Below are 222,583 nucleotides of genomic sequence, written 5' to 3' on the forward strand. Positions count from 1 at the left end.
AGGATTTCCAGCATCGAGGATCTCAAAGGTAGCGGGCGATGACCTTCAGCTCATCGCGGTCCGCAGAGGATTGGTCTTCGTCCAGGCAGTGATCCATATGGTCGTGGATCAGGGCCCGCTTGGCATTGACGACAGCCTTTTCAACCGCTTGCAGCTGCTGAGCGATATCGAGACAGGGTTTGCCGTCTTCGATCATCGCGATCACCGACCGCAAATGACCGTCAGCGCGTTTCAGCCGGGCAATCAGAGCAGGATGGCTTGCATGGACATGGGGTTTTGTCATAGAACAATGATATCCCCCCTAGGGGGATAGAGCAAGACGGTCTCAGGAGAGGCCGCGTGGCTGAGCGGGCAGATTTAATGAAAGCAATTGTGGCATATGGACGGACGGCGTTTGCGACGCTCCTGTGCCTGTCGCTGACCGTCTGGTCCGTGTTGCCGACTACAACGCACACACCTGAAGTGTATGAGACAATCCAGGACCATCTGGAAATGATCGAGGATCATGGCCATTCGCACGGGTTTGAAGAGGACCTCTACTGGGCCATGCACGGCCACAGTCACGATGTGGCAGACCATGATCACAATCAGGCATTTCTCTCAAAAGGACCACGTACGGATCCGACCGCAGCAATCAGTGAAATATGGTTGAGTCTGTCTGCGTTCAGCGGGCCGTCTCGTCAGTTCCGAATAGACCGACCTCCGCGCGCATGATCGGCGTGGCTTTGCCACGAAGCACTCGATCACATTCAATTCAAAGCGGAGTAACTCCATGAAGACCCTCACTCGGGGCCTCAGTCGCATGTCAACGCGTCTTGCCCTGTTCATTCTCACAACCCTGCTGTTTTCTACCAGCGCTGCCCTCGCCCATGACGTCACCCCCGGTGACGCGGGCTATATCCAGGAAATCTGGGGGGTGCATATCATCCCGTTCATTTACCTCGGCGCAAAGCACATGATCACCGGGTATGACCATATCCTGTTCCTGCTGGGCGTCGTGTTCTTCCTCTACCACATGAAGGACGTGGCGATTTACGTCAGCCTGTTCGCCATCGGGCATTCGGTCACGATGCTTCTTGGCGTCTGGTTCGGCTGGGGCATCAATGCCTATATCATCGACGCCATCATTGGCTTGTCGGTGATCTACAAGGCGCTCGACAACCTTGGCATGTTCCAGAAGTGGCTGGGTTTTCAGCCCAACACCAAGGCAGCGACGCTGATCTTCGGGCTGTTCCACGGCACGGGTCTTGCATCGAAAATCCTTGAATACGAAATTGCCCCGGACGGGCTGCTTGCCAACCTTCTGTCGTTCAACGTGGGCGTCGAGGTCGGCCAGCTTCTGGCGCTCTTCGTCATTCTAATCGTGATGGGATACTGGAGGCGCAACCCGAACTTCCTGAAACAAGCCGCTTATGCCAACTGGATCATGGTCGCGCTCGGGGCCTGGCTGACCTATATTCAGATCGCCGGTTATATCACCTTTCCGCAACAAGCCTAATCGTGGAGATCACCCATGTACAATGCACCACAACCCAAACTCGAAGATCTTCCCAGCAAGAGGCAGCTTCGCAGGTCGTCCATCATTGCCGGTATCGGCGCGGTCTTTATCGGCGTGGCCGTCTATATGCCCGCTGAACTGGGTCAGGATCCGACGGGTGTCGGCTCCCTTCTGGGCCTCACCGAAATGGGCGAGATCAAACAGCAACTGAAGGCAGAAGCTGCAGCCGATGCGGAAACGCACAGCGAACTCGAGCCTTCGCTGCTCGACGACATCTTAGGGCTTTTCGTCTCCAGCGCCTACGCGCAGGAGGCCTGGCAAGATTCGATCACGTTCACCTTGGAGCCCGGCGAATACACCGAGACCAAGGCCATTATGGAGGAAGGTGCAACCCTCTTCTATGAGTGGAGCTCGACCGGCGGGCGGGTGAATTTCGATTTGCATGCCCATGCGGGTAGCGATGCTGTCACATACGAAAAGGGCCGTGGCCAGACAGAAGGAACAGGTAGCTTCGAGACACCATTCGCCGGTAATCACGGCTGGTTCTGGCGCAACCGAGACGAAGAGGCGGTGACTGTAACTCTACTTTTACGTGGCGACTACAGCGCAATATTAAGTGAAGAAAAATAGAGAGAACAAGGCGCGCCTGGAATACTGGGCGCGTCTGCTTAGCTGTTTTTCAGTTCCTTTGGCAATCGTGTGCACAAATGAAAAAACGTAAGAGCCCGTGTATCGATGTTTGTGACTTTTCTGGCCAAAGTGGCTGGTGTCTTGGGTGCGGCAGAACACGAACGGAGTGCGCAAGATGGAAAAAAATGAAGCCTTACGAAGCGAAACTCATTGAAAAAGAACTACCTCGAAGGATTGCGAAAGTAGCCGCGAAAAACACTGAGTAGTAGTGAGTTTGGTGACAGAGATTTCTGCCGCAACCCGCGTCTTGGCCTGGCAAAAAACTCAAGGTTCGTGATCATCTGCTGCAAGCAAAAGAATATCATTCAGTTTCACTTCCTTCACCACGCTCTTGCAGATAGCGCTTTTCGTTCTCAATCGCCCAAACTTTGCACGCATTTTCTCCAGAAGTAGCTTAGTTCCTTCGGCTGTTTCACTACCCCCCCACTACTCCTTCTTCCTTCTTCCTCTCCTATCTCCCATTACTGGTACCTATTAGGAGAGAGCACTCACCCACGTACGGAGGGAGCTACAGACAGCGCCTCCAAGAGTAGGCCAGGAGAGCCCTACGAGAAGGCCCACAGAGAGGGCCAGAGAGGCTTCCTAAGGTATGGCTGGGATGTCGCTGCGCCCCTGTCGCTAGCTCCCTAGGAAATGCCCCCGAAAGTGCCCCAGTTTGCTAGGTGCTGGAGGAAAGCCGAAGAACGGTATCGAGAAGCAAGGTATCCTACCACCCCAGCCATCTTCCTTTCTTGAGTGTTTGCTAGGTCCGGTCTGGCCGTAGTGGCCCGGAATGCCCCCGAAAATGCCCCTAGGCGGGTGCTCTCTCCAGAACACCCAGCGCGCCTCACTCTCGGGACCTAGGAAGCTACCCACTTAGGGAAGGGTGCATACTGCAGGGAAATAGGTACCAGTAATGGGAGATACCTAATAGATACCTTCCTTCCAGCTATCCCTATTTAGGAAGGTCTCATACCTATCATGGTATCCCTGGGTCCTCTCTCGCTGTCCTGGAAGGACCTCGTCGTAAAGAGGATCGGGAAAGATCTCACCTCTTTCGATAGTCGTGGGGAAAGGGGTGCCTGTGAGGTACGTTGTGGTGTCGTCCATGAAGCCTAGGAGGCGGTCGAGGTGTTGGGACTGGACGATGAAGCTGTCGTGGATGGGGAGAACGACAATCCCGTCCTGATACAGGTGGCAGACGAGGTTGAACGCAATCTCGCTATCCTCGAACATCAGTCGGATCCCCTGATCACTGCAGAGGCAGTCCTCGAGTTGTGGGTGCTTTCGAACGAACAGGCCGAGAGCGTAACGTAGTTGGTCGTTGGTCAGCTTCTTGGCTGGGTGTCCAGTAGGATGAGTGGACCGGAACGAGCTGAAAGCAGCGTTCTCATTGCTCGCATTGATTGCTGTTAGGACAAGCAACTTCAGCAGAGAACGTTGATCCTCGCACTCCTCAGGGAAAGCCAATGCTCCGACGTCGTAGGGATCACCTTCGAGCAGAACCCCTTTCTCCTTCGAGAGGATAGCAACGTGCAGTCCGCGAAAGTCCACTTCGACGGTTGGGCTGTCGTCTATGTGGATCTGTCTTCGATACGCTTTCGGCAGTTGTTGCCACCACCCACCGTAGAGGCGTCCGTTCAGTCGCCAGCTACTGCGAGAGAACACGCGTCGAACACAGAAGTCCCTTCCTCCGACAGGCAGTAGCTTCGTCGTTCCTGCCAGCGGTCCATCGGTGATGTCGATCTCCACTCTTGGGTCTTCGAGACCGGGACAGTCAATGAAAGTAGACCAGAGAAGCTCGTTGTAACTACGCAGATGATCACGCGTCCTGACGATCTCAGGTGTGTCTTCGTACTCGATGTCCTTGCCCTCAGCGTCTCTAAGGACGACAAGCTCTTGCTCAGCCGGGGCTTCCAGATACTGCACAGGTACTTGGACCCCTTCGAACATCTCCTGCAGCGGGCGTGCTGAGATGATGCGAGAGGTCCGGTTTCCACGTGAGTTGGGACCTGAGTAACTTCCCTTCGAAAGGACGATGAGGCCTTCTTGTTCCAGAGCATGAACGAGCTCAGGGATGACGTTGGAAAGGTGGAGGGCATTGTATCGAGAGTTGGTCTTCCAGCCACCCCTTCGCATTCTCACGCCGATAGAGAGGGTTGGGTCTGTTTTCCAAGCAACATACAGATCCAGTACGAGAACGTGGAGTTGGTCTTTAAATCGGCGCTTGGGCTTCGGACCTCTGCCTGCCGGATTGCGATAGGGCTGAAAGGCCCCCAACTCCCAAATCTTTTCTGTAACTTCGCGAACTCGGGGATGCTCCGACCATCTATGCACGTCCAGCGGTCGCGAGTGTTTGGGGTTGAGGGCCAATGTCATCGTTCCTGGAATTCTCCAACTCCTTAAATTTAGTAATCTTTGCATCGGTATTGACCAAGAAAATATTGTATATTCAAATCAAAGAAGCGCCGCTAACTTCCACTTGGAGGAAAATCTTGCCAGAATTTAAGAAACACGATCTGGATGTCGCCTGGGAGAGGATCGAGGCACGCAGAGGTAAAGCTAGCTTCAACTTCCGTGACATTACATCAATTTTCGCAAAGTATTATGAAGACAGACGCTACTGTGCCAACAGGGCGCGAGAACTGGGCGAAAAAATAGCAGAGTGTGTGAGTGACCCGGAAAACGACCTGTTTCCCATAGAGTTCGTTGGATTCACAGAAGATAATACACCCATAAAAAACGGTTCTCACGCAATCATTTACAAATTCAAGGATTAAGCACCGCCTCCTAGGCTTCATGGACGACACCACGACGTACCTCACAGGCACCCCTTTCCCCACGACCATCGAAAGAGGTGAGGTCTTCCCCGATCCCCTTTACGATGAGGTCCTTCCTGGACAGCGAGAGAGGACCCAAGGATACCATGATAGGTATGAGATCTTCCTAAATAGGGATAGCTGGAAGGAAGGTATCTATTAGGTATCTCCCATTACTGGTACCTATTTCCCTGCAGTATGCACCCTTCCCTAAGTGGGTAGCTTCCTAGGTCCCGAGAGTGAGGCGCGCTGGGTGTTCTGGAGAGAGCACCCGCCTAGGGGCATTTTCGGGGGCATTCTGGGCCACTACGGCCTGACTGCACCTAGCAAACACTCAAGAAAGGAAGATGGCTGGGGTGGTAGGATTCGAACCTACGGTACACTGTACCAAAAACAGTTGCCTTACCACTTGGCTACACCCCAACGGTGAGCGGCTGAATACGATGTGATCTGCCTAGGCGCAAGACCTGAATCGTGAAAATTTGGAGCCGACAGAGATTTTTTTCTACGGCTCGAAATTCAGTCTGCTCAAAGCTGGTTCAGACGCTCTTTCACCATCGGTCCCGCTTTGGCGAAATCGATCTGGCCAGTGTATTTGGATTTCAACGCGCCCATGATCTTGCCCATGTCGCGGATCGAGCTCGCGCCGACGGCCGAGATCGCTGTGTCGATGGCGGAAACGACTTCGGTTTCCTCCAGCTGACGCGGCAGGAATTCTTCGATCACTTTGATTTCTTCGAATTCACGCTCTGCCAGATCCAGACGACCGCCCTCTTCATAGGTGCGCGCGCTTTCCTGGCGCTGTTTCACCATCTTGGCGAGGATTTTCAGGATATCATCGTCGCTGGCCCCCTCCTCGCGGCCTTCGCCACGCAAAGAGATGTCCATGTCTTTAATCGCTGCATTGATCAGTCGCAGGGTCGACAAGCGCTCTTTGGCCTTGTCGCGCATGGCTTGCTTCAAAGCCTCATTGATCGTGTCACGCATGTTTGCCCACCTTTTGATGCGTCTCAGATACGAAGCTTGAACCATAGAAGAAAGCAAAGGTCTGTGCAACTTGTGAAGAAAAAAGCTAAGTTATTGTATTTCAACACTTTCTACTTTCACCCCAGACCTTGACGCCCGGTGGGTTCAACCTTAGTTTCCCGACAATTTGTCAGCCCGGAGACTCGCCCATGACCCTTGCGTCCACTTCAGCACCGACTGCCTGCCTTGCTATGGCCGATGGAACCCTGTTTTACGGACGCGGATTTGGCGCAACCGGCGAAACGGTCGCGGAACTCTGTTTCAACACAGCAATGACCGGCTACCAAGAGATCATGACCGACCCATCCTATGCGGGCCAGATCGTGACGTTCACCTTCCCACACATCGGCAACACGGGCGTCACCCCAGAGGATGACGAGACCGCTGATCCGGTCGCGGCGGGCATGGTTGTAAAATGGGACCCAACCGAGCCATCCAACTGGCGTTCCACCGGACATCTGTCGGACTGGCTCGCGTCTCGCGGCCGCATCGCCATCGGAGGCGTCGACACCCGCCGCCTGACCCGCGCGATCCGTCAAGCGGGTGCGCCGCATGTGGCGATTGCGCATGATCCTGAGGGCAAGTTTGACACCGACGCTCTGGTCGCAAAGGCGCGCGAATTCGTGGGGCTAGAAGGACTGGATTTGGCCAAAGAGGTGACCTGCGCGCAGAGCTACAAATGGGACGAAATGCGGTGGGCTTGGCCTGAGGGCTACACGCGTCAGGAAAACGCACGCCACAAGGTCGTCGCGATCGATTTTGGTGCAAAACGCAATATTCTGCGGTCTCTGGCGTCAGCGGGCTGCGATGTGACCGTTCTGCCCGCAACCGCGACCGCCGAAGAAATCCTCGCGCACAGCCCAGACGGTGTTTTCCTGTCCAATGGTCCCGGCGACCCAGCAGCGACTGGCGAATATGCCGTGCCCATGATCCAAGAAATCCTGAAAGCAGACCTGCCGGTCTTTGGCATTTGCTTGGGCCACCAGATGCTGGCCCTGGCGCTTGGCGGTCAGACCATCAAAATGAACCACGGCCACCATGGCGCGAACCATCCGGTCAAGGATCACGAAACCGGCAAGGTCGAGATCACCTCGATGAACCACGGTTTCGCGGTCGACAGCGCCACCCTGCCTGATCACGTCATGGAAACGCATACATCGCTCTTTGACGGCTCTAACTGCGGCATCCGCATCAAAGACAAGCCGGTCTATTCCGTGCAGCACCACCCAGAGGCCAGCCCGGGCCCGCAGGACAGCTTTTATCTGTTTGAGCGTTTCGCAGCCTATATGGACGAGGCAAAAGCGGCCTGACCCGCGCGAATTCTCGTAAAACTTTAAGCATTCGGTAATTTTTCGCCTCCAGACTAGCGACAGCACTCTGGAGGCGAAGTTTTATGGGCTATCAAAACGCAGCCCTCTCAGACCTGGCGCAACGCGCGCATAACGATCCGCATCTTGGCGCTGGTCGGCGATTGCTCGAGGCGGGGCACATAAGCTCTCTACAGTTCTTCTACGCGAAACAACGCCTCAAGGTCTGGGACACCAGCTTAACGGACGTTCTGATCTCCAATGGGTGGATCACAGAAACCCAGGCTCTTGTGGCCTTGGCGGCAGAGCTTCAGACCGAGGTGATCGACCTTGGACAAGCACCACCTGACCAGCGTCTCAAACAATTTCTACGACCCGAGATGTGCCTGAAACACGCAGTCGTGCCATGGATTGAGACGCCGGGGCAGCTGATCCTGGCCACAAGTCGGCCTGAAAAGTTTGAGCGCCTTCGCCCCCATTTGCCCGCCAATATCCGTCTGCCCAAAATGGTTTTGGCCAAGGAGCGAGACATCCAGAATGTGGTGGCCCAGATGCACGGAGCCTCTCTGACGCGGGCCTGTGAGACGCGTTTGGCAAAAGCGCTAAGCTGCCGAGGCTGGGCGCAGACACTCTGGCTTCGTTTGGCCTGTGTCGCGACGCTTTGCTTGGCGATGACTGCTTTGTTCTACATTGCCCCAGAGTTCAGTATCAGCTTGTTGGTTCTGTTGACCATGGGTTTTCTCTTGATTGGTATTGCGATGAAATGCGTGGCCTTGGCCGCCAGCAGACAGGCCACTCCCGCGCTTGAGAAAAAGGCACAAAAGCGCTCAGGTCGTCTGCCTAGAATCTCTGTTCTGGTGCCGCTTTTCAAAGAAACCGAGATCGCGGACGCCCTGATCCACAGGCTCCGCGCGCTCACCTATCCGCGGGCACTTTTGGATGTCGTGCTGGTGCTCGAAGAAAAAGACCTGCTTACACAGGACACGCTTGCACGCACGACTTTGCCGCAGTGGATGCGCGTTGTGAAAGTGCCTCAGGGTAGCAGGCTTACCACCAAACCCCGCGCCATGAACTATGCCCTGGATTTCTGCCGAGGCGACATCATAGGTATCTGGGACGCCGAAGATGCGCCGGACCCGCGCCAGCTTGAAACTATCGCCGCGCATTTTGCCAATGCCGCACCGGATGTGGCCTGTGTGCAGGGGATTCTGGACTATTATAATCCCGAAACCAACTGGATCTCACGCTGCTTTACGCTCGAGTATTCAATGTGGTTCCGCATTATACTGCGCGGCATGGCCCGCATTGGTGTGCCGATCCCACTCGGTGGTACAACGCTTTTCATGCGCCGAGATGTCCTGGAACGTATTGGCCGGTGGGACGCGCATAACGTCACCGAAGACGCGGACCTCGGCATCCGTCTGGCGCGATTTGGGTATCGCACCGAACTGTCCCTCACTGTCACCCAAGAAGAAGCTACCTGCCGCTTTCGGTCCTGGGTTCGACAAAGGTCGCGTTGGCTTAAGGGCTATATGATCACCTATTTGGTGCATATGAAACGTCCGGGCCGTCTGCTGCAATCTCTTGGGCTCGGACGGTTCATCGGGCTCAATGTCATCCTTCTCGCGGCCCTTATGCAGTTCCTGCTTGCGCCAGTTCTGTGGTGTTTCTGGCTTTTGGCCTTTGGTCTGTCAGAACCGCTGGGTCTCGCAGATTTGTCGCCGCATCTTTTAGGGGCCTCAATGGTGACCCTTGGGGCCGCAACCCTCATTGATTTCACGATCGCAGGCCTCTCGATGCGGGGTCAAAACAGGCGAGGCCTGATCCCTTGGGTCATCTGCTTTGTGATCTATTTCCCAATGGCGACGATTGCGGCCTATAAGGCTCTATTTGAGCTGATCTTTCGGCCATTTTTCTGGGACAAAACCACCCACGGGCAAACCGCCGAAGGCCAGACTGCGGGGTATTCAGCTGTCAGCACTTAGTTTGATGCGTGTTTCAAAAGCCTCGGAAATATGACTTTTGAGCGCCCGATAGGCGCCATCCTCGTCGCGGTTGGCGATAGCCTCAACTATAGCCGCATGCTCTTGCAACGCCACAACGCCCCGCCCTTCCACCGCCAAAGACGTGGTCGCCATCAAGGCCATCGTGCGGTGAACCAGATCCAATTGCTGCACCAGATACCGGTTGTGGGACGCCAGATGGATCATTTTGTGAAACCGCCGGTTCGCGCGGGACAGAGCCGTGGGATCGTCGACAATTGCTTTGTCTTCTTCGACCATGTCGCGCAGCACTTTAACCTCTTCGACCGCCGCATGGCGCGCAGCCAGCCGTGCCGCAAGACCTTCGAGTTCGGTACGCACCAGATAAAGCTCCGAAAGTTGGTTGTGATCTAGGGATGCGACAATCAAGCTCCGCCCATCGCGCGCCAGCAACGATTGTGTTTCCAACCGCTGCAAGGCCTCGCGGATTGGCGTGCGCGACACCCCAAAGCGCTCTGCCAGATCGCTTTCAACCAAACGATCCCCTGGCTTATATTCGCCATGATCAATCGCCTCCAAAATCAGCGAATAGGCGTCCCGGGTTTGCCCGCGGTTTTGGCTCATGGTGTCTCTCCTCAGAATGCGACAGACTATGCATCCCCTTGATTAACTTGCAAGGGACAGATTGACACCGCGCCCAAGCCTCCTAGGGTCTCGCACATGCCAAAACACGCTTTCTCTCATGTGACCACCTGGGTCTTTGATCTGGACCACACGCTTTATCCGCCCGAAATGAGGCTTTTTGATCAGATCGAAGACCGCATGACCCGCTATGTCATGCGCGAAGTCGGCGTAGACCAAGCCGAAGCCGACCGCCTTCGCGCCACCTATTGGCGCGACTACGGCACCACGCTTGCTGGCCTCATGCGTGTTCACGATATTGATCCTGATCCCTATCTGCACGAAGTCCACGATATCGATTTCTCCGTGCTCGATCCCGATCCGCAACTGGCCGACATGATCACAAGTTTACCGGGGCGCAAGATCGTCTACACCAATGGCTCAGCCCCCTATGCGCGCAACGTTCTCGCAGCTCGCGGGCTCAGCGCCCCTTTTGAAAAGATCTATGGCATTGAACACGCTGGATACTTTCCGAAACCGGAACGCATCGCCTTTGAAACTGTATTCTCCAAAGACGGGCTGGACCCAACGAAAGCCGCCATGTTCGAAGACGATCACCGCAACCTGAAGGTTCCACACGAAATGGGTCTAAAAACCGTTTACGTCGCACCAGACGCCAAAGACGAACGACACCTCCAGCACCACACAAACGACCTTGGTGCGTTCCTAAGCCAGCTTCTCTGACCAGCATTCATCTTGCCCGAAATACTCAAATCCAACATGGGCTGCACGCGCAGCGGCAAGTTGCCTCTTTCCCGCCCCGCGCAACAAGCCTAGATATCAGGCAAAGAGGAGTGCCCATGAGCGCGCAGCATTTCGATATCGTGATTTCGGGCGGGGGCATCGCTGGCCTGACCGCAGCAGCCGCTTTGGCGCAAGCGGGTTTCACCGTGCAATGCCTTGATCCCGCGCCTCCAATCACGGACCGCGAGACCAAAGGCGCGGATATGCGCACCACGGCATTCCTGCAGCCTGCACAGGCATTGCTCGAGCGCGCCGGGCTCTGGTCGCGGCTCGAGAACCACGCCGCAGCGCTTCAGGTCATGCGGATTGTGGACGCGGGGGGAGAAACGCCCAAAGCGCGGATCGTCAAAGAATTCAATGCATCCGAAATTTCGGAGAAGCCGTTTGGCTGGAACCTGCCCAATTGGCTCTTGCGCCGCGAAATTGTGGCGCATCTTCAAACCCTGCCTAATGTGGATCTGCGTCTGGGCACAGGCACCAAAGCACTGTTCACACGAGCCGCCGAAGCCCGCGTCACCCTCAGCGATGACGGCGTCAGCACCTGCAAACTCGTGATCGCCGCCGATGGGCGAGGCTCTCCGATGCGCGAGGCGGCCGGTATTCCAGTGCGCACCACGCGCTATGGCCAGAAAGCCCTGGCCCTCGCGGTGACCCACCCTATTCCCCATGAAAACGTCTCAACCGAGATCCACCGAACAGGTGGTCCCTTCACGCTGGTACCGCTTCCAGACCGCGAAGGCCTGCCCTGCTCTGCGCTGGTATGGATGGAGCGCAGCGCCAAGGCGCAGGCCCTCTTTGCTCTGAACGATCAAGAATTTGAAGAGGCGATGACAACGCGCAGCGCGGGTCTCTACGGACCTCTCAAGCTGGCCTCGCAACGCACTATTTGGCCGATCATCAGCCAAGTTGCTGCACGTATGTCTGGTGAACGCATCGCTCTGATCGCAGAGGCTGCACACGTCGTGCCGCCGATCGGGGCGCAGGGGCTCAATATGTCCTTGGCTGACCTTGGCGCTCTGTTGGATCTGGCACAGACCTCGCCGGATTCACTCGGAAGCCGCGACATGCTGGACGCCTATCATCAGAAACGCCATGGCGACATCAGTCTTCGGGTGCGCGGCATCGATATGCTGAACCGCGCCTCGATGGTTGAAGCTCCGCTTTTACGCGACGCGCGTGCTATGGGGCTTAATGCGCTTTACGGGCTGGCCCCGGTGCGCAAAACACTCATGCAAATGGGTCTTGGTGTGCGGTAAGACGGTTTGCGTGGCAAACCGCCTGTTGAGTATTTAGAGCAAGATGAAAGCCCTAGAGCACCTGATCCAAGGCCGCCTTTAGGCGCGCTACGGTGGCGTGCACATCATAGAGCTTGTCCAGACCAAAGAGCCCAAGCCGGAAGGTCATGAAGCCCTCTGGCTCATCACATGCCAATGGCACGCCTGCCGCGATCTGCATACCTAAAGCGCTGAATTTGCTCCCGTTTTGGATGGCCGGGTCGTCTGTGTAGCTGACCACGACTCCCGGTGCTCCGAACCCTTCGGCGGCGACAGAGGTCACGCCCTTGCCCTTGAGCATCGCGCGCACCTGATTGCCAAGTTCCCATTGAGCCTCGCGCAATTTTTCAAAGCCGTAGTCCCGCGTCTCTAGCATCGTATCGCGGAAGGCTTTCAGCGCATCGGTCGGCATGGTGGCGTGATAGGCATGGCCGCCGCCCTCATAGGCCTGCATGATGCCATGCCATTTTTTGAGATCGATGGCGAAACTGTCGCTTTCGGTCTGATCCAGCCGCGCCAAGGCGCGTTCGCCCATCATCACAAGACCAGCCGACGGAGACGCAGACCACCCTTTTTGCGGCGCCGAGATCAGCACATCAACGCCGGTCGCCTTCATGTCGACCCAGGCGCAACCCGATGCGATACAATCCAGTACCATCAGGGCACCGACCTCATGAGCCGCGGCTGCCATGGCCGTCACATAGTCATCAGGCAGGATCACACCTGCTGAGGTCTCCACATGCGGTGCAAAGACCACATCCGGCTGCTGCTCGTGGATCTTGGCCACCACCTCTTCGATTGGAGCAGGTGCGAAGGGTTCGGTGATGCCATTGCCGGTTTGGCGTGCCTTCATCACGGTGCTTTCGGCGGCGAAGCCTCCGGCTTCAAAAATCTGGCTCCAGCGGTAGGAGAACCAGCCGTTGCGCACCACAAGCGTTTTGGCATCGCGGGCGAACTGACGGGCGACGGCTTCCATCCCGTAGGTGCCACCGCCGGGGATCAGGGCCACCGCGTCGGCATTGTAGACCTCTTTTAGCATTCCCGAGATGTCGCGCATGACTTGCTGAAAACTCGCGGACATGTGGTTAAGTGAGCGGTCAGTGAAGACCACGGAAAATTCGTCCAAGCCGTCGGGATCAATCGTGTTCAGCAATGCCATAGGTTCCTCCGAAATCATCTTCTTAGATATAGTGGCGGCCAAACTCCAAGCTGCCTAGGGCTAAATCGACGCATTCTTGGTTTGGATCAGACCTAAAGCGGTCCGGGCCTGCGCTCTTCGCTAAGCAGCACATTGGCTTCGACATCCCCCACCCCAGGCAGTGTCATAATCCGGCGACGCAGCACACGTTCGAAATCAGCGATATCGCGGGCGGTGACGCGCAGGCGATAGTCATACATGCCCAGGACGTGTTCGACCCGCTGCACTTCGGGGATAGCGGTTACGGCGCGCTCGAAATCATCAAGGCTCACGCGGCCTTTGGTAGCGAGCTTGACGCCAAGAAAGACGGTCACGCCAAAGCCCAGTTTCTCGCGATCCAGATCGAGGGTGCGCCCAGCTAGGATGCCCTCGGACTCTAACCGTTTGATGCGACGCCAAGTAGCTGGCTGGCTGAGGTCAAGCTTCCGCCCCAAGGCACCCGCAGATTGGGTGGCGTCTTCGCTGAGAGATTTGATCAGCGCGCGGTCGATGTCGTCCAGATCGATCATAGCGGCAGACTTTCTTCGGCTTTGATGCGGGCGACATGCATCAAGGCTTCAATGTCAGCGATATGGGGTAAGGCGAGGATCTCGTCGCGGTAGATCTGTTGATAGTGCGGCATGTCCCGCGCAATCACGGACAGACGCACATCGACACGACCGAGGAAGGTCTGAATCTCGATGACTTCGGCGATCTCGCGGGCTGCTTCGATGAAATCGTCAAAGGCGCGGGTCTGGGTTTTGTCGAGTGTCACGCGCAAAGACACCTCGACCTCAAAGCCCAATGCGCGCCAGTCGATGACCGCGCGGATGCCGCGCAGGATACCTGCCTCGCGCAGACGTTCCAGCCGCCGCGTAAGCCGCGAGGCGGTGACGCCCAAAGCGTCAGCGAGATCAGGAATCGACTGATCCGGATTGAATTGCATGCGCCGTAGAATGCGGCGATCGAGATCGTCAAGCATGAATACGTCATTATTTTAAATTTCTGCGAATGAACAGCGCATAATGAAGTGCAATTACGTGTAAAACGCACTCGAAACCCTCTCAATCCCCCCTATGCTGGCGTCAATTCAACCCCCGATGGGACAATGAGGAGAAAATCATGCGCGTATATTATGACCGCGATTGCGATGTGAACCTGATCAAAGAAGCCAAGGTTGCTATCCTGGGCTATGGCTCTCAGGGCCACGCACATGCACTGAACCTGCGCGACTCTGGCGCGAAGAACGTTGTTGTTGCTCTGCGCGAAGGCTCTGCGTCTGCAGCGAAAGCCGAAGCAGAAGGCCTGCAAGTTATGGGCATCGCCGAAGCGGCTGCATGGTGCGACGTCATCATGTTCACCATGCCCGACGAACTTCAGGCAGAAACCTATAAGAAATACGTCCACGACAACATCAAGCCAGGCGCAGCCATCGCGTTCGCCCACGGCCTGAACGTGCACTTTGGCCTGATCGAGCCAAAAGAAGGCGTCGACGTGATCATGATGGCGCCAAAAGGCCCAGGTCACACCGTGCGTGGCGAATACACCAAAGGTGGCGGCGTGCCTTGCCTGGTGGCAGTCAACACCGACGCAACCGGCAAAGCGCTGGAAATCGGCCTGTCCTATTGCTCCGCAATCGGTGGCGGTCGTTCCGGCATTATCGAAACCAACTTCCGCGAAGAATGCGAAACCGACCTGTTTGGTGAACAAGCTGTTCTCTGCGGTGGTCTGGTCGAACTGATCCGCTGCGGTTTCGAAACTCTGGTCGAAGCAGGTTATGCGCCTGAGATGGCCTATTTCGAATGTCTGCACGAAGTGAAGCTGATCGTGGACCTGATCTATGAAGGCGGCATCGCGAACATGGACTACTCTATCTCTAACACTGCAGAGTACGGTCAGTACGTCACCGGCCCACGCATCCTGAAGTACGACGAAACCAAAGCGCGCATGAAAGAAGTTCTGGAAGACATCCAGTCTGGCCGTTTTGTCCGCGACTTCATGCTGGAAAACCAGGTTGGTCAGCCAACCCTGAAAGCGTCCCGCCGTGCAAACGACGAGCATATGATCGAAGAAACCGGCGCGAAACTGCGTGGCATGATGCCATGGATCGCGGCTGGCAAAATGGTCGACAAATCCAAGAACTAAGTCGGAGTTCTTCCGATTGCTCAGGCCTCGCCTTTTGGCGGGGCCTTTTCTTTTGCCGCGTCAGGCCAAAAGCTCGGCCACGCTCTCGGTATAGCATTTGCCAAGAACATAGTCCCAACCACCTAGATACATATCACGACGCTTAAAGGCCTCTGGACCCCAGACGCGCCAGCCGCCATGCACCAGTGTGACTTTGCATTTGCCAAGCGGTGCGTTTTGAAAGCTGACGTCCAGCTTGGTCGCCATTTTGGATCCGTGTCCCGGATGCCAAGACGCCACAAAGCGTGCGCCCGGCGTGATTTCCATCACATGCCCCCAGACTGTGGCTGAACCGTCGAATTTGGTTTCAGTGATGGCCCCTCCGGGCTGCGCATCAACATGGACCGCTAGAGGGACCTGACCCTGCGCACCCGAGACCGAATGTTCCCTAACGGGCCACCAGCGATCTAAATGAAGGACGAAAATATCAAAGGCCGTCGCTGCGTCGCACTCGACGAGGACTCTCTTCTGTATCGGTGAAGGCATAATGGTCTCCTTCTAATTTTCACATGCAATCCCTACACTTAGGCCATCGCCCGCGTCTTTCGGTGATACACGTTCAAATCTGCGCTGCGCTCAATTTTGTTTTCAACTATGGTACGCAATCCATTTTTAAAATCAACCTAAAGCTTAATTTTTGGGCGACGGTGTAACAATTGGTTGAATCGAGTTGATTGCCAACTGACTTCAAGAGAGCGGTTTCACACAGGAAACTTGCTTGACGCCACTCTGAAACAGGCAGAACGTGCGCGGGAATTTATGAGGGTACGATGCCGGACATTCCCGTCAAATATTGGATCATGGTGGCCACGCTTGGGTTTGTCTGGGGATCGACTTTTCTCCTGACAGAACTGGCGATCGAAGACCTTTCGCCGCTATGGTTGGCGACCAGCCGTATCTGTCTTGGGTCTGTCCTCTTGACGCTCTTTTGGGGATTGCGCGGCTTCAAACTCTTCCCCGAAGAAAGCGCTTGGGGGCGCATGACTTTCGTTGCGATTTTCAGCTCGGTCGTGCCCTTCTTTCTGATCGGCTGGGGGCAACAATATGTGACCTCGGGCTTTGCAGGGATCAGCATGGCGGCAATCGCGCTGATGATTCTGCCCCTCGCGCATGTGTTCTTGCCAGATGAAAAGATGAACCTGCGAAAGGTCTTTGGTTTCGTCGTGGGCTTTATTGGCGTGGCCTTTTTGATGGGCGGCGATGTGCTGGCCTCATCCGGCAGCTCGATGGAAACGTGGGGGCGGTTCTCCCTGCTCGGTGCGACTGCGTGCTATGCAGTGTGTTCCATCGTGCTGCGCAAAATGCCTGCAGCGGATCCGGTTGGCCTGTCCGCTGTGCTTTTGCTCATTGGTGCGGCGGTCATTCTTCCGATTGCTCTGATCGTCGAGGGCCTGCCTCCTGCGATTCCGCAAGACACGTTGATCGTGATCGCCGTGCTTGGACTGATCCCGACGGCAGCCGCAAACCTTTTGCGCGTGCGCGTGATCCGCGAGGCGGGGTCCACGTTCATGAGTCTCGTGAACTATCAGGTGCCCGTCTGGTCCGTGGTCATGGGCGCGCTCATTCTTGGCGAGCCTCTGCCCGCTACCATGCTCCTGGCGCTCTTGCTGATCCTCTCGGGCGTCGCAGTGTCACAATACGGCGCCCTCAAACGGATGTTCACGCGCAGCTAGACGCTCGCGGCCACTTCTGAAACGATGCCGTCCACCACGTGCTCGAGCAGCACCGGATCTTCGCATTCCGCCATGACGCGGATCAGAGGCTCGGTGCCGGACTTGCGGATCAAAAGGCGGCCATAGCCGTTCAGCTTGGTTTCCGCATCCGCAATGGCTTTTTGGACCTGAGCCACCTCAAGCGGATCCTGCCCAGCGCCGTAGCGCACATTCTTCAGAAGCTGAGGAACTTTGTCGAAGTTCTGTGTGAGTTCACTCGCAGGGCGACCAGTTTCCACCATGGCCGCAAGGAACTGAAGCCCCGCCAGAAGGCCATCGCCCGTTGTTGCATAGTCGGTCATCACGATATGGCCCGATTGTTCGCCCCCAAGGTTGAACCCACCTTGACGCATGCGTTCAACCACATAACGGTCTCCCACCTTAGTGCGTTCCAGTTTCAGGCCGCGTGCCTGTAAGAACCGCTCTAGCCCAAGGTTGGACATGACCGTTGCAACCAGCGTGTCACTGGCCAGTTTCCCAGCACCAGCCCAGCGGTCCGCCAATAGCGCCATGATCTGGTCGCCATCCGCGACCATGCCGTCTTCGTCCACGATCATCACGCGGTCCGCGTCGCCATCCAGCGAAATGCCGACATGGGCATTGTGGCGCACCACGGCTTCGCTGATGGTGGCCGGATAGGTCGAACCGCATTTGTCGTTGATGTTATAACCGTTCGGCGAGACGCCGATCGAAACGACTTCGGCGCCCATTTCCCACAAGGCTTCTGGCGCTGCACGGTGCGCCGCACCGTTTGCGCAATCAACAACCACCTTCAGACCGCTCAAGGGCAGCGAAGAAGGCAGCGAGCTCTTTACACGCTCGATATAGCGGAAGCGGCCGTCATCGATCCGTTTCGCGCGGCCGATATGTTGGGCCTGCGCGGGCTCAACGCCCTCAAATACCAGCCTTTCGATTTCGGCTTCGGCTTCGTCGGAGAGTTTGAACCCATCAGGCCCAAAGAACTTGATGCCATTGTCACAGGCCGGGTTGTGGCTGGCGGAAATCATCACACCAAGGTCAGCGCGCATCGAGGTGGTCAGCAGACCAACCGCCGGAGTCGGCACTGGACCCAGCAAAAAGACGTTCATGCCCGTAGAAGTCAGACCCGCCGTCAAAGCATGCTCAAACATATAGCCTGACAGCCGCGTGTCCTTGCCGATCACTACACGGTGCGCGTCGGATTTGTCTTTGCGGAAGTACCGCCCCACGGCCGCGCCAATCTTAAGCGCCATTTCGGCGGTCATCGGATAAGTATTCGCGGTCCCACGCACCCCGTCGGTGCCAAAGAGCTTTCGTGTCATTTAATTCGTCCCTTTCGTCACCGCTTGCCAAAGCGTGAGCGCCTGCGTGGTCTCGGCCACGTCATGCACGCGAAGAACCTGCACGCCCTGCGCCACGCCTGCCAAAGCGACGGCCACGGAGCCGGGCATCCGGTCGTGGGCGTCTTCGGTTTTGCTTAATGTCCCAATAAATCGTTTGCGTGACGCACCGAGCAAAATCGGGCAGCCCAGGCTGTGAAACAGGCTGAGCCGCGCCAAAAGCGCGAGGTTATGCGCCAGAGTCTTGCCAAAGCCGATGCCCGGATCGACCAGAATTTGATGTCTTGGAATGCCGAGGCTGGTCAGATAGCCGACCTGCGCCTCTAGAAAATCATAAACGTCGAGCAGCACGTCGTCATAGGTCGGATCATCCTGCATCGTGGCCGGATCCCCCTGCGCATGCATGACACAGACCGGAGCGCCCGCCTCTGCGGCGAAGGGCGCGAGGTCTCCGTCCCAGGTAAAGCCCGAAACGTCGTTGATCAGCGTGGCACCTGCCGACAGAGCTTCGCGTGCGACGGGCGCTTTGCGGGTGTCGATGCTAATTGGCACGTCGGATTGCGCTGTGACCGCGGCGATCACAGGTGCTGTGCGCGCGATTTCCTCGACCACAGCCACATGACCTGCGCCCGGGCGGGTGGATTCGCCGCCGATATCGATGATGGTCGCGCCTTGGTTGGCCATCTCGGCCACCCGCGCGATGGCCGCATCGGGAGCGTTAAATTCGCCGCCATCCGAGAAACTGTCAGGCGTTACGTTCAGGATGCCCATGACCTGCGGTGCGGCCATATCAAGGCCTGCCAAAGTCCCGCGCGGCTCCGTCATCCGCGCAAGCGCCTCTTCCGTCGCTTGGGCCGCAGGGATGACTTCGGGCGATTGCCCACGTCGCAAAACCTCGATCTCAGAAAACCACGCCCAGCCTCCGGCGAGGTCAAAGGCACCTTTAGGGCGGGCCGCATCAACTTGCGGTATGGCTCGGTAATAGGTCTTCATATCTTTTGCATGTGCGATCAAACGCGCTGTGGCAAGCGCTCAGAATTCGCTTTGATCCAGTGTTACAGTCTGTGTGGGAATTGTGTGGGTCATCGGCAACGTGTCGCCGAAACAAATCATCCGGGAAGCCTGCCATTGTTCAGCAAACCAACACGCGAGTGCTTTTGGGGCAGGATCAGGTGAGTCGGTCGCGTCTAAAACCAACTTCGAGGGCGCCCAGACCACAGAAAGCTGGTTCTTCATCGCCCAATCCAATTCCGTCCGCGTGCCCGCAACGGTCAAAGCAAGGTACTCTGCCGATAGGCGCCACGCGGCCTGTTCGATCTCTAAAAGGTCGATATTGAGCTGCGCCCGTTCCAGATCCACGGCCTCACGGTCCTTAGGCAAATCCAGGCAAAGAACCATCGGCGCATCCAAAGCATCAAGCTGCGCAATCCAGGACGAGATATGCGGCGACGACAGGGCAGCATTACTCAGAAATGCAACAACCGGAGCACGCGCGGCCGCGACCGGCCCATCCCCCTGCCCCGGCACACGTTCGATTTCCACGCCCAGCGCGCCGTTGCCTTTGTCGAGCTTTTGGATACGCACAAAAACCCGCATCGCCAGCGGTTCCGCCAATATGCGATCCGCAATCCGCTCGGCCAGCGTTTCCAGCAGGTTCAGACGTTCGGCTGCCAGCTCATGCTCAATCGCCCAAGTGATCCGGTCATAAGACAGGATCAAATCCACATCATCGCCAAGATCTGCTTCGGGTGCCGCAACCTCGACCACGACGTCAAAACTAAGCCGCTGTTCCATATCCCGCTCAGCTTGAAAGGCTCCTATTTCCACCGAGACAATATGGTCGCGCAGAGACAGGCGATCATGCACGCCTTCGGGCGCGGTCGCCTTGGCACGGGCTTCGGGATGATCAAAGGCGGATGCGCTCATGGGGGCTCCTGAAATGATTTGCGCCGCTATAGCAGCGGCGCACCATCAGAACCAGAGCGGAAACCCTACCTTTAGTTTTGTGAAAGACGGGTGGCGCGGCGATAGAAGTGGTGCTGGCCCACAGTGGCCGTGCGCGTAAACTGGCGCGCCCAGGCAGGGTTCACATATTTAGCATGGTAAAACGTCGCCCCATCGGTCAGATCCCGAGGTCCACCATTCAGCATAATATGCGCGATCTTGCCCATGCGTTCATAGGCACGTTGATCCGTGATCGTCTCAGCCAGACCGTCGCAGGTGTAGGAAAACTGGCACCGGTGCTTGCGACCGGTACCTTGGTTGATCACCTTGCAGACGGTGTTCGGGAAGCGGCGGCTTTCGGCGCGGTTCAAAATGACCTCAGCAACAGCGAATTGACCAGCGGTGCTTTCGCCACGCGCTTCAAAGTAAAGCGCCTCAGCCAGGCACGCCCACTGCTTGTCGCCTTCCAGAAACGGCTGCGCGTCGATCCACTCGATGGTGCGTTCTACAGGCTGTGCGCCGCGTTTGTTGCGGAACAGCAAAAAGCCCTTCAGCCTGTCACCATTCAGCAAAGCCATACGGGATTGTTCGACCGCGAGGGCCTGCTCAAGCGGGGAAGCCGGTGTGTCTGCTGCAACCGGAGTTGCCAGCAGCGCAAGGGCCATAATTGCATTTCTAAAGATGCGCATTGCACTCTCTCATATAGAAATGCCGGATCCTCCCCAGGTCCGGCCAGACATCGAAGCGGTTTACAGAAAAGCCCGTGACGGGTCTAGCCCCGTGACAATTTCGCACAGTTTTTGAGCGATTTGTGTGACTTGTTAAATCAAAACAGAAACTTAGCTTCCAATTTGATCCCGTATGGCCAGCTGTGCCGCCGCCAATCGCGCCACAGGCACACGGAATGGTGAACAGGAAACATAGTTCATTCCCACCTTGCGGCAGAAGGCAATCGACTCGGGGCTGCCGCCATGTTCGCCGCAAACCGAGAGAACCAGATCGGGGCGTTCCTTGCGCCCGCGCTCTGCGCCAAGCTTCACCAGCTCGCCCACGCCATCGGTATCCAGCGTGTGAAACGGATCCTCTGCATAGACGCCCTGCTGTACATAAGCGGACATAAACCGCCCCGCGTCGTCGCGTGACAGACCATAGGTCATCTGCGTGAGGTCATTGGTGCCAAAGCTAAAGAAATGGCAGTTCGGCGCGATCTCTTCGGCGCGCAGGGCCGCGCGCGGGGTTTCCACCATCACGCCCAGTTTAAACTCAAAGGCATCGCTGTGTTCCGTCCGAACGGCTGCGGCCACCGCATCAATCCGGGTTTTGACCAGTTCGACCTCGCGTTTCGCGCTAACCAGAGGGATCATGATCTCTGGCACCACAGCATCGCCATCCTTGGAGGCCTCAATCGTGGCCTCAAAGATCGCACGCGCCTGCATGTCATAGATCTCGGGCACCGCGATGCCCAAACGCACACCGCGCATGCCGAGCATGGGGTTATATTCAGAGAGCGCCTCAACGCGACGTTCCACCGTCGAAAGCGGAAGGTTCAAGGCCTCGGCCAGGTCGCGCATGCCCGTGCGGTCGCTTGGTAGGAACTCATGCAAAGGCGGATCAAACAGACGAATACAGACTGGCCGCCCCTGCATGATCTGAAAGAGATCGACGAAATCCTCACGCTGGATCGGCAACAGGCGCTCAAGCGCCGCCTTGCGATCATCGCTTTCATCCGCAAAGATCATCTCGCGCATGGCAGTCAGGCGGTCTTCTTCAAAAAACATATGCTCGGTGCGGCAGAGCCCGATACCCTGCGCTTGGAAATTGCGCGCGGTCAAAGCATCTGCTGGCGTGTCAGCATTGGCACGGACATCGATATCGCGGTTTTCATCGGCCCAAGACATGAGCTTCTGAAAGCTCTCATCCAAGGCGGCTTCAAGCATCGGCGGCTGTCCCGCCAAGACCTGACCGTTGGATCCATCGATGGTCAGGATATCGCCTTCGCCAAAGACCCGCCCATCCGGTGCGATCAATTGCTTACGCCGCGCCTGAAAGCGGATCTCGCTCGCGCCCACGACGCAAGGAAGGCCCATGCCACGTCCGATCACAGCGGCATGGCTCGTGATACCACCACGTTCCGTAAGAACCGCAACTGCAGCATGCATGCCGCGAATATCTTCTGGGTTGGTCTCGCGCCGCACCAAAACGGCGGCCTCGCCGCGGGCCGCCGAGGCCTGAGCATCAGCCGCGGAAAACACAATCTTACCCGTCGCAGCCCCGGGGCTCGCAGCCACACCCGACCCAACCACATCGCGGTCGGCATCCGGATCCACCTGACGGTGCAACAATTCATTCAACGCGCGCGGCTCCACCCGCAACAGAGCTTCCTGGCGCGAGATCACCCCGTCTTCGGCCAAAGCCACCGCAATACGCACCGACGCGCGCGCCGAGCGATGCACGCGCACCCCGTCCAGAATATGGACGCCCCCGTTTTCCAACGTGAACTCAACCTGCATCTCTTCGCGCAGACGCACGCGCATGGCTTCGGCGTGTTTGATCAGCTCAGAAAAGGCCTCTGGTGCCTGATCCTCGAGCGACGGGCCGCGGTCATCCTTTTCAAGGAAAAGCGACTTTTCACCCGCCTCCAACGCATCCCGACCTTGCGATTGCGACAGATAGCGACCTTTGATCATCGGCGTGCCGGAGACGCTATCCACCAATTGCAACACGCCCGAGCCGCATTCCCCCTGCCCCAGCCCAAGCACCATCGCCTGCACCACCAGTCCAAGCCCCGCATCCGCAGGCGCCCCTTTCGCCATCCGCAAGAGCCGCGCCGAGGTGCCTTCCCACGCCCGCGCCATCGAGCGCAAAACACCGCCGAGCTGTTCTTTCGGATCCTGAGGAAAGGCCTCATCGGCCTCATCCTCATAGGCATCCAACGCCTCATTCACCGCATTGGCATCTGTGGGGTCAATGTCATCAAACATATCCGGATCAAGCCGCGCCACATGCACCGAATAAGCCTGAATAAACCGGAAATAGAGCTCATCCGCCGCCTCGCGGCCCAGTGTATTGGACAAATGCGCATGACGTTCCGCATTCATTCCGATATTTAACACAGCACCCGGCCCGCCCCAGTCAGGATCCTGAGAACTCGGCCGCACACAGAGAATTTGCCCCTCCTCGAACGGAGAAATCAACCGCGCCAGATCCGGCATATCGCCGGCCGCAATATTATGGACAGCCTCAAAAGACAGCGCCACCGTCGTGGGCACCGGCATCTCCATGCGCACCAGACGTTGCAAACACTTCGCCCGCCCGCCGTGGGTATCAGGCGACATCGGTGCATCCGGTGTGATCAGCGTGATATAGGAACTATTATTCTGCACTGCGGCATTTCTCCTGCTGTCCGTGCAGCATAAGCATTGCGTCCTACCTGGCAAGGGAAAGCTGAGAGCGGACCGCCGACCAAGGCCTTCATCTTGCTACAAATACTCTGGGTAGAAAGCCGTCTAGCAAAAACTCAAGGAGCTATTGAGGCTCGAACGGGCAGAGCCCAGGCCATCGGCCAAGGGGGCAATGCCTCTCTTAGCTTTCGCCAACCGGCGGCAGGCTGTCCATCCAATTGAAATCGCGCACGTCGATAATGCCCTGCGTGATCACCCAATAGAGAATGACCCACAAAACCGCAGCAATCCCGCTGGTGATCCAGGCCTTGAGTTTTAGGTTGTGCACCTCTGGTGCTCCAGCCTGCGTGCCCGGCACGATCTCTCCGAGATCGCCTTGCGTTTGCAGACGAAACGGGATGACGCAGAGGAACGTCATGAACCAAAGCACGGCATAAAGAACAATTGCAGAGGTGATACCCATGAGCGTGATTTCCTAATTCCTACCCCAAAGCACATAGCACGCGCGATGCGCTCTGCAATGGGTCAGACCTGTTCAAGCTCCACCAAACAGCCATTAAAGTCCTTAGGGTGCAGGAAGAGCACCGGCTTGCCATGCGCGCCAATCTTTGGCTCACCAGACCCGAGCACACGCGCGCCAGAGGCCTGCAGCTGGTCGCGCGCGGCCAGGATGTCTTCAACCTCATAGCAAATGTGGTGAATGCCACCGGCTGGGTTCTTTTCCAAAAACCCATTGATCGGGCTCGCGTCGCCCAGCGGATAGAGCAGTTCGATCTTGGTATTGGGCAGCTCAATAAAGACTACGGTCACCCCATGATCCGGCTCATCCTGAGGCGCGCCGACCTTCGCCCCAAGCGCCGTACGATATTGCTCGGATGCGGCCTCCAGATCTGGAACTGCGATAGCGACGTGGTTCAGGCGACCAATCATAATAAACCTCTTGGCGTGTCTGCGAATTTGCCGAGACTTATCCGGCATCCCCTTTAGCAAAGCAACCGCCGTGCCGTGACGTTCCTCGCGACCATTTGGCGCGCAAAGGGTGACGACGATGGTCTTAACGGCTCATTAGGCAAAATGCGCTTAGGCTTTCCTCAATCGGAAAGGAAAGACTCATGGATGATCTCCCGCAATTCCCGCCCCTTATCTCCCCCACTGCGCAGCGCCCGCTGTTGGGCGTGACGGTTCTGGTCGTTGAAGACAGCCGTTTCGCTTGCGAGGCCCTTAGGTTGCTCTGTCTGAAAAGTGGGGCTCGGATCAGGCGGGCGGATACGCTGGCGGCGGCACGCAAACATCTGCGGACTTATCGGCCCTCTGTGATCATTGTGGATCTTGGGTTGCCTGACGGATCCGGCCTTGATCTGATCCGAGATTTGCATCGCTATGATCACGGTATTCAGGCGATTTTAGCGACCTCAGGCGATGATACCTTGGCCCATGCCGCGATATCAGCCGGAGCCCATGGGTTCTTGTCGAAACCTCTAACGTCAGTCGCAGTCTTCCAGCAAGCCGTACTAAAACACCTGTCGGCCTTATCTACAACCGCCCGCCTCCGCGCAGCCAATCCAGAGACAGTGCACCCGGATGCGTTGGCTTATAACGATGACCTGCGCAAAGCGGCTTCAAGCCTTTCGCAAATCAGCGAAGCACGCCAGTTGGTTTACCTTGGCCGATTTGTCTCTGGCATCGCGCGCAGTGCTGGCGATATCGACTTGCAAACCGCGGCTGAAACGCTTCTGGCAACACAAAGGGCGCGCAGACCCAACGATCAAATCATTGCGCGTCTGGCGTCACTTTTGAAGCAACGTATTGCCACGCGTCGAACCGTTTAAAGCAAGAGTTTCGGGCCCGACCCCATATCCAAGCCACCAAAAACAGAGGTTTCCAACGCAGATTTCGACATCCCAAAGGACTCCCGCATCGCCCAGGCGGCCCAGGCCCGAATGTCGGTCGTCGGCATAAGGTCACGCCGGTCGTAAAGATCTGCTTCCGCAAGCCCCGGCCAGCGCCCATGCACCTGCCCGCCGCGCACCGCGCCACCCGCCACGATCATCGTGCCTCCGGTGCCGTGATCCGTACCCTTTGTACCATTCTCGCGAACGGTGCGGCCGAACTCGGTCATACAAAGCACGGTCGTCTGGCCCCAGACAATCGAGCCAAGCTCTTTGCGCAGACGCAGGATGGTTTCTGACAACTCCTGCAGAGGTCGGTTCAGGGTCCTGTTCTGCGCGGCATGGGTGTCCCAACCGCCAATCGAGAACGACGCGATCCGGGTTTCAGCCCGCAGTTGCTCGGCCGCGAAGTCTACGATTTTCAGGTGTGTCTTGCCTTTGCGTGCATTCTGAACGTCGTCGGCCATCGCATTCATCATGTCCTCTTGGTCGACCATCCCGCCGTGCATATCCAAAGCAACGGAATCCCCGTCAGAGCTGGCCAGACTTATGGCCTCTTGCATGGACGCAGCCATGGTCGGATCGCCTTTCATCACCAGATCCAGCAGGCGCAGCCCTTGCGAACTCATGCCCAGATCCACGTCTGGCGACCAGTTGGACACAGGCGTCTCCCCCGTCAGGATCAACATATTCTCGCGACCAAGGGCAAAGGCCGTCCGCGCCTGAGCGCCTCCGAGGTAGGGCAGCATCCGGTTGAGCCAGCCATCGCGGCGACCCATAGGCGCAAGATCCACGGTTCCGGCCTCAAGCAAATCTTGCCCGTCAAAGTGGCTCCGCTTGTCGCGGTAGGGCGTCGAGGTGGCTTGCACAAAGGACAGCTCTCCACGATCCCAAAGCGGCTTAAGGGGTTTGAGGCCCGGGTGAATACCGTAGAATTCGTTTAGATGCAGTTCATTGTCACGGGACACCGCGAGATTAGGGCGATGGGACGCGAGGCTCAGATCCCCCCAAGGGCGCAGCACATCAATGCCGTCCATGCCCCCGCGCAGGATGATCACCACAAGCCGGTTATCGCCGGGCGCAGCAGCCAGACTGACCGGTGTCAGCAGTGGGCTGGCCGCCAGCGAACAGCCAATGGCCCCAGCGGATCCTAGGAAATTTCGGCGTGAAATTTCATGTGTCATATCGTTCCCCCTAAAATTTCTGAAAGGCAGGAGAGGTCAGCACCAGAGCGATGCCTTCCCATCGGTTTTCGGCAGCAGAGGCCGCGAAGGCGACCTCAGGAGGGGCGTTCTGCCCCAGAGCAGTTTGCGCGAATTCGCGCGGATCCGGCAGCACGCGCAGCATCTCTTGCGGCGCAGACAGGGCCCAAGCCAGACGTGCAGCCATGAATTGCGGCGTGATCCAAAAGCTATCTTCCTCAGGCCAGCCGTCGGGCCCATTTGGCGTTTGCCAGGGTTGCCCCATGATCTGCATCGGCGTGACAATCAGGTTCAGCAGAAACTTCTGATTGCTACGCGCCAATGTGGCCTCACCCACGTCCAGCGCCCGCATGGCGGTGGCGACAAAATCGATGGGGCGTTTGATATTGGTCATCTCGGGCTGCCAGCTTGCGGGGTGGTTCAGCAAGGCGACATAGACGTTCAGCAAATTCCCATCGCTGTCGCGATAGGCCGCTGTCAGCTTGTCGATCAGGTCGGGATCGGGAGTATCCGCCATAAAATGCCGCGCCAGTTTGCTTGCAATATGCCGTGCGGTTGCCGGATGGCGCGCGAGGTCGCGCAGGGCTGCGTGGATGTCATCCAAAGAACCTTTGCGACCATAGTTCTTGCCCAAGACGGTTTCCGCGCCCGGTTCGACATGGGCAGGTTTGAATTTAAATCCACCCTCTTGATCGAGGCTTAGGCCTGCAAAAAGTTCTGCCAATTGGCGCACATCGTCCTGCGTATAAGGACCATCGACGCCCAGCGTATGCAGCTCCATCACCTCACGCGCGAGGTTTTCGTTCAGCCCTCGGGCTCGACGTTTACCAAGTTTACTGTTGGGACCAACCGATTGCGCCTGATCCAGATAATGCAACATCAATGGGTGGGTGACCGCTGCGATCAACAGGTCCTCAAAACGGCCTGCGATATGGGGGCGGATCGCCTCTTCGATGTAAGGAGAAGTGCCGAACCGCACGATATTGCTCTTGCCCCGCGCAGTGAAATGATCGGCCCAGAAAAACGCGAGCCGCTCGCGAAAGCCGGTGGATGTTTGGGTCCGTCGCAAAAGCGTGTCGCGGATCATGCCCGCATAGGCTTTGCGCGCCGCAGTATTCGCACGTTTCTTAGCCTTGGTGGCTGCCGCACGGTCGTCTTCATTCTTGGCTTTGCGCTCGCTGCGCCGCGCCTTTTGAAACGCCACAATGCGGTGGCGGAAGTCGCCGAAACCTTCGATAGGAAAATCGCGCATCATACGGTCGGGCCCCAAAAGACCATCAAGCATCTCCTCAGCACTTTGGGGCGCGGACACACGTGGGGACAGACCTGTTCCAAACCGAATTTCTGCGACCTCTGGATTGAACATCCGACCCTCCCTGCGCACATGCGTCGTAAATCCTTGTGTCCATAATACGGCACAAATGGGTCGTTCCGTCGGCAGCCACGCGATTTTTTGCCAGAGGCGGTGCAGCGCAAAACAAAAGGGCCCCGAAGGGCCCTGCATGTTTTGCGCTTTAGGTCGTTGTTATTCCTGAGGAATAACCCGCAGGCCCAGCTCCATCAGTTGATCAGAGGATGGATCGCTTGGCGCGTTCATCATCAGGTCTTCGGCGCGCTGGTTCATCGGGAAGAGCATGACTTCGCGGATGTTTTGCTGATCAGCCAAAAGCATCACGATACGGTCTACGCCAGCGGCACAGCCACCGTGTGGCGGGGCACCGTATTGGAACGCTTTGTAAAGCGCGCCGAAACGGGATTTCACTTCGCCTTCGTCATAGCCTGCCAGTTCAAACGCTTTCAGCATGATCTCAGGCTTATGGTTCCGGATCGCGCCGGACACCAGCTCATACCCGTTACACGCCAGATCGTACTGATAACCCAGCACCTCAAGCGGGTCGCCATTCAGTGCATCCATGCCACCTTGAGGCATCGAGAACGGGTTGTGTTCAAAGTCGATCTTGCCGCTTTCTTCGTCTTGTTCATAGATCGGGAAGTCCACGATCCAAGCAAATGCGAAACGGTCCTGTTCGGTCAGGCCAAGCTCAGCACCGATGACATCACGTGCTTTGCCTGCAACCTTTTCAAAGGCTTTGGGTTTGCCGCCTAGGAAGAAGGCCGCATCGCCCACGCCCAGCCCCAGTTGTTGACGGATCGCCTCGGTGCGCTCTGGGCCGATGTTCTTTGCCAGAGGCCCAGCGGCCTCTAGGCCCTCACCCTGATCGCGCCAGAAGATATAACCCATGCCCGGCAGGCCTTCGCCTTGGGCGAATTTGTTCATCCGGTCACAGAATTTACGCGACCCACCTTTCGGTGCTGGGATCGCGCGGATCTCGGTGCCTTCTTGTTCCAGAAGTTTCGCAAAGATCGCAAAACCAGAGCCAGCGAAATGCTCGGACACAACCTGCATCTTGATTGGGTTGCGCAGGTCGGGCTTGTCAGAGCCATACCATAGTGCTGCGTCGCGATAAGAAATCTGCGGCCACTCGCTGGGTGCATCAACCATGCGGCCGCCGCCGAATTCCTCAAACACACCCGCCAGAACCGGCGCGATGGTGTCAAAGATGTCTTGTTGCTCCACAAAGCTCATTTCGAGGTCGAGTTGATAGAAGTCAGTCGGAGAGCGATCTGCGCGCGGGTCTTCGTCGCGGAAGCACGGCGCGATCTGGAAATATTTGTCAAAGCCTGCGACCATCATTAGCTGTTTGAACTGCTGAGGGGCCTGCGGCAGCGCATAGAATTTACCCGGATGCAGACGCGATGGCACGAGAAAGTCGCGCGCGCCTTCCGGGGAGGATGCGGTGATGATCGGGGTCTGATATTCTTTGAACCCCTTGTCCCACATGCGTTTGCGCATCGAGGACACAACGTCAGACCGCAGGGTCATGTTCTTTTGCATCTGCTCGCGACGCAGGTCGAGGAAGCGGTACTTGAGGCGCGTTTCCTCTGGGTATTCCTGATCTCCAAAGACCATCAGCGGCAGTTCGTCAGACGCGCCCAGAACCTCGAGGTCGCGGACGAAAACTTCGATCTCGCCGGTCGGCAAGTTCGGGTTCACAAGGCTCTCATCCCGCTCAAGCACATTGCCGTCGATGCGGATACACCACTCAGAGCGCACCTTCTCCAGCTCGGAAAACACCGGGCTGTCGCCATCCGCGATCACCTGAGTGATGCCGTAGTGGTCGCGCAGGTCAATGAACAGAACGCCGCCGTGATCTCGGACACGGTGGACCCAGCCTGCGAGGCGCACGGTGTCGCCCACGTTGGATTTGTTCAGATCTACGCAGGTGTGGCTGCGGTAAGCGTGCATATCGATGCCTTTCCTAAGGGCCGCCCAGATGGGGCCCGAAATTCGTCTGGGGTGATACACAGTCAACGCGGCCGGAAGTCAAGCAAATGCTGACCAAATGGCCCGTTTTTGCGCATCCGTGGCCACGGGCGCTGAGTCGAATTTCGCCCGAAATTCGAAAATCTTTACAAAACGGGGGCAATTTCGGCAGACTTTGCCTCGGGAGTTGCGGGTCAACTGACCTGCTTTAGTGAGTAAACGAGGGGGCTTTGCGCATGTGGGCGACCTTATTTTTGCGGATGATGCGGGGGCTCATTCGGGACGGCGCTTTGGAAATCACGATGCCGAATGGGCAGGTTGAACGGATGGGAGACGGGAGCGATCCTATCAGGATTACACTTTCCGATCCTGACTTGCCCCGGCGCATTCTGTTTAGTCCAGAGCTGGCCGTGGGTGAGGCCTATATGGACGAAACTCTGACCATAGCGCAGGACGATCTTTACGGTTTCATCGCCTTGGGTGTGCGCAATTTTGCGGTCGGACACGGCGAAGGTTTGGAGTCGCGGATCGCGCCACTCAAACGATATGTCGAACAATTCAATCCGGTCGGCCGCGCGCAGAAGAATGTCGCACATCACTATGACCTCAGCGGGCGGCTCTATGATTTATTTCTGGATGAAGACAAGCAATACAGCTGCGCCTATTTCACTGACGCTGATATGAGTCTTGAGGCCGCGCAGGTCGCGAAGAAACGCCATATCGCGCGGAAATTATTGATTGAGCCTGACATGCATGTGTTGGACATCGGCTGTGGCTGGGGCGGTCTGGCGTTGACTTTGGCGCAGGATTTCGGCGCTCGAGTCACAGGTGTCACCCTGTCAGAAGAACAGCACGCAGTGGCGACCGACCGGGTTCGCCAAGCGGGGTTAGAGGGTCGCGTGAAAATCTTGTTGAAGGACTATCGCGCTGTCGACCAGACCTTTGACCGGATCGTTTCCGTAGGCATGTTTGAACACGTCGGCGTGCCACATTATCGCGAGTATTTTCGCCATGTGCACGACAAACTTTCAGAAGACGGCGTGGCATTGATCCATACAATCGGGCGCGCAGCCCCACCCGGGCGTACTAGCCCCTGGATCACCAAATACATCTTCCCCGGAGGCTATGTGCCTTCAATGTCGGAATGCCTGAAAGCAGTCGAGAAAGAGGACCTCTGGGTCACGGATGTCGAGGTCTGGCGGCTGCATTATGCCGACACGCTGAAACATTGGCACGACCGCTTCATGGAACGGATTGACGAGGCCAAAGAGATCTATGACGACAGGTTCTGCCGCATGTGGCGGTTCTATTTGATCGCGAGCGAACTCACCTTCCGCCTGCATCGGCAATGTGTGTTTCAGTTTCAGATCTCACGCCGGCAAGAGGCCGTGCCATTGAGTAGAGACTATCTCTATCGCACCTGATCAGACCAATTTCACAGGGATCATGCCCCGAAGGGAATTGCCCATGTGAATGGCCTTCGCCGTTTTCAGCATGTCGACAGTCACGACAGCTTCGAGTGCTCCGTTTTCTAAGGCAATTTCGCGCTGAATGCCGGGCAGCAACCCGCAGGGCAACGGCGGCGTTACGATCTGCCCGTCCTCAAGCGTGACAAAGACGTTGGTTATCGTCCCCTCGCAAACCTCGCCACGCTCGTTCAGCATCAACGCCTCATCGATGCCGTCTGGCCTCTCTTCGCGCGCCTTGTCGTAGAGGCCACGACGCGTGGTTTTGTGCTGCAAGAGCCTGTCGGCAGACGGCAGTCTGACATCGCTGATCGCGACACTCCAGACTTCTAGTGTTTCGCCCAGCGGGGCCGACGAAAACTCGAACCCTTCGTCGCCCAGTGTCAACCGGCAGCGCAGCGGCACATCCCCGCAGGCCTGAATCACATAAAGCGCCCAAAGATCTTCATAGTCGAACCCCAGCACCTCAGCCGACCGCGCCATCCGCGCCAGATGCCGGTCCAGATTGATAAACCCGGCCTCTGGCTCCCAGCGAAAGGTCTCGATCAGTCGCGCGTCACGCGGAAGGCTGTCGCGTAGCGCGCTTTCCATAGGGCTTCCTCATATTCAGATGGGCCGGTGCTGTCCCAGACCACGCCGCCGCCCACATTGAGCTTGGCCAGACCATCCTCCACCATCAACGTGCGGATCGCCACATTGAAATTGCTGCGCCCGTCCGGGGCTGCCCAGCCAATGCCGCCGCAATAGATCTCGCGGGGTTCGGGTTCCAACTCGCGGATGATTTCCATAGCGCGCAGTTTCGGCGCGCCGGTGATCGACCCGCAGGGGAAGAGCGCTTTGAAGATATCGCCCAAGCCCGCATCGGGGCGCAGTTTGGCACGCACGAGCGACACCATCTGGTGCACGGTGGCGTAGCTTTCGATCTTGAAGAGCTCGGGCACCTCGACCGATCCGGTTTCAGCAACCCGACTGATGTCGTTGCGCAGCAAGTCAACGATCATAAGGTTTTCGGCGCGGTTCTTTTCATCGCTGCGCAGCCATTCAACCCGTTTGGCATCCTCTTTAGGATCCTCAAGGCGCGGCTGCGTGCCCTTCATGGGCCGCGTTTCTATCGTGCCATCGCTGAGCGTGCGGTAGAACAATTCCGGCGAGCGGCTGAGCAAATCCGGCCCGTCCTCTTGCAACACCAAGGCCCCCTGCCCGACCGGCTGCCGCGCGGTCAGGGCCGCATAGAGCGCCGAAGGGTCGCCCTCGTAAACGGCCTCCATCGGGAAGGTCAGGTTGATCTGATAGGTGTCGCCCGCGCCGATATAGGTTTTGACCTGATCAAAGGCCTCTTCATAGCGGACTTGCGTCCATAAAGGGCAAGGCTCTGTCAAAGCCGTCGATCCGTGCTGCAAAGGCCGTATCGACGGGGCTCGATAAACGCCAAAACGCAGCAACGGCAAACGACGCTCGCTTGGCATCAGGGGCAACAACCGCTCTTCCAGCGCATAGCCCAGCTCATAGGTGCCATAGCCCGCGACCCAAAGCCCCTCGCTTTGCGCCGCTGCAATTTCGTCGAACGCAGCCGGCACATCCCCGGGCTTCCACGCCTCGATCACGCGGCTTGGATCCCCGAACCACGTCCCAGCGCCCAAGGGCCCCTGATCAAAGCGAATCTGCACGCGCATCTCCTGCAAGTGTTTGACGAAATTGGTATAGCGCTCTCGCTCTCGCTGAACAGGGTGAAAAGCGGCTTTTCTCAGTTGAAATCGGCCCAGAAGACCTTTGGCGCAAAACTCGCTATAAACCCCTTGCACCTTGCCCGCCGATCCTTATAAGGCAGGACAATTTGCGCGCCGCCCTGTGCGCTCTCCTGCCGCTTTGAACCCCGAGGTCCGCCATGCCCAAAAGAACTGACATCAAATCCATCATGATCATCGGCGCAGGTCCGATTGTGATCGGCCAGGCATGCGAGTTCGACTACTCTGGCGCGCAGGCGTGTAAGGCGCTGCGCGAAGAGGGCTATCGCGTCATCCTCGTGAACTCCAACCCTGCGACGATCATGACTGATCCAGAGCTGGCGGATGCAACCTATATCGAGCCGATCACACCGGATGTGGTTGCCAAGATCATCGAGAAAGAACGCCCCGATGCGCTGTTGCCAACGATGGGTGGTCAGACCGGTCTGAACACCTCGCTGGCTTTGGAAGAAATGGGTGTGCTTGAAAAATTCGGCGTCGAGATGATCGGCGCGAAACGCGACGCGATTGAAATGGCCGAAGACCGGAAGCTCTTCCGCGAGGCGATGGACCGTCTGGGCCTTGAGAACCCACGTGCGACCATCGTGACCGCGCCCAAAAAAGAGAACGGCGACGCGGATCTCGACGAAGGCGTGCGCATCGCACTGGAAGAACTCGAAGACATTGGCCTGCCTGCGATTATCCGTCCGGCCTTCACGCTTGGCGGCACTGGCGGCGGTGTGGCGTACAACCGCGAAGACTATATGCACTTCTGCCGCACCGGTATGGACGCGTCCCCTGTGAACCAGATCCTCGTCGATGAAAGCCTGCTCGGCTGGAAAGAATACGAGATGGAAGTGGTCCGCGACACAGCGGATAACGCCATCATCGTGTGTTCCATCGAAAACGTAGACCCGATGGGCGTGCACACAGGTGACTCGATCACTGTCGCGCCTGCGCTGACGTTGACCGACAAAGAATACCAGATGATGCGGAACGCTTCGATTGCGGTTCTGCGCGAGATCGGTGTCGAAACAGGCGGCTCGAACGTCCAATGGGCCGTGAACCCGGCCGACGGCCGTATGGTCGTAATCGAAATGAACCCGCGCGTGTCCCGTTCCTCGGCGCTGGCCTCAAAAGCGACCGGCTTTCCAATCGCCAAGATCGCCGCGAAATTGGCAGTTGGCTTCACGCTGGACGAGCTTGACAACGACATCACCAAAGTGACGCCTGCGTCCTTTGAGCCAAGCATCGACTATGTGGTCACCAAGATGCCGCGCTTTGCTTTCGAGAAATTCCCGGGCTCTGAGCCCTACCTCACCACCGCGATGAAATCCGTGGGCGAAGCCATGTCCATCGGCCGCACCATCCACGAAAGCTTGCAAAAAGCACTGGCCTCGATGGAAACCGGCCTGACCGGCTTTGACGAGATCGAGATCGAGGGCGCACCAGACAAAGCCGCCGTAATTAAAGCGATCTCCAAACAGACCCCAGACCGCCTGCGCACAATCGCGCAAGCTATGCGTCACGGCCTGACCAATGATGAGATCTTCGCGACCACCATGTTTGACCCATGGTTCCTGGATCGTATCCGCGAAATCATCGACGCCGAAGAAAACGTGCGTGCAAATGGTCTGCCGAATGATGAGCAAGGCCTGCGCGCGCTGAAAATGCTCGGCTTTACCGATGCACGTCTGGCGAAGCTGACCGGTTTCTCTGAAAACGATGTTCGCAAAAAGCGTGTCGCCGCAGGCGTCAAAGCCTCCTTCAAACGCATCGACACCTGCGCGGCAGAGTTCGAGGCGCAAACGCCTTACATGTACTCCACCTACGAAGTGCCTGTTTTTAGCGAAGCGGAATGCGAAGCGCGCCCAAGCGACAAGAAAAAGGTCGTGATCCTAGGCGGCGGTCCAAACCGGATCGGCCAGGGCATCGAGTTTGACTATTGCTGCTGTCACGCCTGTTTCGCCCTGACCGACGCGGGCTATGAGACCATCATGGTCAACTGTAACCCAGAGACCGTGTCCACCGACTATGACACCTCGGACCGCCTGTATTTCGAACCGCTGACCTTTGAACACGTCATGGAAATCCTGCGCGTGGAACAGGAAAACGGCACGCTGCACGGCGTCATCGTTCAGTTCGGCGGCCAGACCCCGCTGAAACTGGCGAATGCTCTGGAATCCGAAGGCATCCCGATCCTCGGCACCACGCCTGACGCGATTGACCTGGCCGAAGACCGCGAGCGTTTCCAAGCGCTTGTGAACCAACTGGGCCTGAAGCAGCCTAACAACGGCATCGCCTCCACCGACGCGCAAGCCTTTGATATCGCAAAAGAGATCGGCTTCCCGCTGGTCATCCGCCCCTCTTATGTTCTGGGTGGCCGCGCGATGGAAATCGTACGCGATATGGCGCAGCTTGAGCGTTATATCAGCGAAGCCGTGGTGGTTTCCGGCGACAGCCCGATTCTGCTCGACAGCTACCTCGATGGCGCGACAGAACTGGATGTAGACGCGCTTTGCGACGGTGAAAACGTCCACATCGCCGGCATCATGCAGCACATCGAAGAAGCTGGCGTACACTCTGGCGACTCCGCCTGCTCGCTGCCGCCCTACAGCCTCTCTGACAGCGTGATCGCCGAGATCAAAGAACAGACTGTGGCTTTGGCCAAAGCGCTCCACGTCAAAGGCCTGATGAACGTGCAATTCGCCGTCAAAGGCGAAGTCATCTACCTGATCGAGGTCAACCCACGCGCCTCACGGACCGTGCCGTTTGTGGCCAAAGCCACCGACAGCGCGATTGCCTCGATCGCTGCGCGCCTGATGGCGGGCGAGCCTCTGTCGAACTTCCCAGAACGCCCGCCTTACGCCAAAGACGCCGACATCTCGAAGCCGCAAAAGATCGCAGATCAGATGACCTTGGCGGATCCGATGATGCCTTGGTACTCGGTCAAAGAGGCGGTCATGCCGTTCAACCGTTTCCCAGGCGTCGACACGATCTTGGGCCCAGAAATGCGCTCCACCGGTGAAGTCATGGGCTGGGATCGCAGCTTTGCGCGCGCGTTCCTGAAGGCGCAAATGGGCGCGGGCATGGTTCTGCCAAGCGAAGGCACCGTGTTCATCTCGATCAAAGACTCCGACAAAACCGCAGAGATGCTGGACGCAGCCCAGATCCTCGCAGGCCTCGGCTTCTCGATCATCGCGACCTCTGGCACCCAGAAGTGGCTGGCAGAAAACGGTGTGGACTGTGGTGTGGTCAAGAAGGTCTATGAGGGCCGTCCGAACGTCACTGACAACCTCAAGAACGGCGACATCGCTCTGTTGATGAACACCACCGAGGGTCAGCAGGCCATCGACGACAGCCGCGACATCCGCTCGATCGCTCTGAACGATAAGATCCCTTACTTCACCACCGCAGCAGCTTCTCACGCCGCCGCCCGCGCCATCAAAGCGCGCGAAGAAGGCGAGATCGAAGTCCGCGCGCTGCAGGCTTAAGCATCTGAAAATTCTCGTAAAGGGTGGGCCCTCGTGGCTCACCCTTTTCTTATGGAGAGGGCCACACCGCCCAAGACCAGCACCGAGCAAATCACAAAGCGCAACGTCAGATCTTCGGCCAAAAACACCATGCCACCGCCCATTGCGATCACCGGCACGGTCAACTGCGCAACGGCGGCTCGGCTCGCGCCAAGCGACGGGATGATGGCGTACCACAAGGCATAGCCCAGCCCCGAGGTCACAGCACCCGACACAGTAGCCAAAGCCACGCCGGTCACGCTCAAAACACCCCAGTCCGGCAGCAAGAACATTGCAGCCAAACCCACAGGCGCCGCCAGAATGAAGTTCATCGCCGTGGATTGCGTCGCATCTTTTGCCCCCTGTCCGGCCAAAGAATAAATCCCCCAGCCGACACCCGCCGCTGCCATCAAACCCACCGCCCCAATCGGCAAGGTCAAGGCCTCACTCGGCCATAAAAGCCATGCCAGGCCCGCCACCGCGATCCCGGCCCCAAGCATCCTCTGTGCGGGCACATCGTCGCCACGTGTCAGCGCTGCGACAAACATCGTCACCTGAACAACGCCAAACAAAATCAAAGCCCCCACACCCGCATCAAGCGCCTGATAGGCCAGCGAAAATCCAAAGATATAGGCCAACAACGAGGCCACCCCAACGGCCCTCACGCGACCGCCTAGCGCAAACCCCTTACCCTGCCAAGCCACCAAAGCTGCGAGCATCACCGCCCCCGCCGCCAGCCGCAATGCGCCAAACACAACCGCATCCATCCCCCCATCCACAATCGCCACACGATTGAGAACCGAGTTCGCGGCAAAGGCCACCATGGTCACAAGGGTCAGCACAAAAATCCGCATCGCTATTTCTCTTGCTCCAAATATCCTCGCCGAAGGCATCCCACCCTTAGCCACAAAAAAGGGCCGCTCCAACCGGAGCGACCCTCAATTCACACAGATGTGCGGTGATGATTACATCATGCCGCCCATGCCGCCCATGTCTGGCATGCCGCCACCTGCTGGTGCGTCTTTGACAGGCTTGTCTGCAACCATTGCTTCGGTGGTGATCAGAAGACCTGCAACAGATGCCGCGTCTTCCAGAGCCGTCCGGGTCACTTTCGCAGGGTCGATAACGCCAAAGCCGAACATGTCGCCATATTCTTCGGTCTGAGCGTTAAAGCCGAAGGCAGTGTCGTCAGATTCACGGATCTTGCCCGCAACAACTGCACCGTCGACACCAGAGTTCTCAGCGATCTGACGCAGAGGCGCTTCGATGGCTTTGCGAACAATGTTGATGCCTGCGTTCTGGTCAGCATTTGCGCCTTCCAGACCGTCCAGAGCTTTGCCGCCCTGTACCAGAGCAACACCACCACCCACGATCACGCCTTCTTGCACGGCCGCACGGGTCGCGTTCAGCGCGTCATCAACGCGGTCTTTGCGCTCTTTCACTTCGACTTCGGTCATGCCGCCAACGCGGATAACCGCAACGCCGCCTGCGAGTTTCGCAACACGCTCTTGCAGCTTTTCACGGTCGTAGTCAGAAGAGGTCTCTTCGATCTGGCCGCGGATCTGGCCAACACGTGCCTCGATCTCTGCTTTTTCACCAGCGCCGTCCACAATAGTGGTTTCGTCTTTGGTGATGTTAACGCGCTTGGCGGTGCCCAGCATGTCAACGGTAACGTTCTCAAGCTTCATGCCGAGGTCTTCGGAAATCACTTGGCCGCCGGTCAGGATCGCGATGTCTTGCAGCATTGCTTTACGACGATCACCAAAACCAGGTGCTTTCACAGCTGCGATTTTCAGACCACCGCGCAGTTTGTTGACAACCAGAGTTGCCAGCGCTTCGCCTTCAACATCTTCTGCGATGATCAGCAGAGGCTTCTGAGACTGGATCACAGATTCCAGAAGCGGAACCATTGGCTGCAGAGAAGACAGTTTCTTTTCGTGCAGCAGGATCATGCAGTCCTCAAGGTCTGCAGTCATCTTGTCTGGGTTGGTCACGAAGTAAGGGGACAGGTAGCCGCGGTCAAACTGCATACCTTCAACAACGTCGGTCTCAGTCTCAAGACCTTTGTTTTCCTCAACGGTGATCACACCTTCGTTGCCAACTTTCTGCATCGCGTCTGCGATCTGACGGCCGATTTCTGCTTCGCCGTTTGCAGAGATAGTGCCAACCTGTGCAACTTCGTCAGAGTCTTTGACTTCGCGTGCAGAGGCAACAATCGCTTCAACAACTTTTGCAGTCGCCAGGTCGATGCCGCGCTTCAGGTCCATTGGGTTCAGGCCAGCAGCAACTTGCTTGAGGCCTTCTTTAACGATCGCCTGCGCCAGAACGGTCGCAGTGGTGGTGCCGTCGCCCGCTTCGTCGTTGGTGCGAGAAGCAACTTCTTTCACCATCTGCGCGCCCATGTTCTCGAACTTGTCTTCCAGCTCGATCTCTTTGGCAACGGATACACCGTCTTTGGTGATGCGTGGAGCGCCGAAAGATTTGTCCAGAACAACGTTCCGGCCTTTAGGGCCCAGAGTAACTTTAACAGCATCCGCGAGGATGTTTACGCCGCGCAGCATTGCGTTGCGGGCATCGGTGTCGAACTTTACGTCCTTAGCAGCCATTGTGCTTTACCTCTTTGAAATTCTTGAAATTGGATCGACGACTTAGGACAGGATGCCCATGATGTCGGATTCTTTCATCATCAGCAGCTCTTCGCCGTCGACGGTGACTTCGGTGCCGGACCATTTGCCGAACAGAACCTTGTCGCCAGCCGCAACTGCCGGAGCAATCAGCTCTCCGCTGTCTTTGCGTGCGCCTGCGCCCACTGCAACAACTTCGCCCTCAGAAGGCTTTTCTTTTGCGCTATCTGGAATGATCAGACCGCCTGCGGTTTTCTCTTCGCTCTCAAGACGACGAACCAGCACACGATCGTGTAGAGGTGTAAGTGCCATTATAGGTTTCCCTAACAAAGTGTCTCCCTGACTCCCTCAGCGGAGTCGTTAGCACTCCCAGTCGGCGAGTGCTAACAGGCGAATAGTTAGGGATGGGTTGGAGAGGAGTCAACGGGTGTGTGGAAAGTTTTTGCCGATCGAAAAACCGCTCTATCTTACACACTAGAACAGAATTGGCCTCGACATGCTGCAAGACAAGAAATCAGAAACAGATGCGGAAAAACAAAAGGCAATCCTGACGCGTTTGGTCAAAGAGCTTTCAAACAGCCACCCAGATTTATACTACCAATCCACAACTCAGATCGCTCGATTGATACGCGACCTGATCGATGCTGGGAAAACTCTTAATGGCGAAGAGCGAAAAGTCATGGAACGTCTTGGGCACCGAGACATAGAGGTCCTTCTAAGTCTGCACTAATCGCCGGCAAGCCCGGCCGCGGCTAGATCCGTCACCCCATAAACCCCACGCTCCACCTTCTCAAACCACCCATAGTGGTTCACCGCCATAATTGCCGTTGCCCTCGGCACCCCCACAGCCCTCGCCACCTCAGCCCCTCTGCTCGGCCCATGCTCCGCCAAATAAGCCGCACAGCGCCGCGCTTCCTGCAAATAAGCCGTCTCAACTTTCCCGCGCGTGCCGCCTAGGTTCGGATCCCCCTCGCGCCGTTCAAACTCCTTCAACAGCGCCCCTCTGCGTGGCTTACTCTTGCGCGGCTTAAACTCCGCCGGGTCCGCATGCACCTGCACATGGCCATCGTCCAACTTCACCGACAAAACCCCAACGCCCAGCCGCTTACACAGACCAACATTGCCTTTAAACGTCCGCCACCCAGACTTCCCCTTCCAGCGCGGCACACAAACATAGACCCAATCGGAAACCCGCTGCCGAGCCACCGCCTGCTGCAACAGCGCCAAGGAAAACCCGACCTTGAGCTCGACAATCACCGGGTCCTCGCCTTCGCGGCAGGCCATCACATCACAAGCCCCAACCTCGGCCTTCACCTCAAACCCCTGCGCCTCAAGCCAGGCCTTCACCGGCAGATATAGATCCGTCTCTTTCATGTGCCCCAAGCTACCCCGCGACCGCATCCAATCCCACCCATTTTCTCTTGCTTGAAATATCCCGGGTGAATTGGCCGCACGGCCAAGAGGGCAGCGCCCTCAATGCGACATCTCCCCACGTGACAAGCGCGCAAACCCCGCCTATAAGGCCCGCAAAATCGCACGCCTCCCCGGCATATCTCAAGGACACGCACGATGACCATCCAAGTATTTGGCCATAAATCCCCCGACACCGACACCACCGGCTCTGCCATCGTCTGGGCTTGGTATCTCAATGAGATCAAAGGCACCCCGGCCAAGGCGGTCCTTTTGGGAGAGCCAAATACAGAAGCGGCCTTCATGCTGAAACGCTGGGACCTGCCAAAGCCTGCGATCATCGAGGACGTCGCCGATGACGCGCCGGTCGTGATCGTTGACACCAACAACCCAGCCGAGCTGCCAGCCAACATCAACAACGCCGATATCCAAGCCATCATCGACCACCACAAGCTGGTCGGCGGCCTGGAAACCAAAGGCCCGATTGACATCACAATCCGCCCGCTGGCCTGCGCAGCCACCATCCTGATCGACCTGATGGGCGAGGACGCCGCCAAAATGCCCGACGCCATCAAAGGCGCAGCCTTGACCTGTATCCTGTCTGACACGCTGGAATTCCGCTCTCCAACAACCACCGATCACGACAAAGCCGTGGCCGAGCAACTGGCTGCCGATCTGGGCCTTAAAATCACCGACTACGCGTCTGAAATGTTCGCAGCGAAATCTGACGTTTCAGCTTTCTCTGACGCTGAACTCATCCGCATGGACTCCAAAGAATACGAAGTCGACGGCACCAAGTTCCGCGTATCCGTTCTGGAAACCACCGCCCCGGAAATCCCGCTGAACCGCAAAGACAGCCTGATGGAGACCTACGCGACCGTTAAATCCGAGGACGGCGTAGATGAGGTTCTGTTGTTCGTCGTGGACATCCTCAAAGAGGAAGCCACGCTTCTGGTGCCAAACGATCTGGTCAAAACTGTTGCAGAGAAAAGCTTTGGCGCGACTGTCGCGGGCGACACTGTGGTTCTGCCCGGCATCATGAGCCGCAAAAAGCAGATCATTCCGAACCTCAAGGTCTGATCTGATCAGCAGATTTCATAAAGAGCGCCTCACCCAGGGCGCTCTTTTCTTTTGCGCATAGCAAATCCGTTACAGCTCGGGCATAAGCAGGCGCAACTCAGACTCTCAAAGGCCGCCCCATGACACAGATCATCGAAACCCTCGCTGATATCTCTGACCGCTATGACGCGCTGTTTGTCGATCTTTGGGGCTGTGTGCATAACGGCATCACGGCTTTCCCTGAGGCGGTCAAAGCGCTGCAGGATTACCGCGCGCGTGGTGGCATCGTCGTTCTAGTCACGAACTCGCCCAAGCCCCGCAAAGGCGTGGGTGAGCAACTTGCCAGCTTTGGGGTTCCGGCCGATGCCTATGACACGATCTCGACTTCTGGCGACTCCGCGCGCTCTGCGATGTATCAGGGCGCGGTTGGACAAAAGGTCCACTTCATGGGTGAATGGGCGCGCGATGAAGGCTTCTTTGAGCCCCTCAACGTGCTGGATAACCCCCTAAAGATCGAAATCGTCCCGCTTGAGGACGCCGAAGGCATCGTCTGCTGCGGCCCCGATGACACGATGGCTGATCCCGAGGTGAACCGTCCTGCCTTCCTCTATGCCAAGCAAAAAGGCATGAAACTGCTCTGCGCCAACCCCGACATTATCGTCGACCGTGGCGAGGTGCGCGAATGGTGCGCAGGCGCTCTGGCGAAACTCTATACCGAGATGGGCGGCGAGAGCCTTTATTTTGGCAAGCCACATCCACCGATCTATGATCTGGCGCGCCGCCGTCTGGCCGAGGTTACAAACGCACGCAATCTGGCCGACATCCCCGACACAAAGATCCTCGCGATTGGTGACGGCATCCACACAGATATTGCGGGCGCGATGGGAGAGGACATCGATGCTCTGTTCATCACAGGCGGCCTCGCGGCAGCCGAAACGAAAACCGACCGGCAACCCGATCCGGACGCTCTGGACGCCTATATCGCCAAAGAGGCGCGCCATCCCCAATACTCCATCGGCTTCCTGAGATGATCCAAGGGCGCGGTAAAGCCTGAGCTTTTTACATCACGCTCTGAGTCAAATTCTTTACCGAACGCTTAGTAGCCACTCTAATTTCCCTTGATTTTCTGCACCTGCGAAGTAATAAAATTTCGCAGGAAGGATGAATCGCGTGCATTTGTTTTGCGCTCGATCTGCGGAGGACCAAATGTTGGACAATTTCCCACGCGGTACGATCTGTATCGAAGACATCGAAATGGGCATGATGCGTTATGTGCGTAAAGTGGTCACGGATGACGACATTCAGAAATTCGCAGAGGTCTCGACCGACCACAATCCGGTGCATATGGACGATGACTATGCGCAGGACACGATCTTTCAGGGTCGTATCGCGCACGGGATGCTGACCGCTGGACTGGTATCGGCAGTGATCGGAGAACAGCTGCCCGGTCACGGCACAATCTACATGAGCCAGAACCTGAAATTCCTAGCCCCTGTGCGCCCGGGTGACTTGGTCACGGCAGAGGTCGAGGTCACTGGGATCGAGATCGGCAAACGCCGTGTGCAATTGGATTGCCGCTGTATCGTGGATGGCAAAAAGGTTCTCATCGGCGAAGCGATGGTCATGGCACCGTCTCGCAAATTCGACTGAGAGCAGCGCGCGCGGTTCGCGGAGAATTTGAGTATTTTTGGCAAGATGAAAGCCGACGGGACGATACCCCTTGCACGGGGTGTCTGACAGGGCTAACGCTTTGGCCTATGCGGATACTCCGAGACTATAAGTTCATTGCGAATGAAGACCGCGGCGCGACTGTCGCCATCGGGAATTTTGATGGCGTGCACATTGGCCATCAATCTGTGATTTCGCTGGCCAAGGCCGCAGCGCCAGATGCGCCTTTGGGGGTCATGTGTTTTGAACCACACCCGCGTGCCTACTTCGCACCGGACATGGCTCCGTTTCGTCTGACAGGTCCGGATGCGCGCGCGACGCGGTTGGAGAAGCTTGGCGTTGAACGTCTTTATGAGTTGCCCTTCAATCAGGCCTTGGCGAACCTGACGCCGCGCGAATTTGCGCAGGATGTGATCGTCGATGGTTTGGGATTGGCCCATGTGGTCGTCGGCGCGGATTTCTGTTTTGGCAAAGGGCGCAAAGGCACCGCTGAGGATCTGGTCGCTTTGGGTGAGGAACTCGGTTTTGGCGTCACAATCGCACCGCTTGTGACGGGAGGCGATCAGCAAGTCTCCTCGACCAACATCCGCAATGCACTGAGTGACGGTCGCCCGCGTGATGCGGCCGCGATGTTGGGGCATTGGCACCGGATCGAAGGCCCCGTGATTGGCGGCGAACAACGCGGGCGTGAGCTTGGTTTCCCGACCGCGAATATGTCAATCCACGGTTTGCACCCCCCAAAGTTCGGCGTCTATGCTGTCCTTGTTGACGTTCTGGATGGCCCCCATGCGGGCAGCTATCTGGGCGCTAGCTCTGTCGGCGTGCGCCCGATGTTTGGCGAAAACACCGCCAATATCGAAACCTATCTCTTTGATTTCAAAGGGGACCTCTATGGCGCGCAGCTCTCTGTGGCCTTGGTGGACTTCCTGCGGCCTGAGCTGAAGTTTGACGGCCTAGAGGCTTTGGTCGCCCAAATGGATGCCGATTGCGCAAAGTGCCGCGAGATCCTGAGAGCGCTATGACTGACCCGATTGATCGCAACGGGCTGGGCAAGCGGTTTTGGGAAAAGAAACCGCTGACAAAGATGTCCCAGAAAGAATGGGAAGCGCTGTGTGATGGCTGCGGCAAATGTTGTCTGAACAAACTGGAGGATGCCGACACCGGAGAGGTCGCCCTCACCCGCGTCGCCTGCCGCTTGCTGGATGACAGCACCTGCCGCTGCGCGCAATATGAGATCCGCCATCAGTTCATCCCGGAATGTATCGTCCTGAGTCCCGACAATATCGACACCCACGCCTATTGGATGCCCAAGACCTGCGCCTATCGCCTATTGTGGGAGGGCAAGCCGCTCTATAACTGGCACCCCTTGATTTCGGGACGCGCCGAAACGGTTCACGACGCGGGCGTTTCGGTCCAAGGTATGACAGTCTCGGAATGGGAGATTTCCGAGGACGAATGGGAAGATCATATTATCGAGGAGCCGCTGTAAATGTATTTCGCATCAGACAATGCAGGACCTGTTCATCCTCAGGTCCTTGCGGCAGTGGCCGAGGCCAACGACGGCTATGCCATGGGCTATGGCAATGACCCTCTGACCGCAGAGGTTCAGGCGCAGATCCGCGATCTTTTCGAGGCGCCCAAGGCGATGGTGCATTTCGTGCCAACGGGGACAGCGGCGAATGTTCTGGCTCTGGCCACATTGTCCAACCCATGGGACACGATTTTCTGCGCCCGCCATTCCCATATCCAAATGGACGAATGCAACGCGCCCGAGTTTTACAGCGGTGCCAAGCTGACCACCGTCGGTCATGGTGACAAACTTGATCCCAAAGTGCTGCGCAAAAAGATTGCCGCTACAGGTGCATTGGGTGTTCATGGCGCGCAGCGTGGCCCTGTTTCGATCACACAGGTCACTGAATTCGGACAGATCTATTCGCTCACTGAACTCGCAGAGCTGACAGCCGTCGCCAAAGACTTCGACTGCCCCGTGCATCTGGATGGAGCACGCTTTGCCAATGCTCTGGTTGCGCTGAACTGCTCTCCGGCCGACATGACCTGGCGTTTGGGCGTCGATGCGGTCAGTTTCGGAGGCACTAAGAACGGTTGTATGGGCGTTGAGGCTGTTGTGATCTTTGATCCAGCCAAAGCGTGGGAATTCGAACTGCGTCGCAAACGCGGCGCGCATCTCTTCTCCAAGCTGCGCTACCTCTCGGCGCAGATGAAAGGCTATCTGGCGGATGACCTTTGGAAGGCGACCGCGCGTCAGGCCAACACCAATTGCGCGCTCTTGACGGCAGGCCTCAAAGACGCCGGCGTGGTGTTCGACTATGAGCCGCAAGCCAACATGATCTTCTGCCAAATGCGCCGCGATGCACATAAGCGTCTGCAAGCGGCGGGCGCTATGTATTATCTGCTGGACGGCACGCTAGACGGCCCCGACGAAGACCTCCTGCCAGCCCGTCTGGTCTGTGATTGGTCCATCAGCGCAGACCTGATCGACCAGTTCATCGAGATCGTGAAAGGCTAGTCCTCATTCTCTTGCCAGAAACATCCTGGGGTGAGACCGCAGGTCGAGGGGCAAAGCCCCTACCCCGCCAGCGCAGGTGTCATTCTGATCAATGTCGGACGATCTGCGTCAAAGGCCTTGAGAGTTTCAGTCGACAGTTCTGACAGACTCGCAGGCTCAACCGCGAGGCAGCCATAAGACTTAGCCAAAGCCAAGAAGTCAGGATTATAAGCCGTCACCGCATTTGGCGCGATCTGGCTGCGGACCATGGAATCCTCGATCTCTTTCAGCTTGGCGTTGTCCCACAATAGGATCGGGAACCCGAGGCCCATTTCCACAGCCGCGCCCAACTCTTGCACCGTATACTGAAACCCATAGTCGCCCGCGATACAGACCGTGGGCTTGCCGCGCCGCGCCATCGCTCCTCCGATAGCGGCAGGCAGCGCATAGCCCAGCGTGCCAAAGCCTGACGGGTGGTGCCAATGGCCTGGGCGCTCCATGTCCCAAACCTCTTTGCCGACGTAGGCAAATTGCGTCATGTCCGAAAAATACATCGCATCATCTGGCATAGCCCGGCGCAGAGCGTCACAGATCGCGACGATGCCCGGACGCTCTGAATCCGTTTCATTGCGCCAGATCTCGCGGGACTTGGCGACGTCGGCAGCTGTCCATTCGGACGTCTGTTCCGCTAATTGCGAGTCCAAAGCCGCCAGAAAGCTCTTTGCGTCGCTCAGCACCTGCACATCATTGCGATGCAGATCTCCAAGGACCATCGGATCGATATCGACGCGCACCAGATCGCAAGCATGCCCCAAGTCGCGCCGCCAGAGATCGACCTCAGACAGTTCCGTACCCACCGCAATCACCAGATCCGCAGTCGCGATTACATCAGCACTCGAGGGGCGTGCCAAGGTAGCGCCGTAGGTCAATGGGTCCGAAGGATCGACAACTCCGCGACCAGCGTAGGTGACAAAAGACGCCGCGTTGGTTTTCGCCAGAACCGCGCGCGCCGCATCAGAGGCGTGCTTCGCGCCGCCGCCAAAAACAAAGATCGGGCGTTTCGCCGAGGCCAACCGCGTGGCAACATCGGCCACTTTGCTCATGTCCAAAGCCTCAGTGCCAGACCACATCTGCGGCGCGGGCGCAGCTTCTGCCTCGGATCCCGCCAAAGCAATCGGCACCTGAATATGTTTGGTCCGAGGCCGAGCGGCTTTGAACTCGCTAAAGGCGCGGTCGATCAACTGATAGGCCGCATCTGCCGTATAGGCCTCATGGCTCCAGTCACAGACCGTCGCGGCAGCACCTTCTTGGTCTTTCATCTGATGCAACTGACCTTTGTAGGAGGCAGTCTCGTCCAGACAGGAAGAAATCACCAACACAGGCACAGAGTCGCTATAGGCCTGCCCCATCGGCGTCATCGCATTGCACAAGCCCGGCCCCGTAATCACATAGGCCACACCCGGATTGCCCGACGCGCGCGCATAGCCATCGGCCATGAACCCCGCACCCTGCTCATGACGCGCGAGAACATGGGTGATGCCAGCTTCTTCGATGCCACGATACATCTCGACGTTGTGCACGCCGGGAATGCCGAAAATCACATCGACGCCGCGCGCCTTCAGCATATGAGAGATTTGCGCTCCGAGAGGGCGTTTGGACATTTAAGCTCTCCAGAATTGGGGGGTAAAGATTACAAAGACGGCCAAAAGCTCGAGCCGTCCAACCAGCATTCCAATGGCCAGGAGCCACTTGGCGGTATCATTGAGCGTGCTGAAATTTCCGGACGGCCCAATGATATCGCCCAGCCCCGGGCCGATATTTGCGATGGCCGCAGCGGCTCCGGAAACTGAGGTCAGGAAATCCAAACCGGTCATCGCCAGAAACACAGACAAAAGCCCAAGCGAGACCACAAAGAACACAAAGAACACCATCACCGAACTCAGCACGTCGTCGCTGACAGCGCGGCCTGCATAGCGCGGGGTGAAGACCCCATTGGGCGTGTGGATCTTTTGGATCTGAACCCGGATCGCCGAGAACAAGAGCTGATAGCGGAAGATCTTGATGGAACAGGCGGTCGAGCCCGCGCAGCCTCCGATCAGGCCGATGAAAAAGAACATGGCAATGAGGCTGCTGCCCCAGGTCATGTAATTCGCGCTGGCGTAGCCCGTGCCTGAGATGATCGAGGTGATGTTAAACAGCGCTTCGCGGAAGCTTTCTTCGGGGTGTTTTGGGAAAACCGTGGTCAGCAGGATGGTCGACAGCACCACCAGAACCAGAATGATCGCCAGAAAGGCCCGCACCTGAGAATCTTGGAACAGCGGGGATGAGGCGCCGTTCACTAGCTGCACATAGCGCACGAAGGGCAAGGCCGCGAGGAACATGAACACAACGGCCGCATATTCCGTCGGCCCACTAAAGGTTCCGAAAGACGCATCGTAGTTCGAGAAACCTCCGGTCGAGACGGTGGTGAACGCATGCACCAAGGCGTCAAAGAAGGACATGCCAAAGATCAGATAGACCACGATGCAAGCCACAGTCAGAAAGATATAAATGCTCGAGATCTGCGCGGAAATCTGCGTCGCGCGAGGCAGAATTTTTCCCATGGTATCAAAGCCTTCGGAGCGGAAGATCTGCATACCTCCGACCCGCAGTTCCGGCAGGAACACCATGGCTACAACGATGATCCCGATCCCGCCAAGCCATTGCAGAATGCCGCGCCAAAGCAAGAGCCCGCGCGGCAGGGTCTCAAGCCCCGTTAGAACTGTAGACCCTGTAGTGGTCAGACCCGACATCGCTTCAAAGAAGGCATCAACAAACCGCGCCTCGGTTGCCCCCAATACAAAAGGCAACGCGCCAAAGATCGGCAGAGCCAGCCAGACGCCTGTGGTTAGCATAAAGGTTTGCTGCAGCGTCAGCCCTTGTTGGTTGCCCGACTGACAGGCCAGGGCCACAAGCCCGCCGACAAGAACGGTAAACAGCGCGCTTTCGCCAAAGACGGGCCAATGGCCCTGCCCGTCGATTATATCCATCACCATGGGCGGCAGCATCGCAACACCCAGCATGGCCACCATGAGGCCAATGACATATCCGACAGGTCTTAGGTCGATCATAGGCGCAGCGTTGGCGTGAACCTCACCCAGTGTCAACTCATAGCGAGCGGGTTAGTTCGTTTCTCCGAAAATGCGCAGGCTTTCCGTGCGGCTGCGGGTCTCGCGTTCAAGGCAGCTATAGTACATCAGCGGTTCCATGCTGCCGCCACGCACCAAGGTGCTTTCCGCAGCGCATGCAAGGTCTCGGTAGGTGATCCACGCGCGTTGCGCATCGCGCAGCATTGTGGCGGAAGGCAGCTCGTCTGCTGCGATGTATTTGTCCATTTCCTTGGCCTGCGCCATGGCGAGCTTATAGGAGAGGTTCAGGTCTTCGTCCGCATAGCCATAAAACTGCGCTGCACAGAAATTCATTTCCATCTGGTTCGTGGCATTGGTGCAATCGACCTCTTGCGCGGCCAAAGGCGAGGCCAAAAGCCCCAAAGCAATCAAAATCTTACGCATGATACCCCCTAAACTGGTGAACCCCAGCTTAGCAGGGATCAGCCAACGTGGAAGAGTGTTGTGAAGAGCTTGGGATCGATGGAGCCCGACTCAAAGGTCTCGCCCTCAGTCAGGATCGAGACCGCGTCATGGCTGTGCAAGCTTTCCTGATGGCTGGCGATGACGCGGAAATCACCGATGCGCTCGTCTTGCTGCAACTCAGCACAGAACAGACGTGCAGCGTCTTCTACAAAGATCGGGTTCGCCGCATTCAGTTCCGCAAAGGCCTGTTCGTCCTCGCGTTTCACCATGACCTGCGTTTCGGTCGGCACCGCGCGGCGGGCCATGTCGATCAGGTCCTCAAACCACAGCTTCTGGATGGGCTTGGTCACCACAGAAATCCGCGCCACAGAGCGTTGGGAATGCGGCGTCGCCAACTGTCCACGCGATTGGCGTGCGTGTTCAGAAAGTTCCAACGAACACGGACAGGTCGAGGAATAGACATAGTCCAGATGCATGATTTTGAGCGGCTTGCCGTTCACATCCACCTTTTCCATGGCGATATCGTAATACTGATAGCCCTCAAGGCCCGAGCGCAAAGACGGGATCTTCATTGGATAGCGCAGGCGCATCTGTATGCGCGCATCAAAACTTCCAAGGTCCGACTTATAGTCTTTCAGCGCATGTTCCAGCACTTCGAAACTAAAGGTCTTTTCCGCGTGCTTATAAAAGCTGCGCATGATGCGGGACATATTGATGCCCTTCTTGTCCTCTTCAAGGCTGACCGTACCGGTCACAGAGGTCTCAAGGGTCACATCCCCGCCTTCGCGGGTGCGGTAGGAAATTGGCAGGCGGAAATTCGAGATCCCAACGTGCTGGATCTGTTTCTTGGCGCCTTTGATCAGGCTGGTCGGCCCGTTTTGCAAATCCGGCAGCGTCTCGCGGTAAGCGGCGTCGACGGTGAAATCCTCGGGGTAGTCACGCGACAGCTCGGGATAATTCGCAACCTCTTGGCCGGGCAAAAGCCGCGCAATGGCGGGTTCCAGTTCGGCAATCTCAGTGGGGCTCGCGTCCTTGGCCCAAGCGCGCAGCTTCTCAAGGGCCTCTTGGGCCTCGTCCCGGCTGAGCTCGGACTTTGATTTGGATGGGTGCATGTTCATCGGCACCTCCCTAACGCTTGCGTGCGCCTAACTTAGTGCGTCACGGCTGAAATTGCCAATTTAACCGACCGATTGCATGTGCAGGGCCGGAAAAACAGAAAAAGGGCATACGGATCATGCCCTTTTCCAGTATCTTATTCTATCCCGCCCCGCTGGGCAGGCGTCAATCAGACCTGAGAGGCCTCTAAAGCGACTCGCACGTCCTTGATCAAGTCGTCTGTGTCCTCAAGCCCAACCGAGAAACGGATGAGACCCGGTGTGATGCCCAGCTCGGCCTTCAGCTCGTCACTCAGACGCTGGTGCGTGGTGGTCGCTGGATGGGTGGCGATGGATTTGGAATCGCCGAGGTTGTTGGAAATCACAGGGATCGTCAGCGCATTCAGGAACTTGAAGGCGGCCTCTTTGCCACCTTTGACGTCCAAAGACAGAACCGTGCCGCCGCAGCCGCTGAGTTGGCTTTGCACCAGAGCATTCTGCGCGTGGGTTTTCAGGCCCGGATAGATCGCGCGTTCCAGGGCTGGGTTGCCTTCCACGGCCTCGGCAATAGCCAAAGCGCTTTCGGCCTGCGCCTTCACACGCAAATCGATAGTCTCAAGCCCCTTAAGCATGATCCACGCGTTGAACGGGCTCAGCGAGCCGCCGGTGTGTTTCATGTAAGGCTCAAGCGTGCCGCGGATGTAATCTTTGGTGCCAAGGATCACGCCGCCCAGAGCACGCCCCTGCCCGTCGATATGTTTGGTCGCAGAGTAAACGACAACATCAGCACCCTGCTCGATGGCTTTGGAATAGACTGGGGTCGAGAAAACGTTGTCGACGACGACCGTCGCGCCGACGGAATGCGCGATGTCCGCGACGGCCTTGATGTCGATGACTTCAAGCGTCGGGTTGGACATAGATTCAAAGAAACAGACCTTAGTGTCAGGCCGAACCGCCGCGCGCCAGGCATCCAGATCGGTACCGTCGACAAAGGTCACTTCGACGCCGAACTTCGAGAGGATGTTTTCCAGAATGTGCAAACAAGACCCAAACAGAGCCTTCGCGGACACCACATGATCGCCTGCCTGCACCAAAGAGGTCAGCGCGCCATTGACCGCCGCCATCCCAGAGGCCGCGGCAAAAGCATCCTCTGCCCCCTCAAGCAACGCGATACGTTTCTCGAACATATCCACGGTCGGGTTGCCATAACGGGCATAGATAAATTCATCAGGACCGGTCTCGATAAAGCGTGCCTCTGCTTGCTCGGCATTGTCATAGACAAAGCCCTGCGTCATGTAGATCGCTTCGCTGACCTCGTTGTACTGGCTCCGACGTGTGCCGCCATGCACAAGTTTCGTCCGCTTGTTCCAGTCGCTCATCTTCAACTCCTTCGCGCCCGGCGCACCCTCTGAGTGACACCATTCGGGCAATAAAAAACCCCCGTACGGCCAAGCGTAAGGGGGTCCCTTCGTCCTGACCTCTTTAGCGGAATTCGGAGACATCCCTGCCCCACGTGGCCCGCAATCCGGTAACAAATCGCCACGGGGATCTCTTACTGCGCTGCAGCAACAGGGTCAACCGAGTCGCTGGGCGTGGGCGCGATTTTCGTAGTCTTACGGACAGAGAGGCCTGCACTTTTGCACCGCCAACCTTGCCGCTTACGTAAACTTCTCTCTTTGCCGAATGGTTTTCCTCAGGCATGATGCCCTCCGCGAGGGGGTAGAACGCATGACACCGATTGACCTTTATTATTGGCCCACGCCCAACGGCTGGAAGGCCTCGATTGCGTTGGAAGAATTCGGCCTGCCCTACGAGGTGCATCAGATCAATATCGGCAAAGGCGACCAATTCGCGCCTGATTTCCTGCGCATTGCGCCGAACAACCGGATGCCCGCGATTGTGGACCATGACGGACCAGACGGAGCGATATCCGTTTTCGAAAGCGGGGCAATCCTGCAATATCTGGCGCGCAAAACCGGCATGTTTTACGGCCAGGGTGAGCGCGAGCACGTTGGCGTCGAAGAATGGCTGATGTGGCAAATGGGCGGCGTCGGCCCGATGGCGGGCCAAACCCACCATTTCCTGAAATACGCTCCCGAGGACATCGCCTACGCCAAGGATCGCTACCGCAGTGAAACCGCGCGGCTCTATGGCGTTCTGGACCGGCGACTTGCCGAAAACGAATATGTCGCAGGTGACACCTACACGATCGCAGATATGGCGATTTGGCCTTGGGCGTCCCTATGGCAAGGACAGGAACAGACTCTGGACGATAAACCCAACCTCGCGCGCTGGCTGAAAACCGTCTGGGCACGACCGGCCGTGCGACGCGGGCGCGGCTTGTTGGCCGACCTGCGCGGAGATCGCAGCGACACCTGGGTGGTGCGCGATCTGTTTCCGGATCACGTTTAGACCTGCGTGGCTGCCTGAGCCTCGGCCGCGTCCTTGCGTTCACGTCCTGCGGCCTTGCAATAGGCATCGGCCTCGCTTTTGGTCATGGTTTCGGGATATCCCGTCGCCTCATCCCAATAGAGCCGGTCTGTCGTATAGAGCTGACAGCTTACCTGCCCCTTCTCCGTCTCCAGCACCACTTCCGGGCTGAGATACTCTGACCGGTCGCAGGCACTCAAGCCAAAGCCCAACACGGCGGCTGCCAATATGCGATGAATGGAACCCATGTAACCTCCTCGATCCTTTGCCATCTGTGTGGCAACTGCCGCAAAGGCCTAGGGGCATAAACCCCCTGATACTAGGAGAAATTCGTGGGTTGCCTCATATGTGACGCCGGTGGCGCATTATTCCCCGAGGCATGGTTTATTCAGGTTGAAAACGGCGCGTGGTTTACGCGTTATCCGCTTCATCCTCTTCAATCCCGTATTTGGTGAAGACGCCGGCTTGGGTCATAAAGAACACGAATACAGCCGCCGTCAGACCAAAGGTTTTGAAGTAAACCCAGGTATCCGTGGACTGGGTGCGCCAAATGACTTCGTTCAGTACGGCAAGGCCAATAAAGAACGCCGTGAGGCGACGAGTCAGGATCATCCAGCCCTCATCTTGTAAGGGCAGTGCCTCTTCCATCACGAACTTCAGATAGCTTTTGCCTTGCAGAAGGCCGACGCCAAGGATCCCGCCAAAAAGCACATAGATCATGGTCGGCTTCATCTTGAAGAAGCGGTCGTCGTTCAGCCAAACCGACAGACCTCCGAAGAGCGTCACGAGGACGACGGTAGCAAGCTGCATCTTGGACACATGCCCGGTAAGACGCCACAGGATAAAGGTGGTCAGAGCGATGAGGGGCACGAAGGCCGCAGTCACCACGATAAAGCCGTCATAGTCTGTGCCACCAATGGTAAACACCTGATCTCGCAGGCGCAGATAGCCGATGAAAAACAGAATGATCGGGCCGAATTCCAAAGCTGATTTCAGCATCGGGTTGATTGTCTTGCCTGCCATGTGCCTGTCCTTTTCTAAGGGCTCTTGCCGATATATCGCCTCAGCCGCCCATTTCAACTATTACCGCCCCAAGCGCGATCAAAGCCATGAGAGCAATGCGGCGCGGGCCAACGGTTTCCTTCAGGAACACCACGCCGATGACGGCTGCAAAGATGGTCGAGGTCTCGCGCAGAACCGCGGCTTCGCCGACTTTGTCGAGCCGGGTGGCGAGCATGATCGAGCCGAAAGAGGCAAAGGCCGTGAGGCCTCCGAAAAAGCCTCGGACCGCAAGTGGCCCAAGCCCCGGGCGGTCTTGCATACGCAGGTACATGACCGCCGCGATGGGAGGCATAAAGATCCCGTCGATCATGAAGAACCACGCCAGAAAGGTGAACGGATCGGCCGTCGCGCGGATACCGAAGGCGTCATAGGTGGTGTAAAGCGCCACAAAGAGGCCTGTGAAAATTGCGAGGGCGAGAGCTGCGGGGAGCGTGTCTCGGTTGGATTGCAGGAAGATCAGACTATAGGCAGCAAGGCCGAATATGCCTGAGAGCAAGACGCCGACGCCCAGCCATTGGATGCCGGTGAAGGTTTCACCAAAAAGGAAATACGCACCTATGACCGCAAAAAGAGGCCCAGTGCCACGCACCACCGGATAGACCACTGTGTAATCGCCCTTGGTGTAGGTGAAGGCCTGCAGAAGTTTGTAACCAACATGGATGAGAAAGACGCCCACAAAGATCAGCCACATATGCGGTTCAGGCCAAGGCACAACAAACAGCGCAAAGGGCGCAGCCATCAGACCGTAGCTCAGATCAATCGCGCCGCGGCTGAGCCACGGGTCGTGACGGCCCTTCTGAAGCGCTCCGAAAACCGCATGGAGGAAGGCCGCCAGGAGCGCGAGCGCGAGGGCGAGTTGGTGCCCGGCCTCGGTGCCTTCGAGGGAGGTGAACCAAGCGCTCACGGTCTTAGCGCCGGGGGTGTCACCCCCGGACCCCCGAGGATATTTTCAGCAAGAGGAAGCCTAGTCATCTGAGAGCCCGGTGAGGGCTTGGGCGAAGTCTTTCGGATCAAAGGCGTCCAGATCGTCGATCTTTTCGCCAACGCCGATGGCGTGGATCGGAAGGCCGAATTTATCCGCGAGAGCGACGAGAACGCCACCTTTGGCAGTGCCGTCGAGTTTGGTCATCACGAGGCCTGAGACATCGGCGAGTTTCTGGAAAGTCTCGACCTGCGACAGTGCGTTTTGGCCGGTGGTGGCGTCCAGAACCAGAACCGTGTTATGCGGCGCGGTTTCGTCTTTTTTGCGAATGACGCGGACGATTTTCGCGAGTTCCTCCATCAGGTCCTGACGGTTTTGCAAACGGCCTGCGGTGTCAATCATCAGAAGGTCCGCGCCCATTTCTTCGGCCTGCGTCATGGCGTCAAAGGCGAGGCTTGCGGGATCGGATCCTTCGGGCGCTGTCAGGACGGGCACGCCGGCGCGATCTCCCCAGACTTGCAGTTGCTCGACGGCGGCGGCGCGGAACGTGTCTCCGGCGGCGATCACGACGGATTTGCCAGCGGCGGTGAACTGGCTGGCGAGCTTGCCGATTGTTGTGGTCTTACCCGCGCCATTGACGCCAACGACCAAAACCACTTGCGGTTTTTTCGGATAGAGCGGCAGGGGCTTGGCGACGCTCTCCATAATGCGGGTGATCTCGTCAGAAAGGAGCGTTTTGATTTCCTCAGTCGACAGGCGTTTGCCGAACCGGCCCTCGGCGATGTTTGCGGTGACACGCAGCGCGGTATCCACACCCATATCCGAGGCGATCAAAAGCTCTTCGAGCTGCTCCAGCATCTCGTCATCAAGTTCACGCCGCACAACGGGTTTCGCAGGCGCTGCCCCCGTCAGGCGGCTTAGCAAACTGCGCGTTGGCTTTTCGGGTTCCACAGGCGCTGGGGCCTCGGGCGCAGCCGGAGCGGCCTCGGCAACAGGCGCTTCCAGTTGGGGCTGCGCTTTCTCGGGCTGAGGCGCCTCTACTGGCGTTTCTTCACCGCCCTCTTCGACAATCGCATCAAGCCCCTCTTCGAGCCGGGAAGAAGACTTAAACAAACGCTCGCGGAGCTTGGAAAATAACGCCATTGGGGCCTCGTCTTGATTTCAAACACATGTAGTCAATCAAGGCGGGGGTGAAAAGAGGTCTTAGAGCGCGATCAGAGGCTGCGCGAAGCCAGCACCAATCAGGATTGCGACTTGTGCCAGCGCATAGGCCACCCAGAGCACGATGGCGATTGGGACATACAAGACAGAGCTGTCTTTCAGGCGGAACAGATGAATGGCCAACAGCAGGTCAGAGAAAATGAACAGAAACGCACCCATCGCGGCCAGCTCTCGTGCTGGCATCGCGGCAGCGGTCAGACCCATGAGCGTGATCAGAACAACATAGATGCGCACGGGCCATTTGAGGTCTCTGGTATGCGGTTTCAGCCAGAATTCTGTCGACAGCGCGAGGGCCACAAGGATCACCGCCGCAGTCAAAGGCGGCGTGCCGCTGGTCAGATCGTGGAAATGCACGATGTAAGCCAGATGCGCGGCGGCAAAGCCAATCAGACCGACCAGAAAGGCGCGATCTCCGGGGCGCGAGAGGGCGATGTCTCCGACGAGAGACAAGGCGAGTGCTGCGATGACTAGCGGGTTGGCGAAATTCGCGAAGGCTGCAAAGACCAACGCGCCGACGGGCATGGCTTTCAGAATGGTTTTCCACCAGCTCGGCCCGCGCCAAGACGCAAAGATCGCGAAAAGCGCGGCGGTCACAAGGCTAAAAGAGACACCGCCCCAAAAGAGGCTTTGGCGAAAGGCGATTTCTTCAAGGAAGGTCATGGCGGCTCTGTCTTTGCGTCAGCCCAGAATAGGCAAAGCGCACGAGATTCGCGCGCTTTACTTTACGTTCGTTTGGCTGTGTTGCTTGAACTGACGGTCTAAATTTCGTCCGGGAAATGCTTGATCGTTAGCCGGATCGGGTTTGGCGCGGCTTGGCCAAGACCGCAGATCGAAGCATCGACCATGGCTTGGCTGAGTTCTTCCAGTAGCCCCGTATCCCAACTGTCGCGGTTCATGAGCTTCACGGCCTTTTCGCAGCCCACACGGCACGGCGTGCATTGCCCGCAGCTTTCGTCCTCAAAGAACTTCAGCATATTAAGCGCAGCCTCTTTGGCGCTGTCTTGATCTGACAGGACAACAACAGCAGCCGAGCCGATGAAGGTGCCAAGCGGCTGCAGCGTGTCAAAGTCGAGCGGCACATCGTTGATCGAGGCCGGCAGAAGACCCGAAGATGGGCCGCCCGGCTGATAGGCCTTAAACGCGTGGCCCTCAAGCATACCGCCACAGGCGTCAATAATGTCGGTGATCGTGGAACCTGCGGGCAGCAGATGCACGCCGGGGTTCTTTACACGGCCTGATACAGAATAGCTGCGCAGACCCTTGCGGCCGTTCTTTTCAACCGAGTTCAGACACTCTGGCCCCTCGCGGTTGATCTTGCAAACCCAATAGAGCGTCTCGACATTATGCACCAAAGTCGGGCGGCCAAAGATGCCGACTTGCGCCACAAAAGGCGGTCGGTGGCGGGGCTCGCCACGTTTGCCCTCGATGCTCTCAATCATCGCGGATTCTTCACCGCAGATATAGGCCCCTGCCCCTCGACGCAGGTCGACGTAGCCGGGCTCGACGATACCGGCCTCTTCGAGAGCCTTGATCTCTCGGCGCAGGATCTCCAGCACGGCGGGATATTCGTCGCGCATGTAGATAAAGGCGCGCTCTGCCTCAACCGCCCAAGCGGCAATCAGCATGCCTTCAAGGAAGACATGCGGAGTGCGCTCCAGATAATAGCGGTCCTTAAAGGTGCCCGGCTCGCCCTCATCGCCATTCACGGCCAGATAGCGCGGGCCGTCATTGGCGCGCACAAAGCCCCATTTGGTTCCAGACGGGAAACCCGCACCGCCAAGGCCTCGCAGACCGGCCTCTTTGACCTTTTCCTGAACTGCTTCCCAGTCGCCATTCGCGCGCAGGTCTTTGAGCGTCGCGTAGCCGCCTTGGGCCTCGTAAGCCGCAAAGGTTTCATACTCTGGGACATGCGCGTGGGAGTCACCCGCGGCAATCGCAGCCTCAACCTTTTCAGGGGTCGCATGGTCGATATGGTTGTGGCCGATCTCGAGCACCGGTGCAGTGTCGCAGCGGCCCATGCAGGGCGCGCGCACCACGCGGACCTCTTCGGGGTTTAACCCATCCTCAAGCGCCTTTTGCAATTGCTGCGCGCCCGCGAGTTCACAGGACAAGCTATCACAGACGCGGATCGTCAACGCAGGTGGAGGCGTCTCGCCCTCGCGAACAACATCGAAATGCGCATAGAAGGACGCGACCTCATAGACCTCAGCCTGCCCGGTGCGCATCTCTTCGGCAAGGGCGCGCAGATGGGCGGCAGACAGATGGCCAAACGCATCCTGAATCAGATGCAAATACTCGATCAGCAGGTCACGATCGCGAGGACGATCCCCGATCAGGCCACGCACCTCTTCCAGCGCGACATCATCAAGCTGCCGCCCCTTCGGGGTGTGCCGGCCCTTACCTTTGCCGGATTTCCAAACACCTTTGCGTTCATCGAGTGCCATTTGGGTGCTCCACAATTCGTCTTTGCCTAGGCAATATACCCTAAGCGACGCGGGTCTTATCCTCAAAACGACATTCATTGCCTCTTTCGCGTTGCATTTACCCAAGACTGGCCTCGCTTGTGGCACAAAATTTCCTAAGTTAGAGGAGATACCCCGATAAGAACGCGCGTTCTGATGGAGTCGTAACGATGCTTTGGTTCACTTTGGCCACCGCGGTACCGGTGTTTCTGCTGGCCCTCGCCGGGTTTCTGGGCGGGGTTTGGGCCATTGTGGCTGTGCTCTACCTGACGGCTTTTGTCTTCATCATGGACCGGCTGATTGAATACGCCGCGACGGACAAAGACACGCATGAAGAGTTCCCCGCAAGCACCGCGCTTTGCATTTTTCTGGGCTTCACCCATCTGATCCTGATTGTCATCGCCATTCTTGCGCTCAGCGGTGAGACAGGCCTCAATATCTGGGAACGCCTCGCCTGTTTTGTTCTTTTCGGTCAATACTTTGGGCAAGTCAGCAATGCCAATGCGCATGAGTTGATCCACCGCGGGTCTCGCTGGCTGAACCGGCTGGGTATCGCGGTCTATAGTTCGATTTTCTTTGGCCATCATGCGTCGGCCCATACCAAAGTGCATCACACCTGGGTCGGCAGCCTGCGCGACCCGAACACAGCGCGTCTTGGCGAGAGCGTCTATCGCTTCTGGCCGCGTGCCTGGTTTGGATCCTTCATGGCCGGCTTGCGCGCTGAAAACGTAATGCGCGCCCGCGCGAAAACACCAAGCCCTAAGTGGACACATCCTTATCTCTGGTACGGCATTGGGACTTTGATCACCGTCGCCATTGCCTTCCTTTTGGCAGGCTGGGCGGGCATTGGCGCTTTGGTCGCGGTGTCGCTTTACGCCACGCTGCAGCACCTCGCGAGCGACTACATCCAGCACTATGGCCTCAAACGTCGCAAGCTGGCGAATGGCAAACTGGAACCGGTCGGCGCACAACATAGCTGGAATTCTCCGCAGGTCTTTAGTTCTGCGATGATGCTGAATGTACCGCGCCATTCGGATCACCATCTGAACCCCAACCGCCCCTATCCGAACCTGCGCATCGAAGAAGACCGCATGCCGATCCTGCCGAAATCTCTGCCGGTCATGGGGATCATTGCGCTCTGGCCACCGCTGTGGCGCTCGATGATGGATGAGCGGGTTGCTGCTGTGAATGGCGTGACCCAGCCTTAGCCCCGCTAAAACTTTACTGGAAAACACTGCGGGCTTTTGGCAGGCTCCCGGCATGAGAATTTTTGTCACGATCACGGCGGCTCTTTTCCCGCTTTTAACCCTTGCAGAAACGCCGCTCAGCCCTGATGCATTTGATCGCTATACGCGTGGCAAAACGCTCTATTATTCGAGCGATGGAAACCGCTATGGTGCCGAGGAATATTTCGACCAGAGACGCGTGCGGTGGAGCTTTCTGGACGGGCAATGCAAAGAAGGCACTTGGTACGCAAGTGGCAAGGACATTTGCTTTGTCTATGAAGACAACCCCGAGCCACAATGCTGGCAGTTCTTTTTAGAACCGGGCGGGTTAAGCGCGACGTTTAGCGGCGATAGCGCGGACACTACGCTTTATGAAATCACCGGCGCCGATGAAGAGATGCTTTGCCTTGGACCCGAGGTCGGCGTCTAAAACAGGCTGCCTTGGTCGGGCGCATCAGGTTTTACCGGTTTCGACACCTTGCGCGGGGCTTTCGCCACGCCATCCGGCGTATGCCGTCCATCCGCGAACTGGATCTCAAGCTCTTTAGCCTTGCCAGCAGCCTTGGCCGTCGTGACCACCTTGTCTCCATCCCAAACCACCGCATAGCCGCGCTCAAGAGTGGCCTCATAGCCCAGCGTCTGGCGCAGGCGGTCAAGGCTTTCCAACCGGTCCTTTAGCGTCTTGGTCTGAGAGGTCGCAGCGGTCACAAACCGCTGATTCAAAGCGTCCAATTTGTCTTTTTTTATCTGAATGTCGCGTTGGATAGGGCGAATAGACAGGCGGTCGGCACGTCGACCCAGCGCCTCGCGTTTGGCATCGACTGCGCGCCGCAAATTGGTGGGGCGCAAAGAGGCCGCAACCTCGGTCAATTTCAAACGCCGCGTATCGACCGAACGCCGCAGGGCCTCTGGCAGTTTCTCCGATGCGCGATCCAGCCGCTGACGCGGCGTATCCAACAGAGTGTCCACGCGCGGCATTGCCCGCGCAAGATCCCGCAGGCGTTGTCCGCGTTGCGTGATCGACTGGGTCAGCGCCCGTGTTAGTCTCGCGCCCTGCTCATCCGTCCAGCCCATCAGTTCCAGCCGCACAGGCACCGCGAGTTCCGCCGCCGCCGTCGGCGTTGGCGCGCGCTTGTCAGAGGCAAAGTCGATCAGGGTCGTGTCAGTCTCGTGGCCTACGGCTGAGATCAGCGGAATGCCCGACGCAGCTGCCGCGCGCACGACGATCTCTTCGTTAAAGCCCCAAAGATCTTCGACCGAGCCGCCACCACGGGCGACGATGATCAGATCGGGACGCGGCAAGGCTCCGCCGGGCGTGAGCGCGTTGAACCCCTCGATCCCCCGCGCCACCTCTGGCGCGCATTTGTCGCCCTGCACGGCGACTGGCCAGATCAGGACTTTGCTAGGGAAGCGGTCGCGAAGGCGATGCAGAATGTCTCGGATCACGGCACCGGAGGGTGAAGTCACAACGCCGATTATCGACGGCAAATAGGGGATCGGCTTCTTACGGCTTTGGTCAAAGAGCCCTTCGGCTGACAGCTGCGCCTTACGTTTTTCCAGCATCGCCATCAATGCGCCGACGCCGGCGGGTTTCATGTCCTCGATGACAATCTGGTATTTGGATTGCCCGCCAAAGGTGGTCAGCCGACCCGTTGCAACAACCTCCATCCCCTCTTCGGGGCGCATTGGCAGACGCGACGCCACGCCTTTCCAGATCACGCCAGAGATCACCGATTTGTCGTCTTTTAGATCCAGATAGACATGGCCTGACCGCGGAAAACTGACCCGCCCGATCTCGGCCCGGATCCGCACATGGCTAAACGTGCCCTCAATGAGTTTCTTAATGGCTCCAGAAAGCTCAGTAACGGAAAACTCCGGGGCATTTTCGCCCTCTCTTGGGTCGTCGATCAGATCAGACATCTGGCCTCGCTTGATGTATTGCTGCGCAGAGCTTAGAACGCGCGTCAACAAAGGCCAAGCGCTTGCGCGATCATAAAAGGACACCCCATGAACATTCTTATTCTCGGCAGTGGCGGACGCGAGCACGCATTGGCTTGGGCGGTGAAACAGAACCCGAAATGTGATCGTCTGATTGTGGCACCAGGCAATGCGGGGATCGCGCAGATCGCTGAGTGCGCGAGCTTTGATATCGAGAATGGCGCAGAGGTCGTGGATTTCGCCAGCGAGAACGCCATCGACTTTGTCATCGTCGGGCCTGAGGCGCCTTTGGCGGTTGGCGTTGCGGATCGTCTGCGCGAGGCGGGCTTTTTGACCTTTGGCCCATCAGAGGCGGCGGCGCGGCTGGAAAGCTCCAAGAGTTTCACCAAGGAAATCTGCGTCGCGGCCAATGCGCCGACGGCAGGCTATGGGCATTTCACAGATGCCGAAGCGGCCAAAGCGCATATCCGCGAAAACGGCGCGCCGATTGTGGTGAAGGCCGATGGTCTGGCCGCAGGCAAAGGCGTGATTGTGGCGATGGACGAGCAAACCGCGTTGGACGCGATTGACGACATGTTCGGCGGGGCCTTTGGTGGCGCGGGCGCAGAAGTCGTGATCGAAGAGTTCATGGAGGGCGAAGAGGCCTCTCTATTCGTTCTGGTCGACGGCGAAGAAGTGCTGTCCGTCGGCACAGCCCAAGACCACAAGCGCGTGGGCGAAGGCGATACGGGTCTGAACACAGGCGGTATGGGGGCCTATTCTCCTGCTCCGGTTCTTTCGGCCGAGATCGAAGCTAAGGCGATGGAAGAGATCGTTAAACCCACCATGCGCGTTATGAAAGAGCGCGGGATGCCCTATCAGGGTGTGCTTTATGCGGGGTTGATGATCAAAGACGGGGAGCCTCGTCTGGTGGAATACAACGTGCGTTTTGGCGATCCGGAGTGTCAGGTTCTGATGATGCGCTTGGGGGCGCAGGCTTTGGATTTGATGCAGGCGGTGGCTGAGGGCCGATTGGTTGAGGCACAGGTAAATTGGGCGGATGATCACGCGATGACGGTGGTGATGGCAGCCAACGGGTATCCGGGTTCCTATGAAAAGGGCACCGAGATCAAAGGACTTGGCGATCTGCCGTCCGACAGCATGAACTATGTGTTTCATGCGGGCACCAAGGCGGAGGGCGCGGCGGTCTTGGCGTCTGGTGGACGCGTTCTGAACGTGACCGCGCGCGGGGCATCGTTGCAGGAGGCACGGGATCGCGCCTATGCGATGGTTGAGGGCGTGGATTGGCCCGGCGGCTTTTACCGCAAAGACATCGGCTGGCGCGCGCTTTGAGCCTTTGGCGAGGGGCCAGCCCCTCGTCGTCCATTGGTCGCTCGGACCAATGGCGCAACCAAGGACGACCCCCGGGATATTTTCAGCAAGAGAAAATGGTTACTTGCAGGCGAGAACGTCTGCGAGGGCGTCTTGCGAGAAGCTGTCAGCGGCTTGGCTCTTGATCGCTGCGCCGTCAAAGCGGGACACGATCACTGAGCGCCAGTTGGCATCAGCAGTGACCATCTCTGGACCCTTGCCGCAATCGCGAATGCCGCTGGAAATGTAGTCTTGTCCAATCTTGTGATTTGTCAGACCCGGTTTCTGAGCAACCTCGGTGAGTGCTCCGTTTTCATAGCGCCAGATACGCAGGGTCTTCGCCAGATGCGGGCGGTCGATATAGGCGATCTCGATCTTGCCGTCGCCATCCAGATCCGCAGCCCCAACCGGCGCGAGCCAGCGGTTGCGGGTGCCGATATAGGGGTTCGACGCCAAGAGGCCGTTTTCATCATAAATCGAAAGACGCGCGCCTTGGGTGGCGCTGCTTTCGATCACGATGACTTCAAGGTCTCCGTCCAGATCCACGTCAAAGAGGCGCGGTTCCAGATCTTCGAACACGCGGCTTTCGGGCAGCACGAGACGACGACGTGTATTGTCTTTTAGGCGGATCTCAAGCGTGCCCCATTCGATGGCATCGCCAAGCACGCCGTGGGCATAGCGATCCGTGGGCTCTAGGTAGCGAGCCGAGACCACTTCGGCCTGCGCCGCCGTGACGCTCGCCGCCAAAGCCAGTGGCCACAGGCGCGACACATGCAACGCGCGGCGCGCGAAACCGCGCCACTCTCGCATCGCCAGACGCCGCGCCCGCGCCATCATCAGATTTGCTTCTCAGGCATAAAAACCTTGAGACCGTCCAACGCGTCGCTGACTTTCAACTGGCAGGTCAGGCGCGACAGGCCCGGCTTTGGCTCAAAGGCAAAGTCCAGCATGTCTTCTTCCATATCGTCCATCGGCGACAGTTTGTCGGCCCAGGCCTCGTCCACATAGACGTGACAGGTCGAGCAGGCACAGGCCCCGCCGCAGTCGGCCTCGATGCCTGGAATGTTGTTGTCGCGTGCGCCTTCCATCACGGTCAGGCCATTTGCGACCTCTACAACGTGCTCGGTACCGCCGAATTCGACATAAGTGATTTTTGCCATTTCCGTGTATTCCCTTGCGATTCCCTTTCGTAGTTAGTGCGCCAAGCCCCCTTATGCCAGCCCGTTTTCGTCAGTTTCCTGTCACGCTTGCGACAGCGTGAATTTGTTCTATATTTGTTCTTATGACACATCATCCGCCCCGCCCCTTGTCTGCAGACACAGATTGGCCGCGCCCGCCCTCGGCGATCATGGCGCGCCAACTGGTTCTGCCACCGCAAGGCGCGCGGGTGACAGTGGCCGGTCTGGTGATCCTGAGGCAGCGGCCGGGCACCGCCAATGGGGTGATCTTTCTGACGCTTGAGGATGAGACCGGCGTGGTGAATATCGTCGTCTGGCGCAAGATCTATGAGGCCTTCAGGCGCGCGGTCATCGCAGGGCGACTCTTGCGCATCACTGGGCGTATTCAGCGCGAAAATAACGTGACCCATGTGATTGCCGAGCACATTGAGGACATCTCGCCCATGCTAGATCAGTTGGTGCAGCCGGGACTCACCTGGAAGGCCGATGTCGAGACCCCCGCGCAATAGAGCTTTTGACGCGCCTTAAAACGCGGTAAAAAGGGAAAAACCGCGAAGGCGAGCAGATGAGACCTAAGCCACTCTTGATTGGCGTATTGGCAACAGCCCTTTGGGGCTGCGAAGAGGTCGTGCCTGATTTCGCCTCGGGTCTCGCGGGATTTAACGAACCCGAAGTCGTGCTGGAGCATCAGCCAGGCCCACCCGGCGCGCGGCCCGGCAGTTGCTGGGGGAAATCGATCCGGCCTGCGGTGATTGAAACGGTGCAAGAGCAGATCCTGGTGCAACCTGCCGAGCTGATGGCGGATGGCTCTGTCCTGACGCCTGCGATCTATCGCACAGAAACGCAGCAACGCATCGTCACGCCCCGGCGTGAGACCTGGTTTGAGACCCCCTGCCCTGAGGACCTGACGCCCGAGTTCATCGCCTCGGTTCAACGGGCACTGCAAGTGCGTGGAGCCTATCGGGGGCCAATCAATGGCCAGATGGATGCGCGCACCCGTGCGGGGATCCGGCGGTATCAGTCGGCCAATGGGCTCGACTCGGGGCTTTTGTCCTCAGAGACAGGTCGACAACTTGGTTTGATCTCGACCAACCGAACCGACCAATAAAAAAGGCGCCACTTAGGGCGCCTTTCTTGTGAGTTTGTTTCGGGCTTATTCGTCAAGCGCCAGAGCGACAAACCGTGGCTCGCCACCGCGACGCACCAGCAAGAGGATCGACTTGCGACCTGCTTCTTCAGCCTCGGCCACACGTGCATCCAGATCAGACACAGAGACCACCTTTTGCTGGCTCGCCTCGGTGATCACATCACCGGCGCGCATGCCTTTTTCATAGGCTTTGGACAGCTCATCAACATTGGTGATCACCAGACCTTCAGCGCCTTCGTCCAGACCAAGCTCTGTGCGCAGCTCTTCGGTCATTGGAGTAACGGTCAGGCCAAGCATGTCTTTCTCGGTTGGCTCTTCAGGCGTCACAGGTTGGGCTGCTGGCACAGCGGCTTCGGCCTCTTCGCGACGACCCAGGGTCACCAGAAGCGTCTGCGTCTTGCCACCTCGCAGAACGATCACGCGAACGGCTTTGCCAACAGCCGTGTTGCCAACAGTGCGAACCAGGCCGCGCACGTCCTCAACGTCTGTGCCGTCAAAGGTCAGGATCACGTCACCGGATTCAATACCCGCATCCTTTGCAGGACCGTCCGGCACATCGGTGACCATCGCGCCGGCAGCGGTCTCAAGACCTTCGACTGCGCCGATCATATCTTCGGTCACGTCCTGAATACGAACACCCAGCCAGCCACGGCGGGTCTCGCCGAACTCTTGCAGCTGGTCGACCACATTGGTCACAACGTTGGACGCCATAGAGAAACCGATGCCAATCGAGCCCCCGTTTGGAGACAGGATCGCGGTGTTCACGCCGATCACTTCGCCATCCATGTTGAACAGTGGGCCACCAGAGTTGCCGCGGTTGATCGCAGCGTCGGTCTGAATGAAGTCATCGTAGGAACCCGACAAAGCACGGTTGCGCGCCGAAATGATACCGGCAGAGACAGAGAAGCCCTGACCCAGCGGGTTACCCACGGCCATGACCCAGTCCCCAACACGCGCTACATCGCTGTCGCCAAAGCTGACAAACGGCAACGGCGTGTCGCTTTCGACTTTGAGAACCGCGATGTCGGTATTCGGATCTTTACCGATCACAGTGGCAGGGAGCTCTTCGCCAGAGAAGAACTCGACCAGGATCTCATCCGCGCCTTCGATGACGTGGTTGTTGGTGACGACAAAGCCATCCTCAGAGATCACGAACCCGGCGCCCAAAGCGGCGCTACGGCGGGGGCGGTTTTGATCGCCCTGGCCCTGACGGTCCTGAAATTCACGGAAGAAATCCTCAAACGGGCTGCCTTCGGGCACGATGCCCTGCGGGCCGGATCGGCTGGCGACCACAGTTGAGGTGGAAATATTGACCACAGCCGGGCTGACCTCTTCGACAAGGTCGGCAAGGCTATCGGGGCGGGCTTGGGCCACGAGGGTTTGGGCCAGAATAAACATAAGCGCGAGGGCCGAGAGCCACAAAGCGCGCATCTGGCTGATGTTTTGAACGGGTGCGGAAACAGCGATTGGTTTCACCTAAAAACTCCTTTTGGATTTCTGCTCCTGAGTGCCGTGTCCCCGAAACGCGACAATCTTAGATGTAACATAGGACAAATTAATTGCTGCACAACTTTACCCACCTTCCTTCAACAGCCCGTGAGCGGAATTGTGAAGGTTTGGTGACACAAGTAACTTTTTCTTGATCGTATGTAAAAAGTCTCCAAGACTTGTAGCCATGTAAACTTACGAATACCCGGCCCCAGCCATAAGTAGCGCGGAGCCAGTCCCGTTTCCCCCTCAGTCAACGTGAACCCAGTGCTGTTTCGTTTAAAAACGAGGCCTGGAACGAGCCAAGTCATCACGAAACATCTATGTGTCCGTCTTTGGCCCGCCCCTGCAGAGAGGCTTATACTATGTACGAGTGGTATATTAAGAAACTGAACGAATTCATCCAGGTTACGCGCTATTGCCGCCACCCGGTGATCGAAGCACATCTGGTGCTCACACACTCTGCGACACATGAATACCTTGGCAGTGGAGACCCGCAGTCCAAGAAAGCCCTGGACCACGTCATTCGGCTAAGCGCGGAACAGGCCATGCGGGAAGGATTGGACGCCACGGCGGAACAACTTCTGGCAGCAGCGGATATGTTGGAGACTGAGGGCCAAAAAACAGCAGATATTATCGCGCTGCACTTCCCTGACTTCAGCCGCACAACCGCTCAGAGCGCCCCATAAACAGCCACACATTGTGACATCTGGGGTGGGGGTTTGACGCCCCTAGTTTCTGCGGCGCGCTCAGCGCTAGCCAAATTGACGCGCCATCACGATCACAACGACTCCCAACGCCAGAACCAATATTCCGATCTGTCGCCGCTGCGCTATGGAGAGGCTTTGCAGCGCCTTAAGCAGCTCTTCAATAAGCGAAGGGGCCAGTGCATAAACCAGCCCCTCCAGAATTAAAACCAGCCCGAGGGCCAAGAGGATCGTTTCGATCATTGGGTTCCGAGGTCGGATTTCAGATAGTTAAAGAACTCGGAATCTGGCGAGATCACCATGGTCGAGTTGCCTTCAAGCAAAGACGCGCGATAGGCCGCGAGGCTGCGATAGAACTGGAAGAACTCGGCATCGGCACCATAGGCCTCAGCAAAGATCGCGTTCCGGTTCGCATCCGCTTCACCGCGGATGATTTCCGCATCACGGCGCGCATCCGAGGTCAGCTCGACCACAGTACGATCCGCTTGCGCACGGATCCGCTGCGCGGCTTCTTGACCACGGGCCCGCTCATCGGTCGCTTCCCGTTCACGTTCCGCCCGCATACGTGCGAAAGTCGCGTCAAGGTTTTCACGCGGCAGGTCAGTGCGTTTCAGACGCACGTCGATGACCTCGAGGCCCAGCGCCTCGGCGTCGCGGATCGCGCCATTGCGGATCCGCAGCATCAGAGCAGCCCGGTCAGAGCTGAGGATGTCGTTAGACGATACCGAACCCAGAATTTCCCGTGTTTGGGAGCGCAGGATCGAATCCAGACGACGGCCCGCCACCGCAATGGATTGATCGCCCGCCGCACCGGTCGCCTGACGGAACTGGTTCACGTCAGCAATCCGATACCGCGCGAAGGCGTCCACAACCAGACGACGGTCATCCAGAGGCGTGACTTCGATCGGATCAAGGTCACGGCTGAGGATACGGTCGTCATAGTAAACGACCTCTTGGATCAGAGGCAGTTTGAACGCCAAACCCGGGTCTTCTTTGACGTCGACAACGCGACCAAATTGCAGAACCAGCGCTTTTTGGCGTTCATCCACGATAAAGATCGAGGACAGTGCGGTCAGCAGGGCAACGGCCAGAACGGCCAGCAAAGCTACAGAACGAGTCATCAGTTGTTGCTCCCTTTGCGCAGTTCATTCAGAGGCAGATATGGCACGACCCCTTGGTCGCCACCGGCGGCATCGTCGATGATCACTTTATCGACGCGGCCCAGAACCTCTTCCATGGTTTCGATGTACAGACGTTTGCGTGTCACCTCAGGTGCCTTGCGGTATTCTTCCAGAACGGCAGAGAAACGGCTCGCTTCACCTTCCGCTTGGTTGACCACTTGGGCACGATAGGCTTCGGCTTCTTCGAGAACCTGCGCTGCTTCACCACGTGCGCCCGCGAGGACAGCGTTGGCATAGGCGTCAGCTTCTTTCTGGGTCCGGTCACGTTCCTGCTCAGCGGCCTGAACGTCACGGAAAGCGTCAATCACCTGAGTTGGCGGGTCGGCTTTGTCAAAGTTCACACGGACGATGTTGACGCCGGAGTCATAGCTATCAAGCGTCGACTGGATCAGATCCTGCAAACGCTCCGCAATGGACGCACGATCCCGGTTGAGGATCGGAGCCAGATCGGACTGCGCAATAATCTCACGCATCGCCGATTCAGACACGGCGCGGATGGTCAGCTGCGCGTCACGCAGGTTGAACAGGAATTTCTGCGCATCGTTGATGTTCCAAACCACCTGGAAATCGATGTCGACGATGTTTTCGTCACCAGTCAGCATCAGACCCGCATCAGAGCCACGTTGACCAACACCGATATCTTCGGTCTGTTCGCGGGTCACCGGAATGACCTCGGCGGTCACAACTGGCCATGGCGCAAAGTTCAGACCCGGTTGTCCGGTCGAAGAGTACTCACCCAAGAAGAGCTCAACAGACTGCTCTTCTGGACGAACAGTGTAAAAGCTGTTCCACACCCAGAAGATGCCAATTAGGGCGATAATACCCAAGGTCATAACACCACGACCCGGGGTCGGAAGATCTCCGCCACCGCCAGAGCCGCCGGACTGGCCAGAGCCGCCGCGACCGCCCATCAGAACGCGCAGCTGGTCCTGACCCTTTTTCATCAGGTCATCAATATCGGGGATTTGGGGCTGGTCATCGGGACGACGACCGCCGTTTCCGCGATTGCCGCTCCCATTGTTGCCACCGCGGTTCCCACCGCCGTTGTTGCCGCCGCCCCCCCAGGGGCCGCCAGAATTGCCTGCCATAAAGGTCTATCCCTTTCTCATCATAAAAGGCCTGACACTAAACTGTGCAATGTGTCAGGAAAATCAACCCATGCGCCCCACTATCCGGTGCGCACAGGGGCTTTCATTGTGACTAATTCCTCAGACATGGTCGGGTGAACGGCCACGGTCCGATCAAAGTCTTCTTTTGTTGCACCCATCTTCACGGCGATGCCCGCAAGCTGGATCATCTCGCCCGCGCCGGGGGCCACGATGTGACAGCCCAGAACCTTGCGGGTGGCTTGGCTTACGATCAGCTTCATGAGGACACGCTCGCTGCGACCTGCGAAAGACTGCTGCATCGGTTTGAACGAGGTCGCATAGACCTCAATCGGCTCTTGCTCGCAGGCCTCTTCCTCAGAAAGGCCAATGGTGCCCATTTCCGGCTGCGTGAAGATCGCAGTTGGGATCAGCTCGTGATCAGGCTTCGTCGGATTGCCCTTAAAGACAGTTTCCACAAAGGCCATGCCTTCGCGGATCGCCACAGGGGTGAGGTTCACACGGTCGGTGACGTCTCCGATGGCGTAGACAGACGGCACTTTCGTCTGGCTATAGTCGTCCACCAAGATTTCACCTTTGCGACCCAGCTCGATACCCAGCGCCTCAAGGCCAAGGTCATTCGAATTCGGAGACCGGCCTGTCGCAAACATCACCTGATCAAAGAGCTGTTCATCGCCATTGGTGGCTTTGACCCAGATCTTGTCGCCTTCTTTACGCATCTCAAGCACGTTGGTGCCGAGTTTCACATCGACTCCACGTTGGCACATTTCTTCACAAACCAACCCACGCGCTTCATCATCAAAGCCACGCAGGATTTGCGCACCGCGGTAATATTGCGTGGTCTTGACTCCAAGCCCGTTCATGATGCCGGCGAATTCAGAAGCAATATAGCCGCCGCCCACGATCAGGATCGATTCAGGCAATTTCTCCAGATGAAAGATCTCATTGCTGGAGATGCCGAGTTCCGCACCCGGCAGATCCGGCCAGACCGGACGGCCACCGGTGGCAATCAGAATATGTTTCGCAGTTTTCGTGGTGCCATCGGCCAGTTCAACCGTATGGGCATCCGCGAGTTTCGCGCGCTGATCAAAGCTCTCGACACCGCTGTTTTTCAGCAGGTTGCGATAGATGCCCTCAAGGCGATCCAGTTCCGCATGCAGCTTGCCTTTAAAGGCATCCCAATTGAACGCACCGGGCTGAATATCCCATCCATAGCTCTGCGCGTCCTCGACCATGCCGGAATATTCGCTGGCAAAGACCATCAGTTTCTTAGGCACACAGCCCCGGATCACGCAGGTGCCGCCATAGCGGTCCTCTTCTGCCAAAGCCACTTTCGCGCCCTCAGCCGCCGCCACACGCGCGGCTCTTACGCCACCGGAGCCACCGCCGATGACAAAGAGATCATAGTCAAAACTCATATTAGGTCCTTAGTCCGCAAGATCTGAGAACACGTTTTCGCTCTCGACGAAATCCAGCATATTCTCTTCTATCGTGCCTGCATTTATGTCGCGCACTTCGACTCTTCCATCCCCATAACCGATCACAACTCTGTCACAGATGTCGATGAAAAGGCCATTTTCCACGACGCCCGGCATTTGGTTCAAGACCATCGCGGTTTGTTGAGGATTGCCGATCCGCTTAAGGTGAAGATCCAAGATATGGTTGCCCTCATCCGTCACAAAGGGTGTATCGCCATTCATGCGAAGAGTAGATTTACGCGCCAGTACGTCGAGCGACACCAGCGTTTCTTCAATCAACGCCTGCGTGGTCTGCCAGCCAAAGGGAATAAGCTCGACCGGCAAGGGGAACTGGCCCAGCGTCTCAACTTCTTTGCCGGCGTCCGCGATGACGATCATCTGATCTGAGGCGGTTGCCACGATCTTTTCCTGCAACAGTGCACCGCCGCCGCCTTTGATGAGGTTCAGATCGCCATCAAACTCATCCGCGCCATCAATGGTGATATCCAGCCACTTCGCAGCATCAAGGCTCACGACCTCAATCCCGACCTCGCGCGCGAGCTTCGCTGTGCGGGTCGATGTCGGAACGCCTTTGATCTTAAGTCCCTCGTCACGCACCAGCTCACCCAGACAGCGCACCATCCAAGCTGCCGTCGATCCGGTCCCAAGCCCCACGCGCATCCCGTCTTCGACAAATTCGACAGCTTTCTTCGCAGCAACGAATTTCGCCTTATCAATCGGAGAGAGTTCGGTGGACATTGGCAGCTCCATCAATACCTGTTGCTAAGGTTATAAGTGCAAAAAGACCCGCTTGCGAGGGGCATTTAACGAGGAATTCCGCCTCATTGGGAAGAGCGTGCAACGAGCAGGTGGAAACCCCGTCTTGTTTCCGATAGGAAACGTCGCAAATCACCGTATTTGAGTGACAGAATCTGACTAAATTCAATCTATGACAACAGCCTATCGCCTTCACTATGCGCCGGACAATGCGTCCCTGATTATTCGCCTCGCTCTTTTAGAGCTAGAGGTGCCGTTTGAATGCGCTCTGCTGGATCGCGAAACGCGGGCGCATAAATCAGCGGAGTATCTGGCGTTGAACCCGGCCGGGCGCATTCCGGCTTTGGAAACGCCCGATGGCGTGATGTTTGAAACCGGAGCGATCCTCTTGTGGCTGGCGGACAAACATCAGGCGCTGTTCCCAAAGGCAGATGATCCCGCGCGGGCACATGCGCTGAAGTGGCTCTTTTATGTGTCAAACACACTGCATGCGAATTTGAACCTGCGGTTTTATCCGGATCAATATACCAGCGAGGCCCACGAGGCCCTGCGCGCCGGCGCTGTCGAAAACATCAAACACGCCTTCTCTTTGCTCAATGACGTCGCGGGTGAAGGGCATGCTTGGTTTAATGGCCCCGAGGTCAGCATCCTTGACCTCTATGTCGCGGCAACCCTGCGCTGGTCCCAAATCTACCCGTCCAAAGACTACCGCCAGATCACTGCTGACGCTTGGCCGCACCTTCAGCAGATGGTGCAACGCCTAGAAACCCGCGCCTCTGTCACAGAGCTCATCAAAGCCGAAGGCCTCGGTCAGAAGCCTTTCAGCCACCCCGAAAACTTCTACATGTACCAAAGTGAGACCGCCTGATGTTCCTTTCGGTTTTTGAAATGTTCAAAGTGGGCATTGGCCCGTCGTCGTCCCATACGATGGGCCCGATGGTGGCCGCCGCGAAGTTCCTGGACATCATGCGCGCAAGCCCATTCAAATTCGCAGGCGTCAAGGCCAGCCTGCACGGCTCGCTTGCCTTCACCGGTGTCGGCCATGCGACAGACCGCGCCACGATCCTTGGCCTCGCGGGGTTTCGACCAGACACCTATGATCACGAAAAGGCCGAAACGGCCCTGACGCAGATCCACCAAAGCCACGAGATCTCGCCCGAAGGCCTCGGGACGCTCAAGTTCAATCCAAAAGACGACCTGCATTTTGATTTTGGCCCCGCTCTGCCGGGCCACGCCAATGGCATGATCCTGATGGCGACCGACAACCAAGGCGACGTGATCCTGCAAGAGACGTTCTATTCCATCGGCGGCGGCTTTGTTGTGACCGAGGCCGAACTGACCGCAGGGAAGGCCACGGATGAGGGCGACCCCGTCCCCTATCCCTTCAAATCCGCCGCCGAAATGCTGCAGATGGCCGAGACCTCCGGCAAATCCATCGCCGACATGAAGCGTAGCAACGAAATATCACGCGGCGGGGCGGACAACCTCTCCAAAGGCTGCGCCCGCATCTGGCAGGTCATGAACGACTGCATCGACCGCGGCCTTACCAACGACGGCACCCTCCCCGGAGGCCTCAATGTGCGTCGCCGTGCCAAGTCGATCCATGACGCTCTGATGGCGGAACGCGGTATGAACCTGACAGCGCCCCATACCATCAACGACTGGATGAGCGCCTATGCGATGGCCGTTAACGAAGAGAACGCGGCTGGAGGTCAGGTGGTAACCGCGCCGACCAACGGAGCCGCTGGCGTTTTGCCTTCTGTCATCCGCTACTGGCTCGATCACGTGCCTGGTGCCACCCAAAGCCGGATTGATGAGTTCCTGCTGACCTCCGCCGCCATCGGCGGCCTCGTGAAATTTAATGCCTCAATCTCTGGTGCCGAGGCCGGGTGTCAGGCCGAAGTCGGCTCCGCCTCCGCTATGGCGGCGGCTGGGCTTTGCGCCGTCATGGGCGGCACGCCCGAGCAGGTTGAGAACGCCGCCGAGATCGCATTGGAACATCACCTCGGCATGACCTGCGATCCGGTCAAAGGCCTCGTTCAGGTCCCCTGCATCGAACGCAATGGCTTGGGCGCGGTCAAAGCGGTGTCTGCGGCCTCACTCGCCCTGCGGGGCGACGGCGAACACTTCGTGCCGCTGGACGCTTGCATCGAAACCATGCGCCAGATCGGTGAAGACATGCACGAGAAATACAAAGAGACTTCGCTAGGGGGCCTCGCCGTCAACGTGCCGAACTGCTAGTTCCCCAAGTTCGCAAACACGCAGCCGTCGCTGGCCAACAGCGGCGGCGTGATACAGAGCCCCTTTGCAACGGAAAACGCTGATAGAACGCGCGGCACATAGTTGCGGGTCTCTGCAAACGGCGGGACGCCCTGATTGTTCCGAACCGCGTTCTCGCCACTATTATAGGCGGCCAGCACGAGGATCGGATCCTCACTAAACTCGCCCATCAACCAATCCAGATACCTCACCCCACCGGTGATGTTGTCCTTTGCATCAAAAACATCCGATACATTAAAGCGCGTCGCCGTCGCCGGGATCAACTGCATCAACCCCTGCGCGCCAGCCCCGCTGACCGCATCGATCTTCCCGCCCGATTCCACATAGATCACCGACAAGGCCAAAGCCGGCGAGACATCCGTCCCGATTGTCGCAAGCATAATGTCCAGCCCATAAAGCGTTACAATATCCTGAAGCGATTGAAGGCGCGGCGGCGGCAAGGCCTCCTGCGCTGAAGGCGTCGTCAAAACCTCTAGAGCATCGGACACCCGTCCGGGGCCTGACGACGTCGCGGTCGACGGGTCCACCGCGTCCCAAAACCATTCGTAGAGCGGCTCAGGCGCTCCTTTGGGCGAGACAATATCCACCGGCAAGACCGGCGCAGGCACGACGGGAGCGGAATCAATCTGAACATTGATGCGCTTTTTCGCCCCCGGCGCAGGCGGTTTAACGCGTTTGGCCGAAAAATCCGGAAAAGCGGGTGCAGATTGCGCCCAAGTCCCGCCGGCAGCCCCAAGTGACACCACAAGAGTCGCAATCATCAGCAAACGAGTCATGTTTTTTTCACCCAAATGAACCTGCTCAAGCCGACTATGACACGGCCAGCGGATTTATTTGCGAAAATTTGCGCCCTCAGAGCGGGATTTGGCCCCCAGGAGCCCATCCTTAAGGTTGAAAAACACAGCTAAATCCAAGCCCTTTCAAAACAGATACGAATTTTTCTGATTTTTATTTTGTTATTTTTCAGTGTTTTAAAGATTTTTTTAGGAAAATATCTGAGCCGCAAAAAATCGTGCCATTCGTGCCCCAATCGTGCCGCATTCTCACAGCTATATATGCTCATACCAAGTCGGGAACAGGCCAAAGAGAGAGACGGCCAGCAACGGACCCGGGGCGGTGAAACACAAACTTAGAGATCCTATGGAGGGACACATCATGATCAAGTTCATCAAAAACTTCCGCAAAGACGAAAACGGCGCAGTAACTGTAGACTGGGTTGTTCTGACCGCAGCAGTTGTAGGTCTGGCAGTCGCAGCGTACTCCACCATCGAGACACAAACCAACCAGCTGGCAGCAGACATCGGCGCAACCGTAGGCGCAGAAAACGTAGCGGTTTCCTCTACACCAACTGGTACTGTAGGCGGCTAATTTAGCCCAACGGTTTTACCAAGTGCGGCCGTGCCCTTCCCGGCGCGGCCGCTTTACTTTCCGGGCAAAAGCCCCACTAAGATCAAAGCGGCCACAGGCCCACCCAGGACGAAGAATTCTCCGCGTAACTATTAAACCTTCTGACGAGGGAGGTCCAAATGGCTAAGTTTTTCGAGCATTTCCTTCGGGACGACTCCGGTGCAATTACCGTGGAATGGGTCGTTTTGACAGCTGGCCTTGTCGGGCTGGCGATTTCGGCGGGCACGATTGTGGAAACAGAAACCAACCAACTGGCAGCTGACATCGGCGCGACCGTACAAGCATGGGACGCAACGACAACAGTCGCAACGCCAAGCGAATAAACAGAATATAAATCCGTTTCAATCTGGCGGATCTGCGCCAGATTTTGGCGTTCTATAACGCATTTCATTCGGCCAAATGGCCTTAAAACCAACCCCCCCTTTCCGTTATTTCGCCACATTCTTCAGGCACCTTGTTTGCGAATGCCTCTGCGGCACTAGAAATGAGGGACCCCATGCGTGGTATTTTTGCAGTCGTTTTGCTTGTCGGTGTCGGCCTTGCCGGTTTCGCCGTCTACATGGCGCAAAACTATATCGAAGGCTATCAACGGGCTTTGGCTCAGGAACGCCAAGCCGCTAAGCCTGCGATCGAAACCGTCGACATCATGGTTGCCAAAGCCACCATGAAATATGGCGAGAAACTCGATCCAGAAAACGTCGTGCTGATCAAATGGCCGAAAAATTCCATGCCCGCTGGAGTGTTCAATTCCAGCGAAGAGCTTTTCCCCAACAATAATTCCGACGCCCGCCACGTTCTGCGTCCGATGGAACCAGGTGAGCCGATCATGGCCATCAAGATCTCTGAGCCCGGCGAAGGCGCTGGCCTGACCACACGTCTTTCCAAAGGCATGCGCGCTTTTGCAATCCGAGTGGATGTGGCCAGTGGCGTGTCTGGCTTCCTGCGCCCGGGTGACCGTGTCGACGTGTACTGGACAGGCTCTGTCCGTGCTGTCCGCGAAGGTGGCAACCGTGACATCACCAAGTTGATCCAAGCCGGTGTGGATCTGATCGCGATTGACCAGAACTCTGACGTTGACGCTGTTGAAGGTACGATTGCGCGCACCGTCACTGTTGCTGTGAGCCCGGCTCAAGTGGCAGCGCTCGCTCAAGCCCAGAACTCTGGCCGTTTGTCCCTCTCCCTCGTGGGCGCGGCGGACGACACCATCGCGCAAACCATCGAGGTGGATCAGAAATCTCTGCTGGGTATCCAGGAAGAAGAACAAGTGGCCGAAGTGGTCGAGGAAGAGAAAGTCTGCACCATCCGCACCCGCCGTGGCGCCGAGGTGGTCGAGATCGCCATTCCCTGCTCAAACTGAGTCATTTCAAACAATTAGCGGGGCGCCAACCACGGGCGCCCTTTGCATTTGAGGCACATGCCACCGATTTCACACATTCAAAACGCAGGAGAAGTCATTGATTCTTGCAAAAAAAGTGAAATTAGCGCATGGTGTTGCCAATCGTGGGCGCAAAGACCCGCAACAGAGGCGTGATCGAGAGGCAGGTCACATGACATATAGAAATATCCTGAAAGCGGCGCTCGTCGGAGCGACGCTGGCGTGTACACCCCTTCTGAGCTCATTCAGTGCAGCAGAAACCCTGCGCGTGATGCGCAATGGAACGGGGTCCCTTCTAAGCGTTCCAATGAACCGCGCCGTGGTCGTAGAAAGCGACACCCCTTTTGCAGAACTTTCCATCGCCAATCCTACGATTGCCGATATCTCGACCCTGTCGGACCGCACGATCTATGTGCTGGGCAAGGCACCGGGCACGACAACCTTGACCCTGCTGGATGCCAGCGGTCGGTTGATCACCAATGTGGATGTGCGCGTGGCCGCGGACATCTCGGAATTCAAAGAACGTCTGCGTCAGATCCTTCCGAACGAGAAGATCGACGTGCGCACCGCGAATGATGGCATTGTGCTCTCTGGGACCGCTTCCAGCGCTCAGAAACTGCAGCGCGCACTTGATCTTGCAGAACGCTACGCGCCAGAGCGGGTCAGCAACCTAATGACGGTTGGCGGCGTTCAGCAGGTCATGCTGAAAGTCCGCTTTGCAGAGATGCAACGCTCTGTTTCTAAATCACTTTCTTCCTCGGTTGCAGTTGGCGGCAATTCGGTGCGCGGCGAAAGCGGCACCTGGCTCGCGGGCGACAACGCTCTTGGCCAACCTCTTGCCATCACAGATGGTGTGGCTGGCGGCATCGCCTTTGAATTTGGCGTGGGCAATGTTCAACTTGGCATCCTGCTTGAGGCACTCGAAGAACGTGGCATGGTCCGTACTCTGGCCGAGCCAAACCTCAGTGCGCTCTCGGGTCAGCAAGCGACATTCCATGCCGGTGGCGAATATCCGATCCCGGTGTCGCAAGACAACGGTACGATTTCGGTCGAATTCAAACCCTTCGGTGTGAGCCTTCAGTTCGTACCGCGTGTTGTCGATGGCGATCTGATCAATCTGGAACTGAATACCGAAGTGTCCGCACTTGATTCCACAAATGGTTTCACCAACGGTACGATCACTATTCAGGCAATCAGCACACGCAAGGCCTCAACCACTGTGGAAATGCGCGACGGTGAGAGCTTTGCCATCGCAGGCCTTCTGCGCGAGGATTTCCAGGACGCAACCAGCCAGTTGCCATGGCTGGGCGACATTCCGATCCTGGGGTCTCTGTTCCGCAGCGCATCCTTCCAGCGCAACCAGTCCGAGCTCGTGATCATCGTCACCGCGCATCTGGTGACGCCAACCATTGGTGAAGCCATCGCATTGCCAACGGATAACGTTAAACCCCCGTCAGAGCAGGATCTTTTCCTACATGGCCGTGTTGTTGGGCGCAGCAAAAAGCCGAAAGGCGCTGCTGCCGAGGTCGCCAAGCAAGACTTTGGCGGATCTTATGGCTACGTGCTGGACTAAGGGGGGCGTGGACATGAAACATCTGATCGCCCTTCCCGCTTTGGCTTTGATCGCAGCTTGCTCGACACCGCAGGACACCTATAGAAACTGGTTCGGAGAGGTCGGTGCAGAACTGGACCGGACCGGGCATTTCGGAGCCGCGACGGCGCATAACACAGCCATCCACAATGGAGACAAGGCCTACGCGATCGATCTGGGCAACCGTTTTGCATCCGAAGTCGATAGCACCGTGACCTTCGCCTTCAATTCGGCGGTTCTCGATGCAGAGGCGCGTGCAACGCTGCGCCAACAGGCGGATTGGATCAAACAATTCCCAGAAGTGCGCTTTAACGTCTATGGCCACACCGATGCGGTTGGCTCGGAAAGCTACAACAAACGTCTCGGCAAACGCCGCGCCAATGCGGTGGTGAACTATTTTGCCAGCCAGGGCATTTCGCGCGACCGCCTGGAGGCTCTGGTCTCCTTTGGTGAAACCCAACCGGTCATCGCGACCCCTGACCGCGAACGCAAGAATCGCCGTACGGTCACCGAAGTTTCGGGCTTTGTCGCTGGCCATCCGAATGTGCTGGACGGGAAATACGCGGCCATTATCTATCGCGAGTATGTCGCAAGCGCGGTGCCTCTGCCGACAGGTGCTGTACCGTCCACCAATAAGTAAACCGTTTTCAAGCGACGGCATAAGTCGCAAAATTGAACTGGACCCGCCTTTTGGCGGGTCTTTTCATTGGTAAACTCGAGTCTGTGACGCACAACCCAAAGGCGAAACAATCACGAAATACCGCAGATATTACCGCATTTATTCGATCTTTTTGCCCAACTTCCGCCCCAGTTCGACGTCAAAAACATCCTGAAGGATGACCATGTCTGCACGAGTCAGACACAGGCAACGCCAATCAAACAACGACAGGCAGCGTCTGCATCTAAGGAATAGGCAATGAAGAGTGGTTTGAAAGTTGAATCTGATCCGCGCCCGATCCTGGCCTGTACGGTCTGTCGGGATGTGCAGAATTTTGACTTGCTCATCGTAGATATGGAAGAAGTCATGGGCGACCAATGGGGCGACCTGGGCTTTTCTGATGCGCTGACATTCTTTGACCAGGCCGAAGCCCAACATCTCGAATTTATCGCCCTCGCCATCGACGATCTTGACGAAGACGAGCCGGATCTGCTGAAACGCGTGGTCATTGAGGCCAAGAAACGCGGCATTCGCACGCTGTTGATCGCCGAAGACGTCACCCCCGCCCTGCTCCACCAGCTTTTGCGCATGGGTGCAGACGAATTCATCCCCTATCCCCCGCCCTCTGGAGAGCTGATGGAGATCGTAGAGACTCTCCGTCATGCGGAAGAGGAAGCCGAAGTGGCACCCGCGCAGCCAGAAGAGCAAGCGCCAACACTCACGGCAGTGCCTGATCCGGAACCCGCAGCGGAACAAGGCCAATCAGTCAACCTGAAAAAAGACGCGCCCGAAGCGCATGGTGTCCTGATCGCCACCCACGGTCTTGCCGGTGGCGTTGGGGCGTCGACTCTCGCCACGAACCTGGCATGGGAAATGGCCACCGTTTCCAAGAAAGACAGCCCTTCTGTCTGCCTCATTGATTTCGACCTGCAATTCGGCTCGGTCTCGACCTACCTCGACCTGCCTCGCCGTGACGCGGTGCTGGAACTGTTGACGGACACCGAAAGCATGGACAGCGAGAGCTTCGGTCAAGCCTTGCAAAAATACGAGGACGCTCTGAACGTTCTGACCTCGCCGACCGATATGGTGCCGCTGGATCTGATCACCAATGACGATGTGCAGCGCGTATTGGACATGGCCTGCCGCCACTTTGATTTCGTCGTGGTCGATATGCCAACCACCATCGTGCAATGGACCGAAGTGGTTCTGCAGGCCGCCCATGTTTATTTCGCACTGACGGATATCGATATGCGCTCGGCCCAAAACACCATGCGCATGAAACGGGCGCTTCAGGCCGAGGACATGCCTTTTGAAAAACTGCGTTATGTCCTGAACCGCGCCCCGAAATTCACCGATCTTGCCGGCAAATCCCGCGTCAAGCGCATGTCGGAAAGCCTCGGCATCTCGATCGAAATTCAGCTGCCGGACGGCGGCAAAGCTATTCCGGCGTCCGGAGACCACGGACAGCCACTGGCGCTTTCAGCGTCCAAAAACCCGCTTCGTCGGGAAATCGCAAAACTTGCAAAGAGCCTTGTGGAGCTCGAAGAAAAATCAGCGCGAGTTGGGTAGAGGATAAAGAGCATGTTCAGCCGCTATAAGAAAGATACCAAGGCCCAGCCAGTCAATGCGACCCCCAAGGCCGCAGCCACTGCGCCAAAGGCAGCCGAGGCAGCGCCAGTTGACGCAACCCTGCGCAAGCCAATGCCGATGGCCCGCGCGCAGGCTCAGGCGTCTGACAAGGACCGCAAGCGCAAGGAACGACTGCAGGAAATCAAACTCGATCTGCACCGAGAGCTTCTGGACAACCTGAACCTTGCTGCTTTGGAAAAAGCATCGGAAAACGAGCTGCGCACCGAAATCGGCGCGATCTCGACCGAAGTGCTTGAAGATAAAGCGATTGTTCTCAATCGTCAGGAACGCAACCAGCTGTTCCAGGAACTTTACAACGAAGTCACCGGCCTCGGACCACTGGAAACGCTTCTGCAAGACGAAAGCGTCAACGACATTCTGGTGAATGGCCCACAACAGATCTTTGTGGAACGCTCCGGTAAGCTCGAGCTGACCGACATCACGTTTAAGGACGAAAAGCACCTGTTGCGGATCATCGACAAGATCGTCTCTGCCGTGGGTCGCCGTGTGGATGAATCCAACCCCTATGTGGACGCCCGTCTGGCGGATGGGTCGCGTTTCAACGCCATGGTGCCGCCGATTGCAGTGGATGGCTCGCTGGTCTCCATTCGTAAGTTCAAGAAAGACAAGCTTGGCATCGACGATCTCGTCGGCTTTGGCGCCTTTTCCGAGGAGATGGCCGCCTATCTGCAAGCCGCCGTTGCGACTCGTCTGAATGTGATCGTGTCTGGTGGTACCGGCTCTGGTAAGACCACCACGCTCAACGCACTGAGTTCCTTTATCGACAACGCCGAGCGGATCCTCACCATCGAGGACACCGCCGAACTTCAGCTGCAACAGACACACGTAGGTCGCATGGAAAGCCGCCCGCCGAATGTGGAAGGCAAGGGCGAAGTCTCCCCGCGCGACTGTCTGAAAAACGCCCTGCGGATGCGTCCAGACCGGATTATCGTCGGCGAGACCCGCGGCGAAGAAGTTATCGACATGCTGCAGGCTATGAACACAGGCCACGATGGATCCATGACCACAATCCACGCGAACTCTGCGCGCGATGGTGTGAGCCGTCTGGAAAACATGATCGCGATGGCCGGTATCGAGATGCCGATCAAGGCAGTCCGCTCTCAGATCTCTTCGGCGGTGAACCTGATCGTTCAGGCCAGCCGCTTGCAGGACGGCACACGCCGCATGACTTCGATCACAGAGATCACCGGCATGGAAGGTGATGTTATCTCGATGCAAGAAGTCTTTAAGTTTCAACGCACTGGCCTGACTCCAGAAAACAAAATCATCGGCCACTTCACGGCCACCGGCGTGCGCAGCCACTTCTCAGAGCGCTTCCGCATGTGGGGCTATGACCTGCCCGCCCATATCTATGAACCGGTTACGGGGTAAGTCAGATGCCAATTAGCCCCGAACTCTTAATCTATGGTTTGATTTTTGTCGGTGTCGTCGTTCTGGTCGAAGGCGCCTATCTGACCGTATTCGGCAAGTCCATCAGCCTGAACAACCGCGTCAGCCGCCGCCTGGACATGATGGAAAAGGGCCAGAAACGCCAAGACGTTCTGGAACAGCTCCGCAAGGAAATGGCAGCCCACGCAAAGACCGGAGGCATTCCGCTCTATTCCCTGCTGGCCTCTAAGGCTCAGCGCGCGGCGATCGCATTTTCGCCGCAACAGCTGATGATGATTATGGGCGTTCTCGCCGGCATGGCCTTTATGGCCATGACCATCGCGACCAACACAGGGCCGATGGTCAACGCAGTGATTGCCGCCGCCGTTGGCGTGGGAGGCGTCTACACTTGGGTCAGCATGAAAGCCAACAAACGTATGGCTTTGATCGAAGAGCAACTGCCCGACGCGATTGAACTGATGGTGCGCAGCCTGAAAGTTGGTCACCCGTTTTCTTCTGCCATTCAAATCGTTGCCAAGGAACTACCAGATCCGCTGGCCACAGAGTTTGGCATGATTGCTGACGAAAGCGCCTATGGCCGCGATGTGGCCGAGGCCCTGAAGGAAATGGCCGAACGTCTGGATATGCAAGACATGCGCTTTCTGGCCGTTGCCGTGGCGATCCAACAGCAATCCGGTGGCAACCTCGCCGAGATCCTCGCAGGTCTGTCCCGCGTGATCCGCGCCCGCTTCCGCCTGTTCCGCCGTGTGAAAGCCATCACCGCCGAGGCGCAATGGTCGGGCAAGTTCCTGTCAGGCTTCCCTGTCGCCGCTTTGATTTTCATCAACGTCAGCGACCCGAACTATTATGACGGCGTGCGCGATCATCCACTGTTCATCATGGGTTGTATCGCCGTGGGCATGTTCCTGGCCGCGAACCTCTTCGTGATGCGCATTCTCACGAACATCAAAGTGTAGGAGTGGAAGATGCCGATTTTTGACACTTTGACCACGATCCTCACCGGTGCTCTCGGCCCCTTTGGCCCGATCATCGCAGTCGGTGTGCTTGGCCTTGGCATCATCGCGGTTGCCATTGTCTTGATGCTCAAAGAGCGCGACGACCCGATGACCAAACTGGCCAACGCCGGTCGCGAAGGCGCGGTGGTGAAGAAACCTGAGACAAAGAAAGAAAAGCTGCGTCGCGCGTCTCCGAACGAGAAACTTGCGAAGTACAAAGCCTTTCTGGAGCCCAAAGACCAAGAAGAACTCTCTTCTGTACGCCTGAAACTTATTCAGGCCGGGTATCAGTCGCAGGACGCAGTGCGCGCCTTCTACCTTGCGCAATTGGCGCTTGGCATCATCGGTTTGATTTTGGGCGTGGCCTATTTCGTGACCGCTCTGGACACTGAAACCGCCACCACGCAACAGACAATCATGTACGTGCTTGGCCCTGGTGCCGCGGGATATTTCCTGCCGAAATACTGGATCACCCGCCGCGTAGAAGCCCGCAAAGAAGAGATCACCTATGGCTTTCCTGACAGTCTGGACATGATGCTTGTCTGCGTCGAAGCGGGCCAATCTATGGACCAGGCCATCATCCGCGTCGCCGCTGAACTGCGTGCCTCATACCCGTCTTTGGCCGACGAATATGAAATCGTTGCCCATGAGATGAAAGCCGGTAAGGACAAATCTCAGGTGCTGACAGATATGGGTGAGCGCTGCGGCGTGCCTGATGTCTCAAGCTTTGTGACCGTGATGAACCAATCCCAATCCTTCGGTACGCCAATTTCCGAAGCCCTGCGGGTGTACTCGGGCGAGATGCGTGACAAACGTGTGATGCGCGCCGAAGAAGCCGCAAACAAGTTGCCAACCAAGATGACCCTTGCCACAATGATGCTGACGGTGCCGCCGCTCTTGATCATTCTGGTCGCGCCGTCGATCGCGAATATTATGAACTTCGGCGGGTAACGGGCACTTTATGACACGGCATTTGGGGACAGGTTCTCTGGCCCCTCTCTTTTTCATCCTGACTTTGGCCGCCTGCGACACTGGCGGCCTTGGCGCATCCAAGGACAGCCCTTTTGCGCCTGATATCGACACGCGCGCCGAGGCCGTGGATCCTTTGCTCGTCGGCCATCGCCTGATGGAAGCCCGCGAGTATGAGCTCGCCCTGAAATCCTATACCCGCGCGGCAGGGCAGCAGGGATTTACCGCCGAGGTGCTTGCGTCTCTGGCCACCGCCAACATTGGCCTTGGTCGATTGGGCCAAGCAGAAACGCAACTGCGCCAAGCGATTGAAGCCGATGAAACCCGCCCGGAAATCTGGAACAATCTTGGCGTCGTCCTCATGGAACGCGGCGAAACCGCCGAAGCGGCGCAGATTTTCCGCAAGGCCTATGCGATGGACAATGGCCAAAGTGACTCAGTTCGGGACAATTTACGCTTAGCGCTCGCAAAATTGGAAAATTCGGCATATGATGGCGAACAATTAGATCAAGAGTTCAAACTGGTGCGTTTGGGCAATGGGGGCTACCTGCTGACCGGCGCGCCATAATTGGACAGGGCAAGAGCAGTAAAGGACGCAGAAAATGCGCCAATTGACCCTTATCGGCCTTGGGCTAAGTGCGACTCTCGCTTTGGCGGGATGTCAAAAGGCGACCGAAGCCGAAGTGGAACGCGCGGTTGAAGCGATCAACGCCGTCGACGAAGCCAATATGAACGACATCATGCTGACCATGGCCGATCCGGCAGAGTCAGTGGCCTATTTCTCGAAGAAAGCCGCCGAAGATCCCAAACGCGTTGATTTCCAACGCGGCTGGGCGATCTCTCTGGTCCGCGCCAAGCGCAGCGAAGAGGCCGTGGCCGCGTGGAAGCGCGTGGTGAAACTGCCAGAGTCCACTCTGGACGATCAGGTCGATCTGGCCGATGCGCTGATCCGTGCCGGGCGTTGGGACGAGGCCGACAAAGTACTGGACAGCGTACCTCCGACGCATGAGAGCTTTAAGCGCTATCGCCTTGAAGCCATCGTTGCTGACAGCAATCAGGAATGGGACAAGGCGGATAGCTTCTATGAGATCGCCGTGGGCCTGACGACCCGTCCTGCGGGTGTTCTGAACAACTGGGGCTATTCCAAACTCAGCCGTGGCGATTTCACCGCCGCCGAACGCCTGTTCATGGATTCTCTACGCAATGATGACAGCCTGTTCACTGCCAAGAACAACCTCGTTCTGGCGCGCGGCGCACAGCGCAACTACACCCTGCCAGTGATCCCATTGGAACAGACTGAAAAAGCGCAGCTTTTGCACACGCTGGCTCTGTCGGCGATCAAACAGGGCGATGTGCAAACCGGCAAAGCGCTGCTGCGCGAAGCCATCGACACGCATCCGCAGCACTTTGAAGCCGCGGTCCGGTCCCTGCGCGCTCTGGAAAGCACCTGATGGAGCTCACACCTTGGGCGGCCAGCTGGTTTCTGCCCTTTGTCACTCCGATCTGCATCTATGTCGCCTATATGGACATGAAGTCCATGCGCATTCCGAACCCATCTGTGGTGGCCCTCTTCGCTGTGTTTGCGATCGTGGGTCTAGTGGCGCTTCCCTTTGATGTTTACCTTTGGCGCTATGTTCACCTCGTGGTCGCGCTGCTCATCGGTATGGGCCTGAATGCAGGTGGCCTCGTCGGGGCCGGAGACGCCAAATTTGTCGCCGCAGCCGCGCCTTTCGTGGCGCTCGCGGATCTCTCCCAGATCGCCCTGATCTTTGCCACAGCCCTTCTGGCGGCATGGCTCGCACATCGGGTCGCCAAGCACACTGCCATTCGTCGGATGTTCCCGGACTGGGACAGTTGGACCATGAAAAAAGACTTCCCTATGGGTTTGGCTCTGGGGCCTACTTTGGTGGTCTATCTGGCGACACCATTCCTTTAACACGTTAAAATAAAAACATATTTTCCAGAGTTGCGGCCAGTTTCGCAGGGTCCGACCGTCTCTCACGTCATTAAAGTTGACACCCAAGCGCCTCATTTTCGCCACGGGACCTGTTCACCTTAGGGCCAAGACTATCTGAGGCCCCAATATGAATATCCAACTCAACGACACGACAGTGACGCCCCCTCCGGCACCCAAACGCATGGAGGACATGCAACTGCCTATCGTTATGATGCGCGATATTCTGATCAAAACCATGTTCCGCAAGAACGTGACGCTGGTCAGCGAAGTGGCCGAGGCGATTTGCCTTCCCGTCGCCGTCACACAAGAACTGATCGATCTGGCGCGTGGTCAAAAATTCCTCGAAGCCACCGGTACACTGAACGCCAACAACGCCAACGAAATGGGCTACCAGCTCACCGACGAAGGCCGCGCCCGTGCGCAGGATGCCTTGGCGCAGTCAGAATACTACGGCGCGATGCCCGTACCGCTGGACATTTATGCCGAGCAGGTGAAACGCCAGTCCATCCGCAACATTCAGGTCACGCGCACGCAATTGACTGACGCCATGGGGCATCTGGTTCTGCCAGATAATCTGCTGGATCACCTCGGCCCTGCGGTCTCTGCCGGTCGCTCGATCCTGATGTATGGCCCTCCGGGGAACGGTAAATCCTCGATCTCTAACGGGATCCGCGACTCTTTGGGCGACAAGATCTTTGTGCCACGCGCTGTGGAATACGCAGGCCAAGTCATCACCGTTTATGACCCTATCGTGCACTCCAAAGCCGAAAGCGAAGGAGAAGGCGAAGACCGGTTCGCCCTGCGATTGCGTCGCGAGTTTGACACGCGCTATGTGCGCTGTGAGCGTCCGACGGTTGTAACCGGAGGCGAGCTGACACTGGACATGCTGGATCTGGTCTATAACCCCGTGGCCCGCACCTATCAGGCGCCGCTGCAACTCAAGGCCGCAGGCGGTGTCTTCATCGTCGACGACCTGGGCCGTCAGCAAGAGCCACCACAAGCGCTGATCAACCGCTGGATTGTCCCACTTGAAGAAGGCCGCGACATCCTCGCGCTGCAATCTGGTGAGAAATTCGAGACACCCTTTGACACGCTGGTGATCTTCTCGACAAACTTCCACCCCAACGAGATCTTTGACCAAGCCGCTCTGCGCCGAATCTTTTTCAAGATCAAAGTCGATGGGCCAAGCCAGGAAGACTTCCTCAAGATCTTTGGCCTCGTGGCACGTGCGAAAGGCCTGCAGCTTGATGAACAGGCGCTCGTCCATCTGATGAAAGTCCGCTACCCCGAGATCAACAACGTCTATGCGAACTATCAACCGGGTTTCCTGATCGATCAGATGATCTCGATCTGCGACTTCGAGGCGATGCCGCGTCAGATGTCGCCCGACCTCATCGACCGCGCCTGGGCGAATATGTTTGTGAAAGACGAGGAAATCACAAAGTAGGGGATCCTCCATTGCGCTAAAGGCGCATTTCGGTCATGACACTTTCATGACACCCCGCATCAAAGCCCTCTCCGTCCATTTGCTCACCGCGTCAGGTGCTGTTTTCGCAATGCTTGCGATGCTGGCCGCTGTAGACGCGAAATGGAGCCTTATGTTCCTTTGGCTCGTGGTGGCCTTTGCGGTGGACGGGATCGACGGGCCTTTGGCGCGGAAATATGACGTCAAAAAGAATGCTGCCGAGTTTGACGGGGTCCTCTTGGACCTCATCATCGACTATCTGACCTATGTGTTCATTCCGGCTTTTGCCCTCTTCAAATCGGGGTTGATGGCAGGCTGGACCGGATGGTTTGCAATCATCGTCATCACCTTCGCCAGCGCTTTGTACTTCGCCGATACACGCATGAAAACAAAGGACAATTCCTTCTCGGGCTTCCCGGGATGTTGGAACATGCTGGTTATAGTGATCTTTGCCATCGAGCCGAATTTCTGGGTATCTCTGGCCTTGGTAAGCCTATTGGCCCTCGCGATGTTCCTGCCCCTGCGCTTTATCCACCCGGTACGCACCGAGCGCTGGCGCGTGGTGTCTCTGCCGATGGCGCTGGCATGGACGGTCTTTGCGGGCTGGGCCGCTTGGGTCGATTTCCACCCGGAAAGCTGGGCGCATTGGGGGCTGATTGTGACATCGGTCTATCTAACCCTCGTTGGCATCGTGCAGCAGATCATCCCCGAGCGCGGCTAGATCAAAAGCCCCGCCGCGCATTCATGGCGCAAGAGCGCGACTTTCGTCTCAACACCCCCTGCTCCGGAAAAACCGGTCAGCTTGCCGCCTGCCCCCATGACGCGATGGCAGGGAATGATGATCGGGATCGGATTGCCACCGCAAGCGCCGCCAACGGGCTGGGCCGAAACACCAAGAGCTTTGGCGATATCGCCATAGGTGACTGTGTCTCCGAAAGGGATCTTGAGCATCTCATCACAGACAGCGCGTTGAAAATCGCTGCCATGGACACGCAAAGGCAGGTCAAAGGCCGTCAGATCTCCAGCAAAATAGGCCGCCAGCTGCGCGACCGCCTCGTCTAGCACGTCCGCATGACCTTGAGGCTCCCCGACCCAATCAAGTCGTGTGATCTCGCCGTTTTCTTCTGTGATGGAAAGACGCCCAACAGGGCTATCGAAACATTGAACCGCCATGGGGGAACTGTTTCAAACGGTTGCCTGAAAGGCAACCCGCGCGGCCCGGCCTCCTCGTTGGGAGCGGGCCGCGCGACGTTCTTTAGAACAGGCCAGCCGCGCGCAACTCACGCAACGCATCCGCATCGCGCAGGGTCACGTCTGGGAAGTCCGCGTCGGTGCCAACCTCAGGCAGGATCTTCCAGGAGCGCTGGCATTTGTTGCCCTCAGCCTTGGCAAAGACCACAGCCACACCGTCCACCTCAGGCAGCGAGAACGCGCCCTCTGGCCCTGCGCCCTCGGTCACAGAGATTGCAGAGGTGATGCAGATGTCTTCGAACTCAACAGACGTCAGCAAAGCCGCTAATTCAGCATCCGCCACAAAGACCTGAGGCGCTGCTTCAAGCGAAGAGCCGATGACTTTATTTGTCCGCTCGACCTCCAGAGCCGCCGTCACAACACGACGTGCAGCCCGGACCTTTGCCCACTTTGCAGCCAGATCGGCATCGAGCCACGCCTTTGGCGTTTCCGGCATGTCGACCAGATGGATCGAGCTGCCCTCTTCAGGGAAACGCTCAAGCCAAACCTCTTCCATGGTAAAGACCAGGATCGGCGCAAGCCAGGTGGTCAGACGCTCAAACAGGATATCCATGACCGTCCGCGCAGAACGGCGGCGCAGCGTGTTGCCGTCACAATAGAGCGCATCCTTGCGGATATCGAAATAAAAGGCCGACAGATCCACAGTCGCAAAGTTGAAGATCGCGGAATAAACCCCTTGGAAATCAAAGGCCTGATAGCCCTCGCGGACCTTCACATCGAGCTCTGCGAGGCGATGCAACACCCAACGCTCGAGCTCTGGCATCTCGGCAGGATCCACCCGATCCTCTTCGGAGAAATTGCCCAGAGCGCCCAGCATATAACGCATGGTATTGCGCAACCGGCGATAGCCATCGGCCACGCCTTTCAGGATCTCTGGCCCGATCCGCTGGTCTGCGGTGTAGTCGGTCTGCGCCACCCAAAGCCGCAGGATATCCGCGCCATATTGCTTGATGACTTCCTCAGGCACGATGGTGTTGCCGAGGGATTTGGACATCTTCATGCCCTTCTCATCCAGCGTGAAACCATGGGTCACAACATTGCGATACGGCGCCCGGCCCTTCGTACCACAGGCCTGCAAGAGTGATGAATGGAACCACCCGCGATGCTGGTCAGTGCCTTCCATATAGACATCGGCAATGCCGTCCTCGGTGCCATCTTCGCGGTCGCGCAGAACGAATGCGTGGGTGGAACCCGAGTCAAACCACACGTCCAGCACGTCATAGACCTGCTCATAATCCGCTGGGTCTACGATGCCGTCCAGAACCTTGCCCTTAAAACCATCGGTGTACCAAACATCCGCACCATCTGCGTCAAACGCGGCCACGATGCGCGCGTTGACCTCTTCGTTGCGCAAGAGGAAATCCGCATCGGTCGGCAGAGCGCCCTTCTTGGTGAAACAGGTCAGCGGCACACCCCAAGCGCGTTGACGGGACAGAACCCAGTCAGGCCGCGCTTCGATCATGGAATAAAGACGGTTGCGGCCGGTTTGCGGCGTCCATTTCACCAGCTCGTCAATCGAACGCAACGCGCGCTCACGGATCGAGGTGCCCATCTCGTCCTGACCATCGCCCACAGTGCGGTCGACGCTCGCAAACCACTGCGGCGTGTTGCGATAGATGATCGGAGCCTTCGAGCGCCAAGAATGCGGATAGCTGTGTTTGATCTTGCCACGCGCGAGCAACCCGCCGACTTCAACCAGTTTGTCGATCACGGTCTTATTCGCGTCGCCTTCGCCGCCCTTGCGGGACAGGATGTATTTCCCACCAAAGAACGGCAGATCCGCGCGGAAAGAGCCATCGTCCATCACGTTATAGGTGATGACTTGTTCAAGCATGCCGAGGTCACGGTAGAGTTCGAATTCCTCCATACCGTGAGACGGCGCGCAGTGAACAAAGCCTGTGCCTTCGGTGTCAGTCACGAAATCGGCCGCACGGAAATCGCGAATGTCATCCCATTCGCCGTTGCTGCCCTCAGCGCCATTCAGCGGGTGGGTCAGTCCGATGCCTTCGAGATCAGACGCAGAAACATCCGCAACGCGTGTCCATTGATCGTCCTCAAGACGCGCGCGCTTGAACACATCCGCCGCGAGATTATCAGCCAACAGATATTTATCGCCAACATTGGCCCAGCATTCCTCTGGCGTTCCGGTGACCTCATAGAGGCCATAGGCGATATCCGCGCCATAAACGACGGCTTTGTTCGAAGGGATCGTCCAAGGCGTCGTCGTCCAGATCACCACCTGAGCGCCGGCGAGCTTGTGATCTGTTGGCTCCGCCACCTTAAACTTCACCCAGATCGTGAAGCTTTCTTTGTCGTGGTACTCAACTTCAGCCTCTGCTAGAGCAGTCTTTTCCACCGGAGACCACATCACAGGCTTAGACCCCTGATAGAGCGTGCCGTTCATTAGGAACTTCATGAATTCCTCGGCAATGACCGCCTCGGCATGATAGTTCATCGTCAGATAAGGATCGGCCCAATTGCCGGTGATCCCGATGCGCTTGAATTCCTCGCGCTGGATGTCGACCCATTTGTCGGCAAAGGCACGACATTCCTGACGGAACTCGACCACGTCCACCGCATCTTTGTTTTTGCCCTTTTTGCGGTATTGCTCTTCGATCTTCCATTCGATCGGAAGACCGTGACAATCCCAACCCGGCACATAGCGGCTGTCAAAGCCCATCATCTGATGGGAGCGCACGATCATGTCTTTGATGGTTTTGTTCAGAGCATGGCCGATGTGCAGATGTCCGTTCGCATAAGGAGGGCCATCGTGCAGCGTAAACGGCTTACGGTCTTCTTTCTCGCGCAGGCGGTCATAAACGCCGATCTTCTCCCATCGCTCCAGCCATTGGGGTTCACGTTTCGGCAGGCCTGCGCGCATGGGGAAATCGGTTTTCGGCAGGCTCAGGGTATCTTTGTATTCAGGTGTATCGGCGCACATTGGGGGCGTCCTTTAGGTCGTCTGATCTTTGGAATTCATGAGGGTCGGCGTGGGGGTCCATACGCCTTGTCCCGGCGGCTCAGCTTGTTAGAGCGCCGGGCATATAATTCGAATAATGATCGCACGAATATATGTCATCGCGGGTCTTATAGGCTGGGCTTTCGCGGGGGTAAAGCGGGTTCTGCGGGGCACACCCCCGCCGCGCCAAAGCTGGGCCGAAGGGGAAGCGGCGGGACGGTGCAATTTGCCACTTTATGTCTGCCAAACCCGCGCGACCTTGCGAGCTGCGCCAAGATCAGCCCAAAAGCTGCCCCTGCGGGTCGGGCCAGCTTTGGCGCGGCGGCCTGCGGGTTTGTTCCGCGCTGTGTTACTTGTTGAAAAGACCAGCCAGCGCGCTTTTTACGATTTGCCCCGTGCGTGGCCCTTTGCCTTTGTCAAATGGCAACGGCCGGCAGACCTCCATCGCAGCCACCCCAACCCGTGCGGTCAAGGCGCCGTTCACAATACCCTCACCAAACCGGCGTGAGACTTTGGACAGGATCGATCCGCCTGCAACGGACCCGATCAGGTCATCCCCAACGGCCACGGCACCGGTCGCCACCAGATGCGTCATCACGGCTCGCGTCAGTCGCCAATTGCCCAGGGTGCCAGACCGCCCCGCATAGATCTCGGCAATCCGCCGGATCATGCGCAGGTTTGCGACCAATGCCGTCAAGACATCCGCCAAAGCCAACGGCACCAGCGCCGTCACCGTCGCGACCTGGCGCGCGGCGGCTTCGACCTCTTGCTGGGCGGCCTTATCCAACGGCGACATCAAGTCCTGATCAACCACCGCGAACACGGCAGAGGCGTCAAAACTGTCCGCCATCCTTTCTTTCATCCGCGCGCGGCCCCAAGCGGTTTCCTCACGCCGCCCATAAAGACGTGCAAGATCCTCCGCGGCCGACTTGGCTGCGGCCAGATCGTTATCCGCCAAGGCCGCCTCGGCCCGAGCATGCAGCCGATCCACGCGACCAAGGCTTGCGAAGGCCAATAGCTCTTTGCCCGCGATCAAAACGCAGACCACGACAAACAGGGCGATCAATCCAGTGACCGCATAGCCCAACATCGGTGTCGTCGCGATCAGGCCCAGCACTGCGTTATAGGCCGTCAGGGACACCGCCGTGACGAGCAAACTCAGCAAGAGCCCCCAAAACCAGCGCGCCAGTCGCGACGGTCGGCGAGTCGCCAGTTTGACGACGCTCTGCATGACCTCTCCCTGCGGCGTGTCGATTACATCAGGCACCTGCGGCGCGTCGGCGACTTGGGGTGTGTCTTCATCAAGTTCAATCAGAACAGGTTTATTTTCAGCCATTTAGAGCCTTCTCCATTCCAATTGCACATCCGGCAATTTCTCGTCCGTCTGTTGCCCATCCGTCCTCGAAACCTCGTGAAACCCATGCGCCGCATAGAACCTGCGCGCTCCGAGGTTGTCTTGAAAGGTCCATAAAGACAGATCATCCCGCGAAGCCTGCGCGTCGCGTACTAAAGCGGCCCCTGCCCCGCGCCCGCGGAAGGGCTGCGCCACATAAAGCGCGTTCACCTCAGCCTCGTTGCGCGCGATGAAGCCAACAACACTATCGTCTTCGATCACCCGAACCCAACCGCGTTCAATCATCGTCGCGCAAAACCCTCGGTCCTCATCGGCCGAGTGCAATCGAGGCATCCAAGGCGTCGTTTCAACAAATTCCGTCAGGATCGCGCCGGTTGCCCGCGCATCCTCTGGCGTTGCCGCGCGGATCCTCATAGCCGGTCCCCCAGCAGAAACTGCGCGGCCTGATCGAGCCGAATATGCGGCGGCCCAAAACCTGGCTTCAACGACAATTTTGCGGGTGCAAAGCTCATGATCTCATAATCGCCATCCAGCCAGGTACTGTCGCCCTTGCGTGCTGCGGACAAGAGCTTTGACGGATCTTCCGGCAACTCTCCGGGGTAAAAGGCTGCTTGTTTGCCCCCATCCAGCAAAGTGCCACGCACGCAATCCAAATCGCGCCCAGCATGGCGCATGGTTTCCTCAACCGTGGCCCGCAGCGCTGCAATCGACATAGCATCGACCTTGGCTCCAGCAAACTTCGCCCGATCCTGCGCGTCGCGCGTCAAAGCGCCCATAATCGCGGTCAGTCGCCCATGCTGACGATGGTGCAGATGATCGGCCTTAGTCGCCGCAAACAGAATGCGCTCGACCCGTTTACCCATCAGAAGACGGCTCAGAAACGCATTCCGACCGGGGCGGAAGCTCGCCAAAATATCCGCCATCGCGCGGCGCATTTCTTCGACCGCCTGAGGGCCGCGATTGATCGCGCCCAAGGCATCCACCAGCACCACCTGCCGGTCAATTCTCGCAAAATAATCGCGGAAGAAAGGTTTAACGACCTTGGCCTTATAGGCCTCAAACCGACGCTCCATCTCGCGCCACAAAGCGCGGCGTGGCGCTTTTTCGACCAATGGCAAAGGTGCGAAGGTCAAAACCGGAGACCCGGCGAGGTCTCCCGGCAACAAGAACCGCCCCGGTGTGCAATCATAATACCCGGCATCGCGCGCGGCGTTCAGATAGGTCGTGAAGCCTGCGGCCAAGGCCTGCGCTTTGGGTTCTTCTAGCGCAAGGGCTGCGTCGGTTTCGGATACCTGCGCCAAATAATCCGCGGCCTCTGTGCGATCCGCGATCCGTGACAGAACCTGCTCGGACCACTCTGCATAGCTGAGATCCAGCAAAGCCAGATCCAAGAGCCACTCGCCCGGGTAATCCACGATATCAACATGCACCGTGCGCGGGCTTTGGAAACCGGACAAAAGCCCCGTGGGTTGCACTTTGAACGACAAACGCAACTCGGACACGGCGCGGGTGCTTTCGGGCCAATGCGGTGCCTGCCCGGTCAGCGCTGCATAGTGGTTTTCATAATCAAACCGCGGCACCGTCACATTCGGTTGCGGTTGCAGATAGGTCGCCACAATGCGCCCGTCTGAGGCCGCCTTGAGCTGCGACATCCGGCCACGGTCCAATAGGCTCGCGACCAGTGACGTGATGAAGACTGTCTTGCCCGAGCGCGCAAGACCCGTGACGCCCAGTCGAATAACCGGCTCAAACAGAGCCTCGTTTAACCCGTCGCCGACGGCCTCTACCCGCCGCGTGACCTCATGTGCCAGATCCGTAAAGACCACATCTGCCCTTTCATTTGCTATGGAAAACCTATGGGGCCCAGAGGTGCATTTCCATAGGCAGCCGGCAAAGCGCGGCGGGAAAAGCACAGAAATTTCCCCATCGCGGCCCCTGAGTGGGATTGAAGCTACGCCTTTGGACGGCTATGGGCAGGCATGGTTCGGATCGCTCTTAAAGTCGAATATCACGGCGCGCCCTTTGCTGGGTGGCAACGTCAGGCCGATCAGCCCTCGGTGCAGGGTGCGATTGAGGCTGCTTTGGCCAAGCTTGAGCCCGGCCCCCATACCATAGCTGCAGCGGGTCGGACGGATGCCGGCGTGCATGGTCTGGCGCAGGTCGCGCATTGCGATTTACAGAAGGATTGGACACCGTTTCGCCTGTCTGAGGCCTTGAATTACCATCTAAAGCCCGATCCCGTTTCCATCGTGGATGCCGCCATCGTGGACGATGACTGGCACGCGCGGTTTTCTGCGGTCGAGCGCCGCTACCTGTTTCGCATCCTCATGCGCCGTGCGCCTGCGACCCATCAGGCAGGGCTCGTTTGGCAAATCAATCACGCACTGGACATTGACGCCATGCAAGAGGGCGCAAACCACCTCTTGGGACACCACGATTTCACCACCTTCCGCTCGTCGATCTGTCAGGCTGCGAGCCCGGTGAAAACGCTGGATGAGTTGCGTATTGAACGGGTTGAAATGCCTTGGGGCGCAGAAGCGCATTTTCACGTGCGCGCGCGGTCTTTCCTGCACAATCAGGTGCGCAGCTTTGTCGGCACATTAGAGCGCGTGGGTGCTAGGTCTTGGGCACCCGACGATGTCAAAGACGCACTCGACGCCAAGAATCGGGCCGCCTGCGGTCCGGTTTCACCGCCACAGGGGCTCTATTTGGCTGGCGTTGGCTATCCGAAGGATCCTTTCGGAAACTTTGTGGACAAGTAGGCCAATAGGTCTGACCATAAATCGCAAATACCTAGGGGAATCCCGCAATGACTCGCTGCATTTTATGTGCAAATCTTACCTTACGGAAGCAGTCAGTGCGTCATACCCACAGAATTTAGGCTGGCACCCCGGTGGCTGAATATATCGGGGGCTTCCGACTTTAGCCCGCCTCGTCTTCCAAATGCAGCTTCATGTCGATCAGAACCTGCTGTAGGGCGAGGGTTTCCTTCAAAAGCCGTTTTGCTTCATTGATCGTGATCACACCGTCTTCAATGGATTGGTGATACTCAGCCATCAACATCGCAAAACGTTGGCTCAAGGCAATCACATCAGTGCTCACCCCGCCGGACTTTTCCTGATTGCGGCGACGCTCGTCAAATGAGAGGGAAATCCCCTTCAGCTCGGCCAAGGCCGAAGTCACATGAGGGTAGGACGACGCTTCTTCTAAAGCAGCGACGGCGTCTACTGGCATAAAGCGATCCGAGTGCTCGTCGTGGTCGCTGTAGTAGCGCCCTAAAGTCGCTTTGGACTTGCCGGTCAGATCGCAAGCAGCCTCGATCCCCACATCTTTGACGAGGGCCTCCGTGTGTTTCTTCAGATAACTGCCGACGCTTGCCATGATGAACCCTTACTGCCCAAACCCCGGCTTCTTTGCCTTAGGGGAAATCGAAATGTCTTTTCCCATTATTGGGTTTTCGGGGATTTGTCATCCTCAGGTTATCGCAGACGCGGCGGAAAGCAGGTGGCTCAGCCCAATCGACCCCCGAGACACGCTTTTCGTCCAGGTGCGTATTCCTTTTGAGGCGCCTCGGGCAACGAAAGGAATCGCGGCTGTCGCGCGATTTATCCGGGTGGGGGTGTTCATCCCCAGGGGCCTGTCCCCACCGCCCTGCCCGGGTGCGATGCTCGACAGAGTCGGGGCGGTGTGACAGCCACCGTCCCGGCGCTCTGTTTCTGGCTTGATTTTCGCGGTCAGGCGGGCTTATCAGCAGAGCTATGGCAAAGCTTTATTTCCAATATTCGACCATGAACGCCGGTAAATCGACGGTGCTCTTGCAGGCCTCGCATAACTATCGCGAACGGGGGATGGAGACCTATCTTCTGACCGCCCGCTTTGATGATCGGGCAGGCAAGGGGCGGATCGCCTCGCGAATTGGGATTGGGGAGGATGCGGATACCTTCGACGGCGACACTGACATGTTCGCCAAGATCGAAACGCGCCTGCGTGCGGGCAGCGTGGCCTGCGTCTTTATCGATGAGGCGCAGTTTCTGACAAAGGACCAGGTCTGGCAACTCGCCCGAGCCGTAGATGACCTGCGCGTGCCGATCATGTGTTACGGGCTGCGCGTTGATTTCCGAGGAGAGCTGTTTCCGGGCTCAGCCGCCCTTTTAGCACTGGCCGATGAAATGCGAGAAGTCCGCACGATCTGTCATTGTGGAAAGAAAGCCACGATGGTCGTGCGACGCGGCGCAGATGGGAAAGCCATGACCGACGGCGATCAGGTGCAAATCGGTGGCAACGAGACCTATGTCTCGCTGTGTCGTCGGCACTGGCGCGAAGAAATGGGTGACTCCTAGGGGCTTTGCCCCTAGGCCTGACGGCCTCACCCCAGAGTATTTTCGGCAAGCTGAAACTAGGCGCGCTCGACCAGGACCGAACCCACGGAATAACCTGCACCAAAGGAACAGATGACACCTTTGTCGCCTGGCTGCATGTCGTCGCTGTATTTTGAGAAGGCAATGATCGAGCCCGCCGAGGATGTATTGGCGTAGTCTTGCAGGATGTTGGGTTGCTCGCCCTCCACGGGCACGCGGCCAAGGACTTTGCGGCCGATGAAGTCGTTCATCGATTTGTTGGCTTGGTGCAGCCAGAGGCGCTTGAGGTCATCTGCAGACGCACCCGCATCGGCGAGATGCCCTTGGATGTGGTTCACGACCAGTGGCAGCACTTCTTTGAAAACCTTGCGGCCGTTCTGCATAAACTGCATGTCACGGCGGTCTTCCATATCCGTATGCGAGCGGCGCAGATAGCCGTTGTTGTTGCGAATATTGTTGGAGAACTGCGTCGCGCATTTGGTGGAATGCACTAGGAAATGCGCGCCTTTGGCTTCCTCGGCCCGTTCGATCACGGTCGCTGTGCAGACGTCTCCGAAGATGAAATGGCAATCGCGGTCACGCCATTCTAGGTGGCCCGAGCAGATCTCGGGGTTCACAACCAATGCGCATTTGACCGATCCCGCGCGGATCATATCGGCAGCCGCTTGCAGGCCGAAGGTGGCCGAAGAACAGGCGACGTTCATGTCAAAGGCAAAGCCCCCTGCCCCCAAAAGGTCTTGAATTTCCACAGCAATCGCCGGATAGGCGCGTTCGTGGTTCGAGGCTGCGCAGATCACAAGATCCACCTCTTCGGCAGTCCGCCCCGCCTGCGCGAGTGCCTTATTGCACGCGTCAATCGCCATTTCCGCCATGATCCCCGGCTCATCGTCAGAGCGCGACCTAAGCTTTGGGAACATGATGTCCGGATTAAGGATGCTCTCCTTTTCCATCACATAGCGCTGCTCAATCCCGCTGGCGCTGAGGATGAAATCGGCGCTGGAATGTGCGATGGCCTCGATGTCGCCCGATGCAATCGCCTCGGCATTCTCGGCGTTAAACTTGTCCGCATAGGCGTTAAAGGCCACGACAAGTTCGTCGTTGGTGATGATCTGGTTGGGCGTGAAAACGCCGCTTCCGGTAATGGCTGGCTGGTGCATGTGGCCTCCTCGCAGTCGGGAAACTTCACCGCAAGGGTGACCAAAGGTCAAGGGTGACGCAGCTAGACCCTATTGGGCAAAGGGTTTCCGGCCAGAAATGCCTTCAGGTTTTCAACTGCCATTAGCCCCATGCCCTCACGCACTTCGAGCGCCGCAGTGCCCAGATGTGGCAGGAGCGTGACGTTCTCCATGGCCACCAAAGCGTCGGGCACTGAGGGTTCGAATTCGTAGACATCCAGTCCAGCGCCCGCGATGTCCTTGGCCTGAAGAGCTGCGATCAGAGCCGTCTCGTCGACGACCTCGCCGCGCGAGATATTCACGAAATGGGCGGTAGGTTTCATGGCTTTGAACGTGTCCGCATTGATCAGATGCAGCGTATCTGCGCCACCTGGGACGGCGGCCACGAGCACATCGACCTCGGCTGCGAGGCTTTCCAGATCGCTGTGGGCCTTCGCCGGATACGGCAGGTCTTTTTCAGAGCGCGCCATGTAGCTCACGGCCATGCCAAACCCATAGTGGCAACGGCGCGCGATGGCTTGGCCGATGCGGCCCATGCCCACGATCCCGACGCGTTTACCCGAGACATGCTGACCCAAAAGCTGCGTTGGATGCCAGCCGTCCCAGTCACCTGCGCGCACCAGACGTTCGCCTTCACCCGCGCGGCGGCAGGACATAAGGATCAAGGTCAGTGCGATATCAGCGGTGGCGTCGGTGACGGCGCCGGGGGTATTGGTGACCATGAGGCCCGCTTTGGTGGCGGCCGCCACGTCGATGTGGTTATAGCCGACGCCGAAATTCGCAAGGATCTTCGCGCGCGGGTTCGGGACGTCTGCAAAGACCTCGGCCGAGTAGTTGTCCCGCAACGTTGGCAGGATCGCGTCAAAGTCGGCGAGTGACGTCCGTAACTCATCCTCGGAAAGAGGCACTGTCTCGGAGCGGACCGTTACATTGAAGTGCTCTTGCGCCGCGTCGACAACGGACTGTGGCAAAGGCCGCGTAATCAGAAGGTCCATCAATAGAGCCTCCCGCCTTTGGGCACTTCTTTGTCGGGTGTGATCAAAACGACTTCACCTTCGTCATCCGGCACGCCAAGAACCAGAATTTCCGACATGAATTTCCCTATCTGCCGCGGTGGAAAGTTCACAACTGCCATGACACGTTTCCCAACGACGCTTTCAGGCGTGTAGTGTTTGGTGATCTGGGCCGAGGATTTCTTCACCCCGAGGTCTCCGCCAAAATCGACCCAGAGTTTGATCGCGGGCTTGCGCGCCTCGGGATAGGGCTGGGCGTCGACGATGACTCCGGTGCGAATATCGACCTTTAAAAAATCGTCAAATGTGATCTCAGCCATCTGCCCCTCCGTTGAGATTTCCGCGCAGCATTGCGCGAAATCTTGCGAAGGTCGAGGTGGATTTTAGGCTTGCGAGGCTTTGACGGCCTCATACCCCGCCAAAGCCGCCGCACGCGCCTCTTTGTGATCGACGATCGGGTGGGGATAGGTTTCGCCCAATGTCACACCCGCTTCTTGTAACACTAAGGCGGGGGCCTCCCATGGGGCATGCAGAACCTTCGTCGGCAAAGCCGCAAGTTCAGGACACCACTTGCGTATATAGTCGCCATTTGGGTCGAACTTTTGCGCCTGCGTCGTCGGGTTGAAAATCCGGAAATAGGGTGCTGCATCCGCGCCGGACCCCGCCACCCACTGCCAACTCGCCGTATTATTGGCGAGATCCGCATCCAGCAGAGTATCCCAGAACCAATTCATCCCGTGTTGCCAATGGATGCGCAGATGTTTGATCAGGAAACTCGCCACCACCATGCGTACGCGGTTGTGCATATAGCCCGTGTGCCAAAGCTCTCGCATGCCCGCATCCACCAGCGGGTAGCCTGTTTTCCCCTTTTGCCAGGCGGCAAGGTGAGCCGGATTGTCAGCCCAAGGATAGGCATCAAACGCGCGGTTCAGGTTTTGCTCTGGCAGATCGGGTGTGTGAAACAGAAGCTGATGCGAAAACTCGCGCCAACCGATTTCCGCGAGGAATTTGTCCGCATCCCCTTGCTTGCTGGGATACATCGCGCATTTGCGCTGCACCTCGCGCCAGATTTGACGCGGAGAGATCTCTCCGAAATGCAAATGCGGGGACAGTCGTGAGACATGGGTCTGATCCGGCCGGTCTCGGCCCGTTTTGTATCCCTTGAGATCGTCGGACAGAAAATGCTCCAGACGCGCCCAAGCGCCCTTTTCTCCGGGGGTCCATACGGGGCCAAAACCCGTCGCCCAATCTGGCTTGGTTGGCAACAGATCTAATGCGTCAATTTCAGTCGTCGCGCCAAAGACCGCAAGCGACGTGCGTTCCAAAGGTGCGGCCGGAGCGCCCGCCTTCAGGCAGGCCCGCCAAAACGGAGAAAACACCTTAAACTGCCCGCCTGATCCGGTTTTGATCTGCCAGGGCTCAAACAAAAGATTGCCGGGAAAACTTTCAACCGTCACACCTGCCGCGCCCAGCGCTGCTTTCATCTCGGTGTCTTTGGCAATCCCCGCAGGCTCATAGCGCCGGTTCCAAAACACGGCGTCGACGCCATAGTCGGCAACACACCCCTCAACAACCTCAAGCGGGTCCCCTTGCCGGACCAGCAAGCCGCCCAAGTCCTGTGCCAGTGCGTTCAAAGAATGGTGCAGCCACCATTTCGCGGCCTCTCCATAGGCCTCGGGCTCATAGACAAACACGGGCAAAACCTCGCCCCGTGCCGCAGCTGCTGTCAGCGCGGGGTTGTCAGCAACCCGCAAATCATTTCGGAAAAGAACAAGTGAACGCACGGGCGGCCTGTGTCGGAATTAAGACTTAGGCCGCAACCTAGTGCGCCTGGCGGGAACGGCCAGCAAATTCCGTTCCCAGACTGTGTTTATGCCCGCCCGTAGGCCTGAGCGATCGCAACCTGCATTGCGTCCTCAACTGAACGTCCGCCCCATGTGGCCAGCTGAATGGCCGGATAGAAGCGTTCCGCGCTCATGATCGCGGCGTTGATCATCGTGTCGATCTGATCAGGGCTTGCGACCTGACCACCCGCCAACACCAGACCATAGCGATAGATCATCATGTTCTGCTCGGTCCAATAGGTGAACCCACCAGCCCAGCATTGATCATTCACGGCGTTGAGGACTTCGAACAATTGCGGCATGCGATCAGACGGAGGTTCCATTTCAAAGGAACAGACCATCTTGAGCATTTCTTCATATCCCGACCATGCGAGCGTGATGGAATAGGTCTTCCATTGCCCTTCAATAGCCATTGCGATCTGATCATCTGCGATGCGGTCAAAGGTCCACTCGTGATGTTCGGCAATGTGTTCGACGATGTCGATGGGATGAATGTCTTCTTCGAGATACTGCTCTGATAATGCCATGGCGCCACCCTTTCGTTATTGCGCCGGGACGTGGCAGCGTAACCAGCGCTTGGTGCCTGCTCGATGGGAGGTAGGAGAGCCCTCCCCCCTTACTAGGTATGGTGGAGTCTGGGCCCGCTTAAGTAAAGGGAAATATTTGAAAACACCGCAATAAGTTGTGGACAAGTCGTTAAAATCCACAAGAAATAGGCGGTGGGTCTAGGCGGAATAGGCGCTGCGAATGACCTTCGTCGCCTGCGAAATCACCGCCTGATCGCTTTGATGCGCAAGCGCATGCGCAGCACTTCCGCCGTTTAAGGCCATGATAATTGGCACGCCATGGGTCTTGTGGAAATTCAACCAGACATTGAATTGTCCGCGCTCCTCACCGGCCTCTGGCGTGTAGATCCAGGTGACGTCTTTATCCCAGAACGGGCGGTCAAACTGCAGGTAGACCTTGTCCAAAAGCCCCATGCCCAGACGCGAGATCGACCGGCGTTTGGCTGCGGGCAGCTCTGGCTTAAACCCAATACCGCCTTCTTTCAAAACACCCAGAGGCACGGTGACCAGAACGGCGTCAAAGGCCTCGGGCAAAGCGGCGCGTGGCGTGACCCAGACTTGATCGTCCTCAAGCGTAATCATGCCCACTTGCGTTGACAGGCGCAGTTCATAGTCGCCTTTCAACGCATCCAAAATCGCTGAATACCCGCCGGGGAAAACGACCTCTTCGCCCTCATAATCATCGTCAAACAAGTAGGCCGATGTGTTCAGCTCATCGACATCCGCGCCAGCAGAGGTCTGGATCTCGACCTCATCCCAGATCCAATCGGGAACTTCCGCGTCTCGCATCACGCGCCCGTCGCCCCCACGCAGCGCATAGCTGTCGTCCGTCGCAACCCGCGCAATCGCCTGTTGGTCGGACAGGGCCGCCAAAGGATTGCCATCCGTGCCGTGTATCCAGCTCGCGCCAAGGTCCAGTGGAACGCCAAGACGTGTGTCTGTCCAAAGCCGCCCGCCAATACGGTCCCGCGCCTCAAGCACGGTCACTTCATGTCCTCGATCCGCCAACCTTTTTGCGGCGGTTAGCCCGCTCATGCCGGCACCGATCACGGCAACCCGCTTGTGACCTTTCTTGCTGAGCATGGACGCCACACGCAGCCCTGACTCATGGGCCGCGTGCACCGTGCTGGAGCGTTTGTAAAAAGTCGCCTCGCCCGCAAAAAAGATCCGTCCCTCAATCGGGGCTTCCAGATTGCGGCGATCCTTTTTCCGGGACCCTTTAGCGACATAAGAATAGGACCCATAGGCAAAAGGATCCTGACTCCAATTGGTGCGCAGATAACCGCGTGGGCCACCGGCCGCAAAGCCTTGGACCGGCAGCATTGCCGCCGACAAAGCTGCACCCATCGCGGCCAAAGTCGACCGGCGCGTCCAATTGGAGTGAGTCACTTATTTCTTGCCTTCCAAGGCCTCGATCCGCGCCTTCAGCGCTTCGTTCTCTTCGCGTGCCTTTTGCGCCATGGTGCGCACCGCATCAAATTCTTCGCGGGTCACAAAGTCGCGATCCGCGAGCCAGCGGTCCATCAGGGATTTCATCGCGGTTTCGGCCTCATCCTTCGCGCCTTGAGCCACGCCCATCGCATTGGTCATCAGCTGCGAGATGTCGTCCATGATCTTATTGCGGGTCTGCATGTGGACCTCCGGTAGTCTGCCGTTACATTTGATCCCTATATGGGCACAAAAGCAGCGACTCTCAAGGTTGACTTCGCCCCAGTCTCAGAGGCACATCAGACACATGCAGGCCATGATCCCCTTTCCCGATATTTCGCCCGAGCTTTTCTCGATCTCTTTAGGCGGCTTTGAGCTCGCCCTGCGCTGGTACGCTTTGGCCTATATCGTCGGGATCATTCTAGCGTTTCAGATGTCCCTGATGGCACTGCGGCGCGTGCATCTGTGGCGCAACGACACGGCCCCTATGGATGATACTCAACTCGAAGACCTGCTCTTCTGGGTCACCATCGGCATCATTCTCGGCGGGCGCATGGGCTATGTGCTGTTTTATCAGCCGGGGTCCTATCTGTCCGATCCCCTCGCGATCATTCGCGTGTGGGAAGGCGGCATGGCCTTTCATGGCGGGGTAATCGGCGTGGTTCTGGCGGGGTGGCTGTTTTGCCGTCGCCATGGGCTGCCGAAACTCTCGACCTCTGACATCGTGGTGCTGGGCGCGCCAGTAGGTCTGTTGCTGGGCCGCCTTGCAAATTTCGTCAACGCAGAGCTGTGGGGCCGCCCGACCGACCTGCCTTGGGGCGTCGCCTTTCCTGGCGCTTATGCCCAAGACTGCGGCCAACTCGCAGGCCTTTGCGCGCGCCACCCGTCGCAGTTTTATGAAGCCTTCCTTGAAGGCGCGCTTCTTCTGGCAGTGATGCTCTGGCTCGCCTTCCGCAAAGGTGCCTTGAAGTTCCCGGGGCGTATCACCGGCGTGTTTTTCGCAGGCTATGGGCTTGCACGGTTCCTCGTGGAATTCGTCCGCCAGCCAGACGCGCAGTTTGTCACCGAGGGTAACCCGCTTGGCCTTGTCCTGCATCTGAATGGCATCGGCCTCACCATGGGCCAGATCCTCTCGCTGCCGATGATCCTCTTCGGCCTCTGGATGATCGCCAAAAGCCGGCGCGCGACACAATGAGTCTGCGCGAGACGCTTATAAACCGCATCCGCACCATCGGCCCGATTTCCGTGGCCGACTATATGACCGAATGCCTGCTGCATCCGGCCTACGGCTATTATGCCACCCGCGACCCTTTTGGCACGACCGGCGATTTCACCACCGCGCCGGAAATCACCCAGATGTTTGGCGAACTTTTGGGCATCTCGCTGGCGCAAGCCTGGATGGACCAAGGCGCACCGACCCGTTTCACCCTTGCCGAGGCGGGCCCCGGACGGGGCACGCTGATGGCAGACCTGCTGCGCGCCACCCGCAATGTGCCGGGATTTCACGACGCAATTGAGGTCCATCTGATCGAGGCCTCCCCCACCCTGCGCGCCAAGCAGGAAGAGCTGATCACGCGCGCGATTTGGCATGACACGGTGGACACTCTGCCCGAACAACCAACGTTCTTTGTCGCCAATGAATTCCTCGATGCGCTGCCCATCCGGCAGTTCATCCGCGAGGGCTCTGCATGGCGCGAACGGCTGATCGGCGTCGACCACGAAGCCCTGACCTTCGGCCTTGGCGCAGCCCAGCCTCAGCCCGCCCTCACCCATCGCCTTGAGGACACCGAAGACGGCATGATGGTCGAAGTCTGCGAACCCCTTGCGCCCATGATCGACGCGATTGGTGGCCGCATCAAACGCCACGGTGGCGTGGCTTTGATCGTCGACTACGGCGACTGGCATTCTCAGGGCGACACGCTGCAGGCGGTGCAGGATCACAAAGAGGTCGACGTGCTTGAGGATCCTGGCAACGCAGACCTCACAGCCCATGTGGATTTCGAAGCCATCTGCCTTGCCACCCCCTGCAAGTTTTCCCGCGTCACAGCCCAAGGCGTCTTTCTGGAACGTCTGGGCATCACCAGACGCGCGCAGGATCTCGCGAAATTGATGGAGCCCGCCCAGCTTGAACAGCATATTCTCGCGCATCGACGCTTGACCCATCCCGAGGAAATGGGAAATCTGTTCAAAGTGGTCGCCCTTTATCCAGAGGGCGAAAACCCGCCCCCCGGAGTAGAAGCATGAGCCTTGAAATCCTCAGGTCAGAGAGCCTTGCGCCCATTGAACACGGGTTCTTCACCCGCAAGGGCGGCGCGTCTTCGGGGATTTTTCACGGTCTGAACTGCGGCACCGGCAGCAGTGATCTCGCGGACATCGTGCGCATAAACCGAGACCGTGTAGCGCAGGCCATGGGCGTTGAGGCACTGAATGGCGTGCATCAGATCCACTCTGCCGACGTGGTGACCGTTCGGGAACCGATCACTGGCGAGAAACCAAAAGCAGACGCGCTGGTCACCAATATCCCCGGCCAAGCCCTGTCGATCCTGACCGCCGATTGCCAACCTGTGCTCTTCGCTGATCCCGACGCAGGCGTCATCGGAGCGGCGCATGCCGGATGGAAAGGCGCTGTGTCGGGCGTGTTAGAGGCCACCGTGGACGCGATGGAAGCGCTTGGCGCGAAACGTGATGCGATCCGCGCGGTTGTTGGGCCCTCGATCAGTCAGGCAGCTTATGAGGTCGGACCAGAGTTGCGCGATCAATTTATCGCAGGTGATCCAGACAACAGCCGCTTTTTCGCGAAAGGCGACGGCGATCGGTTCATGTTCGACCTCCCGGGCTATGGCGTGCATCGCCTGTACGCCGCAGGGGTCGGCTTGGCTGAATGGAACGGACATTGCACCTATAGCGATCCGGATCGCTTCTATTCCTATCGCCGCACAACCCACGCCAAAGAAGCGGACTATGGTCGGCTGATCGCGGTCATCAAACTCTAGACCGCCCCCAATTCACCTCTGCAACTCCTCGGATTCACGCCAATCTCGCCGCAACTCTGCCCCATTTCAGAACCAGATTGTTCTCAACAGACAAACAATCCGGTCCGCAAAGGATCAGGCAAGAAGGAGCAGACAGATGGCAAAGCAACGCTTTATTAAATCGATTGTCAAAGCATCGAAGACCGAGGCAGTCGTGCTGCCATGGGCGAAAAAGCGCATCGGCGAGAGTGTTTTGGTGAAACCAGCCGCGAAAGCCGCGTAAGAGAATTCCCGAGGACCCCCTACCTCCCAAACGAAACGACCGTTGGTTCCCCCGGCCAACGGTCGTTTTCTTTTGTGGTCAGGGTCTTCAAATGGCTTGAGCGCCCAAGGATTTGACCGAGTCGATCCACCGCGCCACCGCCCCCGGTTTGGGGTCACTTGATTGCGCAAAATGCGTAAACCGTGTGGGGCTGAGGCCGATAAACCCCAGAATTTGCCGCTTCAACTGAGAATGCAGGGCGCTGCGATAGATCAGGCGGAAATACCAGCCCGGTGTGTCTGACGTCAGAATAACCCGCGCCGTCCGCCCCTTGAGCATAGGTTTCGGAAACTTGCCGCTCTTGGTGTCAAAGGTCCGACCGGGCAGGAAACTCCGATCAATCAACCCTTTGAGCTTGGCAGGCAATCCGCCCCACCACATTGGCGAAGTCAGAACCACGTGATCCGCCCATTCGATGGACTGCAACACTTGCTCCAGATCCGGCTCCAGCGGTTTTGGGTCTTTGTAAAGCGCCTGCCCAATATCCGGATCAAACTCCAGATCGCCGACGTTCATAACTCGCACCTCATGCCCCTCCCCTTGTGCGGCGTTGGCATAAGTCTGGGCAAATGTTGCCGACAAAGACGCCTCACGCGGGTGCCCATTCAAAACAAAAATCTTTTTCGCCATCTCGCGACTCTCCATAAATTGACCGTGGTCACTTTCATAGAGTCCAAAATTGACCGTGGTCAATAACTAAATTTGACCAAAGTCACTTTTTCTGTCACACCACGGCTATGGCCGTCCAAACACGCACTCTTAAAACCCGCGCTAAACTTATCGAAGCCGCGCAAACCCGCATCAAAGACGCGGGCTACGAGGCCCTGCGCGTTGAGGATGTGGTGAAGGATGCGGGCGTCGCGAAGGGGACATTCTTTGCCCATTTCAAAGACAAGGACGCGCTGATGGATCACCTGATTGGGGGAGAAATCCACGCGTTTCTGGACGAGGTGGAACTGATGGAGCCTCCAAAGAGCGTCGATGAAATCCTAGACGCCCTGATGCCGTCCTTTGAGTTCATGACCCAGGAGCGTTTTGTTTTTGACGTGATTCTTAGGCATTCCGGCGCGGCACAAAACAGCGAGATCGGCGCGATCGCGCAGACATTCATCCGCCACGGTACCGTCATGGCACATTGGCTGGCCCATGGTCCATTTCGCAAGGATATCGATCCGGCGCTGATGGCCGACGGCGTTGGAGCCTTCCAGATTCAAGCTCTCGCCCTGCACTTCTGTACAGCGCATAACGGTATTTCGGTCAGAGATCGGATGGAAACTTACTTGAACGCCTGGCTTTTACCTAAGCCGTCCGGCTGATCCGTTCTTCTAAAACGTCAAACGGCACGCCCGGTTCATCCTTGGCACCACGAATGACCAGCGATGTTTTCACGCTCGCAACATTCTCGGCCTTCAGCAGATCCTCAGTGAGGAATGTCTGAAACGTCGACAAATCCGGCGCGCAGCATTTCAGGATGAAATCCACCTCGCCATTCAGCATGTGGCACTCGCGCACCAAAGACCAATCGCGGCAGCGGTCTTCAAAGGCGCTCAGATCCGCTTCGGCCTGACTGATCAACCCAACCATCGCAAAAACCTGCACCTCAAAACCCAGTTCGCGCGCATCGACCTCGGCGTGATAGCCGCGAATATAGCCTGATTCCTCAAGGGTGCGCACACGGCGCAAGCAAGGCGGCGCAGAGATCCCCACGCGCTTGGCCAGCTCTACGTTGGTCATACGACCATCCGCCTGAAGCTCTGCCAGAATCTTGCGGTCAATCGGATCCAAACGATATCCCGTCATGTGCCTCGTTACCCCTCTGCAACTTTGCAATTCTTATAGCACCCGCCGATGCGCGCGCAATAATATTTCGCGTTTTCCACGATGACTGGAAAGTGAGCCCTGATATCGCGCGCTCTGCCGCTTGGGGGTTTTCGCCCGCGCCCCTTATGTCTATATCCCTGTGACGCGAAATTTTAGGCAATCGGGTGGCCCATGGCAGAGAGCAAACATACCAAAGTTCTGATTATCGGATCAGGCCCAGCAGGTTATACCGCGGGCGTCTACGCAAGCCGCGCGATGCTGAGCCCGATTCTCGTGCAGGGCATCGAGCCCGGCGGTCAGTTGACCACCACCACCGAGGTCGAAAACTGGCCCGGTCACACAGAAATCCAAGGCCCCGACCTGATGGTCAATATGGAAGCTCACGCACGCGCCATGGGCACCGAGATCATCGGCGACATTATCAACGAACTCGACACATCCGTGCGCCCCTTCGTGGCCAAAGGCGACAGTGGCACGACCTATACCGCGGACGCAGTGATCCTCGCGACCGGCGCTCGTGCCAAATGGCTGGGCATGGAAAGCGAAGAGAAATTCAAAGGGTTCGGTGTTTCCGCCTGCGCGACCTGCGACGGCTTCTTCTATCGCGGCCAAGAGATCGTGGTGATCGGCGGCGGTAACACAGCCGTTGAAGAAGCGCTGTTCCTGACGAACTTCGCCTCCAAAGTGACTTTGATCCACCGCCGCGACGAGCTGCGCGCCGAAAAGATCCTGCAAGAGCGCTTGCTGAAACACGAAAAGATCGAAACGCTTTGGTTCAATACTCTGGAAGAAGTCGTCGGTACTGACATGCCTCTGGGCGTGACCGGCGTGAAAACCAAAAACGTCAACACAGGCGAGATCACCGAGATCCCTTGCGCCGGTGTTTTCGTCGCCATCGGCCACGCACCAGCGACAGAGCTCGTGAAAGACGTGCTGGAAACCCACAACGGCGGCTACGTGAAGGTCGAAGCGGGCAGCACCCGCTCCTCCATCCCCGGTATTTTCGCAGCCGGAGACCTGACCGACCACGTTTACCGTCAGGCAGTGACGTCTGCGGGTATGGGCTGTATGGCCGCGCTGGATGCCGAGAAATTCCTGGCGGAACAGGAATAAGCGTTCCAACAAATTGATACACCTGCGGTCAGAATTCCACGTTTGACCGCAGGCACGTGATTTCCCCCTTATTTTCACACAAGACTTGGCTCAGAAACGCTTTTATGAGATACGTTCACTCGTGAACAAACAATGAGAGCCGTGTCGTGGCCGAAACTGAGGCACATATCAGCAGCGAAGAAGACCAGCTTTTCCGCCTTTTGCGGCAGCTGGATATCGCCCCTGATGCGCCACAACGCGCGACCGCTGAGGCAGTCGGCCTGTCGCTTGGTCGCCTGAACGCGCTGCTGCGTGACGCCATCGACCAAGGGCTTGTGCGGATCGCCCAACGCCCCGGCTCTGACAAACGCCAGCGCAATTCCTATGCGCTGACCACCAAAGGCGCTGCGGAAAAGAACCGCCTGACGGATCTTTTCCTCGCCCAGAAACTCGCCGACTTTGAGGCCCTGCACGCAGAGCTGACCGGCACGAAAATCGGCCTTGTGCCGCTTAAATCCAGGACGGAACCCATGCAAAACAACCTCGCTCCTATCCCAGAGCTTTATGTGTCCTATGACTCAGCCCAAAAGCTGAAAGTCGAGGCGGCTGACCTAACGAGCCACGACCTGACCCCTCGTCAGATCTGCGATCTGGAGCTGTTGATGAACGGTGGCTTTAACCCGCTCAAAGGCTTCTTGTCGGAAGAAGACTACAACGGCGTCGTGGAAAACATGCGTCTGGCGGATGGTCAGCTCTGGCCAATGCCGATCACGCTGGATGTCTCTGAAGATTTCGCGCAAAGCATCGAGATCGGCCAAGACATCGCTCTGCGCGACCAAGAGGGCGTGATCCTTGCGACCATGACGGTCACCGACCGGTGGGAGCCGAACAAATCTCGCGAAGCCGAGAAGGTTTTCGGCGCAGATGACGATGCGCACCCAGCCGTGAACTACCTGCACAACCAAGCGGGCAAGATCTATCTGGGCGGGCCGATCACCGGCATCCAACAGCCCGTGCATTATGATTTCCGCGGCCGTCGCGACACGCCAAACGAGCTGCGCGCCTATTTCCGCAAGCTCGGCTGGCGCAAAGTCGTGGCCTTCCAAACCCGCAACCCGCTGCACCGCGCGCACCAGGAACTGACCTTCCGCGCCGCCCGCGAAGCACAAGCCAATCTCTTGATCCACCCAGTCGTCGGCATGACCAAACCGGGCGATGTCGATCACTTCACTCGCGTGCGTTGCTATGAAGCGGTGCTGGACAAATACCCGGCGGCCACCACCACCATGTCGCTCTTGAACCTGGCGATGCGCATGGCGGGCCCACGCGAGGCGGTTTGGCACGGTCTCATCCGTAAAAACCACGGCTGCACCCACTTTATCGTCGGTCGCGACCATGCAGGCCCTGGCAAGAATTCCGCAGGCGAAGATTTCTATGGCCCATACGATGCGCAGGATCTGTTCCGCGAACACCAGGACGAAATCGGCATCGAAATGGTCGACTTCAAACACATGGTTTACGTGCAGGAACGCGCGCAATACGAGCCAAATGACGAGATTAAAGACAAGGATGATGTGACTATCCTGAATATCTCGGGCACAGAACTGCGCCGCCGACTGGCAGAGGGTCTTGAGATCCCCGAGTGGTTCTCTTTCCCAGAGGTCGTGAAGGAACTGCGCAAGACCAAGCCACCGCGTTCCAAGCAAGGCTTCACCGTGTTCTTCACCGGTTTCTCGGGCTCTGGCAAATCCACGATTGCCAACGCTTTGATGGTGAAACTGATGGAAATGGGTGGCCGCCCTGTGACCTTGCTGGACGGCGACATCGTGCGGAAAAACCTCAGCTCCGAGCTAGGTTTCTCCAAGGAACACCGTGACCTCAACATCAAGCGCATCGGCTATGTCGCATCCGAGATCACTAAGAACGGCGGCATCGCAATCTGCGCGCCCATCGCGCCGTATGCCTCGACTCGCCGCCATGTGCGCGAAGAGATCGAGCAATTCGGTGCCTTTGTTGAGGTGCACGTGGCGACCAGCATCGAGGAATGCGAACGCCGCGACCGCAAGGGGCTCTATAAGCTCGCACGCGAAGGTAAGATCAAAGAGTTCACCGGCATTTCGGATCCTTACGATGTCCCGGTGAACCCAGAGCTAAGCGTCGAGACAGAGAATGTCGAAGTCGACAACTGCGCTCACCAAGTTCTGCTCAAACTGGAAAGCATGGGGCTGATCAAAGCCTAAAACCACAAAGCGCGGCTCAAAGGGCCGCGCTTTTTCAATTCTAACGGATCCTTTTAAAGGATCCGACGCCGATTTCTTTCAAAGAAATCGTGGCCCCGATCAATGCACCGTCACAGGCGCATAATCATTCTGACGCGCCAGGGCAAAGGCCAGGTTGCGCTCTTTCACAACAGCCAGACGCTCGCCATCCGCCCCATGCACCGCATAGAGCGTCTCGATACCTTCGACTTGCTCTTGCATGTCGGCAGGCAGGTCAGCCACCGCGACCTCGCGCACATACACCATGCGGTCTTCATTCGGGGTTTCAAAATCATATTTGCTGATCATACTGCTCACCCTTTCTTAATGTTGATGGTCTGAACCACGGTTTCCGGCCGCGCCTGCGTCAGGTCGACGTGCAATAGCCCGTTCTCCATGATCGCCTCGCCCACTTCGACACCATCTGCCAAAACGAAAGAACGCTGGAACTGACGCGCAGCGATTCCTCGGTGCAGGAACACGCGATTGGCACCATCATCATGCTGCCGCCCGCGGATTACCAATTGGCGATCCTCCACCGTGATGCTCAGATCTTCCTCGGCAAAACCGGCAACCGCCAGTGTGATGCGGTAAGAGTGATCCGAAGTTTGTTCAATGTTAAAAGGGGGATAGCCGCCATTTTCGGCTTTGGCCGTGCGCTCAACTAGGCGCTCCAGCTGTTCAAATCCCAGCATATGGGGATAGGACCCCAAAGTCAGTTTGCTCATCGTGATGTCCTTACGCGAAGCGACGATCTTAGGTTGCAGGCCCCTCTCAGGCAGCCCTTCCTTCAGAAATATGGGCATCAAAATCGCCAAGTGCAAGGGCTTTGCTAATGCAGCCTAAAGGCGTATCTTGGGGATAAGCCAATAACATGAGCCCCTTATGACCGGACTAGACAAACTGGAGATGAAGACAGACGAGGTTCTGCGCGTCGAGCTCCAGGTTTTCAAACAGGAACACCGCGATCTGGACGAGGCCATCGAGGCCCTGATCGAGCGCGGCACCAGCGATGTTCTGACGATCAAGCGTCTGAAAAAGAAGAAACTGCTTTTGAAAGACAAAATCGCCTATATCGAAGACCGTTTGACCCCAGATATCATTGCCTAGAGGCCGCATCTGAGTATAGTGCGCGCTCCATTGATCACCGGAGGCACAAATGGCCGATATCAAAGTGGGCATCATCATGGGCAGCCAATCAGACTGGCCCACCATGAAAGAAGCAGCAGATGTTCTGGATGAACTCGGCGTGGCCTATGAAACCAAGATCGTCTCGGCCCACCGCACGCCGGATCGCCTTTGGGACTATGGCAAAACCGCCGTGGATCGGGGGATTCAGGTGATTATCGCAGGCGCCGGGGGCGCTGCGCATTTGCCGGGCATGATGGCGTCCAAAACCCGCGTGCCTGTTGTCGGCATTCCGGTGCAGACCAAGGCGCTGTCTGGCGTCGATAGCCTCTATTCGATCCTGCAAATGCCGCGCGGCTTTCCCGTTGCGACCATGGCCATCGGTGCAGCCGGGGCAAAGAATGGCGGCTTGATGGCAGCGGGCATTTTGGCGTTGCAAGACGACGCGCTCGCGGCTCGTCTGGACCAGTGGCGCGCCGATCTGTCGGCCTCTATCGCGGATGAGCCGGAAAAGTGAGCCGCATCGGCTTCATAGGCACGGGTCATATCGCAGCCCCTATGGTGCGGCGGATGGTGGCCTTGGGCCATGAGGTTATCGTCACAACACGCAATACAGAGGTCTCGTCGCGACTTGTCGCCAGCCACGGCGTGAAGGCGCTCGAGCCGCAAGAGGTTCTGGACGCCAGCGAGATCGTATTTATCTGTCTCCGCCCTGCCGTCGCGCCGGACATCTTGTCCCACCTGACTTTCCGCGCCGAGCATCAAATCATTTCGGTGATGGCGGAACATAGCGAGGCCACTCTGCAAAACCTGTGCAGCCCTGCCACTAGCATCACCCGCACGATCCCTTTGGGTTTTGTCGAAAAAGGCGACTGCCCGCTACCTGTTTGGGGCGACGCGGGCCTCGTCACCGCGCTTTTTGGATCCGACAACACGATCCTGCCGATGCCGCAAGAGGACGGGCTCAATGCGATCCTCACAGCTTCGGCCTTCATGGCGAGCCAATTGGACCTTCTGAACACCGTGGCCAACTGGACCAAATCACAGATCGGCGACGCCGACGTCTCTGAGGCCTATATCCGCACGCTCGTTTCGGGCTTCCTCATGGCGATGCCCCGTGATACGGGCAGTCTTGAAGCGGAACGGGATGGGCTGACGCTGCCGGGGTCTCTGAACCGACAGGTGATGGAGGCGCTGCAAGAAGCGGGCACCCACGCGACCCTCACCCGCGCCCTTGATGATGTGTATGAAAGGCTGACCTCAAAATGAGCACCCCCCTTCCGATCGGCAGCACCATTGGCATTCTGGGCGGAGGGCAACTCGGGCGTATGCTCTCGGTCGCAGCATCTCGGCTCGGCTACAAGAGCCACATCTTTGAACCCGGCGCGAACCCGCCTGCGGGTCAGGTCGCGGATCAGGTGACGACGGCGGCCTATGAGGACGAAGCGGCGCTGAAGGCCTTTGCCGATGCGGTCGACGTCATCACCTATGAATTCGAAAATATCCCGACCTCGGCGCTGGATCTCCTCGAGGCCCATCGCCCGATCCGTCCGGGTCGTGAAGCTTTGCGTGTCAGTCAGGACCGCATCACGGAAAAGGATTTCCTGACCGGCCTGGGCCTGAAAACCGCGCCCTACGCACAGATCGATACCGCCGAGGATCTGGCCCAAGCGATGACAGAGATCGGCACCCCCTCGATCCTGAAAACCCGCCGCTTTGGATATGATGGCAAAGGTCAAGTGCGTCTGTCTGAGGACAGCGATCCGGCGGCCGCGATGGAAGAGGTCGCGGGCGCGCCGTCTGTTCTGGAAGGTTTTGTGACCTTCAGCCACGAAGTCTCGGTGATCGCCGCGCGCGGCACCACGGGCGAAGTCGCCTGTTTTGATCCAGGCGAGAATGTCCACGAAGGCGGCATCCTGCGCACCACCACGGTCCCGGCCCGTCTACCCGGCTCCATGCGTATGGATGCTGTATTGATGGCAAGTCAGATCCTGAATGCTCTGGACTACGTCGGCGTGCTGGGTGTCGAGCTCTTCGTCACCAAAGACGGCCTCATCGTCAATGAAATCGCCCCGCGCGTGCACAACTCTGGCCACTGGACCCAGAATGGCTGCGCCGTCGATCAGTTCGAACAACATATCCGCGCTGTGGTCGGCCTGCCTTTGGGTGACGGCAAACGTCACAACGACGTGGTGATGGAGAACCTGATCGGCGAGGACATGGACCGCGTGCCGGACCTGCTGAAAGAGCCGCATGTTGCCGTGCATCTTTACGGCAAAGCGGATGTGAAAGCGGGCCGAAAGATGGGCCACGTGAACCGCGTCACCCCTGCAGGCTAACGCAACAATTCAAAGCGGCGGGGCTAACGAAGGCGCAACTTGCGACGACGGCAGACCCGCCGCACCGCAACCGTTTCGCCCGCTGCTAGGCCAGAAATCTCTGCGCCGCGCCTCCGGCCATATAGGTGATGTTACCCCCGACCAAAGTCGCCTCAATCTGGCGCGTGTCTTTGTTCAGGATCACCAGATCGGCCCGCAACCCCTCGGCCACCTCGCCGCGATCTGTGAGGCCCAAAATCCTCGCAGGCCCCGAACTCACCAAAGCCCAGGCCTGCGCCAGCGACGCCACGCCCTCATCCACCAATCGAAACACCGCCTGCTTCATCGCCGGAAAGTGATAGTCGCTGGCCAAAGCATCACAAAGCCCACCTGCGATCAGCTCCGCCGCCGACAAGCGCCCGGAATGAGACCCACCCCGCACGACATTCGGAGACCCCAGAATAACCGGAGCCCCCACCGCGCGATGCGCCTCAGCGGCCTCTCGGGTGACCGGAAACTCACCGATGCTCGCCCCCATCTCGTGGAAACCCTGCACCTGTTCTGCTGTCTCATTGTCATGTGCACCCAAGCGCACCCCGCGCGCAGAAAGACGTGCGGCGAGCTCAGGCAGCGCGGCAGTGACTGCATCCGATTGCGCATGCAGATCTTTCAATAGGGCAAGGTGGGCCTCGGGACTGCGCCCGCTTTTCAACGCCTGCCCCGTCAAGCGCGGCGGCTTTTTGCCTTTAGCCAAGGCCGCATGGGGCAGGTGATCGTTGAAGACCACATAGGGCACGGTATATTCCGCAACCAATGCTTCAAACTCTTCGTATTGCGTCAAAAGATGCGTCTCAAATCGCAGTTGCACGCGCGTATCTGTCAGTATCTGTGCCGCACGATGCGCCGCCAGAAACCGCGCCGCGAAGTCGGTGCCGCGCATGCCGCCTTCCCAGCTAAAAAACTGCGCCAGAACAGCCGTCCCGATCCCATTGGACGCAAGCTCTGCATCGGTCGAGGCCAGCCCCTGCCCCAGATCCTTCAGCACGCCGCGACGCGGTGCAAGATGACGTTCAAATCCGTCACCGTGAATATCCACAAAGGCCGGACAAATCATATAGCCGCTCAGGTCGACATCACGCGCATCTGTATCGCTCTGCAAGAGACCGTCGCAGATGCCAAGATCGCGCGCCTCAAGGCCATCAGCCCCCAGAACCTTGGCGCCGGTCAGACGAAGTTTCACACTCATGTCGGCCTCTCAACTCTAATCAAGAGCGCCTAATAGCGCCTCGCCCAGTGTTTTGGAATGATCAAACCGTCCGTTGTTTAGAAAGGCTTTGACCTGCGCAATCACCAGCGGATTGTTCATCATGAACGTATGGCTTGTGTGGACGACGATATGATCCGTCATCCCCGCAACCTTGGTCGAACTGACCGAGACCTTACCGTCGTCATCGCCTTCAACCAGCGCTGAATAGACCGGGTTAAGCGAGATATCCCCCGCGATCACGCCCAAAGGAAAGGCAACATCCGGCAGATCTCCGGTCACACCATCGGTGCCCAATTCCAGTCCCGCAGGCCCGTTGATCCACTCAAACATGGCCCAATCGCTGAAGGTGTCCACGATTTCTGACCCGTGGTTGGGCGGGCCAAGCATCACCACATGGCCAAGACTCGCTTCATCGTTCTCGCTCAGCCAGGCCCGCAGAAGAATGCCGCCCATGGAATGGGTGACCACATGGGTTTTCGCGTCACCACATGCAGAAAATGCCTTGGGTAAGGTCGTATTCGCGAGTGTCTTGATCGAGGCAGAGGTGGAGGGATAGGGTTGGTTCACAATCCGGTAACCCTCGGCCTCAAGCGCCAGTTCCATGACCGTAAATGACGCATCCGTCCGCGCCAATCCATGCAAGAGCACGACGCAGTCCTGGGCCATAGCCGCAGCACTTGTGGTCATCCAAAGCAAACTGGCGATAAAAATCCTCATGGTTTTTACTTAAGCAAAAACCACAGGGAATCCAGTGTCAGAGATCCCAGACCACGCGTAACCCTTGATGCGTCGTGGTGCTATCAGGCGAATTCCCTGAGCGGGCCGCGATCCTATACCGGTAGCAATAGCTCTTGTGGCACAGAAAAGAGCCACCCTTTAAGAGTTTATACCCTTTGATCTCGGCCTGCCGCGCTTTGATCTCGCGCTTCATCGAGCGCAGGCGAAACGGTTCTGATGTCCATTCCCAGACATTTCCCGCCATATTGAAAAGCCCATAGCCATTGGGTTCAAACGACCGCGCGGGGGCCGTCGTGCGATAGCCATCTCGCGCTGTGTTCATGTCAGGAAACTGCCCCTGCCAGATATTGCAGGGCGTGAAATCGCTGTCATTGGGATCTTGATCCCCCCACGGAAAGCGCACATCCCCAAGCCCTCCGCGCGCCGCATGTTCCCACTCGGCTTCCGTGGGCAATCGGCCTCCGACCCAGTCGGCATAGGCCTTGGCGTCATTCCAGGATAGCTGCACAACAGGATGGTCCGGCAATGCCGCGTCTTCGGTGCCCGGCCCATTGGGCGTGTTCCAAACAGCGCCCTCGACACGCCGCCACCATTGAACATTCACGACAGCCCGCGTCGCGCCCACGCTCTCGGGCACCTGCGCCCAAAATACATAAGACCACCCAAAACGCTCGGCCTCGGTGACATAGCCGGTGGCCGCGATGAACTCTGCAAACTGCGCATTCGTGACCGTTGTCGCCCCCATCAAAAACGGAGCCAGACGCTGCTGGCGCAGAGGGCTCTCACAATCCAGAGGAATAAAGGCCTCGCGGGTCCCGACCAGAGCCTTACCCCCCGGGATTTTCACCGCATCCTCGGCCACACGTCGCGCGCCTTCGATGGGTACCGAAGGCGCCTCGCTGGGTTCACGTCCAGAGGACGGACAACAAGACATCAGCTGCGCTTAGCCACACTTGCTATAACCGCAGCTCGTGCAGGTCATGCAGCCTTCGACCATGTTGAGACTATAGTCACCACAGCTCGGACAGGCCTTGCCACGGGGCGTTTCGCCCACGGCCACCACTTCTGCCTTTGGGTCCGTCTTCAGCCCCATGCCCTCGCCTTCGATAAAGCCTGTGGCCACCATGTGTTTCTCGATCACGCCCCCGATGGCCGCCAGAATGGACGGAATATATTTCCCTTCCATCCAGGACCCACCACGCGGGTCAAACACAGCCTTGAGTTCCTCGACCACGAAAGACACATCCCCACCACGACGGAACACGGCCGAGATCATCCGCGTCAGCGCCAGCGTCCAGGCGTAATGCTCCATGTTCTTGGAGTTGATGAAGATCTCAAACGGCCGACGATGCCCGCCCATGACCACATCATTGATGGTCAGATAGATCGCGTGCTCGCTATCGTGCCACTTGAGCTTATAGGTCGCGCCCTCAAGGCTTTGCGGACGTTCCAGCGGCTCGGACATATAGATGACTTCGCCCGTGTCGGCGACGTGATCGGCGGGGCTTTCGCCCGGTGCCTTGTCTTCGCTTTCGCTGACGGTCAGGACCGATCCGGTGATGTCATTTGGACGGTAGGTTGTACAGCCCTTACAGCCCGTATCCCAGGCCTGCATATAGACGTCTTTGAAGGCATCAAAGCTGATGTCCTCTGGGCAATTGATGGTCTTGGAAATGGATGAATCGATCCATTTCTGTGCCGCCGCCTGCATGCGCACATGGGCCTCGGGCGCCAGCGTCTGAGCGTTCACGAAATAGCTCGGCAGTTCCTTATCGCCAAACTTGTCGCGCCAGAGTTTCACCGCGTAGTCCACGACCTCCTCTTCGGTCCGGGACCCGTCCTTTTGCAGCACTTTTCGTGTGTAGGCATAGGCAAAGACCGGCTCTATGCCCGAGCTAACGTTGCCCGCGTAAAGGCTGATCGTGCCCGTCGGCGCGATTGAGGTCAGCAGCGCGTTGCGAATACCATGCTCTGCGATCTCGGCCTTCAGGCCCTCGTCCAGATGCTGCACCAAACCGCCGTTGACGTACTTGTCCTTGTCGAAAAGCGGGAAAGCCCCCTTCTCTTTCGCCAGATCCACAGAGGCTTTGTAGGACGCGTGGGCAATCGCCTTCATCCAAGCCTCGGTCTGCGCGGCGGCCTCTTCGGTGCCGTACTCCAGCCCCAGCATCAGCAGAGCATCCGCAAGGCCGGTCACACCCAGACCAATCCGCCGCTTGGCCTGCGCTTCCTGAGCCTGCGCATCCAGCGGGAATTTTGAGGCATCGACCACGTTGTCCATCATCCGCACAGCAGTCGTCACCAGCTCTGTCAGAGCGGTCTCACACAGATGCGCCCCTTCCTCGAACGGGTAATAGACCAACCGCGCGAGGTTAATTGACCCCAACAAACACGCGCCATAGGGCGGCAGAGGTTGCTCGCCACAAGGGTTCGTCGCCGCAATCGTCTCGCAATAGTTCAGGTTGTTGGCCTGATTGATACGGTCGATAAAGATCACGCCCGGCTCGGCCTGATCATAGGTGTTCTGCATGATCTTATTCCACAGATCGCGCGCATTGACGGTTTGATACACCTTGCCGCCGAACTTCAGCTCCCATGGGCCGTCGGCTTTCACCGCTTCCATAAAGGCATCCGTCACCAGCACCGACATATTGAACATGCGCAGGCGTGCGGGATCTGATTTCGCCGTAATGAACTGCTCCACGTCGGGATGGTCACAGCGCATCGTCGCCATCATCGCACCGCGACGGCTACCCGCCGACATAATCGTGCGGCACATGGCGTCCCAGACATCCATGAACGACAAAGGCCCAGAGGCATCCGCCGCCACGCCTTTCACATCCGCGCCGCGCGGCCGAATGGTCGAGAAATCATAGCCAATGCCGCCGCCCTGCTGCATCGTGAGGGCTGCTTCTTTCAGCATATCGAAAATACCCGACATGCTATCTGGCACCGTGCCCATAACGAAACAGTTAAACAGCGTCACTTGCCGAGCAGTGCCAGCCCCCGCTGTGATGCGACCCGCTGGCAAATATTTGAAATCCTCCAAAGCGGCATAGAACTTGTCTTCCCAGGCGCTTGGATCCTTTTCCACCTTCGCCAGATCGCGCGCAATCCGACGCCAGCTGTCCTCAACCGTCTGATCAATCGGCGTGCCGTCCGCTTCTTTAAAGCGATATTTCATATCCCAAATGCTCTCGGCGATAGGGGCGGCAAAACGGCTCATCAGCGATATCCTTGTATAGAGGCAGGGTTAAATATTACCCCGGCAACAGCGATTTTGATAGGTTATCCAGCGTAGAGAGAGTCGCGGGGCTACGCAACCACAAACATACTACATATTGTGCAATAACCCAACAGCAATACCATATAAAGCAAACTTATATACGATTGCCGATTTGACCTTCGCGGCCTTTGCGTTAATTTGTCGTGGAAGAATCTGTGGACATCCTGTGACTAAATTCGTGAATCTCGTCAAGCTCTCGGTCGGCACCGATTCCGTTGACTCGCTCGCCGTCTGGCAGACCATGCGCGCCGCTGAGCGCCCCGACAGCCTGCCCCGCCACGTCACCCGCATGTGGCCCAAGCGCGAGGCAGAGGTACTCAACGGCGGCTCAATCTATTGGGTCATAAAGGGCTCCATCCAAGCCCGCCAAAAGATCCTGCGGTTTGACGAGGTCATCGGATCAGACGGCATCCGCCGCTGCGCCATCGTGCTGGATCCCGAACTCATCCGCACGCAATCCACCCTCAAACGCCCCTTCCAAGGCTGGCGCTACCTCAAGCCCGAGGACTCCCCCATGGATCTCCCGAAAGGGCGCGATCAGGAAGAACCACTACCTGCCGAACTCGCCAGCGCTTTGGTTGAAATCGGGATCCTCTGATCTTTCTCTTGCCGGAAATATCCCGGGGTGACTGGGAGGGATTGCCTGCAATCCCGCAAACAGGGGCAAAGCCCGAAGCTCTATAATTTCGCCAGCGAGGAGTCGTAGCTTTGCATTGAACGTGGCTAACAGTACGCCAACTGCAAACACGCTCCAGACGCTGCCGATCCCATTGGAAAGTCAGCTTTCCCAGCAATTGTTCGGACTGATGTCGCCCCGATGCGAACCATCCAAATCAATCATTCATCGAGAACTTTTTACACGTCGCGAAAATCTGATATTCACGGAGGTCTTTGCGATACATTGGGTCGTTCTCAATCAGGGTCACGATGTGATCTCTATCGTTGGCCTTAACGATCCATATGCCACCCTGTGGGTCAGAAGACTCACTTTCGGCAAGTGATGCACCATCGACAAAAATGTCGCTCTGGCCGGTCAGATATGCCACATGATCCGAAAAGAGCTGCTTTCGAACTTCCAACATCTGAGGTTGATCTTTGAAGATGACGATCCAGTGGTTCATTAGAATTTTCTTTTCGTCTTAAAAGTTACGCCAAATCCGAAGAAAGCGTTCGAGTTCGCAAAGCGGGACTAACTCTTGGGGGGCGGCGTCGCGCCTTTTCCACCAATTTTGAGTGCGGCTTCCATACCGCCAAAGCTCTCGATCAGGCGATCTTGGCCGGCGAATGCTTCGACTTCGACGACCTCGGGCACGACATGTTCGCGCAGAGTTTTGGCAAGCATTGCGCATACATCAGGCCTGTCTTGCGCAACATTCACCGTCTCTTCTGGGTCATTTTCCAGATCGAATAATTCCGGGTCAAACCCTGCGTACTCGATATACTTCCATTTGCCTTTTCGAAGCATATAGCTGCCGGAAACGGCGCCAATCGCGTGATACTGAGAAATGACTTCACGCTCTAAATCCGCCGGCTCAGACGCGATGTCCTGCAACGGGCGACCTGGTCTATCTCCGTCCCATTCAAGGCCAAAATACCGTGGAATTGTCTCGGCTATATCAAGCAAAGACACAGGCGTGTCACATGTGCCTTTTGGAATGCCGTCGACGGACGCGATAAGCGGGATGCCGACCGCCTCTCGGTACATGTTGGACTTGCCCCACAGGCCGCGTGCCCCGGTGTTGTCCCCGTGATCCGACGCATAGATCACATCTGCCTCCAAGCCACTTTCAGACAGCGCCGTCAGAACGCGACCGATGTTGTGATCGAGCCATTCGCACAGGCCCCAGTAGGCAGCAATCGCGTCTTTGCGCTCTTCTGGCGATTTGAACAGCTCTTCGCTGTCCTGAAAGGCGTTCTGCTTTTCGATCCAGGGGTGGCGCACATATCCATCTCTTGGAAGGAGCTTCGGCTCTGGGAGATCCATTTCTCGATATCGAGAGAAAAACGGCTCTGGGCAAACCAGAGGGAAATGCGGTGCCACCAGCCCAACATAGAGGCACCAATCATGATCGCCTTCTTCTTGTGACTTTTCTTGGAACCATTGCTCTGTCCGGGCGACGACCGCTTCGTCATAGCGCGTGTAGCTGCTTTCGCCTGGGCCGATATAGTCGCCAAGCATCCGGCCTTCTGGGCTGATGCGATGTTCTTCGCGGCGCACGGACGCAAACACCATGCCAACGCCATCTTTGACCATCATAGGAATATGTATTTTGTCAAAACCCACGGGGTCAGACGGGTCGCGATAATGGAGTTTGCCTATGGATTCGACCTGTACACCACCGCGCTGCAGAACATGACCCCAACTGTCAGGCGTGCCCAGATACGGCATGGAGTTGTCCCAATAGCCGGTCTGATGGACGTGTTTACCCGTCGCAAAGGCCGCGCGTGTAGGAACGCAGATAGGGGATGGCGTATAGGCGTCGGTAAAGACCGTCCCTTTCTTTGCCAATGCATCAAGGTTCGGCGTCCGCACAAACGGGTGTCCAACGCAGCCCATAGCGTCAATGCGATGCTCATCCGAGAGAATGACCACTAGCCCTTTGCTCATGCGTCGATCTCCTCTTTTGCGATTTTGTGAAGCATTGTCGCCAAGACCTGCGGAGCTTCGACCATCGCGTCGTGCTTTGCCGCAATTTCTTGGGTCTGCCATCCAGGTTGCGCTTTCACCCGTTGATATTCGTTTTGAAACGGCGAAGGCGAATTGCGGGAACACACAATATAATGGCGCCTTTCCACCTCGGATTGGCGACCTGACAGCGTGACACCAAAACGGAAACTACCGATAGGATGCGGTGTGCACATCGATTTCAGCCATTCTTTTTTGACAGGATCGTCCGTCCAAGCATCAAACAGGTCTGGTTCTACGAGGAAGTTACCGTTTGCAGCTTCCGCCTCAAACGCGGCCATGCGTTCTGGGTTTGCATCCGCAAAAATCGACTTCCCGCTCACTTCTGGGGCGAAGGCGTCAAGGTAAACGAGGCTCTTGATTTTCTCTGGCACTTTGGAGGCCACGCCAGTCACAATCAGGCCCCCATAGGAATGCCCGACCAGAACGATGTTATCCAATTCACGCCATTTAATGACAGCCAGGATATCCTCGACATGGCTGTCAGGCGTGATGTCTGGATGCGCAAGATGGCTGAGCTCTCCGAGGCCCGAAAGTGTCGGGGCATGTGTTTCATGCCCTAACTCTCTCAGCGCTTTTTCGGTATCCTTCCAACACCAGCCACCATGCCAGGCGCCATGCACGAATAGGAATGTTTCACTCATGCCGAGACCTTTCTATTTGAGCCAAGTGTGATCCAAGCCATCAATCCGATCAGGCCGACGCAGGCTGTTCCCCAAATTTCGACATCTGGTGCAACAAGCGCGATCGAAAGGACCAGGATCGCAGCACGTTCAAGCCGTCCCAGGTCGCGTCTGTAGTAGCCGGTCGTCGCTGTGGTCAGCGTGAACACCGCCATACCAAGCTTGAACATTGCGAGTGCGAACAGAGGCCACGAGAACTCTACCTGACCAATCAGCAATTGCGGATTGAAGAAGAACGCATAGGGGATGACGAAGGCGACAAAACACAGTCTGAGGGCCGTGACACCCGTCTGGAACGGATGCGATCCTGCGATCGGCGCGGCGGCATAAGCTGCCAAGGCGACTGGAGGCGTTACGGGCGACAAGACGCCGAAGTACAGAACGAACAGGTGTACTGCCAAAACAGGCGTGTCCGTCCCCGCCAATTGCGTCAGGAAGATACCCATGATCGTGATGATCGTGGCATAGGCCGGAAGCGTTGGCATCCCCATCGACAGCACCAGAGACGCAATCATCGTCAGCAACAAGGCGACCACCACACTGTCTTGCACCAGCAAGGCAAGGTCAGTCCCGATCTTTGGGCCAAGACCCGTGCCTTCGACTACGCCGATGAACACACCAAGGCCAGCAACGATCACAAGCAGCTGCGCCACTGCGACGCCGCCTTCGCGCATTTTCTCGAACACGACGCTTGGCTTGCTTCTGAACTCTTTGTTCAGCAGGCCGAACAAAAGCGTCATCGCCACCGCCCAGAACCCAGCACGGTTCACCGAGTAACCCGCGGATAGACAGTAGATGATTGCAGCCAAAGGAGCAAAGAATGCCAGGGATTTAATCCAGTCGCTGCGTGTTAGTCGTGTGTCTGTTTCTAAAGGAAGAGGTTCAATACCGCGCTTGCGGGCTTGCAGTTCCACAGCAAGGAACAGGCTTGCAAAATAAAACAGCGCCGGAATGAGCACCGCAATCGCCACTTGGCTGTAGGGAACTTGTGCTTGCTCTGCCAGATAGAATGCCGCGGCGCCCATAACAGGCGGTGTGATTTGCCCACCTGTTGATGCAGCGGCCTCGATGCCTCCGGAAAAGCGTGGTGAAAAGCCCCGCGACTTGATCAACGGGATCGTAAAGGTCCCCGTGCCAACCACATTGGCGGCCGCGGACCCAGAGAAAGTGCCAAACATCGCAGAGGACACGATCGCAGCATGCGCCGGACCGCCGCGAAATCTTCGCGTTGTGGCGATGGCAATTTTCAGGATGGCTTCGGCTGCACCGGTTGCCTGAATGATCACCCCGAACAGAATAAAGATGAAAACGTTGTTGATCATGATCGACAGCGCAAAGCCCATCGCACCCGTGGTCTCTAGCCAGAAATTCATGGCCATCAGCTCCCAGGTTTTGGGCGATGTTGGATAAAACACACCCTCGGGCGCACCGAATTTCATGTAGATCACCGCAATGATCACAAAGCCGAACATCAGCCAGCCCGCCAAACGCCTGACCATTTCAGCAATGACCGCAACGCCGCAGAACGCACCAATGACATCAAGGGGTTCAGGCAAGAACAAGATATCAGATCCAAGGCTCAGCTTGCGACCCAAAATCCAAAGCGAAAACAGAAGCAGAGCGATCAGGACCGCATTAAAGGCCTTTGCGGCGATTTCACGTTCTCTGGTGTCTGTCCGCCAGGGTTCAACAGTAAGAATACTGATAATCCCAGCCACACCGACGAAGAACGGACGAATGAATGCAGGATCCAGCAGAGTGCGGTTGAACCCGCGCAGCTGGCCTCGCCACCACCCGATGAAATCATTCCAAGCGCCGTCGCCACGTCGCTCCCAACCTAAAGCTTTGTAGGTGTCGTTGTCGGACAGAAATGGGAACAAAGGCGATGGCATGTAGATAATAACAAAGGCCAAAGCAAGAGAAAGGACTGCGACGACATACGCGCCGGTCCGGCTTAATTTCATAGGTGTCATAAGTGGCTTTCCGGCATAAGCGCCCACCCGCAAAGCACGGGTGGGCTAGGCGTGTTTATTGACCTGGAAGTGCCACACCGCGCTCGGTGTAGTACTTTGCTGCACCAGGATGGATCTGATTGATCATGCCAAAGGTGGCGTCTTCGATCTTAAAGTCGCCGACGAATGGTGCAATTTCAGCCAGATCACTTTGGGTTTCCCAAAATGCTTTGACCAGGTTGTAAGCAACGTCATCGCTCATGTTGGCATTTGCCGTCAGACCCGCGAATTCCGTGATGACATTCACCGCTTCACTGTTCGCTTGGCCGTCACCCCAAGTTCCCGGCTCGATTGTCGTGGTGGTCCGACCAGGGAATTTCATTTGCTTTTGGAAGTCTTCGTTGGCCATCATTTCGTCTGTATAGCCGACAAAGGTCACATCACGCCCAGATGACAGCTCTGTCCATGCTGCACAGCCCGGCGCACAAAGTTGGAACAGAACATCCACGGAGCCATCCTGCAAAAGAGCAGTAGAACCCGGCCAGTCGACATGGACCAACTCATAGTCATCACCAGCAACAAGGCCAGTCGCGGCCTCAATCAAACCACCATTGATGCGCACAAGAGCTGCACCTTTGGGGCCAAGAAACACGCGCTTGCCTTCGATGTCCGCCAGCGTTTTGATGCTGGAGTCATAAGTGCCGAAGGTGAACATGTCGCCTTTGTAAGTAAGCAAAGGACGCAGTTCAGCCGCGAGTTCAGCGTGATTTTCGACATTGCCATACATTGCAATGCCCTTGTTCAAGAAGAACGCCAAAGCCGGTGCATAGAGTGAAAGATCAGCCTCGCCTTTTGCGTTGTTCACCTGGCTGCGGACACCGGGAAAACCCGTGGCAACCTCAACATCATATCCATGGCGCTGCTTCAAAACATTCGCCAAGTGTGTGGTGACAATATACGCCGTCGCACCGGGCGCACTCACCTGCGCACGAATAAGCTCATCAGCAGATGCACCGCCAGCAACAACGGCCGCAATGGTCGCGGCCTTAAAGAAGTGTTTCATAATTTCCTCCCTGATCGACCGGTTCACTTGGTCGTCGAATCTTATTTACGGTATTTTTGTTGCCATGGCAACTAATTGATTTCACCGCAGCGAGCTGATATATGTTTCGGCATGACTAACGAGCTTTCTGCCCCCGACCTCGACACTCAAATGGACCTTGAAAAGCTGTTGCATTATCGGGTGCAAAGGCTTGCCTCCAAAATGGAACTCATAACGTCGCGCAAAGTGCTCGCGGGGTCAGGTGTTCATATCGGCGAATGGCGGTTGATTTGTTTGCTGAGAGAGCACGGGCAAACAAACCACAAAACAATAAGCCGCAAGCTCTCTCTTGATCCGGGGCGCACGAGCAAGCTTCTCAAGGCCGCAGAAATGAAAGACATGATCGTAAGAACAAGCGATCCCAACGATGGCCGCGCCTCGCTTTTTGCGCTCACTTCCGTGGGCAAAGATTTGCACGAACAGCTTTGGCCTAAGGCGGTTGAAGTTGCAGACGGATTTCACAATGAATTCGCAACGCCGGAGTTGCGAAGCCTGAATTCCATGCTTGATAAAGCGATCGAATACGCAAATTCGCGGATATTCGGGGATTGAAACAAGACAAAAATGATCCCCAAAGGATCCGCTGAGCCAATTGGCGTTTCTAGCAACGGTCTTAGGCATCAGTCATCAAATCGGCTCTCTACCCCAAGACACCGCGCCATTGAAGCGTGAAGCAATGACAACTCCACAAATTAATTGCAAACGACCGTATCCGAGTTGCCTCATTCGGACTTGCATACGCCGCAATATTCCCAACGGTCGGTTCCGAGCCGACTGTTGTTTAGCAAACAGCGCATGGGCAAAGCCCCTAAGCCCCCATCCCAATATGCGCCAGATAGGCGGCGGCCACATCCTTGGGATGTGAAATCACCCCCATATGCCCCACGCCCGCCAAGGTCTGTCTTTTCGCACCCGCAATCTTTTCCGCCAGAGAATCCTGAATGGGCCTCACAATTGGGTGGCTCTCGGCCCCATCCATTAATAGCGTCGGCACCGAAATCTCTGGTACACGAGTCAAAACATTTGCGCTGTCTTCAATCAAAGCCTCATTTGCCCCGACCACCAGAGGCATTCCTGCAGCCATCATCTTGCGCATCTCCTCCGGCAGCATCTCCCAAGGCAAGCCCCCGCCCCAATCCTGCACAAACCGCTTGGCCGCGCCCTCATAGTCCTGCGCGGCCATGAGATCATCCAGCTCTGCCATTTCAGAAAACCGCGCCGCATAAACCTCTGGGTCAAACTCTCGTGCGGCGGCAAAGAAGACTGGTTCATAAAGCGACAGGCTCAGCACCTTTTCGGGACGTTCAACAGCAAGGCGCAGAGCGACATAGGCTCCGAAGCTATGCCCAAAGAGATGCATCGGAGTCTCAATCGTCTCAGCCGCCCAAGCCACCGCCAGTTCAGCAGCCTCTTCCGGTCGCGTAGGTTGCGGGCTTTTGCCATGCCCGGGCAGGTCCATGGCCTGCATCGTCACATAGGGATCACAGGCCATCGCGACCCCGCCCCAAGACCCGGAGTGGGCCAGAGAGCAATGCAGCGCAAAGACAGGGACCGGGCCGTCTCCGAAGGTCCGGACAAAGGGCGTTGTCATGTGAGGAAACCTTTAGAGTTTGCCTGACAGATGCAGATCGAGATCCTCAAGGCGATCCTGCCCCCAGAAGCGCGCGCCATCATCCACCACATAAAACGGCGCGCCAAAGGCACCTGCGTTCACGGCATCCTCAAGGTTCTGCGCATAGGTTTCCGCGCCTTCCAGAAGGCCGCTTTCTGCCAAAGCAGGATCAAAACCCGCCGCCGCCAGGCATTCGCGGATCACATCATCCTCGGCGATGTTCTTTTCCTCAGCCCAAACCGCGCGGGTGAAGGCATGGGTCAGCGCGCCAAGGTCGCCTCCGCCCGCATTTTGCGCTGCGATCAGAGCATAAGAGGACGGCGCCATATTGGTCGGCCAATGCGCGGGCTTGAGGTTAAAGGTCATACCCAGCTTTCTAGCCTGACGCGGCAGTTCCTGCGCACGGTATTCCTGCCGCGAGATATGGCGATCCTTGGGAGGCTGTCCTCCGGTGCGGGCAAATTGCTGCAGAATATCGACGGGTTTGTACGTAATCGTCGCCCCGTGTTTGGCGGCAATTTCCTCAAGCCGTGTCCCGGCAAGATAGGTATAGGGCGAGATCGTCGCGAAATAGTAGTCGATATGTGGCATTTGACCCTCCTGTTAGCGCAGTCACCTTTGCCAAAAGCTAACCACATGTTAAGGCGTGCGCAACGTCACGAATCTGTCATCCGACCTCGGGGAACTGCCTCTATGCCCACCACCATGGAACCCAAACTCATCACCGGAAATGCGAACCAGCCTTTGGCCAAATCCATCGCGCGCCGCATGTCCATTCATCGCAATTTGGGACTGGTGGACGCGCGGGTCGAACGGTTCAACGACGGCGAGATCTTCGTTGAAGTCTTCGAGAACGTCCGCGGCGAGGATATGTTCATCATTCAGCCGACATCCAACCCGGCCAATGACAATCTGATGGAGCTCTTAATCATGTCCGACGCGCTGCGCCGGTCATCGGCCAAGCGCATCACCGCAGTAATACCTTACTTTGGCTACGCCCGTCAGGACCGTCGTGCCAAGGCGCGGACACCGATCTCGGCGAAACTGGTGGCCAATATGCTGGTCGAAGCCGGTGTGGAGCGGGTTCTGACCATGGACCTACATGCTGCGCAGATTCAGGGTTTCTTCGATATTCCGGTGGACAACCTCTATGCCTCACCTGTTTTTGCTTTGGACATCATGCATCAATTCAAGGGCAATATGGACGACATCATGATCGTCTCCCCTGACGTGGGCGGCGTGGCGCGCGCACGTGAGCTGGCGAAGCGGATCAACGCGCCGCTGTCGATCGTCGACAAACGTCGCGAAAAGCCCGGCGAGATTGCGGAAATGACCGTGATCGGTGATGTGACCGGCAAGAAGTGTATCATCGTGGACGACATCTGCGACACGGCAGGCACATTGTGCAAAGCGGCTGAAGTTATTCTGGAGCACGGCGCAACCGAAGTGCATGCCTATATCACGCACGGCGTTCTGTCCGGGCCAGCTGTCGACCGCGTCACCAAATCCGTGATGAAAAGCCTCGTGATCACGGACACCATCCAGCCAACCGAGCCTGTCAAAGCCTGCAGCAATATCCGCGTTCTGCCGACCGCGCCGATCTTTGCGCATGCGATCCTGAACATCTGGAATGGCGCATCGGTCAGCTCTTTGTTTGAAACAGAGACGCTTGAGGCCTCTTACGAAGGGCTTTTCACCTAAAGCCTTTCACGGGGGGCTCTGCCCCCCACGGAAATCTGTGATTTCCGCCCCCCGGATATTTCTGGCAAGAGAAAAAAGCGGGCGTTAGACGTCCCAGTTGTCCTCGTCTTCGACCTCGCCAAAGGCGATCCAACTCATGCGGACGCGGGCGACTTGTGTGTCCTGCCAGGTCTTGAAGACCAGATCGAAGCCCGTTTCATCGACACTATCCGCTGTTAGGTCCGCGCGCAGGTTCGCGCCATTGCTGACGTCCCAGAGTGACAAGGACACATGGACCGCAGGTGTGCTAAGGTAATTTTCGCTGAATTTCACGCGCTTGCGCCGTTCGCGTGGACCAGAACTGACCCACATGTCGCCGCCGGTGTCATAGTCGGAAAACAGCTGCTCTTCGCCCTGGTCTATGCCTAAGGTCTTGCCTCGAAGTTTTTTCATGTTCGTCCCCACAAACTAGGGGAGATTTAGCCTGTTTTTCATACCCGTGTAAATAGAAACGGGCCCCGTGAATGCTCACGAGGCCCGCTCTTGAAATTTAGCAAAATCAGATGCTTAGAGCCGCTTTCAGCGCTTCCATGTCCGCGAGGTTTTTGGCCGCCGCGTCTTTGGTTTCTGCAGAGGCGCTTTCCGCCGCTGCTGCTGCTGTTGCGATCAGACCGTCGATCAGCTCGGCTGTGACATCGCCAGTTGGGATGGCTTGCTCGGCCAGAACGGACGTGCCTTCTGCGTTGATTTCCGCAAAACCACCGGTCACAGCATAGGACTGAGTTCCGCCCTCTGCCTCTACGCTCAGGATGCCTGGGCGCAGGGTGGTGATGGTTGGTGCGTGATCAGGCATCGCGGTCATGTCACCATCTGCACCTGGGATCTGCACGGCAGAGGCTTGCAGGGATGCAAGCGCGCGTTCCGGGCTGACCAGATCAAATTGCATGGTGTTTGCCATTGAGGCCTCCTTTCAGAGAGGCTCTGCACACGGGGCGCAGAGCCGGATCTCTTGATTAAGCAGCTTCCGCAGCCATTTTTTCGGCTTTCGCGATCACTTCGTCGATGCCGCCAACCATGTAGAAGGCGCCTTCTGGCAGGTGATCGTATTCGCCGGCAACAACCGCTTTGAAAGACGCGATAGTGTCTTCCAGAGGAACCTGAACACCGTCGGAACCGGTGAAGACCTTCGCAACGTCGAACGGCTGAGACAAGAAACGCTGGATCTTACGCGCACGCGCAACGGTCAGCTTGTCTTCCTCAGACAGTTCGTCCATGCCGAGGATCGCGATGATGTCTTGCAGGGATTTGTAACGCTGCAGGATACCTTGAACCTCGAAGGCCACGTTGTAGTGCTCTTCGCCCACAACGGCTGGGTCCATCAGACGGCTGGAACTGTCCAGTGGGTCAACCGCAGGGTAGATGCCCAGCTCGGAGATCGCACGGTTAAGAACCGTGGTCGCATCCAAGTGCGCAAAGGTGGTTGCTGGTGCAGGGTCGGTCAAGTCGTCCGCTGGAACGTAAACCGCTTGGATCGAAGTGATCGAACCGTTCTTGGTGGAGGTAATCCGTTCCTGCATCGCACCCATGTCGGTTGCGAGGGTTGGCTGGTAGCCCACCGCGGAAGGAATACGACCCAGAAGCGCAGACACCTCGGAGCCCGCTTGGGTAAAGCGGAAGATGTTGTCGACGAAGAACAGAACGTCGGTACCGGATTGGTCACGGAACTGTTCCGCCAGGGTCAGACCTGTCAGAGCAACACGTGCACGCGCACCTGGAGGCTCGTTCATCTGGCCGTAAACCAGCGCAACCTGAGATTCCTCGAGGTTGTCAGGCTTAATAACGTTGGATTCGATCATCTCGTGGTACAGGTCGTTACCTTCACGTGTACGCTCGCCCACACCCGCGAATACGGAGAAGCCAGAGTGCACTTTCGCGATGTTGTTGATCAGTTCCATGATGAGAACGGTTTTACCAACACCCGCACCACCGAAGAGGCCAATTTTACCACCCTTCGCGTAAGGCGCGAGAAGGTCGATAACTTTAATGCCGGTCACGAGGATCTCAGACGCGGTGGACTGCTCTTCGAAAGCAGGCGCCGGCTGGTGGATCGCGCGGGATTCGGTTGCGTTGATTGGCGCACCTTCGTCCACAGGCTCGCCAACAACGTTCAGAATACGACCCAGGGTCGCGTTACCAACTGGAACGGTGATTGGGCCGCCGGTGTCGGTGACCTCTGCGCCGCGGACAAGACCTTCGGTCGCGTCCATCGCGATGCAGCGAACAGTGTTTTCGCCCAGGTGCTGGGATACTTCCAGAACCAGGTTCTTTCCATTGTTGTCTGTGTTCAGAGCGTTCAGGATTTCCGGCAGGGAATCTTCGAACTGAACGTCGACAACGGCGCCGATGACCTGTGTCACCTTACCTTTTGCATTTGCCATGTTACGTCTCCGGTTCTTAGAGCGCTTCAGCGCCCGAGATAATTTCAATAAGCTCGTTGGTGATCACAGCCTGACGCGAGCGGTTGAACTCGATGGTCAGCTTGTCGATCATGTCGCCAGCGTTGCGGGTCGCGTTGTCCATTGCGGACATCCGAGCACCCTGCTCTGACGCGCCATTTTCCAGCAGAGCCGCAAAGATCTGTGTTGCGACGCCGCGCGGCAGCAAGTCGGCCAGAATGGCTTCTTCGCTTGGCTCGTAGTCATACAGAGTGCTTGCGCCTTCATCCTCTGCCGCCTCAAAGGCCGCAGGAATGATTTGCTGAGCGGTTGGGATCTGAGAAACGACGTTCACGAACTTCGCGTAGAAGATCGTCGCAACGTCGAACTCGCCGCCGTCAAAGCGTGCCAGAATGTCCCGCGCGATGTCCTGCGCGTTGTCATAGCCGACGTTTTTGACTTCGGTCAGGTCCACATGGCCAACAAAGCTGTCGCCCAGATCGCGTTTGATTGCGTCACGGCCTTTTTTGCCAACGGTCAGAACCTTGACGGTCTTGCCCGCAGCAGTCAGCTCTTCGGCTTTCGCACGCGCCAGTTTGGCGATGTTTGAGTTAAAGCCGCCGCAGAGGCCACGTTCTGCCGTCATCACCACCAGAAGGTGGGTTTGATCAGAACCGGTGCCCGAAAGCAGCTTTGGTGCAGAGTCGGAACCGCCAACAGAGGCCGCGAGACCACCCAGAACGGCGTTGAACCGTTCTGTGTAGGGACGCGACGCCTCGGCAGCTTCCTGCGCGCGGCGAAGTTTCGCCGCGGCAACCATCTGCATGGCTTTTGTGATCTTCCGCGTGTTTTTCACGCTGTCGATCCGGTTTTTAAGGTCCTTCAGACTAGGCATGGTCTGAACTCCTTATGCGAAGTCTGCGGCGAATTCGTCGAGCGCTGCTTTGATCTTGTCTGCGGCGTCGCCTTTGATTTTCTGATCTTCTTCAGTGATCCACGCGAGCAGGTCAGCATGCTTGCCACGCAGGTGCGCCAGCAGGCCTTGCTCGTAACGGCCAACGTCTTTCACGTCGACAGTGTCGAGGTAACCGTTGGTACCTGCGAAAATCAGGCAGACGATTTCAGAGTTGGTCAGTGGCGAGTACTGAGGCTGTTTCATCAGCTCGGTCAGACGCGCACCACGGTTCAGCAGCTGCTGAGTTGCGGCGTCAAGGTCAGAACCAAACTGAGCAAAGGCTGCCATCTCACGATACTGAGCGAGGGACAGTTTAACTGGACCTGCAACAGAAGACATCGCTTTGGTTTGTGCCGAGGAACCAACACGGGAAACCGACAGACCGGTGTTCACCGCTGGGCGGATACCTTGGTAGAAGAGTTCGGTTTCCAAGAAGATCTGACCGTCGGTGATCGAGATCACGTTGGTTGGAATAAACGCGGAAACGTCACCACCTTGGGTTTCGATGACTGGCAGCGCGGTCAGAGAGCCTGCGCCGAAGTCTTCGTTCAGCTTCGCGGAGCGCTCCAGCAGACGGGAGTGCAGATAGAAAACGTCACCAGGATACGCTTCACGGCCCGGTGGGCGACGCAGCAGCAGGGACATCTGACGATACGCAACCGCTTGTTTGGACAGGTCATCATAGATGATCAGAGCGTGCTTGCCGTTGTCACGGAAGTATTCCGCCATCGCAGTCGCCGCGTAAGGTGCGAGGAACTGCATTGGTGCAGGGTCAGATGCGGTCGCTGCCACAACGATCGAGTATTCAATCGCGCCGGACTCTTCCAGCTTCTTCACCAGCTGCGCAACAGTGGAGCGCTTTTGGCCAACCGCAACATAGACGCAGAACAGCTTCTTGCTGTCGTCGTCGCCGGCTGCGTCGTTGTAGGATTTCTGGTTCAGGATGGTGTCCAGAGCAATCGCGGTTTTACCGGTCTGACGGTCACCAATGATAAGTTCACGCTGGCCACGGCCGATTGGGATCATCGCGTCAACGGATTTCAGGCCGGTCGCCATTGGCTCGTGCACAGATTTCCGTGGGATAATGCCAGGCGCTTTAACGTCTGCAACGTTACGTGCTTTGGCGTCGATTGGGCCCTTGCCGTCCAGCGGGTTGCCCAGACCGTCGACAACGCGACCCAGCAGCTCTGGGCCAACTGGAACGTCAACGATGGAGTTGGTGCGCTTTACAGTGTCACCTTCTTTAATGTCGCGGTCGGAACCAAAGATAACAACACCAACGTTGTCGCTTTCCAGGTTCAGAGCCATCCCCATGATACCACCAGGGAATTCGACCATCTCACCCGCCTGAACATTGTCCAGACCATAAACGCGGGCGATACCGTCACCGACGGAAAGCACACGGCCAACCTCGGCAACTTCGGCTTCCTGACCAAAGTTCTTGATCTGGTCTTTCAGGATTGCCGAGATTTCGGCTGCTTGGATACCCATTATCCGACCTCTTTCATTGCATTCTGAAGGGAATTGAGCTTGGAGCGGATCGACGTGTCGATCATCTTCGAGCCCACCTTAACGACGAGACCGCCGATGAGAGATTCATCAACGGTCGCATTAATTTTGACATCCTTGCCAACGCGCTCTTTGAGCGTCTTGGCCAGTTTGTCAGATTGAGTCTTCGTCAGAGCCTTGGCCGAGGTGACATCTGCGGTCACTTCGCCTTTGTCCTCTGCCACCAGATCACGCAGGCGCGCAACCAGCTGAGGCAGAACGAACAGACGACGGTTCTCCGCCATCAAGCTCAGGGTGTTGGTGAGCACATCGTCCAAGCCCATTTTCGCAGCAACCGCTGCAATGGCCTTGCCCTGTACGTCACGGGAATACACCGGGGAATTGATCAACTCGCGCAGGTCTGCGCTGTCTTCCAGGGCTGCGCTCAAGGCATCAATGCCTTTTTCGAGCTTAGCAACACCTTTGGACTCTTTTGCGATCTCGAAAACCGCAGTGGCATAGCGCGCGGCGATGCCTTGTGAAATCGAAGCTGGTTCGGACACGTCCACCCTTCCGATATTTGGCCTCGGTATACCGCTGTATGCAGCCTCCGAGGACGTTAGTCGTTCCGACGCAAATCAGAACGTTGAAATCTTGGCGGGGTGTATCAGAGGAGTCCTAAGCTCGCAATATTGTTTCGCTTCTGCAGCGAACGAGAAAAACACTAAGTTTTTAAGGCGTTGACGCAGGTGCGACCCTTTGACTGATTTTTGTTAAGAAAATTTCGCACAAAAATCGGGTCAAAAGGCGATTCTCTCGGCGAAATTTTCCGATTTGGATCGCGTTTGTTTGCGCTCACCTGCACTTTGATCGGATCGCCGCAACTTCTGGCTTGGGCGCCAAGATCTCGAGCGGCTTGCGCACCGCTTCGGCCACGCCGCCGCTGGGCGCTTTCATGCGTTTGCTCGCCTCAACCATCAAAACACCACCGGCCAGAACCGGCGACAAAGCTTGTCCGGTGTTTTCCCAAACACGGCTGGTCTTACGCCAGAACCTCTTGTGGCTCGGCGGCTGATACAGCGTCGTGCGATGACGTTCCGGTGTAAACCCGTGACGCTTCAGCTGCGCCTCAAGCTGGCTGGTGGAATAGGGCCGCCCATATCCAAAGGGCGTGCGATCGGACCGCGACCAAAGCCCAGAGCGATGCGGCACAATAAAGAGCGCACGACCGCCGGGCCCCAAAGCGCGGAACGCTTCCTCCAACAATTCACTCGGGCTTTCGCTGTTCTCGAGTCCATGCATCATGACAAGCCGGTCGATCCGCCCCGTATCAATCGGCCACTCAGTTTCTTCACACAGCACCGAGACATTCGGGATCCCCGCGGGCCAGGGCATCACACCCTGAGGCGCCGGCATCAAGCCGATCACACGACGCGCCTCGGGCAAATACGGACGCAGCAAAGGCACCGCGAACCCAAAGCCCACGACGGTCTGCCCTTTGGCGGTCGGCCAGAGTTTCAGAACTTCGTCCCGCACAGCCTTTTGGGCCGCGCGCCCGAGGGTGCTTCGATAGTAGAAATTCCGCAGATCTTTCACATCAAGATGCATTGCACCAAAGCGCCCAATCTGAATAACTGGCTTCAACATAATGGGTTTCCGCGATGTGTGAACCGGTGAAACCCAAGAATTCCAAAAGAAGAGATCGCCATGCCGCTGGAAATCGTAACGCTGCCCACGTTGACCGGGTCGATGAACAACTACAATTTCCTGATCCATGACACCGACACAGGCCAAACCGCGCTTGTGGACGCCCCCGAAGACGATGGCATCTCGGCCGAGTTGAAACGCCGCGGCTGGGGTCTGGACGTGATCCTTCTGACCCACCATCATTGGGACCATATCGACGGGGCGGCGGCTCTTTCCTCTGAGTTTGACGCGAAGATCATAGGCGCCGCCCAAGACGCGCATCGCTTGCCACCCCTCGCGCAAGAGGTCAGCACGGGCGAGTCCTTCGAGCTTTTTGGCCGCGAGGTTCAGGTGATCGACGTTCCCGGCCACACGGTCGGACATGTTGCGTTTTATATGCCCAGCGAAAACGCCCTGTTTTCGGGTGACAGCCTTATGGCACTCGGATGTGGGCGATTGTTCGAAGGCACTCCGGCCCAGATGTACGACACACTGACCACATTGTCTGCCCTGCCCGCAGACACGGTCATCTATTCCGGCCATGAATATACCGCAGACAATGCAGACTTCGCGATGTCCATTGAGCCCGGCAATGAGGCGCTCCAGAATCGTGTCGCCGCCGTCAAACAGGCCCGAGCGGCAAACAATCCCACCGTGCCCTCGCTATTATCAGACGAACTGGCAACAAACCCCTTCCTGCGCAGCACCAGCCCCGAAGTGCAGGCCACCGTCGGTCTGTCGGGCGCAGATCCAGACGCTGTCTTCGCCGAAGTGCGAAAAAGAAAAGACAATTTCTGAGCAATTCTTTAACCCTGCGGTTGTTGCCTTTCCGCAAAACCTCTGTCAGCCTTATATATAAGACAATAACGTCGGCACCCTGCCCCGGCTGCCGCCAATTGAGTGCAACCTAGAGCAAGCGCGTTTTTGGCCATTTTGTCGCCTAGCACACGCGCCTCACGCAAAATGTGAGCACTAAATTCCAGAAAAGCCTTGAAGCCGGGCCTAGATCGACCAAACTTTAAGAGTATCGGGTTTAAACTTTGCGTGGCCGTTGCCCAATGACCCACGCGGCCCAAAGCACCTAGCGGAAGGAGTTCGAGCAGTGCCTTCATTTTCGACCACTTTGGAAAAGGCGATCCATGCAGCGCTGGCGCAAGCCAATGAGCGCAAGCACGAGTTTGCCACCCTGGAACACCTTCTCTTCGCCCTTCTGGACGAACCGGACGCCCTGCGAGTGATGCAGGCCTGCAGCGTCGATGTCACCGAACTGCGCCAAACGCTGATCGAGTTCATCGATGAGGATCTGTCCAACCTTGTGACCGACATCGAAGGATCCGAGGCCGTGCCAACCGCCGCCTTCCAGCGAGTCATCCAACGCGCCGCGATCCACGTGCAATCCTCAGGCCGCACCGAGGTCACCGGCGCCAACGTTCTGGTCGCGATCTTTGCCGAGCGCGAAAGCAACGCAGCCTACTTCCTGCAGGAACAGGATATGACCCGCTATGACGCGGTGAACTATATCGCCCATGGCGTGGCCAAGGATCCGGCCTTCGGCGAAAGCCGCCCAATCACCGGCTCTGATGAAGAGGACGAGGATGAGGGGCTGCAAACCTCGCACAAATCCGAGCCCGACAAAAAAGAGAGCGCGCTGGAAAAATACTGCGTCGATCTCAACGCGAAATCCCGCAAGGGCGACGTGGATCCTCTGATCGGCCGCGACCACGAGGTCGAACGCTGCATCCAAGTCCTTTGCCGCCGCCGCAAAAACAACCCGCTTCTGGTCGGTGATCCAGGCGTGGGCAAAACCGCCATCGCCGAGGGCCTCGCCCATCGCATCGTGAATGGCGAAACACCCGAGGTTCTCGCCTCCACCACCATCTTCTCGCTCGACATGGGCGCACTTTTGGCGGGCACCCGTTATCGCGGTGATTTTGAGGAACGCCTGAAGGCCGTGGTGACGGAGCTTGAGGATCACCCAGATTCCGTTCTGTTCATCGACGAAATCCACACGGTGATCGGTGCGGGCGCCACCTCTGGCGGCGCGATGGATGCCTCCAACCTGCTGAAACCTGCGCTGCAGGGCGGCAAGCTGCGCACCATGGGCTCCACCACTTATAAAGAGTTCCGCCAGCACTTTGAGAAAGACCGCGCCCTGTCCCGTCGTTTCCAAAAGATCGACGTGAACGAGCCCTCTGTGCCCGACACCATCAAGATCCTGAAAGGTCTGAAGGAATACTTCGAGGATCACCACGCGGTGAAATACACAGCCGACGCGATCAAAACCGCCGTCGAGCTGTCTGATCGCTATATCAACGACCGCAAGCTGCCCGACAAAGCCATCGACGTCATCGACGAAGCGGGCGCGGCGCAGCATCTGGTCCCGGCCTCCAAACGGCGCAAGACCATCGGCACCAAGGAAATCGAAGCGGTTGTGGCGAAAATCGCCCGCATCCCGCCGAAGAATGTCTCTAAGGACGATGCCGAGGTGCTCAAGGATCTCGAGAAAACGCTCAAACGCGTGGTCTTTGGTCAGGACACCGCCATCGAGGCGCTGTCCTCTGCCATCAAACTGGCGCGGGCGGGCCTGCGCGAGCCTGAAAAGCCCATCGGCAACTACCTCTTCGCCGGTCCAACCGGTGTAGGTAAAACCGAGGTCGCGAAACAACTGGCGGACACGCTGGGTGTAGAGCTGCTGCGCTTTGACATGTCCGAATACATGGAGAAACACGCGGTTTCTCGCCTGATCGGCGCGCCTCCGGGCTATGTTGGGTTCGATCAGGGTGGTCAGTTGACCGACGGCGTGGATCAGCATCCGCATTGTGTTCTGCTGCTCGATGAGATCGAGAAAGCACACCCAGACGTCTACAACATCCTCCTGCAAGTGATGGACCACGGCACGCTGACCGACCACAACGGGCGCACGGTGGATTTCCGCAATGTGATCCTGATCATGACCTCCAACGCGGGTGCGACCGAGCAAGCCAAGGCGGCCATCGGCTTTGGCCGCGACCGTCGCGAAGGCGAGGATACGGCGGCCATCGAACGCACCTTCACGCCGGAATTCCGCAACCGTCTGGATGCGGTCATCAGCTTTGCACCTCTGCCAAAGTCGGTGATCCTGCAGGTGGTCGAGAAATTCGTGCTGCAGCTTGAAGCCCAGCTCATGGACCGCAACGTCCATATCGAGCTCACGCCAAAAGCCGCCGAATGGCTGGCGGACAAGGGCTATGACGACAAGATGGGCGCGCGTCCGCTGGGCCGTGTGATCCAGGAACACATCAAAAAGCCACTCGCCGAAGAGCTGCTCTTTGGCAAGCTGGCCAAAGGTGGTCTGGTGAAAGTCACGGTCAAAGCAGGCGAATTGCACCTGAAACTCGATGGCCCGGAAAAACCGCGCATCGCAGGCGACAAGCCACCGCTTTTGACGGCGGAGTAACGCCAGACACAAAACGCAACCGCCGCGCAGCTCGCAAGAGCTGCGCGGCTTTGCTTTGCGAGCCCCCCGATACCCGACGCAAAACACTGGACAGATCGCAGCATCTCGCCCACCCTCACTTCATATCAGTCACGAGGGATTACCATGTTCAAAAGACTACTATTGCTATTCACCCACGCCGGAGCTCTGGCCGTCGGCTTTGCACTTGGTATATACCTGCTCCCCATCCTGACTGCCCCGCCCTCGCCCGACGCGGATATGCTTGAGGAAAAGGCCCAAGCGGCACTCTTCTCGGCGGAATTCACCCGCGATCTGCGCGGCAGCGACTTCCTACATTGGGGCGAAGGCAAAGTATCCGTGACGGCAGAAAGCATCGTTCACGAAGGCAAAATGGCGCCGGGACCGGACTATAAACTCTATCTGACCAAGGATTTCGTTGAACACGAAGACGAGTTTAATCCGATCAAATCCGAAGCGGCCCTCGTTGGCGACATCAAAAGCTTTGGCGGCTTTCTCGTGGACGTTCCGCAGGGCGTGAACGTCAGCGACTACACCACCGTTGTCGTCTGGTGCGAGAGCTTTGGCGAATTCATCACATCCGCCAAATATCAATAATCATTTCTCAGTAAACTTCAGCTCGATGCGGCGGTTCTTGGCCCGCGCCTCGCGGGTATTGGCCGTATCAATCGGCTGATATTCCCCAAACCCGTTGGCCGACAGGCGGCTCGGCGGCAGGCCCATTTGCTCAGACAGAAGGCGCACCACAGACAAAGCGCGCGCCTGTGACAGTTCCCAGTTGTCCGCGAACTCAGGGTTATTGCGGATCGGAATATCGTCGGTGTGACCATCGACCTGCAAAACCCAGTCGATTTCCGGCGGGATCTGATCCGCCACATCCTGCAACAGGCTCGCCACGCGGGCAATCTGCGCCACACCCTCGCCGCTCATCTCAGCGCCACCGGGTGGGAACAGAACCTCGGACGAGAACACAAAGCGGTCGCCCACGATCTGAACCCCTTGGCGGTTGCCCAAGAGATCACGCATCCGGCCAAAGAACTCAGACCGATAGCGTTCCAGATCCTCGGCCTCAGCCGCCAGACGCGCGGCTTCTTCTTCCAACCGCTTACGCTCTGCTTCCTCAAGCTGACGACGACGGCGCTCTTCGGCCGCCGCGCGCGCCAGCGCTGCGTTCAAATCGCGCCCAAGCGTGTCCAGTTGCACCTGAGCCTCAGCATCGCGCTCAAGGCTTTCATCCAATAGACCCTGCAACTGGTTCAACTGACGGCGCAGCTCCAGAACCTGCTGGTTCAACAGGGCCACTTGTTTCTCGCCCTCCGTGGCCCGCGCGCGCTCATCCTCCAGCGCCTGGTTCGCAAGCGCCAACAGACGTTCACGCTCCTCTGCTGCCGTCAGAGTGGTATCCGCCGCATTCTCAGCGGCTTCACGCGCTGCAATCGCCGCTGCGAGCTGACGCTGTATCTCTTCCTGATCCAACGCCGCTTGTTCAGCCGCTTCCTGTGCCGCCAAGGCGCGCGCGAGCTGTTCTTTCAGATCGGCCTGCTCATTGGTCAACAGCTCGATGTTTTGCTCAATCGCAATCCGTTCCGCCAAAGCTGCCGCCAGACGGTCCTCAAGATTCTCGACCGTGTTCTGAGACGCCAGCCGTTGCGCAATCGCCTCTTCCAACGCCTTGCGCAGATCATCCGAAGTCTGCCCCGCGTCCTGCGCCGATTGCTGCGCCACCAAAGCCGCCGTCAACTGTTCCTCAAGCGACGCCACCTGCCCCGCCAAAGTCTCACCACTGCGCTCCGCCGCCGTCGCGCGATTTTCCGCAGCCAGCTGGGCGGCCAAGGCCTCTTGCAGGCGCGTTTCCAGATCCGCGTTCACCGCCGTCAGTTCCGCATCGCGCGCCGCCGCTGATGCCTCAAGCGCCGCCAAGCGCGCGTTCAAATCCGCGAGCCGACCTTCCAATTCCGTGCGCGTGTCTGTGGATTGTGTCTCTGTCCGCGCCAATTGCGCCTGTGTTTCGGCCAAAGCCTGACGGGTCGCGGCCAGTTGCTCTTGGCTGACGCTTTCATTGGCTTCGGATGCCGCAAGGCTCGCCGTCACTGCTGCCAACCGCGCCTCAAGATCCTCTATCGTGACCGTGTTCTGATCGACCTGCAGCAAGGCCGCCGTCAATTGCGCCGTCGCGGATGCCAGCTCATTTTCCGTCGATAGCCGGTCATTCCGCGCCTGCTCCAGATTGGCCAACGCCGCCGTCAAATCCGTCTGCAACCGCGCCACATCCTGCGTCAGAGACTCGCCCGTCTGATCGGCCTGCTCAAGGCGCAGCAATGTCGCCGCCAGTTCCTCAAGCGTCTTCTCGGATTCCCCTTGCGTTGTCTCAAGCGTCAGCAAAGCCTTGGTCAGCTGACTTTCCAGATCTTCTTCCTTCACCAGCGCCGCCGCCAGTTTCAGATCCAGATCTTCGCGCGCCTTTTCAGCCGCTGCCAAAAGGGTCAGAGTATCTTCCGCCGCCTTACGTTGTTCTTCCAACGCGAGCGTCAGCGAGGTCAGCTCGGCATCCGCCTCCTCCAGCCGTTTGCGCAATTCCTCTGCAGCCGCGGCCTCGGCTAGCTTCGCGATTTCCTCTTGGCTTAGCTCGGCCTGCAATTCCTCGATCCGCGCCGCCAATGCCGCACTTGCGTCCGCATCCTGCGAAGCCTCGGCCTCGAGCTGCGCAATCAACGTCTCCAGCGCCTCACGCTGTGCCGCCGCCAGTCGCGCGGCTTCCGCTTGCGCGTCAATCTCATCGCGCGCCTGCGCCAATGCAAGGTTCATCGCCTCTTGCTGGGTCAGCAATTCGGCCTTTTCGCCTTCAAGCGTTTCAATCGCGATATTGGCTTCGTTCTGCTGCGCAATGAGGGCGGCGACCTGCGCTTCAAAGGCCGTGATCTGCGCCTCATAGGCCACCTGTTGGTCGCGCGCGTCGTTGCGTTCCGAAATCAGGGACGCAATGAGCAATGCGTTGGTTTCGGCCTCAGCCTGTGCATCCGACAGCGTGGATTCCAGCGTACCAATCTGCGCTTCCAAATCGCGGTTGCGATCCCGCGCCAGACCCAATTGCTGCGCTAAGGCTGAGAGTTCCGCCGAAAGCTCGCCAAGCTGGTTTTCCTGCCCTGTGATGGTTTCCCGCAGCACATATTGCAGCACCATAAAAATCGTCAGAACGAACATCAGGACCAGCAACAGCCCCGTCATCGCATCCACAAAGCCGGGCCAGATCTGAGCCTGAAAACGTTGACCAGTGCGCCGCGACAGAGCCATGACTTAGTCGTCCTGCCCCGGGTGGATCCGGCGTCGGCCTTTGCTCGACTGCGACAAGACGCCGATGGCCTGTGTCAATGCATTCAGGTCCTGACGGATCTCGGACATGCTTTCCTGGCGACCCGCGCTGATTTCTTCCAGAATACGCAACATCTGAACGTCGATCGACCGCAGACGCATCCGGCTTTCGGCATCCACACCTTCGCCCTGATGCATCTCAGACAAGGTCGCGATCAAGCGTTCCTGCCCCTCAGCCACGCGGATCATCGCCGTACCCGCACCACCGTCACGGCTCATCTGCGCGGTCAGTTGGTTCAGCGAATTCGCAAGGTCTCCGATCTGATTTTCGATGACAGTGCGCCGCTCTTCAGATTCCGCGAAGGTCGTCTGAAGCCGATCCATCTGCAGGATCATATGCTCGAGCGCCTCGCCAAAAATCGACGCCTCACCAGAGCCGTCCATGTCGCCCGAAGAAAAGCCGACGCGGGTGATCGTCGACAGCCACTCTTCCATCTCTTGGTAAAAGCGGTTCTGTGCGTGGCCCGCGAAGAGTTCAAGCAGCCCAACAATCAGCGACCCCGCCAGACCCAGCAGGGACGAGGCAAAGGCAATCCCCATGCCGCCCATTTGTTCTTCAAGGCCACTTTGAAGGCGCACAAAAACATCCGCACCGGTCTCGCCATCCTTGGGCGTCAGGCTGCGGATGGTTTCCACAATCGCCGGAACCGAGGTCGCGAGACCGTAAAACGTGCCCAAAAGCCCCAGGAAAATCAGCAAGCCGGTAATATAACGCGTGATTTCCCGCGCCTCATCGACCCGCGTGCCGACCGAGTCCAAAATAGACCGTGTCGAGGCCGTCGAGATCTGGCTCTGCGCCCCACGCGCCCGCAGCAAAGACGCCAGAGGCGCGAGCAGTCGAGGCGGTTGGAACATATCGTGTCCGGGGATCTGCGCCGCAAAGCCTTCGATCCAGCGCACCGAGGAAATCATTGAAATCACTTGCCAAAAACAAGCGAACACCCCGATCAGAAAGACAAAAACGATGACCCCGTTAAACCAGGGATTGGCGATAAAGACCGGCAATACCCGCGGCAGGGCGATGTAGCTGCCGACAGCAGTTAACGCCAAAACGGCCAGCATCGAGAAGATCTGGCTAATCGGTTGCGAGAATTGTGGCTCGGCCTCGCGGTCTGGCAGCTCCATAGAGGCGGCTCCTGACACTGTTTCTTTTCTGCCGACACCCTACTGCGCGCGCAGCATCCTGCCAAGGATTATTGGTTTATTGCGCAATTAACTGGCCAACTGACGCACACGGGTCGACAACCAGTTCAAATCTGCGTCCTCAATGCCCAGATCGGTCAAATGCGCGGCGGTATTGTAAAGATATTCCGTGTTGGGACCGCGTCCCCCGACAGCGGTCGAGATAATCTGCGCCTGCTCTTCCAGATCCAAATGCACATATTGCACATGGTTTGGGTCGATCACATAGGTCACGGCCTGCACGCGCCGCCCATCGGCGAGATCAATCATCAGATTGGTTTCCAGATAGGCCGAAGACACGAGTTCCCGTTCCCGCAATTCCGCCAGCGCGGCCTCTTCGCTCCCGGGGGTCACCCGAAACGCCACCCCGTGACAGACCGCGCCGTCCGCGGCGTCCAGCGCCAGGACCAGCCCCGGATGCTCATCGGTGCCACGATGGTGGATCGAGGACATGCAAAAGCTGCGGTGCCAGTCGGGCAACGTCGCCACGACCTGCTCGGCCACATCAATGCCTGGGTTCCACAAAAGCGACCCATACCCGAAAACCCAAAGCGTCATTCTTGCCCCATCACTGGCCTATTCCTATCTGCGTGTTTAAACACCAAAGCGACGAAGAGAAAAGGCCGCCGACATGAGACCATTGCTTTACCTGATCGTGACCCTGACATTGGCGTGGTCGGGCTATTGGTTCGTGGCCTCGTCAGGGACGAAAGCAGGGCTTGAGTCCTGGTTTCAGGCGCGCGAGATCGAGGGCTGGCAGGCGGACTATAGCGATTTGTCCGTCGGCGGTTTCCCCAACCGCGTTGATGCCAGCTTCACCGAAATCGCTTTGGCCGATCCAGACACCGGTCTAGCCTGGACCGCGCCGTTCTTTCAACTTTTGGCGCTCAGCTATCGGCCCAATCATGTGATTGCGGTCTGGCCAAACGAGCAGGTGATTTCGACGCCGCAGGAAAAGCTGACCGTGACCTCTGCCAAGATGCAGGCGTCCTTGGTGGTCGCGCCTGAGGCCTCATTGCCTGTAGAGCGCAGCAACTTTGCAAGCGAGACATTGGCGATCTCGTCCGATGCCGGTTGGAGCATGCAAGCCGATAGCCTGCGCATGGCTGTGCGCGCGGTCGAAGGGGCTGAAAACCTCTATGACTTCGCTTATCAAGCAGAGGGCGTCGCCCCGCCGAGCTTCCTCAAAACCTCGGTTCTGCCGGCCAAGATGAGCGCCATGGATCTGGACATGCAGGTCGGGTTTGACCGCCCATGGGACCTGCGCGCCCTGGAGGACCGTCGCCCACAACCAACCACCCTCACGATCCGCACTGCGAAGGCCGCGTGGGGAGACCTGTCCTTCCAGATGGCTGCCGACCTGACAATGGATGAGGTCGGCTCACCGACTGGCGAGGCCACTCTTAGGCTGAACAACTGGCGCGACATGATGGCGATGCTGCGCGAGAGTGGTCAGGTGGCCTCGGCGTCGCTGGACACGGCTGAACCGGTCATGGCGCTGCTCGCCAGCCTCTCGGGATCGCGCGATGACATCGATGTAACGCTGAGGTTCGCCAATGGCGCGGCCTTGGTTGGCATCATCCCCGTCGGCACAGCCCCCAAGCTGACATTGCGCTAAGCCGTGCCATGGGCTTACCGACAGTAAGCCCCACCCCGATGGTTCGCTGTGTCAAAATGGAAATGATCGCGGTGGTGGCGATCTGACTCTGGCCCCAGAACCGTCCCAAAGGGCCCACAGGCCGATTTATGCAGGTCCCGCAGAACCCGCCCTTTACGCCCGGAACCCCAATGTTCGATCAGCGAAATCACCTCGCCATTCTCAAAGCGGAACTCTGCGATATCGATGGCCTTGCCCTTGCCATGCTCGGAAATCTTCGCCCCCGGCTTATGGTTCCGCGTCCGGCAGGAATAGCCCGCCACGATCTTGAGTTCCTCGACTTCAGATCGCATCGGCCGCACCGCCCGCGCCATACCGCCTTCGACCCAGGACCTAAACGTCTTGGCCGTATCGCAATTCATCGAGGCAGGTGTGCTGAGTTTCACCCCCGCAACCTCATAGACCTTCACCGCATTACGAATGCCACAGCCCGGCAATTTCCCGGGCACATTGCCGATCTCTAGCCCTTGGATCTTGCGATCCCCACAAACGCGCCCAACCCGCGTCGAGGTCGCGCGCTTTGGCGCCTCAGGCTCTTTCACCGACGGGCGTTTCGCCACATAGGCGGACCCCGGCCGAAGCATCGGCCTGAGCGAGCGATCTGGCGCGAAAGTCGGCAAAGCCACCGGAAACACATCCTCCCGCGCGACAGGACGCAGAGACGTATATGGCGCATTGGCCTGCGCCATTGTCACTGTCACCAACAAGGCCAAAAGCCCTGTCTTTACGCGCATTTAAGTTGCCTTTCCGCGCCCAAAATCCGGCGCATCGGTGTCTTGCCCAGCTTCGATAATACCACGGCGAATAGACCGCGTGCGTGTAAAATAGTCGTGAAGGTGATCCCCGTCGCCCCGACGGATCGCACGCTGCAATGCAAAGAGCTCTTCGGTGAAACGCCCAAGGATCTCTAGCGTGGCGTCCTTGTTGTTCAGGAACACATCCCGCCACATCGTCGGGTCCGAGGCCGCAATCCGCGTGAAATCGCGGAAACCAGAGGCTGAGTATTTGATGACTTCGCTTTCGCTCACTCGACGCAGGTCATCGGCAACGCCGACCATCGTGTACGCGATGAGGTGCGGCGTATGCGAGGTTACGGCCAGAACGAGATCATGGTGATCTGGATCCATCTCCTCGACATTTGAGCCAAGCCCTTCCCAAAAGGCGATCACCTTATCGACCGCGGCGCGATCCGCCTCCGCTGGCGGCACGATCAGCGACCAGCGATTGTCAAAGAGCTCGGCAAACCCAGACGTCGGGCCAGAATGCTCAGTCCCCGCTAGCGGGTGGGCTGGAACAAAATGAACGGAATCTGGCAAATGCGGCGCAACATCTGCGATCACCTGCCGTTTCACAGAACCTACGTCGGACACAGTCGCCCCATCCTTCAGATGCGGAGCAATCTCGGCGGCGACTTGGCCCATGACACCCACAGGCACACAGAGCACCACCAGATCGGCGTCTTTGACCGCCTCGGCAGCGCTGTCAAAAACCTGATCGCACAGGCCGATCTCCCGCGCCGTCTCACGCGTTTCGGCCGAGCGGGCATAGCCTGTCACCTCGGCCGCCAGACCACCACGTTTGATCCCCCAAGCCATGGAGGACGCAATAAGACCCAATCCAATCAGCGCAACACGATTGTAAATCTGTGTCATGCATCCACCCCCTTGAATTGCTTCACGGTATGGGCCACACGCCGACAGGCGCGCTCATCGCCAATGGTGATGCGCAGACAATTCGGCAGACCGTAACCTGCGACCTTGCGCACCAGAATGCCCTCGGCTTTCAAGGCTTCATCGCAGGCGTCCGCTTCTTCGGGTGACGCAAAGCGCGCCAGAATGAAGTTCGTGTAGCTTTCATCGACCTCTAAGCCTGCCGCGCGCAAAGCCTCGCTCAGCCACGCGCCAAGACGCGTGTTTTCGCTTCGGCACCAGCGCATGAACTCTTGGTCGCGCACAGCGGCCTCTGCGGTTTGCAGTTGTACGTCCGAGAGGTTGAAAGGCTGACGCACGCGATTTAGCACATCAATGATCTCTTTTGGCGCATAGCCCCAACCGATCCGCAAACCGCCAAGACCGTAGATCTTGGAGAACGTCCGCGTCATGATCACGTTACACCGCGCTTCAACCAAAGCCGCGCCGCCATCATAGCCCTCGACGAACTCGGCATAGGCGCCGTCCAGCACCAACAGGGCGCCCGCAGGGAGCCCATCCGCCAACCGCGCAACCTCATCCGCCGCCAACATCGTCGCGGTCGGGTTGCCGGGGTTCGCGATAAAAACGATCCGCGTCTTGGCGTTACAGGCCGCGAGGATCGCATCCACATCTACGACGCGCTCTTTCTCGGCCACCTTCACCGGGGTCGCGCCACAGGCATGCGCCAGGATCGGATACATGGAAAACCCATGCTCGGTGTAAATGATCTCATCACCGGGGCCCGCAAAGCTTTGTGCCACGAATTGCAGCACCTCATCCGAGCCCACGCCACAGACGATCCGCTCGGCATCCAGCCCATGCACTTCGGCAATCGCAGCCCTGAGCCCCGCGTGATCCGTGCCAGGATATCGATGCAACGCCAGACCGGACTGCGCGAAAGCTGCTTTGGTCGCCTCGCTTGGTCCATATGGGTTTTCGTTGCTGGAGAGCTTTACCACCTCGGTGACGCCGGCAAGCGCCGACTGACCGCCCTGATAAAGCGCGATTTCCATGATCCCAGGCTGCACGTTGATCTGTGTCATAACACGTCCTCACATTCGCCCTTGTTGTAGAGCGCAGCCGAGACATAGGAAATGCCAATTCGGCGTGAAGAGAAGCTCTGCGACATTTTTTGCGGCAAACTTAATACACCCGCCGGTCAACTGAATGACACAAATTGAAAGATTTCGCCCGCAAGTGCCCATTCCTTAGGCTCTGAGATGATGAAACAGCCCCGTTTATGACAAAAACTGTCGGAAACTGCGGTTTTTACCCCGATTTCTTTTGAAAACCTGCCTTTTTGACCCATATCACCCCTAGGAAACTCAACTTGGGATGGACATGGAAAAGGCACTCTCTCGTATTCAAAAATTCATGCAAATGGAGGCCAGTGCGGGACTGGTATTGATGGGCGTCGCGGTGCTTGCGATGATCTTTGCAAACACCGGTTTGGCGGGGCTCTATACCTCGGTGTTGGACACCAATATCCGCGTTGGGATCGGGTCGTTTGAGATCTCAAAACCCGCTCTTCTGTGGATCAACGATGGCCTTATGGCGATCTTCTTCTTCCTCATTGGTCTTGAAATCAAACGAGAGGTCCTGCTTGGCGAGCTCTCGAGTTTTGACAAAGCGATCCTGCCGATTTTTGCCGCTATCGGCGGTATGGCCGTACCCGGTCTGGTCTATGTAGCGATCAACTGGGGCACACCAGAGAACCTTGTGGGCTGGGCGATCCCTGCGGCGACAGACATTGCCTTTGCACTGGGTGTATTGGCCCTTCTGGGCACCCGCGCACCGGTCGCACTCAAGGTGTTCCTGCTGGCAGTAGCGATCATCGACGACCTTGGTGCAATCATCATCATCGCGATCTTTTATACGTCGGAACTCTCGACCAACGCGCTAACCTTCTCGATGCTGGGCTTTGCGGCAGCGGTTGCCCTGAACCGCATGGGGATCCAAAGGATTGCCCCCTACATCATCATAGGCGTGATCATGTGGGTCTTTGTGCTGAAATCAGGCGTCCACGCGACCTTGGCAGGCGTTTTGATCGCCCTCACCATTCCGCTCAAGGAAAAGAACGGCGACAAGGCGCTGCTTTATAAAGTCGAGCACGCGCTGCACCCTTGGGTGGCATACATGATCCTGCCGATCTTTGCCTTTGCCAACGCGGGTGTGAGCCTCACCGGTCTGTCGGTCAGCGACCTGACCCAGCCTCTGACCTTCGGCATCGCGGCTGGCCTCTTCCTTGGTAAGCAGATCGGCGTTGTGGCCGCGACGTGGATCGCTGTGAAAAGCGGCATTGCGAAGCTGCCCGAAGGCATCAACTGGCTGCATCTTTATGGCGTCGCCTGCCTGACCGGTATCGGCTTTACCATGAGCCTCTTTGTCGGCTCGCTGGCCTTTGGTGCAGATGACGCGATGAACGCTGTACGTCTGGGCGTGATCTTTGGCTCTGTGCTCTCGGGCATCCTTGGCTTTGTGGTCCTGCGCAGCATGGCCCCGAAGCCGGTCAAAGCTGCCGCGTAAAACATACGCATCCAAAAACGAAAAAAACCGCGCTGGCATCCCAGCGCGGTTTCTTTTTTCTGATATATGCGAAGGATTAGTTCTTCGCGTAATATTCAACAACCAGGTTTGGTTCCATCATCACTGGGTATGGAACGTCAGACAGGCCTGGTGCGCGTACGAAGGTCGCGGTCATTTTGGAGTGGTCCGCGTCGATGTAGTCAGGCACGTCGCGCTCTGGCAGCTGAACCGCTTCCAGCAGGACTGCGAGTTGCTTGGACTTGTCACGCACAGAGATCACGTCGCCTTCTTTAACACGGTAAGATGCGATGTTCACTTTCTTGCCGTTCACTTCGACGTGGCCGTGGTTCACGAACTGACGTGCCGCGAAAACGGTAGGAACGAATTTCGCGCGGTAAACAACCGCGTCCAGACGCCGCTCCAGCAGACCGATCAGGTTTTCACCGGTATCGCCTTTTACACGCTCAGCTTCGCCGTAGATGCGACGGAATTGCTTTTCAGTCAGGTCGCCGTAGTAGCCTTTCAGCTTCTGCTTTGCGCGCAGCTGCAGGCCGAAGTCAGACATTTTGCCTTTGCGGCGCTGACCGTGCTGGCCTGGGCCGTATTCACGACGGTTTACTGGGGATTTTGGACGACCCCAGATGTTTTCGCCCATCCGGCGGTCAATTTTGTACTTGGCAGCAGTTCTTTTTGTCATCTGCTGATCTCCTTCGTTCAGGTTTTCGAAGGGCGTTGTCCTCTTCCCGGATTTTGCCGGGATGACAGGGATCCTCTTGCGAGGGCCACCAACACCAATGAATGGCGGCTTATACGCCTGATTTATTGGGAGTCAACAGGGGTGAGCAGGCTTTATGCCACGTCGTGACGCAGAATTGCCGCTTCACTTGCAGAAAGCTGACGCCGCGCGTGGTCTCCAAAGGCATAAGGCTGATCCACAAGGGCCGGATCCAGCGCCTCGAGACGCCTGCGATCCGTTTCATCCAGAACGCTCATATTGGCGTCTGCCGGATGGAAGCTCTCGGTTTCCACGCCATTGGCAAAGATGATCTCATGACGCTCCAGCATCAGGTGCATATAGGTGACCTCGCGCATCGCGAAATCTGTCGCGATGCTGGTGCCATTGACCAATTCACTGGCCGAGACCAGAACCTCGGGCGTGTTGAACAGATCGCGGGCCACGTCCCCGCGCACCACAAATTTGTGGTCCGGAGACACAATAAGATCGCCCTGCGGTTCACCAGACCCCAAGGCGCCTGACTTCACGCGGATCGGGCGCAGCTTGGGAAATGTGAACAGACGCGCACCGGTCATGCGGCGCGAGCCGATCCATTGCACCTCTTGCGTGCCATTGTCTTTGGTATGCACCAGATCGCCTTCATGCAGGCTTTCAATCGGGCGTGCGCCATAGGGCGTCGAGATCAGAGTGCCGGGTGCGAAACAAATCATCTGCGAGGGATCATCGCCGGGCTGCGCATCACGACCACGGTTGAGCGCATGATACACGACCCAAAGATCGCGGCCCTTCGGCGGGATCTCATCGATGAACATCAAAAGCGGCTGTTTGCCAGCGACCTCAATCAAGGTGACTGTATAGGTCTCTGAGCCATCGGTGACGACGAAACTGTCGTCCAGCATCGGCTCTTCGATATCAACCTTGTTCAGATCAGAGGTATGCGTCAAAGCCGCACCGACCATCTTGCGCACCATGCGCGCGGCCCTGCGGCGTAACATCGCCTCACCTTCGCCTTGCTCCAAGCGCAATAGGCCCGATGGGCCATCAACGCGGACTGTCTCTCCGTTCCAGGACCACACTGCGCCTTTTTGCACGGCACTTATGGGTGCAGCCCGAAGACCATCCAGCTCTGTTTGCGACCAGGAGATGACGAACGTGCCCAAAAAGCCCGTTCCCATTGCTCGTTTCCTGCCTCATTTTTTTGGCAGGATACCAGAAACGAATCAGCCTGCAAAGCAGAAACCGTCGCGGATTCAACAGCCTATGGGTGTATAGAACAGCTCAACAACTTTAGGTGACGGATCAGTAAAGGCCCGCTTCCTTGGCGATCATAGCTGCATGGGTCCGGTTTTTTGCATCCAGCTTGCGGCACAACGTGCGCACATGCAGCTTGATGGTCACTTCCTGCAAACCGAGTTCAGACGCGATTTCTTTGTTGGATTGCCCCTTGCACAACCCATTCAGAACCTCGACCTCACGCTTGCTCAGTTGCTTGGAAACCGGATTGTCCTTTTTCTGGTCCGCAAAATGCGACACCGGAAAAAACGTCTCGCCCGCCATCATAAAGCGCACGGCATGCACCAGGCTTTGAGCGGTCATGGTCTTGGGCAGAAACCCGATCGCCCCGCGATCGATCGCCTCTTGCGCCACAGAGTGCGGCGCATTTCCTGATAGGATCGCAACCGGAGTGCCCTGATTATTTTCGATGGCCTTGGACAGGCCTGAAAGGCCCTCCATCCCCGGCATATTGTAATCCAACACCAAGAGGTCGAAGGCCTTATCTTCTTCGCAGATCGTCAAGGCTTCATCCAATGAACTGGCACTTTTCACTTCAGTGGCACCTTCTTTCATAAGGTACTCACTAATCGTATCCCGGACCAAATCATGGTCATCGGCAATTAGTATTCGCATACGCGTTTTCTCTTTCCCCTGACCGTGTCGAGCATGGATTACCGCTTAAACGCTAGCGGAGAACCAATTTTTTTGACACGGTCTCGCTCCCGCACTCAGAATTAAACGATTGCACAGCAACTTGAGAAGTATAAGTTTCTACCTCGTTCAAGTTTTGTGTTTAATTTCCCACATAAAATATGGACAAAAATCGTTTATCACCCGAGACTTCAATATCGTAGAGCCCATTTATTCCGGAGCACCAAAAAATTGAAAAATCTCTTCGCAATCGCCCTTCTGATCGTTTGTTCAGCAGCGGCTTCCGTCGCGGAAATCTCGCAACCCAAAGGTGAAGTTATCTTGGAAATTTCAGGAGAAATCTCGAGCAAAAACGTTGCTGAGACCGCGCAGTTTGATCTCGAGATGCTGCAAGCCCTACCGTCGCATTCTTTCGTGACATCAACAATTTGGACTGATGGTGCCCAATCTTTCGAGGGAGTCGAACTAAGCGTCATCGCGGACCTTGTCGGCTTTGAGGGAGACACGCTTAGTGCGAGTGCCGTGAATGACTACACAATTGAAATCCCAATTGCAGACGCAGCACCAGGTCGGGCCATGATCGCCTACATGCGTAACGGTAACCCGATGCCGCTGCGCGACAAGGGGCCGCTTTGGATCGTCTATCCATTCGACTCTTCGTCAGACTTCCAAAGCGAAACAATTTATTCGCGCAGCATCTGGCAATTGAATCGAATTGCTGTTTCCAACAGCGGCGGATAACCTACCAGCGGCGTAAATAGGCCGGAAAGCTGGGACATGTTCAAAAGTCGCTTCGCAAAAGCACTCTTGTTGGCTGCGGCTGCGATTGTGTGCCTGTTCCAGGTCGGCCTTTTTGCCTACAATATGACCAACCGGATTTCGACCCTGACTGGGCCGCGTCCGGATCAGGCACCTTGGGCGCTTGGTCAGCTCGAAGCGGAATATCATCGCCTCAACGCGAGCCTCCGGTCAGATTTTGGCGCCCCGCTCGACACCACGCAAATCCGCCTTCTCTATGACATTTTTTCTAGCCGGGTCACCGTGCTCGTCGAAAGCAAATCCTTTGCCAGCCACCGAGACGACCCCCGGTTTTTGACACCCCTTGAAAATATAGAAGCCTATCTCGGCGACACAGTTAGGTATTTTGCGAATGGCGATGACGGGCTGCGCAAAGACCTGCCTGCTTTGGCGAGGCGCACTCAAGCGGTCGGGCCTGACGTTCGCAAAGTTGCTCTGATGGGATTTCAGATAAACTGGGCACAGGCAGACGCGCGCGAGATGGACGCCCGCCGGCTGATCTTCTGGAACTCCGCACAAACCGGGTTACTCTTCCTGCTGCTGTTATTGATGGCCGCAGGATTTTACCGGCAGGACTCTGGGCGTCGCCGTGCTCTGCAGGAAGTGTCTCGCACCAAAGCCCGCATCGAAGCGATCCTTAAAAGCAACACCGATGCGGTCATCGTTTGCTCTCACAATGGCAAGGTTCAGGAAATGAATGAACCGGGCCATGCCATGTTTGGCATTGCCGAAGCTGCCGAAGAGGGCCTTGATCTGCACGACCTTTTGCAAGCCACCTCGCCTGCAAAAGACTTCTCTGACCCCCGCGATTCAGGCTTTCTGCACAAGGAGCGTGTCGAAACACAGGCCACGCGCGCGGATGGCACCCGTTTCCCCGTGGCTGTGTCCCTCACGCAGGTTAAGACCGACACGGAGACCGCGCTCTATGTGGCTCACGTCCGAGACATTTCGCGTCGCGTAAATTCACAACGGGCTTTGCGCGAGGCTCATGACGAAGCCAAAGCCAGCGAGAAGGCCAAGTCCGATCTGCTTGCTGTCATGAGCCATGAAACCCGCACGCCGCTAAACGGCATTCTCGGCGCATCAGAGCTTTTGAAAAAATCCATGCGCAGTGATAAGCACTTGCGCCTTGTGGCTGCGATTGAAACCTCTGCCAAACTGCTGTTGCACCATGTGAACAACGTTCTCGACGTCTCGCGGATGGATGCTGGCCAAGACGACCTGCGCGTGGCTCAGTTCGACCTGCGACAATTGATCCGCGACGTCATGGAAAGCCAGCAGGCGCGCGCCACGCAAAGTGACCTCACACTATTGGCAGATATAGCCGAGGATCTCCCGCCCTCGGTTATGGGCGACGCCCAGAAGATCCGTCAGATTTTGCTGAACCTCATCGGCAATGCGATCAAATTCACCGACGAAGGCTCGGTGATCGTGGAAGTCGAATTGATCGGCGACGGCCCAATCGTTGAATTTCGCATCATGGACACGGGCGCTGGGATCGAATCCCGCCAGCTTGAGAACATCTTTGAGGACTTCTTCACCGCCGACAGCACCTATGCCCGCCGCCGCGAAGGCAGCGGCTTGGGCCTTGGCATTGTGAAACGTATTGTCGAGGCCATGGGCGGCGATGTTGGCGCGGAAAGCGTGTTGGGCGAAGGCAGCCTATTCTGGGTGCGGCTGCCCCTGCCGACGGAAACCACTAAGGTCGAAGCCACCGCCGACCAAGAGCCAAACGACACATCCCTGTCCATCCTCTTGGTCGAAGACAACGCGATCAACCGTATGATCACCCGGCAGATGCTCATTGAAGCCGGTCATTTTGTCGACCTTGCCGAAGACGGCACCGCCGGGGCAAGGATGGCCGAGCAGACTGCCTATGACCTGATCCTGATGGACATCAGCATGCCTGGAATGGACGGCATCGAAACCGCGCAAAGAATTCGGGCCGACAATGGTCTGTCCAGCGCGACCCCGATTGTCGCCCTTACCGCCTATTCCCGAGACGAAGATCTGGGGCGCGTTAAAGCCGCGGGCATCCATCATATACTCACAAAACCAACCTCTGAAAGCGCGCTTGAGACGATGATTTTGAAAGTCATGGGGGATATGTTCCTAAAGACCTCGAGCCACATCGTGTCCTCGACCAGCTCAGCCCTATTGGACGAAGAAGTTGCCGAAAGCGTGATGCGAGGATTGGGCCATATTCAGGCCGAGGCAAACCTGAAAGAACTCGAACGGGACATGCAGGCACTTCTAAGCCGTTTGTCGAGCTGCTCCTCTGCCGAAGACCTTGATCTCGAAGAAATCCACAGGCTCACCGGATCCACCGGCGTCATGGGCATGGCGAAACTGCGCAAACACCTGATCCGCGCCGAAGCCATGGAACTCGGAGACCCGCAGGACCTGCAGCTTTGGATCCAGACGACCCAGACACTGTGGGACGACACCCACGCGGCTTACTTATCTTTTCTTAAGGGCGCCTAGTCCCAAGAACCGCGACCCTTCGGACAGCCCACTACTCCCAAAGGGCAACCTTCTATCCGCCCGCTCCACTCACGTCATGCCCTCTGTTTGATATCCACGCCTCACGTCAAACAGTAGGCCGAGAAAAATGGAATCGTTTCACCCCTTTGCGGTGCAGGCACCTAAGTCTGCGCAGGTTAGCGGAACCGTTAGGGTTAACGTTAGCGCCACCACGCAGGGGCGACCGATATTTATCGCTAACATCCAGAATTTCAACGCTATTTAACTTTCCCCTATGGCATGCTGGGCTTATATCCGGCCCCAAGCTGCTAAAATTTCGAGAGGACTAGGCATGACCGTCACCGTAGGTATCAACGGATTTGGCCGTATCGGGCGCTGCACATTGATGCACATCGCAGAAGCTGCGCGCGACGACGTGCAAGTGGTCAAGATCAACGCAACCGGCCCCATCGAAACCGCAGCGCATTTGATCCGCTATGACTCAGTCCACGGACGTTTCGCCAATGACGTTGTTGTCCAGAACGGCACCATGGATGTGGGCCAAGGCCCGATCCGCATGTTCTCGACCTACGACATGGACGAGCTGGACTGGACCGGCGTTGACGTTGTTCTGGAATGCACCGGCAAATTCAACGACGGCAACAAAGCGGTCAAACACCGCGAGCGCGGCGCCAAGAAAGTCCTGATCTCGGCACCCGCCAAGAACGTTCAGAAGACCATCGTCTTCGGCGTGAACGACGAGCTGCTTGAAGCCAACGACAACGTCATCTCTAACGGCTCTTGCACCACCAACTGCCTCGCCCCTCTCGCGAAGGCGCTGCACCAAGGCATCGGCATCGAAAACGGCCTGATGACCACGATCCACAGCTACACCGGCGACCAGCCAACGCTCGACCGTCGCCACTCTGACCTATACCGCGCGCGTTCCGCCGCAATGGCGATGATCCCAACTTCCACCGGCGCGGCCAAAGCTCTGGGCGAAGTGCTGCCGGATCTGAAGGGCAAACTGGACGGCACAGCCATGCGTGTTCCAACCCCAAATGTTTCCGCCGTCGACCTGACCTTCGTCGCCTCCAAAGACGTCACCGTCGATGACGTTAACGAAGTGGTCCGCGAAGCCGCTGAAGGCGCGATGAAAGGCGTTCTGGCATACGATCCAGAGCCAAAGGTCTCCATCGACTTCAACCACACCACCGAAAGCTCGATCTACGCGCCGGATCAGACCAAAGTCATCGGCGGCCGCACCGTGCGGGTTCTGGCGTGGTATGACAACGAATGGGGCTTCTCTGCACGTATGGCAGATGTCGCCGCGAAAATGGGTCAGCTGGGCTAAGCCCACCCCGTTTAGAAAACTTGCGCCCTCGGGTTCGCTATTGCATAGACAAGATGCAGGCAAACCCGAGGGCGTTTTCGTTTCATGACCAATACGATTGCACTGGTGCTGGGCGTGATCATCACTCTTTTGCTGATCGCCGATCAAATCTGGCTTGGTGGCGCAACGACTTTGTTTCTCGCCCGCGAGTTCACCCAACTGATTGAATGGGTCGCCTTCTGGCGATAGCGCCTCAGGTCATCGAGACGTTCACCGTCACATCCCCATATAGCGGCTCTTCCCAATTCAAATGCAGCTGATCGCCGCTGCTGCCCTGCTCTAGATCCACATAGGGCGTCGCCCAACGCGTCACATTCGCGCCCGTGCGCAAGCGCGAAGTCGCAACCACAGAAGAACAGACGCGCGCACGGCCCCCGAATGGCAATTGCCCACCTGTCTCCACAACCCAGGTGCTCGCCGCGGTGTTCTGAGCATGCTCCAGCACCAGAGGGTTGTAGCTCGGCACATTGATCCGGTGGAATGTATTGCCCTCAAAAATTACATCCTTGCCCCGCGTCATATCCAGCGGCGCAAAGGTTGTGTCGACCACATCCACCTGATCAATATTGCTTTCTAACGCGCGGAATTTATTGCCCGTCACAGACAACCCGCCAATGAAATGCCCCGTGCCGAAAGGCTTGATCGAGATAAACCCAAACCACGGAGCCACATTGCTGCAGAGGAACACATTGTCCGTGATGTTCATCGCCGCAAAAGAAAAGCCAGTGGTGAAATCAGGCGTGGCCGAATGCTCATTGCTCCACTCAATCGAGCAATTGTCCACGTAGTTCCCCGTGATCGTGGTCGAACAATAGCTCGTGGTGATCAGGATCCCCGCGGTCCGCAGCCCTGCCGTCGCGGTATCCCCCTGGAAAAAGTGATTGCCGATAATTGTGGAATTCGACCCACCCAGAACCGCAAAATGCCGAAACTGCGTCGCCCGATTGTTGCGCAGCTTCACGTCATTGGCGTTGGCATTCACAACGATCCCAATCCGATCCTGCGCCAAGCTCTGCCCCTCATCACTGAGGAAATTGCAACGATCAATCAACATACCCTGACAGCCCGTGCCGTGGCTGGTGATCCCCTTGTCCCGAGGCCGATTGATCCAGCAATCCTTCATATGAAAGATGAGGCCCGATGGCGGCAACAAAACCCCGCTCGCAACGGCGGAACAGATGATCTCGATGTTCGACATCACAAAGCGTGTCAGCTTGGTAAAGCCCGAGAAATCCAGCACATATTTGTGCCGCGTGAAGGTAAAGACCTGCGTGCCTTCCGCATCGAAAAGCGGCTTTGACAGAGTGATCTCCTGCGTCGCCAGATTGACGCTTTGAACATAGATCTCGCGACCCACCCCATTCCCCGTCACCCGCGCACCCGGCTCGATATTGGCGATATTCCCGACCGCTGTCAGGGTCCTCGAATTGCTCGCCGAATAGGTCGCTGACGAGGTCACAACATCGCTCTCCCAGGCCGTATCGCCCGTGACCTGAAACTGCCCGTTCAGAATATGCCGCCGCTGCGCAAAGCTCGTGATATTGGGCACAATCGCCTGCAGATCCATCGGCTCGGAAATCGTGATCCGGCGGCCACCCAGATCCAGTGACTCGTGGTCTGAGTTGTTAAACAACGCCTGAAACGCCTTCTCAAACGCCAGCTGCTCATTGCCAAAAGCTTCGATGTAATTCGGCAAGTCGAAATTCTTGGTCAGCGAAAAGATCGCCGCCTGCGGCATGGTTACATTGCCCTCAAACTGCACCTTCTCGGTGAAGGTCATGCCGCCGCTCAGCAAATAGATCCCCGCAGGCACCAACACAGTGCGCCCATCGGCGGCCGCATTGGCCGCCTGAAAAGCCGCCGTGTCATCCGTGATCCCATCGCCCATCGCGCCGAAATCACGCACATCCACCATCGACATCATGTCCCGCAGAAAGGCCGAGGTGATGTCGACGACCTCAAGGTCATCAATCCTGATAACGCCCCCACTCGGCCCCGTCAGATCCAGCCCCACATGCGCATAGGTCGGCGCCGTGCCCCAAACCATATCCACACCACCACGCTGCCCCGCGCCAATGATGGCCGTAACCTCGACAACCTCGCCATAGCTCGACAACGTCACCGAGGACCCAAACTCCGTCAGCCCCGTCACACGCGCTCCGCCCGAAGCCCCCGCCCAGGCGGCCATCCGCACCGTCGGCAGGTTCCCCGAAATCGCCTTCACCCGCGCCTTGATCTGCAGATAACAGCCCGCCTGCAACGGCGTCTGACCCATGTACCGCAACTGCTGGGTACCCGAGGTCTTTTGCATCTCAAGGCAGCCCGCGAAATCCGCATCCGCAGGCACAAAAGCCGCATTGGCCGCGCCCTCATAGGTGTCCGATCCCGGCGTTCCATCGCCGCTCGACCACACCCCAAGCCCCTCCGCAAATGGCGGTGGCATCAATTGCAAACCCTCGGTGATTGCCTTGTTCATCGACGTCCCTTTCCCAAAGCCAATGGGCCGCGGCCCGTTGGCTGGAAAGCTCGTCGCTCAAGGTTAAAGCGCGCTCAAACCAGCGCGCGCAGATGTTGCACCCTAGGCCGTATCGCCCGGCGCTGGCAGGATCTGAACGCCGTTGATGCGCCACATGCCGTCAATCATTTTCATTTGATAATCAAGTATGTGGATGACGCCCGCGGGATCCGTGATCATCACACGCTGCCACAGGTTCCCGGCAATCTCCCGCAACTCCAGATAGCGCACCGCATCTGGCCGATGCACCATCGGATAGCCGCTCATGACCATCTGACCAAAACGTTCGGACGTGCCGAAAAAGCCCTGAATATTCGGGCTGGCATAGGTGAAAGCCTGCGCAAAATCATCCACCTGAAAGGCTTCGATCTGTTGCGTGATCACCGCCTGAATGTCGCGCTCCTGCGCTACAGAAACACTGGCCCAAAGGCTCAGTAGCAAAGCATAGACTATCCGCATGACGTATCCTCCTGCCTCAAACTTAGCGCGTTATCAGATCACGACCAGCCTAAGGCCCACAACAGCTCTGCACCGTCGCATTCCCCTTACAGCAATCCTGCAGCAAAAACCGCATCACCTCGCCGATGGCCTGAAAGTTCACGCGATAAATCATCTGCCGGCTCTGGCGTTCCGACGTGACGATGCCAGCCGCCTGCAAGGTCGACAAATGAAACGACATCCGCGACGGGCTCGCGCCCAAAGCCTCCGCCACATCGCCCGCCAACATACCCGCTGGCCCCGCCTCCACCAGCTTGCGCAACACCTGCAAACGGGTCTGATTGGACAAAGCCCCAAAGGCCTCGATCACCTGTTCCTCATTCATATTTCAACACCTCTTGAAATATAGATCGCTTTCATCCTATATTTCAAGAATCATTGAAATGGAAGAGAGCCATGACCCTAAATGACTTCCTAAACGCCCTACATGAGCAACCCGCCGAGGCCCCTTTGGTCTTTACCACCTCTGAGGGTCCCATCGGCGCGGGCTATCACATCACCGAGCTGAAATCTCTTGATATCAAGAGCATAGACTGCGGTGGGCGCACCTCGGACTGGACCGAAGTGCAGATCCAGCTGCTCGACGGCGCAGGCCGGTCGCATCTCTCGGCAGGCAAAAGCGCCAAGATCCTGGAACATAGCCTCAAAGCCATTCCAGACCTGGCCGAGGGTGAATTGTCCTTTGAATATGCGCCCGGCAACAACGGGTTACGTCGCTATATCCCAACCCAACCGATCTGGGCAGAAGGCCACGTCGAAATGCGGCTGACCGAAGATGGCGCGCAATGTAAAGCCGCTGCCTTCAGTGGAACAACGGCCAGCTGTTGCGGCGCAAGCGCCCGTTGCTGCTAAGGAAAAAGAGGGGCCAAAAGCCCCTCTAAACCAGCTCGCCCTTCAAGGCGCTGTCGATCAGAGCGATGGTCTCTCCGACGCCATAAAGCGCGATGAAACCTCCAAAACGCGGCCCCTGGCTCGCGCCCAGCAGAACCTCATAGATCGCAGTGAACCAATCCCGAAGCGGCTCGAAATCATGCAGCTTACCAATGGCAAAAACCACGGACTGCAGGAACTCATCATCGCCAAAATCGACCTCTGGCAGAGGGTCATCCCGTCCCATCTTCTCGTTCTTGGCCGCAATGGCCGCCAGCGCCGCCTCTTCAGACCGGAGCGCATCGGCCAAGGCCTCAAGCGCTGCCCGCTCTTTATCGGTCGGCGCGCGATAGGTCTTGGTCGGCTTCACAAAGTCATTGAAATACCGCACCGCAAAGCCCGCCGCATCATCCATGTTCGGATGGGTTTCAGGCGTCGCATCCGGCGCATATTTATTGATAAAGCCCCAAAGCGTATCCTTGTCCTCAGCCGAAGACACCGACGCGATGTTCAAAAGCATCGCGAAAGGCACAATCATATCGGATTGAGGCACATCCGCACCATGGATGTGATACACAGGGTTATTGAGCTGCCCCTTCAGATCCTGCCCCGGATAGGCCCGCAGCTGCTGATGATACTCATCCACTGCCTTCGGGATCACATCAAAATAAAGCCGCTTCGCGGTCTTTGGCTTTTGATACATGAAATACTGCAGAGACTCCGGCGCCGCATAGGTCAGCCATTCTTCCATCGACAGACCATTGCCCTTGGACTTGGAAATCTTTTGGCCCTGCTCGTCGTTGAACAGCTCATAGCTTAGGGATTCCGGCGGACGCACACCCAGCGCACGACAAATCTTTGACGACTGCGTGACCGAGTCGATCAGATCCTTGCCCGACATCTCATAATCGACTTCTAAAGCCGCCCAGCGCATCGCCCAATCGGGCTTCCACTGCATCTTGACGTTGCCGCCAGTCACAGGGATCTCGACCTTCTCGCCATCAGGTTCCTGATAGACAATGGTGCCCTTCTCCACGTTGCGCTCCAGCGTCGGCACCTGCAGCACGTGACCGGTTTTCGGGCTCACAGGCAGGAAACAAGAATAGGTCGCCTGACGTTCCGCACCCAAGGTGGGCAGCATGATCTCTTGGATCTTGTCAAACCGCGCCAGCGCGGTCAGCAACATGTCGTCAAACTTACCGCTCTTGTAGTAATCCGTCGCGCTTGCGAACTCATACTCAAAGCCAAAGCTGTCCAGAAATGCGCAAAGCCGCGCGTTGTTGTGCTGCGCAAACCCCTCATGCGTGCCGAAAGGATCGCGCACTTGGGTCAATGGCAGATGCAGATCCTCAGCCAAGCCCTCTTGATTTGGCAAATTAGACGGCACCTTGCGGAACCCATCCATATCATCGGAAAAACAGATCAGTTTGGTGGGAATATCGCTGATCCGCTCAAAAGCACGACGCACCATCGTCGTACGCGCCACCTCGCCAAAAGTGCCAATATGCGGCAGACCCGAGGGACCATAACCCGTCTGAAACAACACATAGCCCTTCTCCGGCGCGCCCTTTTGATAGCGTTTGAGCAAGCGGCGCGCTTCTTCAAAGGGCCAGGCTTTTGAACTCATCGCAGCATCGCGCAGATCAGACATGTGTTTCTCCGAAAATCATAAGCGCCCAAGACTCAGAAAAGGGCGACGCGGCTTCCTAGGTCTTAGCGCCGCGAAGGTCAACGAAAACACGGCCCGCTCGCATTCATCTTGCCAAAAATACTCAAAATCCGACCGTCGCAATCGAAGGCTTTCGCATCTTGCTCTTGGCTAACCCGCTCCCTATTCTCAAATGTAACAAAGACATCCAAAGGCCAGACCATGACCGAAGCGACCCCACACCCGTTGACCCCACAAGACAGCCTTGTCGCCATGATGGTGGCGGTCTCGGCCTCGGATGCCACGATCCGCACCGCTGAACTCATCAACATCCAAAACGCGGTGAACAACCTGCCGATCTTTGCCGATTACGACATCGACCGGATCACCACGGTCAGCCAGACGGTCTATGACCTCTTCGAACAAGAGGACGGCATCGCCGCGCTCTTTGGCCTGATCCGTGACAACCTGCCCGAAGGTCTGAACGAAACGGCCTATGCGCTGGCCTGCGACGTGGCGGCCTCAGATGGTCACATCTACGAGGGCGAGCTGCGTCTTCTGGAAGAAATGCGCTATGAGCTGCAAATCGACCGCTTGCATGCTGCTGCTATCGAACGTGGTTCCCGCGCACGCCACATGACGCTCGCGCATGTGAGCTAAGGGGCTCTGCCCCTTAAACCCCGGGATACTTTAGGCAAGAGAAAGACCTAGCCGCGTCCGCGATAAGTCGGCACGCCTTGGTCTGGGATCCAGACTCCGGGCAGCTCGGGGCCGGTTTGATAGAAGACATCAATCGGAATGCCACCACGTGGGTACCAATAGGCTCCAACACGCAGCCATTTCGGCTCCAAAAGCTCTTCGATGCGTTTGCCGATGGTGACAGAGCAATCCTCGTGGAAGGCCCCATGGTTACGGAACGACCCGAGGAAGAGCTTCAGAGACTTGCTCTCCACCAGCCAATCCCCCGGCACATAATCAATCACGATATGTGCAAAATCCGGCGCGGCTGTCAGGGGGCAGAGCGACGTGAACTCAGGCGCTGTAAAGCGCACCGCGTAGTCCGTGCCCTTCTGAGGGTTCGGCACCCGCTCCATCACCGCCTCTTCGGGGGTTTGGGGCAGTTCGGTTTTGCTGCCAAGTTGCGTCAGGTTTTCATAGATGGATTTATCAGACATCTGCGTCTCCGTCATACGCCGCGCTTGTTGCCCCAGATCAGGACATGCAGCTGCGGCAGGATTGTAGGTGTGTACCAATGGTCGGCGAGGGTCTTGTCGATCAGCCACTCATAGCGGGTAATGATGCCGTCGATATCGACCTCTGCGTCGTCATCATCAGGCGGCGGTGGCGTGTGGTTGCCGGGCTGAATATAGAGCGGCATATCGGGATAGCGCCGTGCCACATCCCGCGCCCAATCATAATCGCGATCATCAAAGATCACCATTTTTAGCACACGCGGCGCATCGCCCGCAGCGTCGATGCAAGCGTCAAACTGATCCCAATCGACCATTTGTTTGGACGACGGCGGTTTAGGTGACAGGATCAGCGGATCCAATTTAGCAAACCAATCCTTCGCCACCGATCCCTGCGTTTCACAGGCAAAGCGATAGCCTTTGGCCTTGCCCATCTCAATCAGCTCTCCGAATTGCTGGATCGCCGGATTGCCGCCTGAAAGGCTCACCGTCAGAGGCACACCTCCCGACAGGCGCTCGATCTCGGCCATGACATCAGCAGAGGTCATCTTCGCCCAAGTGTGGCGGAATTCTGTGTCTACCGCATGCAGCGTATCGCACCACTCACAGCGATAATCACAGCCACCGGCCCGCACAAAAACCGTCGGCTGGCCGATCACCGCGCCTTCACCTTGGATGGTGGGGCCAAAGATCTCAGAGATCCGCAGCATTACGGGCGGTACTCGGCCCAGAGCTTTGGCGTTTCCTGGATCTTTACGGCACTGGTCTGGTGCCAACGCTCTTTGCACCAGTCATAGATCACCTTACAGAGCCATTCTGTCGTGACATTCGGATGATCAAACACGTCATTCAGATGCCGGTGATCAAGGTTTTCATCGATCCAATCCCGCAACGCGTTCAGCTCTTTGAAATCCACAATAAAGCCAGTCGCGTCCAATTCTTCAGACGCCAGCTCCAGCGTCACAATATAGTTGTGCCCGTGAACGCGTGTACAGGGATGCCCCTCGGGCAGGTCCCGCAGGTTATGCGAGGCCGAGAAATGGAACTCTTTGCCAATGCGATACATCAGTGGGCCTCCACAACAGATTTCCAATAGTCCGGGTCGGCGTAGACTGTCGGATCCTCAACCCCTGCCAGATGAAAGGCCTCGCGACGCTCGACACAGGTGCCGCAGCGCCCGCAATGGGTCTCGCCGCCTTTGTAGCAGGACCACGTATCTGCAAACGGCGCACCGGCCTGAACCCCCTCAGTGACGATATCCGCCTTCGAAATATTCACAAACGGCGTGTAAAGCGTCACATCCGCATAGCCCTCAAGCGCCGCATTCTGCATGGTTTGGAACGCGTCGATGAAGCCCGGACGGCAGTCAGGGTAAATAAAGTGATCCCCGCCATGCACAGCCGTCGCCACAGCGTCAGCACCCTTCGCCGCCGCAACCCCAAACGCCACCGCCAACATGATCGCATTGCGGTTAGGAACCACGGTGACTTTCATATTCTCTTCGGCGTAATGCCCGTCGGGCACATCCACATCATCAGTGAGCGCCGAGCCCGACAAAAAGCCTCCGATGGCGCGCATATCAATCAGATCATGCGGCACGCCAAGCGCTTCGCCCGCGCGGGCGGCATAGTCAGTTTCTTTCTTGTGACGCTGGCCATAATCAAACGACAAGAGCCCCACCAGCTCGCGTTCCTTCGCGACCTTGTAGGCGAGCGTGACTGAATCCAATCCGCCAGAGCAGATAACAAGTGTCTTCATGACTGATCCTTGTTTTAGAAAACCGGGTAGGCTGCGACCGGTATCCGGGACCATCCCGAACGGGCGGGGTGTACCAAAGCCCGCGCGCCTTGCAAAGGATCAATTTCGCTTAAGACTTTTGCTGAAAAAGCCGAACAATCCCTTAACCGGAATAGATCCGCCCCCATCGCTCGATCATCACCTGCTGAAGCTGCCGCGCACGGCGGTTCCAGCCCCGCGCCCCCTCGGGCCGCTCACGCTGCGCCCGCGACAGCTTGCGACGCACGCCCTCGTTGGCGGAAAACACCGCAAATGCCATAACGCGGCCATCTGACGCCTGCATATATCCCGCCAGACCGCTCACGAAATTCAGCGTGCCCGTTTTGGCATGCACCTTAATCGGATGGGCTTTATCAGGCTTGCCTTTAGCGTCTTTCAGAATGATCTCTTTCAGCAACGGCCGCAGCCGATCTGAACTCGCCGCCCGCGCCAACCCCAAAGCGGTTTCCCCCGCCAACATCCGCGACGCATCCCCAAGTCCAGAGTGATCCACAAATTTCGAACTCTTGATGCCCAGAGACTTACGCGCCCATTTCTCCATCTCGCGCCCCGAGGCGCGCAGGTTCGCGGCAAAGACCCCGCGTTTTGACGTCGCCGTCAGGCCAATGGTTTCCGCCGTCAGGTTCGTCGAAAACTTCAGCATGCGTTGCAGCATCACCGACAAGGGCGCACTCTGATGTTGCGCAAGCACCGTGCCCTTGGGACGCGAAGAGGTCTTCTTGGCCGTTGGCAAATAAAGCCCATGCTGAGCGGCCAACCATCGAAAGACTTCACCCGCATAGACCTCAGGCTGGCGGACTGGCAACCACCGCCCCCCATTGCCCCCCAGCGCAGGGCGCGACACAGACCATTCCTCAATGCCACCACGTTTGCGATATTCATAAATCGGCGCCGCCCGCGGATCCAACACCACCTTCACCGACTTGACCGGAGGCCGCACCCGCTCGCTGCGCGCATCCAATGTGACCGAGAGCCCCTCAGATCCATTGCGCCACTCAAAGAACACGCGATTGAAATTCAGGCAGATACCCGAGATAGCAGGAGAATAGCCCACATGCACCGGCTGCCCGCCATCAATGCTCTCAACCGACGGCAATGCGCCGCCATAGACCAGCAGCCGCCCGGTGACCTTCTTGATCCCCCGCGCCGCCGTTGCTTTGGCCAAGGCGTTCAGATCATCGGTATCCAGCGTCGGGTCGCCGCCGCCGACAAGGATCAGGTCGCCATCCAACGTCCCGTTCTCAATCGACCCATTCGCGACAACCCGCGTCTGGAAGCGGAAATCCGCACCCAAAGTATCCAACGCATATAGCGCCGTGATCGATTTCGCGACACTCGCGGGTGGCAGTTTCTCTTTGCCCCCATGGCTTTCGAGCAGTTTGCCAGAGGCCAAATCCACCACAGCCACGCCGGTTTTCCCACCCAGCTTGGCTTGCTCGATCGCTGCAGGGATCGGCACATCGCCTTGGATTTTCACAGAAATGGGGCGCAGTTTCGGGCGCAAAGACGACTTGGGCGCCTCCGCCACACCGGCGGTCGCGGCAAACCCAAACATACTCGTCAAAAACGCGCGTCGTGAAAATTGCGTCAACATAACCTGGCAGTCAAATTCCCCAGATCAAAACAAGCCATAGTTCACCTGACCAAACAAGTGCGGTTAACCATTACAAAAGGGAATGTGATCTCAGCGTGACGCCCATTTGCCTTGGGCACGGATCTCGGTCGAGCTCAGATCCACCATGGGCACATTGGTGAAACACCAAGCCGGAGTCTGCGCCTTCACCAAGCGCCGACTCTGCTTGCCGGGGACCTTGGCGAAATCATAGACCGCTGCAGCCTTGGCCGTCTTGGCCGGGATCCGGTCGCCGGGACGCGCCAAGACGCCCACATGGAAGTTCTCCATAATGAACCGCCAGTCCTTCCAGCGATGAAACTGCGCGAGGTTATCCGCCCCCATCAGCCAGACAAACCGCACCCCCGGATAGCACGCCTGCAATGCCGCCAGCGTCTCTGCCGTATAGGTCGTACCACTGCGCGCTTCAAAATCGCTGATCGTTACACGCGGATGCCGCATGATCGCCCGCGCCGCCGCCATCCGCCGTTCCATCGCCGCGGGGCCACGCTCTTTCAGCGGATTGCCCGGGCTCACCAGCCACCAAACCCGATCCAGCCCGAACCGCTTCAAAGCCTCGCGCGTGATATGCACATGCCCCGCATGCGGCGGGTCAAACGATCCGCCAAGCAGCCCGACGGTCATGCCCGCCGTCAGATATGTCACGCGTTTCCTCATGGTCGCCAAGTAGAAAGTTCACCACCCAGATTGTCCAGTCGATAATCAGGACATTAGGGCTTTTCTCGCGCCTGCGACGCCCGTAGCCTGCGCCCATGATCGACCCAAATTCCGTCACCCTGATCCAATGCGACCCCCGCGACGACGCCGCCGTCTGGTGCTTGGGCCAGTACTACGCCGAACTCGAACGCCGCTTTGACCGTGGCTTTGACGTCAACCTCTCCCGCGACCCCGAGGCCAGCGACATGATCCACCCCAAAGGCGCGTTCTTTGTGGCGATGTCAGACGGAGGCGCCTTAGGCTGCGTCGGCCTCAAAGGCTGGGGTGACGGACAGGCAGAGATCAAACGGCTCTGGGTGTCTGAGGCCGCACGGGGTTTGGGCCTCGCAACCCGCCTGATGGGGTTCTGCGACACGGCTGCGCGGGACTTAGGGATCAAGGTCTTGCGGCTAGATACAAATTCCGCCTTGCCCGAGGCGGCACGGCTTTATGAAAAGCTCGGCTGGGTCGAGATCGAGCGGTTCAACGACGATCCCTATCCGGATTTGTTTTTTGAGAAGCGTCTGTAGGGCGGGCTTCAGCCCGCCAACTTGAAAAAATCAAAAACAAGGCGGGCTGAAGCCCGCCCTACGGCCATTCATCAATGGTTAACCAAAACCCTGCACCATCGTATATGTGCCAAACTACATCCGCCCCAAAATCCCCGGAGCAACTGTCTTTCTGACGGTCAACTTGGCGCATCGGGAGCAGACTCTGCTCACAGACCATTTTGACGCTCTATCCTCGATTACCTTGTCCACACTCAAAAGCAGGCCGGTCACAATCCACCAATGGGTCGTTCTGCCAAATCATATGCATTGCCTTTGGACACTCCCATCAAACGATCACGACTTCTACACCCGCGTCGCCTCCATCAAAGCACAATTCACAATGACCATCCGTAGGGCAGGCTTCAGCCCGCCTCCAAACCTCCCAATCGTTACATCAGGGCGCTACGCCGGGCTGAAGCCCGGCCTACGGGTCAACAAACGTGAACAAGGCATTTGGCAACGACGTTTCTGGGAACACCACATTCGAGATCAAAACGATTTCGACGCCTGCGCCGAATACTGCTGGCACAACCCTGTCAAACATGGCCTCACAAACAAACCCGAAACATGGCCCTTTCGCATCACATAGAGCAAACGGCAGAATTGCCATCCCCCACCCCATCCGCTATCACCCCCTCTGACGCGCGAAAGCGCCCAAAGATTCCCCTAAAGCGGAGCCCGACCCATGGCAGCCTATCAATACGTCTATCACATGCAGGGTGTGTCCAAGACCTACCCCGGCGGCAAGAAATGCTTTGAAAACATCCACCTAAGCTTCCTGCCCGGCGTGAAAATCGGCGTCGTCGGCGTCAATGGCGCGGGTAAATCGACCCTGATGAAGATCATGGCGGGGCTGGACAAAGACTTCACCGGCGAGGCCTGGTCTGCTGAGGGCGCCAAGGTCGGCTACCTGCCGCAGGAGCCTCAGCTCGACGAAAGCCTTTCCGTGCGCGAAAACGTCATGCTGGGCGTCGCCGAGAAAAAGGCCAAAGTGGATCGCTTTAACGCCATCGCCATGGAGATCGCCGAGAACTACACCGACGAGCTCATGGAAGAGATGACCGAGCTGCAAGACGGCATCGACGCGGAGAACCTCTGGGATCTGGACAGCCAGATCGACGTCGCGATGGAGGCCCTGCGCTGCCCGCCCGACGACGCCAATATCGCCGATCTGTCTGGCGGTGAAAAACGCCGCGTGGCGCTCTGCAAACTGCTGCTCGAAGCGCCGGATATGCTGCTACTCGACGAACCGACCAACCACCTGGATGCGGAAACCATCGCCTGGCTGCAACAGCACCTGATCGACTACAAGGGCACCATCCTCTGCGTCACCCACGACCGTTATTTCCTGGATGACATCACCGGCTGGATCCTGGAACTCGACCGCGGCCGTGGCATTCCTTACGAGGGCAACTATTCCAGCTGGCTTGAGCAAAAAGCCAAACGTCTCGCGCAAGAAGCGCGCGAAGATAAGGCCAAGCAGAAAACGCTGGAACGCGAACTCGAATGGATGCAGCAGGGCCAAAAAGCGCGTCAGGCGAAGTCCAAGGCCCGGATCGCGGCCTATAACGACCTCGCCAGCCAGTCCGAGCGCGAAAAGATCACCCGCGCCCAGATCGTCATCCCGAACGGCCCACGCCTCGGCTCTAAAGTGATCGAGGTCGAAGGCCTGTCCAAGCACTACGGCGACAAGCAACTGATCGAAAACCTCGAATTCAGCCTGCCGCCCGGCGGCATCGTCGGCGTCATCGGTCCCAACGGCGCCGGCAAATCGACGCTATTCAAAATGCTGACCGGTCAAGAACAGCCCGACAGCGGCGCGGTCACCTATGGCGACACGGTGCAGCTCTCTTACGTGGACCAAAGCCGCGATGACCTGAACGATGGCGACACCGTCTGGGAAGCGATTTCCGGTGGGGCCGAGATCATTGAACTCGGCGACGCGCAGGTCAACTCCCGCGCCTATTGCTCGTCCTTCAACTTCAAAGGCGGAGACCAGCAGAAGAAGCTCAACCTCCTCTCAGGCGGTGAACGCAACCGCGTCCACATGGCGCGTCTGTTGAAAGAGGGCGGCAACGTTCTGTTGCTCGACGAACCGACCAACGATCTGGACGTCGAGACCCTGCGGGCTTTGGAAGACGCGCTTGTCGATTTCGCCGGCTGCGCGGTGGTGATCTCGCACGACCGTTTCTTCCTCGACCGGATCTGCACGCATATTTTGGCCTTTGAGGGCGACGCGCATGTGGAGTGGTTTGAGGGCAACTTTGAGGACTACGAAGAAGACAAGAAGCGGCGTTTGGGACCGGATGCACTGGAGCCAAAACGGTTGAAGCATAAGAAGTTTACGCGGTAATTGCACACCGTAGGGTGGGTTTCCAACCCACCATCCCCGGTCACCATTACTCGGAACGGTGGGGTATAACCCCACCCTACGCTCTGCCTTGAAGCGGAGCCCGGACAGTCCGGCGGGTCGGCGCTGGCGCAGCGGCTAGACGGCCTTGTTCCGCGCTCAAAACCTTTCCAAATTTGATCCCGATCAAATCCAACCCTGCACCAGCGCGTTAGTCTCCCCCTGAAACCACAAAACGGAGAGACATCATGGGCAACACCCCGCACGAACTGGCCACAGAGTTTCCGGAACATGTCGCCAAAATCTCGGCTCTGAAACAAACCGACGCACATTTCGCGCGGCTGGCCGAAGACTATCACGACTTGAATCGCACCGTGCATCGGGTCGAAACCAATGTGGAACCGATGGGAGACATGGAAACCATCGAACTGCGCAAGAAACGCGCCGCATTGAAAGATGAAATCTACCGGATGTTGGTGAACTAACCTCGGCTACCCGATTTTATAGGCCTTCCCAAACCCAGCGTTGAGAAGGCCATCCAAAACCTCAAACCGCACAAAATTGAAATCCGCGAAGTCCGCATATAGCTTCGCCTTGGGCCGCCGTTCTAAATACCACGCGCGCAAATCCGCATACACCGCATCCTCTCGCGTCACGAACTGCGGCAGGCAATGCAACGTCAGCCTCGGATGTGTCAGGGGATCGCCCTTTTCACCCGGCTCCCCAATCAACAACGAACAGGCCCGACCGTTGCGTAAAGCCTTTGTATGTAAAGATAAATCAGAGATTAAAGTGACAGGAACCCTGTCCTTATCCACGGAGAAGGCAACCCGCGTCACCGAGGGCGTCCCATCCTCGCGCACCACCGCCAATGCCGCATGGGTCGCGGCCGCTAGCAGCCCATTCATCACCGCACGGGCTTCGTCATCCAACTCTCGGAAAGGGTCTTTGACCAAGGCCTAACCCTCAGGCTGCGGCACAACCCGCGGCCGCCCCTCTTCGTCAATCGCTACAAAGGTAAAGACCGCTTCGGTCACTTTCTCCCGCGTGCCGATGGTGCCGCGCCGCACCCAGGCTTCGACTTCAATCGCCATCGACGTCCTGCCAACCCGCGCCAAACTTGCGTAGACACAAAGCACGTCGCCGACCTTTACGGGACGGATGAACTTCATCGCATCCACCGCAATGGTCGCAGCACGTCCCCGACTGGTTTCACGGGACACAATCCCTGCGGCGATGTCCATCTGGCTCAGCACCCAACCGCCAAAGATATCACCGTTCACATTGACATCCGAGGGCATCGCCAATGTGCGCAAAGTAAGTTCGCCCGAAGGCTCTGATTGGTCGGTCATGGGATCTTCCTCAATTTTTCCCAGACTACGCGCTGCGATTTCCTTGTCCACTCACCCTTCGAGAAATACTCAAGCTTGCAATGAATTCTTAACATTTTGCCTCGCAAACTGATGTCAGACAGGCAGTTTCCTTGTCTTGCCACAGCCTTGCCCAATTTGCGCCCCATTTCAGGGTTTAATGGAATTAAGCGACTATAGCACCCGTCACTCGGGAACTTTGGCAAGCAGAATGCGGCCGGTAACGTTCAGAAGATAGAGGAGATTGCTATGGCTCTCGTTATGTTTCTTTTTGGAAGCGCACTCGGCTTGACCGGTGCCGTCACCCAACTGGCCCTTGGATTTGATTTCACGGTTGCCCTGAACACATACGCATTTCTTTCAGTCGGACTGCCGATGGTGACCCTGCTCGCCATGCGCGCAAACCGCCGCGCCTAAGCGCCACCAGTTTCTCTAGGGCGCGTGGGGGTCGAACCTACTGACTAATCAGCGCCATTCATCGCGTCCGGAGCCTCTCTTCCCTCCAAAGGCTCCGGGCGCGATTTCATTTTCACCGCTGGATTTTTAGGCACGCCTCACTCTCCCATTGACCTCACATCAAAGGCACCCTCAGATAGGGCGTGTTAAATGGGACGTGGCGCAGTCATGCCGCAGGTTGATGTGATTGTTCTGGGCGCGGGCCCAGCTGGAAGTGCTGCGGCGGCCGTGGCTGCGCGCGCAGGCCTTTCGGTGGCTTTGGTGGACAAGGCCAGCTTCCCCAGGGACAAACTTTGTGGGGGCGGTGTCACCGAGCGCAGTCGAGCCTACTTCAAAGACGCATTTGGGTACGACATCCAGTTCGACGATATCCTCAGCACCCAAGAGGTTGAATTCTGGCATGCCGGTCAGCGGCTGTCGCACATGCAGGCCGAGGCCCCGATTCACCTCGCCATGCGTCTGTCGTTTGACGATCAGATGTTTCGACATGCCCTGTCGTTGGGCGCGCTCGACTATTCGGGTCATCGGGTCACGTACATCAACGGCACTAGCCTTGAGCTCGCGGGCGGGACGTCCCTTGAAGCCAAAGTTTTGATCGGCGCGGATGGGGTGAACAGCCAGGTCGCCCGCCACCTCTTTGGCGCCGCCTTCGATCACGACCAGATCGGTTTCGCCCTCGAAGTTGAAGCCCCCAAAGAAGACGACAGCGCCGCGCTTCGGATTGATTTCAACGCCGCCGATTGGGGCTATGGCTGGCGTTTCCCCAAGCAAGAAAACGTCACCGTCGGCGTCGGCGGTCTCACCTCGCATAACCCCGACATGAAGGCGCGGATGCAGAGCTATACGGATCTGCTCAACCTAAACAGCATACCTAAACTCAAAGGCCATTTCCTGCCCTTTGGCCACTTCAAAACACAGCCCGGCCGCGGCGCAACGCTCTTGGCGGGGGACGCTGCAGGGCTCGTCGACCCGATCACGGGCGAAGGCATCGCCTATGCGATCAAGTCGGGCCATTTGGCCGCTGAGGCCGTAATCGAAGCCCTCAAGGCGAACACCCCAGACCGTGCCTTCGCGATCTATCTGCGCAAGCTGAAGCCGATCCACCGCAACCTTCGCATTGCGCGAACGCTGCGCAAGCTTGTGTTTTCCGGACGCTTCAAGGATGCCTTTTTCCAGAAGATGGCCCAGTCGGGCCGCTTGCGACACGAATATCTGAACGTCCTGGCCGGCAAACAGGAATACCCTGCCCTCTTGCTCAAATCCGGCCTCAGTTTGCCGCGTTTTGTGTTGCGTGGTCTGCGCCGTCGGTCATAGTGCCCCCGAGCCCTTCATGACCGGACCTCTCATGCCAAACACAGACCTTGCCCCCAAAAGAGTTTGGATCGCCATCGCGGCAGCCTTTCTGGCCAATAGCATCCTCTTTGGCACATGGGCCGCTCGGCTGCCCGCGATCAAACAGAGCTTTGATCTAAGCCATGATGCTTTAGGCCTTCTGCTCTTGCTGATGGCGGCCGGGGCCATTTGCGGCTTTCCTATCGCAGGCAAACTCGCGGATCGTCACGGCGGCGCACGGATCACGCGCATCCTTTGGGCGCTTATGGTGCTGTCGATGTTGGGGCTTGCTCTGGCCCCAAGCATCTGGCTTCTGGCGCTCGCCATCATCTGCTTTGGCCTAAGCGGAGGTGGCATGGATGTGGCGATGAACGTCTGGGCGACTGAAGCCGAGGACGACACAGGCAAGATCTGGATGCCGAGCTTTCATGCCATGTGGAGCCTTGGGTCCGTTCTGGGTGCGCTCAGCGGACTGGTCGTTATCCCTTGGGGCTGGAGCCACGGCACCCATTTCGCCATTGTCGCCATGCTGGCCTTGCCCTTGGCGATCTGGGGCATGCGCATTCCCTGGTCTTTCACCCCGCAACCCGCAGAAAAGACCCCTTTCTTGCCGATCCTTAGGGGCAAGCTCTTGCTGGTCGGCTTCTTCACGCTCTGCGCCACATTGGGCGAAGGCGCCATCGCGGATTGGAGCGCGCTTTACCTGATCGAGGTCACCGCGACCTCCGAGGCGCGCGCACCTATCGGTCTGGCTGTCTTTGCCACAGCCATGGTGGTCATGCGTCTGTCGGGTGCGATTGTCATCGGTCGCCTGGGCCCCCTGCGGGCCGCGTTTGTGAGCGCAGGCTTCGCCGGACTTGGCGCGGCCATCGTCGCCTTGGCAGGATCAGAAACCATGGCCCTAATCGGCTTTGTCGCGCTGGGGTTGGGCTATGCGCTTGCCATGCCATTGGCCATGGCACGTGCGGGTGCCTCACGGACCATGCCCAAGGCGATGGCCGTGGCCGGCGTCGCGACCTTTGCCTATGGCGGCATTTTGTTGGGGCCACCGCTGATCGGGTTTATTGCCGAGGCGACCTCGCTCCATACTGCGCTGCTGCTTTTGCTGGCATTGGGCGGTGTGATGCTGATCACAGCCCCCGCGATGAAACCGCCCAAGGGTGGCGACTAGTCTTCAACCCGCGCGATCAGCTCAAGAACATGCGGGCCAAGAGCCTCAACGATCAGGCTGACGCCTTCTCTGTTCGGATGAATTCCATCGGCTTGCATGAGGGCCCCAAGCTGGGCGGGGTACTCAGAAGGTAGGCCCGCAAAATAACTCTCCGCCAACAGCGCGTCGTTGGCCTCTGCCACCTCGCCATAAAGAGCATCGAAAGCGGCCTTGTAGTCAGGCCCGTAGTTGCCCGGCGCCTGCATGCCCGTCAAAAGCACCTCGACCCCCTGTGCTTTGGCGGTCTCAACGATGCCTGCGATATTGGCCTTGCTCGCCGCAGGATCGAGGCCACGCAGGAAATCATTGCCGCCAAGCGTCACGATCATTGCATCCACCTCAGGCGTCAGAGTCCAGGCCACGCGGGACAAGCCTCCCATGGTGGTGTCGCCCGACACGCCGCCATTGATCACGGTTACGTCCTGACCCTGCGCCGTCAGCCAGGCCTGCATCTGCGGCACAAAGCCATCGCCCTGCGGCAGACCAAAGCCATGGATCAGACTGTCTCCAAAGGCGACAATCGTGGTCTCGGCCGTAGAAACTGAACCGATCAGTCCAAAAACCAGCGCCAGCGCCTTGCTTCGCCACGTGCTGATCCCATATTGCGATGCAATACTCATAGACAGGCCCTCCTTATGACCTCGGTTCTCTCTCTCAAAGATGTGCGTTTGGCGCTGGAAAGCAACGCCGGATTGGTGGAAATCTTGCATGGCATCACATTGGATGTCGCGGCGGGGGAAACTTTGGGGCTGATCGGGCCTTCGGGATCGGGCAAATCCTCGTTGTTGATGCTGATGGGCGGGCTTGAGCGCGCGAGCTCCGGGACAATCACTGCCTTGGGTCAGGATCTGACCCATATGAACGAAGACGGGCTGGCGCGATTTCGGCGCGAAAACATGGGCGTGGTGTTTCAGAGCTTTCACCTGATCCCGACCATGACAGCGCTTGAGAACGTCGCGACCCCGCTTGAGCTGGCAGGGCATTCTGATGCCTTTGACCGCGCGGCGGAGGAACTTGAGGCCGTCGGTCTTGGGCATCGTGCCGATCACTACCCCTCGCAAATGTCTGGCGGTGAACAGCAGCGGGTCGCGCTGGCCCGCGCGGCGGCACCGCGTCCGAAGCTCTTGCTGGCGGATGAGCCGACAGGCAACCTTGACGGGGCCAATGGCGAGGCGATCATGGATCTCTTGTTCGGCCTGCGCGATCGCCATGGGGCGACCTTGGTGCTGGTGACCCACTCCCGTGCGCTGGCTGCGCGGTGTGACCGCGTGATCCGCCTGCGAGATGGCCGCGTGGATACCGCACAAGAGGCCGCAGAATGAGCCTGAGGATTGCAGCCCGCTTTGCCCGGCGTGAATTGCGCGGAGGCCTGAAAGGGTTTCGCATCTTCCTCGCCTGTCTGGCGCTTGGCGTGGCCGCGATTGCGGGGATCGGGTCGGTTCGGTCTTCGATCGAAGCAGGCATCGCCGATCAGGGCGCGACGCTTTTGGGCGGGGACGCGCAAATGCAGTTCACCTATCGCTATGCCTCGGACGAGGAACGCGCGTGGATGGCAGAACAGGCCACCGCGATTTCAGAGGTGGTGGATTTCAGATCCATGGCCGTGGTGGAGCGAGATGGCGCCACCGAACGCGGCCTGACCCAGATCAAGGCCGTCGATGATCTTTACCCGCTGGTGGGTGAGATCAAACTAGAAGGCAGGATGGATCTGGCCACCGCTTTCGCAGGTCAAAACGGCCTGCCCGGCGCGGTGATCCACCCGCAACTGGCAGCGCAATTGGCGCTGGAGATTGGCGATACCTTCAAGCTCGGCCTGCAGGAATTCACGGTGGCCGCTTTACTTCAATCCGAGCCCGACAGCGCGGGCGGCGGCTTCGGGCTTGGGCCGCGCACAATGGTGCTGACCAAGGACCTTGCAGACTCAGCACTGCTTTCCCCCGGCACGCTTTTTGACACGCAATACCGGATGCTTTTGGCCGAAGGTGTCGACATGGACGTCGCCAAATCTGACGCCACCCAGCGGTTTGAAGACACCGGCATGCGTTGGAGCGACAGCCGCAATGGCGCGCCAGGTATCTCGGAATTTGTCGACCGCTTGGGGGCATTCCTGATCCTTGTGGGGCTCGCAGGCCTTGCGGTTGGCGGCGTCGGCGTCTCGGCCGCCATCCGCGCCTATCTGGCGAGTAAAACACAGGTGATCGCGACCTTGCGTTCTTTGGGGGCCTCTCGGGCGACGATCTTTCTGACCTATTTCCTGCAGATCGGTGTGCTGAGCATCTTGGGCATCGCGATTGGTCTGACCTTGGGCACATTGGCCCCGATTGCTTTGGCTCCCGTGATTTCGGCGGTCTTGCCATTGCCGACGGTGATTGCTGTGCATCCAGAGGCCCTGCTGGAGGCTTCGGTCTATGGCGCGTTGACCGCGTTGATCTTTACCCTCTGGCCGCTGGCGCGGACCGAGGATGTGCGCGCGGCGTCTCTGTTCCGAGACGCGATGAATGCGGCTCCGGGTATTCCTGCGGTTCGGTATCTATTGGCGACAGGGGCGCTCCTCGCTTTGCTCGTCGCTGCGGCCTCGTGGTTCTCTGGCAACCTGACGCTGACGCTCTGGACCACGGGTGGCATTGCAGGCGCGCTGTTGTTGCTGGCGCTGGCCTCTGTCGCGATCCGTTGGATCTCGCGTCGGGCGACGCGGCGCTCACGTCGGCGTCCTGCACTGCGTTGGGCCTTGGCAGCAATTTCCAGCCCACGAGAAGGGGCGGCCTCTGTTGTCTTGTCGCTGGGGCTTGGCCTGTCGGTTCTGGCCGCCGTCGGCCAGATCGACGGCAACCTACGTGGCGCGATTTCGCGGGACTTGCCGAGCGTTGCGCCGAGCTATTTCTTTGTAGACATCCAGCGCGATCAGATGCCCGGCTTCCTTGCCCGGATGGAGAGCGACCCTGCCGTCAGCAACGTCGAAAGCGCCCCCATGCTGCGCGGCGTCATCACGCGGATCAATGGCATGCCAGCCACTGAGGTCGCCGGAGATCACTGGGTCATCCAAGGCGACCGTGGCGTCAGCTATGCCGGTGCCCTGCCCGAGACCACCGAGATCCTAGAGGGGGAATGGTGGGGCGCTGATTATACCGGCGCGCCTCAGATCAGTTTCGCCGCAGAAGAGGCCGAAGAGATCGGCCTCAAACTGGGTGACACAATGACCGTCAATATTCTGGGTCGCGACATCACTGGCACGGTCACGAGCTTCCGCGATGTTGATTTCTCGACTGCAGGCATGGGCTTTGTGCTGGTCATGAACGAAGCCGCCCTGGCCGGCGCGCCGCATAGTTTCATCGCAACCGTCTATGCAGAGAAAGAGGCCGAAGCCGCGATCCTGCGTGACATCACAAGCGCCAATCCAAACATCACAGCGATCTCGGTGCGCGATGCGATCGACAACGTCAGCAACATCCTTGGATCGATTGCGGCGGCGACGTCATACGGCGCGGCAGCCACCTTGCTGACGGGCTTCCTTGTGCTGATCGGAGCCGCCGCCGCGGGCCAACAGAACCGCACCTATGAGGCGGCGATCCTGAAAACGCTTGGGGCGACACGCCAGCGTATTCTGATGAGCTTTGCCTTGCGTTCTGCGCTCTTGGGAACGGCGGCTGGTCTGGTGGCCCTGACTGCAGGGATCATCGGCGGCTGGGCGGTCAGTTTCTATATTCTGGAGACCGATTACGAGATCATCTGGAACAACGCATTGGCCATTGTCGCAGGCGGCGTGATCGCCACGCTTTTGGCTGGACTTGCATTCGCCGCCGCCCCTCTTGCGACCAAACCCGCGCGGACGTTGCGCAGCGCGGACTGACCCGTTTCGTCCAGCCCCCCAAAATGCACTATCGCACGCGCTATGGGAGACGCGTGCGATAGGCGATAAAATTGAACGGCTTTTGGGATGACCCATGGGGAATGCGGTCAGCCATTCGGGGATCGAGGCAACCAATTTACGCACCCCAGCGAGATCATTAACTTTGCTGACCAACGATTTAACTTTGGGGAGCGGGTTTGGCCGCCGTCTTGGTTTTTCTACATCTGTAAGCGCTTGCAGGCGACTGTGGACTCGTGGGTGTCGTCCAAAAATTCGCGAAAAACGGGCCAATACCGATCATGATTCACGAAATGCAGCACGGAATTCTCTATGTTTCGCGAAGTGATAGCGTTCTGGGATTGGTGAAAAAGCGATCCCCAATCCTTCTAACGAAAGTTTTCCTGATACCAGTCGCGAAAGTCCTTTTGCCGCGATCGCGCCACAGGAATTGAGCGACCTCCGGAAACACGGACGTCCTTGAAAGCGGCACTGTTTTGCGCGCTTTGCAGAGATGATTTGGCAACCCAGAACGAGCGGTGCACTCGAAACCCCGCATCTGCCGGAAGCTGGTTTGTCAGAGCAGACAAGGTGGACCTGACAGTCACCAGCCGATCCACCTGCACGATATCGACATAATGCTCGCGCGCTTCAAGATAGAGGATACTGGACAGAGGAATTGACCCGCCGCTGGTGACCAGAAGCGGCTCAATATGTGTATCTTCGGAGGTGCTGCGGCCCTCTCTGAGGTGTTCCACGAAGATCCATTTCGCGATGACAAATTCGAAACATTGAGAAGCCACGAGGCTGGTTGCCAGAATGATTGGCGCGCGCGTGACACTTGCCTCCGGAGCATGCGCACCAAAGGCAGAAACTCCGAAACCCACGGCAAGCATGGCCGTGATGCACAGGACGGGCACGGAGATGAACGGCAGGACAATGGCTTTGTCATCTCTACGGAGATTATAGAGTTTCACCCCGGCGAGGCCTGCTAGCAAAAGCACGACGTAGAAAATGATCGTCAAAAGCCAAAACGCGGCGCGTTCAAGAATCGGAAGGCTTTCCTGGAACAGGGGCGGATCCGTTGCCACAAGGATCACAAAGACCAATGCAAGGGCTGACAGAAAACGGCGCGAGGTCAAAAAACTGTAAAGTTCACAGGTCGTAAAGGCCAATTCATCGCCGTTGGCCAAGAACAAACGCCAGTTTCGGTTATATAGACTTCTGTACATAGCCTTCCGGTTACTCTGATGTCTGTCGCGCATTCTGCGCGATGTCGATCTGGATGCTAAAATGGCCTAATAACGAGAGTCCACTCCCTTTGTTGTACACTATAGGTGGATTGCCCTTGGTTCGTGTCTGTTCCTTACAACGAACAGCCAGCTCACCTTCAAAGGTCAGCTGGCCCAGATTTCGTCAGGTTTACATTCGCGCCTATTCCGCCGCCTCGGCGTAGTCATCCATTGGCGGGCAGGTGCAGACCAGATGGCGGTCGCCATAGGCGTTGTCGACACGGTTGACCGGAGGCCAGTATTTGTCGACGCGGAAGGCTCCGGGCGGGAAGCAGCCCTGTTCGCGGCTATAGGGCCGGTCCCAATCTCGCACGAGGTCTTCCATGGTGTGTGGCGCGTTCTTGAGCGGGTTGTTTTCCGCATCTGACCTGCCGTCCTCGACCGCTTTGATCTCGTCGCGGATCGACAGCATGGCGTCGATGAAACGGTCAAGCTCGGCTTTGGTTTCGGACTCGGTCGGCTCGATCATCAGCGTGCCAGCGACGGGCCAGCTCATGGTTGGCGCGTGGAAGCCGTTGTCGATCAGGCGCTTGGCGATGTCGTCCACGGTGATGTGGGCGCTATCCGCAAAGGGTCGCGTGTCGAGGATACATTCATGCGCGACGCGCCCCGAGGGGCCTTTGTAAAGCACGTCAAACGCGCCTTCGAGCCGTTTGGCGATGTAGTTCGCATTGAGGATCGCAACACGGGTGGCCTGGGTGAGGCCGTCTCCGCCCATAAGCAAGCAATAGGCCCAACTGATCGCCAGAATGGACGCAGACCCATAGGGCGCGGCCGAGACCGGGCCTTCGGTGCCGTCGGTTTCCGGGTGGCCCGGTAGATGCGGTTCCAGATGGGCTTTGACGCCGATCGGACCCATGCCGGGGCCGCCGCCGCCATGGGGGATGGCGAAGGTTTTATGCAGGTTGAGGTGGCTGACGTCACCGCCAAGGTCTCCGGGACGGCTAAGGCCGACCATGGCATTCATATTCGCACCGTCGATATAGACCTGACCGCCGGCGTCATGGGTGATCTGGCAGACCTCATGCACGGTTTCCTCAAAAACGCCGTGGGTGGAGGGGTATGTGATCATACAGCCCGCGAGGTTCTCGGCGTGTTTGGCGGCCTTTTCGCGGAAGTCATCGAGATCAATGTCGCCTTTTTCGTCAGAGGCCACAGGGACGACTTTCCAGCCGACCATCTGAGCGGAGGCCGGGTTGGTGCCGTGGGCGCTCATCGGGATCAGACAGATGTTGCGATGCCCTTCACCGCGCGCGCGGTGATAGGCGGCGATGGTCAAAAGGCCCGCGTATTCGCCCTGCGCGCCAGAGTTCGGCTGCATCGAGATCGCGTCATAGCCGGTGATCTGGCATAGCTTGTCCGATAGATCCGTGACCATTTCCGTATAGCCAGCCGCCTGATCGACCGGCGCGAAGGGGTGCATATGGGCGAACTCGGGCCAGCTGATAGGCATCATTTCTGCGGCCGCATTCAGCTTCATTGTGCAGGACCCAAGCGGGATCATCGCGCGGTCAAGCGCGAGGTCGCGGTCGGCCAAGCGACGCATGTAACGCATCATCTCGGTTTCGGCGCGGTTCATGTGGAAGATCGGGTGGGTCAGATAATCTGACTGGCGGTGCATGTTTTCCGGCACGCGGTATTTCGGCGTGAAATCATCGTCGGCTTTGAGGATACCAAAGGCACGCCAGACGGCCTCGATGGTTTCCGGACGCGTGGTTTCATCCAGCGTGATTCCGACGCGTTTCTCGCCAACCTGACGCAGGTTCAAACCTTCGTCGCGTGCTGATTTCATGACCGCAGCTTGCAGAGGCCCGACGTCCACGGTGATCGTGTCAAAGAAGCTTTGTGGGTCGACTTTAAAGCCCGCGGTCTCAAGCCCTTCGGCCATGCGAACCGTCTTACGGTGGATGCGCTGCGCAATCGCCTTAAGCCCCTTTGGCCCATGGAAAACAGCATACATCGACGCCATGACTGCAAGCAGCGCCTGGGCTGTACATACATTCGAGGTCGCTTTTTCACGACGGATATGCTGTTCGCGGGTTTGAAGGGACAGGCGGTAGGCGCGATTGCCATGCGCATCCACCGAGACCCCGACCAGACGGCCGGGCATCGCGCGTTTGTGGGCTTCTTTTGTGGCCATATAGGCCGCGTGCGGGCCACCATAGCCCATCGGCACGCCGAACCGCTGGGTCGAACCAACAGCGATATCGGCCCCCATGGCGCCGGGTTCTTTGAGCAAGGTCAGGGACAGAGGATCTGCAGCCACAACTGCGATGCCTTTGGCGGCATGCAGCTTTTCGATATGGGCGGTGAAGTCCCGTACGTGACCGTATGTTCCGGGGTATTGGAACAGCGCGCCAAAGACCTCGTCCGCGTTCATCTTGTCGGGGTTGCCGACGATCACCTCGATGCCCAAAGGTGCTGCGCGGGTTTGCACGACGGCAATGTTTTGCGGGTGACAGTCGCGGTCGACAAAGAAGGCCTTAGCCTTGGATTTGCTGACCCGCTGCGCCATGGTCATCGCCTCGGCGCAGGCGGTGGATTCATCGAGCAAGGAAGCGTTGGCGATCTCGAGACCCGTCAGATCGCTGACCATGGTCTGAAAGTTCAAGAGCGCCTCAAGACGGCCCTGCGAGATCTCTGGCTGATAGGGCGTGTAGGCGGTGTACCACGCCGGGTTTTCCAGAATATTGCGCTGAATTGCAGGCGGCGTGACGGTACCATGATACCCCTGACCGATGAGGCTTTTCATCAGTTTGTTCTTGCCCGCGACTTCCCGCATCCGGTGCAACAGCTCGCGTTCCGACAGAGGGCGCCCCATCTCGAGCGGCTCTTTCTGGCGGATTGATTGCGGCAGAGTATCGTCGATCAGCGCGTCCAGATCAGAGGCACCGACCACGGCCAGCATATCGTCCATTTCTTCGGGGGACGGGCCGATGTGACGGCGATTGGCGAAGTCATACGGCAGGTAATCTGTTGGTTTGAAAGGCATATTGGCCTCCGGATACGGGTACAGGTTATGAGCGGGGCCAAGTGGCCCCAAGGGGATTGGGCGTCACGCCCGCAAGGTTTGGTGGCCTTAGCCGATGAAGTCTTTGTAGGCGGCTTCGTCCATCATATCGTCCATTTGGCTGGCGTCGGCCGCCTTCATTTTGAAGAACCATGCATCGCCCAGAGGGTCTTCGTTCACCTTGCCGGGCTCGTCCACGAGGGCCTCGTTGACCTCGACGATTTCACCGTCGATGGGCGCGAGGATGTCAGACGCCGCTTTGACGGATTCGATCACACAGACCTCGTCGTCCTTGCTGACCTCAGTGTCTGTTTCAGGCAGTTCTACGAACACCACATCGCCCAATTGCTCGGCCGCGTGCTCGGTGATGCCGACGACGATCAGGCCGTCTTCTTCGCGGAGCCATTCGTGCTCTTCGGTGAATTTCATGGGGTGTCTCCTGTTGGCTTAACGTTTGAAGTTGGCGGGGATGAAGGGAAGTTTGGCGACCTTGAGCGGCATGCGTTTATTGCGCACCTCGCCAAAGAGTTGCGTGCCCTCAGAGGCGAGGTCGGCTGTGACATAGCCCATGGCTACGGGGGCGTTGACCGAGGGGCCAAAGCCGCCTGACGTGACCGCGCCCACGGGGGTATCTGCGTCTTCGCTTGCGAAAATCTGTGTGCCGGCCCGCATTGGGGCGCGGCCCTCGGGCAACAAGCCGACACGTTTGCGGCTGGCACCTTCGCTGAGAACTTTGAGGATATGGTCCGATCCCGGGAAGCCTCCGGCGCGGTCGCCGCCCGCGCGGCGCACTTTTTGGATGGCCCATGTCAGGCCTGCTGCGCCGGGGTCGCTTTGTGCGTCGATGTCGTTGCCGTAAAGGCAAAGTCCGGCCTCAAGCCTCAGGCTGTCGCGCGCGCCAAGACCGATGGGCGCGACCTCTTCCATTGCGAGCAAGGCTTCGCAGAGGGATTGAGCAGCCGCCTCGGGCACCGAGATTTCATACCCGTCTTCACCGGTGTAGCCCGATCGTGAGACCCAACAGTCCACACCTTGCAATTCCAGTGTCGCGACATCCATGAATTTCATATCAGCTGCCGCAGGGTTCAAACGCGACAACGCAGTTTCCGCCGCCGGACCCTGCAAAGCGATCAAAGCGCGATCCGTGATGACCTCGACCACGATCTGCGGCTCAAGCGCGGCTTTCATGCGGGTGATGTCGGCCTCTTTGCAGGCAGCATTCACGACCACAAACAGATGATCGCCGCGGTTGGCAAACATCAGATCATCCTCGATCCCGCCCGCCTCATTGGTAAACAGCCCATAGCGCTGGCGGCCCTCGCCCAAGCCCAGAACATCCATCGGCACCAGCGTCTCAAACGCCGAGGCAACCGCCTCATAACTCGCGCCGCGCAGGATCACCTGACCCATATGGCTGACGTCAAACAAACCAGCCTCGGCGCGGCAATGCAGGTGTTCTTTCATCACCCCCATCGGGTATTGCACCGGCATGTCATAGCCCGCGAATGGCACCATTTTGGCCCCAAGGCCAACGTGCATGCCGTACAAAGCCGTGCGGTGCAGGTCACCGGTTTCAACCATCACTCGTTCCTCCATTCCGGAGGCAATTTCATCGAAAAAGCACCCGGCATCACAAAGCGCATGTCACCCATGCGCGCGATGCCCCCTCTGTCCTTTCGCCTGAGATCGTTATCCCTTCGGCGGACGCATTTCGCGCCTCTCTCCAGAGTTCATTCATGGCGGTCTCGGTCCCATCGGCCTGAGAGTTTCCGGGGCGGTTGCTCCTTCGGCACCGAAGTTAATCGGTTCTCCCGAGTCACCATGTTCCTTAACGTTATGCAGGAAAACCGACCGGTTCAAGGCAAAATGCGACGCGAAAAACGACATTCGGCACTTTTTCGTAAGATCATGAATCTGCTTAATAATTATGCACGCATCTCCCTCATGATACTTAGCCAGACGCGAGAAAGCGACCTGGAGCGAATGCGGCTGGCATGCAACTGCATGCCGGTTTTTGCAATTGACTCGCGCCTCAAAAACCGCCTCATTTCGCCCATGAGCAGACCCTTCTTTTTCGGCTATGGCAGCCTCGTGAATATCCATACACATGCGTATGGCGAGACCTCGACCGCAGAGCTGCAAGGCTGGCGACGTATCTGGCAAATGACGCCCCTAAGGCCGCATCCCTTCCTGTCGATTGAGCCCCAAGACGGCTGCGTAATCCAGGGTCTGATCGCGCACGTGCCCGACGGCGATTGGGCGCAATTGGATGCGCGGGAATATGGATATGATCGGCTGAGCACCGATCGCGTGAAGCACGCACGCAACGACGATCCAGAGCTGGCGATCTATGTCGTGCCAAAGCCTGCGCCTACGTTGCAGCTTGAGAAAGGGCCGATCCTGCTCAGCTATCTGGACGTGGTCATTCAGGGATTTCTCAAAGAGTTCGGCGAAGGCGGAGTGCGTGCGTTTTTTGACACGACGGCAGGCTGGGATCATCCGATCGACAATGACCGGGATGCCCCGAAATATCCGCGTCACCAAAGGCTCTCGCCTCACGAAACTGCGCTGGTGGACGCCGAGCTGAAACGCCTTGGAATTTCGATCTAGCGCCGCCCGTGCCAGAGGCTCATCTGCCGGCCCTCGCGGGCGAAGGTGCCCTGTTCGTGCGGTTTACGAACGCCCATAACGCGCAGCACCAAGAACAGCGAGATCAGACCAAAAATCGCGCCCCCGACGGCCTGACCAATCAGGATACCCGGCGCACCCCAAAGCGTGGCTCCGATGGTGACGCAAGGGATGGTGCCAAGGGTCTGACGCCCCCAGTTGATCATGGTCGAATAGAACGGATGGCCGAGGTTGTTGAAGGACGCGTTGCCCACAAAGATCAGCCCGTCAAAAACATACATCAACGCAAGCGGACCGCAGAAAAGGAACAAGAGCGTGACGGCCATGCCTTCGGCGTTAAACAGCCCTGCCAGAGGCGCACGCAACAGGAACAACAAGAGCGCAGCCCCAACGACCCAAAGCGCCGTAAAGATCATTGCATCCCGGAACGCGCCACGCACGCGGTCGTGCTGCCCTGCCCCATAGTTCTGGCCAATGATCGGGCCGACTGCGCCCGAAAGCGCAAAGATCGCGCCAAAGGCCACGGGGACCAGACGGCCGACGATTGCCATGCCCGCAACCGCTTCTTCGCCGAATTCCGACATGGAGCGGGTGACGAAGGCCTGCCCAATGGGGGTCGCGAATTGCGTCAGGATCGCGGGGCCGGCAATTGCCGCGATGTCAGGCAGATCGACGCGCATCTCGGCGCTCGTGGGTTTGTCAAAGCCGCCATAGTGTTTGAACACCGGATACATAGAACAAAACCCGATGGTGAACCGCGCGGCGACCGAGGCGAGCGCTGCACCGGTTAGATCAAGCCCCAGGCCAAAGATCAGGATCGGATCAAGCACACCATTCACAACGCCGCCCAAAAGCGTCGCCATCATCGCGCGGCGGGCGTCTCCATGCGCCCTCAGGATCGCGCCGCCGACCATGCCGAGCATAAGTATTGGCAGGCTGGGCACGATGATCTGCATATAGTGAACGGACAGCTCTAACGTCGGACCAGAGGCTCCCATCAAGGTCGCTAGGCTTTCTAGATTGAACCAAACGATGGCCGAGAAAATCGACGCAATAACAAAGCCATAGATGGTAGAAGTCGCCGCCCGACGGCGCGCTTTATGCTGATCGCCCTCGCCCAAAGCCCGCGCCACCAAAGCCCCGGCCGAGATCGCCATGCCGATGCTGAAGGCCGTGGTGAAAAACAGGATCGCGCCAGCGTAACCGACCGCAGCGGCGAGTTCATCTCGCCCGAGCATCGAGATGAAGATCATGTCCACAAGATCGACTAAAAAGATCGCGACCAGGCCGATGGAGGCCGTCAGGGACATCACCGTGACATGTTTGAACAGATTGCCCGTCAGGAATTTTGCAGATGCGTCTGCCATGATCTCACCTCTCACTCACGCGGTAAGGAAATCACGCACAGCTTTGATTGCCAATCTGCAAAAATGCACAGAGGGACCGCAGGTCGCGCCCCCTCTGTTTCATCTTGCGAAAAATACTCGCGCCGCAGGCACGGATTTTTGAAAAATCCGTTACCCCTTTGCCTTGATCACCTTAAGCAGAGGCAGAACGGCGGACATATCCGGCCCATGGCTCTGGCCCGTCAGCGCCTTGCGCAGTGGCATGAACAACCCACGACCCTTGCGGCCTGTCGCTTCTTTGACGGCCTTGGTCCAAACGCCCCAGGTGTCTCCGTCAAACGGACCTTCGGGCAGCAGGGCCAGCGCCTCGGCGACGAAATCTTTGTCTTCATCGTCAATCACTGGATCGGCACCATTGGCAAAAAGGTCGGCCCAAGCGCCGATGTCTTTGCGGGTGGTGATGTTTTCGCGGATCACGGCCCAGAAGGCCTCGGCTTCGGCAGCGTCCACACCTGCAGATGCGACGTCATCAGAGACAGCAGCCAAAGGCTGCGCGCCCAGATGACGGGCGGTCAGCGGGTAGAGGTCTTCGACGTCAAACTTGGTCGGTGCAGAGCCGAATTGATCAATATCAAAGCCCTCTGCGATCTCATCCAAGGACGCGCGCAGCTCAACCGGTTGGCTCGATCCCAGACGCGCCATCAGGCTAAGCAGAGCCTCTGGCTCCACCCCACCCTCGCGCAGGTCGCGCAGGCTGAGGGTGCCCAGACGTTTGGACAGGCTCTCGCCTTGCGGGCCGGTCAAAAGCGAATGGTGCGCGAAGGTCGGCACCGTGCCGCCCAGCGCTTCGATCATCTGGATCTGGGTCGCCGTGTTGGTCACGTGGTCCGAACCGCGCACCACATGGGTCACGTCCATCTCGGTGTCATCCACCACAGAAGCCAGCGTATAGAGATACTGCCCATCGCCACGGATCAGCACCGGATCGGACACAGAGGTCGAGTCAATCGAGATCTCTCCCAGGACGCCATCGACCCAGTTGATGCGCTCCTGATCCAGCTTAAAGCGCCAGTGGCCTTTGCCACGTTCCGCCCGCAGCGCGGCTTTCTCATCCTCAGACAGCGCCAGCGCGCCGCGATCGTAGACCGGCGGCTTGCCCATATTGAGCTGCTTCTTACGTTTCAGATCAAGCTCAGTCGGGGTTTCAAAACACTCATAAAACCGGCCCATCTCGCGCAATTTATCGGCGGCCGCATCATAGCGATCGAGCCGTGCGGATTGATGTTCGATCTTGTCCCAGGTCAGGCCCAGCCACTCCAGATCCTGCTGGATCGCATCCACATATTCCTGCTTGGAACGTTCAGGATCCGTGTCATCGATCCGCAGAATGAACGTGCCGCCCGCCTTGCGCGCGATCAGATAGTTCATGAGCGCGGTCCGCAGGTTGCCGACGTGGATATAGCCCGTAGGGGATGGGGCGAAACGGGTGGTGGTCATGAGAGTCTCCAGAGTACGGAGCGCTCTTGTCACAAGGGGCGGGGTTTGTCCAGAATTTGGGTTGTTACCCCGCCTCAACCTTCCAAATCTTATCCAAATTCCTCAAGCCCGCCGCGACCAACTCCCGCAGAACGTCCAGATCAATATCCGCGAGCTTGTTCGCATAGAGGCAGCTTTTGCCCAGCTTGTGCTTGCCCAACCGCCCCATGATCTCAGCATAATCCTGATAGCCCGGCATGATGTAGATCGACAGGTTCGCCTTGCGCGGGCTGAAGCCGGTGGCCAGAAAATCCCCTTCGCGCCCCGTTTTGTAGCGATAGTGATAGCGGCCATAGCCCACGATACTGCCGCCCCACATGACCGGCTGAAATCCCGAGACTTCGGCGAAGAGGTCGAGCAGAACCAGCCCATCGGCGCGGCGGGTGGGGTGCTCGATGGCCTCGACAAAGGCGCGGGGGTCGGCGGCAGTGGCGGTGGTTTTGTTTTGCGACATGACGGGCTCCTTGAGGCCAGTTTACGCGGTCCGGGCGTTTCTCCCAAATGGCAATGCGTCCTCTGCTTGACGCGACGCTTGTCTTGACCTCTCATCAGGGTCTCGCAAGCCTGCCTCAAAGGGGAGAGAGTATGAGTTTGACCAGCACACAGAGGCTTTTCGCCGCTTTGATCGCGATTGCGGCGCTTGGGGCGCAGATCACGCAGACTGTTTTGGATCTTGGCGAAGGGATGGGCTTGCTTGAGTCCCTCTGGCGTCAGGCGCGGTATTTTACGGTTTTGATGGTGGTCGCGACGGGTGTGACGTTTGCGCTGATGGTGTTGCGACGCGCCCATGCATCGGTTGGGTGGATGACGGCGGTGACGACATGGATTGTCATGGTGGGCATCGTTTACCATGCGCTTTTGGCAGCCGATCACAATCCGACTGGTATCAATGCGGTCATCAACGAGATCCAGCACACGGCGGTTCCGATTGCCACATTGGCCTTCTGGGTAGCTTTTGCACCGAAGGCAGGGCTGACGTTTATGCAGCCGCTGGTCTGGGTCAGTTGCCCTCTGGGGTATTCCATCTATGCGATGGTCCGAGGGCTGTTTGACGGGCGTTTCCCCTATTTCTTCCTGAACCCGGAAACCACAGGCTGGTTCGGAGTCTTCGCCTATATGGTCGGCCTGGGCGCGCTGTTTTATGTGGCGGGCGCGTTGCTCGTGTTGGGTGCGAAACGGGCGGCGCGCTAGGCGCCGCTGTCGTCCCTGAACCGGTTCACGATGGGGTAGCGGCGGTCCATCCAAAAAGCGCGGCGGCTGAGGCGCGCGCCGGGGGCGGATTGGAAGCGCTTGTATTCGCTGATGTACAAGAGATGCTCGACCCGCTTGACCGTTTCGCGCGTGTATCCGGCGGCGACGCAATCGGCGACCGAGGCCTCTTCATCCACCAGCATATGCAGGATGCCGTCGAGGATATCGTAGGGCGGCAGGCTGTCTTCGTCCTTTTGATCAGGGCGCAGCTCGGCTGACGGCGGTTTCTCGATGATCGAGACCGGAATGACTTCACCCGCAGGGCCATTCATCCAGTCGCGATGGTTGGCGTTGCGCCAGCGGCAGGTCTCAAACACCCGCGTTTTATACATGTCTTTGATCGGGTTATAGCCGCCGTTCATATCGCCATAGATGGTGGCATAGCCGACCGCGACTTCGGATTTATTGCCGGTGGTCAGAAGCATCTCGCCGAATTTGTTGGACATGGCCATCAGCAAGAGGCCGCGTAGACGGGATTGGATGTTTTCCTCGGTGAGGCCTTCGTCCAGCCCTTCAAACAGGGGGGCCAGCGTGTTGGTCACCGCCTGACGGCTTTCCGAGATCGGCACGTAGTCGTAGTGCACGCCGAGCCGTTTCGCGATGTCTTCGGCGTCATCGAGCGAGCCTTGCGAGGTATACTCCGATGGAAGCATCACGCAGCGCACGTTTTCCGCGCCCAGAGCATCCACGGCGATCGTCGCGACAATCGCGGAATCAATGCCGCCGGACAGACCCAGCAGAACCTTTTTGAAACCGGTCTTGCCCATATAGTCGCGCAGGGCTTCGACACAGACGCGATAGTCCTGCTCTTCGCCCGCAGGGAGCACGGCCTTCTCGCCCTCTTCGCAGCGCCAGCCGTCCCCGTCGCGGACCAGATCCACATGGGCGGTGACCTCGTCAAAGACCGGCAGTTGCACGGCCAGATGCCCACCGGGATTGAGCACAAACGAGCCGCCGTCAAAGACCTGATCGTCCTGACCGCCGACCATATTCACATAGATCAGCGGCATGCCGGTTTCGATCACGCGGGCCACCATATGGCTCATGCGGCGGTCGAATTTATCGCGGTAATAGGGCGAGCCATTGGGCACGACGAGGAATTCCGCGCCGGATTCCTCAAGGGTTTCGGCCACATCCGGGAACCAGGCGTCCTCGCAGATCGGGCTGCCGATGCGGGTGTTGCCAACGGCATAAGGGCCGCCCAGTGGGCCTGAATCAAACAGGCGCACTTCGTCAAAAACGGTGTAATTCGGGAGGTGATGCTTAAGCTGCTTGCTGACGATCCGCCCGCCGTTCAGGATGAAATAGGCGTTATAGAGCTTGCCGTCCTCGGCAAACGGTCCACCGATCCCCATCGCGGGACCATCAGCGCACTCCGCCGCCAGAGCTTTGATCTGCTCAAGGCAGGCTGCCTGAAGCGCGGGTTTCATCACCAGATCCTGCGCGTTATAGCCAAGGATGAACATTTCGGGCAGCGCGATAAAGTCAGAGCCCGCCGATTTTCCCGCGTCCCACGCCGCTTTCGCCTTGGCCGCATTGCCTGCCAAATCGCCCATGGTTGGGTTCGCCTGAGCAATCGTTACGCGGAATCTGTCGGCCATATCGGTGCCTCACTCATCAGTCAGATGTGATTGATTTACCAGATACATGCGCGAGGAAAAGCTCAAAGCCGCAAAACCCGTTGTCAGAGCGCATTTCCTGCACTAATTTCGCGAAAAGGCGTGGGGGACGCGCCGCTTGTGCCCGGCAGGGCGAATTCCCAAGCAGGGGCAAATAGATGACCAGCAGAACAGCAATCTCGATTGCATCGGTTCTTTTCATGTTGAGCACGGCCGGTTCGGTCATGGCGCAATCCAGCGACGTATTGACCAAACAATACGACGATGGCGGCATCTATGAGGGCACCTTCAAGGATGGCTTGCAACACGGCAAGGGCACCTATCGTCTGCCGAATGGCTATGAATATTCCGGCGACTGGATTGATGGCGAAATTCGCGGCATCGGTCAGGCGCGGTTCCCGAATGGCTCGGTCTATCAAGGCGAGTTTTCAAAGGGCAAACCCGAAGGCACAGGGAAAATCACCTTCGCCGATGGCGGTACCTATGAGGGCCAATGGGCGGACGGCAAAATCACCGGTCAAGGCGTTGCGATCTATGCCAATGGCGTGGTCTATGAAGGCGGCTTTGTGAATGCGCTGCACCACGGTCAGGGCATGATGAAAAGCCCCGGTGGCTATGTCTATGAGGGCTCTTGGGTCAATGGCGTCAAAGAGGGCGACGGTCAGATCACCTATCCTGATGGCGCGGTCTATGTGGGCGCGATCATTGCTGGGCAACGTCAGGGCCAAGGCACGCTGACGATGCCTGACGGTCTGATCTACGAGGGCCTCTGGAGCGCCGGTCAAATCGACGGCACCGGCAAGCTGACCCAACCCAATGGCGACGTTTATGAGGGCACGCTCGTGGGCGGGCAACGTCAGGGCGTGGGCCGTGTGTTCTATGCCAATGGAGACGTTTACGAAGGCGATTTCGCGGGCGACCGCCGCCACGGCCAAGGCGTCTTTATCGGTGCAGATGGCTATAAATACGACGGCGCCTGGATCGAAGGCCGCATCGAGGGGGCAGGCACTGTGACCTACCCTGACGGCTCGGTCTACGTTGGAGACTTCATGGCGGATCTCGCAGATGGTCAGGGCATGATTACCTACCCTGATGGGTCCGTTTACGAGGGCGGCTGGTCGCAGGGCATCATTCAGGGTGCAGGCAAAGCGACCTATGCGAACGGGCTGACCTATGAGGGCGACTTTGTGAACGCCAAGAACCACGGCAAGGGCGTGATGACCTATGCCGATGGCTATCGCTATGAGGGCGATTGGGAAAACGGTCAGCGCCACGGCCAAGGTACGGCGACCTATCCTGACGGCACAGTCTATGCGGGCACCTTCTTTAACGGTCAGCGTGACGGGCAAGGCACGATCACCATGCCCGATGGCTTCACCTATACCGGATCATGGAAAGCCGGCGAGATCGAAGGTCAGGGTGTTGCGACCTATTCAAACGGCGATGTCTATGAAGGCACCTTCCGCGCGGGCAAACGTCAGGGTGCGGGGCTGATGAAATATGCCTCGGGCCAAGAGGCCTCCGGTGAATGGGACAATGGCGCGCTGAAACAGAACTAAGCGCTACCAGGGGATCTCTTCGCCCTTCCAATCATAAAACGATCCGCTGTGCTCGGGGCCAAAAGTGTCGAGCACATTCAACAGATGTTGCGCAGACTCATCGGGTGCCAGCTTGTTTGGTGCCGCGAAATTCTCGGTAAATGGTGTGGATACAGTCCCTGGATGCAAGGCCACACAGAGCGCCTCTTTGTGGGTCCGCGCCAGCTCAATCGATCCCGTTTTCAGCACCTGATTGAGCGCCGCCTTTGAGGCACGGTAGGAATACCATCCGCCCAAACGATTGTCGCCAATCGACCCCACGCGTGCGGACAAGACGGCGAAAACCGAGCGCCCCTTGCGCGGCAACCACCGCTTGGCGTGTTTCATAACCAGCGCTGGCCCAATCGTATTCACCGCAAATTGCGCCGCCATTTCTTCGGCACTCAGCTCAGCGAGGCTCTTCTCCGGCCGATCACGTGTCGAGGTCAGCGCCCCTGTCACGACCAACACCAGATCAAACGGCCCCCCAACGCGCGCCAGCAAAGCCTCTGCCGCCGGAGGGTCCGAGAAATCGAGCCCTTCGGTTTGACGCGACAGCGCTACGACGTCCACACCTCTCGCCGCCAACGCGTCAGCAAAGGCCGTGCCAATGCCACCCGAAGCCCCTATAATCAATGCGCGTTCCATGTCCCTGATATAGCGCGCCCATTCAACCAAACCACCGCAATTTCACTTTGCTAGAAATACTCAAATCCCGCGCACGCAACACATTCCAAACTTCTCCCTTTTCATTCCGAATTTCCCAGCTATAGTCCGGCACATGGCTATCAAGACCCATATCGCAACTGACGCGCGCCTTCCGGCGCCTTTTGCGCGTGGTCTAGACCTACTCCTAACGCGCCTCTGAGTGCGGCCGGTTCGGCGCACCCGCTCAGAGGATATGCGACATGCGCCCAGATACCCGCATTTAGGAGACAACAGATGACTCACCCCGCCCCAGCAATAAACCTCGCCAAAAAACTGGCGATGTTTGACAGCCATTGGGACCCGCATGTCGTCGCCACCTACAATGGCAACGACGTCATGGTGGTGAAATTCAAAGGCGAATTTCCCTTCCACAAACATGATGACACCGATGATTTCTTCCTCGTACTCGAAGGCGAAGTCACCATGGACTACGAGGACCACGCCCCGGTTACCTTCGGGGCCGGAGAGATCGTGATCGTGCCCAAAGGCGTCGTCCACCGCCCCCGCGCCGCCGAGGAGGTCAAAGTGCTTTTGATCGAACCTACCGGCGAACCCAATACCGGCGACAGCGGCGTCACGCCCGCGCCCAAACCGCATATCTGATCAGGAAAATTCAACATGACCACCACCGATCAAAACCGCGTCTATATCTTTGACACCACCCTGCGCGACGGCGAGCAAAGCCCCGGCGCGACCATGACCCATGAGGAAAAACTCGAGATAGCAGAGATGCTCGATGACATGGGCGTCGACATCATCGAGGCGGGCTTCCCGATTGCTTCCGAAGGCGATTTTCGCGCCGTGTCCGAGATCGCGAAACGTTCGAAGAACGCCCGCATCTGCGGTCTCGCACGTGCCAATTTCGCCGATATCGACCGCTGCGCCGAGGCCGTGAAACACGCAGGCCTCAGCCGCATCCATACCTTTATCGGCACCTCGCCTCTGCACCGCGCCATTCCGAACCTGACCAAGGACGAGATGGCCGAGAAAATCCACGAGACCGTGACCCACGCGCGCAATCTGGTTGAGAACGTGCAGTGGTCTCCGATGGACGCAACGCGCACCGAATGGGACTACCTCTGCCGCGTCATCGAAATCGCCATCAAAGCAGGCGCGACCACGATCAATATTCCAGACACTGTGGGCTACACCGCACCTGTTGAGTCCGCCGATCTGATCAAACGTCTGATCGAGACTGTACCGGGTGCGGATGAGGTGGTCTTCGCGACTCACTGCCACAACGACCTTGGCATGGCGACGGCGAACTCTCTGGCCGCTGTTGCGGGTGGCGCACGACAAATTGAGTGTACAATCAACGGCTTGGGTGAACGCGCGGGCAACACGGCGCTCGAAGAAGTCGTCATGGCGATGAGAACCCGCAACGACATTATGCCCTGGCGCACCGAGATCGACACCACCAAGATCATGGCCATCTCGCGCCGTGTTTCCACCGTCTCTGGCTTCCAGGTGCAGCCCAACAAAGCCATCGTCGGCAAGAACGCGTTCGCGCATGAGTCGGGCATCCACCAGGACGGCATGCTGAAGAACAAAGAGACCTTCGAGATCATGCGCCCCGAAGATGTGGGCCTCGCGGGCACATCCCTGCCACTGGGCAAACACTCGGGCCGTGCAGCACTGCGCGACAAGCTGGACCAGATGGGCTATGAGCTGGCGGATAACCAGCTGAAGGATCTGTTTGTGCGTTTCAAAGATCTGGCGGACCGCAAGAAAGAAGTCTTTGACGACGACCTGATCGCCTTGATGCGGATCGGTGAAGATGACGCGAATGATCTGCTGAAACTGGTCACTCTGCGCGTGGTCTGCGGCACCGGCGGCCCGGCGGATGCGACGCTTGTCATGACGGTGGACGGCGAAGAGAAAACCGCCATCGAAAAGGGTGACGGCCCCGTGGATGCGGCGTTCAAAGCGATCCGCAAACTGCACCCGAATGCGGCGAGGCTGGAACTTTATCAAGTGCATGCTGTCACTCAAGGCACCGATGCGCAGGCGACTGTGTCTGTGCGCCTGACCGAGGACGGCAATGTCGCGACCGGTGAATCTGCGGATACCGACACCGTTGTAGCCTCCGCCAAAGCCTATATCCACGCGCTGAACCGCCTGCATGTGCGGCGCAGCAAAATGGGCGAAGGCGCGGATGCGCGGGAAGTGTCTTACAAAGACATGGCCTAAACGGCAGGCTTGTCGAATACCCTAATTCAGCTACCTCTCAGCGAGAGAGGTGGCTGGATGACAATGACACTCAAAGCAGGCGCAATGATCGGATTTTTGACCGTCGCCGCGGGCGAGGCGCGCGCCGATCTATGGATCGAGACCTTCGACGCGGAGGCGCAACAGCGTTGGAGCTATGTGCAAGATGGCGTGATGGGCGGCGTGTCCGACGGCGATCTTACATTCGAAGAAGCAGACGGAGCCTCATTCGCGCGACTGAAAGGCCGCGTCAGCACCGACAACAACGGCGGTTTTATTCAATTTCGCGCGGGCATTCGGGGCGGATTGCCGTCAGAGACAGAGGCCCTTAGACTGCGGGTCAAAGGCAACGGCGAAAGCTATTATGTCTTTGTCCGTACCACAGACCGCAAGCGCCCGTGGCACAGCTATCGCGCAAGTTTCACAGCGACAGAGGACTGGCGTATTGTAGATCTGGACTTAGCGTCCTTCACAGCGTCGCACGCGGAATTGCCGCAGACATTTACCCCCGAAAACATAACCGGAATCGGTTTTGTGGCCTATGGCCGAGACTTTGACGCAGACCTCTTGGTCTCTGACCTAGGCCTGGTCATGGCGCAATAGCGCCATTGCCTTCGACGAGGATATTTAAAGCAAGAGAATGAGAGTACTTTTTCTCTTGAGGGAAATATCCTGGGGTGAAGCCCGCGAGGGCTGAGGGGCAAAGCCCCTAGAGCGCTTCAAACTTGGCGCTGAGGGTTTGGGTCTCGGCCTCAAGCCCCCAGGGTGCATTCACAAAGAACATGCCAGAGCCGATCATCCGATGCTTGTCCTTGACGGGCGGGAAGCGCACTTCGTGGCGCAGGGTTTTGGACAGGTTCTGGAATTCCAGCGCGGTGACCATCGGCAAGTGGCTCCCGTCTTTCAGGATCGGATACCAGAGCGCGATGACGCCGACATTCCACTTCTTGTGCAGCTTGCCGATGATGCCGGGTATACGGTCAAAGTCGGTTTTGATCTCATAGCTTGGATCGATCAGCAAAACCCCACGGCGCGGCTCTGGCGGGCAGACCGCATGCGCCATGGCAAAGCCGTCCTGACGGTGGATTTTGACCGAGAACATCGCCATCGCGTCTTCAAGCGCGTCCCCTTCGCCGGGGTGGAGCTCTGCAAGGTGGAGTTTGTCTGAAGCGCGCAAGAGATTTGCGGCCAAGAGGGGCGATCCGGCATAGGCGTTCTCGCCAAACTGCGCGCGGACAGAGGCGAGCGCGCGACGATAGGGGTGGCCCTCGTCAAACCAAGCCTCGGCGATGGCGATCCCTGCCGCTGCCTCTCCGGTCTTGGCGGCTTCCTCGGATCCCAGATCATAGAGTCCCCGCCCCGCGTGGGTTTCCAGATAGCTCAGCGGCTTGTCCTTGGCGGTCATATAGTCCAGCACCCATGCCATCAGCGCATGTTTCTGCACATCCGCCAGATTGCCTGCGTGATAGATATGTTGATAGCTCAGCATGGCGCGCGCCCCGTGTTTTCTGCCCACATAGGCCAGATTTGCCGCCTAAGACAGTGTCAAACACCATCCCTACCCCATTTCGCGGCGGATTCGCGCTGATTTTGCGCAGCGACTCACTTCCCCATTTCTTAAGGCCCGCCTATAACAAAGCGGTTCGCGCTCGTCCCAGAGTCGCGGACCCGAAACATTACTGGGGAACGAGACTTTATGCTGGGAAATCTGGGCGGGCTGTTTTCGTCAGACATGGCGATTGATTTGGGCACGGCGAACACGCTGGTCTATGTCAAAGGCAAAGGTGTCGTCATGTCAGAACCATCGGTTGTGGCCTATCACGTTAAGGATGGCGTAAAGAAGGTTCTGGCCGTTGGAGAAGACGCGAAATTGATGCTGGGCCGGACGCCTGGATCCATCGAAGCGATCCGCCCGATGCGCGAAGGCGTCATCGCGGATTTTGACACCGCCGAAGAGATGATCAAACACTTCATCCGCAAGGTGCATAAGCGCTCGACTTTCTCTAAGCCCAAGATCATCGTCTGTGTGCCCCATGGCGCGACCCCCGTTGAAAAACGTGCGATCCGTCAATCGGTTCTGTCTGCTGGCGCGCGTCGCGCGGGTCTGATTGCCGAGCCGATTGCAGCCGCCATTGGCGCGGGCATGCCGATCACAGATCCGACCGGCAACATGGTTGTGGACATCGGCGGCGGTACGACCGAGGTCGCGGTTCTGTCGCTAGGTGACATCGTTTACGCGCGCTCTGTCCGCGTAGGTGGCGACCGGATGGACGAAGCCATCATTTCCTACCTGCGTCGTCAGCAGAACTTGCTGGTGGGCGAAAGCTCTGCCGAGCGGATCAAGACCTCGATCGGCACCGCGCGCATGCCGGATGATGGCCGGGGGGCCTCTATGTTGGTGCGGGGTCGTGACTTGCTGAACGGCGTGCCGAAGGAAACCGAGATTTCTCAGGCGCAAGTGGCCGAAGCGCTCGCGGAACCTGTGCAGCAGATCTGCGAAGCGGTGATGACTGCTCTGGAAGCAACGCCTCCGGATCTGGCGGCGGATATTGTTGACCGTGGTGTGATGTTGACAGGCGGCGGTGCTCTGCTGGGCGATCTGGATCTGGCGCTGCGTGAGCAGACCGGTCTGGCCGTGTCTATCGCGGACGAGAGCCTCAACTGTGTGGCTTTGGGCACTGGTAAAGCGCTGGAGTACGAAAACCAGCTGCGTCACGCGATTGATTACGAAAGCTAAACAAAAAGGGCCTGAAACAGCGATGTTTTGGGCCAATCTGCACCCCGTGCTACATATGCGCCGAAGGCGTAAGGCCCTGAGACCGGAGACGTAATGGCTCGAGATCGCAATCAGGAGGATTTCGTAACACCGCTCAAGCGGCTGCTTTACGTGCTTACGATTGCCATTTTGCTGCTGACGTTTCTTTTGTGGCGCATCGACAGTCCGCGCGTTGAACGGTTCCGCGCAATGGTGATTGATCGTTTTGTGCCTTCGATGGATTGGGCCATGGCGCCGGTCACGGGTTCCATCAATCTGATCCGCGAATTCCAGAGCTATCAGCGCGTGGTCGACCAGAACAAAGAGCTGCGTCGTGAGCTTCAGCAGATGAAGGCCTGGAAAGAGGCCGCGCTGCAGTTGGAACAAGAAAATGCGCGGCTACTGGATCTGAACAATGTGCGTCTGGATCCGCAACTGACCTTTGTGACCGGTGTTGTTTTGGCTGACGCGGGATCTCCGTTCCGGCAGTCAGTTCTGCTGAACATCGGTGCGCGCGATGGGATCGTCGACGGTTGGGCCGCGATGGACGGGATTGGGCTTGTGGGTCGGATCTCGGGCGTGGGCAATACCACGAGCCGCGTGATGCTGTTGTCTGACAGTTCTTCGCGGATTCCGGCGACGATCCAGCCTTCGGGGGAAACCGCGTTGGTGGTCGGCGACAACTCGGTCGCGCCGGTAATTGATTTTCTTGAGAACCCCGATCAGGTGCGTCCGGGGGATCGCGTGGTTTCCTCTGGCGATGGCGGAGTTTTCCCGTCGGGTCTGCTGATCGGCCATGTGGCCTCTGATCCCGGTGGCCGTTTGCGCGTGCGCCTGTCTGCCGACTATGAACGGCTCGAGTTCCTGCGCGTGCTGCGTGACCACGGCAAAGAAAGCATCACAGGCACCGGTGGCCTCATCGCGCCAGATCAGCTTGCCGATCCTGAACCCGCCATTATTGCCGAAGAGGTTGAGGATGAGTGAGAACCTCACCACCCGTCTTTGGCTGATGCGCGCGGCCTTTGTGGCGCTCGCGCTTTTGGTGATCTTTTGGCAGCTATTGCCGATGGAGACCGTGCCGCGTCGTTTCACGGGGCCAGATATGCTCTTGGTGATGTGCGTGCTTTGGGTGCTGCGCCGTCCGGACTATGCACCGCCTGTGGCGATTGCAGGCGTGATGCTTCTGGCGGATTTTGTGTTCCTGCGTCCCCCTGGCCTGATGGCTTTGGCGACTTATTTGGTCTGCGAGAACCTGCGCAATCGCTCAACAGGCGTGCGTGACATGCCCTTTAGCGTGGAATGGCTGGCGGCGGCAGGTGGCATGGCCGCAATTGTGCTCGGCAACCGTCTGCTAGAGACCATCTTCCTTTTGGATCACGCGAGCCTCGGGCTCACGCTTATTCAACTGATTATGAGCGTGCTGGCCTACCCGCTTGTGGCAATCCTGCTTTTCGTCTTCATTGGTTTGCGGAAAATCAACCCATCGGATCCGGAACTCCTGCAGGGGCGCGTATGAAAAAGACGCAAGCCGATATCGTCGCGAACCAAGCCCGCATGACGCGGCGCGCGCTGTTTCTGGGCGGTGCGCAATTGGCGTTTATGGGCGTTTTGGGTCTGCGCATGCGGCATCTGCAGGTGGATCAAGCCGATGAGTTCCGCCTTTTGGCCGAAGAAAACCGGATCAACATTCGTCTAATCCCGCCCGCCCGCGGAGAGATCTTTGACCGCAACGGGCGGACCTTGGCGGTGAATGAACCCAGCTACCGGATTACCATCGTGCGTGAAGACGCGGGCGATGTGGATGCGGTGATTGCGAAACTGTCCAATCTGGTGGAGCTCGACGCCACCGCGCTTAATCGCGCGATGACAGAGATGAAGCGCTCACCACCGTTTTTGCCAGTCACTGTGGCGGAACGTATTTCCTGGGAAGAGATGTCGCGCGTGGCGGTCAATGCGCCTGCCCTGCCCGGCATCACACCAGAGGTGGGCCTGTCTCGCCGCTATCTGCATGACGGGGACTTCGCCCATGTGATCGGCTATGTGGGTCCGGTGTCGGACTATGACCTGTCCAAGATCGAAGACCCCGATCAGCTCTTGCTAATCCCGCGGTTCCAGATCGGCAAGGTCGGCATAGAGGCCAAACGCGAAGAGTCCCTACGTGGCAAAGCCGGCACCAAGCGGGTTGAAGTCAACGCCGTTGGCCGCGTGATGCGCGAGCTGGATCGCCGCGAAGGCCTTGCGGGTGCTGATATGCAGCTGACCGTAGATCAAAAGCTGCAAACCTATACACAAGCGCGCCTCGGAGAGGAAAGCGCGGCTGCCGTTGTGATGGATGTCAAAACGGGTGACATTCTGTCGATCAACTCGTCCCCCACCTTTGATCCCAACCTCTTTGTGCGCGGGATTTCGGTCGCGGATTACTCGAAACTTACCGAAAACGATCACCGCCCGCTTGCGACGAAGTCCGTGCAAGGCACTTATCCGCCCGGTTCGACATTCAAGATGATCACCGCGCTGGCCGCGTTGGAAGAAGGCCTCATCGACAGTGAAGACACCTTCTATTGCCCGGGCCACCTTGAGGTCAGCAATCGCAAGTTCCACTGCTGGAAACGCGGCGGACATGGGAATGTAAACTTCGAGACCGCGCTGCGCGAGAGCTGTGACGTTTATTTCTATGAGATTGCTCTGAAGGTGGGGATCGAAAAGATCTCGGCCATGGCGCGACGTCTGGGTCTGGGTGTGCGCCATAATATTCCGATGTCAGCTGTCGCGCAGGGGCTTGCGCCGACGATGGACTGGAAGTTGCGCAACAGGGATGCCGCTTGGCTGCCAGGCGATACAGTGAACGCCTCGATTGGGCAGGGATTCGTGCTGGCCTCGCCGCTGCAATTGGCGGTGATGACGGCGCGTTTGGCCTCAGGCCTTCAGCTTGCGCCGCGTTTGGTGAAATCCGTCGATGGTGTCGAGCAACCGGTGCGGGGTCTTTCGCCCTTGGGTGTGAACGAAAACCACCTGCGTCTGGTGCGCAAATCCATGTTTGCTGTGTCCAATCACCGGCGCGGCACGGCCTATTCCAGCCGCATTATCGAAGACGAGTTCCGCCTTGCCGGCAAAACCGGCACCAGTCAGGTCCGCAACATTACTGCAGCCGAACGCGAAGCGGGCGTGACCAAAAACGAAGACCTGCCGTGGAACCGCCGCGACCACGCGCTTTTCGTTAATTTCGCGCCCTATGACGACCCGAAAATCGCGGTCTGCGTGGTTGTGGAACATGGTGGAGGCGGTTCCACCGCAGCCGCGCCCATTGCACGCGATATCACGCTGCAGGCGCTCTATGACGGTGATCCACCGCTTGAGGCCTATCCCACCAAGGACCGCGAAAAGATCCGCCTGCAACAAGCGCGTCTGAAACGCGACCATCCGCAGCTGCGCAACACCGGGCGCGACCGCGCATGAGTTATCTCGAGTATACGGTCAAACATGTCCCCACGGGGCTGCGGAAGATTTTCTACATCAACTGGGCCTTGGTGATCCTCTTGATCGCCGTCTCAAGCGTCGGATTTCTGATGCTCTATTCGGTCGCGGGCGGCTCGTTTAATCCCTGGGCCGAAGCGCAGATGAAACGCTTTGCGATGGGGCTTTTCCTGATGTTCGGCATGGCCATGGTGCCCATCTGGTTCTGGCGCAATGTCTCGGCGGTGTTCTACGCCGGCGCATTGCTTTTGCTGGTCGGGGTCGAGTTCTTTGGCACCGTGCAAATGGGGGCCCAGCGCTGGATCGACCTTGGTTTCATGCGCCTGCAGCCCTCGGAATTGATGAAGATTGCCCTCGTGATGTTTCTGGCCGCCTATTACGACTGGCTGCCGCTCAATCGCACCTCGCATCCTTTGTGGCTCTTGATCCCTATTGTGATCATCATGGTGCCGGTCATGCTGGTTTTGCGCCAGCCGGATCTTGGCACCTCGCTTCTGCTGTTGATGGGCGGAGCGACCGTGATCTTTATGGCAGGCGTCCATTGGGGCTATTTCGCCGTGGTGATCACGGCGGGCATCGGGTTGATCACCGCGGTCTTTCAAAGCCGCGGTACCGGCTGGCAGCTTTTGCAGGACTATCAGTATCGCCGCATCGATACGTTCCTGGATCCAGCCTCTGATCCTTTGGGCGCGGGGTATCACATCACCCAATCCAAGATCGCCTTGGGCTCTGGCGGCTGGACCGGGCGTGGGTTCATGCAAGGCACGCAAAGCCGGCTGAACTTTCTGCCCGAGAAGCACACCGACTTTATCTTCACAACGCTGGCTGAGGAATTTGGCTTCCTCGGCGCCGTCTCTTTGCTCAGCCTCTATGCGCTCATCATCATCTTTTGCGTGCTTAGCGCTTTGTCCAATCGGGACCGCTTCTCGTCCCTGATGACCATGGGCATGGCGGGCACGTTCTTTCTGTTCTTTGCGGTGAATATGTCGATGGTCATGGGCATGGCGCCGGTCGTCGGTGTACCGCTGCCTTTGGTCAGTTGGGGCGGATCGTCGATGCTCGTCTTAATGATGGCCTTCGGCATCGTCCAAAGCGCCCATGTGCACCGCCCCCGCTAAGTAGGAGCCTCCATGTCGATCTTTCATCTCGCCTATCACGTTACAGATCTGGACGAGGCGCGTGCCTTTTACGGAGGTCTTTTGGGCTGTGCCGAGGGCCGCAGCACGGACACATGGGTGGATTTCGATTTCTTTGGCCACCAGATTTCCCTGCATCTCGGCAAGCCGTTTGAGACCACCAACACCGGCAAAGTCGGAGACCATATGGTCCCGATGCCCCATATGGGTGTGATCCTTCCGATGGAGGACTGGCAGATGCTGGCGGATCGTCTCACCGAGGAAGGGTTGGAGTTTGAGCTTGCTCCCTTCGTGCGCTTTGCCGGAGAACCCGGTGAGCAGGGCACTATGTTCTTTCGCGACCCCTCGGGCAACCCGATCGAGGTCAAAGGCTTTGCCGAGGCCTCCGGAGTTTTCGCATCATGATCAACGTACAATTCGCGGCCCTGGCTGAGCGGTGGGAGACCTATGAAGCGCCCCTGCGCGCGGCCTTTGAAAAGTTCGATCTGAAAGTGGATCTGCGTCTGGATCACGCGCCCGATGATGTGGACTATATCGTCTATGCGCCCAATTCCGACCTGCAGGACTTCACGGCCTTTGTGCGCTGCAAAGCGGTCCTGAACCTATGGGCTGGCGTGGAGGCGATCACAGGCAATACGACCCTGACCCAGCCGCTCTGTCGGATGGTGGATCCGGGGCTCACGCAAGGCATGGTGGAATGGGTCACGGGCCATACGCTGCGCTATCACTTGGACATTGATCATTGGATCAATCACCAAGGCGGAGAATGGTCCCCGACCTGTCCACCGCTAGCCTCTCAGCGTAATGTCACGGTCTTGGGGTTGGGCGAACTCGGCACGGCCTGCGCGAAAACTTTGGCCTCTTTGGGCTTCAACGTCACCGGCTGGGCGCGGCGAGCGAAACAGATCGAGGGCATCACCTGCTTGCACGACGCCGAAGGGCTGGAGGATGCGCTTTCTACAGCTGAAATCCTCATCTTGCTGCTGCCCGATACGGCCGCCACAACCAACCTGCTAAATGCAAACACGCTGGATCTGCTGCCCAAAGGCGCGCGGATTATCAACCCGGGCCGTGGCCCACTGATCGATGATGACGCGCTTCTCGCGGCACTCGACTCAGGCCAAATCGCCCACGCCACCCTCGACGTTTTCCGCATCGAGCCTCTGCCCACAGACCACCCCTATTGGGCACACCCAAAAGTCACAGTCACCCCGCATATCGCCGCCGAAACCCGAGCCATCACGGCCTCTGAAGTGATTGCTGAAAACATTCGTCGTGGCGAGGCAGGTGAACCATTCCTGCATCTCGTGGACCGCGCAGCAGGCTACTGAGCGCATTCATCTTGCCAAAAATACTCCGGGGTGAGGCCCACAGGGCCGAGGGGCAGCGCCCCTCCCTTATTTCAGACGCGGCGGTTTGTCGGGGTCTCTGCCGGGGGCCATCGGGACCATTTCAGTCTGAACCTCTGGCTGCGGCAGATCAAAGCGCAAGCCGACCTGCGCGAGTTGCGCGGCCACAGGGTGCGCCGCATCAAAGAAGCCAACATCCAAAGTGCCCGCCTCAAGACCGGTGAAACTCAGCGCTTCCGAGACGGCTTTCGCCAAAGCATCCTGCGCTTCGGGGATGGCGCCGACAAAGCCCAGCATATGGCCACGCCCGCCCGCTTCAGAGACGGTCCCCACCAGATAGGCCCAGCGCGCCAGACCCATGGCGGTTGAGAGCTTGGTATCCAGCGCCTCGATCAGAACCTCAGGCAGGCCTGCGGGCGCGGTGACCTCAGCGAGCTTCTGTTCCACTTCATCGGGCGCATTGTCCAGCGTTTCAACCAACCACGTGACAGCCGAGGGAGGGATCAGGATCGACGACGGCGCGACCTCGAGGTTCACACCCATGCCGATGCCCGAGGGCGCAAGCATTTGCGCGATCATGCGGCCTGACAGGGCTGCGAAAGGCGCGGGTTTGCCGACGAAAGAGGCAAGACGCTCTTCGGTGTCAAAGACCAAAACAAAGCTCGCGTCCTGCAGCTCGAAGACCTCAGGTTTGATCGTCTCGCCCGTGGCCTCATCGCTCAAGAGCAGGAACAGCTCTGCATCAGCCAGTCGTTCATAGAACCGCAGCCGTGCGCGCTCGTCTTCGGGCGCGGCCTCCATCGCGGCATGGGCAAGGTCCAGAGGGGTGTCGGTCATGCTAAAACCTCTTTCACCCTCGCCCGCAGAACCGGCAATAGCTCTGCTTCAAACCAGGGATTCTTCTTGAGCCAAGCCGTATTGCGCCAGGACGGATGAGGCAAGGGCAAGAAACGCGGCCCATGGGCGCGCCAGTCCCGCACGGTGTCGGTGACGTTTTTGGTGCCGAGGTGCCATTTCTGGGCGTGGCCGCCGACCAAGAGGATCAGCTCGACGTTCGGCAGCATGTCCAGCGCCGGTTGCCGCCATGTTTTGGCACAAATCGGTGGCGGCGGCAGGTCCGAGCCTTTGGCGTTGTAGCCAGGAAAACAAAACGCCATCGGCAGGATGCCGATACGGTCGCGGTCATAGAAGGCGGCGTCATCAATGCCCATCCAGTCGCGCAGGCGCACGCCTGAGGGATCTGTAAACGGCACGCCGCTTTCATGCACTTTGGCCCCCGGAGCCTGACCACAGATCAAAAGCCGCGCCGAGGGGCGAAACCACACCACAGGGCGCGGAGCATGCCCAGTATGCGTGGCTGCGAACCGCTCGGCACAAAGCCTGCAGGCGTGGATGTCGTCGTGAATATCCATCGCCCTATCCTGCCGATTGACGCCCAGAGGGAAAGTTCAAATTCGCAACTCATTTCGATATTTCGAAAAATATGAAAATAAACCTTGCACCGACTCGTTATTTCGACAATTCTAGAAATATGAAACATTCAGACACCAATGACCTCTCCCTTGAAGTCGCCGCCTCTACTTTCGCAGCCCTTGGCAGCGAGCAACGCCTTGCCGTTCTGCGCAGCCTGACGCGCGCGGGCACGCAGGGCCTCTCGATCGGAGAGCTCGGGGATCGCACGGGCGTCACGGGGTCTACGCTGACTCATCATCTGAAGATCCTGCTGCAATCGGGTCTGATCCGGCAGCATAAAGAAGGCCGCAGCATCATCTGCGCGGCCGTTGAATTTGAAGAACTGCGCGCGCTTTCGGAATTCCTAGTGAAAGAATGCTGCGCCGATGCACCTGACGAGGCCCATAACCATGGCTGATATCTCCCACTCCCCCCGCCCGCCGCTGATCAAACGAATTGACCGCGTTTGGCTTTCTATTGCTGTCATATTGATCGCTGTGGCTGTGCTCGACTTTGCCGAGTTCGTCCCGACAGTCAGCTTTGCGCTGGACGCTCTGGCAGGCACAGCTCCCTTCATCCTCTTTGCCGTCGTCGCCATCGCCTACATGAAAGCAAGCGGCGCAGAGAACGTCCTCGCGAAGGCCTTTATTGGAAGAGAAAGCCGCATGATCATCTTTGCGGCCTTACTGGGCGGGCTGTCGCCGTTTTGCTCCTGCGAAGTTATTCCGTTTATCGCAGCACTGCTGGCCGCAGGTGCGCCTTTGTCCGCGGTAATGGCTTTCTGGCTGGCCTCGCCACTGATGGATCCTGCGATGTTCTCGATCACGGCGGGCACTCTGGGTCTGGACTTCACCATCGCGAAAACCATCGCGGCTGTGTCACTGGGTCTGTTTGGTGGCTTTGTCACAATGAGTTTCGCGAAATCCGCAGTCTTTGACGAACCTTTGCGGGAAAAACCGCAGGTTGGCGGCTGCTGTGGTGTGAAGAAGCCTTTCTCTGAAACGCCAGTCTGGAAATTCTGGACCGAGTCCGCGCGTCGTGAAACCTTCCGTGACACAGGGCTTGAGAACGCGCTCTTCCTGCTGAAATGGTTGGCCTTGGCTTACACAATCGAAGCTCTGATGGTGCGCTATGTGCCTGCCGATCTGATCGCAAGCGTTCTGGGTGGCGACGGAGTCCTGCCGATTTTCTTGGGTTCGCTTGTGGGTGCCCCGGTCTATCTGAACGGCTACGCAGCCCCGGCCCTTGTCGATGCACTGCTGCAGCAAGGCATGGCCGCCGGTGCCGCGATGAGTTTCATGATCGCAGGCGGCGTCAGCTCTATCCCCGCGGCCATTGCGGTCTGGGCTTTGGTGAAACCGCGCGTGTTTGTGGCCTATCTTGGCTTTGCGCTGGTCGGAAGTTTCATCGCTGGCATCGCGTGGCAAATGGTCGCCTGAGACACCTCTTAAACGCAACACACCAAAGAGGCTGTGCAATCGCGCAGCCTCTTTTTCGTGCGATGGGCCTACGCCCTCGAGATGGGGGCGCTAACACGCCGTAGTGATACGGTATTGAGCGAAACGCGCGTCCAAAACGTTGAAGACCCTGCCCCATTAGGCTATCCCCGTTGAAAGCTTTGGAGGAGCAAGTATGTATCGCGTTTGGAACTTTTTAACCAACTATTCCCTGCTTTTGATCATAGGGGCGTTGATTGCGTTAGTCTGGGCAAACACAGATGCACATAGCTACCACCACCTTGTGGAATACCCCGTCTGGTTCAACGACTGGGTTGGCCTCGACTATGACTATTGGAAGAAAGTCTACGGCAAGGGCTATGACGCCTTTGGCTCTCCGGGCACGGCGAAGGTTCTGTCGTTCCATTACCTCGTGAATGACGTGCTGATGGCGTTCTTCTTTGCGATTGCTGCGAAAGAAGTCTGGGAAGCGGTTGTTCTGAAAGACGGCTCTTTGCGGGGCAAAAAGGCGGCGACGCCCCTGTTTGCAACGGCGGGCGGCATGTTTGGACCGATTGCGGTGTATCTTGGTTTGGCGGCTTTCCTCGGGTCCGACACCTATAACGCCGTGGCCAATGGCTGGGCGATCCCAACGGCGACGGACATTGCCTTTTCCTATCTTGTGGGCCGTCTGGTCTTTGGCGCGGGCCACCCGGCTGTGCGCTTCTTGTTGTTGTTGGCGATTGCCGATGATGCGGCGGGCCTGATCATCCTCGCGATCTTCTACCCGTCCGGAGACCTCGCCCCCGTTTGGCTCTTGGCCTCCTTTGGCGGTGCGCTGGGCGTTTATATCCTGTTTAACTGGCTGCCCCGTCGCATGGACCGCGGCAACCAAGCGCGTCCGAACTCCACATGGGTGCGCAAGAAGCTGCACTTCCTGCCTTACGCGGCCGCGGCGGCAATCAGCTGGTATGGCTTTATGCGCTCTGGCCTGCACCCTGCACTGGGTCTGCTGCCAGTGGTGCCTGCGATCCCTCATGCAGACCGTGCCTTCGGGATATTCTCGGATGCGGAAAAGCACTTGCATGACTTGCTGAACGTGATCGAACACGCCCTGAAACACCCGGTCGAGATCATTCTGTTCTTCTTTGGCCTCTTGAACGCGGGCGTGGAATTCAGCGCCATTGGCGATGCGACCTGGCTGGTTCTGGCGGGTCTGATCATCGGTAAACCTGTCGGCATTCTGATCTTTGGCTGGATCGCGGCCTCGCCTATGCGACTGGGCATGCCAGAGGGCATGAGGATCATCGATCTGGTCATTATCGGCTTTGTTGCGGCTATCGGTTTCACCGTCTCGCTCTTTGTGGCCTCGGTCGCCTTTGATGCAGGACCGGTACAGGATGCAGCCAAGATGGGTGCGCTCCTGAGCTTTGGGGCCGCGATCATCTCGATCATCGCAGGTCGCGTTCTGCGTGTGAAAAAGATCGAGATGTAACCCGACGACTGATTCAATTCAGCAACGAAACCCCCGAAACCGGCGTCAAAGCGCCGGTTTCTTTATTAAAAATCAAATAAATTGGCAGTCAGTTATTGTCAGATGAGGGGCTAATCCGACATAATGAGCCTCAAAGCCCAAAAGGGTATTAAGACTTCTCCGCTAAGGAGAGATATAGGCAGAGCAGCGCCGGAGCAGTGTAATGCTCGAGTTCGACAACGTGAGTAAGTCCTATTGGACTGGCAAGCAGCGCAAGGTCATCCTTGAACGCGCTTCTTTTCGCGTGGAACTTGGAACCTCGGTTGGCATCCTTGCGCGCAATGGCTCTGGCAAGACCACGATCATCAATATGATGGCCGGTCTGGAAAAGCCTGACGAGGGCGAAATCCGTCGCACCTGTCGTATCTCGTTCCCGCTAGGGTTCATGGGCGGGGTGGTAAACAAACACACGGCGGTGGAAAACAGCCGCTATATCGCGCGGCTCTATGGGCTGGACCCGGATTATGTCGAGGCCTTCTGCCGTTGGCTCTGTGGCTTGGGCGAATATTTCGACCAACCGCTCGGCACCTATTCCTCGGGCATGCGGGCGCGGTTTTCTTTCGCGCTGATGCTGGCCTTGGATTTTGACATCTATCTCGTCGATGAGGGCATGCCGTCTTCGACCGATGTGGACTTTAACCGCAAGGCAGGCGAGGTGCTGAAGGAACGTCTGCGCACCACCACGATGATCATCGTCAGCCACCAGCCGAAGACGCTGGAAAAATTCGCCAAGAGCGCGGCTGTTCTAAGGAACGGCAAGCTCCATATGTTCGACACCTTGGAAGAGGCCAAGCAGCTTTATGACTACCAAACCCAAGGCTAAGAAATTCCGCATCCGTCGCGGTGGCCAAGGCACCTCTGCGGCAGCGCCTCAGGCAGAGATGCCCGAGGCGGCCCCAGCCGCGACACCTGAAACAACGCCGGTTGCGCAAACCGCGCCTGAACCTGCAGCGGCCCCCAGCGACCGCGCCTCACGCCGCGAAGCGCGGTTGGCGCGGGCTGCCGAGCGTCGTGCCAAAATCGCTCCTGTCGAAGACAGCCCGATGCCCACCTCGCCCGAAGAGGACATGGGCGGCCTAAACGCCATGGCCGATAGCGCACCCGCTCCGGCGGCAGCTCCCGCGCCCTCTGGCACAACTGCTCCGCCTGCCTCAATGCCCGCAGCCGTCAGCCCAGAACAAGCCATTGCCGCAATCCGACAAGAAGGCCTGACCGGACGCCAATTGCGCATGGCCCGCCGCTTGGCGCAGAAACACGGGCTTGCCGCGACATCCGACTATGACGCCGTGCGCCTATTGCGCGAAAGCGGGCGCGACCCGTTCAGCACGCGCAATATGCTGGAAGTCGTGTCAAACGACGTGCAACTCCCGCAGACCCGGCCTCAGGGCAACACGATGCCCTCCACCGAAATGGCCTCGCCCGCCTCCACCCGCGAGCGCGAGATCGGCGACATCCAGAAAGACATCGCCAAACGGCGTCGTCGCAAGACATTCCTGATGTTCTCGCGGCTGCTGGCCTTTGTGGCGCTGCCGACGTTGCTGGCGGGCTATTATTACTATTCGGTCGCAACGCCGATGTATTCGACCAAGTCCGAATTCCTGATCATCCAATCCGAAAGCTCTGGCGGAGCTGGCGGTCTTGGAGGCCTCTTCTCGGGTACGCAGATGGCCACCAATCAGGATTCCATCGCGACGCAATCCTATCTGCAATCCAAAGACGCGATGCTACGGCTGGACGCGGATGAAGGGTTCAAGTCTGTCTTTTCTGATCCATCCGTAGATCCCTTGCAGCGGCTTGAAGAGAACCCCTCAAACGAGGCCGCCTATTCGGTCTACAAAAAGTTCGTCAAGATCGGCTATGACCCGACCGAAGGCGTGATCCGCATGGAAGTCGCCTCTCCTGATCCGGCGATCTCGCAACGCTATGCGCAAGCCTTGATCACCTATGCCGAAGAGCGCGTGGATGAGCTCAGCCAACGCAAACGCGAAGACCAAGTGAAGGACGCGCGCCGTTCGCTGGAACAAGCCAAGGCGGATCGCCGCGCGGCCCAGACCACTTTGGTTGATTTGCAAGAAGGCACGGTGCTTGACCCAGAGGGTCTGATCGCCAGCCTCCGGCAACAGATTTCGACCTACGAGCTGGAACTGCAGGAAAAGCAGCTGGAACTGACGCAGCTGTTGGACAACGCGCGGCCCAACCAAGCCCGCGTCGATGGCGCGCGCGGCTCGATCCGCCGCCTCGAAGGCGTATTGCAGGGACTGCAGGAACGCATGACCGCGGCGCGTGGTGGTGAAGATTCCCTTGCGCGTCAAAACAGCCAGATCCAGATTGCCTTGGCGGACCTCGCGACGGCGGATCTAATCATGCAATCTGCCTTGCAGACATTGAAACAAACCGAGCTCGAAGCCAGCCGTCAGGTGCGCTATCTGACGACCTCGGTTGCGCCTGTTGCGTCAGAGGATCCCAGCTATCCGCGCAAGTTTGAAAACACGATCTTGGCCTTTCTGGTGTTTTCAGGCATTTACCTGATGATCTCCCTCACGGGTTCTATCCTTCGCGAACAGGTATCTTCGTAATGAAACATGTTTCCGTCGGCGATCTGACGATTGCCAATGACCAGCCGCTAACCGTGATTGCTGGGCCATGCCAGCTGGAAAGCTTGGACCACGCGCAAATGATTGCGGGCAAAATGAAAGAGGCCTGCGACGCGGCGGGGGCGCAATATGTCTTTAAGGCCAGCTACGACAAGGCAAACCGCACATCCGTGTCCGGCAAACGTGGGCTTGGAATCGACGAAGGCCTTAAGGTGCTGGGAGCGGTGAAAGACGCGATCGGCGTGCCGGTCCTGACGGACATCCACACCGAAGAGCAATGCGCGCCTGTGGCCGATGTTGTGGACATTATGCAGATCCCAGCCTTTCTTTGCCGCCAAACCGACCTCTTGGTCGCAGCGGGCAAAACCGGAGCCGTAATCAACATCAAAAAAGGTCAGTTTCTTGCGCCTTGGGACATGGACAACGTTGTGACCAAGGTCGAGAGCACCGGCAATGAACGGATCATGCTGACCGAGCGCGGCACCTCTTTTGGGTACAACACCCTGGTGGCTGATATGCGAGGCCTGCCTCGGATGGCGAAAACGGGCTATCCCGTGGTGATGGATGCGACCCACTCTGTGCAGCAACCCGGCGGACAGGGCGGCAGCTCGGGCGGACAGCGTGAATTCGCGCCAGTCATGGCGCGCGCGGCTGTATCACTGGGCGTCGCTTCGGTATTTATTGAGACCCATGAAGACCCTGACAACGCGCCGTCTGACGGGCCAAACATGATTTATCTGGACCAGATGCCGAAACTAATCGACACGCTGATGCAGTTTGACCAGCTTGCCAAGGCCAACCCGATTTCGACCTAAACTCGACAAATCGCAGATTTGGCAACGCCCAAGGGCCCTTCGATGGGGCGCTTGGGCGTTCCTCTTTAAGCCGCTAGCCCGCGCCCTTTCAGCAGAGCCTCTACCCCCGGCAACCGCCCCCGGAACCGTTCGTAAAGCTCTCCTGCGTCAACCGAACCACCCATCGACAGGATATTGGCCTCAAGCGATTTGGCCATTTCAGGGTCAAAGGCCCCGCCTGCCTCCTCAAAGGCAGCAAACGCGTCTGCATCCATAACCTCGGACCACATGTAGCTGTAGTAGCCGCTGGAATAACCGTCGCCCGCAAAGACATGCGCGAAATGCGGCGTCGCGTGGCGCATGGTGATTGCGGCGGGCATGCCGAGGTCGGCAAGGACTTCGGCCTGTTTCGACATTGGATCAGTCGGCGCTGCGCCCTCGTGGAAGGCCAGATCTACAAGGGCTGAGGCCACATATTCCACCGTCGCAAAACCCATGTCGAAGTTGGCGGCGCCAAGCACCTTTTCCAGCATCTCCGCAGGCATCGCCTCGCCCGTTTCCGCGTGGGTTGCGAATTCTTGCAGCACTTCGGGCACCTCAAGCCAATGCTCATAAAGCTGACTTGGCAGTTCAACGAAATCGCGCGCCACAGAGGTGCCAGAGACGCTTTCATAGGTCACATTAGAGAGCATCTGGTGCAGCGCATGGCCGAATTCATGGAACAGGGTGCGCGCATCGTCATAGGATAAAAGCGCAGGGTCAGATTTCGCGAAGTTGCAGACGTTGATCACGACCGGCGCTTGCACCTCGGGAAACTTTGCCTGCGCGCGCATGGCCGAGCACCACGCGCCCGAACGTTTGGAGCCTCTTGCGAAATAGTCGCCGATGAAGACGGCCACATGTTCGCCATTGCGCGTGACGTCCCAAGCGCGACAATCCGCGTGATAGAGCGGAATATCCAGCGGTGCGAACTCAAGGCCAAACAGGCGGTTTGCACAGGCAAATTGCGCTTCGATCATGCGGTCGAGCTGCAGGTAGGGTTTCAACAAAGCCTCATCCAGATCATGCTCGGCTTTGCGCCGTTTTTCCGCATAATAGCGCCAGTCCCAGGGGGCGAGGTCCGCGTTGATGCCATCGTCATGCATCATTTGCGTCAGGACCTCTGCGTCTTTGTCGGCCTGCGCCTTGGCGGGTTCCCAGACGTCCATCAACAGGCCGCGTACCGCGTCAGGCGTCTTGGCCATTTCGGTTTCGAGCTTGTAGTCGGCGAAGGTTTCATAGCCCAAAAGCTGCGCGCGTTCTTCTCGCAGTTTCAGGATCTCGGCGGCGATGGCGCGGTTGTCTGTGTCGCCTCCGTTGGCGCCGCGTGCAGTCCAGGAGGCAAAGGCCTTTTCGCGCAGATCGCGGCGAGGCGAAAATTGCAGGAACGGCACGATGATAGAACGCGAGAGCGTGACCACCGGACCGTCCTGCCCCTTTTCTTCGCCGGCCGCGCGGGCGGCGGCTATGGCGAAATCTGGGAGGCCTTCGAGATCGTCCTCCGCCAAGGGCATGAACCAATCCCGTTCATCTGCCAGAAGGTTCTGAGTGAACTCTGTGCCCAAGACCGCGAGCCGCGATTTGATCTCTTTCATACGCGCATCGGCCTCGCCTTCCAGCGCGGCACCCGCCCGGACGAAATTGCGATGGGTCAGCATGAGGACGCGCTGTTGTTCATCACTCAGATCAAGGCGGTCGCGCTGATCCCAAACGGCCTGAATGCGCGCGAAAAGCTGTTTATTGCCATAGATCGAGGATCCATGCGCCGCGAGTTTCGGAGACATCTCGCGCATGATTTCTTCTCGCGCCGGGTTACTGTCAGCGCCTGCAACCGTGTAAAACGCGCCTGCAACGCGATCCAAGGCCTGACCGGTCTTCATCAGGCCTTCGATGGTATTGGCAAAACTTGGGGCGTCGGGGTTAGTCGCGACGGCCTCAACTTCGGCCAGATCCTCGGCGAGCGCGGCCTCAAAGGCAGGCAAGAAATCTTCGTCTTTGATCAGGTCAAAGGGCGCGATTTCAAAAGGGGTATTCCAAGTGGAAAGCAGCGGGTTTGTCATGCGGTGATCTCCTTTGAGATCAACCTATGCCGTGACGCGCCACGCGCAATGGGCAAACGTTATTTTGATCCGCAACAGGGGCAATCGGCGCGGCGTTTTAGGCCTATTTTGCGGGTTTCGCCGTAAAGCCCGTCATAGATCAGCATTTCGCCACGCAGGACCGTGCCAGCATTTGCGATGATCTTGACGGCCTCCATCGACATGATCGACCCGATGACGCCAGGCAGCGGGCCGATGACACCTGCTTCGGCGCAGCTGGGTGAGAGCCCCGGGGCAGGCGCCTCAGGGAAGATACATTGGTAGCAGGGTGCGTCATGGGCGGGGTCAAAGACGCTGACCTGCCCTTCCCATTGGGTCAGAGCGCCTGAGATCAGAGGTTTGCCCAGCGCGACGCAGGCCGCATTGACCAGATAGCGGGCGTCGAAGTTGTCGGTGCCGTCCAGAACCAGATCGTAGTCGGCAATCAGCGTCTCGGCTTCGTCGGCAATGAGGCGACGGTTGTAAGGACGCACCTCGACAAATGGGTTCTGTGCGCGCACGGCGGCGGCGGCGGAATGCACTTTGGGCATGCCGATGCCAGCATCCTGATGGATGACCTGGCGCTGAAGGTTGGAATTGTCGACCTCATCGTCATCCACAACACCGATGGTGCCCACGCCTGCCGCGGCCAGATAGAGCAGCGCCGGAGACCCCAGCCCCCCTGCTCCGATCACCAGCACCTTGGCCTCTTTAAGTTTCTTCTGCCCCGGTCCACCAATTTCGCGCAGCACGATATGACGGGCGTAGCGATTGAGTTCCGTGTCCGAGAAAGTTCCGGTTTTCGCAGGCGCCTCGGCCTGCGCGTCCGCTTGTCCTGCGGCGCGGGTGCGCAACCATTGCAGGCCTTTGCGATAAGCAAACACCAAAAGCCCGATGCCGCCGATCAAAAGCCAGGGCGCGACGGATCCACCGGTAGCTTCTCGCAAGGGATGACCGGTCGGGAAGACCGCCTGCAGCAGCAAAACCGCCAGATAGAGCACGCCGAGCATGGTCCAACGCACGGATTTCGGCGTTTTCATCAGAGCGCCAATACCCCAGATGGCACCCGCTGCGACGAGGACGGCAAACATCTAACTCACGCCTGTTGAACCGAAGCCGCCCGCGCCGCGTTCCGTGTCTGACAATTCGGAAACCTCGCAGCAGTCGACCTGCAAGACATCGGCAACAACCGCCTGTGCGATACGGTCTCCGTGGTTCAGGGTCACGGATTCAGTGCCATAGTTATAGAGCCCGACTTTCACCTCGCCGCGATAGTCGCTGTCGATCGTGCCCGGCGCGTTGGGGATCATCAGATGCCGCTTTAGCGCCATGCCGGAACGGGCGCGAATTTGCATTTCGGTGCCTTGGGGCAGTTCAACACAAAAGCCGATGGAGAGCATCACCAAGGACGCTGGCTCCACAGTCACCGCGCCGCCTGGCAGACAGGCCCGCAGGTCCATCGCGGCGGCTCCGGGGGTTGCGTAGCTTGGTAGCGGCAGGTCCGCATTGGCCTCTGTGCGCTTGAATTTCACTTGTTTTGACATGGTTTATTCCGCCAGAGCCTTGGCGATGCGCGCTGCCAGCTCTTCGGCCACGGCGTCTTTGCCCATGCGCGGCCAGCTTTCCGCGCCAGCGTCAGAGATCAGCGTCACCGCGTTTTCCGAGCCGCCCATGATGCCGGTTTCGGGGCTGACGTCATTGGCGACGATCCAATCACAGCCCTTACGGTCTCGTTTGGCGGTCGCATGGGCGATCACATCGTCGGTTTCCGCTGCGAAGCCGACGACCAGTTCAGGCCGGCCCTGTTTCAGCTGAGACACGGTTGCCAGAATGTCTGGGTTTTCTTTGAACCCAAGCGTCGGCAGTGCGCCCGCTTGCTTCTTGATTTTACTTTCGCTTGCGCCATCCACACGCCAATCGGCAACAGCGGCGGCGAAGACGGCGGCGTCTACAGGCATCACGCCTTCGACCGCCTCCAGCATCTCTTGCGCGGTTTCCACTTCGACGATCCGCGCGCGCTCTGGCCGTGCCGCATCAGCGGGGCCCGTGACGAAGACAACCTCTGCGCCCAGCGCCGTCAACGCCCGCGCAATGGCGGTGCCCTGCGCACCGGAACTGCGGTTGGCGATATAGCGCACGGGATCAATCGGCTCATGGGTCGGCCCAGATGTCACAAGGATGCGACGGCCGGTCAAAGGGCCTTCTTCGAATTCGGCCTGAATGGCGGATACGATTTCATGCGGCTCGGACATCCGGCCGGGGCCGAATTCGCCACAGGCCATTTCGCCTTCGTTCGGGCCTACAAAGCTGACGCCATCCGCGCGAAGAGTCGCGATATTGCGTTGAGTGGCGGGATGATCCCACATGCGCACGTTCATCGCTGGGGCGACCAAAACCTGCGTGTCTGTGGCCAACAAGAGCGTCGAAGCCAGATCATCGGCCAGCCCCTGCGCCATCTTGGCCATCAAGTTGGCCGTCGCAGGCGCAACAACAATCAGATCGGCAGAACGAGAGAGTTCGATATGGCCCATTTCGGCTTCATCCGTCAGATCAAAGAGATCCTGATAGACCTTTTCCTCGGCCAAAGCAGAGACCGACAAAGGAGTCACGAACTCGCGGGCAGAGCCCGTCATCACCGGCGTGACCCAGGCCCCTGCTTTGCGCAATTGGCGGATCAGATCCAGCGATTTATAGGCTGCGATGCCTCCGGAAATAATCAGGAGAATGCGTTTATTGTCGAGCATTTGGCCACTCCGAGCTTCGGTGTGGGCTGACACTATGCACTTGATCGCGATGTTACAAGATCAGGCGATCAGCGCCCGCACTTCGGCACCATGCCGTTCCAGCTTGGTCCGCATCTTGGCAAGGGCTGCGACCTCCAGCTGGCGCACGCGTTCTTTAGAGATCCCAAGGTCCTGACCGATCATCTCGAGCGTACGACCCTTTTCTGACAGCCGACGCTGACGCACGATCAGCTTTTCACGGTCATTGAGGTCTTCCATCGCCTCTTCGAGCCAGGATTTCAGCACCGCAGAGTCCCGCGCCTCGTCGACCTGTTCAGAGCCTTGCATCGTGTCGTCTTCGAGCACATCGATCCATTCGCGGCCGTCCTCGTCCCCGCCCTGCTGGGCATTCAGGGAATAGTCGCCTCCGGACAGCCGGCCCTGCATCATTTCAACATCCCGCACGGACACACCGATTTCCGTGGCGATCTTTTCGGTCAGTTGATGGGAATCTAGGGGCTCACCGCTTTCCCGCAAAATCTGCGCCTCAACCCGCTTGAGGTTAAAGAACAGGGACTTCTGCGCCGAGGTCGAGCCGGTGCGCACCAAAGACCAATTCCGCATCACATGGTCTTGAATCGAGGCTTTGATCCACCAAACGGCGTAAGTCGAAAAGCGCACACCACGATCTGGGTCAAATTTGTCGGCAGCTTTCATGAGGCCAAGCCCCGCTTCTTGCACCAGGTCGTTCATTGGCACGCCGTATCTGCGGAACTTCGACGCCATCGAAATGGCAAGCCGCATGTAGGCGGTGATCAACCGGTGCAGAGCGCGTTCATCTCGGTCATCGCGCCATGCAATCGCCAGAGCTGTTTCCGTCTCGGCATCCAAGAGTTCCGCTTTCATGGCACCACGCATGAAAGTTTGGTCCATATGCGTCATGAGGCCCCCTCCTTGCGCTGGATATTCATGTTGGTTACGCAAGGACCATCGGAACGGATCACTTTTTGAGGCATTCCATGGCAGAGCTGCCAAAGCTGACATTCGTACTGGGCGGGGCGTCCTCTGGAAAATCCGCTTTTGCAGAAGGACTTGTGGTGGCGACCGGAGCCCCTCGGGTCTATGTGGCGACGTCTCAGATCTATGATGACGAAATGGCCGCAAAGGTGCGTGATCACGTGGCTGCGCGGGGGAACGACTGGCACACGATCGAAGAGCCTTTGGATATGGCCAAAGCGCTCTCTCAGGTTGGCGACGATCAGGTCGTGCTGTTGGATTGCGCCTCCATGTGGCTGACCAATCACATGATGGCAAAGCACGATCTGGCGGTAGAAACCGAAGCGCTTATTGCGGCGCTTGCCGCATGCAAAGGACGAGTCGTCGTCGTGTCCAACGAAGTTGGCATGGGGATCGTACCCGACAATGCCTTGGCCCGAAGGTTTCGCATCGCGCAGGGAAAGCTTAACCAACGGCTGGCTGAAACCGCAAACCTCGGGGTGTTCGTGATCGCGGGCCTGCCGCAGGTTCTGAAGGGCGACCTGCCATGAGGCGGCTATGCCTTGTTCGCCATGGCCCAACCCATGCCAAAACCATGGTCGGCTGGAGTGATCTGCCTGCGGACCTTTCCGATCATGACGCGATTGCGAGGCTGGCAGAGCACCTCCCAGCGGATGCTTTGGTGATTTCCTCTGACCTCAGCCGCGCCGTCGCAACTGCAGATGCAATTCAGGGCGCACGCACGCGTCTCCCCCATGATCCCGACTTGCGTGAAATGAATTTCGGCGATTGGGAGCTGCAACGGTTTGACGAGGTCGAAGACCAAGAAACCTATCGCGCCTTCTGGGAGCATCCGGGCGATGTAAAACCGCCAAACGGGGAATCATGGCATGAGCTTGAAGCTCGCGTTGGCAAAGCCGTTGACGCAGCTCTTGCCGCCCATCCGGACAAAGACCTAATTGTGGTCGCCCATTTCGGCGCGATCCTGACCCAGCTGCAACGCTCAGAAAAGCTGACGGCCTATGAGGCCTTTGGGCACAAGATCGACAACCTTTCAGTGACCGAAATCGACATCACTAAGACCGGCTGGCACACCAAGGCGATCAATCACACCCCGTGATCTGCCGCATGACAGATCTTCGTTTTACCCAGCCGCGCAAGCCGCATAGGCTCTCGTTATGACCTATCATCTGATCCTCGGCGACTACGCCTATTCTTCCTGGTCCCTGCGCGGATGGCTGCTGTTTGAAAAATTCGGCATTCCGCGTAGGGAAACTTTGCTCGACTTCTTTGACGAGGCTGGGGTCGCGGCCCAGATGGCCGATCACGCACCGGCCAAAACCGTGCCGACCCTGGTTACCGAGGACCGCATCCCCGTGTCCGACAGCCTTGCCATCGCCGAAGAACTCGCCAGCCGGCACCCTGACGCAGGCCTCTGGCCGTCTAACCCTAAACATCGCGCAGTTGCCCGGACTTTGGCGGCCGAAATGCACTCTGGCTTTACGGCGCTGCGCGGCGATTGCCCGATGAACCTGCGCACCGCCTACGCCGACAGCGCCCCTCGCGACGAAGTTCTGGCCGATGTTGCCCGCCTGGAAACCATATGGGCCTGGGCCCGCGCGACATGTGAAAGCGACACGCCCTGGCTCTGCGGAAACTACTCGGCAGCCGACGCTTTCTTTGCGCCTGTTGCGGCACGCCTCGCGGGCTATAGCCTTCCAATGAGCGAGATGGCCGAAGCCTATGTCACCGCGCATCTCACCGACCCCGCCTTTCAAAAATGGCGGGCTTTGGGTCTGGAAATCGGCGAAACCCTACCTTGGTACAAAAAGGATTACCCGGTCAAAGACTGGCCCGCCTAAGCCTTTCATCTTGCTCAAAATACTCAAATCCAAGGCCGCCTGCTTCGCAAACGCAGGCGGCCTTAACACTTTGCTAACCAAGCGCGCCTAACCTGAGGAAAACCGTAAGAGGCCCTATGTCCGCGCGCAGCTATACCGTCGCCTTTGAGGGCGTGGACGCCCATCTCGTCGAAGTTCAATGCGCGATCACCCCGGGCATGCCAGCGTTCTCCATCGTTGGCCTTCCAGATAAAGCCGTCTCTGAGGCACGCGAGCGGATCCGCGCGGCAATGAATGCGCTCGCCATCGCTTTGCCGTCCAAGCGCATCACCGTAAACCTGTCTCCGGCGGATCTTCCAAAGGAAGGTAGCCATTTCGACCTTCCCATCGCGATCGCTTTGCTGGCCGTGCTGGACATCATCCCCAAAGACGCCGCCGAGACCACAT

Annotated in this window: 223 protein-coding genes, 1 tRNA gene and 1 riboswitch (2 of these 225 running past the window's edge); of the genes, 103 read left to right on the plus strand and 121 right to left on the minus strand. The window is 57.9% G+C overall.

The window, feature by feature from the left end; genetic code table 11:
- On the minus strand, window positions 1–14 hold the 5' portion of the coding sequence (locus tag HZ995_RS02375; RefSeq protein WP_209357083.1) for an MFS transporter. It extends 1,306 nt beyond the left edge of the window; only the first 14 of its 1,320 coding nucleotides appear in the window; it begins with the start codon at window positions 12–14; its stop codon lies beyond the left edge, outside the window.
- An 8-nt stretch (window positions 15–22) separates the two neighbouring features.
- Window positions 23–283, minus strand: a complete 261-nt coding sequence (locus tag HZ995_RS02380) for a metal-sensing transcriptional repressor (RefSeq protein ID WP_209357084.1) — start codon at window positions 281–283, stop codon at window positions 23–25.
- A 56-nt stretch (window positions 284–339) separates the two neighbouring features.
- Between HZ995_RS02380 and HZ995_RS02385 the strand changes: the two genes are divergently transcribed.
- From HZ995_RS02385 to HZ995_RS02400, 4 genes are all read left to right on the plus strand, one after another.
- Complete coding sequence (locus HZ995_RS02385) at window positions 340–714, plus strand: hypothetical protein (protein ID WP_245168729.1); 375 nt, start codon at window positions 340–342, stop codon at window positions 712–714.
- An 88-nt stretch (window positions 715–802) separates the two neighbouring features.
- Window positions 803–1,498 carry a HupE/UreJ family protein gene (locus HZ995_RS02390; protein ID WP_245168791.1) on the plus strand — a complete coding sequence of 232 codons (696 nt, stop codon included), beginning with the start codon at window positions 803–805 and terminating at the stop codon, window positions 1,496–1,498.
- 15 nt (window positions 1,499–1,513) lie between these two features.
- The gene (locus HZ995_RS02395; protein ID WP_209357086.1) at window positions 1,514–2,128 is read left to right on the plus strand and encodes a transmembrane anchor protein; all 615 of its coding nucleotides are present in this window, start codon (window positions 1,514–1,516) and stop codon (window positions 2,126–2,128) included.
- A gap of 77 nt (window positions 2,129–2,205) precedes the next feature.
- Window positions 2,206–2,394, plus strand: coding sequence for a DUF1289 domain-containing protein (locus HZ995_RS02400; RefSeq protein ID WP_209357087.1), 189 nt, complete (start codon window positions 2,206–2,208; stop codon window positions 2,392–2,394).
- A gap of 700 nt (window positions 2,395–3,094) precedes the next feature.
- Here the strand turns inward: HZ995_RS02400 and HZ995_RS02405 are convergent.
- Window positions 3,095–4,546: a hypothetical protein gene (locus HZ995_RS02405; protein WP_209357088.1), complete on the minus strand. Its 1,452-nt coding sequence runs from the start codon at window positions 4,544–4,546 to the stop codon at window positions 3,095–3,097.
- Between HZ995_RS02405 and HZ995_RS02410 the strand changes: the two genes are divergently transcribed.
- A complete protein-coding gene (locus tag HZ995_RS02410) occupies window positions 4,540–4,947 on the plus strand; it encodes a hypothetical protein (protein ID WP_209357089.1) in 408 nt (135 codons plus the stop codon). The genes HZ995_RS02405 and HZ995_RS02410 overlap by 7 nt on opposite strands.
- A 387-nt stretch (window positions 4,948–5,334) precedes the next feature.
- Here HZ995_RS02410 and HZ995_RS02415 read toward each other — a convergent pair.
- Window positions 5,335–5,409, minus strand: a tRNA-Gln gene (locus tag HZ995_RS02415).
- Between the two features lie 105 nt (window positions 5,410–5,514).
- On the minus strand, window positions 5,515–5,973 hold the full coding sequence (locus HZ995_RS02420) for a GatB/YqeY domain-containing protein (RefSeq protein WP_209357090.1): 459 nt from the start codon (window positions 5,971–5,973) through the stop codon (window positions 5,515–5,517).
- 188 nt (window positions 5,974–6,161) lie between these two features.
- Between HZ995_RS02420 and carA the strand changes: the two genes are divergently transcribed.
- Both carA and HZ995_RS02430 read left to right on the plus strand, forming a co-directional pair.
- Window positions 6,162–7,322: a glutamine-hydrolyzing carbamoyl-phosphate synthase small subunit gene (gene carA / locus HZ995_RS02425; protein WP_209357091.1), complete on the plus strand. Its 1,161-nt coding sequence runs from the start codon at window positions 6,162–6,164 to the stop codon at window positions 7,320–7,322.
- 83 nt (window positions 7,323–7,405) lie between these two features.
- Window positions 7,406–9,304, plus strand: a complete 1,899-nt coding sequence (locus HZ995_RS02430; protein ID WP_209357092.1) for a glycosyltransferase family 2 protein — start codon at window positions 7,406–7,408, stop codon at window positions 9,302–9,304.
- On the opposite strand, the gene HZ995_RS02435 is transcribed toward HZ995_RS02430, so the two are convergent.
- Entirely contained in the window at window positions 9,287–9,925 is a 639-nt protein-coding gene (locus HZ995_RS02435; RefSeq protein WP_209357093.1) for a GntR family transcriptional regulator, read from the minus strand. The two genes, HZ995_RS02430 and HZ995_RS02435, sit on opposite strands and share 18 nt — an antisense overlap.
- Window positions 9,926–10,021: 96 nt before the next feature.
- On the opposite strand from HZ995_RS02435, the gene HZ995_RS02440 reads away from it, so the two are divergent.
- Both HZ995_RS02440 and HZ995_RS02445 read left to right on the plus strand, forming a co-directional pair.
- Window positions 10,022–10,666: a pyrimidine 5'-nucleotidase gene (locus HZ995_RS02440; protein WP_209357094.1), complete on the plus strand. Its 645-nt coding sequence runs from the start codon at window positions 10,022–10,024 to the stop codon at window positions 10,664–10,666.
- Between the two features lie 116 nt (window positions 10,667–10,782).
- A complete protein-coding gene (locus HZ995_RS02445; RefSeq protein WP_209357095.1) occupies window positions 10,783–11,982 on the plus strand; it encodes a UbiH/UbiF family hydroxylase in 1,200 nt (399 codons plus the stop codon).
- A gap of 52 nt (window positions 11,983–12,034) precedes the next feature.
- On the opposite strand, the gene HZ995_RS02450 is transcribed toward HZ995_RS02445, so the two are convergent.
- The 3 genes from HZ995_RS02450 to HZ995_RS02460 form a co-directional block, all read right to left on the minus strand.
- The gene (locus tag HZ995_RS02450) at window positions 12,035–13,159 is read right to left on the minus strand and encodes an aminotransferase class V-fold PLP-dependent enzyme (RefSeq protein WP_209357096.1); all 1,125 of its coding nucleotides are present in this window, start codon (window positions 13,157–13,159) and stop codon (window positions 12,035–12,037) included.
- Between the two features lie 92 nt (window positions 13,160–13,251).
- The gene (locus HZ995_RS02455) at window positions 13,252–13,707 is read right to left on the minus strand and encodes an Lrp/AsnC family transcriptional regulator (protein ID WP_209357097.1); all 456 of its coding nucleotides are present in this window, start codon (window positions 13,705–13,707) and stop codon (window positions 13,252–13,254) included.
- Window positions 13,704–14,159: an Lrp/AsnC family transcriptional regulator gene (locus HZ995_RS02460; RefSeq protein ID WP_209357098.1), complete on the minus strand. Its 456-nt coding sequence runs from the start codon at window positions 14,157–14,159 to the stop codon at window positions 13,704–13,706. The genes HZ995_RS02455 and HZ995_RS02460 overlap by 4 nt, the downstream gene beginning before the upstream one ends.
- 140 nt (window positions 14,160–14,299) lie before the next feature.
- Here HZ995_RS02460 and ilvC point away from each other — a divergent pair, with 140 nt between their 5' ends.
- A complete protein-coding gene (gene ilvC / locus HZ995_RS02465) occupies window positions 14,300–15,322 on the plus strand; it encodes a ketol-acid reductoisomerase (RefSeq protein ID WP_209357099.1) in 1,023 nt (340 codons plus the stop codon).
- A 60-nt stretch (window positions 15,323–15,382) separates the two neighbouring features.
- On the opposite strand, the gene HZ995_RS02470 is transcribed toward ilvC, so the two are convergent.
- Window positions 15,383–15,847 (minus strand): SRPBCC domain-containing protein, encoded by a 465-nt coding sequence (locus HZ995_RS02470; RefSeq protein ID WP_209357100.1) that lies wholly within the window; start codon window positions 15,845–15,847, stop codon window positions 15,383–15,385.
- Window positions 15,848–16,131: 284 nt separating this feature from the next.
- Between HZ995_RS02470 and HZ995_RS02475 the strand changes: the two genes are divergently transcribed.
- On the plus strand, window positions 16,132–17,034 hold the full coding sequence (locus HZ995_RS02475) for a DMT family transporter (protein ID WP_209357101.1): 903 nt from the start codon (window positions 16,132–16,134) through the stop codon (window positions 17,032–17,034).
- Here the strand turns inward: HZ995_RS02475 and glmM are convergent.
- The 7 genes from glmM to mce all read right to left on the minus strand — a co-directional run bounded on the left by glmM (window position 17,031) and on the right by mce (window position 24,667).
- Window positions 17,031–18,374, minus strand: coding sequence for a phosphoglucosamine mutase (gene glmM, locus HZ995_RS02480; protein ID WP_209357102.1), 1,344 nt, complete (start codon window positions 18,372–18,374; stop codon window positions 17,031–17,033). The two genes, HZ995_RS02475 and glmM, sit on opposite strands and share 4 nt — an antisense overlap.
- Window positions 18,375–19,385: a dihydropteroate synthase gene (gene folP / locus HZ995_RS02485; protein WP_209357103.1), complete on the minus strand. Its 1,011-nt coding sequence runs from the start codon at window positions 19,383–19,385 to the stop codon at window positions 18,375–18,377.
- A gap of 39 nt (window positions 19,386–19,424) precedes the next feature.
- Complete coding sequence (locus tag HZ995_RS02490) at window positions 19,425–20,318, minus strand: dihydroneopterin aldolase (RefSeq protein ID WP_209357104.1); 894 nt, start codon at window positions 20,316–20,318, stop codon at window positions 19,425–19,427.
- A 71-nt stretch (window positions 20,319–20,389) separates the two neighbouring features.
- On the minus strand, window positions 20,390–21,025 hold the full coding sequence (locus HZ995_RS02495; protein WP_209357105.1) for a cell wall hydrolase: 636 nt from the start codon (window positions 21,023–21,025) through the stop codon (window positions 20,390–20,392).
- Between the two features lie 150 nt (window positions 21,026–21,175).
- The gene (ppdK, locus tag HZ995_RS02500; protein WP_209358135.1) at window positions 21,176–23,671 is read right to left on the minus strand and encodes a pyruvate, phosphate dikinase; all 2,496 of its coding nucleotides are present in this window, start codon (window positions 23,669–23,671) and stop codon (window positions 21,176–21,178) included.
- A 247-nt stretch (window positions 23,672–23,918) separates the two neighbouring features.
- The gene (locus tag HZ995_RS02505; protein ID WP_209357106.1) at window positions 23,919–24,200 is read right to left on the minus strand and encodes a DUF1467 family protein; all 282 of its coding nucleotides are present in this window, start codon (window positions 24,198–24,200) and stop codon (window positions 23,919–23,921) included.
- A 62-nt stretch (window positions 24,201–24,262) separates the two neighbouring features.
- Entirely contained in the window at window positions 24,263–24,667 is a 405-nt protein-coding gene (gene mce / locus HZ995_RS02510; RefSeq protein ID WP_209357107.1) for a methylmalonyl-CoA epimerase, read from the minus strand.
- 182 nt (window positions 24,668–24,849) lie between these two features.
- On the opposite strand from mce, the gene HZ995_RS02515 reads away from it, so the two are divergent.
- Window positions 24,850–25,566, plus strand: a complete 717-nt coding sequence (locus HZ995_RS02515; RefSeq protein WP_209357108.1) for a response regulator — start codon at window positions 24,850–24,852, stop codon at window positions 25,564–25,566.
- On the opposite strand, the gene HZ995_RS02520 is transcribed toward HZ995_RS02515, so the two are convergent.
- The 3 genes from HZ995_RS02520 to aspS form a co-directional block, all read right to left on the minus strand.
- The gene (locus tag HZ995_RS02520) at window positions 25,563–26,810 is read right to left on the minus strand and encodes a DUF1501 domain-containing protein (protein ID WP_209357109.1); all 1,248 of its coding nucleotides are present in this window, start codon (window positions 26,808–26,810) and stop codon (window positions 25,563–25,565) included. The genes HZ995_RS02515 and HZ995_RS02520 overlap by 4 nt on opposite strands.
- Before the next feature lie 10 nt (window positions 26,811–26,820).
- Window positions 26,821–28,194 (minus strand): DUF1800 domain-containing protein, encoded by a 1,374-nt coding sequence (locus tag HZ995_RS02525; protein WP_209357110.1) that lies wholly within the window; start codon window positions 28,192–28,194, stop codon window positions 26,821–26,823.
- A gap of 159 nt (window positions 28,195–28,353) precedes the next feature.
- On the minus strand, window positions 28,354–30,135 hold the full coding sequence (aspS, locus tag HZ995_RS02530) for an aspartate--tRNA ligase (protein ID WP_209357111.1): 1,782 nt from the start codon (window positions 30,133–30,135) through the stop codon (window positions 28,354–28,356).
- 254 nt (window positions 30,136–30,389) lie between these two features.
- Here aspS and HZ995_RS02535 point away from each other — a divergent pair, with 254 nt between their 5' ends.
- A complete protein-coding gene (locus HZ995_RS02535; protein ID WP_209357112.1) occupies window positions 30,390–31,577 on the plus strand; it encodes an SAM-dependent methyltransferase in 1,188 nt (395 codons plus the stop codon).
- Here HZ995_RS02535 and HZ995_RS02540 read toward each other — a convergent pair whose 3' ends face one another.
- Together HZ995_RS02540 and HZ995_RS02545 are read right to left on the minus strand one after the other, a co-directional pair.
- A complete protein-coding gene (locus HZ995_RS02540) occupies window positions 31,578–32,210 on the minus strand; it encodes an aminotransferase class IV family protein (protein ID WP_209357113.1) in 633 nt (210 codons plus the stop codon).
- Complete coding sequence (locus HZ995_RS02545) at window positions 32,165–33,286, minus strand: aminodeoxychorismate synthase component I (protein WP_245168730.1); 1,122 nt, start codon at window positions 33,284–33,286, stop codon at window positions 32,165–32,167. Before HZ995_RS02545 ends, HZ995_RS02540 begins: the two co-directional genes overlap by 46 nt.
- Window positions 33,287–33,504: 218 nt before the next feature.
- On the opposite strand from HZ995_RS02545, the gene carB reads away from it, so the two are divergent.
- A complete protein-coding gene (carB, locus tag HZ995_RS02550) occupies window positions 33,505–36,837 on the plus strand; it encodes a carbamoyl-phosphate synthase large subunit (RefSeq protein WP_209357115.1) in 3,333 nt (1,110 codons plus the stop codon).
- Window positions 36,838–36,875: 38 nt separating this feature from the next.
- On the opposite strand, the gene HZ995_RS02555 is transcribed toward carB, so the two are convergent.
- The 3 genes from HZ995_RS02555 to HZ995_RS02565 form a co-directional block, all read right to left on the minus strand.
- Entirely contained in the window at window positions 36,876–37,709 is an 834-nt protein-coding gene (locus HZ995_RS02555; RefSeq protein ID WP_209357116.1) for a DMT family transporter, read from the minus strand.
- A gap of 111 nt (window positions 37,710–37,820) precedes the next feature.
- Window positions 37,821–39,461 carry a chaperonin GroEL gene (groL, locus tag HZ995_RS02560; RefSeq protein ID WP_209357117.1) on the minus strand — a complete coding sequence of 547 codons (1,641 nt, stop codon included), beginning with the start codon at window positions 39,459–39,461 and terminating at the stop codon, window positions 37,821–37,823.
- A gap of 42 nt (window positions 39,462–39,503) precedes the next feature.
- Complete coding sequence (locus tag HZ995_RS02565; protein WP_209357118.1) at window positions 39,504–39,791, minus strand: co-chaperone GroES; 288 nt, start codon at window positions 39,789–39,791, stop codon at window positions 39,504–39,506.
- A gap of 184 nt (window positions 39,792–39,975) precedes the next feature.
- On the opposite strand from HZ995_RS02565, the gene HZ995_RS02570 reads away from it, so the two are divergent.
- Complete coding sequence (locus HZ995_RS02570) at window positions 39,976–40,209, plus strand: hypothetical protein (RefSeq protein WP_209357119.1); 234 nt, start codon at window positions 39,976–39,978, stop codon at window positions 40,207–40,209.
- On the opposite strand, the gene HZ995_RS02575 is transcribed toward HZ995_RS02570, so the two are convergent.
- Entirely contained in the window at window positions 40,206–40,853 is a 648-nt protein-coding gene (locus HZ995_RS02575; RefSeq protein ID WP_209357120.1) for a DUF2161 domain-containing phosphodiesterase, read from the minus strand. The two genes, HZ995_RS02570 and HZ995_RS02575, sit on opposite strands and share 4 nt — an antisense overlap.
- A 195-nt stretch (window positions 40,854–41,048) precedes the next feature.
- On the opposite strand from HZ995_RS02575, the gene HZ995_RS02580 reads away from it, so the two are divergent.
- The 6 genes from HZ995_RS02580 (at window position 41,049) to HZ995_RS02605 (ending at window position 46,143) form a co-directional block, all read left to right on the plus strand.
- Window positions 41,049–41,969 (plus strand): manganese-dependent inorganic pyrophosphatase, encoded by a 921-nt coding sequence (locus HZ995_RS02580; protein WP_209357121.1) that lies wholly within the window; start codon window positions 41,049–41,051, stop codon window positions 41,967–41,969.
- A gap of 119 nt (window positions 41,970–42,088) precedes the next feature.
- The gene (locus HZ995_RS02585) at window positions 42,089–42,979 is read left to right on the plus strand and encodes a TIGR01459 family HAD-type hydrolase (protein ID WP_209357122.1); all 891 of its coding nucleotides are present in this window, start codon (window positions 42,089–42,091) and stop codon (window positions 42,977–42,979) included.
- A gap of 175 nt (window positions 42,980–43,154) precedes the next feature.
- Window positions 43,155–43,598 (plus strand): MaoC family dehydratase, encoded by a 444-nt coding sequence (locus HZ995_RS02590; protein ID WP_209357123.1) that lies wholly within the window; start codon window positions 43,155–43,157, stop codon window positions 43,596–43,598.
- A 107-nt stretch (window positions 43,599–43,705) separates the two neighbouring features.
- Complete coding sequence (locus HZ995_RS02595; protein ID WP_209357124.1) at window positions 43,706–44,638, plus strand: bifunctional riboflavin kinase/FAD synthetase; 933 nt, start codon at window positions 43,706–43,708, stop codon at window positions 44,636–44,638.
- Window positions 44,635–45,105, plus strand: coding sequence for a YcgN family cysteine cluster protein (locus HZ995_RS02600; protein WP_209357125.1), 471 nt, complete (start codon window positions 44,635–44,637; stop codon window positions 45,103–45,105). Before HZ995_RS02595 ends, HZ995_RS02600 begins: the two co-directional genes overlap by 4 nt.
- Window positions 45,106–46,143: a threonine aldolase family protein gene (locus HZ995_RS02605; protein ID WP_209357126.1), complete on the plus strand. Its 1,038-nt coding sequence runs from the start codon at window positions 45,106–45,108 to the stop codon at window positions 46,141–46,143.
- A 59-nt stretch (window positions 46,144–46,202) separates the two neighbouring features.
- On the opposite strand, the gene HZ995_RS02610 is transcribed toward HZ995_RS02605, so the two are convergent.
- The 5 genes from HZ995_RS02610 to metZ all read right to left on the minus strand — a co-directional run bounded on the left by HZ995_RS02610 (window position 46,203) and on the right by metZ (window position 52,167).
- On the minus strand, window positions 46,203–47,783 hold the full coding sequence (locus HZ995_RS02610) for a 5-guanidino-2-oxopentanoate decarboxylase (protein WP_209357127.1): 1,581 nt from the start codon (window positions 47,781–47,783) through the stop codon (window positions 46,203–46,205).
- Window positions 47,784–49,232 (minus strand): TrkH family potassium uptake protein, encoded by a 1,449-nt coding sequence (locus HZ995_RS02615; protein ID WP_209357128.1) that lies wholly within the window; start codon window positions 49,230–49,232, stop codon window positions 47,784–47,786.
- 51 nt (window positions 49,233–49,283) lie between these two features.
- Complete coding sequence (locus tag HZ995_RS02620; protein WP_209357129.1) at window positions 49,284–49,673, minus strand: lysozyme inhibitor LprI family protein; 390 nt, start codon at window positions 49,671–49,673, stop codon at window positions 49,284–49,286.
- Between the two features lie 38 nt (window positions 49,674–49,711).
- Window positions 49,712–50,812: a GTP cyclohydrolase FolE2 gene (gene folE2, locus HZ995_RS02625; protein WP_209357130.1), complete on the minus strand. Its 1,101-nt coding sequence runs from the start codon at window positions 50,810–50,812 to the stop codon at window positions 49,712–49,714.
- A 167-nt stretch (window positions 50,813–50,979) separates the two neighbouring features.
- Window positions 50,980–52,167: an O-succinylhomoserine sulfhydrylase gene (gene metZ / locus HZ995_RS02630; RefSeq protein WP_209357131.1), complete on the minus strand. Its 1,188-nt coding sequence runs from the start codon at window positions 52,165–52,167 to the stop codon at window positions 50,980–50,982.
- Window positions 52,168–52,516: 349 nt separating this feature from the next.
- Here metZ and HZ995_RS02635 point away from each other — a divergent pair, with 349 nt between their 5' ends.
- Window positions 52,517–53,200, plus strand: coding sequence for a glutathione S-transferase N-terminal domain-containing protein (locus tag HZ995_RS02635; protein ID WP_209357132.1), 684 nt, complete (start codon window positions 52,517–52,519; stop codon window positions 53,198–53,200).
- Here HZ995_RS02635 and HZ995_RS02640 read toward each other — a convergent pair.
- The 6 genes from HZ995_RS02640 to HZ995_RS02665 form a co-directional block, all read right to left on the minus strand.
- Complete coding sequence (locus HZ995_RS02640; RefSeq protein WP_209357133.1) at window positions 53,197–53,466, minus strand: hypothetical protein; 270 nt, start codon at window positions 53,464–53,466, stop codon at window positions 53,197–53,199. The genes HZ995_RS02635 and HZ995_RS02640 overlap by 4 nt on opposite strands.
- Window positions 53,467–53,629: 163 nt before the next feature.
- Window positions 53,630–54,241, minus strand: a complete 612-nt coding sequence (locus HZ995_RS02645) for an inner membrane-spanning protein YciB (protein ID WP_209357134.1) — start codon at window positions 54,239–54,241, stop codon at window positions 53,630–53,632.
- A 40-nt stretch (window positions 54,242–54,281) separates the two neighbouring features.
- On the minus strand, window positions 54,282–55,184 hold the full coding sequence (locus HZ995_RS02650) for a DMT family transporter (protein WP_209357135.1): 903 nt from the start codon (window positions 55,182–55,184) through the stop codon (window positions 54,282–54,284).
- A gap of 60 nt (window positions 55,185–55,244) precedes the next feature.
- A complete protein-coding gene (ftsY, locus tag HZ995_RS02655) occupies window positions 55,245–56,345 on the minus strand; it encodes a signal recognition particle-docking protein FtsY (protein WP_209357136.1) in 1,101 nt (366 codons plus the stop codon).
- Between the two features lie 60 nt (window positions 56,346–56,405).
- On the minus strand, window positions 56,406–57,083 hold the full coding sequence (locus tag HZ995_RS02660; protein ID WP_209357137.1) for a lysoplasmalogenase: 678 nt from the start codon (window positions 57,081–57,083) through the stop codon (window positions 56,406–56,408).
- 98 nt (window positions 57,084–57,181) lie between these two features.
- Window positions 57,182–58,867 (minus strand): NAD(P)H-dependent oxidoreductase subunit E, encoded by a 1,686-nt coding sequence (locus HZ995_RS02665; RefSeq protein ID WP_209357138.1) that lies wholly within the window; start codon window positions 58,865–58,867, stop codon window positions 57,182–57,184.
- A 188-nt stretch (window positions 58,868–59,055) separates the two neighbouring features.
- Between HZ995_RS02665 and HZ995_RS02670 the strand changes: the two genes are divergently transcribed.
- Complete coding sequence (locus HZ995_RS02670) at window positions 59,056–60,093, plus strand: alkane 1-monooxygenase (RefSeq protein WP_209357139.1); 1,038 nt, start codon at window positions 59,056–59,058, stop codon at window positions 60,091–60,093.
- A 52-nt stretch (window positions 60,094–60,145) separates the two neighbouring features.
- A complete protein-coding gene (locus tag HZ995_RS02675; RefSeq protein ID WP_209357140.1) occupies window positions 60,146–60,541 on the plus strand; it encodes a hypothetical protein in 396 nt (131 codons plus the stop codon).
- Here the strand turns inward: HZ995_RS02675 and xseA are convergent.
- Window positions 60,538–62,031, minus strand: coding sequence for an exodeoxyribonuclease VII large subunit (gene xseA / locus HZ995_RS02680; RefSeq protein ID WP_209357141.1), 1,494 nt, complete (start codon window positions 62,029–62,031; stop codon window positions 60,538–60,540). The genes HZ995_RS02675 and xseA overlap by 4 nt on opposite strands.
- A gap of 87 nt (window positions 62,032–62,118) precedes the next feature.
- On the opposite strand from xseA, the gene purD reads away from it, so the two are divergent.
- Entirely contained in the window at window positions 62,119–63,381 is a 1,263-nt protein-coding gene (gene purD, locus HZ995_RS02685; protein WP_209357142.1) for a phosphoribosylamine--glycine ligase, read from the plus strand.
- 99 nt (window positions 63,382–63,480) lie between these two features.
- On the opposite strand, the gene HZ995_RS02690 is transcribed toward purD, so the two are convergent.
- Window positions 63,481–64,236, minus strand: coding sequence for an FG-GAP repeat domain-containing protein (locus HZ995_RS02690; RefSeq protein ID WP_245168731.1), 756 nt, complete (start codon window positions 64,234–64,236; stop codon window positions 63,481–63,483).
- The gene (locus tag HZ995_RS02695; protein WP_209357143.1) at window positions 64,236–64,559 is read right to left on the minus strand and encodes a 2Fe-2S iron-sulfur cluster-binding protein; all 324 of its coding nucleotides are present in this window, start codon (window positions 64,557–64,559) and stop codon (window positions 64,236–64,238) included. Before HZ995_RS02695 ends, HZ995_RS02690 begins: the two co-directional genes overlap by 1 nt.
- Before the next feature lie 122 nt (window positions 64,560–64,681).
- Here HZ995_RS02695 and HZ995_RS02700 point away from each other — a divergent pair, with 122 nt between their 5' ends.
- The gene (locus tag HZ995_RS02700; protein ID WP_209357144.1) at window positions 64,682–65,086 is read left to right on the plus strand and encodes an OB-fold nucleic acid binding domain-containing protein; all 405 of its coding nucleotides are present in this window, start codon (window positions 64,682–64,684) and stop codon (window positions 65,084–65,086) included.
- Between the two features lie 56 nt (window positions 65,087–65,142).
- On the plus strand, window positions 65,143–65,685 hold the full coding sequence (locus HZ995_RS02705; RefSeq protein WP_209357145.1) for a peptidoglycan-binding domain-containing protein: 543 nt from the start codon (window positions 65,143–65,145) through the stop codon (window positions 65,683–65,685).
- A 45-nt stretch (window positions 65,686–65,730) separates the two neighbouring features.
- Here HZ995_RS02705 and HZ995_RS02710 read toward each other — a convergent pair whose 3' ends face one another.
- Window positions 65,731–67,155 (minus strand): Do family serine endopeptidase, encoded by a 1,425-nt coding sequence (locus tag HZ995_RS02710; protein WP_209358137.1) that lies wholly within the window; start codon window positions 67,153–67,155, stop codon window positions 65,731–65,733.
- 422 nt (window positions 67,156–67,577) lie between these two features.
- On the opposite strand from HZ995_RS02710, the gene HZ995_RS02715 reads away from it, so the two are divergent.
- Window positions 67,578–67,901: a hypothetical protein gene (locus HZ995_RS02715; RefSeq protein WP_209357146.1), complete on the plus strand. Its 324-nt coding sequence runs from the start codon at window positions 67,578–67,580 to the stop codon at window positions 67,899–67,901.
- Window positions 67,902–67,967: 66 nt separating this feature from the next.
- Here the strand turns inward: HZ995_RS02715 and HZ995_RS02720 are convergent, their stop codons facing one another.
- The 5 genes from HZ995_RS02720 to rpiA form a co-directional block, all read right to left on the minus strand.
- Complete coding sequence (locus HZ995_RS02720) at window positions 67,968–68,162, minus strand: DUF2065 family protein (RefSeq protein ID WP_209357147.1); 195 nt, start codon at window positions 68,160–68,162, stop codon at window positions 67,968–67,970.
- Complete coding sequence (hflC, locus tag HZ995_RS02725) at window positions 68,159–69,040, minus strand: protease modulator HflC (RefSeq protein WP_209357148.1); 882 nt, start codon at window positions 69,038–69,040, stop codon at window positions 68,159–68,161. The genes HZ995_RS02720 and hflC overlap by 4 nt, the downstream gene beginning before the upstream one ends.
- Complete coding sequence (gene hflK, locus HZ995_RS02730; protein ID WP_209357149.1) at window positions 69,040–70,188, minus strand: FtsH protease activity modulator HflK; 1,149 nt, start codon at window positions 70,186–70,188, stop codon at window positions 69,040–69,042. The genes hflC and hflK overlap by 1 nt, the downstream gene beginning before the upstream one ends.
- A gap of 80 nt (window positions 70,189–70,268) precedes the next feature.
- Window positions 70,269–71,624 (minus strand): glutathione-disulfide reductase, encoded by a 1,356-nt coding sequence (gor, locus tag HZ995_RS02735; RefSeq protein WP_209357150.1) that lies wholly within the window; start codon window positions 71,622–71,624, stop codon window positions 70,269–70,271.
- A 9-nt stretch (window positions 71,625–71,633) separates the two neighbouring features.
- Entirely contained in the window at window positions 71,634–72,422 is a 789-nt protein-coding gene (rpiA, locus tag HZ995_RS02740) for a ribose-5-phosphate isomerase RpiA (protein ID WP_209357151.1), read from the minus strand.
- 190 nt (window positions 72,423–72,612) lie between these two features.
- Here rpiA and HZ995_RS02745 point away from each other — a divergent pair, with 190 nt between their 5' ends.
- Both HZ995_RS02745 and HZ995_RS02750 read left to right on the plus strand, forming a co-directional pair.
- Window positions 72,613–73,308, plus strand: coding sequence for a glutathione S-transferase family protein (locus tag HZ995_RS02745; protein ID WP_209357152.1), 696 nt, complete (start codon window positions 72,613–72,615; stop codon window positions 73,306–73,308).
- Window positions 73,308–74,681 (plus strand): L-serine ammonia-lyase, encoded by a 1,374-nt coding sequence (locus HZ995_RS02750; protein ID WP_209357153.1) that lies wholly within the window; start codon window positions 73,308–73,310, stop codon window positions 74,679–74,681. Before HZ995_RS02745 ends, HZ995_RS02750 begins: the two co-directional genes overlap by 1 nt.
- On the opposite strand, the gene HZ995_RS02755 is transcribed toward HZ995_RS02750, so the two are convergent.
- Window positions 74,678–75,496: a lytic transglycosylase domain-containing protein gene (locus tag HZ995_RS02755; protein WP_245168732.1), complete on the minus strand. Its 819-nt coding sequence runs from the start codon at window positions 75,494–75,496 to the stop codon at window positions 74,678–74,680. The genes HZ995_RS02750 and HZ995_RS02755 overlap by 4 nt on opposite strands.
- Window positions 75,497–75,875: 379 nt before the next feature.
- On the opposite strand from HZ995_RS02755, the gene HZ995_RS02760 reads away from it, so the two are divergent.
- The 14 genes from HZ995_RS02760 (at window position 75,876) to HZ995_RS02825 (ending at window position 88,897) form a co-directional block, all read left to right on the plus strand.
- On the plus strand, window positions 75,876–76,088 hold the full coding sequence (locus HZ995_RS02760; RefSeq protein WP_209357154.1) for a hypothetical protein: 213 nt from the start codon (window positions 75,876–75,878) through the stop codon (window positions 76,086–76,088).
- Window positions 76,089–76,246: 158 nt separating this feature from the next.
- Window positions 76,247–76,450 carry a Flp family type IVb pilin gene (locus HZ995_RS02765; protein ID WP_209357155.1) on the plus strand — a complete coding sequence of 68 codons (204 nt, stop codon included), beginning with the start codon at window positions 76,247–76,249 and terminating at the stop codon, window positions 76,448–76,450.
- A 173-nt stretch (window positions 76,451–76,623) separates the two neighbouring features.
- Window positions 76,624–77,484 (plus strand): Flp pilus assembly protein CpaB, encoded by an 861-nt coding sequence (gene cpaB, locus HZ995_RS02770; protein WP_209357156.1) that lies wholly within the window; start codon window positions 76,624–76,626, stop codon window positions 77,482–77,484.
- Window positions 77,485–77,674: 190 nt separating this feature from the next.
- Window positions 77,675–79,075: a type II and III secretion system protein family protein gene (locus HZ995_RS02775; RefSeq protein WP_209357157.1), complete on the plus strand. Its 1,401-nt coding sequence runs from the start codon at window positions 77,675–77,677 to the stop codon at window positions 79,073–79,075.
- Window positions 79,076–79,088: 13 nt separating this feature from the next.
- Window positions 79,089–79,733 (plus strand): OmpA family protein, encoded by a 645-nt coding sequence (locus HZ995_RS02780; RefSeq protein WP_209357158.1) that lies wholly within the window; start codon window positions 79,089–79,091, stop codon window positions 79,731–79,733.
- A gap of 276 nt (window positions 79,734–80,009) precedes the next feature.
- The gene (locus tag HZ995_RS02785) at window positions 80,010–81,320 is read left to right on the plus strand and encodes an AAA family ATPase (protein WP_209357159.1); all 1,311 of its coding nucleotides are present in this window, start codon (window positions 80,010–80,012) and stop codon (window positions 81,318–81,320) included.
- Between the two features lie 12 nt (window positions 81,321–81,332).
- A complete protein-coding gene (locus HZ995_RS02790; protein ID WP_209357160.1) occupies window positions 81,333–82,772 on the plus strand; it encodes a CpaF family protein in 1,440 nt (479 codons plus the stop codon).
- 5 nt (window positions 82,773–82,777) lie between these two features.
- The gene (locus HZ995_RS02795; protein ID WP_209357161.1) at window positions 82,778–83,746 is read left to right on the plus strand and encodes a type II secretion system F family protein; all 969 of its coding nucleotides are present in this window, start codon (window positions 82,778–82,780) and stop codon (window positions 83,744–83,746) included.
- Window positions 83,747–83,755: 9 nt separating this feature from the next.
- A complete protein-coding gene (locus tag HZ995_RS02800; protein ID WP_209357162.1) occupies window positions 83,756–84,736 on the plus strand; it encodes a type II secretion system F family protein in 981 nt (326 codons plus the stop codon).
- A 10-nt stretch (window positions 84,737–84,746) separates the two neighbouring features.
- The gene (locus HZ995_RS02805) at window positions 84,747–85,322 is read left to right on the plus strand and encodes a tetratricopeptide repeat protein (protein ID WP_209357163.1); all 576 of its coding nucleotides are present in this window, start codon (window positions 84,747–84,749) and stop codon (window positions 85,320–85,322) included.
- A 34-nt stretch (window positions 85,323–85,356) separates the two neighbouring features.
- Window positions 85,357–86,205, plus strand: a complete 849-nt coding sequence (locus tag HZ995_RS02810; protein ID WP_209357164.1) for a tetratricopeptide repeat protein — start codon at window positions 85,357–85,359, stop codon at window positions 86,203–86,205.
- Window positions 86,205–86,690 (plus strand): prepilin peptidase, encoded by a 486-nt coding sequence (locus HZ995_RS02815; RefSeq protein WP_209357165.1) that lies wholly within the window; start codon window positions 86,205–86,207, stop codon window positions 86,688–86,690. The genes HZ995_RS02810 and HZ995_RS02815 overlap by 1 nt, the downstream gene beginning before the upstream one ends.
- Window positions 86,691–86,838: 148 nt before the next feature.
- A complete protein-coding gene (locus tag HZ995_RS02820; protein WP_209357166.1) occupies window positions 86,839–88,158 on the plus strand; it encodes an ATPase in 1,320 nt (439 codons plus the stop codon).
- Between the two features lie 46 nt (window positions 88,159–88,204).
- Window positions 88,205–88,897, plus strand: a complete 693-nt coding sequence (locus HZ995_RS02825; RefSeq protein ID WP_209357167.1) for a CDP-alcohol phosphatidyltransferase family protein — start codon at window positions 88,205–88,207, stop codon at window positions 88,895–88,897.
- Here HZ995_RS02825 and HZ995_RS02830 read toward each other — a convergent pair.
- From HZ995_RS02830 to HZ995_RS02850, 5 genes are all read right to left on the minus strand, one after another.
- Window positions 88,894–89,349: a methylated-DNA--[protein]-cysteine S-methyltransferase gene (locus HZ995_RS02830; protein ID WP_209357168.1), complete on the minus strand. Its 456-nt coding sequence runs from the start codon at window positions 89,347–89,349 to the stop codon at window positions 88,894–88,896. The two genes, HZ995_RS02825 and HZ995_RS02830, sit on opposite strands and share 4 nt — an antisense overlap.
- An 82-nt stretch (window positions 89,350–89,431) precedes the next feature.
- Window positions 89,432–92,368 carry an isoleucine--tRNA ligase gene (gene ileS / locus HZ995_RS02835; protein WP_209357169.1) on the minus strand — a complete coding sequence of 979 codons (2,937 nt, stop codon included), beginning with the start codon at window positions 92,366–92,368 and terminating at the stop codon, window positions 89,432–89,434.
- Between the two features lie 367 nt (window positions 92,369–92,735).
- Window positions 92,736–93,722, minus strand: a complete 987-nt coding sequence (locus HZ995_RS02840; RefSeq protein WP_209357170.1) for a YcjF family protein — start codon at window positions 93,720–93,722, stop codon at window positions 92,736–92,738.
- The gene (locus HZ995_RS02845; RefSeq protein ID WP_209357171.1) at window positions 93,723–94,154 is read right to left on the minus strand and encodes a GNAT family N-acetyltransferase; all 432 of its coding nucleotides are present in this window, start codon (window positions 94,152–94,154) and stop codon (window positions 93,723–93,725) included.
- Window positions 94,151–95,566, minus strand: a complete 1,416-nt coding sequence (locus HZ995_RS02850; RefSeq protein WP_209357172.1) for a YcjX family protein — start codon at window positions 95,564–95,566, stop codon at window positions 94,151–94,153. Before HZ995_RS02850 ends, HZ995_RS02845 begins: the two co-directional genes overlap by 4 nt.
- 153 nt (window positions 95,567–95,719) lie before the next feature.
- Here HZ995_RS02850 and truA point away from each other — a divergent pair, with 153 nt between their 5' ends.
- Entirely contained in the window at window positions 95,720–96,502 is a 783-nt protein-coding gene (gene truA, locus HZ995_RS02855; RefSeq protein ID WP_209357173.1) for a tRNA pseudouridine(38-40) synthase TruA, read from the plus strand.
- Between the two features lie 160 nt (window positions 96,503–96,662).
- On the opposite strand, the gene HZ995_RS02860 is transcribed toward truA, so the two are convergent.
- Window positions 96,663–97,121, minus strand: coding sequence for a hypothetical protein (locus HZ995_RS02860; RefSeq protein ID WP_209357174.1), 459 nt, complete (start codon window positions 97,119–97,121; stop codon window positions 96,663–96,665).
- 377 nt (window positions 97,122–97,498) lie between these two features.
- On the opposite strand from HZ995_RS02860, the gene HZ995_RS02865 reads away from it, so the two are divergent.
- Window positions 97,499–98,080, plus strand: a complete 582-nt coding sequence (locus tag HZ995_RS02865; RefSeq protein WP_209357175.1) for a thymidine kinase — start codon at window positions 97,499–97,501, stop codon at window positions 98,078–98,080.
- Between the two features lie 56 nt (window positions 98,081–98,136).
- Here the strand turns inward: HZ995_RS02865 and HZ995_RS02870 are convergent, their stop codons facing one another.
- The 7 genes from HZ995_RS02870 to HZ995_RS02900 form a co-directional block, all read right to left on the minus strand.
- Window positions 98,137–99,255 (minus strand): beta-ketoacyl-ACP synthase III, encoded by a 1,119-nt coding sequence (locus tag HZ995_RS02870; RefSeq protein ID WP_209357176.1) that lies wholly within the window; start codon window positions 99,253–99,255, stop codon window positions 98,137–98,139.
- Window positions 99,256–99,317: 62 nt separating this feature from the next.
- Entirely contained in the window at window positions 99,318–100,268 is a 951-nt protein-coding gene (locus tag HZ995_RS02875) for a 2-hydroxyacid dehydrogenase (RefSeq protein WP_209357177.1), read from the minus strand.
- Window positions 100,268–100,606 (minus strand): tRNA-binding protein, encoded by a 339-nt coding sequence (locus HZ995_RS02880; RefSeq protein WP_209357178.1) that lies wholly within the window; start codon window positions 100,604–100,606, stop codon window positions 100,268–100,270. The genes HZ995_RS02875 and HZ995_RS02880 overlap by 1 nt, the downstream gene beginning before the upstream one ends.
- Before the next feature lie 63 nt (window positions 100,607–100,669).
- Window positions 100,670–102,070, minus strand: a complete 1,401-nt coding sequence (locus HZ995_RS02885) for a cryptochrome/photolyase family protein (RefSeq protein ID WP_209357179.1) — start codon at window positions 102,068–102,070, stop codon at window positions 100,670–100,672.
- An 86-nt stretch (window positions 102,071–102,156) separates the two neighbouring features.
- The gene (locus HZ995_RS02890) at window positions 102,157–102,657 is read right to left on the minus strand and encodes a YbjN domain-containing protein (RefSeq protein WP_209357180.1); all 501 of its coding nucleotides are present in this window, start codon (window positions 102,655–102,657) and stop codon (window positions 102,157–102,159) included.
- A 198-nt stretch (window positions 102,658–102,855) separates the two neighbouring features.
- On the minus strand, window positions 102,856–104,085 hold the full coding sequence (locus HZ995_RS16130) for a flavin monoamine oxidase family protein (protein ID WP_209357181.1): 1,230 nt from the start codon (window positions 104,083–104,085) through the stop codon (window positions 102,856–102,858).
- Complete coding sequence (locus HZ995_RS02900) at window positions 104,086–104,328, minus strand: accessory factor UbiK family protein (RefSeq protein WP_209357182.1); 243 nt, start codon at window positions 104,326–104,328, stop codon at window positions 104,086–104,088.
- Between the two features lie 103 nt (window positions 104,329–104,431).
- Here HZ995_RS02900 and lgt point away from each other — a divergent pair, with 103 nt between their 5' ends.
- From lgt to HZ995_RS16135, 4 genes are all read left to right on the plus strand, one after another.
- Window positions 104,432–105,319: a prolipoprotein diacylglyceryl transferase gene (gene lgt / locus HZ995_RS02905; protein WP_209357183.1), complete on the plus strand. Its 888-nt coding sequence runs from the start codon at window positions 104,432–104,434 to the stop codon at window positions 105,317–105,319.
- Window positions 105,316–106,368: a class I SAM-dependent methyltransferase gene (locus HZ995_RS02910; protein WP_209357184.1), complete on the plus strand. Its 1,053-nt coding sequence runs from the start codon at window positions 105,316–105,318 to the stop codon at window positions 106,366–106,368. Before lgt ends, HZ995_RS02910 begins: the two co-directional genes overlap by 4 nt.
- The gene (pgeF, locus tag HZ995_RS02915; RefSeq protein WP_209357185.1) at window positions 106,365–107,117 is read left to right on the plus strand and encodes a peptidoglycan editing factor PgeF; all 753 of its coding nucleotides are present in this window, start codon (window positions 106,365–106,367) and stop codon (window positions 107,115–107,117) included. Before HZ995_RS02910 ends, pgeF begins: the two co-directional genes overlap by 4 nt.
- A 136-nt stretch (window positions 107,118–107,253) precedes the next feature.
- Entirely contained in the window at window positions 107,254–107,379 is a 126-nt protein-coding gene (locus tag HZ995_RS16135) for a hypothetical protein (protein WP_280720205.1), read from the plus strand.
- An 87-nt stretch (window positions 107,380–107,466) separates the two neighbouring features.
- Here HZ995_RS16135 and HZ995_RS02920 read toward each other — a convergent pair whose 3' ends face one another.
- Entirely contained in the window at window positions 107,467–108,048 is a 582-nt protein-coding gene (locus HZ995_RS02920; RefSeq protein WP_209357186.1) for an NAD(P)H-dependent oxidoreductase, read from the minus strand.
- A 107-nt stretch (window positions 108,049–108,155) separates the two neighbouring features.
- Here HZ995_RS02920 and HZ995_RS02925 point away from each other — a divergent pair, with 107 nt between their 5' ends.
- Window positions 108,156–108,734: a TetR/AcrR family transcriptional regulator gene (locus HZ995_RS02925; protein ID WP_209357187.1), complete on the plus strand. Its 579-nt coding sequence runs from the start codon at window positions 108,156–108,158 to the stop codon at window positions 108,732–108,734.
- Here HZ995_RS02925 and HZ995_RS02930 read toward each other — a convergent pair.
- Window positions 108,718–109,218, minus strand: coding sequence for an Lrp/AsnC family transcriptional regulator (locus HZ995_RS02930; RefSeq protein ID WP_209357188.1), 501 nt, complete (start codon window positions 109,216–109,218; stop codon window positions 108,718–108,720). The two genes, HZ995_RS02925 and HZ995_RS02930, sit on opposite strands and share 17 nt — an antisense overlap.
- A gap of 192 nt (window positions 109,219–109,410) precedes the next feature.
- Here HZ995_RS02930 and trxB point away from each other — a divergent pair, with 192 nt between their 5' ends.
- Together trxB and HZ995_RS02940 are read left to right on the plus strand one after the other, a co-directional pair.
- The gene (gene trxB / locus HZ995_RS02935) at window positions 109,411–110,352 is read left to right on the plus strand and encodes a thioredoxin-disulfide reductase (RefSeq protein WP_209357189.1); all 942 of its coding nucleotides are present in this window, start codon (window positions 109,411–109,413) and stop codon (window positions 110,350–110,352) included.
- 146 nt (window positions 110,353–110,498) lie between these two features.
- Window positions 110,499–112,571, plus strand: a complete 2,073-nt coding sequence (locus HZ995_RS02940; protein ID WP_209357190.1) for a bifunctional sulfate adenylyltransferase/adenylylsulfate kinase — start codon at window positions 110,499–110,501, stop codon at window positions 112,569–112,571.
- A 99-nt stretch (window positions 112,572–112,670) separates the two neighbouring features.
- Here the strand turns inward: HZ995_RS02940 and HZ995_RS02945 are convergent, their stop codons facing one another.
- Together HZ995_RS02945 and HZ995_RS02950 are read right to left on the minus strand one after the other, a co-directional pair.
- Window positions 112,671–112,898 (minus strand): DUF1150 family protein, encoded by a 228-nt coding sequence (locus tag HZ995_RS02945; protein WP_209357191.1) that lies wholly within the window; start codon window positions 112,896–112,898, stop codon window positions 112,671–112,673.
- 5 nt (window positions 112,899–112,903) lie between these two features.
- The gene (locus tag HZ995_RS02950) at window positions 112,904–113,317 is read right to left on the minus strand and encodes an Hsp20 family protein (RefSeq protein ID WP_209357192.1); all 414 of its coding nucleotides are present in this window, start codon (window positions 113,315–113,317) and stop codon (window positions 112,904–112,906) included.
- 157 nt (window positions 113,318–113,474) lie between these two features.
- Between HZ995_RS02950 and HZ995_RS02955 the strand changes: the two genes are divergently transcribed.
- Genes HZ995_RS02955 through HZ995_RS02970 form a run of 4 tightly spaced genes read left to right on the plus strand, consistent with a single transcriptional unit; the run spans window position 113,475 to window position 116,056 of the window.
- Window positions 113,475–113,699 carry a YdcH family protein gene (locus HZ995_RS02955; RefSeq protein ID WP_209357193.1) on the plus strand — a complete coding sequence of 75 codons (225 nt, stop codon included), beginning with the start codon at window positions 113,475–113,477 and terminating at the stop codon, window positions 113,697–113,699.
- A gap of 49 nt (window positions 113,700–113,748) precedes the next feature.
- On the plus strand, window positions 113,749–114,234 hold the full coding sequence (gene purE / locus HZ995_RS02960; protein ID WP_209357194.1) for a 5-(carboxyamino)imidazole ribonucleotide mutase: 486 nt from the start codon (window positions 113,749–113,751) through the stop codon (window positions 114,232–114,234).
- Complete coding sequence (locus HZ995_RS02965) at window positions 114,231–114,986, plus strand: NAD(P)-binding domain-containing protein (RefSeq protein WP_209357195.1); 756 nt, start codon at window positions 114,231–114,233, stop codon at window positions 114,984–114,986. The genes purE and HZ995_RS02965 overlap by 4 nt, the downstream gene beginning before the upstream one ends.
- Window positions 114,983–116,056 (plus strand): 5-(carboxyamino)imidazole ribonucleotide synthase, encoded by a 1,074-nt coding sequence (locus HZ995_RS02970; RefSeq protein WP_209357196.1) that lies wholly within the window; start codon window positions 114,983–114,985, stop codon window positions 116,054–116,056. Before HZ995_RS02965 ends, HZ995_RS02970 begins: the two co-directional genes overlap by 4 nt.
- Window positions 116,057–116,141: 85 nt before the next feature.
- On the opposite strand, the gene HZ995_RS02975 is transcribed toward HZ995_RS02970, so the two are convergent.
- The 4 genes from HZ995_RS02975 to HZ995_RS02990 are packed head-to-tail and all read right to left on the minus strand — an operon-like array spanning window position 116,142 to window position 121,266.
- On the minus strand, window positions 116,142–117,281 hold the full coding sequence (locus HZ995_RS02975) for an alpha-D-ribose 1-methylphosphonate 5-triphosphate diphosphatase (protein ID WP_209357197.1): 1,140 nt from the start codon (window positions 117,279–117,281) through the stop codon (window positions 116,142–116,144).
- 15 nt (window positions 117,282–117,296) lie between these two features.
- Entirely contained in the window at window positions 117,297–118,019 is a 723-nt protein-coding gene (locus HZ995_RS02980; protein WP_209357198.1) for an alpha/beta hydrolase, read from the minus strand.
- 37 nt (window positions 118,020–118,056) lie between these two features.
- Window positions 118,057–118,974, minus strand: coding sequence for a formylglycine-generating enzyme family protein (locus HZ995_RS02985; protein WP_209357199.1), 918 nt, complete (start codon window positions 118,972–118,974; stop codon window positions 118,057–118,059).
- 9 nt (window positions 118,975–118,983) lie between these two features.
- Window positions 118,984–121,266, minus strand: coding sequence for an adenosylcobalamin-dependent ribonucleoside-diphosphate reductase (locus HZ995_RS02990; protein ID WP_209357200.1), 2,283 nt, complete (start codon window positions 121,264–121,266; stop codon window positions 118,984–118,986).
- 226 nt (window positions 121,267–121,492) lie between these two features.
- Between HZ995_RS02990 and HZ995_RS02995 the strand changes: the two genes are divergently transcribed.
- Window positions 121,493–121,924: a DUF1489 family protein gene (locus HZ995_RS02995; RefSeq protein WP_209357201.1), complete on the plus strand. Its 432-nt coding sequence runs from the start codon at window positions 121,493–121,495 to the stop codon at window positions 121,922–121,924.
- A 235-nt stretch (window positions 121,925–122,159) separates the two neighbouring features.
- Here the strand turns inward: HZ995_RS02995 and HZ995_RS03000 are convergent, their stop codons facing one another.
- The 5 genes from HZ995_RS03000 to HZ995_RS03020 all read right to left on the minus strand — a co-directional run bounded on the left by HZ995_RS03000 (window position 122,160) and on the right by HZ995_RS03020 (window position 127,710).
- Complete coding sequence (locus tag HZ995_RS03000; RefSeq protein WP_209357202.1) at window positions 122,160–122,447, minus strand: YciI family protein; 288 nt, start codon at window positions 122,445–122,447, stop codon at window positions 122,160–122,162.
- A 68-nt stretch (window positions 122,448–122,515) separates the two neighbouring features.
- Window positions 122,516–123,934: a sulfatase-like hydrolase/transferase gene (locus HZ995_RS03005; protein ID WP_209357203.1), complete on the minus strand. Its 1,419-nt coding sequence runs from the start codon at window positions 123,932–123,934 to the stop codon at window positions 122,516–122,518.
- Complete coding sequence (locus HZ995_RS03010) at window positions 123,931–124,656, minus strand: alpha/beta fold hydrolase (RefSeq protein WP_209357204.1); 726 nt, start codon at window positions 124,654–124,656, stop codon at window positions 123,931–123,933. The genes HZ995_RS03005 and HZ995_RS03010 overlap by 4 nt, the downstream gene beginning before the upstream one ends.
- Window positions 124,653–126,668 (minus strand): TRAP transporter permease, encoded by a 2,016-nt coding sequence (locus HZ995_RS03015; protein WP_209357205.1) that lies wholly within the window; start codon window positions 126,666–126,668, stop codon window positions 124,653–124,655. The genes HZ995_RS03010 and HZ995_RS03015 overlap by 4 nt, the downstream gene beginning before the upstream one ends.
- A 55-nt stretch (window positions 126,669–126,723) precedes the next feature.
- Window positions 126,724–127,710, minus strand: coding sequence for a TAXI family TRAP transporter solute-binding subunit (locus tag HZ995_RS03020; protein ID WP_209357206.1), 987 nt, complete (start codon window positions 127,708–127,710; stop codon window positions 126,724–126,726).
- A gap of 150 nt (window positions 127,711–127,860) precedes the next feature.
- Between HZ995_RS03020 and HZ995_RS03025 the strand changes: the two genes are divergently transcribed.
- Window positions 127,861–128,301, plus strand: a complete 441-nt coding sequence (locus HZ995_RS03025; protein WP_209357207.1) for a MarR family winged helix-turn-helix transcriptional regulator — start codon at window positions 127,861–127,863, stop codon at window positions 128,299–128,301.
- Between the two features lie 256 nt (window positions 128,302–128,557).
- Here the strand turns inward: HZ995_RS03025 and HZ995_RS03030 are convergent, their stop codons facing one another.
- A complete protein-coding gene (locus tag HZ995_RS03030) occupies window positions 128,558–129,340 on the minus strand; it encodes an alpha/beta fold hydrolase (RefSeq protein WP_209357208.1) in 783 nt (260 codons plus the stop codon).
- Window positions 129,341–129,352: 12 nt separating this feature from the next.
- On the minus strand, window positions 129,353–129,952 hold the full coding sequence (locus HZ995_RS03035) for a 2-hydroxychromene-2-carboxylate isomerase (protein WP_209357209.1): 600 nt from the start codon (window positions 129,950–129,952) through the stop codon (window positions 129,353–129,355).
- A 102-nt stretch (window positions 129,953–130,054) separates the two neighbouring features.
- Between HZ995_RS03035 and HZ995_RS03040 the strand changes: the two genes are divergently transcribed.
- Window positions 130,055–131,062: a ribose-phosphate pyrophosphokinase gene (locus HZ995_RS03040; RefSeq protein ID WP_209357210.1), complete on the plus strand. Its 1,008-nt coding sequence runs from the start codon at window positions 130,055–130,057 to the stop codon at window positions 131,060–131,062.
- 84 nt (window positions 131,063–131,146) lie between these two features.
- Here the strand turns inward: HZ995_RS03040 and HZ995_RS03045 are convergent, their stop codons facing one another.
- The 7 genes from HZ995_RS03045 to HZ995_RS03075 all read right to left on the minus strand — a co-directional run bounded on the left by HZ995_RS03045 (window position 131,147) and on the right by HZ995_RS03075 (window position 137,527).
- Window positions 131,147–131,494: an H-type lectin domain-containing protein gene (locus HZ995_RS03045; RefSeq protein ID WP_209357211.1), complete on the minus strand. Its 348-nt coding sequence runs from the start codon at window positions 131,492–131,494 to the stop codon at window positions 131,147–131,149.
- Window positions 131,495–131,600: 106 nt separating this feature from the next.
- Window positions 131,601–131,999 (minus strand): F0F1 ATP synthase subunit epsilon, encoded by a 399-nt coding sequence (locus tag HZ995_RS03050; RefSeq protein ID WP_209357212.1) that lies wholly within the window; start codon window positions 131,997–131,999, stop codon window positions 131,601–131,603.
- 55 nt (window positions 132,000–132,054) lie between these two features.
- Entirely contained in the window at window positions 132,055–133,479 is a 1,425-nt protein-coding gene (gene atpD, locus HZ995_RS03055; RefSeq protein WP_209357213.1) for a F0F1 ATP synthase subunit beta, read from the minus strand.
- Window positions 133,480–133,495: 16 nt separating this feature from the next.
- Window positions 133,496–134,371 (minus strand): F0F1 ATP synthase subunit gamma, encoded by an 876-nt coding sequence (locus HZ995_RS03060; RefSeq protein WP_209357214.1) that lies wholly within the window; start codon window positions 134,369–134,371, stop codon window positions 133,496–133,498.
- Between the two features lie 12 nt (window positions 134,372–134,383).
- A complete protein-coding gene (gene atpA / locus HZ995_RS03065; RefSeq protein ID WP_209357215.1) occupies window positions 134,384–135,922 on the minus strand; it encodes a F0F1 ATP synthase subunit alpha in 1,539 nt (512 codons plus the stop codon).
- Entirely contained in the window at window positions 135,922–136,482 is a 561-nt protein-coding gene (locus HZ995_RS03070; protein ID WP_209357216.1) for a F0F1 ATP synthase subunit delta, read from the minus strand. Before HZ995_RS03070 ends, atpA begins: the two co-directional genes overlap by 1 nt.
- Before the next feature lie 292 nt (window positions 136,483–136,774).
- Entirely contained in the window at window positions 136,775–137,527 is a 753-nt protein-coding gene (locus HZ995_RS03075; protein WP_209358139.1) for a methyltransferase domain-containing protein, read from the minus strand.
- A 99-nt stretch (window positions 137,528–137,626) separates the two neighbouring features.
- Here HZ995_RS03075 and gloB point away from each other — a divergent pair, with 99 nt between their 5' ends.
- The 3 genes from gloB to HZ995_RS03090 all read left to right on the plus strand — a co-directional run bounded on the left by gloB (window position 137,627) and on the right by HZ995_RS03090 (window position 141,656).
- On the plus strand, window positions 137,627–138,403 hold the full coding sequence (gloB, locus tag HZ995_RS03080) for a hydroxyacylglutathione hydrolase (protein ID WP_209357217.1): 777 nt from the start codon (window positions 137,627–137,629) through the stop codon (window positions 138,401–138,403).
- A 304-nt stretch (window positions 138,404–138,707) separates the two neighbouring features.
- Window positions 138,708–141,041 (plus strand): ATP-dependent Clp protease ATP-binding subunit ClpA, encoded by a 2,334-nt coding sequence (gene clpA, locus HZ995_RS03085; protein ID WP_209357218.1) that lies wholly within the window; start codon window positions 138,708–138,710, stop codon window positions 141,039–141,041.
- Between the two features lie 144 nt (window positions 141,042–141,185).
- Entirely contained in the window at window positions 141,186–141,656 is a 471-nt protein-coding gene (locus HZ995_RS03090) for a DM13 domain-containing protein (protein WP_209357219.1), read from the plus strand.
- Here the strand turns inward: HZ995_RS03090 and HZ995_RS03095 are convergent, their stop codons facing one another.
- The 3 genes from HZ995_RS03095 to HZ995_RS03105 form a co-directional block, all read right to left on the minus strand.
- On the minus strand, window positions 141,657–144,350 hold the full coding sequence (locus tag HZ995_RS03095) for a peptidoglycan -binding protein (RefSeq protein WP_209357220.1): 2,694 nt from the start codon (window positions 144,348–144,350) through the stop codon (window positions 141,657–141,659).
- Window positions 144,351–144,353: 3 nt separating this feature from the next.
- Entirely contained in the window at window positions 144,354–145,553 is a 1,200-nt protein-coding gene (locus tag HZ995_RS03100) for a biopolymer transporter ExbB (RefSeq protein ID WP_209357221.1), read from the minus strand.
- Window positions 145,554–145,640: 87 nt separating this feature from the next.
- On the minus strand, window positions 145,641–146,168 hold the full coding sequence (locus HZ995_RS03105; RefSeq protein WP_209357222.1) for a gamma-glutamylcyclotransferase: 528 nt from the start codon (window positions 146,166–146,168) through the stop codon (window positions 145,641–145,643).
- Between the two features lie 73 nt (window positions 146,169–146,241).
- Between HZ995_RS03105 and HZ995_RS03110 the strand changes: the two genes are divergently transcribed.
- Window positions 146,242–147,228 (plus strand): DUF2125 domain-containing protein, encoded by a 987-nt coding sequence (locus tag HZ995_RS03110; RefSeq protein WP_209357223.1) that lies wholly within the window; start codon window positions 146,242–146,244, stop codon window positions 147,226–147,228.
- A gap of 14 nt (window positions 147,229–147,242) precedes the next feature.
- On the opposite strand, the gene HZ995_RS03115 is transcribed toward HZ995_RS03110, so the two are convergent.
- The 3 genes from HZ995_RS03115 to hisC are packed head-to-tail and all read right to left on the minus strand — an operon-like array spanning window position 147,243 to window position 150,001.
- The gene (locus tag HZ995_RS03115; protein ID WP_209357224.1) at window positions 147,243–148,001 is read right to left on the minus strand and encodes an extensin-like domain-containing protein; all 759 of its coding nucleotides are present in this window, start codon (window positions 147,999–148,001) and stop codon (window positions 147,243–147,245) included.
- Window positions 148,002–148,919 carry a prephenate/arogenate dehydrogenase family protein gene (locus tag HZ995_RS03120; RefSeq protein WP_209357225.1) on the minus strand — a complete coding sequence of 306 codons (918 nt, stop codon included), beginning with the start codon at window positions 148,917–148,919 and terminating at the stop codon, window positions 148,002–148,004.
- Window positions 148,916–150,001 (minus strand): histidinol-phosphate transaminase, encoded by a 1,086-nt coding sequence (hisC, locus tag HZ995_RS03125; RefSeq protein WP_209357226.1) that lies wholly within the window; start codon window positions 149,999–150,001, stop codon window positions 148,916–148,918. Before hisC ends, HZ995_RS03120 begins: the two co-directional genes overlap by 4 nt.
- 298 nt (window positions 150,002–150,299) lie before the next feature.
- Between hisC and nhaA the strand changes: the two genes are divergently transcribed.
- Window positions 150,300–151,484: a Na+/H+ antiporter NhaA gene (gene nhaA, locus HZ995_RS03130; RefSeq protein ID WP_245168733.1), complete on the plus strand. Its 1,185-nt coding sequence runs from the start codon at window positions 150,300–150,302 to the stop codon at window positions 151,482–151,484.
- A 76-nt stretch (window positions 151,485–151,560) separates the two neighbouring features.
- On the opposite strand, the gene rpsD is transcribed toward nhaA, so the two are convergent.
- The 3 genes from rpsD to HZ995_RS03145 all read right to left on the minus strand — a co-directional run bounded on the left by rpsD (window position 151,561) and on the right by HZ995_RS03145 (window position 154,128).
- Window positions 151,561–152,181: a 30S ribosomal protein S4 gene (gene rpsD, locus HZ995_RS03135; RefSeq protein WP_209357228.1), complete on the minus strand. Its 621-nt coding sequence runs from the start codon at window positions 152,179–152,181 to the stop codon at window positions 151,561–151,563.
- A 152-nt stretch (window positions 152,182–152,333) separates the two neighbouring features.
- Window positions 152,334–153,395: a Hint domain-containing protein gene (locus tag HZ995_RS03140; RefSeq protein WP_209357229.1), complete on the minus strand. Its 1,062-nt coding sequence runs from the start codon at window positions 153,393–153,395 to the stop codon at window positions 152,334–152,336.
- A 124-nt stretch (window positions 153,396–153,519) separates the two neighbouring features.
- Complete coding sequence (locus tag HZ995_RS03145; RefSeq protein WP_209357230.1) at window positions 153,520–154,128, minus strand: response regulator transcription factor; 609 nt, start codon at window positions 154,126–154,128, stop codon at window positions 153,520–153,522.
- A 249-nt stretch (window positions 154,129–154,377) separates the two neighbouring features.
- Between HZ995_RS03145 and HZ995_RS03150 the strand changes: the two genes are divergently transcribed.
- The 4 genes from HZ995_RS03150 (at window position 154,378) to HZ995_RS03165 (ending at window position 158,989) form a co-directional block, all read left to right on the plus strand.
- Window positions 154,378–154,887 carry a molybdopterin-dependent oxidoreductase gene (locus tag HZ995_RS03150; protein WP_209357231.1) on the plus strand — a complete coding sequence of 170 codons (510 nt, stop codon included), beginning with the start codon at window positions 154,378–154,380 and terminating at the stop codon, window positions 154,885–154,887.
- Window positions 154,888–154,923: 36 nt separating this feature from the next.
- Window positions 154,924–157,428 carry an ATP-binding protein gene (locus tag HZ995_RS03155; RefSeq protein ID WP_209357232.1) on the plus strand — a complete coding sequence of 835 codons (2,505 nt, stop codon included), beginning with the start codon at window positions 154,924–154,926 and terminating at the stop codon, window positions 157,426–157,428.
- A 331-nt stretch (window positions 157,429–157,759) separates the two neighbouring features.
- Window positions 157,760–158,761, plus strand: a complete 1,002-nt coding sequence (gap, locus tag HZ995_RS03160; RefSeq protein ID WP_209357233.1) for a type I glyceraldehyde-3-phosphate dehydrogenase — start codon at window positions 157,760–157,762, stop codon at window positions 158,759–158,761.
- An 84-nt stretch (window positions 158,762–158,845) separates the two neighbouring features.
- Complete coding sequence (locus HZ995_RS03165; RefSeq protein WP_209357234.1) at window positions 158,846–158,989, plus strand: hypothetical protein; 144 nt, start codon at window positions 158,846–158,848, stop codon at window positions 158,987–158,989.
- 4 nt (window positions 158,990–158,993) lie between these two features.
- Here HZ995_RS03165 and HZ995_RS03170 read toward each other — a convergent pair whose 3' ends face one another.
- From HZ995_RS03170 to HZ995_RS03180, 3 genes are all read right to left on the minus strand, one after another.
- Window positions 158,994–161,276, minus strand: a complete 2,283-nt coding sequence (locus HZ995_RS03170; protein WP_209357235.1) for a glycosyl hydrolase family 28-related protein — start codon at window positions 161,274–161,276, stop codon at window positions 158,994–158,996.
- 102 nt (window positions 161,277–161,378) lie between these two features.
- Entirely contained in the window at window positions 161,379–161,774 is a 396-nt protein-coding gene (locus tag HZ995_RS03175; RefSeq protein ID WP_209357236.1) for a DUF4864 domain-containing protein, read from the minus strand.
- Window positions 161,775–161,823: 49 nt separating this feature from the next.
- The gene (locus HZ995_RS03180) at window positions 161,824–162,138 is read right to left on the minus strand and encodes an ArsR/SmtB family transcription factor (RefSeq protein ID WP_209357237.1); all 315 of its coding nucleotides are present in this window, start codon (window positions 162,136–162,138) and stop codon (window positions 161,824–161,826) included.
- A gap of 71 nt (window positions 162,139–162,209) precedes the next feature.
- On the opposite strand from HZ995_RS03180, the gene HZ995_RS03185 reads away from it, so the two are divergent.
- Window positions 162,210–162,665: a DUF6428 family protein gene (locus tag HZ995_RS03185; protein ID WP_209357238.1), complete on the plus strand. Its 456-nt coding sequence runs from the start codon at window positions 162,210–162,212 to the stop codon at window positions 162,663–162,665.
- A gap of 25 nt (window positions 162,666–162,690) precedes the next feature.
- Here HZ995_RS03185 and HZ995_RS03190 read toward each other — a convergent pair whose 3' ends face one another.
- The gene (locus HZ995_RS03190; protein ID WP_209357239.1) at window positions 162,691–164,334 is read right to left on the minus strand and encodes a lysine--tRNA ligase; all 1,644 of its coding nucleotides are present in this window, start codon (window positions 164,332–164,334) and stop codon (window positions 162,691–162,693) included.
- Window positions 164,335–164,553: 219 nt separating this feature from the next.
- On the opposite strand from HZ995_RS03190, the gene HZ995_RS03195 reads away from it, so the two are divergent.
- On the plus strand, window positions 164,554–164,991 hold the full coding sequence (locus tag HZ995_RS03195; RefSeq protein WP_209357240.1) for a tellurite resistance TerB family protein: 438 nt from the start codon (window positions 164,554–164,556) through the stop codon (window positions 164,989–164,991).
- Between the two features lie 47 nt (window positions 164,992–165,038).
- Here HZ995_RS03195 and queF read toward each other — a convergent pair whose 3' ends face one another.
- From queF to HZ995_RS03225, 6 genes are all read right to left on the minus strand, one after another.
- Window positions 165,039–165,506 carry a preQ(1) synthase gene (gene queF / locus HZ995_RS03200; RefSeq protein WP_209357241.1) on the minus strand — a complete coding sequence of 156 codons (468 nt, stop codon included), beginning with the start codon at window positions 165,504–165,506 and terminating at the stop codon, window positions 165,039–165,041.
- An 11-nt stretch (window positions 165,507–165,517) separates the two neighbouring features.
- On the minus strand, window positions 165,518–166,231 hold the full coding sequence (gene queE / locus HZ995_RS03205) for a 7-carboxy-7-deazaguanine synthase QueE (RefSeq protein ID WP_209357242.1): 714 nt from the start codon (window positions 166,229–166,231) through the stop codon (window positions 165,518–165,520).
- The gene (queD, locus tag HZ995_RS03210) at window positions 166,231–166,587 is read right to left on the minus strand and encodes a 6-carboxytetrahydropterin synthase QueD (protein ID WP_209357243.1); all 357 of its coding nucleotides are present in this window, start codon (window positions 166,585–166,587) and stop codon (window positions 166,231–166,233) included. The genes queE and queD overlap by 1 nt, the downstream gene beginning before the upstream one ends.
- On the minus strand, window positions 166,587–167,279 hold the full coding sequence (gene queC / locus HZ995_RS03215) for a 7-cyano-7-deazaguanine synthase QueC (protein ID WP_209357244.1): 693 nt from the start codon (window positions 167,277–167,279) through the stop codon (window positions 166,587–166,589). The genes queD and queC overlap by 1 nt, the downstream gene beginning before the upstream one ends.
- Before the next feature lie 142 nt (window positions 167,280–167,421).
- Window positions 167,422–168,873 (minus strand): D-alanyl-D-alanine carboxypeptidase/D-alanyl-D-alanine endopeptidase, encoded by a 1,452-nt coding sequence (gene dacB, locus HZ995_RS03220; protein ID WP_245168793.1) that lies wholly within the window; start codon window positions 168,871–168,873, stop codon window positions 167,422–167,424.
- Window positions 168,874–169,002: 129 nt separating this feature from the next.
- Entirely contained in the window at window positions 169,003–169,608 is a 606-nt protein-coding gene (locus tag HZ995_RS03225; protein ID WP_209357246.1) for a nicotinate-nucleotide adenylyltransferase, read from the minus strand.
- Between the two features lie 95 nt (window positions 169,609–169,703).
- Here HZ995_RS03225 and HZ995_RS03230 point away from each other — a divergent pair, with 95 nt between their 5' ends.
- The 4 genes from HZ995_RS03230 to HZ995_RS03240 all read left to right on the plus strand — a co-directional run bounded on the left by HZ995_RS03230 (window position 169,704) and on the right by HZ995_RS03240 (window position 173,033).
- Entirely contained in the window at window positions 169,704–170,177 is a 474-nt protein-coding gene (locus HZ995_RS03230; RefSeq protein ID WP_209357247.1) for a GNAT family N-acetyltransferase, read from the plus strand.
- Window positions 170,178–170,283: 106 nt separating this feature from the next.
- Complete coding sequence (locus tag HZ995_RS16200) at window positions 170,284–170,787, plus strand: REP-associated tyrosine transposase (RefSeq protein WP_432417983.1); 504 nt, start codon at window positions 170,284–170,286, stop codon at window positions 170,785–170,787.
- Between the two features lie 96 nt (window positions 170,788–170,883).
- The gene (gene ettA / locus HZ995_RS03235; RefSeq protein WP_209357248.1) at window positions 170,884–172,551 is read left to right on the plus strand and encodes an energy-dependent translational throttle protein EttA; all 1,668 of its coding nucleotides are present in this window, start codon (window positions 170,884–170,886) and stop codon (window positions 172,549–172,551) included.
- Window positions 172,552–172,796: 245 nt separating this feature from the next.
- Complete coding sequence (locus tag HZ995_RS03240) at window positions 172,797–173,033, plus strand: YdcH family protein (RefSeq protein ID WP_209357249.1); 237 nt, start codon at window positions 172,797–172,799, stop codon at window positions 173,031–173,033.
- Between the two features lie 6 nt (window positions 173,034–173,039).
- On the opposite strand, the gene HZ995_RS03245 is transcribed toward HZ995_RS03240, so the two are convergent.
- The gene (locus HZ995_RS03245; protein WP_245168734.1) at window positions 173,040–173,504 is read right to left on the minus strand and encodes a HugZ family protein; all 465 of its coding nucleotides are present in this window, start codon (window positions 173,502–173,504) and stop codon (window positions 173,040–173,042) included.
- 3 nt (window positions 173,505–173,507) lie between these two features.
- A complete protein-coding gene (locus HZ995_RS03250) occupies window positions 173,508–173,900 on the minus strand; it encodes an acyl-CoA thioesterase (RefSeq protein WP_209357250.1) in 393 nt (130 codons plus the stop codon).
- Between the two features lie 267 nt (window positions 173,901–174,167).
- On the opposite strand from HZ995_RS03250, the gene HZ995_RS03255 reads away from it, so the two are divergent.
- The 3 genes from HZ995_RS03255 to HZ995_RS03265 all read left to right on the plus strand — a co-directional run bounded on the left by HZ995_RS03255 (window position 174,168) and on the right by HZ995_RS03265 (window position 176,877).
- Window positions 174,168–174,335, plus strand: coding sequence for a hypothetical protein (locus tag HZ995_RS03255; protein ID WP_209357251.1), 168 nt, complete (start codon window positions 174,168–174,170; stop codon window positions 174,333–174,335).
- Between the two features lie 189 nt (window positions 174,336–174,524).
- Window positions 174,525–175,688, plus strand: coding sequence for a geranylgeranyl reductase family protein (locus HZ995_RS03260; RefSeq protein WP_245168736.1), 1,164 nt, complete (start codon window positions 174,525–174,527; stop codon window positions 175,686–175,688).
- Between the two features lie 16 nt (window positions 175,689–175,704).
- Window positions 175,705–176,877, plus strand: a complete 1,173-nt coding sequence (locus HZ995_RS03265; protein ID WP_209357252.1) for an MFS transporter — start codon at window positions 175,705–175,707, stop codon at window positions 176,875–176,877.
- On the opposite strand, the gene HZ995_RS03270 is transcribed toward HZ995_RS03265, so the two are convergent.
- Complete coding sequence (locus tag HZ995_RS03270) at window positions 176,874–177,536, minus strand: arylesterase (protein ID WP_209357253.1); 663 nt, start codon at window positions 177,534–177,536, stop codon at window positions 176,874–176,876. The two genes, HZ995_RS03265 and HZ995_RS03270, sit on opposite strands and share 4 nt — an antisense overlap.
- A gap of 15 nt (window positions 177,537–177,551) precedes the next feature.
- Here HZ995_RS03270 and HZ995_RS03275 point away from each other — a divergent pair, with 15 nt between their 5' ends.
- Together HZ995_RS03275 and HZ995_RS03280 are read left to right on the plus strand one after the other, a co-directional pair.
- A complete protein-coding gene (locus HZ995_RS03275; protein WP_209357254.1) occupies window positions 177,552–178,238 on the plus strand; it encodes an ABC transporter ATP-binding protein in 687 nt (228 codons plus the stop codon).
- Window positions 178,235–180,763 (plus strand): ABC transporter permease, encoded by a 2,529-nt coding sequence (locus HZ995_RS03280; protein ID WP_209357255.1) that lies wholly within the window; start codon window positions 178,235–178,237, stop codon window positions 180,761–180,763. Before HZ995_RS03275 ends, HZ995_RS03280 begins: the two co-directional genes overlap by 4 nt.
- A gap of 386 nt (window positions 180,764–181,149) precedes the next feature.
- Here the strand turns inward: HZ995_RS03280 and HZ995_RS03285 are convergent, their stop codons facing one another.
- The 4 genes from HZ995_RS03285 to gcvT all read right to left on the minus strand — a co-directional run bounded on the left by HZ995_RS03285 (window position 181,150) and on the right by gcvT (window position 186,643).
- Window positions 181,150–181,992, minus strand: a complete 843-nt coding sequence (locus HZ995_RS03285; RefSeq protein ID WP_209357256.1) for a LytTR family DNA-binding domain-containing protein — start codon at window positions 181,990–181,992, stop codon at window positions 181,150–181,152.
- Between the two features lie 202 nt (window positions 181,993–182,194).
- The gene (gene gcvP / locus HZ995_RS03290) at window positions 182,195–185,044 is read right to left on the minus strand and encodes an aminomethyl-transferring glycine dehydrogenase (protein WP_209357257.1); all 2,850 of its coding nucleotides are present in this window, start codon (window positions 185,042–185,044) and stop codon (window positions 182,195–182,197) included.
- Between the two features lie 87 nt (window positions 185,045–185,131).
- Window positions 185,132–185,491, minus strand: coding sequence for a glycine cleavage system protein GcvH (gene gcvH, locus HZ995_RS03295; RefSeq protein WP_209357258.1), 360 nt, complete (start codon window positions 185,489–185,491; stop codon window positions 185,132–185,134).
- A gap of 18 nt (window positions 185,492–185,509) precedes the next feature.
- A complete protein-coding gene (gcvT, locus tag HZ995_RS03300; protein ID WP_209357259.1) occupies window positions 185,510–186,643 on the minus strand; it encodes a glycine cleavage system aminomethyltransferase GcvT in 1,134 nt (377 codons plus the stop codon).
- Between the two features lie 155 nt (window positions 186,644–186,798).
- Window positions 186,799–186,886, minus strand: a riboswitch (glycine riboswitch).
- 231 nt (window positions 186,887–187,117) lie between these two features.
- Between gcvT and HZ995_RS03305 the strand changes: the two genes are divergently transcribed.
- Window positions 187,118–187,672, plus strand: coding sequence for a gamma-glutamylcyclotransferase family protein (locus HZ995_RS03305; RefSeq protein ID WP_209357260.1), 555 nt, complete (start codon window positions 187,118–187,120; stop codon window positions 187,670–187,672).
- Here the strand turns inward: HZ995_RS03305 and HZ995_RS03310 are convergent.
- The 3 genes from HZ995_RS03310 to HZ995_RS03320 all read right to left on the minus strand — a co-directional run bounded on the left by HZ995_RS03310 (window position 187,669) and on the right by HZ995_RS03320 (window position 191,026).
- Window positions 187,669–189,057 carry an MATE family efflux transporter gene (locus HZ995_RS03310; protein WP_209357261.1) on the minus strand — a complete coding sequence of 463 codons (1,389 nt, stop codon included), beginning with the start codon at window positions 189,055–189,057 and terminating at the stop codon, window positions 187,669–187,671. The two genes, HZ995_RS03305 and HZ995_RS03310, sit on opposite strands and share 4 nt — an antisense overlap.
- 150 nt (window positions 189,058–189,207) lie before the next feature.
- Window positions 189,208–190,533, minus strand: a complete 1,326-nt coding sequence (gene gltX / locus HZ995_RS03315) for a glutamate--tRNA ligase (RefSeq protein ID WP_209357262.1) — start codon at window positions 190,531–190,533, stop codon at window positions 189,208–189,210.
- A gap of 64 nt (window positions 190,534–190,597) precedes the next feature.
- On the minus strand, window positions 190,598–191,026 hold the full coding sequence (locus HZ995_RS03320; RefSeq protein WP_209357263.1) for a DUF1801 domain-containing protein: 429 nt from the start codon (window positions 191,024–191,026) through the stop codon (window positions 190,598–190,600).
- A 131-nt stretch (window positions 191,027–191,157) separates the two neighbouring features.
- Here HZ995_RS03320 and HZ995_RS03325 point away from each other — a divergent pair, with 131 nt between their 5' ends.
- Complete coding sequence (locus HZ995_RS03325) at window positions 191,158–191,763, plus strand: Pr6Pr family membrane protein (protein ID WP_209357264.1); 606 nt, start codon at window positions 191,158–191,160, stop codon at window positions 191,761–191,763.
- Here HZ995_RS03325 and HZ995_RS03330 read toward each other — a convergent pair.
- On the minus strand, window positions 191,760–193,424 hold the full coding sequence (locus HZ995_RS03330) for an NAD+ synthase (protein ID WP_209357265.1): 1,665 nt from the start codon (window positions 193,422–193,424) through the stop codon (window positions 191,760–191,762). The two genes, HZ995_RS03325 and HZ995_RS03330, sit on opposite strands and share 4 nt — an antisense overlap.
- Before the next feature lie 176 nt (window positions 193,425–193,600).
- Between HZ995_RS03330 and HZ995_RS03335 the strand changes: the two genes are divergently transcribed.
- On the plus strand, window positions 193,601–195,001 hold the full coding sequence (locus HZ995_RS03335; RefSeq protein WP_432417984.1) for an MORN repeat-containing protein: 1,401 nt from the start codon (window positions 193,601–193,603) through the stop codon (window positions 194,999–195,001).
- A 3-nt stretch (window positions 195,002–195,004) separates the two neighbouring features.
- Here the strand turns inward: HZ995_RS03335 and HZ995_RS03340 are convergent, their stop codons facing one another.
- The gene (locus HZ995_RS03340; protein WP_209357266.1) at window positions 195,005–195,667 is read right to left on the minus strand and encodes an SDR family oxidoreductase; all 663 of its coding nucleotides are present in this window, start codon (window positions 195,665–195,667) and stop codon (window positions 195,005–195,007) included.
- Between the two features lie 294 nt (window positions 195,668–195,961).
- Here HZ995_RS03340 and HZ995_RS03345 point away from each other — a divergent pair, with 294 nt between their 5' ends.
- The 3 genes from HZ995_RS03345 to HZ995_RS03355 are packed head-to-tail and all read left to right on the plus strand — an operon-like array spanning window position 195,962 to window position 198,538.
- The gene (locus tag HZ995_RS03345) at window positions 195,962–196,330 is read left to right on the plus strand and encodes a cupin domain-containing protein (RefSeq protein ID WP_209357267.1); all 369 of its coding nucleotides are present in this window, start codon (window positions 195,962–195,964) and stop codon (window positions 196,328–196,330) included.
- A gap of 15 nt (window positions 196,331–196,345) precedes the next feature.
- Window positions 196,346–197,917, plus strand: coding sequence for a 2-isopropylmalate synthase (locus tag HZ995_RS03350; RefSeq protein WP_209357268.1), 1,572 nt, complete (start codon window positions 196,346–196,348; stop codon window positions 197,915–197,917).
- Between the two features lie 57 nt (window positions 197,918–197,974).
- Window positions 197,975–198,538 (plus strand): CIA30 family protein, encoded by a 564-nt coding sequence (locus tag HZ995_RS03355; protein WP_209357269.1) that lies wholly within the window; start codon window positions 197,975–197,977, stop codon window positions 198,536–198,538.
- Between the two features lie 106 nt (window positions 198,539–198,644).
- On the opposite strand, the gene rlmJ is transcribed toward HZ995_RS03355, so the two are convergent.
- A complete protein-coding gene (gene rlmJ / locus HZ995_RS03360; RefSeq protein ID WP_209357270.1) occupies window positions 198,645–199,424 on the minus strand; it encodes a 23S rRNA (adenine(2030)-N(6))-methyltransferase RlmJ in 780 nt (259 codons plus the stop codon).
- Between the two features lie 207 nt (window positions 199,425–199,631).
- Here rlmJ and HZ995_RS03365 point away from each other — a divergent pair, with 207 nt between their 5' ends.
- The 7 genes from HZ995_RS03365 (at window position 199,632) to HZ995_RS03395 (ending at window position 206,631) form a co-directional block, all read left to right on the plus strand.
- Complete coding sequence (locus HZ995_RS03365) at window positions 199,632–200,672, plus strand: rod shape-determining protein (RefSeq protein WP_209357271.1); 1,041 nt, start codon at window positions 199,632–199,634, stop codon at window positions 200,670–200,672.
- 93 nt (window positions 200,673–200,765) lie between these two features.
- Complete coding sequence (gene mreC / locus HZ995_RS03370; RefSeq protein WP_209357272.1) at window positions 200,766–201,674, plus strand: rod shape-determining protein MreC; 909 nt, start codon at window positions 200,766–200,768, stop codon at window positions 201,672–201,674.
- The gene (locus HZ995_RS03375) at window positions 201,667–202,206 is read left to right on the plus strand and encodes a rod shape-determining protein MreD (RefSeq protein WP_209357273.1); all 540 of its coding nucleotides are present in this window, start codon (window positions 201,667–201,669) and stop codon (window positions 202,204–202,206) included. Before mreC ends, HZ995_RS03375 begins: the two co-directional genes overlap by 8 nt.
- Window positions 202,203–204,146, plus strand: coding sequence for a penicillin-binding protein 2 (mrdA, locus tag HZ995_RS03380; protein WP_209357274.1), 1,944 nt, complete (start codon window positions 202,203–202,205; stop codon window positions 204,144–204,146). Before HZ995_RS03375 ends, mrdA begins: the two co-directional genes overlap by 4 nt.
- Window positions 204,143–205,282 carry a rod shape-determining protein RodA gene (gene rodA, locus HZ995_RS03385; protein ID WP_209357275.1) on the plus strand — a complete coding sequence of 380 codons (1,140 nt, stop codon included), beginning with the start codon at window positions 204,143–204,145 and terminating at the stop codon, window positions 205,280–205,282. The genes mrdA and rodA overlap by 4 nt, the downstream gene beginning before the upstream one ends.
- 12 nt (window positions 205,283–205,294) lie before the next feature.
- Window positions 205,295–205,705: a VOC family protein gene (locus tag HZ995_RS03390; RefSeq protein WP_209357276.1), complete on the plus strand. Its 411-nt coding sequence runs from the start codon at window positions 205,295–205,297 to the stop codon at window positions 205,703–205,705.
- Entirely contained in the window at window positions 205,702–206,631 is a 930-nt protein-coding gene (locus HZ995_RS03395) for a 2-hydroxyacid dehydrogenase (protein ID WP_209357277.1), read from the plus strand. Before HZ995_RS03390 ends, HZ995_RS03395 begins: the two co-directional genes overlap by 4 nt.
- 66 nt (window positions 206,632–206,697) lie before the next feature.
- On the opposite strand, the gene HZ995_RS03400 is transcribed toward HZ995_RS03395, so the two are convergent.
- Window positions 206,698–207,486, minus strand: a complete 789-nt coding sequence (locus HZ995_RS03400) for an SseB family protein (RefSeq protein ID WP_209357278.1) — start codon at window positions 207,484–207,486, stop codon at window positions 206,698–206,700.
- Window positions 207,483–208,061 carry a uracil-DNA glycosylase family protein gene (locus HZ995_RS03405; RefSeq protein WP_209357279.1) on the minus strand — a complete coding sequence of 193 codons (579 nt, stop codon included), beginning with the start codon at window positions 208,059–208,061 and terminating at the stop codon, window positions 207,483–207,485. Before HZ995_RS03405 ends, HZ995_RS03400 begins: the two co-directional genes overlap by 4 nt.
- A 119-nt stretch (window positions 208,062–208,180) precedes the next feature.
- On the opposite strand from HZ995_RS03405, the gene HZ995_RS03410 reads away from it, so the two are divergent.
- The 6 genes from HZ995_RS03410 to kdsA all read left to right on the plus strand — a co-directional run bounded on the left by HZ995_RS03410 (window position 208,181) and on the right by kdsA (window position 214,480).
- A complete protein-coding gene (locus tag HZ995_RS03410) occupies window positions 208,181–208,519 on the plus strand; it encodes an ArsR/SmtB family transcription factor (protein ID WP_209357280.1) in 339 nt (112 codons plus the stop codon).
- Complete coding sequence (locus tag HZ995_RS03415; RefSeq protein WP_209357281.1) at window positions 208,512–209,540, plus strand: permease; 1,029 nt, start codon at window positions 208,512–208,514, stop codon at window positions 209,538–209,540. The genes HZ995_RS03410 and HZ995_RS03415 overlap by 8 nt, the downstream gene beginning before the upstream one ends.
- Window positions 209,541–209,733: 193 nt before the next feature.
- Window positions 209,734–211,032: a Na+/H+ antiporter NhaA gene (locus HZ995_RS03420; protein WP_209357282.1), complete on the plus strand. Its 1,299-nt coding sequence runs from the start codon at window positions 209,734–209,736 to the stop codon at window positions 211,030–211,032.
- 202 nt (window positions 211,033–211,234) lie between these two features.
- The gene (locus tag HZ995_RS03425; RefSeq protein ID WP_209357283.1) at window positions 211,235–211,894 is read left to right on the plus strand and encodes an ABC transporter ATP-binding protein; all 660 of its coding nucleotides are present in this window, start codon (window positions 211,235–211,237) and stop codon (window positions 211,892–211,894) included.
- The gene (locus tag HZ995_RS03430; RefSeq protein WP_209357284.1) at window positions 211,872–213,647 is read left to right on the plus strand and encodes a capsule biosynthesis protein; all 1,776 of its coding nucleotides are present in this window, start codon (window positions 211,872–211,874) and stop codon (window positions 213,645–213,647) included. Before HZ995_RS03425 ends, HZ995_RS03430 begins: the two co-directional genes overlap by 23 nt.
- Window positions 213,647–214,480: a 3-deoxy-8-phosphooctulonate synthase gene (kdsA, locus tag HZ995_RS03435; protein ID WP_209357285.1), complete on the plus strand. Its 834-nt coding sequence runs from the start codon at window positions 213,647–213,649 to the stop codon at window positions 214,478–214,480. Before HZ995_RS03430 ends, kdsA begins: the two co-directional genes overlap by 1 nt.
- A 65-nt stretch (window positions 214,481–214,545) precedes the next feature.
- Here the strand turns inward: kdsA and HZ995_RS03440 are convergent, their stop codons facing one another.
- From HZ995_RS03440 to HZ995_RS03460, 5 genes are read right to left on the minus strand one after another with little or no spacing between them, the layout of a single operon-like run.
- Complete coding sequence (locus HZ995_RS03440) at window positions 214,546–216,558, minus strand: M3 family metallopeptidase (protein WP_209357286.1); 2,013 nt, start codon at window positions 216,556–216,558, stop codon at window positions 214,546–214,548.
- A gap of 59 nt (window positions 216,559–216,617) precedes the next feature.
- The gene (locus tag HZ995_RS03445) at window positions 216,618–217,667 is read right to left on the minus strand and encodes a HesA/MoeB/ThiF family protein (protein ID WP_209357287.1); all 1,050 of its coding nucleotides are present in this window, start codon (window positions 217,665–217,667) and stop codon (window positions 216,618–216,620) included.
- Window positions 217,668–218,120, minus strand: a complete 453-nt coding sequence (gene dut / locus HZ995_RS03450; protein ID WP_209357288.1) for a dUTP diphosphatase — start codon at window positions 218,118–218,120, stop codon at window positions 217,668–217,670.
- A 3-nt stretch (window positions 218,121–218,123) separates the two neighbouring features.
- Window positions 218,124–219,320: a bifunctional phosphopantothenoylcysteine decarboxylase/phosphopantothenate--cysteine ligase CoaBC gene (gene coaBC / locus HZ995_RS03455; protein WP_209357289.1), complete on the minus strand. Its 1,197-nt coding sequence runs from the start codon at window positions 219,318–219,320 to the stop codon at window positions 218,124–218,126.
- Window positions 219,321–219,380: 60 nt separating this feature from the next.
- Window positions 219,381–220,241, minus strand: a complete 861-nt coding sequence (locus HZ995_RS03460) for an RNA polymerase factor sigma-32 (protein WP_209357290.1) — start codon at window positions 220,239–220,241, stop codon at window positions 219,381–219,383.
- Between the two features lie 77 nt (window positions 220,242–220,318).
- Between HZ995_RS03460 and cobU the strand changes: the two genes are divergently transcribed.
- From cobU to HZ995_RS03480, 4 genes are all read left to right on the plus strand, one after another.
- Window positions 220,319–220,846 (plus strand): bifunctional adenosylcobinamide kinase/adenosylcobinamide-phosphate guanylyltransferase, encoded by a 528-nt coding sequence (gene cobU, locus HZ995_RS03465; protein WP_209357291.1) that lies wholly within the window; start codon window positions 220,319–220,321, stop codon window positions 220,844–220,846.
- Complete coding sequence (locus tag HZ995_RS03470; protein WP_209357292.1) at window positions 220,843–221,415, plus strand: histidine phosphatase family protein; 573 nt, start codon at window positions 220,843–220,845, stop codon at window positions 221,413–221,415. The genes cobU and HZ995_RS03470 overlap by 4 nt, the downstream gene beginning before the upstream one ends.
- 58 nt (window positions 221,416–221,473) lie before the next feature.
- Window positions 221,474–222,157, plus strand: a complete 684-nt coding sequence (locus HZ995_RS03475) for a glutathione S-transferase (RefSeq protein WP_209357293.1) — start codon at window positions 221,474–221,476, stop codon at window positions 222,155–222,157.
- A 116-nt stretch (window positions 222,158–222,273) separates the two neighbouring features.
- A protein-coding gene (locus tag HZ995_RS03480) for a YifB family Mg chelatase-like AAA ATPase (RefSeq protein ID WP_209357294.1) crosses the window boundary here: on the plus strand, window positions 222,274–222,583 show its start. It continues 1,202 nt past the right edge of the window; only the first 310 of its 1,512 coding nucleotides appear in the window; the start codon lies at window positions 222,274–222,276; the stop codon falls past the right edge of the window.

This window comes from Cognatishimia activa, assembly GCF_017798205.1.
Classification (GTDB): Bacteria; Pseudomonadota; Alphaproteobacteria; order Rhodobacterales; family Rhodobacteraceae; genus Cognatishimia; species Cognatishimia activa_A.

What these genes read in the sequence shown, in the direction of transcription:
- HZ995_RS02380 (WP_209357084.1), bottom strand. Translation starts at nt 283, where the DNA reads ATGACAAAACCCCATGTCCATGCAAGCCATCCTGCTCTGATTGCCCGG.
- HZ995_RS02390 (WP_245168791.1), top strand. Translation starts at nt 803, where the DNA reads ATGTCAACGCGTCTTGCCCTGTTCATTCTCACAACCCTGCTGTTTTCT.
- HZ995_RS02395 (WP_209357086.1), top strand. Translation starts at nt 1,514, where the DNA reads ATGTACAATGCACCACAACCCAAACTCGAAGATCTTCCCAGCAAGAGG.
- HZ995_RS02400 (WP_209357087.1), top strand. Translation starts at nt 2,206, where the DNA reads ATGAAAAAACGTAAGAGCCCGTGTATCGATGTTTGTGACTTTTCTGGC.
- HZ995_RS02410 (WP_209357089.1), top strand. Translation starts at nt 4,540, where the DNA reads ATGTCATCGTTCCTGGAATTCTCCAACTCCTTAAATTTAGTAATCTTT.
- HZ995_RS02405 (WP_209357088.1), bottom strand. Translation starts at nt 4,546, where the DNA reads ATGACATTGGCCCTCAACCCCAAACACTCGCGACCGCTGGACGTGCAT.
- HZ995_RS02420 (WP_209357090.1), bottom strand. Translation starts at nt 5,973, where the DNA reads ATGCGTGACACGATCAATGAGGCTTTGAAGCAAGCCATGCGCGACAAG.
- carA (WP_209357091.1), top strand. Translation starts at nt 6,162, where the DNA reads ATGACCCTTGCGTCCACTTCAGCACCGACTGCCTGCCTTGCTATGGCC.
- HZ995_RS02430 (WP_209357092.1), top strand. Translation starts at nt 7,406, where the DNA reads ATGGGCTATCAAAACGCAGCCCTCTCAGACCTGGCGCAACGCGCGCAT.
- HZ995_RS02435 (WP_209357093.1), bottom strand. Translation starts at nt 9,925, where the DNA reads ATGAGCCAAAACCGCGGGCAAACCCGGGACGCCTATTCGCTGATTTTG.
- HZ995_RS02440 (WP_209357094.1), top strand. Translation starts at nt 10,022, where the DNA reads ATGCCAAAACACGCTTTCTCTCATGTGACCACCTGGGTCTTTGATCTG.
- HZ995_RS02445 (WP_209357095.1), top strand. Translation starts at nt 10,783, where the DNA reads ATGAGCGCGCAGCATTTCGATATCGTGATTTCGGGCGGGGGCATCGCT.
- HZ995_RS02450 (WP_209357096.1), bottom strand. Translation starts at nt 13,159, where the DNA reads ATGGCATTGCTGAACACGATTGATCCCGACGGCTTGGACGAATTTTCC.
- HZ995_RS02455 (WP_209357097.1), bottom strand. Translation starts at nt 13,707, where the DNA reads ATGATCGATCTGGACGACATCGACCGCGCGCTGATCAAATCTCTCAGC.
- HZ995_RS02460 (WP_209357098.1), bottom strand. Translation starts at nt 14,159, where the DNA reads ATGCTTGACGATCTCGATCGCCGCATTCTACGGCGCATGCAATTCAAT.
- ilvC (WP_209357099.1), top strand. Translation starts at nt 14,300, where the DNA reads ATGCGCGTATATTATGACCGCGATTGCGATGTGAACCTGATCAAAGAA.
- HZ995_RS02470 (WP_209357100.1), bottom strand. Translation starts at nt 15,847, where the DNA reads ATGCCTTCACCGATACAGAAGAGAGTCCTCGTCGAGTGCGACGCAGCG.
- HZ995_RS02475 (WP_209357101.1), top strand. Translation starts at nt 16,132, where the DNA reads ATGCCGGACATTCCCGTCAAATATTGGATCATGGTGGCCACGCTTGGG.
- glmM (WP_209357102.1), bottom strand. Translation starts at nt 18,374, where the DNA reads ATGACACGAAAGCTCTTTGGCACCGACGGGGTGCGTGGGACCGCGAAT.
- folP (WP_209357103.1), bottom strand. Translation starts at nt 19,385, where the DNA reads ATGAAGACCTATTACCGAGCCATACCGCAAGTTGATGCGGCCCGCCCT.
- HZ995_RS02490 (WP_209357104.1), bottom strand. Translation starts at nt 20,318, where the DNA reads ATGAGCGCATCCGCCTTTGATCATCCCGAAGCCCGTGCCAAGGCGACC.
- HZ995_RS02495 (WP_209357105.1), bottom strand. Translation starts at nt 21,025, where the DNA reads ATGCGCATCTTTAGAAATGCAATTATGGCCCTTGCGCTGCTGGCAACT.
- ppdK (WP_209358135.1), bottom strand. Translation starts at nt 23,671, where the DNA reads ATGTCGCCTGATACCCACGGCGGGCGGGCGAAGTGTTTGCAACGTCTG.
- HZ995_RS02505 (WP_209357106.1), bottom strand. Translation starts at nt 24,200, where the DNA reads ATGGGTATCACCTCTGCAATTGTTCTTTATGCCGTGCTTTGGTTCATG.
- mce (WP_209357107.1), bottom strand. Translation starts at nt 24,667, where the DNA reads ATGATTGGTCGCCTGAACCACGTCGCTATCGCAGTTCCAGATCTGGAG.
- HZ995_RS02515 (WP_209357108.1), top strand. Translation starts at nt 24,850, where the DNA reads ATGGATGATCTCCCGCAATTCCCGCCCCTTATCTCCCCCACTGCGCAG.
- HZ995_RS02520 (WP_209357109.1), bottom strand. Translation starts at nt 26,810, where the DNA reads ATGACACATGAAATTTCACGCCGAAATTTCCTAGGATCCGCTGGGGCC.
- HZ995_RS02525 (WP_209357110.1), bottom strand. Translation starts at nt 28,194, where the DNA reads ATGTTCAATCCAGAGGTCGCAGAAATTCGGTTTGGAACAGGTCTGTCC.
- aspS (WP_209357111.1), bottom strand. Translation starts at nt 30,135, where the DNA reads ATGCACGCTTACCGCAGCCACACCTGCGTAGATCTGAACAAATCCAAC.
- HZ995_RS02535 (WP_209357112.1), top strand. Translation starts at nt 30,390, where the DNA reads ATGTGGGCGACCTTATTTTTGCGGATGATGCGGGGGCTCATTCGGGAC.
- HZ995_RS02540 (WP_209357113.1), bottom strand. Translation starts at nt 32,210, where the DNA reads ATGGAAAGCGCGCTACGCGACAGCCTTCCGCGTGACGCGCGACTGATC.
- carB (WP_209357115.1), top strand. Translation starts at nt 33,505, where the DNA reads ATGCCCAAAAGAACTGACATCAAATCCATCATGATCATCGGCGCAGGT.
- HZ995_RS02555 (WP_209357116.1), bottom strand. Translation starts at nt 37,709, where the DNA reads ATGCGGATTTTTGTGCTGACCCTTGTGACCATGGTGGCCTTTGCCGCG.
- groL (WP_209357117.1), bottom strand. Translation starts at nt 39,461, where the DNA reads ATGGCTGCTAAGGACGTAAAGTTCGACACCGATGCCCGCAACGCAATG.
- HZ995_RS02565 (WP_209357118.1), bottom strand. Translation starts at nt 39,791, where the DNA reads ATGGCACTTACACCTCTACACGATCGTGTGCTGGTTCGTCGTCTTGAG.
- HZ995_RS02570 (WP_209357119.1), top strand. Translation starts at nt 39,976, where the DNA reads ATGCTGCAAGACAAGAAATCAGAAACAGATGCGGAAAAACAAAAGGCA.
- HZ995_RS02575 (WP_209357120.1), bottom strand. Translation starts at nt 40,853, where the DNA reads ATGAAAGAGACGGATCTATATCTGCCGGTGAAGGCCTGGCTTGAGGCG.
- HZ995_RS02580 (WP_209357121.1), top strand. Translation starts at nt 41,049, where the DNA reads ATGACCATCCAAGTATTTGGCCATAAATCCCCCGACACCGACACCACC.
- HZ995_RS02585 (WP_209357122.1), top strand. Translation starts at nt 42,089, where the DNA reads ATGACACAGATCATCGAAACCCTCGCTGATATCTCTGACCGCTATGAC.
- HZ995_RS02590 (WP_209357123.1), top strand. Translation starts at nt 43,155, where the DNA reads ATGTTGGACAATTTCCCACGCGGTACGATCTGTATCGAAGACATCGAA.
- HZ995_RS02595 (WP_209357124.1), top strand. Translation starts at nt 43,706, where the DNA reads ATGCGGATACTCCGAGACTATAAGTTCATTGCGAATGAAGACCGCGGC.
- HZ995_RS02600 (WP_209357125.1), top strand. Translation starts at nt 44,635, where the DNA reads ATGACTGACCCGATTGATCGCAACGGGCTGGGCAAGCGGTTTTGGGAA.
- HZ995_RS02605 (WP_209357126.1), top strand. Translation starts at nt 45,106, where the DNA reads ATGTATTTCGCATCAGACAATGCAGGACCTGTTCATCCTCAGGTCCTT.
- HZ995_RS02610 (WP_209357127.1), bottom strand. Translation starts at nt 47,783, where the DNA reads ATGTCCAAACGCCCTCTCGGAGCGCAAATCTCTCATATGCTGAAGGCG.
- HZ995_RS02615 (WP_209357128.1), bottom strand. Translation starts at nt 49,232, where the DNA reads ATGATCGACCTAAGACCTGTCGGATATGTCATTGGCCTCATGGTGGCC.
- HZ995_RS02620 (WP_209357129.1), bottom strand. Translation starts at nt 49,673, where the DNA reads ATGCGTAAGATTTTGATTGCTTTGGGGCTTTTGGCCTCGCCTTTGGCC.
- folE2 (WP_209357130.1), bottom strand. Translation starts at nt 50,812, where the DNA reads ATGAACATGCACCCATCCAAATCAAAGTCCGAGCTCAGCCGGGACGAG.
- metZ (WP_209357131.1), bottom strand. Translation starts at nt 52,167, where the DNA reads ATGAGCGACTGGAACAAGCGGACGAAACTTGTGCATGGCGGCACACGT.
- HZ995_RS02635 (WP_209357132.1), top strand. Translation starts at nt 52,517, where the DNA reads ATGACACCGATTGACCTTTATTATTGGCCCACGCCCAACGGCTGGAAG.
- HZ995_RS02640 (WP_209357133.1), bottom strand. Translation starts at nt 53,466, where the DNA reads ATGGGTTCCATTCATCGCATATTGGCAGCCGCCGTGTTGGGCTTTGGC.
- HZ995_RS02645 (WP_209357134.1), bottom strand. Translation starts at nt 54,241, where the DNA reads ATGGCAGGCAAGACAATCAACCCGATGCTGAAATCAGCTTTGGAATTC.
- ftsY (WP_209357136.1), bottom strand. Translation starts at nt 56,345, where the DNA reads ATGGCGTTATTTTCCAAGCTCCGCGAGCGTTTGTTTAAGTCTTCTTCC.
- HZ995_RS02660 (WP_209357137.1), bottom strand. Translation starts at nt 57,083, where the DNA reads ATGACCTTCCTTGAAGAAATCGCCTTTCGCCAAAGCCTCTTTTGGGGC.
- HZ995_RS02665 (WP_209357138.1), bottom strand. Translation starts at nt 58,867, where the DNA reads ATGGCACTCGATGAACGCAAAGGTGTTTGGAAATCCGGCAAAGGTAAG.
- HZ995_RS02670 (WP_209357139.1), top strand. Translation starts at nt 59,056, where the DNA reads ATGCTTTGGTTCACTTTGGCCACCGCGGTACCGGTGTTTCTGCTGGCC.
- HZ995_RS02675 (WP_209357140.1), top strand. Translation starts at nt 60,146, where the DNA reads ATGAGAATTTTTGTCACGATCACGGCGGCTCTTTTCCCGCTTTTAACC.
- xseA (WP_209357141.1), bottom strand. Translation starts at nt 62,031, where the DNA reads ATGTCTGATCTGATCGACGACCCAAGAGAGGGCGAAAATGCCCCGGAG.
- purD (WP_209357142.1), top strand. Translation starts at nt 62,119, where the DNA reads ATGAACATTCTTATTCTCGGCAGTGGCGGACGCGAGCACGCATTGGCT.
- HZ995_RS02690 (WP_245168731.1), bottom strand. Translation starts at nt 64,236, where the DNA reads ATGATGGCGCGGGCGCGGCGTCTGGCGATGCGAGAGTGGCGCGGTTTC.
- HZ995_RS02695 (WP_209357143.1), bottom strand. Translation starts at nt 64,559, where the DNA reads ATGGCAAAAATCACTTATGTCGAATTCGGCGGTACCGAGCACGTTGTA.
- HZ995_RS02700 (WP_209357144.1), top strand. Translation starts at nt 64,682, where the DNA reads ATGACACATCATCCGCCCCGCCCCTTGTCTGCAGACACAGATTGGCCG.
- HZ995_RS02705 (WP_209357145.1), top strand. Translation starts at nt 65,143, where the DNA reads ATGAGACCTAAGCCACTCTTGATTGGCGTATTGGCAACAGCCCTTTGG.
- HZ995_RS02710 (WP_209358137.1), bottom strand. Translation starts at nt 67,155, where the DNA reads ATGCGCGCTTTGTGGCTCTCGGCCCTCGCGCTTATGTTTATTCTGGCC.
- HZ995_RS02715 (WP_209357146.1), top strand. Translation starts at nt 67,578, where the DNA reads ATGTACGAGTGGTATATTAAGAAACTGAACGAATTCATCCAGGTTACG.
- HZ995_RS02720 (WP_209357147.1), bottom strand. Translation starts at nt 68,162, where the DNA reads ATGATCGAAACGATCCTCTTGGCCCTCGGGCTGGTTTTAATTCTGGAG.
- hflC (WP_209357148.1), bottom strand. Translation starts at nt 69,040, where the DNA reads ATGACTCGTTCTGTAGCTTTGCTGGCCGTTCTGGCCGTTGCCCTGCTG.
- hflK (WP_209357149.1), bottom strand. Translation starts at nt 70,188, where the DNA reads ATGGCAGGCAATTCTGGCGGCCCCTGGGGGGGCGGCGGCAACAACGGC.
- gor (WP_209357150.1), bottom strand. Translation starts at nt 71,624, where the DNA reads ATGAGTTTTGACTATGATCTCTTTGTCATCGGCGGTGGCTCCGGTGGC.
- rpiA (WP_209357151.1), bottom strand. Translation starts at nt 72,422, where the DNA reads ATGTCCACCGAACTCTCTCCGATTGATAAGGCGAAATTCGTTGCTGCG.
- HZ995_RS02745 (WP_209357152.1), top strand. Translation starts at nt 72,613, where the DNA reads ATGACAACAGCCTATCGCCTTCACTATGCGCCGGACAATGCGTCCCTG.
- HZ995_RS02750 (WP_209357153.1), top strand. Translation starts at nt 73,308, where the DNA reads ATGTTCCTTTCGGTTTTTGAAATGTTCAAAGTGGGCATTGGCCCGTCG.
- HZ995_RS02755 (WP_245168732.1), bottom strand. Translation starts at nt 75,496, where the DNA reads ATGACTCGTTTGCTGATGATTGCGACTCTTGTGGTGTCACTTGGGGCT.
- HZ995_RS02760 (WP_209357154.1), top strand. Translation starts at nt 75,876, where the DNA reads ATGATCAAGTTCATCAAAAACTTCCGCAAAGACGAAAACGGCGCAGTA.
- HZ995_RS02765 (WP_209357155.1), top strand. Translation starts at nt 76,247, where the DNA reads ATGGCTAAGTTTTTCGAGCATTTCCTTCGGGACGACTCCGGTGCAATT.
- cpaB (WP_209357156.1), top strand. Translation starts at nt 76,624, where the DNA reads ATGCGTGGTATTTTTGCAGTCGTTTTGCTTGTCGGTGTCGGCCTTGCC.
- HZ995_RS02775 (WP_209357157.1), top strand. Translation starts at nt 77,675, where the DNA reads ATGACATATAGAAATATCCTGAAAGCGGCGCTCGTCGGAGCGACGCTG.
- HZ995_RS02780 (WP_209357158.1), top strand. Translation starts at nt 79,089, where the DNA reads ATGAAACATCTGATCGCCCTTCCCGCTTTGGCTTTGATCGCAGCTTGC.
- HZ995_RS02785 (WP_209357159.1), top strand. Translation starts at nt 80,010, where the DNA reads ATGAAGAGTGGTTTGAAAGTTGAATCTGATCCGCGCCCGATCCTGGCC.
- HZ995_RS02790 (WP_209357160.1), top strand. Translation starts at nt 81,333, where the DNA reads ATGTTCAGCCGCTATAAGAAAGATACCAAGGCCCAGCCAGTCAATGCG.
- HZ995_RS02795 (WP_209357161.1), top strand. Translation starts at nt 82,778, where the DNA reads ATGCCAATTAGCCCCGAACTCTTAATCTATGGTTTGATTTTTGTCGGT.
- HZ995_RS02800 (WP_209357162.1), top strand. Translation starts at nt 83,756, where the DNA reads ATGCCGATTTTTGACACTTTGACCACGATCCTCACCGGTGCTCTCGGC.
- HZ995_RS02805 (WP_209357163.1), top strand. Translation starts at nt 84,747, where the DNA reads ATGACACGGCATTTGGGGACAGGTTCTCTGGCCCCTCTCTTTTTCATC.
- HZ995_RS02810 (WP_209357164.1), top strand. Translation starts at nt 85,357, where the DNA reads ATGCGCCAATTGACCCTTATCGGCCTTGGGCTAAGTGCGACTCTCGCT.
- HZ995_RS02815 (WP_209357165.1), top strand. Translation starts at nt 86,205, where the DNA reads ATGGAGCTCACACCTTGGGCGGCCAGCTGGTTTCTGCCCTTTGTCACT.
- HZ995_RS02820 (WP_209357166.1), top strand. Translation starts at nt 86,839, where the DNA reads ATGAATATCCAACTCAACGACACGACAGTGACGCCCCCTCCGGCACCC.
- HZ995_RS02825 (WP_209357167.1), top strand. Translation starts at nt 88,205, where the DNA reads ATGACACCCCGCATCAAAGCCCTCTCCGTCCATTTGCTCACCGCGTCA.
- HZ995_RS02830 (WP_209357168.1), bottom strand. Translation starts at nt 89,349, where the DNA reads ATGGCGGTTCAATGTTTCGATAGCCCTGTTGGGCGTCTTTCCATCACA.
- ileS (WP_209357169.1), bottom strand. Translation starts at nt 92,368, where the DNA reads ATGTGCGCCGATACACCTGAATACAAAGATACCCTGAGCCTGCCGAAA.
- HZ995_RS02840 (WP_209357170.1), bottom strand. Translation starts at nt 93,722, where the DNA reads ATGGCTGAAAATAAACCTGTTCTGATTGAACTTGATGAAGACACACCC.
- HZ995_RS02845 (WP_209357171.1), bottom strand. Translation starts at nt 94,154, where the DNA reads ATGAGGATCCGCGCGGCAACGCCAGAGGATGCGCGGGCAACCGGCGCG.
- truA (WP_209357173.1), top strand. Translation starts at nt 95,720, where the DNA reads ATGGTTCGGATCGCTCTTAAAGTCGAATATCACGGCGCGCCCTTTGCT.
- HZ995_RS02860 (WP_209357174.1), bottom strand. Translation starts at nt 97,121, where the DNA reads ATGGCAAGCGTCGGCAGTTATCTGAAGAAACACACGGAGGCCCTCGTC.
- HZ995_RS02865 (WP_209357175.1), top strand. Translation starts at nt 97,499, where the DNA reads ATGGCAAAGCTTTATTTCCAATATTCGACCATGAACGCCGGTAAATCG.
- HZ995_RS02870 (WP_209357176.1), bottom strand. Translation starts at nt 99,255, where the DNA reads ATGCACCAGCCAGCCATTACCGGAAGCGGCGTTTTCACGCCCAACCAG.
- HZ995_RS02875 (WP_209357177.1), bottom strand. Translation starts at nt 100,268, where the DNA reads ATGGACCTTCTGATTACGCGGCCTTTGCCACAGTCCGTTGTCGACGCG.
- HZ995_RS02880 (WP_209357178.1), bottom strand. Translation starts at nt 100,606, where the DNA reads ATGGCTGAGATCACATTTGACGATTTTTTAAAGGTCGATATTCGCACC.
- HZ995_RS02890 (WP_209357180.1), bottom strand. Translation starts at nt 102,657, where the DNA reads ATGGCATTATCAGAGCAGTATCTCGAAGAAGACATTCATCCCATCGAC.
- HZ995_RS02900 (WP_209357182.1), bottom strand. Translation starts at nt 104,328, where the DNA reads ATGCAGACCCGCAATAAGATCATGGACGACATCTCGCAGCTGATGACC.
- lgt (WP_209357183.1), top strand. Translation starts at nt 104,432, where the DNA reads ATGCAGGCCATGATCCCCTTTCCCGATATTTCGCCCGAGCTTTTCTCG.
- HZ995_RS02910 (WP_209357184.1), top strand. Translation starts at nt 105,316, where the DNA reads ATGAGTCTGCGCGAGACGCTTATAAACCGCATCCGCACCATCGGCCCG.
- pgeF (WP_209357185.1), top strand. Translation starts at nt 106,365, where the DNA reads ATGAGCCTTGAAATCCTCAGGTCAGAGAGCCTTGCGCCCATTGAACAC.
- HZ995_RS16135 (WP_280720205.1), top strand. Translation starts at nt 107,254, where the DNA reads ATGGCAAAGCAACGCTTTATTAAATCGATTGTCAAAGCATCGAAGACC.
- HZ995_RS02920 (WP_209357186.1), bottom strand. Translation starts at nt 108,048, where the DNA reads ATGGCGAAAAAGATTTTTGTTTTGAATGGGCACCCGCGTGAGGCGTCT.
- HZ995_RS02925 (WP_209357187.1), top strand. Translation starts at nt 108,156, where the DNA reads ATGGCCGTCCAAACACGCACTCTTAAAACCCGCGCTAAACTTATCGAA.
- HZ995_RS02930 (WP_209357188.1), bottom strand. Translation starts at nt 109,218, where the DNA reads ATGACGGGATATCGTTTGGATCCGATTGACCGCAAGATTCTGGCAGAG.
- trxB (WP_209357189.1), top strand. Translation starts at nt 109,411, where the DNA reads ATGGCAGAGAGCAAACATACCAAAGTTCTGATTATCGGATCAGGCCCA.
- HZ995_RS02945 (WP_209357191.1), bottom strand. Translation starts at nt 112,898, where the DNA reads ATGATCAGCAAATATGATTTTGAAACCCCGAATGAAGACCGCATGGTG.
- HZ995_RS02950 (WP_209357192.1), bottom strand. Translation starts at nt 113,317, where the DNA reads ATGAGCAAACTGACTTTGGGGTCCTATCCCCATATGCTGGGATTTGAA.
- HZ995_RS02955 (WP_209357193.1), top strand. Translation starts at nt 113,475, where the DNA reads ATGACCGGACTAGACAAACTGGAGATGAAGACAGACGAGGTTCTGCGC.
- purE (WP_209357194.1), top strand. Translation starts at nt 113,749, where the DNA reads ATGGCCGATATCAAAGTGGGCATCATCATGGGCAGCCAATCAGACTGG.
- HZ995_RS02970 (WP_209357196.1), top strand. Translation starts at nt 114,983, where the DNA reads ATGAGCACCCCCCTTCCGATCGGCAGCACCATTGGCATTCTGGGCGGA.
- HZ995_RS02975 (WP_209357197.1), bottom strand. Translation starts at nt 117,281, where the DNA reads ATGAGTGTGAAACTTCGTCTGACCGGCGCCAAGGTTCTGGGGGCTGAT.
- HZ995_RS02980 (WP_209357198.1), bottom strand. Translation starts at nt 118,019, where the DNA reads ATGAGGATTTTTATCGCCAGTTTGCTTTGGATGACCACAAGTGCTGCG.
- HZ995_RS02985 (WP_209357199.1), bottom strand. Translation starts at nt 118,974, where the DNA reads ATGTCTTGTTGTCCGTCCTCTGGACGTGAACCCAGCGAGGCGCCTTCG.
- HZ995_RS02990 (WP_209357200.1), bottom strand. Translation starts at nt 121,266, where the DNA reads ATGAGCCGTTTTGCCGCCCCTATCGCCGAGAGCATTTGGGATATGAAA.
- HZ995_RS03000 (WP_209357202.1), bottom strand. Translation starts at nt 122,447, where the DNA reads ATGAACCACTGGATCGTCATCTTCAAAGATCAACCTCAGATGTTGGAA.
- HZ995_RS03005 (WP_209357203.1), bottom strand. Translation starts at nt 123,934, where the DNA reads ATGAGCAAAGGGCTAGTGGTCATTCTCTCGGATGAGCATCGCATTGAC.
- HZ995_RS03010 (WP_209357204.1), bottom strand. Translation starts at nt 124,656, where the DNA reads ATGAGTGAAACATTCCTATTCGTGCATGGCGCCTGGCATGGTGGCTGG.
- HZ995_RS03015 (WP_209357205.1), bottom strand. Translation starts at nt 126,668, where the DNA reads ATGACACCTATGAAATTAAGCCGGACCGGCGCGTATGTCGTCGCAGTC.
- HZ995_RS03020 (WP_209357206.1), bottom strand. Translation starts at nt 127,710, where the DNA reads ATGAAACACTTCTTTAAGGCCGCGACCATTGCGGCCGTTGTTGCTGGC.
- HZ995_RS03025 (WP_209357207.1), top strand. Translation starts at nt 127,861, where the DNA reads ATGGACCTTGAAAAGCTGTTGCATTATCGGGTGCAAAGGCTTGCCTCC.
- HZ995_RS03030 (WP_209357208.1), bottom strand. Translation starts at nt 129,340, where the DNA reads ATGACAACGCCCTTTGTCCGGACCTTCGGAGACGGCCCGGTCCCTGTC.
- HZ995_RS03035 (WP_209357209.1), bottom strand. Translation starts at nt 129,952, where the DNA reads ATGCCACATATCGACTACTATTTCGCGACGATCTCGCCCTATACCTAT.
- HZ995_RS03040 (WP_209357210.1), top strand. Translation starts at nt 130,055, where the DNA reads ATGCCCACCACCATGGAACCCAAACTCATCACCGGAAATGCGAACCAG.
- HZ995_RS03045 (WP_209357211.1), bottom strand. Translation starts at nt 131,494, where the DNA reads ATGAAAAAACTTCGAGGCAAGACCTTAGGCATAGACCAGGGCGAAGAG.
- HZ995_RS03050 (WP_209357212.1), bottom strand. Translation starts at nt 131,999, where the DNA reads ATGGCAAACACCATGCAATTTGATCTGGTCAGCCCGGAACGCGCGCTT.
- atpD (WP_209357213.1), bottom strand. Translation starts at nt 133,479, where the DNA reads ATGGCAAATGCAAAAGGTAAGGTGACACAGGTCATCGGCGCCGTTGTC.
- HZ995_RS03060 (WP_209357214.1), bottom strand. Translation starts at nt 134,371, where the DNA reads ATGCCTAGTCTGAAGGACCTTAAAAACCGGATCGACAGCGTGAAAAAC.
- atpA (WP_209357215.1), bottom strand. Translation starts at nt 135,922, where the DNA reads ATGGGTATCCAAGCAGCCGAAATCTCGGCAATCCTGAAAGACCAGATC.
- HZ995_RS03075 (WP_209358139.1), bottom strand. Translation starts at nt 137,527, where the DNA reads ATGCATCTTGATGTGAAAGATCTGCGGAATTTCTACTATCGAAGCACC.
- gloB (WP_209357217.1), top strand. Translation starts at nt 137,627, where the DNA reads ATGCCGCTGGAAATCGTAACGCTGCCCACGTTGACCGGGTCGATGAAC.
- HZ995_RS03090 (WP_209357219.1), top strand. Translation starts at nt 141,186, where the DNA reads ATGTTCAAAAGACTACTATTGCTATTCACCCACGCCGGAGCTCTGGCC.
- HZ995_RS03095 (WP_209357220.1), bottom strand. Translation starts at nt 144,350, where the DNA reads ATGGCTCTGTCGCGGCGCACTGGTCAACGTTTTCAGGCTCAGATCTGG.
- HZ995_RS03100 (WP_209357221.1), bottom strand. Translation starts at nt 145,553, where the DNA reads ATGGAGCTGCCAGACCGCGAGGCCGAGCCACAATTCTCGCAACCGATT.
- HZ995_RS03105 (WP_209357222.1), bottom strand. Translation starts at nt 146,168, where the DNA reads ATGACGCTTTGGGTTTTCGGGTATGGGTCGCTTTTGTGGAACCCAGGC.
- HZ995_RS03110 (WP_209357223.1), top strand. Translation starts at nt 146,242, where the DNA reads ATGAGACCATTGCTTTACCTGATCGTGACCCTGACATTGGCGTGGTCG.
- HZ995_RS03115 (WP_209357224.1), bottom strand. Translation starts at nt 148,001, where the DNA reads ATGCGCGTAAAGACAGGGCTTTTGGCCTTGTTGGTGACAGTGACAATG.
- HZ995_RS03120 (WP_209357225.1), bottom strand. Translation starts at nt 148,919, where the DNA reads ATGACACAGATTTACAATCGTGTTGCGCTGATTGGATTGGGTCTTATT.
- hisC (WP_209357226.1), bottom strand. Translation starts at nt 150,001, where the DNA reads ATGACACAGATCAACGTGCAGCCTGGGATCATGGAAATCGCGCTTTAT.
- nhaA (WP_245168733.1), top strand. Translation starts at nt 150,300, where the DNA reads ATGGAAAAGGCACTCTCTCGTATTCAAAAATTCATGCAAATGGAGGCC.
- rpsD (WP_209357228.1), bottom strand. Translation starts at nt 152,181, where the DNA reads ATGACAAAAAGAACTGCTGCCAAGTACAAAATTGACCGCCGGATGGGC.
- HZ995_RS03140 (WP_209357229.1), bottom strand. Translation starts at nt 153,395, where the DNA reads ATGGGAACGGGCTTTTTGGGCACGTTCGTCATCTCCTGGTCGCAAACA.
- HZ995_RS03145 (WP_209357230.1), bottom strand. Translation starts at nt 154,128, where the DNA reads ATGCGAATACTAATTGCCGATGACCATGATTTGGTCCGGGATACGATT.
- HZ995_RS03155 (WP_209357232.1), top strand. Translation starts at nt 154,924, where the DNA reads ATGTTCAAAAGTCGCTTCGCAAAAGCACTCTTGTTGGCTGCGGCTGCG.
- gap (WP_209357233.1), top strand. Translation starts at nt 157,760, where the DNA reads ATGACCGTCACCGTAGGTATCAACGGATTTGGCCGTATCGGGCGCTGC.
- HZ995_RS03165 (WP_209357234.1), top strand. Translation starts at nt 158,846, where the DNA reads ATGACCAATACGATTGCACTGGTGCTGGGCGTGATCATCACTCTTTTG.
- HZ995_RS03170 (WP_209357235.1), bottom strand. Translation starts at nt 161,276, where the DNA reads ATGAACAAGGCAATCACCGAGGGTTTGCAATTGATGCCACCGCCATTT.
- HZ995_RS03175 (WP_209357236.1), bottom strand. Translation starts at nt 161,774, where the DNA reads ATGCGGATAGTCTATGCTTTGCTACTGAGCCTTTGGGCCAGTGTTTCT.
- HZ995_RS03180 (WP_209357237.1), bottom strand. Translation starts at nt 162,138, where the DNA reads ATGAATGAGGAACAGGTGATCGAGGCCTTTGGGGCTTTGTCCAATCAG.
- HZ995_RS03185 (WP_209357238.1), top strand. Translation starts at nt 162,210, where the DNA reads ATGACCCTAAATGACTTCCTAAACGCCCTACATGAGCAACCCGCCGAG.
- HZ995_RS03190 (WP_209357239.1), bottom strand. Translation starts at nt 164,334, where the DNA reads ATGTCTGATCTGCGCGATGCTGCGATGAGTTCAAAAGCCTGGCCCTTT.
- HZ995_RS03195 (WP_209357240.1), top strand. Translation starts at nt 164,554, where the DNA reads ATGACCGAAGCGACCCCACACCCGTTGACCCCACAAGACAGCCTTGTC.
- queF (WP_209357241.1), bottom strand. Translation starts at nt 165,506, where the DNA reads ATGTCTGATAAATCCATCTATGAAAACCTGACGCAACTTGGCAGCAAA.
- queE (WP_209357242.1), bottom strand. Translation starts at nt 166,231, where the DNA reads ATGCTGCGGATCTCTGAGATCTTTGGCCCCACCATCCAAGGTGAAGGC.
- queD (WP_209357243.1), bottom strand. Translation starts at nt 166,587, where the DNA reads ATGTATCGCATTGGCAAAGAGTTCCATTTCTCGGCCTCGCATAACCTG.
- queC (WP_209357244.1), bottom strand. Translation starts at nt 167,279, where the DNA reads ATGAAGACACTTGTTATCTGCTCTGGCGGATTGGATTCAGTCACGCTC.
- dacB (WP_245168793.1), bottom strand. Translation starts at nt 168,873, where the DNA reads ATGTTTGGGTTTGCCGCGACCGCCGGTGTGGCGGAGGCGCCCAAGTCG.
- HZ995_RS03225 (WP_209357246.1), bottom strand. Translation starts at nt 169,608, where the DNA reads ATGAGGAAACGCGTGACATATCTGACGGCGGGCATGACCGTCGGGCTG.
- HZ995_RS03230 (WP_209357247.1), top strand. Translation starts at nt 169,704, where the DNA reads ATGATCGACCCAAATTCCGTCACCCTGATCCAATGCGACCCCCGCGAC.
- ettA (WP_209357248.1), top strand. Translation starts at nt 170,884, where the DNA reads ATGGCAGCCTATCAATACGTCTATCACATGCAGGGTGTGTCCAAGACC.
- HZ995_RS03240 (WP_209357249.1), top strand. Translation starts at nt 172,797, where the DNA reads ATGGGCAACACCCCGCACGAACTGGCCACAGAGTTTCCGGAACATGTC.
- HZ995_RS03250 (WP_209357250.1), bottom strand. Translation starts at nt 173,900, where the DNA reads ATGACCGACCAATCAGAGCCTTCGGGCGAACTTACTTTGCGCACATTG.
- HZ995_RS03255 (WP_209357251.1), top strand. Translation starts at nt 174,168, where the DNA reads ATGGCTCTCGTTATGTTTCTTTTTGGAAGCGCACTCGGCTTGACCGGT.
- HZ995_RS03260 (WP_245168736.1), top strand. Translation starts at nt 174,525, where the DNA reads ATGGGACGTGGCGCAGTCATGCCGCAGGTTGATGTGATTGTTCTGGGC.
- HZ995_RS03265 (WP_209357252.1), top strand. Translation starts at nt 175,705, where the DNA reads ATGACCGGACCTCTCATGCCAAACACAGACCTTGCCCCCAAAAGAGTT.
- HZ995_RS03270 (WP_209357253.1), bottom strand. Translation starts at nt 177,536, where the DNA reads ATGAGTATTGCATCGCAATATGGGATCAGCACGTGGCGAAGCAAGGCG.
- HZ995_RS03275 (WP_209357254.1), top strand. Translation starts at nt 177,552, where the DNA reads ATGACCTCGGTTCTCTCTCTCAAAGATGTGCGTTTGGCGCTGGAAAGC.
- HZ995_RS03280 (WP_209357255.1), top strand. Translation starts at nt 178,235, where the DNA reads ATGAGCCTGAGGATTGCAGCCCGCTTTGCCCGGCGTGAATTGCGCGGA.
- HZ995_RS03285 (WP_209357256.1), bottom strand. Translation starts at nt 181,992, where the DNA reads ATGTACAGAAGTCTATATAACCGAAACTGGCGTTTGTTCTTGGCCAAC.
- gcvP (WP_209357257.1), bottom strand. Translation starts at nt 185,044, where the DNA reads ATGCCTTTCAAACCAACAGATTACCTGCCGTATGACTTCGCCAATCGC.
- gcvH (WP_209357258.1), bottom strand. Translation starts at nt 185,491, where the DNA reads ATGAAATTCACCGAAGAGCACGAATGGCTCCGCGAAGAAGACGGCCTG.
- gcvT (WP_209357259.1), bottom strand. Translation starts at nt 186,643, where the DNA reads ATGGTTGAAACCGGTGACCTGCACCGCACGGCTTTGTACGGCATGCAC.
- HZ995_RS03305 (WP_209357260.1), top strand. Translation starts at nt 187,118, where the DNA reads ATGAGCAGACCCTTCTTTTTCGGCTATGGCAGCCTCGTGAATATCCAT.
- HZ995_RS03310 (WP_209357261.1), bottom strand. Translation starts at nt 189,057, where the DNA reads ATGGCAGACGCATCTGCAAAATTCCTGACGGGCAATCTGTTCAAACAT.
- gltX (WP_209357262.1), bottom strand. Translation starts at nt 190,533, where the DNA reads ATGACCACCACCCGTTTCGCCCCATCCCCTACGGGCTATATCCACGTC.
- HZ995_RS03320 (WP_209357263.1), bottom strand. Translation starts at nt 191,026, where the DNA reads ATGTCGCAAAACAAAACCACCGCCACTGCCGCCGACCCCCGCGCCTTT.
- HZ995_RS03325 (WP_209357264.1), top strand. Translation starts at nt 191,158, where the DNA reads ATGAGTTTGACCAGCACACAGAGGCTTTTCGCCGCTTTGATCGCGATT.
- HZ995_RS03330 (WP_209357265.1), bottom strand. Translation starts at nt 193,424, where the DNA reads ATGGCCGACAGATTCCGCGTAACGATTGCTCAGGCGAACCCAACCATG.
- HZ995_RS03335 (WP_432417984.1), top strand. Translation starts at nt 193,601, where the DNA reads ATGACCAGCAGAACAGCAATCTCGATTGCATCGGTTCTTTTCATGTTG.
- HZ995_RS03340 (WP_209357266.1), bottom strand. Translation starts at nt 195,667, where the DNA reads ATGGAACGCGCATTGATTATAGGGGCTTCGGGTGGCATTGGCACGGCC.
- HZ995_RS03345 (WP_209357267.1), top strand. Translation starts at nt 195,962, where the DNA reads ATGACTCACCCCGCCCCAGCAATAAACCTCGCCAAAAAACTGGCGATG.
- HZ995_RS03350 (WP_209357268.1), top strand. Translation starts at nt 196,346, where the DNA reads ATGACCACCACCGATCAAAACCGCGTCTATATCTTTGACACCACCCTG.
- HZ995_RS03355 (WP_209357269.1), top strand. Translation starts at nt 197,975, where the DNA reads ATGACAATGACACTCAAAGCAGGCGCAATGATCGGATTTTTGACCGTC.
- rlmJ (WP_209357270.1), bottom strand. Translation starts at nt 199,424, where the DNA reads ATGCTGAGCTATCAACATATCTATCACGCAGGCAATCTGGCGGATGTG.
- HZ995_RS03365 (WP_209357271.1), top strand. Translation starts at nt 199,632, where the DNA reads ATGCTGGGAAATCTGGGCGGGCTGTTTTCGTCAGACATGGCGATTGAT.
- mreC (WP_209357272.1), top strand. Translation starts at nt 200,766, where the DNA reads ATGGCTCGAGATCGCAATCAGGAGGATTTCGTAACACCGCTCAAGCGG.
- HZ995_RS03375 (WP_209357273.1), top strand. Translation starts at nt 201,667, where the DNA reads ATGAGTGAGAACCTCACCACCCGTCTTTGGCTGATGCGCGCGGCCTTT.
- mrdA (WP_209357274.1), top strand. Translation starts at nt 202,203, where the DNA reads ATGAAAAAGACGCAAGCCGATATCGTCGCGAACCAAGCCCGCATGACG.
- rodA (WP_209357275.1), top strand. Translation starts at nt 204,143, where the DNA reads ATGAGTTATCTCGAGTATACGGTCAAACATGTCCCCACGGGGCTGCGG.
- HZ995_RS03390 (WP_209357276.1), top strand. Translation starts at nt 205,295, where the DNA reads ATGTCGATCTTTCATCTCGCCTATCACGTTACAGATCTGGACGAGGCG.
- HZ995_RS03395 (WP_209357277.1), top strand. Translation starts at nt 205,702, where the DNA reads ATGATCAACGTACAATTCGCGGCCCTGGCTGAGCGGTGGGAGACCTAT.
- HZ995_RS03400 (WP_209357278.1), bottom strand. Translation starts at nt 207,486, where the DNA reads ATGACCGACACCCCTCTGGACCTTGCCCATGCCGCGATGGAGGCCGCG.
- HZ995_RS03405 (WP_209357279.1), bottom strand. Translation starts at nt 208,061, where the DNA reads ATGGATATTCACGACGACATCCACGCCTGCAGGCTTTGTGCCGAGCGG.
- HZ995_RS03410 (WP_209357280.1), top strand. Translation starts at nt 208,181, where the DNA reads ATGAAACATTCAGACACCAATGACCTCTCCCTTGAAGTCGCCGCCTCT.
- HZ995_RS03415 (WP_209357281.1), top strand. Translation starts at nt 208,512, where the DNA reads ATGGCTGATATCTCCCACTCCCCCCGCCCGCCGCTGATCAAACGAATT.
- HZ995_RS03420 (WP_209357282.1), top strand. Translation starts at nt 209,734, where the DNA reads ATGTATCGCGTTTGGAACTTTTTAACCAACTATTCCCTGCTTTTGATC.
- HZ995_RS03425 (WP_209357283.1), top strand. Translation starts at nt 211,235, where the DNA reads ATGCTCGAGTTCGACAACGTGAGTAAGTCCTATTGGACTGGCAAGCAG.
- HZ995_RS03430 (WP_209357284.1), top strand. Translation starts at nt 211,872, where the DNA reads ATGACTACCAAACCCAAGGCTAAGAAATTCCGCATCCGTCGCGGTGGC.
- kdsA (WP_209357285.1), top strand. Translation starts at nt 213,647, where the DNA reads ATGAAACATGTTTCCGTCGGCGATCTGACGATTGCCAATGACCAGCCG.
- HZ995_RS03440 (WP_209357286.1), bottom strand. Translation starts at nt 216,558, where the DNA reads ATGACAAACCCGCTGCTTTCCACTTGGAATACCCCTTTTGAAATCGCG.
- HZ995_RS03445 (WP_209357287.1), bottom strand. Translation starts at nt 217,667, where the DNA reads ATGTTTGCCGTCCTCGTCGCAGCGGGTGCCATCTGGGGTATTGGCGCT.
- dut (WP_209357288.1), bottom strand. Translation starts at nt 218,120, where the DNA reads ATGTCAAAACAAGTGAAATTCAAGCGCACAGAGGCCAATGCGGACCTG.
- coaBC (WP_209357289.1), bottom strand. Translation starts at nt 219,320, where the DNA reads ATGCTCGACAATAAACGCATTCTCCTGATTATTTCCGGAGGCATCGCA.
- HZ995_RS03460 (WP_209357290.1), bottom strand. Translation starts at nt 220,241, where the DNA reads ATGACGCATATGGACCAAACTTTCATGCGTGGTGCCATGAAAGCGGAA.
- cobU (WP_209357291.1), top strand. Translation starts at nt 220,319, where the DNA reads ATGGCAGAGCTGCCAAAGCTGACATTCGTACTGGGCGGGGCGTCCTCT.
- HZ995_RS03470 (WP_209357292.1), top strand. Translation starts at nt 220,843, where the DNA reads ATGAGGCGGCTATGCCTTGTTCGCCATGGCCCAACCCATGCCAAAACC.
- HZ995_RS03475 (WP_209357293.1), top strand. Translation starts at nt 221,474, where the DNA reads ATGACCTATCATCTGATCCTCGGCGACTACGCCTATTCTTCCTGGTCC.